We start from the raw sequence: 218845 nt of genomic DNA on the forward strand, positions 1-218845 counted from the left end.
GGGCTGGACCAGGCTCAGGCGCACAGGCTCGCCGCGGCCGCTGCGCGCGTGCCGGTCCAGGGCCGCGCCGGCGGCCTGCGCGGCGTACAGCGCGGTGGCGATGTCGGCCATCAGCAGGCCGATCCGCCGGGGTTCGCCGGCGGGTGTCTGGTTGGCGTACATCAGGCCGCTGTCGGCCTGCATCACCGAATCCGAGGCCGGCGCGTGCGCGCTGGGGCCGTCTTCGCCATACCCGCTGATGGACACGTACACCAGGCCGGGGCGGCGGTCGGCCAGCGCTTCATATCCCACGCCCAGCCGCTCGGCGACGCCGGGCCGGAAATTCTGGATGACGAGGTCGGCGCGTTGCGCCAGGTCCGCCAGCAAGGCCTTGCCGCGCGGCTGGCGCGCATCCAGGCACACGCCGCGCTTGCCCACGTTGTAGGCGATGGATAGTGCGCTGTGGCCGTCGCGCACCACGCCGACGTGGCGGCCCCAGTCTCCGTCCGGCGGCTCCACTTTCACGACGTCCGCGCCCTGCTGCCACAGCAGCTGCGCGCAGTACGGGCCCGCGATTCCCTGGCTGATGTCCAGCACGCGCAGGCCTGCATAGGGGCCGGTGGTCGGGTCGATCGGGGAAGTGGGCATGGGCGGCTGGGAAGCTTGGGAGATGGGGTCGATGCTAGACTCGGCCGGAGCATTGGACAATCCACCTGTTTGTGCCTTGAATGGTGAACCATGATTGACAATATGCCGGACCTGAACCTGGTCAGACTGTTCGTGGCCATGGTGGAGTCGCGCAATCTCAGCGCCGCCGCGCAGCGCTGCGGCATGACGCGGTCGAACATGTCGCATCGGCTCAAGCGGCTGGAGCTGGACCTGGGCGCGCAGCTCTTCCGGCGCACGACCCGCCACGTCGAACTGACCCAGGCCGGCCAGCTGCTCTACCAGCACGGCATCCGGCTGCTCGACGAAATGCGTTCGGCGCAGGCCGCCATCGACAGCCTGGACGGCGCCGTGCGGGGCGACGTGCGCATCCGGCTGCCCACGGGGCTGGGCCATCTGTATCTGGCGCCCGTGCTGCTCGACTTTGCGCGCGCCTATCCGGACATTGCGCTGCGCGTGCATATCAACGACGGCATCGGCGACCTGATTTCCGCCGAGGTCGACCTGGCGCTGAAGATCACTTCGCAGCCGCCCGAAGACCACGTCGCGCGCCGCCTGTGCGGCATCCAGTGGTGCCTGTGCGCATCGCCCGCCTTCCTGGCGGACAACGGGCAGGTAGAGGGCATCGAGCAGCTGGGACGCTGCGGCCTCATCGCGCCGCAATCGCTGGGCCGCCGCTTCGACCTGCGCCTGAAGCAGGCACAGGGCGATCCGCTGATCCTGCGCGTGGCGCCCAGGCTGCAGTCGGGCGATTACCCGTTCCTGCGCGACGCCGTCCTGGCGGGGCTGGGCGTGGCCTTGCTGCCCAGGTATGCCGTATGGAGCCAGCTGCGCGACCAGGAACTGCTTGAGGTGCTGCCGGCGTTCGAGCCCGAAGGCGTGGGCGACGCGATCTATCTCTTGACCGCGCCCAACCGCTTTCCTTCCATGGCCACGCGCGTGCTGGCGGATTTCATCCGCGAGCACATCGAACGCCACGCGGGGGATTGGGGCAGGATCCCCGCCGGCGCGGCGTGAGACTGATCCCGCGGTGTCACGCCGCGCGCCGGCTTGCGGCGTCGATCGCGGCGCGCAGGTCGTCGGGATGCACCATCAGCGCGCGGACCTGGCGCAGCAGCGGATACTGGTTGAGCACCGCGCCCCACCTGGGCGATGCCACGAGTTCAAGCCAGATAGGCTCAAGCGCCAGCGCCTGCGCATCCTGTCCATCCGCAAGCCGGCTGGCGAATTCCAGGCTGGCCGGGGCCGACAACAGCTGCATCCGGCTGGCCGCGCCGAGCAGGCGGGGCACGGTTTCCGCGGGAGCATCGCAGAAGTAGAGGACCGTGGCGGCCAGGGCGGCTTCGTCGGTCTTCAGCGCGGATAGCGAAGCGCCGTGCAGCAGCATCGTTCCCTGCCGGCTGCCGAACGCATAAGCCGTGTCCTCATCGGCCTTCGCAAGCAGGCGCAAGCCGCGCACGAGGCGCGGCAGGTCCGTGGTGGCGGCATCGACGGAGGCCTTGGCTTCCACGAGAAGGCGTACCTCCCAGGCCGCTCCGGCACGGGCCGCCCCGGCATGGGCCGCCCCGGCATCCCCCGCTTGCCGCAGCAGTGCGACGTCCCACTCGGTCTTGGCGCGTTCCGGGTCGCCCGGCATCGACGATGGCACGCGCAGCGAGGTCGCCACGCGATAAGGCTCGCCTTCGTCCTTGGCCAGCACGCGGGCCAGCGTGTCGAGCGTCGTTGCAGCCATGGCTTCGACGGCGTCGCCGCGGCGGCGCGATGTCGCGCCTTGCTCGGCGGCCTGGGCGCTGCCCGGACGCGGACCCTGTCTGTCCCACAGCGCCTGATACCGCTGCACCAGCGGGTCCGAGGCCAGTTCGTCCAGCCGCTTCAGGCGCGCCAATGCGGGATCGTTTTGTAGTCGCACAAGGCCCTGCCGTATCGGCGTATCGACGACCGCATCAGGCATGGCAAGGAGGCGGGCCGCCTGATCCGCCAATACGGTCCAGGATGCCGACGAAGCCGCTGCATGCAGCTGCGCCAGCGCATCAGGGATGGGGCCGGGCGAAAGGCTGCGCCGCTTGCCGGGATGGGCAAGCGCATCGACGGCGGTGCGGACTGCGCGGCGGTCGCGGCCGGCATGCGCGCAGAGCGACGCGTGCTCGCGCACCCGCGGCGCGCGGTGCCGCAGCACCATGGCCTGGAAGACCGCATCGCCGTTCGGTTCGCGCAGGGCGGTGCGGATCAGGCACGCAAGCGCGCCGATGAAGAGGCGGCGGGGCGCGGCTGCGGGCGCCTCGCCGCGCGCGAGGCTGGCGCGTGCCTGCTCGATGGCGATTGCCAGCGCGGTCGATGGATCGGATTCCTGCATCCCGGGCGTCGGGTCAGGCAGGTCCTGCAAGCGATAGCGGCGCGCGACGATGCGCAGCGTGTGGTCCAGCAGGGATGGCGTCAAGGACTGGGGCATGAAGGATCCGGTGCAGGGCCGCCGCCTGCCGGGTGCGGCTACCAGGGGACGAGCGACAGGGCGACAGAGACGACGACAACCAGGACAACAAGAGTCAGGATGTGCTTGGTGCGCATATTTTCTCCTTTAAGCCAGCTTTCGACACTACCGGCTAATGACGCCATCGTCTGCAACGGAATCTTGAATTCCACATCGGATGGTTTCGCGATGCCTGGCGCGAGCGGCGGCGGCGCGCCTTCGGGGTATAACGAAAGCACGGCGGCCGCGAGGGACACTCGCGCCGCGCCCCGACGGGAGCGTGCCATGCGCGACATCGTGCAATTGCGTCCGGAAGGCCTGTATTGCCCGGCCGGCGATTTCTACATCGATCCCTGGCGTCCGGTGGACACGGCCGTGCTGACCCACGGCCACGGCGACCACGCGCGGGTGGGAATGGGCTGCTACCACACCAGCGCCGAGGGCCTGCCCATCCTGCAGTGGCGACTGGGTGAGCAGGACTACCGCGTCCACGGCTATGGCGAGGCCTTCACGCTGGGCCGCGCCCGCGTGTCGCTGCATCCGGCGGGGCATGTGCTGGGGTCAGCTCAGGTCCGCATCGAGGCCGACGGGCAGGTGTGGGTCGTGTCGGGCGACTACAAGCGCCAGCCCGACCCCACCTGCAGCCCGTTCGAAGTCGTCGCCTGCGACACCTTCATCACGGAGGCCACCTTCGGGCTGCCGATCTACCGGTGGCCAAGCGCGGCCGACGTCGCGCGCGACATCGTGCAATGGCGCGACCATTGCGCCGGACGCGGCGAGGCCGCCATTCTCTACTGCTATGCGTTGGGCAAGGCGCAACGGGTCCTGGCTGAACTGAAGCCCTTCATCGACCGTCCGGTCTGCCTGCATGGCGCCATCGCGGCAGGGGTCGACGTCTACCGGCGCGCGGGCATCGACATGGCCGACACGCGGCTGGTCATCGATGCGGACGGTGCGCCGCCGGCGCCGGGTACGGGATTTGCTGGGGAGCTGATCCTGGCGCCGCCGTCGGCGGCGGGCAGCGCGTGGCTGCGGCGGTTTCGCAAGGCGCAGCACGGCTTCGCGTCGGGCTGGATGCGGCTGCGCGGCAACCGCCGCCGGCGCAACATGGACCGCGGCTTTGTCGTGTCCGACCATGCGGACTGGCCGGACCTGCTGCGCACGATCCGCGAGACCGGCGCGCGGCGCGTGATCGCCACGCACGGCGATACCGACGCGCTGGTGCGCACGCTGAACGAGTCCGGCGTTGCGGCAGAGACGCTCGCCACGCAGTACGGAGAAGACGACTAGGGCCTGTGCGAGGCTCTTCAGGATCAACAGGCCCCGGGACCCCTACATGAAGCGATTCGCGGCGTTGTATCAGGAACTGGACCGCAGCACCGCCACCTTGGACAAGCGTGCCGCGCTGGTGGCCTACTTCCGCGATGCGCCGCCGCGCGACGCCGTGTGGGCGCTGTATCTGCTGGCTGGCGGCAAGGTCACGAGCGCGCGCAGGAAGATCGCGGGGGTGGCGGAACTGCGGGCCTGGGCGGCCGCCGCATCGGACACCGCGCCATGGCTGGTGGACGCCAGCTACGATCAGGTCGGCGACCTGGCCGAGACGCTGGCGCTGCTGATTCCCGACCCGGTCCACGCGGCGCCCGAGCGTGGGCTGGCGGACTGGATCGAAGAGGTCCTGGCGCCGGTGGCCAACCGCGACGAAGCCGAACGCCGCGACGTCGTCGTGTCGGCCTGGCTGGGCCTGCCGTTCGAGGAACGCCTGGTCTTCAACAAGCTGCTGACCGGCGCGCTGCGGGTCGGCGTGTCGCAGCGCATGGTGCAGCAGGCCCTGGCTGAAATGTCGGGCGTGCCGATCGCGCGGATCGCGCAGCGCATGCTGGGCGCATGGGCGCCCAATCCGGCTTTCCTGCGCGACCTGCTGAGCGCCGAGGAACTGCCGGGCGACCGCCAGCAGCCCTATCCCTTCTTCCTGGCGTCGCCGCTGGACGGTGAGCCCGCGCTGCTGGGACCCATCGGCGACTGGCTGCTCGAATGGAAGTGGGACGGCATTCGCGCGCAACTGATACGGCGCCGCGGGGAAGTTGCGCTGTGGTCGCGAGGCGAGGAGCGCCTGGACGGCCGGTTTCCCGAAGTCGAGGCTGCGGCGGCCGCGCTGGACGCCGACTGCGTGCTGGACGGCGAATTGCTCGCCTGGCGGGACGACGACGTCGAGCCCATGCCGTTCGCCGCGCTGCAGACCCGCATCCAGCGCCTGAAGCCCGGGCCCAAGTGGCTGGCCGACGCGCCGGTGCGGATGCTGGCGTACGACCTGCTGGAACTGGACGGAGCGGACTTGCGGGACTTGCCGCAGGCACGGCGCCGCGAACAACTGGAAGCGCTGCTGCGGCGGCATCCCGATCCGCGCCTGCGGCTGTCGCCGGTGATCGCGCCGCACAGCTGGGACGAGGCGCACACGCTGCGCGCCGAATCGCGCGAGCGCGGCGTCGAAGGCTTCATGCTCAAGCGCCGGACCGCCGGCTACCAGAGCGGCCGGCGGCGCGGCGATTGGTGGAAGTGGAAGATCGATCCCCTGACCATCGACGCGGTGCTGCTGTATGCGCAGTCCGGCCACGGCCGCCGCAGCACGCTCTACACCGACTACACCTTCGGCCTGTGGCAGGGCGACGCGCTGGTGCCCATCGCCAAGGCCTATTCGGGCCTGGACGACAAGGAAATCCTGGAACTGGACCGCTGGCTGCGCGCACATACGCGCGAGCGCTTCGGCCCGGTGCGGTCTGTCGAGCCGGTGCAGGTGTTCGAGCTGGGCTTTGAAGGCGTCAACCTGTCCAGGCGGCACAAGTCCGGCGTGGCGGTGCGCTTTCCGCGCATCCTGCGCTGGCGGCGCGACAAGCCCGCCGACCAGGCCGATCAGCTCGACACGCTGAAGGCGCTGGCGCGATGAGCGCGGCGCCTCGCGGCCGCGACGCGCCGCTGGCCGCCTGGTTCGCCGCGCGCGGATGGAAGCCCGCGCCGTTCCAGCGCGAGACCTGGCGGCGCTATCTGGACGGCGAATCCGGCCTGCTGCACACGCCGACCGGCAGCGGCAAGACCCTGGCGGCCTTTGGCGGCCCGCTGCTGGAAGCGCTGGCGGGCAACGCGCCGGCGCGTGCGGCGGCGGGGGAGGGGCCGCGCGTCCTGTGGGTCACGCCGCTGCGCGCGCTGGCCGCCGACACGGCGCGCGCGCTGGCCCAGGTTGCCGGCGAGCTGCAACTGGCGTGGACGGTGGCCTTGCGCACCGGCGACGCCAGCGCGCGCGACAAGCGGCTGGCCCGGCAGGGCAAGGCGGACGTGCTGGTGATCACGCCCGAGTCGCTGGCGCTGCTGCTGTCCTACGCCGATGCCTCCACGCGCTTTCGCGCCCTGCGCTGCATCGTGGTGGACGAATGGCACGAGCTCCTCGGCAACAAGCGCGGCGTCCTGCTGCAGCTATGCCTGGCGCGCCTGCGGCGCCTGTCGCCGGCAACGCGGACCTGGGGCCTGTCCGCCACGCTGGGCAATCTGGAAGAGGCGCGCGCCGTGCTGCTGCCGCATGCGCCCGACAGCCCGCTGGTTGCCGGCGCGCGGCCGCGCAGGATCCAGATATCGACCCTGCTGCCGGAGCGCAGCCGCGCATTGCCGTGGGCCGGCCACCTGGGGCTGTCCCAACTGGAGCGGGTCTTCAGGCGGCTCTTCGATGTGCGCGCCACGCTGTTGTTCACGAACACCCGCGCGCAGGCCGAACTGTGGCATCGCGCGCTGGAATCGATCTGGCCCGAGGATCCCGCCACGCTGGCGCTGCATCACGGCTCGCTGGACCCCAAACTGAGGGCTGCGGTGGAACAGGGCCTGCGCGAAGGGACGGTGCGCTGCGTGGTGGCCACATCCAGCCTGGACCTGGGCGTTGATTTCCCCGCGGTGGACCAGGTGCTGCAGATCGGCAGCCCCAAGGGCGTGGCCCGCCTGCTGCAACGCGCCGGCCGGGCCAGACACCGGCCGGGGGAATCCGGCAACGTCGTCTGCGTGCCGGCGCAGGCCCTGGAACTGATCGAATACGCCGCGGCGCGCCAGGCGATCGCGCGCGGCGAGATCGAATCGCGGGTGCCGCCGGTCGGCAGCCTGGACGTGCTGGCCCAGCATGCGGTGACGCTTGCGCTGGGCGGGGGATTCGAGGCCGCCGCGCTGTACGACGAGATCCGCGGTACGCATGCCTATGCCGGGCTGGACGCCGCCAGCTGGCAGGCGGTGCTGGATTTCATCGTGCAGGGCGGCCGCGCCCTGGCCAAATATCCCGACTTCCAGCGCGTCGTGCGCGACGACGACGGCTGCTACCGCGTGCACGACCGGCGCATCGCGTTCCGTCATCGCCTGTCCATCGGGACCATTACCGCGGATGGCGCCGTGGCCGTCAGGTATTTGCGCGGGGGAAGTCTGGGGTCGGTCGAAGAGGGGTTTCTCGCGCGCCTGCGGCGGGGCGATCGATTCCAGTTCGCGGGCCGCACGCTGGAGCTGGTGCGGCTCGAGGGCATGATCGCCTACGTACGGCGCGCCAAGGGCGGGGACGGCCCGGTCGCGACCTGGCAGGGCGGCCGCATGCCCTTGTCCACGCAGCTCGCCGGCGAAGTGGAAAGCCTTTATGCCCATCCCGGCGCGCATCCGGAAATGCGCGCCGTGGAGCCGCTGTTGCGGATCCAGCGGGAGGCCAGCGCGTTGCCGGACCGCGGGCGGCTGGTGGCCGAACGGATCGGTACGCGGCGCGGCATGCATCTCTTCCTGTTTCCCTTTGCCGGCCGCGCCGTCCACGAAGGCATCGCTGCCATCGTCGCGCTGCGCTGGGGGCGGCGGCGCGCCAACACGTTTTCATACACCGTCAACGATTACGGCCTGATGCTCACGCTGGCCGAACCCGCCGATCTGGACGAGGCGCTGCTGCGCGAACTGATGAGTCCCGAGCGCATGGCCGACGATCTGCGCGACGGCGTCAACCTGGGCGAAATGGCGCGCCGCCAGTTCCGCGAGATCGCGCGGGTCGCCGGCCTGCTGACGCCTTCGCTGCCCGGGCAGGCGGCGCGTTCGCTGCGGCAGGTCCAGGCGTCCAGCGGCCTGCTCTACGACGTGCTGCGCCGCTACGATCCGGATCATCTGCTGCTGGCGCAGGCCGAGCGCGAGGTCTTCGAACTGCAGCTCGAAGCGCCGCGCCTGATGGCCGCGCTGCGGAACTGCCAGGATCGCGCACTGGCCTTGTGCGAGCCCCGCGCGCTGACGCCGTTGTCGTTTCCTCTGTGGACCGAAAGCCTGCGCGGTCAGCTCAGCACCGAAACCTGGCAGGCGCGCGTCCGCCGCGCCGCCGCCCAGCTGGAGAAACGCTATGCCCGGATCGCCTGAGTCCGAGGGGCTTGCGCTGTCGCTGGCCGGCGAGCACGTGGTCCTGCTTGGGGCGCGCGCGCTGCATTGGCCGGCGCGCGCCAGGCTGGTCATCGCGGACCTGCATCTGGGCAAGAGCCACGTCTTCCGGCGGCACGGCATCGCGGTGCCGCGCGGGGCCACGGGCGATGACCTGGCGCGGTTGACGGACCTGGTCGCGGCGACGGGCGCGCGGGAATTGTGGATCGTGGGCGACGTGCTGCACGGGCCAGCCTCGCGGGCCGCATGGCGCGATGCCTGGATCGCGTGGCGCCAGGAACATGCCGGCGTGGACGTGGCCGTGCTGGCCGGCAATCACGATCGGGCCCTGGATGGCGCGGCATTGGGCGTACGCCAATTGGGCGAGGCGTGCGACGACGGCCCGTTCGTGTTCCGACATCTGCCGCATCCGGACACAAGGGGGCGCCATGTGATCGCCGGCCACGTGCATCCCAAGACCCGCGCGCCGGGCGTGCCGCGAAGCTGGCCGGCTTTCTGGCTGCGGCCGGACATGACGGTGCTGCCGGCGTTCTCCGATTTCACGGGCGGTTACGCCGTGGACGCGGGCCAGGGCGACGCGCTGGTGGCGTGCGTCGACGGGTCCGCATTGCCGCTGGGCTGGACGCCGCCGCCCCATCCGCACTGAGGGAACAGGCACGGCGTTTGCTGGAAGCGGTGCATTCCCGCCGCGCGGATTCCCGCCATGACCGATACTCCCGGCTCTATACCCCTTGATGCATGTTCCTCGCTGCGGATTCGCGCGGTGCTGGCCGACGCGCATCCGCCGCTGGACCCCGCCGCATGGCTGCGCGCCCTGGTCGCCAAGGAATGCGACCGGCTTCCGTTGCCGGGTTCGGGCGCCACGCTGGACCGGTGGCGGGCGCTGGCTTGCGTGGGCGAGGCGGACCTGAGCCTTGCCAAGCTTTATGAAGGCCATACCGATGCGCTGGCGATCCTGGCCGAACTGGGGGTGCCCGAACCTGTCGATGGCGGCCTGTGGGGCGTCTGGTGCGCCGAGCCGCCCGATCATCGCGTGGAGCTCGTCGCGCTGCCGGACGGCGCCACGGCGCTGCGCGGCGCAAAGGCCTGGTGCTCGGGCGCCGCATCGCTGACGCATGCGTTGGTGAGCGGGTGGAATGCGGCCGGCGAACCTTGCCTGGCGGTTGTGGCGCTGCGTCAGGCGGGCGTGCGGGTAACGAACCAGGGATGGCGCGCGGTGGGCATGCAAGCGTCGGCCAGCGTCGACGTGGTTTTTGAGGATGTCCCTTGCACGCCCGTTGGAAACCCCGGCGCCTATGTGCATCGCCCCGGCTTCCTGCACGGCGGCGCGGGCGTGGCGGCCTGCTGGTATGGGGCCATGGTCAGCATCGCGCGCCACCTGCGCGACGCCTTGCCGGCCGATGCGGCCGATCCGCACCGGCTGGCGCACCTGGGCGCTGTCGATGTCGCGGTGGCGCAGGCGGGCGCGGTGCTGCGGGAAGCTGCCGCGCGGATCGATGCGCAGCCGCGCGATGACTGCGCGCTGGCGTGCGCCCGCGCCCGCCTGGCAGTCGAATCGGCCGCGTCGCAGGTGATGGAACGCGCGGGGCGCGCGCTGGGAGCGGGGCCGTTGTGCCGCGACGCGGGATTTGCCCGGATGATGGCGGACCTGCCGGTCTTCATCCGGCAGAGCCACGCGGAGCGCGACCAGGCCGCGCACGGCAGCGTCGTGCGCAACCAGGAGGGCGCGCCATGGGATCTATAGCCGCGGACCACTTCGAACGGCTGTATCGCGCCCATCCCGATCCGTGGCGCGTGGCCAGCGACTGGTACGAGCGCCGCAAGCGCGGCCTGTTGCTGGCCAGTCTCGGGCGCGAGCGTTACCGCCATGCCTTCGAGCCGGGTTGCGGCGAGGGGCAATTGACGCGTTGCCTGGCGCGGCGCTGCGACCGCGTGTGTGCGGTGGACGTTTCCAAGGTGGCGGTCGAGCGTTGCCGCGACCGCCTGGCCGCCGAAGGCATGAGCCACGTGGACCTCTTTGCCCTGGACCTGTCCGCCGAATGGCTCCCCATGCCGCCTGCCGGCTTCGACCTGATCGTGGTTTCCGAACTGGCGTACTACCTGGACGCCGCCGCGCTGGCGCGATTCCTGCGCGAGGCGGACGCCTCGCTCGTCCCGGGCGGGGAAATCGTGGCTTGCCACTGGCTTCCCGACTTCGATGACCGCATGCAGTCCACCGACGCCGTGCACGACGCAATCGGATCGATGGGCGAGCTGGTCCCGATCGTCCGCCACCACGAAACGCAGTTCCGCCTGGACGTGTGGCGCCGGCGCTCACCGGGAAGCAAGCCATGATCGGCGTATGCATCCCCGCGCACAATGAAGAACGTCACATCGAGGCCTGCCTGAGCGCCGCGACGCGCGCCGCGCGGCATCCGCGGCTGGCGCGGGAAGACGTGCGCATCGTCGTGGTGCTGGACCATTGCCGCGACCGCACCGCTGAGATTTCGGCCGCCTGGCCCGTGCATTGCCTGGCCATCCAGGCCCGCAACGTGGGCATTGCGCGCGCGCTGGGCGCCCGTCATCTGCTGGACGCCGGCGCGCGGTGGCTCGCGTTCACCGATGCCGACAGCCGCGTGTCCGCGAGCTGGCTGGCCGATCAGCTTTCGCTGGACGCGGAAGTCGTCTGCGGCACCGTGTCGGTGTCGGATTGGAGTGAGCATGGCGTCCACGCGCGGCGCGCGCGCAGCGCATTCGCCCGGCACTACCAGGACCGCGACGGCCACCGCCATGTGCACGGCGCCAACCTGGGCGTGGCGGCCAGCGTCTACCAGCGGATCGGCGGCTTCGCCGCGCTCTCGTGCAGCGAGGACCAGGCGCTGGTCGACAGGCTGGAGCAGGGCGGCGCCCGCATCGCCTGGACGTGCCTGCCGCGCGTCACCACCAGCGCCCGGCCATACTCGCGCGTTGAAGGCGGGTTCGCAAGCGCCCTGCGAGCGGGGGCAGGCGCGGCCGGCTAGGCGCGGCCGGCTAGGTGCGGCCGGCCAGATTGCATTCATTGCAGACGCAGGAAGAAACGTGCCGGTTCTTCAGCAAGCCGCGTTCCATCCCGGCGCGGCCTATCTTTCCGGCGGTTTGTGCGCCACCGCAACCGCCACCGCGCCGCAGGGCAGCCGGTATTTCCCGCCGCCCAGCCACGTCACGAGTTCGCCCGTGGGCAGGGTGCATACGTATTTCGGAACAGAGCCTGCGTCCTGGTTGCGTTTTGCGATCAAACGCCTTTCTACGCGGCATGTTGAACGATCGGGGAGTTTCACGATTACATCGGACAGCCTGGATCCCGAAGCCATGTTGATCTCCTGAATGTCGTGTGTCGTTGTGCCGGATGCGGCCCTTCCGGGTTCGTGGCCCGTTTGTGACCGCATGGCCTCCATTCTTAGCATTCGGACCGCTTTTGGCCTATCCGCCTTTCAGCGAGTTGACGCTTGCCCGGATGCATTGGATTGGCGTGCGGCACAGCACTTGCTGCCGCATCGGCGTGGGTCGGAAGGACGACACAGATCGGTCTGCTCCGTACCCGCGCAACATGTGAAACCTGCAACGGGAGAGACGACATGAATAGAGATCCGAGGAATCCATCGCGATACAGCGGCGACCGGGAACCCTGGCGCGACCCGGCGCCATCCTTCGGTTACCAGGGCGAAGGAACCCGCCAGGGCGCAGGCGGTGCGCGCAACAGCCGAGAACCGGTGCGCAGCCGCAGCGCCGATCCCGGCCAGAGCAGCTATGGCGGCTTTTCGAACGAAGACCCCTCGTTCCAGCGCCAGCAGGTCTATGGCTCCCGGGAACGCGCATACGATGGCCCGACCTCGTTCGGCGACGACGAAGGCGGCTATTACGGCGACCGCCCGTCCGGACGCGAAGAACCGATGTCGTTCGAAACCGCGGAGCGCGGCGGCTACGGCCGCGGCATGACGGCGTGGCGCGACCGCGGTTCGCGCCGGACCGATCCCAAAGGCTACATCCGCTCGGACGAGCGGGTTCGCGAGAACGTGTGCGAGTCGCTGGCGCACAGCGGCCTGGATGTCAGCGATGTATCCGTGGCCGTCGTGGACGGCAAGGTCGTGCTCGAAGGCACGGTGCCGGACCGCCGCACCAAGCATGACGTCGAGGACTGCACGGTGGAGTGCGCCGGCGTGAAGGACGTCGAGAACCGGATCCGCGTCGGCGCCGCCGCGCCGGCCGGCCAATCGAATACGGGGACGCCGCAAAGCCCGACGGAATGACGGGTGTGCAGCGAAGCCATAAAAGACAAGGAGCAGGACCATGACCAAGACGAAGGAAGACGCTGGCAAGGAAACGCCGAACCGCAGTGCCGACGACACACCGCGCACGTCGCAGGCGAGCCACGGCGATACCCAGAATCGCAGCAAAAAAGAGGGCCACGTATCGCAGATCGGCACGGGCCAGGATCAGCAGAGCCAGCGCAATCGCGGCCAGGGGGCGCGCAGCAAACCCTGAGCCGTCCCCCCATCCCCCGAACCAGTATGCATGCATGGATATGCAGGCACTGTGGGACCTTCTGCAATGGCCCGCCATGGCGGCGTCGCTGGCCGCCGCCTGGCTGGTGGCGTCCCGGGTGGCGGCCCGGCGCAGCGCCGGATTCTGGGTGTTCCTGCTGAGCAATGCCCTGTGGGTGGCATGGGGTTGGCATGATGGCGCCTACGCGCTTATTGCGCTGCAACTGGGCCTGGCCGTGCTGAACGTGCGCGGCGTCCTGAAAAATGAGTCGTAGGTCTTCCTGCGCCTTGACCCGAAGCCTATACTTTTTGTTCATGCACGCGCCGGCGCACGACAAGGGCGTATGCCGCTACTCCCCGCGCGGTGTTTGCCGGACACAACAGGTGCTCAGGGTCATGGCCCCTATCCCGGGAGGCTGCTTCCATGTCGCGCCAAAACCCAAAGGCGGCTTGCTTTAGACGCTGTTTGTGTATGCATCACCTCCAAGGAGATGTGTGATGAACAAACTGTCCAGCAGCTCCCTCGACGACCTCAAGGCCTCGGCAAGAGGCCAGGTCCTGGCGCCCGGCGATGCCGGCTACGACGACGCCCGGAAAATCTGGAATGCCATGGTCGACCGCCGGCCCGCCGTCATCGTGCGGTGCGCGGGCGCGGCCGACGTGCGCCGCGCGGTGGATTTCGCGCGGGAGAACAAACTGATGCTGTCGGTGCGCGGGGGCGGCCACAATATCGCCGGCACCGCCGTCTGCGACGGCGGGTTGATGATCGACCTGTCGCCGATGAAGTCGGTGCGGATCGATCCCGCGCGCGCCAGGGCCTATGTCGAGCCCGGCGCCACCCTGGCCGACTTCGACCACGAAGCCCAGGCGTTCGGCCTGGCGGTGCCCCTGGGCATCAACTCCACCACCGGCGTGGCCGGCCTGACCCTGGGCGGCGGCTTCGGCTGGCTGACCCGCCGTTTCGGCATGACCATCGACAACCTGCTGTCGGCCGACATCGTCACCGCCGACGGCAAGATGGTGCATGCCAGCGAAGACGACAACCCGGACCTGTTCTGGGCGATCCGCGGCGGCGGCGGGAATTTCGGCGTGGTCACGATGTTCGAGTTCAAGCTGCATCCCGTGGGGCCGCAGGTGTATGGCGGGCTGGTCGTGCTGCCGCTGGAACAGGGCAGGGACGCGCTGGCGAAGTATCGCGAGGCCCTCAAGACCATGCCCCAGGAATTGACGGTGTGGGCGGTGCTGAGGCTGGCGCCGCCGCTGCCGTTCCTGCCGGAGTCGGTGCACGGCAAACCCATCATCGCGTTTGCCGCCTGCTACACGGGCGACCTGGCCAAGGGGCCGCAAGCCGTTGAGGTGGTGCGGGGGCTGGGCAAGCCGTATGGCGAACACCTGGGACCGATGCCGTACGCGGCCTGGCAGCAGGCCTTCGATCCCCTGCTGACGCCGGGCGCGCGCAACTACTGGAAATCGCACAACATCGGCGAGCTCGAAGACGGCCTCATCGATGCCGTCGTCGCGTCGGTGCAGGGCGTGCCGTCGCCGCAGTGCGAGATCTTCTTCGGCCATATCGGCGGCGTGGCGATGGGCGTCCCGCCGACGGCGACGGCGTATCCGCACCGGTCGGCGCAGTTCGCCATGAACGTGCATGGACGCTGGGACGACCCCAAGGACGACGACCGCTGCATCGCCTGGGCGCGGGATATCTTCCGCGCCACCGAGCCGTTTTCGCAGGGCGGCGTGTACGTCAATTTCCTGACGCAGGACGAGACGGCGCGCGTGGGCGCGGCCTATGGGGACAACTTCGACCGGCTGGTCCAGGCCAAGACCCGCTACGATCCGCAGAACCTGTTCCGGCACAACCAGAACATCAAGCCCGCGGCCCCTTGACGGCAGGCCCGGCGCATCAGCCGGGCCGTCGCGCTTTCGAGAGCGAACGGCCCTGCTGCTTGCGCCGCCAGATCAGGACGCCCGTCACCGATAGCATGACGACGACCAGTCCCAGCGCGCTGGCGAAGATCCGGTAGGGCAGGCCGAACACATGGGCCATGTGCAGCGCGCCCAGCCAGTTGCTGAAGGTGTCGCCCCACGCGCCCCGCGTCGGTAGATAGACGCCGCGCCGTTCGCCGGTATTGGCGTCGATCAGGATGGCGGTGTTGCCCACGTGCCGGCGCAGGTCGGCGTCGCTGTGCGCCAGGTAGGCGTACAGGCCGCGGCGCCGGTCCAGCATCAGCGATTCCTCGCCGTCCACCGTGAAGCCCCGTTCTCTTGCCAGGTCATCCATGGCGCGGCGCGCGGCCGCCAGCGCCGCCTGCCCTTCCAGCGCGGGCGCGGACACCGGCGCGGGCAGCACGGGCGCGCCGCGCCAGGAGGTGTCGAAGGGCATGATGGTCGACATCACGGGCATGTACACCTGGTTGCGCAGGTTGAACATGACGCTGGACCAGGCATACACCAGCAGCAGGGCCCATAGCCACAGACTGAAGGCGCGATGCAGGTCGAGCGTGCGGCGGGACGCGGATGCCTGCGGCTTGATCAGCCAGGCGGGCCGCCACGTGCGCCAGAAACCCTTGCGCCGCGCGCCCGGCGCGGGCAAGGTCAGGTAGAAGCCCACGACGCAGTCCAGCGTCCAGATCAATGCAATGACGCCATACAGCAGCCGGCCCCATACGCCGGGCAGCGTCAGGTCCAGATGCAGGCGGTAGATGAAGGGCAGCAGATTCTCGCGGGCCAGCGACTGCGCGTTTTCATCGCGCCAGCCCAGCACCTTGCCGCTGTAGGGATCGGCGAAGGCGTGCGTCGCAGGCAGCGGCAGCGGACGGCCGGTGGCCGGGTCCGGCCTGGGCGCCAGCCGGAACACGACGGCGCGGCCGGCTTCGCGCCGCAGCGGCACCTGGTCGACGCTTGCCCAGGGAAGCTGCCGGCGCACGGCGTCGCGCAGCGCGAAGGGGTCCAGCATCTCGCGCCCCTGGGCGGGCGCAAGAAAGAGCCGCGGATTCAGCCACGTGTCCAGCTCTTCCTTGAACGCCAGGATGCTGCCGGTCAGGCCGGCCACGCACAGGAAGAGGGCGGTGGCCAGGCCCGCCCACCGGTGCACGCGGACCCAGAACGGGCGCGCCGCGAGGCTCATCGCCGGCTCAGTACTTCGCGCGCAGGGTCAGCAGGAAGGCCTGCGGCTCGCCGAAGATGTTCTGCGAACGCGGCGAGCTGATGGTCGCGTAGTACTTGCGGTCGAACAGGTTGGTGATGTTGAGCGCGACGTCCAGGTTGCGGTTGATCTCGTAGCCGAACTTCAGGTCCACCGTCGCGTAGCCGCCCTGTTCGAGCCGCGCGCCGTTGTACTGGGGGAACGCCACGTAGGTGCCGCTTTGCACGTTGACGCCGCCGCCGATGGTGTAGCGGTTCCAGTCGCCGGGCAGGCGGTAGTCGGTCCAGAGGCGCAGCAGGTGGCGGGGCGCCACGGCGGTCACGTTCGAATCGTACGAGGCGCTCTGGTCCACGCGCGCCTGCAGCCAGGTGTAGCCGGCATAGACGTTCCAGCCCGGCCGGATCTCGCCGTTGACCTGCAGCTCGAACCCGCGGTTGCGCGTCTTGCCGTTGGCCGTGTAGACGGTGGTGGAGTCCGGCGCCAGCGTGGCGCGGTTCTGGTCGCGGATCTCGAAGACCGCGAACGACGCATTGAGCGCGCCGTCCAGGTATTCGCCCTTGATGCCGGCCTCGACCTGCTTGCCTTCCAGCGGCTTGAGCATGTTGCCGTCGGCCGTGGTGTAGCCGTTCTGCGGCGTGAAGATCTCGGAGTAGCTGGTGTAGACCGAGTAGGTCTCGTTCAGGTCGTAGATCAGGCCGACGTTGGGCGTGAATTTGCCGTTGAACCGGGCGTCCTGCGATTTTTCGCCGGCCAGCGTGCGCTGGGTGGAGGTCAGGTCCCACCAGCTGAAGCGGCCGCCGGCCACCAGCGTCAGCGGTTCGGCCAGTTGCAGGCGCAGGTTGGAATAGATGCCCCATTGCTTGGTGCGCGCATGGTTGCCATTGTTGAAGGCGTAGTCCAGGCGGTCAAAGTCCGAGCGCGGCCGCGTGATGTCGATCAGCGGCGCCCAGTTGGGCGTGGGGTAGTTCCACTCGTTGTCGAAGCGCGAGTCGGTGTAGTTGGTGCCCAGCGTCAGGTTGTGCTTGCGGTCGAACAGCTGGAACGGGCCATCGGCGTAGGCGTCGTAGGAGGATTGCGTCTGGCGGGTGGGGCCCTTGGCCGACAGCAGCTGGATCAGGTCGTTCGACGTGTTGGCCGGCCCCCAGCCGTAGGCCTGCTCGCGGTCGAGCTTGTTTTCGGCATAGCGGCCGGACAGCTTGGCCGTCCACCCGTTGCCCATCCGGTGCTCCACGTCGGCGAATGCCTCGTTGGACGTGAACTGGTCGCGGTTCCAGTCCGCGCCCAGGAAGGTCGAACGCTTGATGTCGGCCAGCGAGAAGCTGGGCTGGCCGCCGGGGCCGACGGTCATGTAGGCCGGGATCGACCACATCGACGCGTGGATGTCGCGTTTCTGGCTGCTGCCGCCCACGGTCAGCGTGGTGCTGGGCGTGAAGTCATAGGCCAGCGCGCCGTACAGCACGGAATGCTGTTCGTTGGTCTTGTCGTAGAAGAAGCGGCGGTCCTGGTACACCCCGACCAGCCGCCCGCGCAGCGAACCGTCTTCGTTCAGGCCGCCCGTCAGGTCCACCTGCGAGCGGTAGTTGTCCCACGAGCCCGCGGACACGCTGCCCTCGAATCCGAATTCCTTTTCCGGCCGCTTGTGCACCAGATTGATGGCGCCGCCCAGGCCGCCCGCGCCGTTGTAGAGGCCCGCCGGGCCCTTGAGCACCTCGACCCGGTCATAGACGGCCAGGTCGCTGGACGACAGCATGCGCCAGTCGTATTGCGTGGGGATGCCGTCGATCTGGTACGACGTCATGTCGAAGCCGCGCGAATGGAAGATCGAGCGGCTGTTGTCGCGCCGTTCGACCGTGACGCCGGCCGTGTTGCGCATGGCGTCGTCCAGCGTCTGCATCGCCTGCTGGCGCATACGCTCCTGCGTCACGATGCTGATCGACTGCGGGATCTGCCGCTGCGTCAGCGGCGTCTTCGAGCCGACGGTGGTCGGCGGGTTGTAGCGCTCGGCCGCCGATTCCCCGGTCACGGTGACGGGAGACAGCGTGCTGACGGGCGCCGCGGCGGGGCGGATGACGAAGTGGCGCTCGCCGGTCTGTTCGGCGACCAGGCCGCTGCCGGCCAGCAGGGCGGCGAATCCGTCCGCGACCGAATAGCCGCCGCGCAGCGCCGGCGCCTGCCTGCCGGCCGTCAGGGCCGGGTCGAATGACAGCGTCACCCGGGCGGCCCCGGCGTATTGGTTGAGCGCGGATTCCAGCGGCGCGGCGGCCTGTTCGACCGTCACGCGGGTGGGCTGGGCGTAGGCGGCGGGCGCGAGCGCCAGGGCCGCGCACAGCGGCAGGAGACGGAACAGGCGAGGCGTCGGAAGACGGGTGGGGCTGGGCATGGCGGATGCGGTCCTGGTTCAAACTGGGGTTGTCATTCCCTATGTCGAACGAGGCCGCCAAAACCCGTAAGGCCGGCGACAAAAATTTTGTAACTGCATTCAGGCGGGCAGCACGCGCGTCCAGAGTCCCGTGTAGCGCTGGATCCGCATCGGCAGCGCGCGGCTCAGCGTGTCTAGCGCGCCCGGCACGTCGTCCAGCAGGAACACGCCCGACACGCGCAGGTCCGCCACCGCCGGATCGCAGCTGATCCAGCCGCGCTGATAGCGGGACAGCTCGGCCAGGAAGTCCGCCAGCCGCATGCCGCGCACGGTCAGCACGCCGTTGGCCCAGCCGTCGGCGTCGAAGGCCGCGGCCGGTTCGCGGCGCGCATCGTGATCGCTGACCCGGTAGCGCGCGCCGGGGTCGGCGAGGATCTCGCGGCCATGCAGCGGCGCAATGCGCAGGTCGCCGCGCAGCAGTTCCAGCAGCGTCGCGTCGCCCAGCTGGCGCAGCACGAAGCGCGCCCGGGTGCCGGTGAAGCAGGCCTGGCGCGTGCGCACTTCCCAGGCCGCGTCCGGACCGGTGTCCATGCGCAGTTCGCCGGCAAGCAGGGTCAGGCGACGGCCGCCGGGATCGGCGCGGACGGCGGAGTCGGTGTTCAGCCACAGTTCGGCGCCGGCGGCCAGCGCATAGCGGCGCTGCTCGCCCACGCCGCTGCGGTAGTCGGCGGTCATGCGTTCCCAGGTCCCGTCGCGCCAGGCCAGCGTGGCGCCGGCCCCCGCCACGCCCAGGGCCAGCATCGCCAGCGCCTGGCGGCGGCCCCGGTTGGGGGCGGTGCGCAAGGCCGACGCCGCCGCGGCGGACGCCGCCGTGGATCCCGACACGGCGCGCATGTCGGACTCGATGGCCTGCAGTTGTCGCCAGACGCGTTCGTGTTCGGCGTCGGCCTCGCGCCAGCGCCGGCAGGCGTCGTGTTCGGACGCGTCGGCGTGGCCGGAATTCAGGCGCACCGCAAAGGAAATGGCGCGCTCCAGCACGGCCGCGCGGTCAGCCATAGCGCAGCTCGTAGCAGTGGCGGATGGCGGCGGCCATGTATTTTTCGACCGAGCTCAGGGACACGCGCAGCGCGGCGGCAATGTCGGGATAGGTCATGCCGTCCAGCCGCGACATCAGGAACGCCGCCTTCGCCTTGGCGTTCAGGCCGTCCAGCATGTGGTCGATGCGCACGAGGGCCTCCAGCAGCAAGGCGCGCGTCTCGGGCGACGGGGCATGCTGCTCGGGCAGCAGGGCAAGCTCGTCGAGGTAGGCGCGCTCGAGCTTGCGCCGGCGGATATGGTCCACGGCCAGGCCGTGCGCCAGCGTGGTCAGGTAGGCCCGCGGCTCCTGCAGGCCGCCGGCGCGCTCGGGCGCGGCCAGCAGGCGGTGGAAGGTGTCCTGCGCGATATCGGCCGCATCGAAGCCGCATCCCAGCTTTTTCCGCAGCCAGTTCACCAGCCAGCGGTGATGATCCACGTAGAGTGCGCGCACATGGTGGTGATCCGGCGCCAGGCTGCGAGTCATGGAAGTGCGATGGAAGAGGGCCGACGGAAATCCCGAGCGTGTCGAGATTGAGAATGGTTCTTATTGTATCAGCGGAATCGCGCCCGCAGTAGGCCGGCGCGCGGGACCGCGGCGGCGCCGCGCAAAATCCCACCATCGCCCATAACTATTGCGACGTCGCCGCAGAATCGGGCGGGCCTGGCCGCTCCTACACTTTCCCGCAGGCTGGCGTTCGACCAGCAATCGACCGGAAATCCGCAAGGAAGGGGAAGTTGCCATGATCCACCGTTACGTGCGCCGCGCCTGCGCGGCATTGTTCTGCGCCGCCGCCGCGATGTCCGGCGCCCACGCCGCAGCCGAACTCAAGGGGCCGATCCGGATCGTCGTCGGCTACCCGCCGGGCGGCGCCGCCGACGCCGTGGCCCGCGTCTATGCGGACAAGCTGCGCGAGGCCCTGCAGCTCTCCGTGGTCGTGGAAAACCGCCCGGGCGCGGGCGGGCAGATCGCGGCGCAGACGTTCCTGTCGGCCCCGAAAGACGGAACCATGCTGCTCGTCGCCAACAGCCACATGATGTCCACGCTGCCGCTGACGATCCCCTCCGTGAAGTACGACCCGGTCAAGGATTTCGCGCCGATCGGCAAGATGGCCGGGTTCGAGCACGTGCTGGCCGTGGGGCAGGGCGTCGCCGCCAGCACGCTGGATGAATACATCGGCATGACCCTGAAGAACGCGAACGCCGGCATGTTCGGCATTCCCGCGCCGGGCAGCGCGCCGCAGTTCATCGGCTACACCCTGGCGCAGAAGAACAAGGCGCCGCTGGTGCCCGTGCCTTACAAGGGCGGCGGCCCGCTGGTCGCCGACCTGCTGGGCGGGCACGTGACCGCGGGCATCGACGCGCTGGGCGGCATGGTGGAACACCATCGCGCGGGCCGGCTGAAAATCCTTGCCATCACGGGCCCGCGCCGCATGGACGCGTTGCCCGACGTGCCCACCTTCACCGAACTGGGCTACCCGTCGCTGGACACGTCGGGCTGGGTCGGCCTGTTCGCGCCGCGCGGCACCGACAGCGCCATCATCGACCGGGTGAACCAGGCGCTGACGGCCATTTCGTCCCGGCCCGAGATCCAGGCCGCGCTGCTGCCCATCGGTTTCGTGCCGGCCAGCAGCACGCCGGCCGGCCTGCAGGATGCGGTCGAGCAGGACCTGGCCATCTGGGGGCCCGTCATCAAGGCTTCGGGCTACCAGGCGCAATAGGAAACGGCCGCCATGTTCGACACCCTGGAAACCCAGCACTATTTCGCGCCGGACTACGATGCGGCGCGCCAGAAATTCCTGGCCGCGTGCCGCCTGTGCGATCTGCCGGTCGAGTCCTGGCGGCATCCGCTGGACGGCCCCGGCGGCGCGCCGCTGCACACGGACGTGGCCCGCATCGGCCCGCGGTCCGCGAAACACGTGCTGGTGCTGACGTCCGGCGTGCATGGTCCCGAACTGATGGCCGGTTCCGGCTGCCAGGTAGGCTGGCTGCTGCGCACCGGCGGCATGGGGCTGCCGGCGGACACGGCGGTGGTGCTGGTCCACGCGATCAATCCCTGGGGCGCGGCGCATTTGCGGCGCTACACCGACGGCAATGTGGACCTGTGCCGCAACTACGTGGATTTCAGCCTTGAGCAGGGTTGCGCGCAGGGCTACGAGGCCCTGCATGCCGCCGTCGTCGCCGATCCGCGGGATGCCGGCGCGGTGGAGGCCGCGGATGCCGTGCTGGCGCGATTCCAGCGGGAACACGGCACGCCCGCGCTGTACGCCGCGCTGATGGCCGGGCAGTATCTCTACCCCGACGGCATGGGCTTTGGCGGGTCCGGTCCGGACTGGTCGCGCACGACAATGGAGCGCATCCTGCGCGAGCACGCGGGCGCGGCGCAGCGCGTCAACCTGGTGGACTACCACACCGGCCTGGGTGCGTATTCGTACGGCTGCGTGGTGGCGCTGCAGAGCGGCGCGGCGCTGGACCGCGTGCGCCGCGTGTTCGGCGAGTGGGTGCTGGCGCCCCTGTCCACCACAAGGGTCGAGGACAGGGTGCCGGTCACCGGCCACACCACGCCGGGCTACGAACAGATCCTGTCCCAGGCGCGCGTGATGGCGCTGGTGCTGGAATACGGCACGTACGCGCAGGAGCAGATGCTGGAACTGCTGCTGGCCGATCATCGGCAGACCTTCGGCGGCGCGCGGGCCGGCCACGCGGGCAGCGACGCGCGCCAGGGGCTGCTGCGGTTCTTCTATCCCGATGACCCGCGGTGGAAGCGGGCCGTGTTCGAGCGTTCGCAGCAGGTCATCGCGCAGGCGATGTCGGACCTGATGCAGGACTGAGGCGGGCCGGCCGGGGCGGGCCCGCCGTTGGCGGCGGGCCGTTCAGGCAAGCGCCTTTTCGCCTCGGGCGAGCAACGTGCCGAACGTGGCGCTGTCGATATTGGCGCCGCAGATGATGATGCCGACCCGCTTGCCCTGCAACCGTTCACGCAGTGGCCCCAGCACCGCCGCCAGGGCCGTGGCGGCCGCCGGCTCCACGGCGAGCTTGCCGTCCCGGAACTGCACGGCCAGGGCGCGGCAGATGTCGTCGTCGCTCACGGTGACCAGGTCGTCCAGGTATTGGCGGCACAGGCCATAGGCCACGGGCAGGGTCATCGGCGGCGCCAGGCTGTCGGCGATGGTGACGGGCGGCGGGTTCATGCGCACGGGCTCGCCCTTGGCGAAGCTCAGGCTCATGACGTTCGCGCCTTCGGGCTCCACGCCATAGACCTGGCAGCGCGGCATCACGGTCTTGATGGCGGCGGAAACGCCGCTGGCCAGGCCGCCGCCGCCGATCGCCACGACGACGGCGTCCAGGTCGGGCGCCTGCGCGGCCAGTTCCAGGCCGAGCGTGGCGGTGCCCAATGACGTGTGCTCGCCTTCGAACGGGTGGATCATGGCGCGGCCTTCGTCGGCCATGATGCGCTCCATTTCGGCGAACGCGGCGGCGCCGTCGGCGGCCAGGACGATTTCCGCCCCGTAGCTGCGCGCGACCGCCAGGCGGCGGGGATTGGCGCTGGCCTGCACCACCACCTTGGCGCTGACGCCGACCGCCTTGGCGGCGAAGGCCGCAGCGATGGCATGGTTGCCCGCGCTGACGGCCGTGATGCCCCGGGCGCGCTGTTCCGGCGTTAATTGCATCGCCACGTTGAGCGCGCCGCGCGCCTTGAACGTGCCGGTCTTCTGAAAGAGTTCCAGCTTCATCAGCACCTGGGTCGACGGGTCCAGCAGGCGATGCAGGTCGGGTCCGCCCAGCGGCGCGACGGGCGTCTGGTGGATGTGGGGGGCCAGGGCGGCGGCGACGCCGCGCATGGCATCCAGGGTCAGGGTGTGGGTCATGGCGTTATCTCGGGGCAATGGAAGGTAAAGGTTGCGCAACGGCGCGGGCGGCGGCTCAGGCGCGCAGGGCGACGGCTTCGATCTCCACCAGCGCGCCCGGCACCATCAGGTCGGCGCGCACCGTGGAGCGGCTGGGCGGCGTGCGTCCGGCCAGCGCGTCGGCGTACGCGGCATTGAATGCCGGGAAATCATCGCTGCGCGCCAGCCATACAGTGGTCTTGACCACGTGGTCCAGCGACAGGCCCACCGGCGCCAGCGCGGCCTCGATGTTGCGCAGGCACTGGCGGGTCTGTTCGGCGACGCCGCCGGCCACCAGCGTGTAGCCGCTGGCGAAGGCCATCTGCCCGGACACGTAGACCAGGTCGCCGGCGACGCGCGCCGGTGAGAAATGCGGCGCCTGGGCGGGGAAGGCTTGCGGGTCGGAGGCAGGTAGCGTCGGCGTCATGGGCGGCTGGCGGCGCCCGCCAGCCTGGCGCGCACCGCTTGAAGTCAGAGGGAACTTCGATGATGCGCAGGCAGGCGGCGCGGCGCTTTTGCGCGGGCATTGCATTGCTTATGCGCGATGCGACGGGAATGCCGCCTCAGCGACCCGGGCGCATCGCGCTGGGCAGCACGCCGAAATGGCGCTTGAAGGCCGTCGTGAAGTTGCCGGGGTGCTGGTATCCCATTTCGAAGGCCACCTGGGTGACCGGCAGTCCCTCGTTGACCAGCAGGTCGCGCGCGCGTTCCATGCGCGCGTTCTCCATGTAGCCGCTGATCGTCGTGCCGTGCGCCGCCTTGAAGATGCGCATCAGCTTGGCCTGGTGCGTGCCGACCTCGCGGGCAAGCCGGCCCAGGCTGGGCGGTTCGCCGAGCATCGCGTCGAGCATGTCGCGCGCCTGCATGGCCATGCGCCGGTCGCGGGGGCGCAGGTCCGAAGGGGCGCCGGCCGGCGCATCGGCGCGGATCTGGTGGAAAAACCGCCCCAGGATCTCCAGCGCGCGCGCCTCGATCAGCATGATCTGCGACGAGCCGCGGAAAAAGTCGTCAAGGATCGCGCTGCCCGCCTGGCGCATTTCCCATTGCAGGGGCAGGTCGAAGCTGTAGAAGCAGTCCTCCTGGCCATTCAGGAAGCGGGCGATCGGGGCGGGCAGCGACCTGTCCAGGCCGAATTCTTCGTTCAGGAAGTCCGCCGTGCAGGCCACGGTGACGGACTGTTCCGCGATGCCGGCGTCGAAGCGTTCGATCTTGGGTTCGCCGCGCGGGTGGATCAGCGCGGAGCAGGTGGCGATGCCCACGGACTGGCCGCACTGCGTGCCGATGCCCACGCGGCTGGCGCCCGCCAGCCGCGTATGGATCTTGATGACGCCGCCGCCCGTGATCGTTTCGGTGGATGGGTCCGCATGCCGCATGTTCGACGCGCTGACGGACATGCCCGAGCCCACATGCAGGTAGGCGCGTTCGCCGCTCACGCCGGCCAGCGGCGAGTGCGCGCGCATGACGCGGCGCTTGCCGAAAACGCGGTCCTGGACGATGTCGTAGCCGGTGGGCGGGGCGCCGGCGACGCCTGGCTGCGTGTCGGCGCGGGCAATGGCATGCATGCGTATGTCTCCTGGTTGAGGGACGTTAGCACAAGGCGTGCGCGCCCGGAACGGCCGGCAGGCCGCCGCGGTCAGTCGCTTGCGGCCTGGCTTTGCAGCTGGTGTTCGATCTTCGCCTTCAATGCCAGCAGGTCCGAGGCATGCCGCCGTTCCACCGCGGATACGGCCTCATCCGTAATCAGGCTGAGGTTCAGCGCCAACGCCTGGCAGCCCTGGCCCTGCAACGGCGCGGACATCGCGACCACGCCGGGCTGCCAGGACGCCAGGCAATATCCCTGCGCCGACACCTTGGCGACCGCCTGGTCGATGTCGGCGCGGATGGGCTTCCAGGAGCCGCTGCGGTAGCCGCGCCTGATCCGGTCCAGGAGCGCCTCGCGCGCGCTGGCGTCCAGGGTCGCCAGATAGGCGCGGCCCAGCGACGTCAGTTCGATCGGGACGCGCTGGCCGGCCACGATGGTCCGCAGCGAGGCCTTGCGGTTGTAGCGGATCGATTCCAGGTAGACCATTTCGGCGCGGTCGGCGCTGGCCAGGCCCACGTTCATCCGCAGCTTGTTGGACGTGTCGCGCATGAGCGGGGTGGCCGCCCGAAGCACCGGGGACGCAGCGCGCATGGCGTGCCCCAGGCTGAGCACCGGCGCGGCCAGCCGGTAGGCGCGCGCGGCCCGGTCGTGGTCGAGGAAGCCGCTGGTGACCAGCGTCTGGGTCAGGCGGCTGACGGTGGCGGCGGACAGGCCGGTGCGCTCAGCCAGTTCGCCGTTGCCCAGCAGGTCGGTGCCGGGCCTGAACGCGCGAAGAATCTCCAGGCCGCGCTCCAGCGAGCGGTTCTGGCTGACGCCGGAAAAGCGCCGGCTCGCGCCGGACGCGGCATCGGACTGCGGTGTAGCGTGCATGCAATTCCACTCTATGGAAATGGGGCGATGTCTTCGCCCACTTTAACGCCTACCGTGTAGCCATTGCCAGCTACCCGGAATCCTCGGCGGGAACGGCTGGCTCCACCAGGACATGGAGCGCGGATATGGCCGAATACGAATACATCAAACTGCAGTCCCACGAGGGCGTGGCGACCCTGACCCTGAACCGTCCCGACAAGCGCAACGCGATCAGCGACGCCATGCGCAGCGAACTGATCCACGCGCTCGAAAGCGTGGCGCAGGACCGGGCAATCAAGGCGCTGGTGCTGACCGGCGAGGGCAAGGGCTTCTGCGCGGGCGGGGACATCGCCGGCATGCAGCGCCGGATGGACGCGCCGGCGGGCGAAGTAGGGTTCAACGGCTGGTCCCGGCAGCAGCGAGTGCACCACGCGGTCAGCCTGCTGCACCGGATGCCCAAGCCCACGATTGCCGCGGTGAACGGCGCGGCAACCGGCCTGGGCGCGGATACGGCGCTCAGTTGCGACTTCATCGTGGCCTCCGAGAGCGCAACGTTCACGTGGAGCTACATCTCGCGGGGCCTGATTCCGGACGGCGGCGGCATGTACTTCCTGCCTCGCCGGGTTGGCCTGGCGCGCGCAAAGGAGCTGATCTATTCCGGGCGCAAGGTGCCGGCCCAGGAAGCGCTGCAGCTTGGCATCGCCGACCGGCTTGCGCCCGCCGGCGCCGAGGTGGCGGCGGCCCAGGCCTGGGCGGCGGAGCTGGGCAAAGGGTCCGCCACCGCGCTTGCGCTGGGCAAGTCCATCCTGGACCAGACCTTCGAACTGACCGCGGACCAGGTCTTTGCCATGGGCAGCCAGGCGCAGGGCATCTGCTACACCAGCGCCGAGCATCGCGATTCCGTCGCGGCGTTCCTGGCCAAGATGGCCGAGGCCCGGGGAGACGGAAAATGAACGGCCTGGAGAAACTGCTGCGGCCGCGCAGCGTGGCGGTGGTGGGCGCGTCGGCCGACCCCGCCAAGACGTCGGGCCGGCCCGTGGCCTACCTGCGCAAGCACGGGTTCCAGGGCCGCATCTACCCCGTCAATCCCAAGGCGTCCGACATCGACGGGCTGCGCTGCTACCCCGACGTGCGCTCGCTGCCCGAGGCGCCGGACGTCGCCATCGTGGTGCTGGGGGCCGAGCGGACGCAGCAGGCGATCCGCGACCTTGCGGACATCGGCGCGGGCGCGGCCATCGTGCTGGCCAGCGGCTATTCGGAGACCGGCGAGGATGGCGCGCGGCGTCAGCAGGCGCTGCGCGAGGCGGCCGGCGGCATGCGCATCCTGGGACCGAACACGATCGGGCTGGTCAACCTGACCGACCGCATCCCGCTGTCCGCGAGCGGCGCCCTGGAAATCGACGAGTTGCACAGCGGCGCGGTCGGGCTGGTTTCCCAGAGCGGCGGAATCCTGGGCGCGCTGCTGTCGCGGGCCGCTGCCCGCGGCATCGGTTTGTCCAAGCTGATTTCGACCAGCAACGAGGCCGACCTGGAACTGGCCGACTTCGTGGACGCGCTGGCGGAAGACCCCGCCACCCGGGTCATCGCGTTGTACGTCGAAAGCATCCGGGACCCGCGCAAGTTCCGCGCCGCCGCGCGCAAGGCATGTGACGCCGGCAAGCCCGTGGTGGCGTTCAAGATCGGGCGGTCGGAGTCCGGCGCCCAGGCCGCGGCGTCGCACACCGGCGCGCTGGCGGGCGCCGACGGCATGTACGACGCGCTGTTCGAGGATGCGGGCGTCATCCGCGCGCAAGCGTTTTCCGATCTGCTGGACATCCCCGCCGCACTGGCGGGCCAGCGCACGCTGCGCGGCCGCCGCATTGCGATACTGACGTCGACGGGCGGCGCGGGCACGCTGGTGGCCGATTGCCTGGGCGTGGCGGGCTTCGACATGCCGCCGCCGGACGCCGCGACGGGCGCCGCCCTGCGTGCCCTGCAGCCGGGCGTCCACGCCGCCCTGGATCGCAATCCCATCGATGTGACGCTCGCGGGCCTGCAGCCCGAATTGCTGCGGGGGGCGATACGCATCGTGCTCGAGAGCGGCAACTACGACGCGCTGGTGGTGATCGTGGGGTCCTCCGGCGTCGCGCAGCCCGAGCTGATGGCGGGGGCGCTCAAGGACACGCTCGCGGCGAGCGACCTGCCGGTGATGGCCTACATCAGCCCGCACGCGCCTCAGGCCGCGGAAGTGCTGGGCCGCTACGGCATTCCGGCGTTCCACACGCCCGAGGGCGTCAGCGCCGCAATGGCCGCGATGTGGGACGTGCACGCGCGCAGCGGGCCGCAGCGGCCCGCGCGCCGGCCGGCGCCTGTCGCGCCGGTGGCGTGTCCGGAAAGCGGCTCGCTGGACGAGGCGCAGGCCAAGGCGCTGTTTGCGCGATTCGGCATTCCCGGCGTCAGGGAGACCGTCGTGCAGTCCGACGCACAGGCCGTGCAGGCCGCCGCGTCGCTGGGGCCGCGCGTGGTGCTCAAGCTCTTGTCCGGCGAGATCACCCACAAGAGCGACGTGGGCGGCGTGGCGGTGAACGTCGCGGCCGCGGACGTGCCTGAACGCCTGCAAAGGATGGCCGAAGACGTCCGGCGCCATACCGGACGCCGGCCCGGCGCGTTCCTGGTCCAGGAAATGGTGTCCGGCGCGGCGGAAGTGATCGTCGGGCTGCACCGCGATCCGCTGGGCGACGCGATCCTGCTTGGCATGGGCGGCGTCGTCGCCGAGCTGGTTCGGGACACGGTGCTGCTGATGCTGCCCGACGACGGGTCGGGCCTGACGCCGGATCAGGTGGCGTCGGCCTTGCGGCGGCTGAAGACGTGGCCCCTGCTGGACGGATACCGGGGCCGCGAGCGGGCCGATGTGCCGGCACTGGTGGAGGCGGTCGTCGCGTTTTCCCGGATGGCCGCTGCGCTGCGGGACCGGCTCGTCGAAGCCGAAATCAATCCGCTGTTCGTCAGGCCATTGGGGCAGGGCGTTTGCGCGGCCGACGGCGTGGCGGTGCTGCGGGATCTTTCGAAGTAGTTCAGGCAGGTGGATAAACAGGAGACAGACATGAGACAAAAAAACTTGCTCGCGCGCAGCGCGACGGCGGTTGCCGCGGCGGCGCTGGCATTAGGCGTGCTGGCCGCGCCGCAGGCCCGGGCCGCCTTTCCGGACAGGCCGCTGCGCATCGTCGTGCCCTTCACGCCGGGCGGCGGCACCGACCTGATTGCGCGCCAGCTCGCCAAGGGCCTGACGCAAGAGCTGGGGCAGACGGTCGTCGTGGAGAACCGGCCGGGCGGCAGCACCATCATCGGAACGGAGAACGTGGCCAAGAGCCCGCCGGATGGCTACACCCTGTTGATGTCGACGTTCGCGCACGCGGTGAATCCGGCCATCCACAAGAAGCTGCCTTACGACACCGACCAGGCGTTCGCGCCGGTGGCGATGATAGGCAAGTCTCCCAACGTGCTGGTCGTGTCGTCCAATTCGCGATTCAAGAGCGTGCAGGACATACTGGCCTATGCGCGCGCCAACCCGGGAAAACTGACGTTCGGGTCCTACGGCAACGGCACCTCCGCCCATCTGGCGGGAGAGCTGTTCAAGAGCCTGGGCAAGGTCGATATCCTGCATGTGCCCTACAAGGGTTCCGGCCCGGGCATCAATGACCTGATCGGCGGCCAGATCGACATGATCTTCTCGACGTCGGCCAGCGTCAGCGGTCACGTCAAGAGCGGCCAGTTGCGCGCCCTGGCCGTGACCACGAAGGAACGCTCGCCCGCCTACCCGGGCGTTCCGACGGTGGCGGAGTCGGGCGAGGCGGGGTACTTCGTCGACAGCTGGTACGGACTGTTCGTGCCGCAGGGCACGCCCGCGGCAGTCATCGACCAGTTGAATGCCGCGATCAAGAAGGCGTCCGTCGATCCGGATTTCCGTTCGGCGCTCGAACTGGAGGGGCTGGCCGCCAATGTGGGCACGCCCGCCGCGCTGGGCGACTACGTGAAGCAGGAAGAAGCGCGCTGGCGCAAGATCGTCCAGGAGGCCGGCATTACGGACAATCCATGAGCCTCACTCCAGCTTGATGTCCGCCTTGCGCGCCACGTCGCGCCACCGCTGCAGGTCCTCCTTCAGCTCCGCGCTGAATTGCGCGGGCGTATCCAGCACGGGCTCGACGCCGCGCGTGACCAGCGCCTGGCGCGCGTCGGGCGCGTCCATGCCGCGCTTCAGCGCTTCATACAAACGATTGGCCAGCGCCGCGTCCAGCTTGGGCGGGGCCAGCACGCCGAACCAGGTGGTGGTCTGGAAGCCCGGCACGCCGGCCTCCTGCACCGTGGGAATGTCGCGGGCGGTGTCCGAGCGCGTCGGGCCCGTGACCGCCAGCGCATGGAGCTGGCCGCTCTGGATCAGGGGCAGGGACGAAGGCAGCGTGTCGAAGTAGGCGTCGACGCGCCCGCCGATCAGGTCCGTGATGACCTGGCTGCTGCCCTTGTACGGGATGTGCTGGAAATTGGACACGCCTGACGACTGCACGAACAGTTCGGCCGCCATGTGCGTGATGTTGCCGGTGCCGGCGGACCCATAGGGCACGGGCGTGCGGCTGGCCTTGGCGTACTTCAGGAAGTCGCCCAGCGTCCGGGCCGGCAGCTTGGGATTCACCACCAGCACCAGCGGCGTGTAGCCCACCTGCGTGATCGGCGTGAAGTCGCGCAGCGGGTCGTAGGGCAGCCTGGGCGACAGGGCGGGGCTGATGGACTGCGACGCGGTGACGCCCAGCAGCAGGGTGTAGCCGTCGGCGGCGGCGCGGGCGACCTCGGCCGCGGCGATGGTGCCGTTGGCGCCGGCCTTGTTGTCCACGACCACGCTGGCCTTCAGCGCCTCGCCCAGGCGCTGCGCGACCTGGCGGGCCACGAAGTCGGCGCCGCCGCCCGGCGGGAAGCCGACGACCAGGCGGATCGGCCGGTCGGGATAGTCCGCGGCGAACGCGCCGGTCGTGGCGGCGGCGAACAGCAAGCCGGCGATGGCGGCCTTGAACAGGCCCGGCACAATGTTGAGCTTCAGCATTTGCAGTCTCCTCGTTTCTTGTGGGGCGGTCTGTCGCGCCCGTTATCGTTCCGGCATGCGCGCGTTATACGCGGTTTATGCCTGCTTGCGCACCGGCGCCCAGGCGAAATCGCCCGGCCGGTCGGCGGATACGGCGCCGCTGCGGATCAGCGCGTCGCATTCGGCGGGCGTGAGCCCGGCGGCCTGCAGCACGTCCCGCGTGTGTTCGCCCAGGTCCGGCGGCGGCAGTGTCGCCACGCCGTCGTCGGCCGCGTTCAGCCGCGGAAATTCGGGCACGTCGAACGCCAGGTCCCGGTAGCGGACGCTGCGCAGCTTGCCGGGCTGGTGCGCCTGCTCCGCCTCCAGCACCCGTTCCAGCGGCAGCACTTCCGTGCTGCCGACGCCGGCCATCCTGAGCCGCGCGGTGGCGTCGTCGAACGTGCGGGCGCCGACGGCCGCCTTGACGATGTCCTCGACGCGCTCGCGCGCCTTCTTCCGGTCTTTCAGCGCCGCCAGTGACGCATCGCAGGCCTCGGGCAGTTCCATCGCCTGGCAGAACTTCAGCCAGTGGGCGTCGGTCAGCATCAGCAGATACATCCAGCGTTCGTCGGAGGTCAGGTAGGCGCCATAACCCGGCATGCTGAACTCGCCGTGCGGCTCGCGCTCGGGCCGTCCCAGCAGCTGCGTCTTGAGCTGCACGCCCACCAGGTCGCGCGACGCCACGTGCAGGCCGGTTTCGTACAGGCCGATTTCCACATGCCCGCCATCCTTGGCGGCGTCGGGCTGCAGCATCCGCGCAAGGATGCCGATCACGGCATAGGCGCCCGCGAACTGGTCGTGATAGGACGGCCCCAGCCGGCTGGGACGGCCGTTGATGCGGTTGGCTTCCATGACGCCCGTGGACGCTTCGGCCACGGGGTTGGAGGCCAGGTCGTCCGCCTGCGGCCCGTCGGCATAGCCCCGGATATGGCAGTAGATCAGCCGGGGGTTGATCGCCTGGCACTCGGCCTTGGTCAGCCGCAACTTGCGCGCGGCCTTGGGCGCAAGGTTGTGGACGAACGCGTCGGCCGTTTCCAGCATCTTCAGGAATGCGGCGTGGCCCTCGGGGTGGGCGAGGTCGATGCAGGCGCTCTTCTTGCCATGGCTGTAGGCGATGAACGTGCCGCTGGGGCCGCCCCGGACGAGGCTGCGCGTGGGGTCCCCGCGTGGGGGCTCCACCTTGATCACCTCGGCGCCCAGCTGCGCAAGGATATGGGAGGCGAAGGGCGCCGCCAGCATGGTGCCCAGTTCGATGACGCGGCGGCCCGCGAGGGGTGCGGAAGGCATGGTGTCTCCTGGCGTTGGTCTTGAAAGAATGCATTCTATATGTTCATGGTTTGACCAATTGGACGTTTTTTCCTAGGGAAAGCCCGTATTTTTTGCGGACGGCAAATATATAGAATGCATTCTTAGTCGCTCAGCAGACGGCGGCAATCGAAGAACAACCAGGAGACATAACGTGCACAGAAGGACATTCCTTTCCGGCTGTGCCGCGGCAGCCTCGATTTCGCTTCCGGGCTGGGCGCGCGCGCAATCCGTTTCTCCCGGCATCGATACGGCCAGCAAGACGGTCACGGTCGGTGCATTCACGCCCATCACGGGCCCGGTGCCGTTCTATGCGATTCTTTCCCGCGCTGCCGACGCCTGCTTCAAATGGGTCAACGAGACCGACGCGCTGAACGGCTGGAAGATCAAGTCGGTCACGTATGACGACGGCTACGAGCCCGCCCGCAGCGTGGCCGTGACGCGCCGCCTGGTGGAAGAGAACAAGATCTTTGCGCTGGCGGCCCCGGTGGGCACGGCGCAGTCGGTGGCCGTCATTCCCTACGCCAAGGAAGTGGGCCTGCCGATGATCGGGCCGATCGGCGGGGCGACCGCGCTGTTCGCCGAACGCCTGGTGTTTCCGCTGCTGCCGGACTACGGCTGGTCGGCGGCGTCCAACCTGGAATACGCCTTCACCGGCCTGAACGCCGGGCGCGTCGCGCTGCTGTGGGAAAACGACGAACTGGGCCGCTCCGCCAAGCGCGGCTTCGACATGCTCATGGCCGCCAACAACAAGCAGCCCGCCGAGTCGATTCCCTTCGAAGTCCGCAGCACCGACTTCACGCCGCACGTGCGCCGGATCGCCAACGCCAAGGCGGACGTCGTGATCCTGTTCGGCTCGAACGCCAACCTGGCCGCCGCGCTCAAGACCGCCGACCGGCTGGGCTACCAGGGCAAGTGGATGGCCCCGTTCTTCACCGCCGATCCCACCACCTACAAGCTGGCCGGACCGCTGCTGGACGGCGCCTACTTTTCCTCGTGGCTGCTGCCGGTGGACGCGGACGACGCCAACGTCAAGGCGTATCGCGAAACCGTGGCCAAGCTGTACCCCAATGACCCGATCGGCGTGTTCGGGCTGAACGGATGGAGCAACGCGGCGCTGTTCGCCAAGGGCTTCCAGATGCTGCTGGCCAGCGGCAAGCCGCTCACCCGCGCGAATCTGGTCGACGTCATGGAGACCATGACGAACCAGACGGTGGGCGGTGCGCGCGAGGTCACGTTCAAGCCGGGCGACCACCGCGGCGCCAGGCAGGAAGGAATCATCCAGGCGGTCGCGGGCGGCAGCTTCAAGCTGGTGCGCGACTTCAAGCCGTATCCGGCCGACGTTTTCGACGCGAAGCTGGCCTAGGGCCGGCTCACACTAAAACCAGAGGAGTGCCCGCGTGAGCAATGCATACGATGAATGGGTCGGCCGTGAAGAGGCGCATACGCAGCGCATCGACGCGGCGGTGGTCCGGGCCATGGCGGCGACGCTGGACCTGGAGCGCGCGCCCGGCGCGGGCGACCCGCTGCCGCCCGGCTGGCAGTGGCTGTTCTTCAATCCGGCCGCGCGCCGCAGCGGGCTGGGCCAGGACGGCCATCCCCGCCGCGGCGGTTTCCTGCCGCCCATCGAGCTGCCGCGGCGCATGTGGGCGGGCAGCCGCATCCGCTACCTGGCCGATGTGCCGGTCCAGTCGGAGGCCACGCGGCGCAGCCGCATCGTGAAAGTGGAAAACAAGGTCGGCAAGCGCGGCTCGCTGTGGTTCGTGACGGTGGAGCACACCACGCAGTGCGACGGCGCAGACTGCATCGTCGAGGAACAGGACATCGTCTACCGCGAGGCCCCGCCTGCCGGCGCACCCGCGGCTGCGCCGGAACCCTACGACGGGCAGGCCCGCTGGAGCCAGGAAGTGCGGCCGGATACGACCCTGCTGTTCCGCTATTCGGCGCTGACGTTCAACGGCCACCGCATCCATTACGACCAGGCCTACGCCCGCGACGAAGAGGGCTATCCCGACCTGGTCGTGCATGGCCCGCTCACCGCCACCCTGCTGCAGCAGCTTGCGCTGGAGCACGGCGAGGGCCGGGGGCTGGCCAGTTTCGAGTTCCGCGGCGTCAGCCCCTTGTTCGTTTCGCGCGCCTTCCGCATCGAAGGCCACGCCAGGGAAGACGGATCGCTGGCGCTGTGGGCGCGCGGCCCGGACGGCGAGCTGGCGATGTCCGCCACGGCGGTGTTGCGCTGACGACGCCGCCCAACCAAAAAACACGATCAGGAGACAAGTAAAGATGGCACAGCATTTGAGCGGCCCCGCAAGTCTTGAAGGCCAGGTTGCATTGATCACGGGCGGCGCCGGCGCCATGGGGCAGGCGATCGCCAAGGCGTTCCGGCAGGCCGGCGCGCGCGTCATCGCCACGGACCGCGTGGAAGCGCAGGACCTCGGGGGCGGCATCGATTACCGCCGCTATGACGTGACCTCCCGCGCCGAGACCGACCGGGTCATCGACGGGGTCCTGGCCGAGTACGGCAAGGTGGACATCCTGGTGCTGTGCGCGGGCATCATCGCCCGCACGCCGCTGGGCGACAGCACGGACGACGAATGGGACGCGGTGATGTCGGTCAACGTGCGTGGCGTGGTGAACCCGGCGCGCAAGCTTTTTCCGCTGATGTGCAAGCAGGGCTTCGGCAAGATCCTGGCCGCGGGATCCATCGCGGCCAAGAACGGCGGCGTGGCGTCGGGTCCGGCCTACGTTGCCTCCAAGGCCGCCGTGCACGGGATGATGCGCTGGATCGCCAAGGCCGGCGCGCCCCACGGCGTGTACGCCAACACCCTGGCCCCCGGCCCCGTTGAAACCGCCATGTGGGCCAGCGTCACCAGCGGCGGCGCGCCCTCGGCCAACGGCACCGTGCCGCTGGGCCGCTACGGCAATGCCGACGATATCGCGCAGGCCGCGCTGTTCCTGTGCTCGCCGGCCTCGAACTGGATCACGGGCACGTCGCTGGACATCAGCGGCGGCATGTGGATGGACTAGGGCCTGTTAACACTAAAGGGAGCCACCGCATGACAGCAGATACCGTACCCGTGATCGGCTTTATCGGCCTGGGCGTGATGGGCGGCCCGATGTGCCGCAACATGGCCGTCAAGCACGCCGGCGAGGTCATCGCCTTCGACATGAACGCGGACGCCCACGCCTTGCTGGAGGGCACCGGCGCGCGCCGCGCCGCGTCCGTGGCCGAGGTGGCGCAGCGCGCCGACGTCGTGTTCCTGTCCCTGCCGGGCGGGCCGCAGGTCGAGCAGGTCTGCCTGGGCCAGGACGGACTGGCTGGCGGCGCGCGCCGGCCCGCCGTCATCGTGGACCTGAGCACGACCACCGTGGCGTCGGCCCGCGCCACGGCGCAGCAGCTTGCCGAGCGCGGCATCGCGTTCGCGGACGCCCCGGTGGCCCGCACCCGCGAAGCCGCGCAGCGCGGAGAACTGAGCATCATGGTGGGCGCGGACCCGGCGCTGTATGCGCGCATCGAACCCCTGCTGCGCTACATCGGATCGGACGTCACCCGTTGCGGCGAGGTCGGCTGCGGCCAGGTGGTCAAGCTCATCAACAATGCGCTGGTCTTCGAGAACACCGTGGCGCTGGCCGAGATGATGGTGCTGGGCGAGCGCGCCGGCGTGCAGCCGGCGGTGCTGCTGGACGCCGTGTCCAAGGGGTCCGGCGACAGCTTCGTGCTGCGCAACCACGGCCGCAAGGCCATGCTGCCGCGCGATTTTCCGGAAAAATCCTTCCCGCCGGAATATGCGCTGAAAGACCTGGGCTATGTGCTGGAACTGGCCTCGCAGACGGGCCTGGACGCGCACGTCGTGGAGCTGGCGCAGCGCTACTACGCCGCCACCGCCAGCGGCGGCTGGTCGGGGCGCTACTTCCCGTCCGTGATCGAAATCATCGACCGCGGCGACGGGCCGGCCGCGGCGCCCGGGCAGAAGGGGCCGGTCCATGGATGACCTCATCGGCCTCATCTGGGCGGGCGTCGTCAGCGGCTGCCTGTACGCCATGGGCGCGATCGGCATCGTGCTGATCTACAAGAGCTCGAATGTCGTCAACTTCGCGCACGGCAACCTGGCGGGCCTGGCGGCATTCCTGGTGTTCGGCTTCACGGCCGGGATCTTCGCCAACATGGCCTGGGGCGCGGCCGTGCTGCTGACGCTGGCGATCATGGTGGCGGTGATGGCGGTCAGCTATTTCCTGATTGCGCCGCTGGTGTTCAAGTCGGACCTGACCAGCACCATCGCGACGCTGGGCGTCGGCCTGATCGCGCAGGGCGCGACGCAGCTCCTGTTCGGTTCCAACGTGGTCTCCCTGGACCTGCCCTTGCCGGCGTGGCGCGACCAGTTCGGCCCCATCCGCATCACGTCCTATGACCTGGCCGTGCTGGGCGCGACCGCGCTGGCGATCGGGCTGCTGTACCTGCTGATCGAGCGCACGCGCATCGGCATCGCGTTCCGCGCCGTGTCGGCCAATCCCTACGCCAGCCGCGTGTGCGGGCTGAACCTGCGGCGCGTGCATCTGTTTTCCTGGATCACGGCGGGCGTCCTCGGCCTGGTCGCGTCGCTGCTGATCGTGCCCACCACCTTCCTGTCGTCCACCAGCGTGGCCGCATTCATGCTGCAGGCGTTCGCCGCGGCCGTCGTGGGCGGCTTCAACAGCCTGCCGGGGGCCGTGGTGGGCGGCATCCTGATCGGCGTCATCATGAACCTGCTGTCGTTCTACGTTTCCGCCGAGTTCAACAACACCTACCTGCTGCTCACCATCCTGCTGGTGCTCAACGTCTTCCCGAAGGGCGTGCTGGCTATCCGTGGAGGCGCCCGTGTCTAGCGTGATCATGTCAACCGGCCGCCTGGCGGCGGATTCGAAGGCGGCAGGCCAGGCCGCGCCGCCGCGGCGCTGGACCGCCGGGGCGGGCGTGGCGGGCGTGCTGGCGCTGGCGCTTTTGCCGCTGGTCGCCGGCGGCTACTGGACCTATACGCTGGGGCTGTGCTTTGCCAACGCCATCGCCATCATGTCGGTCAGCTTCCTGGTGCGCTACGGCGGCGAGGTCTCCATCGGCCACGGCGTGTTCGTCGCCGCGGGCGCCTATACGGTCGCCCTGATGGAAAAGTACCTGGGCGTGTCGCTGCTGGCCAGCCTGCCGGCCGCGGCGCTGGCCGGGGCCTTCCTGGGCCTGGCCTTTGCCTTTCCGTCGCGCTACCTGTCGGGCATTTACCTGGCCGTCGCCACGATGGCGCTGGCCCTGGCCCTGCCCGAAGTGCTGCTGCATTATTCGTCGGTCTCGGGCGGCTACGAAGGCCTGTACGTGAAGCTGGACGCGCTGCCCGGGCTGGCCAAGGAAACCCAGCGCTACTACCTGCCGCTGGCCGGCCTGGTCGCGGTGGCGCTGCTGCTGCGCCACTTCCGCCATTCGCGCCAGGCGATGGCGCTGCTGCTGATCCGCACGTCCCCGCATGCGGCCGAGTCCTTCGGCGTGCGCCGCAGCTGGGCGCGGCTGTCCTGCATGGCCCTGAGCGGCGCCATCGCCGCCATCGCCGGCGCCATGCTGTCGTTCAGTTCGTCCACGGTGTCGCCCAACAGCTTCACGCTGTGGACCTCCATCTTCCTGCTGGTCGGTTCGGTGGTCAGCCTGTATTCGATGTCGATCCTGGGCAGCCTGCTGGGCGGCCTGTTCCTCACGCTGATGCCGCTGCTGCTGGCTGGCGCGGGCGACTGGGTGCCGATCCTGTACGGGTCCGCGCTGCTGGTCGTGGTGCTGGGCTTCAACGCGCTGCCGGCCAAGGTGCGCGCCCGGCTGCACGGAGGCAATCCATGAACGCGCAAGCCATCCTGGAACCGCATCCGCTGGTCGTGCAGGATCTGTCGCTGTCTTTCGGCGGCATCCAGGTCCTGCAGCACATCGCGCTGCACCTGAAGGCCGGCGAGATCACCGGGCTGATCGGTCCGAACGGCGCGGGCAAGACCAGCTTCTTCAACTGCCTGACGGGCCTTTATTCCCCGCAGCAGGGCAGCATCCGGCTGGGCGACCTGCGCCTGGAGGGCGTCCCGCCCACGCGCCGGGCCGCGCTGGGGTTCTCGCGCAGCTTCCAGCATGTGGCCCTGTGCCCTGAGCTGACCGTTGCCGAGAACGTGATGGTCGGCCTGGACCGTCAATCCTCGGCGGGATGGCTGGATGCCTTCCTGCCGCTGCCGCGCGGCCGGGCCGAACGCAGCCGCAATCGCGAACGCGCGCTGGCGGCGCTGGAGCGGCTTGGGGTGCTGGCGGTGGCGGATGAATATCCGGCGCAGCTTCCCCCGGGCGTGCTGCGGCTGGCGGAGATTGCCCGCGCCATCGCCGGCAATCCGCGCGTGCTGCTGCTGGACGAGCCCGCCGCCGGCCTGAATTCGGTCGAAACCGGCGACCTGTCCGCCGCCCTGACGCGGCTGCGCGCACCGGGGCTGGTGCTGGTGGTCGTGGAACACGACATGGATCTGATCATGGAGGTGTGCGACACCATCCACGTGCTGAACGTCGGCCGGCTGCTGGCGTCGGGCGCGCCGGAACAGATCCGCGGCAATCCCGATGTGGTGCGGGTCTACCTGGGAGACGACGATGAGTGAAGCCGCGGCGAGCCTGCTGCAGGTCGAGGGGCTGACGGTGCGCTATGGCGCCGGCCCGGTGGTGCACGGCATCGGCCTGTCGGTGGACGCCGCGTCGGTCGCCGCGCTGCTGGGCGCCAACGGCGCGGGCAAGTCGAGCACGCTGCGCGCCATTGCCGGACTGGAACCCGCCCAGGGCCGCATCCTGCTGGACGGCCAGGACATCTCGGGCCTGTCGGCGGCGGCGCGGTTCCGGCGGGGCATCGTCTACGTGCCGGAGGGCCGCGCCATCGTCACGGACCTGACGGTGGGCGAGAACCTGGTCCTGGGCTCGTACTTCGTCGACGCGCGCACGCGCGCCCGGCGCGAACAGATGGTGATGGAATTCTTTCCGGAGATCGCGGGGCGGCGCAACGCGCCGGCGGGCCTGCTCAGCGGCGGCGAACAGCAGATGCTGGCGATCGGCCGGGGCCTGATGTCCGGTCCGCGCCTGCTGCTGCTGGACGAGCCGTCGCTGGGCCTGGCGCCGCTGCTGGTGGCGCGCGTGTACGAACGGCTGGGGGCGATCCAGCGCGAACAGAAGCTGGCCGCGCTGCTGGTCGAGCAGAGCTTTCACGTCGCGGCGAAGCTGGCGGCGCGGGCCTGGGTGCTGCGGCACGGCCATATCGTCGGCGAACTCGATGCAGAGGCGCTGCGCAGCCGGGAAGGGCGGCAGCGCGCCATCGACGCCTACCTGGGGGCGCGCGGGCAGGCCCAGCGCCACGAATCCGCGGCCTCTCACGCATAGCAAAGGAACAGGGATGGAACATCTGAAGCTGCAAGGCGAGGTCCTGGCCACGGGACTCGAATTCCCCGAAGGCCCCGTCGCGATGCCGGACGGCAGCGTGCTGGTGGTGGAGATCGCCGCGGGGCGCCTTACGCGGGTGCTGCCCGATGGCGAGCTGCGCCAGGTCGCGGACCTGGGCGGCGGCCCGAACGGCGCGGCGCTGGGCCCCGACGGGCACGTCTACGTGTGCAACAACGGCGGCTTCAGCTGGCGCACCGATGACGGCTTCACCCGGCCGACCGGCCCGGCGGCCGGCTATGCGGGCGGCAGCATCCAGCGGGTGGACCTGGCGACCGGCGCCGTGCAGACCCTTTACACCCAGTGCGACGGCGTGCCCCTGCACGGCCCCAACGACATCGTCTTCGATGCGCACGGGGGCTTCTGGTTCACCGACTTCGGCAAGACCTTCGAAGACCGCATCCTGCGCGGCGCCGTGTACTACGCCCGCACCGACGGCAGCTTCATCCGCCGCGCCGCGCACCCAGTGCTGACGCCGAACGGCGTGGGCCTGTCGCCGGACGGCAGCGTGCTGTACGTGACCGAGACCGAGACCAGCCGGCTGTGGTCGTACCCGGTCCTGGACGCGGGCGGCGAACCCGGGCAACTGGGCTCGGAGCCCTGGCCGTCGCCCAACGGCGGGCGGCTGGTGCATGGGCTGCCGGGCTTTCAGCGCTTCGATTCCCTGGCGCTCGAAGAGGGCGGCAACATCTGCGTGGCGACGCTGGTGCGCGGCGGCATCAGCGTGTTCTCGCCGGGCGGCGAGCTGCTGGAATTCCACGAGGCGCCCGAGGGCTACTGCACCAACATCTGCTTCGGCGGCGCGGACCGCCGCAGCGCCTACATCACCCTGTCGGGCCGCGGCCAGCTGTACGCCGCGCGCTGGCCTCGCGCCGGCCTGGCGCTCAACGGCTGACCGTCATGATCCATCACGCAAAGGAATCCCCGATGAAGGCTGTTATCGCTACCGGCCGGCGCGCGGCCCTGGCCGCCATGCTGGGCGCGGCCGCGCTTTGCGTCCTGCCCGGGCCCGCCGCCGCGCAGGGCTGGCCCGACAAGCCCATCCGCATCATCGTGCCGTACGCGGCGGGACAGGGCGCGGACGTGCTGGCGCGGCTGGTGTTCCAGGAACTGGGCAAGCGCCTGAACCAGCCCATCGTCATCGAGAACCGCGCCGGCGCCGGCGGCAACATCGGCTCCGCCGCGGCGGCGCGCGCACCCGCCGACGGCTACACCTTCCTGTTCGGCACCAACGCCACGAATGCGGCCAACGAGTTCCTGTATTCCAACCCGGGCTATGACGCCGCCGCCGACTTCGCGGGCGTGGCCATGATCGGGCTGCTGCCGATGGTGATCTGCACGTCGGACGCGGACCTGCCCGCCAACGGCGTGCCGGCGCTGATCGAGCGCGCCCGCGCCAAGCCCAACGCCCTGAACGTGGGCCTGCCCAGCACCACCGCGCAGGTCGTGTTCGCGGAATTCGTGAAGTCCGCGCAGGCGCCGCTGTTCGCGGTCAAGTACAAGGCGTCCGGGCAATCGCTGACGGACACGATGGGCGGACAGATTCCGCTGGCGATCGACACGGTCACCGCCGCCAGGCCGCACCTGGCCAGCGGCAAGCTGCGCGCGGTGGCCATCACGTCGCTCAAGGCCAGCGACATGCTGCCGGGCGTCAAGTCCGTGTCGGAGCAGGGCGTGCAGGGCTTCGACGTGGTGGCCTGGGACGCGCTGTTCGCCCCGCGCGGCACGCCGCCCAGGATCGTCCAGGAATTCGGCGAGCACATCCGGCAGGTGCTGGAGCAGCCGGAGATGCGCCGCAAGATGCTGGACATCGGCGTCGAACCCCTGGTGATGCCGCCCGCGCAACTGGATGCCTTCGTCAAGGACGAGCGCCAGAAGTGGGGCGACATCATCAAGGCGGCAGGCATCCGCATCGAATAGGCAATCAGGCAGGTGCGCTCCAACGCGCGCTTTTTTTTCGGTTCTTAAAGAATGCATTCTGCATTCATGTTGAAAGTCGAGGAGCATCAAAGTGAGCAACGTCATGAGTCTTCCCCAAGCCGATGTCGGTAACGCGCCCGCCGAGGGCCGCATCACGGACGAGGCCGTCGCGGCCGCCCGCGCAATGATCGGCCTGCATCTGCGGCCCGAGGGACCGTATCTGCAGGACGCCACCGCGGACACCCTGCGCAACTGGTGCAACGGCATCGGCGACCTGAACCCGCTGTACCGCGATCCGGGCTACGCCGCGGGCACGCGTTACGGCACGCTGCTCGGCCATCCCATGTTCCCCATGGCGTTCGGCTGGCTGGGCCGCACCCGCTGGGGCCTGCCGGGCGTCCACGGCTTCTACGCCGGCAACGACTGGGAGCTGTTCCGCCACGTGCGCCCCGGCGACCGCATCACCGCGATCGAGCGCGTGGTGGGCGTCGAAGAAAAGGAAAGCAAGTTTTCGGGCCGGCTGGTGCTGCAGTACGTGGAAGCCAGCTACTACAACCAGCGCGGCGAACTGGTCGCGCGCGCCCTGGGCACTTGCACCCGCCACGAGCGCAAGGCCGCGCGCGACACCGGCAAGTACAAGGAAATCGTCCAGCACGAATACAGCGATCAGGAACGCGACCGCATCGACGAGATGGTGCTGGACGAGCCCAAGAACATCCGCGGCGCCAACGTGCGCTACTGGGAGGAAGTGCAGGAAGGCGAGGAGCTGCCGACGATCGCGCGCGGTCCGCTGTCGCTGATGGACACGATGGGCTTCCTGGTGGGCTGCGGCCGCGGCCACACCCACGGCGTGGTGCTGCAGGCAGCCGTCAAGCATCCGGGCCACTTCTTCCGCAACCCGGAAGCGGGCGGCGGCGTGGAATACACCGGCATCGGCCATCACCGCGAATCGGTGGCCAAGGAAGTCGGCGTGCCCGGCACCTATGACTACGGTCCGCAGCGCTCGTCGTGGATGTGCTCGCTGGTCACCAACTGGATGGGCGACGCCGGCGTGATCAAGCGCGTGCGCACGGAAATGCGCCGCTTCAACATCATGGGCGACACGACGTTCTGCAAGGGCAAGGTGGTGCGCAAGTACGTCAAGGACAACACCGGCCTGGTGGACATCGAACTGGCGGCCGAGAACCAGCGCGGCGAACTCACCACGCCGGGGATCGCCACGGTGGCGCTGCCGTCGCGCGACGTGCGGCTGCCGGCCTTCCTGGACGGTTCGGGCGTCGACCTTGAACTGCCCGTGACCCGCTGATCCGGCCCGCGGCCGCAACCTTTCGAGACAGCCCTATGCAGTCCAACGAAACGCCACAACCCGGCTCGCTGCCGTTGTCCGGATGCCGCGTGCTGGAGCGGTCGAACACGGTGGCGGCCGCCTATGCCGGACGGATGCTTGCCGCCCTGGGCGCGCAGGTCGTGATGCTGGAACCGCCCGGCGGTTCGCGGCTGCGGCAGGCGCCGCCCATGACCGACGACGGCGACAGCGCGCTGTTTGCGTACCTGGCCGTCGGCAAGCGCAGCCTGGCGGCGGACCTGTCGTCGCCGTCCGGCCAGGCACTGCTTGCCCGCGAACTGGCGGCGGCCGACATCCTGATCGACGACACGCCGGTGCGCGAACGCGAGGCGCTGGGCCTGGCGCCGCAGGACATCGGCCGGCGTTTTCCGGACCTGGTCCACGTCAGCGTCCTGCCGTTCGGCGCCGCAGGCCCGAAATCCGACTGGGATGGCGAAGAGGTCAACCTGCTGCATGCCGGCGGGGAAGGCTTCCTGCTTCCCAACGGCCTGTCGCATGAGCTGTTCCCGGACAGGCCGCCCCTGAAGATCTACGGCCACTTCGGTGGCTACCAGGGCGGGGCGATGGCCGCCTTCTGCGCGCTGTCGGCGTGGTGGGCCGTGCCCGCGGGCGGTGGGCAGTACGTCGACGTCTCGGTGCAGGACGCCGTGCTGTCGGTGGGCGCCTTCGCCTTGCAGCGGCTCGGCGACGGGTCGCTGGAGCATCGCACCAGCCGGCGCTTCCGGTACGGCGGCGTGTTCGAGGCCCAGGATGGCTTCATCGAACTGCTCACGCTGGAAGACCGGCAGTGGGCTTCGCTGGTGCAATTGCTGGGCCGCCCCGCCTGGACGGCCGATCCCGGGCTGCGCGACCCGCTGGAGCGCAGCCGCCGCGGCGACGAGATCAATGGCCACATCCGCGAATGGATGGCGCGGCATCCGGTCGAGGACATCGTGCGCCGCGCGCAGGAACTGGGCGTGCCGGCGGCCAAGTACCGGCTGCCGGCCGAAGTGGTGAACGGCGAACAGGAGCGCGCGCGCGGCCTGTTCGCGCCGGCCGAGCTGGCCAGCGGCCAGGAGGCCGGCATCCTGGTCGCGCCGTTTCAATTCCGTTGCACGCCCTTGCCCAGGAAGGGACGCGTCCCGGCCCTGGACGAGATGGCGCAGGAGGCATCCGCATGACGAAGTCAGACAACACCCGCGCGGCCCCATCCCGCGCGCTCCGGGCGCCGCTTGCCGGCGTGCGCATCGCCGACTTCACGATCCACGCGGCCGGCCCGTTCTGCACGCACCTGCTGTCGCAGCTTGGCGCCGAGTGCATCAAGATCGAAAGCCTGACGCGGCCGGACGCCTTCCGCAAGCCGCATGCCGTCTATGGCCGCATGTCCGCGGCCACGTTCGACCAGGTGTCGGCCAACAAGCTGTCGGTGCGCCTGAACCTGAAGCAGCCCGAGGCGGTGGCGCTGGCCAGGCGGATCGTCGCCCTGTCGGACGTCGCGGCCGAAAGCTTCCGCCCCGGCGTCATGAAGCGTTTGGGGCTGAGCTTCGACGACCTGCGCGAGGTCAAGCCGGACCTGGTGCTGCTGTCCCTGTCGTCCTGCGGCCAGAGCGGGCCGGATTCGCACTTTGCCGGCTATGCGCCGCTGTTCGGCGCGTGGGGCGGCCTGGGCGGGATGAGCGGCTACAGCGACGGCCCGCCCGTCGAGATGCGCCATGTCATGGACCACGCCGCGGGCGCGCACGCCGCGCTCGCCACCATGGCCGCGCTGCACCAGCGGCGGCGCACGGGCCAGGCGCAGCACGTGGACCTGGCCGCGCGCGAGGTGGCTTCCGCCATGATCGGCGACGCCCTGGTCCTGGCCAGCCTGGGCATCGTCCCCGAGCGCCCCGGCAACGCCGACCCGGCGATGTCGCCGCACGGCGTCTATCCCACCGCGCAGCCCGACCGCTGGCTGACCCTGGCGGTCCGGACCGACGCGCAGTGGCAGGCGCTGGCGCGCGTGCTGGGCCAGGACGTCGCCGACGACCGGTACGCGGGGGCCGCGGCGCGGCTCGCGCATCGGGCGGACGTGGACCGCCTGGTCACGCAATGGCTGGCGTCCTGCGACGCCGAATCCACCGCGGAACGACTGCAGCAGGCCGGCGTGTGCGCGCATGTGTCGTGGACCATGCAGGACATTGCGTCGGATCCGCATTTGCGGGCGCGCGGCGCCCTGACCACCGTCGAGGCGCCGGGCATTCCGGCCCGCCTGGCGGTGGGCGCGCCGGCCCGGTTCAGCGGGTCGGACCAGATCGGAATCCGGCGCTTGACGCCCGCGCTGGGCCAGGATGAGGATTATGTCTTCGGCGAGCTGCTGGGCCTGGACTCGGCCCAGCGCGCGGACCTGGAAGCGCGCGAGGTGATCCTGTAGATGCGCAGGCAGCGCGCCGGCCGGCAAGCCCCCATTCCCGACATCGCCCAGATGTCTCTCCAACCCCAAAAAAATCAAGGAATGTTCCGATGAAAGACGCCATCTACCTGGTCCTGGACATGGAAAACGACCTGGTCCACGCTGACGGACCCAACGGCCGCGCCGCCTACGGTGAGCAGGTGCGCAGCCGCGGCATCCTGGCAAACACGCGGCGCGCCGTGGACAAGGCGCGCGCCGCCGGCCTGCACATCGGCTTCGTGCGGGTGGGCTTTTCGCCCGACTACCGCGAATGCCCGCCCAATTCGCCCATTTTCTCGGGCGCGCGCAAGAACGGCATCTTCAAGCTGGGCGAATGGGGCACCGAAGTGCACCCCGACCTGGGGCAGCAGCCCGGCGATTTCGACATCGTCAAGCACCGCGTCAGCCCTTTCTACAGCACCAGCCTGGAGGCCATTCTGCGCGCCCATGGCATCAAGCGGATCTACTGCTCCGGCATTTCCACCAACGCCGTGGTGCAGGCCACCGTGCGCGAAGGCCACGACCGCGACTACGAGATGGTGGTGCTGGAAGACTGCTGCTGCGGGCTGACCACGGAAGAACACGATAACGCGATCAAGGGCCTGCAGCGCTTCTGCCGGATTACCAACGCATCCGACGTCGTCTTCGAGTGAGCCGCCCGTGAACCGACCTGCCCGCAGCCTGCTGTTCGTTCCGGGAGACCGCCCCGAACGCTACGACCGCGCCCTTGCCAGCGGCGCGCACGAGGTCATCGTCGACCTGGAGGACGCCGTCGCGCCCGACGCCAAGGAACAGGCCCGCGCCCACGCGCTGGACTGGCTGGTCGCGGGCCGCCGCGCCTACGTGCGCATCAACCCCGCCGACACCCCCTGGCACGAGGAAGACCTGGCGGCGCTGCGCAAAGCCCCCGCGGCGGGCGTCATGCTTCCCAAGTCGGACACCGCCTCGCTCGCCCGGATCTTGCGCGCCTTGCCGGGGCGGCGGGTGATCGCGCTGCTGGAAACCGTGAACGGCTACATGGACCTGCAGGCGCTTGCCCGGCAGCCGGGCCTGGAGCGCATTGCCTTCGGCAGCGTGGACTTCGCCATGGACAGCGGCATCGCGGACGAGGGCGACGCGATGACTTCCGTACGAACGGGCATCGTGCTGGCGTCCCGCCACGCGGGCCTGGCTGCGCCCGTCGACGGCGTCAGCCTGGAGTTCACCGACCCTGTCCGGATGCGCGCCGACGCCGTCCGCTCCCGGCAGCTCGGGTTCGGCGGCAAGCTGTGCATCCATCCGCGGCAGGTCGAGCCCGTCAACGCCGCCTGGCTGCCGACCGACGCCGAGCGCGACTGGGCGCGGCGGGTGCTGGCCGCCTTCGAGGCCAGCGGAGGCGGAGCCACCGCCGTGGACGGGAAAATGATCGACAAGCCGGTTGTCGAACAGGCGCGGCGCATCGCCGCGGAATCCCCGGATGCGGCCATGGCTTAGCGGTTAGAATCAGGCCCACAGGGGCTTCGCGGCCTGCAAGCAGGTTTTTCCGGTTCGTCCGGGCCACTCAGGCTTACTAGATGGAATACCGAACAAAAGAGGAACAGGTTGCCGACTATCTGCGCGAGCGCATCATCTCGGGCGTCTTTCCCCGTGGCTCGCGCCTGAAGCAGGCCGAAATCGCCGAACAGCTGCGCCTGAGCATCACCCCCGTGCGCGAGGCCCTGAAGCTGCTCGAAGCCGAAGGCTACATCAGCGGGGATTCGTACCGGGGCGCGCGGGTCGTGCCGTTCGACGCGGGCGCGTCGGCCGAAATCCTGCAGCTGCGCCTGCTGCTCGAGTCGCAGCTCGTTCGCGCCGCGATCGAACGCATCACCACGCAAGACATCACTGAACTGCGCGTCCTGGCCGACGACTTCGCCAAATCCTTTGAAAGCGGCGACCGCGCCACCGCGCGCGGCATCAACTACCGCTTCCATCGCCAGCTCTACGACATCGCTCAACTGCCCCAGACCCTGCATTTCGTGCAGATCCTGTGGGCGCGCTATCCGTTCGACCTGATCAACTCGGCCTCGGGCCGCGGCGAAGACGCCGTGCGCGAACACGAAGAGATCCTGCAGGCCTTCGCCTCCGGCGACGCCTCCGCGGCCATGCTGGCCATGCGCAAGCACATCGAGTCCGGCTGGACGGTGCTGAAGTCGCTGAGCGAGTCGCAGGCGGAGTAGGGACGCCTGCCAGCGGACGCTTGCGGTAGGCGGTCAGCGGGCGCTATTCGCCGATGACGGACGACTTGCCGCGCACATTCACCGGCGATCCAGGCTCCGCCGAGAATTCCACTTCGATCCGGCAGGGCTGTCCCATGTCCACGCCCTGCATGATGACGATTTCACCGTGCGTCAGGCGGCCCACATCGCGGAGCATCCCGGCGAACGCCGCCGCGGCCGCGCCGGTCGCGGGATCTTCCAGGACGCCGCCGATGGCGAAGGCGTTGCGTGCGTGGAACAGGGTTTCGCTCTCGCAGAACACGAATGCGACCGTTCCGATGCGATGGGCCTGCATGAAACGCCGCCCCTGGTCCAGGTCGTAGTTCATGCGCGCCAGTGCCGCGCGTGTCCGGAGCGGGATGATCAGGTGGTTGAGTCCCGCGTTGGCCACGCACGGCGCAAGAGTAGGATCAAGGTCGTCTGTCGGGTAGCCGAAGAGTTCAAGGGCTTCAGCCAACAGCTCGGGGCTGGCGACTGCGCTGCACGTCGGCGGCGAACGAAGCACGCTTACCCACCCGCCATCCTGGTTCTCGGCCGAGACGTCGATCTGGTCGTTCGCCAGGGACAGCGGATACCGGGCCGGGCCGAACGTCTGCCCCAGCACCGCGCCCAGCGCGATGGTGGCGTGGCCGCAAAAGGCGACTTCCGCTTCAGGCGAGTAATACCGGGTGCGCCATGATCCATCGCCGTTGGGACAAGAGAAGACGGTCTCCGAATAGCCGACCTGGGCCGCCACCCGTTGCATTTCTTCGGGCGAGGGGAGCTGATCCGCAAGAACGACGCCGGCCGGGTTTCCGCCCTGACCCGCGTTGGTGAATGCCGCGATCCGGTGAATGTGCATGAGGAGTTCTCTCTTGTCCTGATGTAGAGGGTGAGTGTAGGGAGGTAGGATAAGGCACTGCGTTGATTCGCCGCACGGCCTGCATTTACCACCCGGTCAAAACCGCTCCAGCAACGGATGCGCAAACGGCGACGCCCGCAGCGTCGACTTTGCGCTCTGCAGCAGCTCTTGCACCAGCTCGTCCTTGCCCCGCGCCGACGACAGCACCATCCCGACCTCGCGGTAAATCGTGTCGTCGCCCAACCCGATGGCGCGCAATTTATTCTGGTGCTGGGACAGATCCTTGACCGGAATCAGCGAGGCCCCGATGCCGCAGGCGACCATTTCAAGAATGGCATCCACGTCCTGGGACTCGACCTGGCATCGGGGGCTGATCCTGTGATTCTGCAGAAAGCGGTCGACCATGCGGCCGCCAAATGACGCGCTGTCATAGCGGATGAAGGGCAAGGACGTCAGCACTTCGCGCCAGTCATCGCTTGTCGCTTCCGCCGGGCACAGCACCGTGAAGGGCTCCCGGAGCAGGGGCACGAATGTCAGCTCTGCGGGCAGCGCAAAAAAGGGCTTCACGACCATGGCCGCGTCGAGCTGGCCCTGGTCGACGGCGGTCAGCAGCGGCAGCGAGCCGCCCAGTTCCAGGTGGGTGCTCAGGTCGGGATGCCGCTGGATCAGTCCCTTGATCATCGCGGGCAAGTAGCGGCGCTGCATGCTCTGTATGGCGCCCAGGCGCAGGTGGCCGCGCAGCTTGGGCCGCTGCGTCACCTCGCGCAGTTCGTCGCACAGATGCAGGATGTGCTCCGCGCGCGACACGATGTCCACGCCCGCCGCATTCAGGCGCACGTGGCGACCGGCCCGGTCAAGCAGCTCCACCTTCAATGACTCTTCCAGGCGCTGGATCTGCGCGCTGGCAGCCGCCTGCGTCAGGCCGATATGTCGGGCGGCGGCGGTGATGGTGCCGTGCTGCGCAACGGCAATGAGGGTGCGGAGTTCCTTGATCATCGCTTACAAATAAAATTTGTGGATATCATAAAAAAATACAGTTTTTCAATCCATAAATCTATAAATATTATGACCCTCAAGTGCTTGATCGTGCTTCACGGCCAGGCGCTTCCACAGTCACCAGCCTCGATACAGGGGCGGGACCGTGGGCATGCCATCTGCATGTAGCGATTCATAAAACAAGGGGTTGAAAATGTTTCGTAAGCAGCGATACGAGGGGCGCGCTCGCGCCTATCGAACGCCGGCGAGGCTATTGCCGGCGCTATTTACCGCCACCCTGGCGTTTGCGGCCCATGGCCAGGCGGTTGAAGAACCTTATCCCACCCGTCCCATCACCATTGTGGTGCCGTTCCCCGCCGCCGGCGGCACCGATCTGACCGCGCGCTTGTTTGCCCAGGCGCTGGAGCGGCAGGGTGGCCAGCCCGTCACGGTGTTGAACCGCCCGGGGGCGGGCGGCGAGGTGGGCATGGCGCAGTTGGCGCGCGCCCAGGCCGATGGCTACACACTGGGCCTGTTGAACACGCCGAATCTGCTCAGCATCCCGATCGAGCGCAAGGCGCAATTCGCGCTGTCTTCGTTTGAACCCGTGGCGAGCCTGGTCGACGACCCGGCCACGCTCAGCGTCCATGCGACTTCGACGATCCGCTCGATTGCAGACCTGGTGCGCGAGGCGCGGGCCAAGCCCGAGTCGGTGAAGTACGGCACCGCCGGCGTAGGCTCGGCCGGCCACCTTTCGGTGCTATTGCTGGAAAAGAGCGCCGGCATCCGCCTGCTGCATGTGCCCTACAAGGGCACTTCCGACGTGCGCACGGCGCTGCTGGGCGGGCAGGTCGATGTGGCGGCCGTCAATCTGGGCGAGGCCCTTGCGTTTGCCGAGGGCAGCCCGTGGCGCACGCTGGGCGTGATGAGCCAGGCGCGATCCAGCTTCGCGCCGGATCTGCCGACCTTCGCCGAAAGCGGCTATTCGCTGACGTCGGGCTCCTTGCGCGGTATCGGGGCGCCTGCCGGCCTACCGCCCGCGCGCGGCGAACAGATGCGCAAACTGGTGCTGGCCGCGGCCGGGGACCCGAAGTTCAAGATGGCCGCGAAACAGGCCAATCAGGAACTCAAGGTGCTCGCGGACGCGAGCTATGCCGAGACGCTGCTGGCCCAGCAGGACCAGCTCAAGCAACTCTGGGCCGCCTCGCCCTGGAACCAGTAAGGAGCCTCCCATGAGAACCGCCATCGCATGCCTGCTGGCTTCTGCCTGCACCAGCGCTTTCGCCGCCTGGCCTGAGCAACCCATCAACCTGGTGGTGCCGTTCCCGGCTGGCGCCGGCACCGACCTCACTGCGCGCACCATCGCGGCGTGCATGCAGACCAAGATCGAAGGCGCACGCTTCGTCGTGCTGAACAAGCCCGGCGCCTCGGGCGACATCGCCCTGAATTTCCTGGCGCATGCCGAGCCCAACGGCTACACCATCGGCATAGTCAACACGCCCGGCATCGTCAGCCTGCCGATCGAGCGCAAGCGCAACTACACGCTGGAGAGCTTTGATTTCATCGCGAACCTGGTGGAAGACCCCGGCACGATCAGCGTGCATGCGGACAGCCCGATCCACAGCGTCGACGACCTGGTCGCCGCCGCCAAAAAGAGTCCCGGCAGCATTACGGTGGGCACCCAGGGCGTGGGCTCGGCAGGTCATATCTCGGCGTTGCTGATCGAGCAGGCGGCGGGCATCAAGATGACGCCGGTGCCGTTCCAGGGCGCCTCGCCCGCCAGCGTGGCGCTGCTGGGCAAGGTGATCGACAGCAGCATGGCCAACATGGGCGAGGCCGTGACCTTCGCGCGGGGAAATCCGTGGCGCATCGTGGGCGTGATGAGCGACAGCCGCTCGCCCGATGCGCCGGACGTCCCCACCTTCAAGGAGGCGGGCTACGAGGTGTACTCGGGCTCGATGCGCGGGCTGGCCGCGCCGCGCGGATTGCCGGCGCCGGTGATGAAGGTGCTTGCCGACGCGGTCGAACAATGCAACCAGGACGCTTCCTATATCGAGCGCGCCAAGAGCAGCTTTCAACCGTTGCGGTATCTCAAGCATGACGAATACGTCGGCCGGCTGAAGGCGCTGGACACGCAGCTGCGCAAGCTGTGGCAGACGAATCCGTGGCTGCTGTGAGCCGCGATCCATTGAACCAAGGAGTCAGACCCGATGAGAACAGACCAGCACACCTATGACGACATCCGCGCCTACTTGCGCGAGCGCGATGCCGTCCTGATCCCGGTGGGCGCGGTGGAGCAATACGGCGCCCACCTGGCAACCGGCACCGAGCTGCGCATTTGCGAGGGCATCGCCACCGAGGCCGGCGAACGTGCCGGCCTGGCGGTCACGCCTATCGTGCCGGTGAACTACTCGGCGATGTTCCTGGACTATCCCGGCACGCTGTCGGTAGGCATGGGGACGCTGGAAGCCTATCTGCGCGAAATGTGCGACGCGCTGGCCGGCCAGGGGTTTCGCCATTTCTTCTTTATCAACATCCACGCCGGCTCGCTCGGCCCGATAGAAAGCGTTTGCCGCCACCTGCGCCGCAACTACGGCGCGGTGGGCGGGCTGATCGACGTGTTCTCCATCATGCGGGACGTATCGGCAGGAAAGCTGTTGACCAAGAGCGCGCCCAGCGGCCATGCCTCGGAAATGGTGACGTCGGTGGCGCTGGCCAAGTATCCGGAGCTGGTATTCATGGACCGCGCAAAGGCCGCGGGCCCGCTGCGGGCGTTCACCGAAGGCGTGAACACGGTGTCCAGCGGCAAGGTCACCTTCGGCAAATCCAGCTTTGCGGTATTCAGCGACATCAGCGACTACGCGCCGATCGGCACGCAGGGCGACCCCAGCCAGGCCAGCGCCGAGGCGGGACACGCGATCTGGAACGACGCCGTGGCCTATCTCAGCGAGGCCGCATTGAAGTTCAGCGCCATGGCGTTCAAACCCGAGGGAGTACAGGCATGAGAGTGAATCCGATCAAAACCCTATGGCAGCAGAAGAAGCCGGTGTTCGGCACCTGGGCCACGATGGTCCGTCACCCCCGTTTCATGAAGCTGCTGGCCGTGTCGGGGCTGGATTTCGTGTTGATCGAGATGGAGCACAGCGATTTTTCCATCAGCGAAGTCGCCACGATGTGCCTGGTGGCGCGCGAGGCGGGCCTGGTGCCCATCGTGCGGCCGGCCGGCTCCGATTCGCACGACTACACGCGGCCGCTGGACGCGGGCGCCATGGGCCTGCTGCTGCCCAATATCGAAACGCCGGAGCAGCTCGAGCAGATCCTGGGGTACACGAAGTATGGTCCGCGTGGCCAGCGCATCCTGAACATGCGCGGCCCGCACACCGATTACGTCAAGCTTTCCTCGCCGTTGGAACAGACGGCTGTGATGAACGACAACACGCTGACCGTGGCCATGACCGAAACCCAGGTCGGCCTGAACAACCTGGAGCGCATCTGCGCCGTGGCCGGGCTGGACGCCGTGATGATCGGCCCCGACGACCTGACCCAGGACCTTGGCATTCCCGGCGAGATGCAGCATCCGCGCTACCTTGAAGCGGTCGAGCACGTCATCGCCACGTGCACCCGGCAGGGGATCCCATGGGGATTCAGCTGCCAGGACCTGGCCGCCGGCGAGAAATGGATCGGGCGCGGCATTGGCTGGATGCCGTTCAGCAATGACGTCAACAGTCTGTTCAACACATTCAGCCAGGCCGCCTCGGGGCTCAAGCGCCTGGCCAACCGGCAGGAGGCCGCATGATGAAAGTCGACACCCTCATGAAGACGACGGCGCGTTATCGCCCCTATGGCTGGCGCGCCAAGATCGGCCTGATCGTGCCGTCGACCAACACGATCAACGAGCCCGAGTTTTATCGCATGGCGCCGCAAGGGGTCACGATCCACTCCGGCCGGGCCATCAACGCCGGCCCGGCCACCCAGGAAAACTACGACAAGATGGCGCGCGGCGTGATGGAAGCGGCCGACCTGATCAAGACCGCGGAGGTCGATGTGGTGGCCTATGGCTGCACGTCGGGTTCCATCGTGTGCTCGCTGGATGAATTGTGCGACGGCATGAGCGAGCGTGTCGGCGCGCCTGCGGTCGCCACGGCCGGCGCGGTGGTGGCCGCCCTGCGCGCGCTCGGCGCAAAGAAGGTGGCGGTGGGCACGCCCTATATCGATTTCGTGAATGTGCGCGAGCGCGAGTTCCTGGAGCAATATGGCTTCGACGTGGTGTCCATCGAGGGACTGGACCTCGGCCACACCCAGGAAGAGCGGCGCGACATCGGCCGCGTGCCGCCGCAGGCCGCGTATCAGCTGGCGCGCGACGTCGATCGCCCGGACGCCGATGCCATCTTCCTGTCCTGCACCAATCTGGCCACCATCGACATGATCCAGCGGCTTGAGGATGAACTGGGCAAGCCGGTGGTCACCAGCAACCAGGCCACCTTCTGGGCGTGCCTGCGCCTGCTCAAGCTCAACGACAGCGTGCCCGGCTATGGCCGGCTCCTGAGCGAGCAATTGGCCCCCATCACGCGCGCCGACTACGCGCTGAGGTAATAACACCATGCCGATAAGCCCGGACCCCGACCTGGACCTTGCCCGACGCCTGCTGGATACCCTGCGCGATGGAACGGCCGATGGCCGTGGCGTGACGCGCGACGCCTACGGGGCGGGCGAGCAGTACGCCCACGACCTCGTGCGCGCCGAGGCGCTGCGGCTTGGCCTGGAGGCGCGCGTCGACGGCAGCGGAAATCTGTACGTGACGCTGCCGGGCAAGGACCGCACCCTTCCTGTACGCATGACGGGCTCCCATCTGGACTCGGTGCCGGTGGGCGGCAACTTCGATGGCGCCGCGGGTGTCATCGCGGGGCTGGCGGTGCTGGCCGGGTGGAAGGCGCAGGGCTACACCCCGGCGGCGGACGTGACGGTCATGGGCATCCGGGCGGAAGAAAGCACCTGGTTCCCCTATTCGTATCTGGGCAGCAAGGCCGCCTTCGGCCTCGTCGAGCCCGATGTCCTGGATCTGTGCCGGGCCGATACCGGCCGCCGCCTGCGCGACCACGTTCGCGATATTGGCCTGGATCCCGATGGCTACGGCGTGGCCGCGCTCGATCCGGCGCGGATCGGCCGATTCGTCGAACTGCACATCGAACAGGGACCGACGCTGGTCGAGGCGGACTTGCCCGTGGGCATCGTGACCGGCATCCGCGGCAGCTTTCGCTATCGGAACATGCGGTGGATCGGCCGGTATGCCCATTCTGGCGCCGTCGGCCGCAAGAGCCGCAGCGACGCGGTGCGGGCGGCTGCCAGATGGATGACGGCGATCGATGACGCCTGGGAGACGCTTGAAGCCCAGGGTGCCGATCTGGTCGTGACCGTGGGCCAGGTGGCCACCAACGTGCGTGAACATGCATTCAGCAAGGTGGCGGGCGAGCTGGATTGCTGCATCGATGTGCGCAGCCAGAGCGTCGACGTGCTGCGCGACTATGACCGTATCATTCGCGACTGCGCCGCCGCGGCGGCGCTGCTGACCGCCACGCAGGTGCAGTTCGGTCCGCAAACGGGGTCCAGGCCCGCGATGATGGACGCTGAGCTGGTGGCGCAGTTGTGCGGCTTCTCGGACGAACGCGGAGTACCGGCCATGAAGATGGCCAGCGGCGCGGGCCACGACGCCGCGATTTTCGCGCAGCAGGGGGTGCGTTCGGCGATGATTTTCGTGCGTAACGAACATGGGTCGCACAACCCGGATGAAGCCATGAGGCTTGACGACTTTGGGCTGGGAGCGCGTCTCCTGGCAGATATCCTGGCGGCGCAATAGCCAGATCATCATTCCATGAGGAGTGCAGTATGAAGTGTTTGATTGTTCAGCCGATCCACCAGCAGGGGATCGAACTGCTGCAGCGGGCCGGCATCGCGTGCGTGACGCCGGCGTCCGCCTCGATGGCGGATGTGGCGAAGGCCATCGGCGATTGCGATGCTGTCATTACGCGCAACGCGGGACTGGACGGGGCGGCCATTGCGGCAGGCGCCCGCCTGCGCATCATCGGCAGCCACGGCGCCGGCACGAATATGGTGGACGTGGCGGCGGCGACCGCCGCCGGGATTCCTGTCGTCAATACCCCCGGCGCCAACGCGCGCTCGGTGGCCGAACTGGTGATCTCGATGGCCCTGGCGCTGCTCAAGCGCACGATCGCGCTGGACGCGGCGGTCAGGGCGGGCAACTGGAACGCCCGCTACGAACCCGGCCTGCGCGAACTGGCTGGCGCGACATTGGGTGTGGTTGGGTTCGGGCAGATCGGTCGTTCTGTCGCCGAGATCGCGCACAAGGGCTTCGGCATGCAGGTGCGCGTCTATTCCCCGTCGGTGCCGGCGGCAGAGATCGAGCAGGCCGGATTCAAGGCCGACCAGGATCTGGCCGACCTCCTGCGCAATGCCGACATCGTGTCGCTGCATCGCCCGGGCAATCCCGGGGCCGGTCCCTTGATCGACGCGGCCGCGCTGGACCGGATGAAGCCGGGCTCCTTGCTGATCAATACCGCTCGCGGCGGGCTGGTCGATGAGCGCGCCCTGGCAGAAGCGCTGAAAGCGGGCCGCCTGGGCGGAGCGGGCATCGACGTGTTCTCGACGGAGCCGCCGCCCGCGGACCATCCCCTTATCGGCTTGCCCAATGTGGTCCTGGCTCCGCACGCCGGCGGCAGCACGGAAGAGGCGTTGATCCGCACCGCGGTGGCGGTCGCGGAACAGGTGATCGATGCGTTGCGGGGAGAGCGGCCAGCGCATGTGGTGAACCCGGCCGTCTACGCCCATGCCATGACTTGATGAGCCTTCGGGACCCCGCGAAGGCAGGCAGGCGTGGGAGGGCAGCAAGGCGGCCTTTATAGACGAGTCGGCGTCTTGGTTGCTGCGTGGAAATGAGAATTGTTGTTATTATTCGCGTCTTCCCGATACCTGCCCGTCCCGAATGTCTGCATCGCTCAAGCGCAAGCAAGGCTGGCTCGCCCATTACCGCGAGTTGCTTGGCGCATGGCGCAACAAGAATTCGCCGGATGGCGAAGACGCCATTCAGGACGTGGCGGTGAAGCTGCTTGAACGTGGCATCGTGGATATCGAGGAACCGCGCTCCTATCTGGCGCGCGGCATATCCAACGGTGTCATCGACCAGCACCGGCGTCGGGCGATCATCCCGTTGCGTGCGCTCGATGAGCTTGCCGAGCGTGAGCACCCCACGGTGGCGGACGGACAGTCCGCTTACTACGCCAGTGAACTGTTGACGGCCCTGATGGCGGCGTTGCAGGAGTTGCCGCCCGCCTGTCAGCGCGTCTATCTGCAGCACCGGCTGGAAGGCTGGACCCATGCCGAGATCGCGGCGGATATGGGCATTTCGCGCAGTATGGTCGAAAAGCACATGATCCGGGCGCTGCAGCATATTGGCGAAAGGCTGAAGCATCATGCGCCGTCCGATTAAGATGGGTTCCCGATGAGCCTTCAAGACGATACCTCCGCCGAAGAACTGCGCGCCCGCGCGGCGCAGTGGTTTGCGCGTGTCCGGTCCGGGGAGGCCACGCATGCCGAGATCGACGCCTGTGCCGCGTGGCGCCGCTCGGATCCCCTGCACGATGAGGCGTACCGCAAGATCGAGCATCTGTGGCGGGCGACGCAACAGCTGCCGCAGCAAGAGCTGCGCGCGATGCTGGCCGCAAGCCGGGCCGCCACGGGGGGCGCGCCGACGCCGCGCCGACGGGCATTCGCGTGGGGGGCAGTCGCGTGCGCGCTGGTGGCCGGCGCGGCAGTGTCGGTGCCATTGCTGAGCGGCGAGGCGCCATCCTATCGCGCCGCCTTCGACACCCAGGCAGGTGAGCGGCGCGAGGTGACGCTGCCGGATGGATCGGTGATCAGCCTGAACGTGAATACGCGCCTGGAGGTGGCCTTTTTCGAAGGGCGACGCGATATCACGCTGACGACGGGTCAGGCCTTTTTCGCGGTTCAGCACGATGCCGAACGCAAGTTCGTCGTGCATGCGCCGGCGGTGACCGTAACCGTGACCGGCACGCGTTTCGATGTGCGCTCCGACGATTCCCGGGTGGCGGTGGAGTCCGGTTCGGTGCAGGTCCGCGCAGGCGCCTGGTGGAACCGGACCGAGCGGCAGCTCATCGCCGGGCAGGCGGTCGAGCGCGACGGGGCAGGGGACCTGACTGCCGCGACACCGGCTCAGATCGAAAACCTGTTGGCGTGGCGGCAAGGGAAAATCGTGTTCCGCAACGCGCCGCTGTCGCAGGTGGTGGCCGAGATGAACCGCTACCTCAAGCATCCGGCCAAGCTCGATGCCCCCAAGCTGCGCGACTATCGCGTCGCCGGCGTTTTCAATATCGATGACCCCCAGGCCATTCTGGCCACGCTGCCCGCCGTGGCGCCCGTGCAGGTGCGCGAACAAGCCGATGGCAGCGCCGTGATCCTGCCGCGCTGACAGGGGCATTCTCCCGTTGGGCCGACCGGTCGCGCCCGTCAGGCCGTGGCCATCGCTCCCTGTCGCTTCGCGCCGCTGTTACAAAATAGTTTTCATTTGCATTGAGGTGTTCGCCTCGCCCGCTCGTTTGTTCCTACGAGGGGGCATGCGTTGCCATGCGGCGCCTGCTCCGGGAGAGACCTTGGCCAAGGGTTGTGGCGCATAGACGCCGGCTTGATTGATTTGGAACGGAACACAGTGAATACCGAAGTTGCACGCCAGACGAGCGCGTTACGCACCCCCTTTGTGCTTGGCCTCCTTTCTCTGTCATTGACCCTGGCGCTGGGCGGCGCGCCAGCGGGGGCGCAAGCCCAGACGCCCGCCGCGCACATCAGCATTGCGGCCCAGCCGCTGGAACAATCGCTGCTGCAACTGGGGCGGCAGACCTCGATCCAGATCTTCTACGCCCAGGATCTGGTCGCCGGCATACAGGCGCCGGCCGTGTCTGGCGCGCTGGCGCCCGAAGAGGCGCTGCGCCGTCTGCTGGCCGGCAGTGGCCTGGCGTACGACCAGCGAGGCAACACGTTCACCCTGTCGCGCCCATTGGCCAGCCAGGCCACGCAGCTGGAGCCCGTGACGGTGGAAGGGCGCAACATGCTCACCACCGAAGGAACGGGTTCGTACACGGTGCGCGCGACAACGGCGGCCACCGGCCTGGCCCTGTCGCCGCGCGAAACGCCGCAGTCGGTGAGCGTGGTGACGCGCCAGCAGATCGAAGACATGAACCTGACCTCGCTCGGGGAAACCTTGAAGACCGTCACGGGCCTGGTGACGACCTCGTCAGACATCGATCGCACCGATATCCATTCGCGTGGCTTCTATGTCGACACCTATTCCTACGATGGCGTGCCGATCGCGACCCAGAACGATTTCTTCGGCACGTCGAACTTCGATCCCATTCTTTACGATCGCGTCGAAGTCGTGCGCGGCGCGACCGGCCTGATGACCGGCACCGGCAATCCGGGGGCGTCGGTCAACGTCGTGCGCAAGCGCGCCACCAGCAAGGAGTTCACGGGCGCGGCCAGCCTGGGCATCGGCTCCTGGGACAACCGGCGTGCGACCATGGACCTGTCCACGCCGGTCAATGCGGATGGCACGGTGCGGGCCCGCGTGGCGGGCATGATGGAAGAGCGCGACTCGTACCTGGATCGCTACCACACGCGCAACCAGGCCTTCCTGGCCACGGTCGAGGCCGATGTGACGGCCAGCACCACCGTGCGCGTCGGCATCGAGCATCAGGCCAAGCGGCCGACGGACGTAACCTGGGGCGGCCTGCCGATGCTGTACAGCGATGGCTCGTCGGCAAGCTGGCGGCGGGGTTTCAGTATCGGCGCCGACTGGACGCGCTGGAGCACCACCAACAACACGATCTACGCCTCGCTGGAGCACCGGTTCGACAATGGCTGGAACGTCACCGCCAATGTCAGCCGGCTCGACAGCGAATACGATTCGAAACTGCTGTATCTGATGGGGCAGCCGGATCGGGACACCGGCTTGGGCCTGAACGTGTGGCTGAACCGCTCGCACCAGGAGTTCGACCAGAACAGCGCATCGATCCAGGCGGGCGGGCCCTTCGAGCTGTTTGGACGCCAGCATGAGGCCGTATTCGGCCTTGTCGGCAGCAGGTCCAGGCTGCGCTACGGCAACTATCCGGCGCTCAACACCAGTCCCGTTGGCAACATCTACCAGTGGGACGGCTCCTACCCGGATCCGGGCTGGGGCGAATTCAATACGCTGGGCAATAACAAGACGCATCAGACCGCGGTCTATGGCGCGCTGCGCTTCGCGGTCACGGACGCGCTCAAGCTGATCATTGGCGGCCGGCAGAACCGATGGGTGCGGGACAGCGTGGACGATACGATGCGCAGCACGGAGTTCACGCCCTATGCCGGCGTGGTCTACGACTTCAACGACACCTACAGCGGCTACGTCAGCTATACCGACATTTTCCAGCCGCAGGCCTATCGCGACGCCAGCGGGCGGTATCTGGACCCCGTCCAGGGGAAAAGCTACGAGACGGGGCTGAAGGCCGACTATCTGGAAGGCAAGCTCACGACTTCGCTCTCGGTGTTCCGCATCGAAGAGGACAACGTGGCCGAGCGCGACGGCTCGCGCTTCGTGGATGGCACGTCGGAGTTTGCCTATCGCGGCGCCAAGGGGCTGACCAGCGAAGGCTTCGAGCTGCAGGCGTCGGGCGAACTGAATCCAGGCTGGCAGATATCGGCGGGCTTCTCCCGCGCGCTGGTGCGCGATGCGGACGGCAAACGCTTCAATACCTACCGCCCTCAGAATCTTGCGCACCTTTTCACGACCTACCTGGTGCCGGGAACCTCGGGCAAGCTGACGGTGGGGGGTGGCGTGCAATGGCGCAGCGGCGTCTATGTCGATCAGACCACGTCGTCCGGGGTGAAGGCCCGCCGTGAACAGGGCTCGGTGATGCTGACCAGCGTGATGGCGAACTACCGGTTCACGCCCAATCTGTCGGCGCAGTTGAACATCAGCAATTTTTTTGACAAGAAGTACTTCGATCTCACCGGAGACGGGCAGGGGTTCTATGGGTCGCCACAGAAGGCCATGTTGACTGTGAAGTACGCGTTCTGAACGGAGTGATGGAAACTGTGCCGGCCCTGACTATCGGGCCGGCAGCGCTTTGTGCTTCAGCGCCGGAAGGGTAACCCTGCGCCCGTTCGCCTGTTGAGAAAGATGAGTTGTTGGATGGGATGGGAAGCCGCCGATTGGGTAGGGAATCGGCGGTCAGGCCAAAACGACGGCGTTTCAGTCGGACAGCGTTTCAGTCGGCGCCCCACGTAATCTTTTCCTGTTGCCCGAATCGTGTTTCAGCGCCAACACCCCATGGCCGAACTTTTCCCGGTATGCGGCCGGACTGGTGAGCACGATACGCCGGAAGTGCCTGCGCATGGACTCCTCCGATCCAAACCCCGCCAGCTCGGCGATGCGGCCGATCGGCAGCGGCGTCTTGGCTTCGAGCATTTCACGGGCCGCCGCCACGCGTTCGCGGACAAGCCATTCATACGGCGCCATGCCGGTGGCGTCGTGAAACTGCCGTTGCAGCGTGCGCGGACTCATGGCAGCGCGTTCTGCAAGCGAGCGTAATGTATGCGGCGAAGCGGAATGGCGGCGCATCCAGTCCATCAACTTGGCCAGGCGCCCGCTTTCATCGTGCGGCATGGGGCGCGGCACGAACTGCGCCTGCCCGCCCTCGCGATGCGGCGCCACCACGAGCCTTTGCGCAACCCGATTTGCCACCGGCCCACCGTAATCGCGTCGCACCAGGTGGAGCAACATGTCCAGACCGGCCGCGGAGCCCGCCGACGTGATGATCTGTCCTTCATCGACATACAGCGCATCTGGCTTAACGCGTACTTGGGGGTAGCGCTGCTGCAGCTTCGCGGCGTATCGCCAGTGGGTTGTCACGGTTTTTCCGTCGAGGACTCCCGCCGCCGCCAGCACGAACACCCCGGAACAAATTGAGCAAAGCCGCGCGCCCCGCTGGTACGCCATGCGGAGCTTCTTCAGCAATGGCGCTGGCGGCAATTCGTCCGCATCGCGCCAACCGGGCACCACGATCGTATCCGCCCGATCGAGCAGCTTGAGCGTGTAGGGCGCAGCGACCGTGATGCCGCCTGCGGCGCGTAGCGGGCCGGGCTCGCTTGCGCAAACTGCGAAACGATACCAATCGACTTCGAGCTCCGGACGCTCGAGCGCGAAAAGCTCGGTCACGCAGCCGAATTCGAAAGTGCAGAGCCGGTCATAAGCCAGCGCGACGACGAGATGATTGCCCATGGCGTGATGTTACCGGTAAATGTCATTTACGCCACTTATCCGGATCACGGCTCGACGTCAGAATGAGGCTTCTGGATCGCTCTTCCTGGCGAATCTCTTCCTTAGGTCATTTACCCGGAGTTCCATCATGTCGACTGCCAACGCCGTCACCGCCATCCCCGCCGCCGATAGCGCAGTTGCGCTTTCCCACTTTCGCGCGGCGCTGCAATTCGAGACCGATTGTTCGGATGTCGCCGGCGCGCTCGCCCGTGGCAATCCCGGTTTTGTGCTGCTGGACGTACGCAGTCCCGCGCTGTTCGCGCAGGGCCATGTGCCTGGCGCCATAAATCTGCCGCACGGAAAGATCGTCGAATCGAAACTGGCGAACTATCCGATGGATGCGCTTTTCGTCACGTACTGCGCAGGTCCGCACTGCAACGGTGCTACACGCGGCGCCTTACGGCTGGCTCAATTAGGGCGGCCGGTGAAGGTAATGAGCGGCGGGATCACGGGGTGGCTCGACGAAAGTTTGCCCCTTGCGACAAGCGATAGCGGGCATGCCAATGAAGGATTCGAATTCAAAATCCCTTGAATACCTGCCCTCGTGGCGAAGAACGTCTGCATTGATCCGGAACTCTGCGTGGGCAGCAAAGGGCGTTGGACGGTTTTGGGAGCGAAAGCAGCCTCAGGGCGATCCCTCGCAGCAGCGCAGACCGCAGTAGCGCTGGCTAATCCCTGATCAGGGTGACCAGGCCGAGCGGCGCGCCTGGACGCTGCACGGATGCCAACGCGGGATAATCGCATGGATGCGGGACTGGCGGACACACGTCATCGCCAATCGCCAGCGCTTCCGAGGGCCACCGCGCGGTGTTGCGCAGAGCATGCGTGAGCCAGACGCCTGTTAGCCCGGCTTCGGGGCATTGAGCCGGTAGGCTTCGGCTCTTGCCAAGGTCCATAGTTCATCACGATCGGCTGGCCATAAATGAACCCCGGCCGGGCGCTTGCGGCGGGCACCGCAAATCCGCTCCTGCTTGCGCCGTCATCATCAGGGCCATTCCTGCGCATAGATCCGCTTCCACTCCTTCTCCATGTCCACCACCGTCCATCCCTTGGCGCGCGCCTCGTCCAGGGCCTTGTCCAGACGGCCTACGCTTGAATCCCTGTCGTATGCCCATTCGCGTCTGGCGTCGGTGTGGTGAACGATGCCGCCGAAGCGCTTGCCGGGGCCGGCCGTGGTCCACTGCAGCATTTGCAGGTCGCCATCGGAATTCCCGAATGCCATGATCGGGCGCTTGCCGATGTGACGCTGGATGGCTACCGGTTTGCCGGGGCCATCATCGTTGAAGTCCAGCTTGGGAAGGCGCATGAGCTGATATGTGCCGCCGTTGACTTCGAACTGGCTGCCGAACGCGGTGCCAATGACCTGCTCCGGCGGAATGCCATAGGCCTTTTGCGTCCACGCGCGCATGAACTCCGTTTCGCCGCCCGACACGATGTAGGTCCTGAAGCCGTTGGCGCGCAGGTAATCCAGCAATTCCCGCATCGGCAGATACGTCATGCGGTTGTAGGGCAGCTTGGTGCGCGGATGGCGTGCGGTTTCCAGCCAGCGGTCAACGCGCTGCGTGTACTGGTCCACCGGCATGCCGGTGTTGGTCGCGAACACGATCTCCATGAGGCCGCGTTCGCCGGACTTTGCGACGGCGGCTTGATCACCCTGCAGCACCGCCATGAAGGGCTGGCGGGTGTACCAGTCGGGATGCGACGGCGCCAGCGCGTGCACTTGGTCCATGGAAAACATCACCTGGAAGTAGATCGGCTTCTCGCTCCACAGCGTGCCGTCGTTGTCGAAAACGGCAATGCGATCCTCGGCCGGCACAAAGTCCGGGCTGGCGGGGTCAGTAACGGTTTTCACGAACGCGACGATGGCGGTGCGGGAAGGTCCGTCGGCCCAGGACGCAAGCTCAGGATGCTTCTGGTGGTCGGGCCCGGCACATCCAGCCAGCAGGAACACGACGCACAGCCAGGCCCACGCGAACCAGCGCCGCACTGCTTGGCTTTCAACTGAAGGCTGCATGACGCTCTCCTTGTGCGCCCAGGCGCGCGGGTTCCACTGGACAGCCGGCCTATCCAGCGCCATGACGCAGCGGGCCTTCAGCGGCTGGCAACGATGCCCTGCATAGCGTTCGCCGCCTTCCATTGCTGCGGCGTCATGACCGTCCGAAAACCGATATGCGACATGGGGTTGAGCGGATCCGTGCCGCGCCGCGCGCTGGCGCGGTAGCTGATGCAGTAGGTATCGCTGCACAGAAAGGACCCGCCCCGCGTCACGCGCTTGGGCGCCGACACGGGCGTGCCGCCGTCGTCGGGGTCAAAGCTGTTGGCCGGGCCCGCGGGATCCCGCGGCGTCTGGCGATACTGCGCCTGAATCTTGAAGGCGTCCGCGCGGTACCAGTCGGCCGTCCACTGCCAGACGTTTCCGGCCATGTCGTACAAACCATATCCGTTTGGGGTAAAACTGCCCACCGGCGTGGTGCCGACCTGCACCTTTTCGTCCTTGACAACCGGAAACGGCTGCGGCTGCCGGGTGTCCCAGATGTTCGCCATGGGTTTGCCCTGCGGCAGCAATTCGTTGCCCCAGCTATAGGTGGCCTGCTCCAGCCCGCCGCGTGCGGCGAACTCCCACTCAGCCTCGGTCGGCAGCCGTTTGCCGGCCCATTTGGCGTACGCCTGGGCGTCTTCGTACGACACCTGGACGACGGGATGATCGTCCTTGCCGTCGATATTGCTTCCCGACCCCGCCGGATGCCGCCAGTCGGCGCCGGGCACGAAGCGCCACCAGCGCGAATAGTCGCGCAGCGAGACCTCGGTTTGCGTGCCGACGAACACCATGGCTCCCGCCTGCAGCGCGCTGTCGTCGGGACGCGGCGTGCCGGGCGGAAGCTGTGCGCGCAAGTCTTCCCAGCGCGGTTTCCGCTCGGCCGTCGTGACGTAGCCGGTCGCCTCGACAAAGCGTCGGAATTGCGCGTTCGTAACGTCGTGCACGTCCATCCAGAATCCGCTGACGCGCACCTTGTGCGCCGGCCGCTCGTTGGGCTGCGACATCTGGTGGTCGTTGCCCATGAGAAATTCGTTGCCGGGTATCCAGGCCATTCCCAGTGGCCCTTCCTTGCCGTCCCCGAGCTTGATGGTGGGCGCGCGTTCGGGCGCCGTCGATATCGCGACGTAGGCGCCGACGGCACCCGACACAGCCAGCATCGCCGCCACCGCCAGTCCCATCTTGGTCTGCATTTTCACGGATATCTCCGTCGCGGCATTGGAACTGCAAGGGAGCACCTCGCAAAGTGCCGCACCGCGAGGGGTCGGAAAATATAAACACGGATGCGGCAGCCGGGCAAAGCGCAATTGCGCTAGTGCAACTGCACGGGGTGTGCGTGCCCGTGCTCCCCGCAACCATCAACGAGGTTGGCCATTCTGCACATCTTGATCGGCCGCGCAGTGCGGATGCTCTGGTCTTCGCGAACCAGCCGCGCGAAGAAGTTCTTAAGCGTTGGAAATTTCCATTGACATGATCGGAGGGACGATGAACATTACTTCCGATCAAGTCCTCGGGCGCGACGTCCTTTCGGGCTTGATTTTCCCCCAGTACGCAGGCCAATGTGAACCGCACGGTTTGCAGGTTCGTGCGGTTGATTTAACTCTCACACAGCGGAGTTGAAGATGGCGACCAAACGAACTCTCACATGCGGTGCCGCGGTTCTTTTCCTGGCTGGCGCGGCAATCTGCGCACCGGCTGCGGCGCAGGACCAGCGCAAACCCAACATCATCCTGCTCGTGTCCGACGACACCGGCCTGGGTGACCTCGGCCCATATGGCGGAGGCATCGGGCGCGGCATGCCCACGCCCAACATCGACCGCCTGTCGAGCGAAGGCATGACCTTCTTTTCGTTCTACGCGCAGCCGAGCTGCACCCCTGGCCGCGCCGCAATGCAGACCGGCCGCATTCCCAACCGCAGCGGCATGACCACCGTGGCTTTCCAAGGCCAGGGCGGCGGCTTGCCCGCTGCGGAATGGACGCTCGGCTCGGTGCTGAAGACGGCCGGCTACAAGACGTTCTTCACGGGAAAATGGCACCTGGGCGAAGCGGACTATGCCCTGCCCAATGCCCAAGGCTACGACGAAATGAAGTACGCCGGTCTGTATCACTTGAATGCCTACACCTACGCAGATCCGACGTGGTTCCCGGACATGCCCGCCGACGTGCGGGAAATGTTCCAGCGGGTCACGAAGGGCGCGTTGTCAGGCAATGCGGGGGAAAAGCCGCGCGAGGAGTTCAAGATCAACGGCCAATATGTCGATACGCCGGTCGTGAACGGCCGTGAAGGCGTCGTCGGCATTCCGTTCTTCGATCGTTACGTCGAAAAGGCCTCGCTCGACTACCTGGACCGCAACGCGAAGTCCGAGCAGCCGTTCTTCATGAGCATCAATTTCATGAAGGTGCACCAGCCCAACATGCCGGATCCGGACTACATCCACAAGTCCATGTCCAAGAGCAAGTATGCGGATTCGGTCGTGGAACTGGACGCACGCATCGGACGCATCATGGACAAGATTCGTGAGCTCGGCCTGGACAAGAACACGCTGGTGTTCTACACAACGGACAATGGCGCCTGGCAGGACGTCTACCCCGACGCGGGCTACACGCCTCTGCGCGGCACCAAGGGCACCGTGCGCGAAGGCGGCAACAGGGTGCCGGCCATCGCGTGGATGCCGGGCAAGATCGCGGCCGGCTCCAAAGACCACAGTCTGGTTGGCGGCCTGGACCTGATGGCGACATTTGCGGCGCTGGCGGGGGTGAAGCTGCCCGTGAATGATCGCGAGAACAAGCCCATCATCTTCGACAGCTACGACATGTCGCCGGTTCTCTTCGGCACCGGGAAGTGCGATCGCAAATCCTGGTTCTATTTCACCGAGAACGAATTGTCGCCCGGAGCCGTGCGCGTCGCGAACTACAAGGCTGTGTTCAATCTGCGCGGTGACGATGGCGCGGTGACCGGCGGGCTGGCGGTCGACACGAACCTGGGCTGGAAGGGACCGGAGTCCTATGTCGCGACCGTGCCGCAGGTATTCGACCTGTGGGCCGATCCGCAGGAGCGCTACGACATCTTCATGAGCAATGTCACGGAGCGGACCTGGACGATGGTCATGATCAACGATGCCGTCGCCCCGCTGATGAAGACCTACATCGATTACCCGCCCCGCAAGATGCAGAGCGAAGGCTATGACGGACCGCTGACGTTGTCTCAATACGAGCGCTTCCAGTACATCCGGGAAAGCCTGGCCAAGGACGGCTTCAAGCTTTCATTGCCGTCCGGCAACTGATATCGGCATTCCTGGGCACTGCGCGGGCAGAGAGGCCTGGCCTCTCTGCCGGATTACAACCTGACGGAGAATCGACATGAAGCTACCCAATTTGACTTTGATGCTGTGCGCGATGCTGGTGGTCTCGGGTTGCGTAACAAAGAACACCTACGACAAAGAAGCGCAGCTGGCGGCCGAGTACGAGGCCCTGAACCAGAAGCTCTCGACGGAGTTGAGTGCCGATCAGGTGCAGATTTCGCGTATGCAGAATGAGCTGAAAGTCACGATGGTGAACGAGATTCTGTTCCCGGAAGGCGGGTGGCGCCTCAGTTCAAAGGGCGAGCAGACGCTGGCCAAGATAGCGCCCACGCTTTCGAACCTGTCCGGCCAACAGGTGGTCGTCCAAGGGTTCACCGATAACGAACCCATCGGTCCGGAACTGAGGTCGCGATTTCCCTCAAACCTCGAGCTATCGTCGGCCCGTGCCGACAACGTGGCTCGCTTTTTGATTTCCAAGGGCGTTCCGTCCAACTCGATCTCGGCGCAGGGTTTTGGCGAAGCGCGGCCCGTGTCCAGCAATGCGACACCTGAAGGAAGGGCCAAGAATCGACGCGTGGAAATCGTCATCGTTGCGGCTGGCCGGCCGTGACGCAGGGGGAAAACTCTTCGAAAAAGCCGGAACGTCTAACCGCATGGTTTCAGCCAGGTTCAAGCGGTTAAACGTTCCTCTTGGGATTGCCAACGAATCGCGCAACATGTTGTATCCCGCAGACGGCACGGCTCGCGACATGTTGTTGCGGGGAAAAGGCTGCCGTGCGAGTTAAGCACGCCTACGACGCATTTCGCCTTTGCTCGACCTGCAGGCCCTCCATTTGAAAGAGAGAAGAGGGTGTGATGCGTGCACAAAGTCCGGTGGTGCCCGTGAATGCCAAAAGGCGAACGTCAACGAAAAAGGCGAACCTTATTCCTGCTGCTCAAGGATTTCCCTAATCAAATTCCTCTTGCGGAAAATCAATGCTCTATAGGACACTTTGTGTCATAGCGCCGCGACGGCGCACACAAGGGGAATGGCATGAAGGTCTTGGGCATGGTGGCCGCGCTGGCGATGGCGGCGGGAATGGCGGGCGGCGCGCAGGCGGCGTTTCCGGAGCGGCCGATCCGGCTGGTGGTGCCGTTTGGCGCCGGCGGCATCACGGATATCGTGGCGCGGCAGGTGGGCAAGGGCATGGGAGACGTACTGGGTCAGGGCATCGTGATCGAGAACCGGCCGGGCGCGGGCGGGGTGATCGCGGCGCAGGTGGCGGCCACCGCGCCCGCCGACGGCTATACGATCTTCATGGGGACGGTGGGCACACAGGTGGTGAACCCGCTGATCTACGGCAAGCTCAGCTATGACGCGGACAAGTTCGCGCCGGTGGGCATGGTGTCCGGATCGCCGTATCTGCTGGCCGTGCGGGCCGGTGTGCCCGCCGCGTCATTCGGCGAGTTCGTGAAGTACGCCAAGGCCAACCCCGCGAAACTGAATTTCGGGTCGGCGGGCAACGCCAGTTCGCCGCACCTGGGGCTGGAGCTGCTGAAGCTGACGGCGGGCGTGGACATCGTGCACGTGCCGTTCAAGAGCGGCAGCGAGGCGGTCAATGCGGCCATCGGCGAACAGGTCGACGTGGTGATGGACGCCAGTCCGGTCATCATGCCGCACGTGGCGTCCGGCAAGTTGCGGGCGCTGGCTGTGGCGTCGGACAAGCGGCTGCCGTCCGCGCCCGCGGTGCCGGCCAGTGCCGAGGCGGGCGACGCCGCCTTGCAGATCAGCTCCTGGAACGCGTTCTTCGCGCCGGCGGGCACGCCGCCCGACGTGGTCGCGGCGTTGAATTCGGCCCTGCAGAAGACGCTGGCCTCGCCCGACCTGAAGGAGCGGCTCGCGGCGCAGGGTACGCAGCTATATGCGGGCACGCCCGACGAATACCAGCGTTTCATCGGCGGCGAAAAGGCCAAGTGGGCCGAGATCGTGAAGCGCGCCAATATCCGGATGGACTAGAGTTTGCATACTGAAGAGGAGCCTTGCATGAACAATCAGGCGCCACACCCGCTTGCGGGCAAGCCGCTGGAACTGGCCGACACCTTGCGGTCGGGCAACGCGTGGAAGATCCGGCTGGCCTGCGGGCTGATGGGCCTGCCGGTCAGGCGGCGCACGTTCGACATCGTCCAGGGCGACCTGGAAACCGATGCGTTCGCGCGCATCAATCCGTGGCGGCAGGTGCCGGCGCTGCTGACGCCGGAAGGGCAGTGGCTGGCGGAATCGCAGGCCATCCTCTGGTACCTGGGCATGGGCACGCCCTGGCTGCCCGAAGACCGGCTGGCGCAGGCCCAGGTATCGAGCTGGCTGAGCTTTGAGCAGACGCAGCACATGCATGCGTACGCACAGCCGCGCCTCCTGATCCATCTGCGCCAGACCGCGGGCATGAACGATCCGGAGATGGTCGCGTGGCGTGCCGTCGGCATGAAGGCGGCGGCGCTGATGAATGCGCATCTGGCCGGACGCAATTACCTGGTGGGAGCCGCGCCGACCATTGCGGACATCGCGCTGTTCCCTTACACGAGCATGGCGGAGCAGGGCGGCTACGATCTGTCCGGCTTTGCCCATATCACTGCCTGGCTGGCGCGCATCCGCGCCTTGCCGGGATTTACGCCCTTGATGGAAACGGCATGACGGAGACATGATGGCCGATACGATGCACTTGGGAAAAGACGAACTGATCGCGCGGGCGCAGGCCGAGATGCAGCGCCAGTTCGACACCCCGGAATGGAGCCTGCGCGAACGCCTGGCGCTGACCTGCCGGATCCTGTTCGACGGCGGGCACGATTCCGGGCTGGCGGGCCAGATCACCGCGCGTGCGCCGGAACCGGACCGCTATTTCACGCAGCGCCTGGGCCTGGGCTTCGATGAGATCACGGCCGGCAACCTGTTGCTGGTGGACGAAGACCTGCGCGTGCAGGAGGGCGGCGGCATGCCCAATCCGGCGAACCGCTTCCACTCGTGGATCTACCGCGCCCGTCCGGACGTGAACTGCATCATCCACACGCACCCGCTGCATGTGGCGTCGTTGTCGATGCTGGAGGTCCCGCTGGAGGTCTCGCACATGGACAATTGCCCGCTTTATGACGACGTGGCCTTCCTGAAGGACTGGCCGGGCGTGCCGGTGGGCAACGAGGAAGGCGAGATCATCTCCAAGGCGCTGGGCGACAAGCGCGCCATCCTGTTGTCGCACCACGGCATGCTGATCGCGGCGGGGTCGGTGGAAGAGGCCTGCGTGCTGGCGCTGCAGTTCGAGCGCGCCGCACGCATGCAACTGCTGGCGATGTCGGCGGGTAAGATTCAGCCGATTCCACCCGCGCTGGGCCGCGAGGCGCACGACTGGATCCTGACGCCCAAACGATCGCAGGTGGGCTTTTCGTACTACGCGCGCCGCGCGTTGCGCATGCATCCCGACGTGCTCGGCTAGGGCGACGCGGCGTTTCGTACTGCCACGCGGCCGTTCGCGCTGCGGCTTGGCGCTTAGATCTGCGATTCTTGCAGACTGGCGCCCGCCGCAGCTGCGACCTTGTCGCCGTGGACGCTGCGTTTTCCGATGCCGAAGCGCTGGGCCGCGATGCCCATGGCCACGATCACCGCCGCAAGCGCCGATGTGTAGGCCACTTCAGTACGGTAAGTGCCTTCGACGATCATGGTGGCCAGGGCCGCGATGATGCACACGATCACGGCATAGGTCAGCCACGGGAAAAGCCACATCTTGAACTTGATTTCCACGCCCTCGGCCTGCAGGCGGTAGCGCATGCGCAATTGCGAGCAGGCGATGGCCAGGTAGACGAAGAGGGCGATGGTGCCGGTGGCTTGCATGAGCACGTCATAGAGATCCATGGTCGAGGTGGCGGTCATCCAGATCGCTGCAAATGCGAACACGCTGGAAACCAGCACGCCTACGTAGGGAGCGCCGGTGCGCCGGCCGGTCGTCTGCATGATGCGATGCGCATCGCCGCGCCGCGATAGCGAGTACAGCATTCTGGACGCGGTATAGAGGGCGGAATTGAAGCAGCTGCAGACCGACGTCAGCACCACGAAGTTGACGATGACCTGGGCGTAAGGAATGCCCAGCACGCTCAGGGCGGCGTTGTAGCTGCCGTGCGTGGGCTGTGTCAGCATCGGGTCGTTATAGGGAACCAGGCAGACCACGATGAAGATCGAACCGATGTAGAACAGGCAGATGCGCCAGACGACCGACTTGATGGTCTTGATGATCTCGTGGGCGGGATTGGCGGATTCGGCCGCCGCGACCGTCACGATTTCCGCGCCGATGAACGCGAACATCACGCCCAGCAGGGCGACGACCACGGACTTGACGCCATTGGGCATGAAGCCCTGGGCGGTCAGTTGCGACATGCCCTTGACGTGGCCCCACGGCCAGAGATGCATGATCGCCAGGCTGCCGACGACCAGGAAAACGACGATGGCGCAGACCTTGACCAGGGCGAACCAGAACTCGAATTCGCCGTAGTTGCGCACGTTCATGAGATTGACGGCGATCAGCGACAGCGTGACGATCAGGGCATAGCCCCAATCAGGCGCGAACGGGAACCAACTGTGCAGGATCTGCCCGGCCACGTAGGCTTCCCAGCCCATGAGCAGCGTCCAGAAGTACCAGTACAGCCAGCCGATGGTAAAGCCTGCCCAGCGGCCGATGGCGCGATCGGCATAGGTCGAGAACGAGCCCGTGTCGGGCTGGGCGACGGCCATCTCGCCCAGCATGCGCATCACCAGGATGACGAGCAGGCCGCCGCCGATGTAGGCCAGGATCACGGCCGGCCCGGCCAGCGAAATCTGTTTTCCCGACCCGACGAAGAGCGCGGCGCCGATGACCCCGGCGATGGACATCATGGTCAGATGGCGGGATTTCAAGCCGCCCTTCAGGTTGGTGTGCGGGGTGTTCGCCAACTGTCTTCTCCGTTCTGCCGGGTCGTGCGGCTGTGGGACTTCATCGCGATTGCGGCGCTTTGCGCCGCGTCCGGGATCGATGCTTCCCAACGCGTCGCCGTGGGCACCGATTCAGCGGTTTCGGGGTCGATCCCGGACCTGCTAATGGTCGTCGAAAAACGCACTGTGAGACTGGTGAATGGGTCTGATTTGAAGTCGCGCCGGCGCGGGTTGGCATCGCGCTGGCCCGATGCAGACGCGCCACCGCCATTCATCATCGATAGCGTCCATTCCTTACTCGACCGGCACCCGCAAGGTGCCGGGCAGCGTCGCGCCGGGGAGGGGCGCTCGACGGCGGCGGCGGATTCGGGCATTCTTACCGGTTGTATTTGCGCCTTTCCCGCCCATGATCGACCTGCCGCATCGCCTACGCACCCTGCGCCGCCAGCAAACCTTGTCCCTGGAACAGCTGGCGCAGCGCACCGGATTGACCAAGAGCTACCTCTCCAAGCTGGAGCGGGGCCTGAGCGAGCCCTCGATTTCCACGGTGCTGCGCCTGGCCGAAGCCTACGGCGTGGGCGTGTCGCAGTTGGTGGGCGCGGACGACGCCGCGCAGGACGAAGTGGTCAGCGTGGTCCGCGTGGCCGACCGCGAAGCTCTGCAGCGCCGCGGCCTGGGCAGCGAATATCACTACGAATCGCTGGCCGGACGGCGCAAGGTCAAGGCCATGGAGCCCTTCGTGGTGCACCCGCCGCGCGAATTTCCCGACGCCACGGCGGTGTTTCCGCACCCGGGCGAGGAATTCCTGCTGGTGCTCAAAGGCGCCATCGAGGTCCACGTGGGCGAGCGCCAGTTCCGCCTGGAAACCGGCGATTCCGTCTATTTCGATTCCGAACTTCCGCACCGCATGCGCACCGTCAGCCGGGCCATGGCCGAGGTGCTGGTGGTGGCGGCGCACTGACCGCAAGCCGCCGCATCCCTATTTCTACAGGATCAACAATGAAAAACGACCAGTCGCGGCTAGTCCGCATCGATGCCGGCCCGATGAAGAACCCGGTGCCCGGCAAACCCCGCCGTCCGCTCTCGGGCGACGCGGCGTTCCGTACCGTGACTGCCTTCGAAGGCAATGCGGGCAAGGCCGAGGCCGGCGTGTGGGAAAGCACCGCCGGCTCCTTCCAGTCCAACACCACCGGCTATATCGAATTCGGCTACATCGTCGAAGGCGCCGCGCGCCTGGTGGATCCGGACGGCACGGTGCATGAACTGACGGTGGGCGAGGCGTTCGTCATGCCGGAAGGCTATACGGGCCGCTGGGAAGTGGACCAGTTCGTCAAGAAGATCTATTTCATTACCCGGATGGCTTGATCCGCCGGGCGACGCCCGGGGCCGGCACGAGCCGCCGCCGGCGCGGACTAGAATAATGTGCGGATCCGGCGGACCGCCGGACCGCCGGATTGCTGCGGCGCGCAGACGCCACGCCGCCGCAAGCCGCGTCCGCGCCAAGCGCAAACCCAGGAGCTACCCGTATGACCGCCATTCCCGCTGCCCCCGTCCCGGGCGCAGCGCTGCCCGCCCGCACCGCGCAGGTGGACATCGTCTCCATCCAGTCCCAGGTCGTCTACGGCTATGTCGGCAACAACGCCGCCATGCCGGTGTTCCGCAAGGCGGGCTTGCGGGCGATCGCGGTGCCCACGGTCATCCTCAGCAATACGCCGCACTATCCCACCCTGCATGGCGGGGCCGTGCCGCTGGACTGGTTCGAGGGGCTGCTGCAGGGCCTGAACGAGCGGGGCGTGAGCCGGGTGGCCCGCGCCGTCGTGTGCGGCTATCTAGGCCAGCCCGGGCAGGCGGGCCTCCTGGCCCGCTGGCTGTCGGCGCTGCGGGCGTCCCGTCCCGACGTGCGCGTGCACATCGACCCGGTCATGGGCGACCGCAACGACGGGCTGTACGTGAATGAAGGGCTGGTCGAGCAGTACCGGGACCTGCTGGTGCCGCTGGCCGACGGCATGACCCCCAACCATTTCGAACTGGAGTTGCTGGCCGGGCGGCCGCTGTCGTCGCTGGACGAGGTGGTGGCCGCTGCGCGCGAACTCATCGCGCGCGGACCGCAATGGATCGTCGTGACCAGCGCCGCGCCGATGGCGGCGGAACCGGGCACGCTGCAGCTGGCGGTCGTGACGCGCGACGAGGCCACGGTGGTGACCCATCCCGAGATCGCGATCCCGCCGTCCGTGCATGGCACGGGCGATGTCTTCATGGCCGGCGTGGCTTCCCGGCTGCTGGCGGGCCAGGCGCTGGTCGAGGCCGTGCGCGAAGCCGCGGCGCAGGTCACGGTGGCGCTGGAGCGCACCCGGGAACTGGCCTGGGAAGAGCTGGCCGTCGACGGCTAGGGCAAAAAGGAGGCGGGCGGTCGCCCGCCCCGCGCCTCAGTACGTCTTGTACGGCAGGAACTTGCCGCTCATCACGATCTGCACCCGGTCGCCCTTGGGATCGGCCTCGCGCGACAGGTCCATCTTGAAGTCGATGGCGCTCATGATGCCGTCGCCGAACTCTTCATTGATCAGTGCCTTGAAAGTCGTGCCGTAGACGTTGATCAGCTCATAGAAGCGGTAGATCAGCGGGTCCGTCGGGACGGTCGTGGGCAGCGAGCCCTTGTAGGGCACGACCTGCAGCTGCACGACGGCGTCGGCCGGCAGGTCCAGCACGCGGGCGGCGGCCAGGGCCTGTTCCTCGGTCATGGTCATCTGGCCCAGCAGCGCGGCGGTGGTCCATTCCTTGCTCTGGCCCACGGCCTCGGCGATGGCGCCCCAGGACAGCTTTTTCTCAAGCTTGCGGGTGACGACGAGTTCGGTGACTTCTGCGCGGGACATCATGATGGTTCACTCCTTGTGGGATGCCTTGTCGACCAGGAAGTCGACGAGATGGTTGCGGATTTCGTAATAGCGGGGTTCGTGGTGCAGGCTGGCGCGGGTCCGGTCGCGCGGCAGGTCCACGGCGACGGACTCGGCGATGCGGGCGTAGGGGCCCGCGCTCATGAGCAGGATGCGGTCCGACAGCAGGATGGCCTCGTCCACGTCGTGCGTGATCATGAATACGGTCTGGCGGGTTTCCTGGACGATGGCGCGCAGCTCGTCCTGGATGGCGCCGCGGGTTAGCGCGTCCAGCGCGCCGAAGGGTTCGTCCAGCAGCAGCATCTTGGGCTGGATCGCAAAGGCGCGGGCGATGCCCACGCGCTGCTTCATGCCGCCCGACAGTTCGCACGGTTTCTTGCCGGCGGCCTTGCCCAGCCCAACCATGTCCAGGTAGCGCTGGCTGTGCGCGCGCACCTCGTCGCGGCTGTAGGCGGGCCAGCGCGAGCGCACGCCGAACTCCACGTTCTGCAGCGCGGTCAGCCAGGGCAGCAGCGCGTGCGCCTGGAACACGACGCCGCGCTCCAGCGACGGACCGGCGATCTGGCGGCCGTCCATGATAACGATGCCTTCATTGCTTTCGTCGATGCCGGCCAGCACGTTCAGGATGGTGGTCTTGCCGCAGCCGGAGTGGCCGATGACGCACACGAACTGGCCTTTGTCGATCTCGAAGTCGATGTTCTCGAATACGGGAGGCTGGGGCTTGCCGTCGCGTCCCGGGTAGCGCTTGCCCAGCCCTTGCACCTGCAGGAAAGATTGGCTCATGGCGTTACTCCCGATAGCTCACCAGCCGGGCGGCGCGCGCCAGCAGGTTGTCCAGCAGCATGCCGATCAGGCCGATGAAGAAAATGGCGCAGATGATGTTGGCGATGGACAGGTTGTTCCATTCGTTCCAGACGAAGTAGCCGATGCCGGTGCCGCCGATCAGCATTTCGGCGGCCACGATGACCAGCCAGGCGATGCCCACCGAGATGCGCATGCCGGTCATGATGGTGGGCGCGGCGGCCGGCAGGATCACCTGCAGCGCGGTGCGCAGGCGCGGCACTTCCAGCGTGCGGGCCACGTTCAGCCAGTCCTGCCGCACGGCGCCCACGCCGAAGGCGGTGTTCACCAGCATGGGCCACAGCGAGCAGATGAAGATCACGAAGATGGCGGAGGTGTCCGCGTCCTTGATGGTGTAGAGCGCCAGCGGCATCCACGCCAGCGGCGAGATGGGCTTGAGGATCTGGATGAAGGGATCGAACGCCCGGTACACCGTCTTGGACATGCCGATCAGGAAGCCCAGCGGAATGGCCACCAGCGCGGCCAGGCCGAAGCCCGTCAGCACCCGCGCCACGGAGTAGGCGAGCTGGATGCCGATGCCCTTGTCGTTGGGGCCGCGGTCGTAGAAGGGATCCTTGATGTGCTGCCACAGCTGCGCGCCAACCTCGGCGGGGCCGGGGAAGGGTGTCTTCGAGCCGCTGGCGGCGGCGTTGCCGACCAGCGCCGCGTAGGCCGGATCCACCGCGGTCCCGCCCGTGTCGGGGCGGGTGGCGGCGTGCCACAGCAGCAGGAAAACCAGGAACAGCGCGACGGACAGGAAGGTGGCCCGCCAGTGTTGCACGGACCGCATCAAGTTCTCCGGATCTTGAAGCCGGCGAGGTAGGCCTCGGGCTGGCTGGGATCGAAGGGCTTGCCCATGATGCTGAACGTCTTGCCGGTTTCGGCGGGCGGGGTCAGGCCGGCCTCGCGCATCAGGCGCACGGCGTCGGTCGCCAGGAACACTTCGCTGGCGATCTTCTGGTAGTCGACGTCGCCCTTGACCTGGCCCCAGCGCTTCATCTGCGTCAGGATCCACACGGCGAACGACTGCCAGGGCATGGGATCGAAGTCGATGCGGTTCGGATCGGTCAGCACCTTGCCCAGGCCGTCGGCATAGGTGCCGGTCAGCACCTGTTCCACGACGGTGACGGGCTGGTTCAGGTAGTTGGGCGCGGCGATGGCGGTGGCGATTTCCTTGCGGTTCGCGGGGTTGCGGGCGTAGGCCGTGGCTTCGATGATGGCCTTGAGCAGCGCCTGGTAGGTGTTGGGCATGCTGGTGACGAATTCCTTGCTGGCGGAGAAGGCGCAGCAGGGGTGGCCGTCCCAGATGGCCTTGGACAGGGTGTGGATGAAGCCCACGCCGTCATAGACCGCGCGCTGGTTCACGGGGTCGGGCGCCAGGAAGCCGTCGATGTTGTCGGCGCGCAGGTTGGCCACCATTTCGGGCGGCGGGACGGAGCGGATCTGCACGTCGGTGTCGGGATCCAGGCCGTGCTCGGCCAGGTAGTAGCGCAACAGGTAGTTGTGCATGGAGTAGTCGAAGGGCACGGCGAACTTGAAGCCCTTCCAGTCCTTGGGATCGCGCCGGTCCTTGTGCTTCATGGACAGCGTGATGGCCTGGCCGTTGATGTTTTCGACGGCGGGCATGGTCCAGGGCACGGCGCGGCTGGCGCCCACGCCCATCGAGATGGCCAGCGGCATCGGCGACAGCATGTGCGCGGCGTCGTATTCGCCCGACATGGCCTTGTCGCGGATGAGCGCCCAGCCGGCGGTCTTGACCACTTCGACGTCCAGCCCCTGCTTGCCGTAGAAGCCCATGGGGTGCGCCATGATGATGGGGGTGGCGCAGGTGATGGGGATGAAGCCGACCTTGAGCTTCTGCTTTTCCAGCGGGCCGGTGGACTGCGCGAAGGCTTCCTTGGCGGCGGCCAGCGGGAAGATCGACGCGATGGCGGCCATGGCCGTTCCGCTGCCGACGGCGCGCAGGAAGCGGCGGCGCAGCGCGTCCTGGGGGAACAGGGCGCGCATGACGGCCTGTTCGACGGCGCCGTCGTCGGCGCGGCCGTGCGCCAGGGCTTGCGCGGCGCGCTCATGTTCGGCTTGGGAGGCGTGGCGGCCGCAGCCGCAGGCAAGGCGGGTGTTGGCGTCGAACGGATTGCTGAAGAGGGACATGCTGGCTCCTTCGGGCGGGAATGGAGCCATCATGGGGCCGCGGGCAGGCGGCCGGTATCGCCGGTTCAACGATACGCGTGTAGTGGGCCTACTACGTGGTGCGCGCCTTGCGCCGCGATAGTGCGCGCAAGCTCAGATGGCACCCAACTGGTGCGTGTTGGCGTAGGCGACCAGTTCCACCAGGGTGCGGACGTTGAGCTTTTCGAAGATGCGGCTGCGGTAGGTGGAGATGGTGTTGACCGACAGCGCGAGCTGTTCGCCGATGGCGGAGACGGAGCGGCCGGCGACCAGCAGCTGCAGCACCTGGAATTCGCGGTTGGACAGCAGTTCGTGGGGCGGACGGGAGCTGTCCTGGCGGACGGTGTGGGCGAGCAGTTCGGCCACGGTGGGGGTGACGTACATCTTGCCGGCGGCGGCGTTGCCCAGGGCGGCCAGCAGTTCTTCGGGCTCGCAGCCTTTGTTGAGGTAGGCATGGGCGCCGGCGCGCAGCGCGCGCACGGCGAACTGGGATTCGGGGTAGACGGACAGCATGACGACGCCCAGCGCGGGGTAGTCGGCGCGCACGCTTTTGAGGACGTCCAGGCCGTCGCGTTCGCCCAGGGCGACGTCCAGGACGATGGCGTCGTAGTGCGCCTGGCGCAGGGCGCGCAGGGCGGAGGGGCCGTCGGCGGCTTCGTGCACCAGGGCAACCCTGGGGTCTTCTTCCAGGATGCGGGCCAGGCCGCGGCGGATGATGAGATGGTCGTCGACGATGAGCAGGTTCAAGGCCATGGCGGCGTTTCCTTATGCGGCCAGCGGGTTCAGGCGCAGGCGGGCGCGCATGCCGGCGCCGGGGGCGCTGTCCAGCGCAAGGTCGCCGCCGATGGCGCGCGCCCGCTCGCGCATGCCGAGGATGCCGAAGGTGTGGCGGTCTTCGGGCAGCTGCATGCCGACGCCGTCGTCTTCGACGGTGAGCACCAGGCCGTCGGCGCCCCAGGCGGCGCTGACGCTGACGCTGCGGGCGCGGGCGTGGCGCTGCACGTTGGTGAGCAGTTCCTGGACGATCCGGTAGATGGCGATTTCGGCGTTGCGGTCGAGCCGCAGGCTTTCGGTGTCGGGCGGGCAGAGGTAGCGGCACTGCAGGCCGCTGCGGGTTTGCAGGTCCTGCAGCAGGGCTTCGAGCGCGGCCCACAGGCCCAGGTGGTCCAGGACGACGGGCCGCAGGTCGTTGAGGATGCGCCGGGTGGCGCCCATGGCGGTCTGGGTGACGTCGAGCATGCGGTCGAGGTGGGCCTGGAGGGCGGGCGTGGCGCCGAGCTGGCGGCGCAGCCAGTTCAGGTCGAGCTGCAGGGCGGTGAATGAGGCGCCGAGGTCGTCGTGAATGTTGCGGGCGATGTGGGCGCGCTCTTCTTCGCGCAGGGTGCTCAGGTGCGAGGACAGCCGGCGCAGGGATTCGTGGGCGGCGCTGAGTTCGGCGGTGCGTTCGCCGACGCGGCGTTCCAGCAGGGCCTGGGTGCTCTGGAGTTCTCGTTCGATGCGCTTGCGGGCGGTGATGTCCGAGAAGGTGACGACGGCGCCGACGACTTCCTGTTCGTTGCGGATGGGGTAGGAGGCGTATTGGGCGTCGAAGCAGGAGCCGTCGCGCCGCCAGAGCACTTCGTCGTCGGCGCGTTCGCCGCGGCCGTCGCGGAAGGCTTTGAAGATGCGGCAGTCATGCACGGGCATGAGGCTGCGGTCGGCGTGGGAGTGGTGGATGAGGTAGTGCATGTTGCGGCCGACGAGCTCGTCGGGCGTGTAGCCGAGCATTTCGGCGCCTGCGCTGTTGATGAAGATGCAGCGGCCGCGCAGGTCGATGCCGTAGATGCCTTCGCCAGCGGATTCCAGCAGCATTTCCAGCTGGCGGCGCCAGGCGGCGTGGTGCGATAGGTGCTTCAGGTCGGCAAACATGACGGGCCCGGTGTGTGCTTTTGCCGGGCGTTGCGGGCCCGGATCCCCTTGCGCGGGTTTTGGTTGCGCTTTTGGGCGGGAGTGTACGGGATGGGGGAGGGGTTGCGGTCGGGATTGAGGGAAATCCCTTTGCGGTTGCCTTGTTGCTGCGGTGTTGGTTCTTGCGACCCGTGTCTTTGGTTCTTAAGACGCCCGGCGCGGCGGCGCATGAGGTCGGCCGGCCTCTGGGGAGAGCGGCTTGCTTGGCGTCCTTTTGCGGGTCGGTTGAAGACCGGAAGGTCTTGCGGGGCTGCCAGATGTCGGCCGCGCGGGCGGCCTTATCCGGCGTTCGAGTGTCTTCAAGCCAAGGTGGCTGACAACGTCGCCTTGGCAAGGTTTCAGCAAATCGCCGGCGGTGTAGGCCGGCGATTTCCATTCGAACTTTGCGTGCCGCGTTGGCCGCTTACGGGATCAGCGACAGGCCCACGCGGAACTGGCTTTCGTTGCGCTGGTTGTAGCCCAGCAGCGTTTCGCCGTAGCCGTTGAAGTACTGCAGGTGCAGGTAGCCGTTCCAGTTCAGGAACGTGCGGCGCAGGGGCCAGGCGAAGTCGAGCTGGGTCGTGCGGCGCTTCTGGTCGCCCTGGCGGTACATGGCGGTGACCACGGCACCGTTGTCCTGGGCCCAGCGCAGTTGCCAGTCGACGTGGCCGGCGTAGGCGGAATAGTCGCTGTTTTCCTTGGCCACGGCGAAGTAGGCCTTGACCTTGGGCGCGAAGGTCAGGGTGCTGCCGCTGTCGAAACGGTAGTGGAAGCGCGGTTCGATGTAGCCGTCGTTGAGCGAACGGGAATCTTCGCCGTCCTTGCCGTTGGAGGCGTGTTCGACGCCGGTGTTCATGCCGAAGCGCCAGTTCTGGTTTTCGGATTTCCAGATGTCGTCGGACAGCCAGAAGACGCTGGGGTTGAAGGTGGTGTCGATGAAGGGCTTGGAGTCGCTTTCCAGGTCCCACAGCGAGGTCTGGGTGTAGCCCAGGTAGAAGTCGTCGTGCCAGCTGTCCTCGCTGCCGCGGGGGCTGATCAGGCGGTATTTGGCGCTGATCTGGAAGCGCGCGGTGGTCAGGCCGCGGGTGCCGACGCTGAAGTAGACGGGCTTGTAGGCCGAGAAGGCGCTGCGGAACTGGTCGAAGGCGGCCTGTTCCACGGTTTGCTCGACGGACGCGGCGGGAGCGGGGCCGGCTTCGGGCGATGCGCCGGCGGCGGCGACGGCGGCGGGCGGGACGGGCTGGCCGGTGCGCGCGTCGACGACGGGCGTCTGGGCGGGCGTGGTGGCCAGGGTGCCGCTGTCGCGGCCAGTGGCGTCCAGGGCCATCATCGAGGGCTGGCCTTCGATGGTGACGGCTTGCAGGCCGCGCGCGGTGCTGGGCACTTCGGCGGTCCAGGACATGCGCGCGAAGTTGTTGGCGGGCACGCTGTAGTTGTCGCGCCCGCTCTTGAGCTTGGCGAGGCTGCGCACGATCTGCCCGTCCTGGCTGCGCCATTGCAGCACCAGTTCAGGCGGCGGCTGCCAGGTGACGCGTCCGCTGTCTTCGTTGAAATACACGGCCTCCAGGGTGACGGTCTCGCCGGGAGCCGCCGAGGGGCGGTCCAGCCGGTAGGACACGCCCGCCGCTGCGGAGCCGGCCGCGCCGGCGGCCAGCGTGGCGGCGAGGAGACGGAAGGTGAGGGTGTGGGGCAAGCGGCGACTGGATGTCATTGGGGACGTGTATGGTTTTTGTGATCAGGAAATGTAGCATCGTCCCCCGCAACAGGTTGTAAGCCAGGCTTATCGTATGTAGTGGGTGTAAATCGCGCGGGCCGCGGGGGCAGGCGGCCGCAGCAGGCCGCGGCGACGGGGGCGCAATGAAGAAGGCCCCGCGCATCGCCGGGATGCGGGGGGCCTTGGTCGCCAGGGGCGAGGCGGATTTACTCGCCGAACTTGATGCCCTGGGCCAGCGGCAGGTTGCGCGAGTAGTTGATGGTGTTGGTGGCGCGGCGCATGTAGTTGCGCCAGGCGTCGGAGCCCGACTCGCGGCCGCCGCCGGTTTCTTTCTCGCCGCCGAAGGCGCCGCCGATCTCCGCGCCGGAGGTGCCGATGTTGACGTTGGCGATGCCGCAGTCAGAGCCGGCGGCCGACAGGAAGGTCTCGGCTTCGCGCAGGTCGTTGGTGAAGATGGCGGACGACAGGCCTTGCGGCACCCCGTTCTGCATGGCCAGCGCGTCGCCGAATTCCTTGTAGCGCATCACGTACAGGATGGGCGCGAAGGTTTCGTGGCAGACGACGTCGGTCTGGCCGGGCATTTCGGCGATGGCCGGGCGCACGTACCAGGCGTCGGGGTACTGGTCGGCGAGCACGCGCTCGCCGCCAGTGACCTTGCCGCCCTGTTCGCGGGCGGCCTTGAGCGCGGCCTGCATGGCGTCGAAGGATGCGCGGTCGATCAGCGGACCGACGAGGTTGCCGCTGTCCAGCGGGTTGCCGATGGGGGCGCTGGCGTAGGCCTTGTGCAGGCGCTGGACCAGTTCGTCGGCGACGCTTTCATGGACGATGAGGCGGCGCGTGGTGGTGCAGCGCTGGCCGGCGGTGCCGATGGCGCCGAAGACGATGCCGCGGGCGGCCATGTCCAGGTCGGCGGTGGGTCCGACGATGATGGCGTTGTTGCCGCCCAGTTCAAGCAGGACGCGGCCGAAGCGCTGCGCGACGCGCGGGCCCACCTGGCGGCCCATGCGGGTGGAACCGGTGGCCGACACCAGCGCGACGGTGTGGGAGTCGACCAGGGCTTCGCCGACTTCGCGGCCGCCGATCAGGACTTCGGACAGGCCGGCGGGAGCGTCGCCGAAACGCTGCACGGCCTGGGCGAACAGGGCCTGGCAGGCCAGGGCGGTGAGCGGCGTCTTTTCGGACGGCTTCCAGACGACGGCGTTGCCGCAGACGAGCGCCAGGGCGGCATTCCAGGACCAGACGGCGACGGGGAAGTTGAAGGCGCTGATGACGCCGACGACGCCCAGCGGATGCCAGGTTTCCATCATGCGGTGGCCGGGGCGCTCGGAGGCGATGGTCAGGCCGTAGAGCTGGCGCGACAGGCCGACGGCGAAGTCGCAGATGTCGATCATTTCCTGGACCTCGCCTTCGCCCTCGGCCACGATCTTGCCGGCTTCCAGGCTGACCAGGCGGCCCAGTTCGCGCTTGTGCTGGCGCAGGGTTTCGCCGAACAGGCGGATCAGTTCGCCGCGGCGCGGGGCCGGCACGTCGCGCCATGCCAGGCTGGCCTGGCGCGCGCGGGTGATGGCGGAATGGGCCTGTGCGACCGTGTGTTCATGCACCTGGGCCAGTTCGGCGCCATCGATCGGGCTGCGGGCGATCAGCGTGCCGCCGGTGAGCGCGCTGGAATTCAGTCCGAGATTGCGCAGGATGTCTTGGGGAGTGTCCATGCCGGTTCCTTGGATGGCCTGCGAAGGAGGCCTTCGCTTTAAGGGTTATGCCTAAGTGGCGATTCTGGAAAAAAATTTACTATACGAAACTATGACGTGAAATGCGAAATATTTTTGAGGTGTCAGGCATCTGATGCCCTTGAAACGCCAGTGCAAGCTGATGTCCGTCTCCCGCGGGTCGCGGACGCCAGCCCACTCCACCAGAAGGTGAATCCGTGGCGGAACCGTTGCTCGTTGTCCAGGCAGTCAAGAAGACCTATCAGCGCGACGGGCATCCCCCGCATCTGGCGCTGGACGGCATCGATTGCCAGCTCGAGCGCGGCGAAGTCATGGTCGTGGTGGGGCCGTCCGGCTCGGGCAAGAGCACGCTGCTGCGCACCCTGAACGGCCTGGAAAGCATCGACGGCGGCACGATCCGCGTGAACGGCGTGTCGCTCACGGACCCGGCCACCGACGTCAATCACTGGCGCACCGAGGTCGGCATGGTGTTCCAGCACTTCAACCTGTTCCAACACCGTACTGCGCTCGACAACGTCGCGCTACCCCAGCGCGTGGTGCGCGGCCGCAGCCGCGCCGACGCCGAACGCTATGCCCGCGAACTGCTGGGCCGGGTGGGCATGGCCGAATACGGCGACCGCTATCCCAGCCAGTTGTCGGGCGGCCAGCAGCAGCGGGTGGCGATCGCCCGGGCGCTGGCCATGGACCCCAAGCTCATGCTGTTCGACGAGGCCACGTCGGCGCTCGATCCCGAAACCGTGGGCGGCATTCTTGAATTGATGCGCGCGCTGGCGCGCGACGGCATGACGATGGCGGTCGTGACCCACGAAATGGGATTCGCCCGCGACGTCGGCGACCGCGCGCTCTTCATGGACGCCGGCCGCATCGTGGAAACGGGCACGCCTGACGAGGTGTTCGGCAACCCCAAGGAAGCGCGCACCCGCGCCTTCCTGGACAAGATTCTGTAGTCCCGCCGGTCCGGCTTATCCGGGCGCTGCCGGCGCGATGTGCCTTGCCCGGAACGATATGGGTCCAATCACCAAAGGGGTTAGAAATGCTGAAAATCAAACAATGGCTGGGCGTGGCCAGCGTCGCCCTGGCGGCCGCCACCGTGGCCCTGCCGGCGCAGGCGGACGAACTTTCCGACATCATCAAGCGCGGCGAGCTCCGCGTGGCGGTGCAGACGTCCGGGCCGCTGATGAGCTTCATGGACAAGTCGGGCAAGCGCACCGGGCTGGCCGTGGAAGTGGCCAAGCGCATGGCCGACGACCTGGGCGTGAAGCTGGTGCTGCAGGATTATGAATGGAAGGGGCTGCTGCCGGCGCTGCTGTCCGGCAAGGCCGACATGGTGGCCGCCGACATGACGCCCACGCCGCAGCGCGCGGCGCAGGTGTTGTTCTCGCTGCCCATGTTCTACGCCGACACCGTCGCCGTGGTGCCCAAGGATTCGCCCTACAAGACCTACCAGGAACTCGACAAGGCCGGCGTCACCGTCGGCGCGCTGGGCGCCAGCACGTACGCGGAAGTCGGCAAGAAGATGCTGCCCAAGGCCACGCTGAAGGAATTCTCGGGCGGCAGCGCCCCGGTCGGCCAGGCCCTGTCCAGCGGTCGCCTGGACGCCGGCATCATGTCGCTGTCCACGGCCAACCAGTTTCTGGTCGACTTCGGCAACCTGCGGGTGCTGGAAGGCGTGATGGTGCGCGAGCCGCTGGCGTTCGCCGTCGGCCCCAACGCGTTCCGCCTGAAGTTCTGGCTGGACAACTGGCAGACCCTGAAGACGGCCGACAACACGCTGCCCGAGCAGGTGAAGTACTGGTACTCGACCGATTGGAAGAAAGACCACTGATCGGAGACGGGACCGCCCATGGACTGGCTGATCGATTTCTATAACTGGCGCATCGTCAGCCAGTACACGGGCCAATTCGCCGAGGGCCTGGCCAACACCCTGATTGCGGCGGGCGCGAGCCTGGTGCTGTCGGTGCTGGCCGGGGTTCCGCTGGCGCTTGCCCATATGTCGTCGCGCGGCGTGGTGTGGCGCCCGGTGGCGGGGTATGTGCAATTCGTCCGCTCCACGCCGCTGCTCGTGCAGATCTACCTGGTCTATTACGCGGTGCCGTACCTGATTCCGGGGGCCAAGGGCTGGAGCGAGATGCTGCTGGGCATCATCGCCATGACGGTCCACCACGCGGCCTACATGAGCGAAATCATCCGCGTCGGCATCGAATCCGTGCCGCGCGGCCAGGTCGAAGGCGCCAAGGCCTGCGGCATGAACTACCACCAGCGCCTGCGCTACGTGGTGCTGCCCCAGGCCTTCGCCAATACGCTGCCGCCCCTGCTTGGCCAGACGGCCGTGCTGATCAAGGACACCTCGCTGCTGTCGCTGATCACGGTCTTTGAACTGGTCGCGGCGGGCGTGCAGATGAACAGCGAGCGCATCGTGCCCAACGAAGCCTTCCTGACCATCGCGGCGGGCTATCTGCTGATCTACTGCGTCATGCTGCTGCTGTCCAAGGGCGTAAGCCTGTGGCTGGCGGGTCCGGCCTGGAACGCGAGGTAACCATGCTGGACTCCTATCTCTCCACCGCCGGCGTCGTGCTGCCCTTCCTGCTCAAGGGCTTCTGGGAGACGCTGAAGATCTCCTTCGTGGCCATCATCGCCGGGTCGCTGCTGGGCTTTGTCATCGGCGTGATCCGCAGCTACCGCATCCGCGGCGTGCACCAGCTGCTGGGCCTGTACATCCATATCCTGCGCGGCACGCCGTTCCTGGTGCAGCTCTACATCTTCTATTTCGTGCTGCCCAGTTCCGGCATCGAGCTGCTGCACTGGGATTCCGGCACGGCGGCGTTCGTGTCGCTGTCGGTCTACACGTCCTGCTATGTGGCGGAAATCGTCATGGGCGCCATCCAGGCCGTGCCGCGCGGCCAGACGGAAGGGGCGATGACCCTGGGCCTGCGTCCCCTGCAGATCCTGTGGCTGGTCATCCTGCCGCAGGCCATGCGCCTGATCGTGCAGCCCATGAGCGGGGTCTACGTCATGCTGATCAAGAGCACCGCCATCCTGTCGGTGGTCGGTATCACGGAACTGACGCGCCAGGGCGAGGTGTTCATCATCACCTTCCCCGCGAAGTCGCTGTTCATCTACGGCATGATCGCCGCCATCTATTTCATCTACTGCTACCCGCTCCTGCGCCTGGCCAACTGGCTGGAAAAGCGCCTGACCGGGGGCCTGCAGGGCGCAAGCCTGCACTGAGCCGACGCCATGGTCTCCGAGTACATCGACACCTACTACAAACGCACGCTCGCCGACGGCGAGACCTACTACCCGCCCCTGGCGGGCGCGGCCAGCGCCGACGTCTGCGTGGTGGGGGGCGGCCTGGCCGGCCTGTCCACCGCGCTGGAGCTGGCGCGGCGCGGCCGCAACGTCACCCTGCTGGAAGGGCGGCGCATCGCCTGGGGAGCGTCGGGCCGCAACGGCGGCTCGGTGTCGCCGGCGTTTTCCGCGGGCGCCGACGCCATCCGCAAGCATGTCGACGAAGACCACTACCGCCAGCTCTACCGGCTGTCGATGGAGGGCGTCGAGATCATCCGCGACAACATCCGCGACCTGCGCATCGCCGACGCCCGCAAGGTGGACGGGCGCCTGCGGGTCGTGCGCTACGAAGCCACCGACGCGCTGCGCCAGTGGTGCGACAGCCAGCAGCGCGACTTCGGGCGCGATGTCCGCCTGCTGACCCGCAGCCAGGTCCGGGAAAGGCTGGTGTCGGACGTCTATTTCCAGGGCGTCGAGGATCCCGCGTCCTTTCACTTTCACCCGCTCAACTATGCGCGGGCGCTGGCCCGCGAGTGCGTCCGGCTGGGCGTGCGCATCCATGAAGACTCCCCGGTCGCGCAGGCCACGCTGGACGGCGCGGTCAAGCACCTGAAGACCGAGCAGGGGCAGATCGACGCCGGCACGGTCGTGCTGGCCACGGGCGGCTACACCGGCGACGTCGTGCCCGCCCTGCGCCGCGCGATGCTCCCCATCGCCACCTACATCATGCTGACCGAGCCCCTGGGCGACCGCGTGCGGGAAGCCATCCGCAGCACGGCCGCCATCGGCGACGACCGGCGCGCCGGCAACTATTACCGCGTCCTCGATGGCGGGCGGATCGGCTGGGGCAGTAGAATCACCACCCGTGTCGACGACCCGCCCGACCTGGCCGAGTCCCTGCGCCGCGAACTGCTCAGCGTCTATCCCCAATTGCAGGGGGTGCGCGTGGAGGCCGCGTGGTCGGGACGCATGGCCTACGCGCGGCATCTGATGCCGCAGATCGGCCTCTTGGGGCCCGGCGTCTGGTACTGCACGGCGTTCGGCGGCCACGGCATGAACACCACCTCCATCGGCGGGCGCGTCGTGGCCGAAGGGATCACGGGCGACACCCAGCGCTACAAGCTGTTCGCGCCTTTCGGGCTGGCCTGGAACGGCGGCAGCCTGGGCACGGCGGCGGTTCAACTGACTTATTGGTCTTACCAGGCGCGCGACTGGTGGCGGGAGCGCCGATCGCGGGCATGACAGGGTATACAGATGCAAGGCAACAAACAGAGCGTGTTGGCACAACGGCTGCGGGCCTTGCGCCAGGGGCGCGAATGGACTCTGAAGCAGGCGGCCGCGGCCACCGGCGTGTCCGCCTCCACGCTCTCGAAAATCGAAAACAGCCTGCTGTCGCCCACCTATGACAACCTGATCAAGATCGCCGCAGGGCTGGATCTGGACGTAGCCGAACTCTTCACCGCGTCCGACGCCCACATGGGCACCGGCCGCCGCAGCCTGAGCCGCCAGGGGGAAGGGCGCCAGTACGAAACGCCGTACTACGACCACCGGCTGCTGTGCACCGCGCTGTCGCACAAGCGCATGATGCCGTTCCATACCCGGGTCAAGGCGCGCTCCTTCGACGAATTCCAGGACTGGAGCCGCCACGGCGGCGAGGAATTCGTCTATGTGCTGGAAGGCGAGGTCCAGCTGTACACCGAGTTCTACGAACCCGCCCGCCTGAAAGCCGGCGAAAGCTTCTACATCGACAGCCGGATGGGCCACCGCGTGATCAGCCTGAGCCCGGAAGACGCCATCGTTTTGTGGGTGTCCACCCACACCGATATCGGCGAAGAATAGGGGCGCGCGCCGGTTTCTCCGCAACAAGGTAAAATGCGGCGCCCGGACAGCTTCCGGGCATCACCACACCGCGCGGCAGTAGCTCAGCTGGATAGAGCACGGGCCTTCTAAGCCCGGGGTCGGGGGTTCGAGCCCCTCCTGCCGCGCCATGATTCCCGGCTACACGCCGGCGCAGGTGCCGGACCGGGGACTCCCTCTTTCTAGGATGCAGCTTGCTTCCATTGCAGGGGAGGCCCCAGGAATTCCACGTGCCACTGTTGTCCGAATGCGTTCAGTGCATCGCGGTCGAGCTTGCCTTCCTTCATCACGGCCCCTAGACGGAGAAAAAAGGCCTTTGCATCCAGGCCGGGCAGTATCTGAATGAACTGGCGAGCTGGACGGTCCGTGATATTGATAAAGGCGTGCGTGGCGCCGCCAGGCACAGTGACGACGTCGCCTTCATCAGCGGTGAATTGCGTACCGTTCACTTCAAACAGATAGCGGCCTTCAAGCACGTAAAAGATTTCGACTTCGCGGTGTCGGTGTAACGGTGGGCCGAAGCCTGGCGCGTTCTCGGTCTCGATGCTCGTTATGACGCCGCCCGTGGACTCGGGCGGGACTCGCACACGCAACGTCAAACCGATCTGGGGGATAAGGATTGGCGTTTCTGCTTTGGTCGAATGAATGAATTTGAAATCCATCGTCATGCTCCGCGCGGCGCGCGCTTCTCTGCCGTCCTCAGCGCCGGCGTGGCAGACGGTGTGTCGGGCAGCAGGCCGCCGGTATCCGGGGGGTAGTGCGCCGCTGCGAACTGTCGCGCCTTTGCCTGAAAGTACGCTTGCACCCACTGATAGCGTTCGCCGTCCTTCGCGAGGCCTACGGTTTGCGCAATGGAGGCGAGGCTGATGGTATGGCCCCCCGCGCCCCAGTTTCCTTCGATCACTTCTTCGATGATCACGAGCGCGCCGGAGCCTTCAGCGTTGGTCGCGCCCAAGCTTTCCATCATGGCGGCGTGGACCAAAGCGTGTACTTCAGATTTATGCGCTTGGCTCATGTAGCCCTCGGGGATGCTGACACGCGCAATCAGTCGCCCTGGCGCACTGAGATGCGTCCCGTCAGTTGTGCCCCCCACCCACCAGTCTTCCGCGGGCACTTCGGTAAAAAGCACAGACGCGAACGCCACCCCCCCAGGTGTGCGCGCACCGCCCTCCATCGTCAACAGCACTTCCGTTAGGCGCTTGCCCATCAAGTTCTTGCTGGTGGGGTTGAGCACCCCCTTTGCGTGATAAAGCTGAATCACCGGCATGACAATCTCCTTTGCTTGCCCGTTTGGGGCCGCGAGCGGCGCGGGTGCAACCAGGCGCCGCCTGCAAACACGTTGATCCGGGCGCGTACGCTACTGGATGGTCTCAATGATGAGGAGGTCCGCTCCTTCACTGTCGGTCTGGACCGTGATGGGTTCATCTCCCCAGACACCGCGGCTGTCCCGGCGTGCCAGGGAGATGTCATTGGCGCTGGCTTCCCCGTCGAGCACGAACACATACACCCCGTGCCGGTTCGATTTGGGCGCGTACTGCAAGCTCATGGCCTTGTCCGCCACCAGCCGGGAAACTGAGACATCCTGGCTGATATGCAATGCGCCGTCGGCATTGCCAACCAGCGGCGCAAGCCGGTTTCGATGTGTGACCGCATCGAAATGACTGCGCGTGTAGGAGGGGGGCAGCAGCAGGCGGTCTGGAAGAATCCAGAGGTAAAGCACCTGCAGGTCGCTGCTTGCCAGGTTCAATTCGCAGTGTTTCCCGCCAGAGCCCGTGTTGAACGCGTAATAATCCCCGGGGCCGAGCTGGTCGATGTTGCCAACCGTATTCACGTGTGTGAGCGTGCCGGCCAAGACGAAGGCACAAATGATGAAGTCGTGGTGCCGATGCATGTTGTAGCCGCTGCCGGCGCCGCTGAATACTTCATCGCCGAACACGCGGATTCTGCCAAAGCCGGGAATTCCGCTCTGGTAGGTCCCGAAATTGAAGCTGGAATGCCGGGTAAGGATGCCTTCAGGATGGCCGGCGATGTAGCTCGATGCCTCGCCCGTCGACAGAAATTTCTCGTAGCCGCGCTCGTGTGCGCGCAGGACAAAGTCTTTATTCATGGTGATTTCTCTAGACGTACTAGACGAGCGCGCGCGCCGCGACTTCCGCGTCGGCGTAGGGGAGTTCGACCATCTCGAACCTGGACTTGGGCGTGCCGCAATCCGGGCATACCCAGTTCTCTGGAATTTCTGCCCACCGGGTGCCGGGGGCGATGCCGTGTTCTGGCAAGCCCAGCGCTTCGTCGTAGAGAAAGCCACACCCAAGGCAAATGTGGCGCTTCAAAGGTTCATCCATGGGATGTCTCCAAAGGGCCGACTCGCCTCGGCCCTGGGCGAGCGCATGATATAGCGCGTGACGCATTTATATAGCGCGTCACGCGCTACTGCAAGAAATTTGATATAGTGACGGTTCAATTCGTTGAGAGGATTTCTATGGAAGGCGTCACCAATTTAAGAGAAATGGTGCTTGCCCAGCTTCGATCCCGCATCGTGTCGGGACAGGCAATTCCGGGCACCATCTATTCCGTCCCCGCGCTCGCGACGGAGATGGGAATGTCAACGACTCCGGTGCGGGAAGCGCTGTTGGAACTGAGCCGCACAGGGTTGGTCGCGCCGTTGCGCAATCGCGGCTTTCGAGTGGAAGCCGCCACGCCCCAGGATCTGGAAAATCACTTTGACGTTCGAATCATGCTCGAAGCGGGCGCCCTCGTGACCATCGCGCGCAAGGGGCTGACTGATACCGAGCCGTTGATTCAACTTGCCGATGCCGTCGCAGCCGCCGTAAAGGCTGGCAATGTCGCCGATTACATTGAAACGGATCGGCAATTTCACGAGGCCTTGGTCTCGCGCGCGAACAATCCACTTCTTACTCGAATGATCATGGGCTTGCGGGCAGACATGCGACTCTACGGCATCAATTCCGCGGCGGGTCTGGAGCGCCAGCGCGCCTCGGTGTCTGAGCACTATGAAATGATCGAGCTCGCAGCGACGCACCAGTGCGAGGCGATCTCTGCGTTGATCACTCGTCATATCGACTCATGGAAGCCGCTGCTGACCGCGGCGCTGCAAGAATTGCCGTTCGATCAAGGTAGGCGCCCGATCGCCGTCTAAACCACTGACGCTGTTCGGTACCTGCGCGGAGTTCGACAAGATCGACGCCGAAACCGTTGCCGATCATCGGCAAGTCGGTGGATCCGGCAAGCGGATAAGTGACGCTGTGGCCAGCGATAGCCAGCATCCGGCCTTGCCGATCACGGTTCGCCTGAGCGATAAAGAACGTCGCGCATCTCCAGCGACGCGCCCAGCCGCTGCGACAACTCATCGGCCCGCTCAAGAATCATCGCCTCGAACAGCGCCGCGTCCACGGTCTTGAGCCGCGCCGACGGACCCGCAATTGTCAGCGCGCCGACGAAACGGTCTTCCTGGCCGATGACGGGCACTGACCACGACGAGGTATAGGGATCGCGCGCGCCGCAGGAAAAGATCGGCAGGCGAGTCTCGCCGCGCCGGGCGCCTTGCGCCCAAATCGCGAAGACCTGGCCGGTCGACGACTTGTCGGGCGGCATCACGCTGCCCGCGATGACCTGGCTGTGCAGGCCTTCGTGCGGCTGATGGCGAAAGAGGCACAGGCGCTGCCCGGGCTCGCCGCCTTCGACGTAGTAGGCGGCGCTTTCGCCGGTGTCGGCCGAGAGACGTTCGAGCACCGGCATGACCACGGCCTCCAGATCAAAACCGCGTTCGTAGACGCGCGCCAGGAACAGCACCCGGGGACCCAGGCCGTAGCGGCCGTCGGGCTCGCGCACGACATATCCGCAGCGGGCCAATGAGTTGAGCATGCGGAAGATCGTGGTCTTGTGCAGCGGCAGCCGGTGTGCGAAGTCCGCCAGGGACAGGTGCTCGGCGCCGGGGCGAAAACAATCCAGCACGCTCAGCGCGCGTTCCACGGCGACCACCCCGTCATTGCTCATGCATGGCTCCTATCCATTGAATTTGCTCGTTGATTGTATAGGGTACAACGGCGTTGCGCAATTTTAAAATGGCGCCAGTCAGTTGATCTGGAGTCAGGGATGTCGAGTTCGATGCTGGTGGTGACCGCCCACGTGGGCGATTTTGTCTGGCGCTGCGGCGGGGCGATGGCGCTGCATGCGCAGCGCGGGGTGGATGTGCATCTGGTCTGCCTGAGCTACGGCGAAAACGGCGAGTCCAATTCCGCCTGGAAGGGCGATACGCAGCGCGACACGGTCAAGGCGCAGCGGCGCGCCGAGGCCGAAGCCGCGGCGGACATCCTGGGTGTGAGCTCGCTGGATTTCCACGACCTGGGCGACTATCCGCTGCCCGACTCGCCGGACTCGGTGCGACGCATCTCGGAAACCATGCGCCGCACGAAACCGTCGGTGGTGCTGACCCATCCCGAGCACGATCCGTCCAATCTGGATCACTGCCGCACGTTCGAAATGGCGCTGCGCGCCCGCATGCAGGCGATGGCGCCCGGCCATGGCGCCGACTTCGTGGTGCCGCCGCAGGTGCTGTGCTTCGAGCCGCACCAGACGGAGCTGTGCGGCTTCAAGCCCAATGTGCTGCTCGACATCACCGACGTGTGGGAGCGCAAGTGGCAGGCCATGCAGGCCATGCCCACGCAAAGCAATCTGTGGGCCTACTACGAACGTGTGGCGCTGCAGCGCGGCGCGCAGGCGGGCCGCCGCGGCAAAACGGCGGGCACGCGTTACGGCGAGGCCTATCAAAGCATTTTCCCGGCCGTCGTTGCGGCCCTGGTGGAGTGATCTCATGAGCGACATTTACCTGCCCGGCCTGACCACGACCTTGCTGGCCGATGCCGGCGCCCGATTCATGCGCGCGGCGATCAAACCCCTGCGCCCCGGCTGGTCGGTGCGCGGCAGGGCGCTCACCGTGTCGGTGCCGGCCGGCGACAACCTGGCGATCCACGCAGCCCTTGCCCTCGCCAAGCCCGGCGACGTGCTGGTGGTGGACGCCCAGGGCTATGCCGAGCGGGCCGTCATGGGCGGGATCATGTGTGCGCAAGCGGCAGCCACCGGGATCGCCGGCGTGGTGATCGACGGCGCCATGCGCGACGCGGCGGAGCTGCGGCAGGGCGATCTGCCCGTCTTCGCCGCCGCGTTGTCGCCCGCGGGCCCCTTCAAGGCGGGCGGCGGCAGCGTCAACCGCCAAGTCCAGTGCGGCGGCGTGCGCGTCGAACCCGGCGACTGGATCCTCGGCGATGACGATGGCCTGGTCGTGGTCGGTCCCGCGGAACTCGAATCCATGGCGACCGCCGCGCTGGCCAAGGCCGAGGCGGAAGCCCGGCGCATGGCCGCCATCGCGCGCGGCGAACTGCGGCCCGTCTGGCTGGATGCGGCGCTGGCGAAGGCCACGCTGGATATCGGCCCGGCGCGCTAGCCGACGCATCCGTCAGGCCACAACAAGTAATCAAAACCCCTCAGGAGGAAGACAATGAATTTCAAGCAAACACTGGGCGCGTTCGCCCTGATCGCGGGCCTGGCGCCCCTGGCCCCGGTCCACGCCGACTATCCGGAAAGGCCGATCCGCATGATCGTGCCGTTCGCGGCCGGCGGCCCGGCCGACATGGTCGGGCGCGAATTCGCCAAGCTGTTCGGCGACAAGCTCGGCCAGCCGGTGGTGGTGGTGAACGCGGGCGGCGGCCACGGCGTGCCCGCGCTGAACCAGGTGTTGGGCGCGGAAGCCGACGGCTACACGCTGCTGATGCCGGCCTCGGGCAACATGACGGTGCCGTCCAAGGCCATGCAGGGCAAGAATGTGCTGGAGATCCTGGCGCCCATCAGCCTGCTGACCGAAAGCCCGCACGTGCTGGTCGTGAACGCGAAATTGCCGGTGGATTCGGTGCAGGGTCTGGTGGACTACGCCCGCGCCCATCCGGGGCGGGTCAACTTCGGTTCGGCGGGCGTGGGCGGGGTGGCGCACCTGGGCATGGAACTGTTCAAGAGCAAGGCCAAGGTCGATGTGGTGCATGTGCCTTACCGGGGCACTTCCCAGGTGCTGACCGACCTGGCATCGGGCCAGGTGCAGGCGCTGTTCAGCAGCATGCCGTCCCTGAAACCCATGATCGACAAGGGTTCGGTCAAGGCGCTGGCCATGAGCGCGCCCAGCAAGGGGGCCGACACCGCCAAGCTGCCGCTGATCTCGCAGACCCTGCCGGGCGTTTCGTACACCACGTGGTATGGGCTGTTCGCCAAGGCGGGCACGCCGCCCGAGGTGCTGGCCAAGCTGAACGAGGCCGTGGCCGACACGCTGAAGAATCCGGAACTGAACCAGAAGTTCGAGTCGCAGGGCGTGGAGTTCGTCTCGAGCACGCCGCAACAGCTTGCCGACACCGTCCGCCGCGACACCGCGCAATGGACGGCGCTTATCAATGAGGCCGGCATCGAGATCGAGTAGGCGCTGAATCCGGGCGTTCCCGTCCGGCGCCGGGGTCGGTGCATGGTTGCGCCGGCCCCGTTCCTGCTACGACTTAAAACGTATTGACCCGGCCGGTTTTGCTATAAAAAGGCCTATAGCTTTTCTGTGGGGCCGGGAAACATGTCCATTCTTACCATCAGCCGTTGCGGCGCTGCGCTGATTCTGGTTGCGCTCGCCGCGGGCTGTTCGTCCAGCAAGCCTTCGCCGTCGGCCAAGTCCAGCATGTCCAACGCCACCCCCGCCCGGGCCAGCAGCGAATGCAAGTCCAACCGCAGCAAATGCCTGCACGAAGGGTCGTACGACGTGGGCGAAAGGGCGTATGCGGAAGACGAGGCCAAGCGCCTGAATCTTGCCGAGTCCGAGCGCCTGCGCCGCCTGTTCGGCAAGTGACCGCGGCGCGCCGGCCGCGCGACATCAATCCGGCTCATATCTGATAGTCGTCCGGGCGGGTTGATGCCTGGCGCCTTCGGTGTCAGGATGCGCGCAGTCCAGACCCTCGCGCAGAATCGCCCCACATGAACCGCAAGCCGCTCGCCATCATCCAGATGGGCCGCCCGCCCGAAGACCTTCGGCAGGCCATGGGAGAACAGTCCGACTGGATGCTGGCCGCCCTGGATGATCCGGGCCTGCCGGTGCGTGTCTTCCGGCCGCACGACGACGAGCCGCTCCCCGACCCGCGCGAGATAGCGGGCGCGGTTCTGACGGGCTCCTGGTCCATGGTGACGGACCGCGAACCCTGGAGCGAACGCACCGCGCAATGGCTGCGCGCCGCGTTGCAGGCAGAACTTGCGCCGCTGGGGATTTGCTACGGACACCAGCTGATGGCGCACGCCTTCGGGGGTGTCGTCGACTTCCATCCGCAGGGCCGCGAGATCGGCCAGCATGCCATCGAGCTACATCCCGATGCCGGCGCGGACACGCTGCTGGGGACGCTGCCGTCCAGTTTCCACGCCAACCTCACGCATGAACAAAGCGTGCTCGTCCCCCCGGACGGCGCGACCGTGCTGGGCCGGTCCCGGCACGATCCACATCAGGTCCTGCGCTACGGACCCAATGCGTGGTCCGTGCAGTTCCATCCCGAATTCTCGCCCGCGCTGATGTCGGCATGCCTGGCCCGGCGCGCGGACGTATTCGCGGCGGAAGGCTTCGACGTGCAGGGGATGATGGGCGCGCTGGGGCCTACCGGCGACGCGCGCCAATTGCTGCGGACCTTTGTCAGCCGGCTCGGCTGATCGCGCACGGGTCTGCATAGCACACCCCCATGACAGGCCTGCCGGCGTACCGTGTTTACCCCAGGGTGTCGGCCACGCGCCACAAACCGACCCTAATTTTCCCTGGCTGACATGATTGAGCTTGTGTCTCAAAAACTGACACATTGCATCCCTAGAATCCGTTCCTGCCATGCGCCGAGTGCATCGGTGCGCCGCTAGCGTTGCGGGCCACGCCAGATGCGCATGTCTGTTCAATCAATGGGAATCTGTAATGAAAAAGACTTTGTTCGTCACCGCCATCTTCGCCGCGCTGTCCGGCACGGCGCAGGCGGAAACCTCGGTGACGCTGTACGGCCTGATCGACACCGGCATCGGCTACCAGCGCGTCAAGGGCGACAACTACCATGAGTCGAAGGTCGGCATGACCAACGGCGTCTCCAGCGGCTCGCGCTGGGGCCTGCGTGGCGCTGAAGACCTGGGCGATGGCCTGAGCGCGGTCTTCACGCTGGAAAGCGGCTTCAACTCGGCCAACGGCACGTCGGGCCAGAGCAGCCGCCTGTTCGGCCGCCAAGCCACCGTCGGCCTGAAGAGCAGCTCGTGGGGCCTGCTGGAATTCGGCCGCCAGACCAACATCGCGTCCAAGTACATCGGCGCGATCGATCCGTTCGCCGCCAGCTACGGCCAGGCGAACGTCGGCGTGGCCTTCAGCGCCGCCAACACCGTCCGCTACGACAACATGGTCCAGTACTCGACCCCGTCGTTCGGCGGCTTCCAGGCTGGCATCGGTTATTCGTTCAACGTCGCCGACACGACCACGGCCCAGACGGGCTTCCGCACCGCCGAGAACACCCGCGGCATTACCGCCGGCGTGCGCTACGTGAACGGCCCGCTGAACGTGGCCCTGACGTATGACCAGCTGAACCCGGCCAGCCAGCTGGGCACCGACGCCACGCCGAAGTCGTGGAGCATCGGCGGCGCGTACGACTTTGAAGTCCTGAAGCTGGCGCTGGCCTTCGGCCAGACTCGCGACGGCTGGTTCACCGGCCAGGGCGTCAACGCCTTCGGCAGCGGCAGCCCCACCGCCAAGGGCTTCGGCACGAACGTGGCCGTGGACGACTTCAAGGCCAACTCGTACATGGTCGGCCTGACCGTGCCGCTGGGCGCCAGCAGCATCCTGGCTTCGTGGCAACGTGCTGATCCGGACAGCGACGCGCTGACCGGCGGCGACTCGGCCATGAACGTGTACAGCCTGGGCTACACGTACAACCTGTCCAAGCGCACCAACCTGTACGCGCTGGCTTCGTACGCCACCGACTACGCCTTCATCGACGGCGTGAAGAGCACCGTGGGCCTGGTGGGCATCCGTCATCGCTTCTAAGCGCCTGGCGTGAACGGGCGGCGCGCCGCGTGCGCGCCGCCCGCACCCTGCACCGCGGTTGCACTGAGCGGATTGGGCGTCTTACCCGGCCACAGACGAGAAAAAAGCGGCCACCTCCCTAGCTCCACTCCCAGTCCGCTCACCCGAACTCCGATCATGGCAAACTGAAAGGCCCGCGCAGGCGCTGCGCGGGCCTTGCCTTTTGAACTGTCGCCGCCCGATGGCGCGGTGGTGGCGTTGTAGTATTGAAAGCTCCGCCTTTTCACTGAACAAATATGCACACGCACAACGGACGGCTCGCGGGAATGTCATTGGCGTTGGCACTGGCCATCGGCGCTGCCTGTGCGCCGGCGCTTGCCCAGGATGCCCCGGCGGCGGTGCAGGACCCCAACGGGGCGCCGCAGGACACCGCGGCCGCGCCCCTGCCGCCGCAAACGCTGGCGGTGCTGGACGGCAAGCTGCAGGTCGTCATTCCGGCGGGGTTCTTTGAAACCGAATTTCCCTCGGACCCCGCCGCGCCCGAGGTCACGGGCAAGATCTTCCTGAACCGCGCCGCCATGCAGGCGATCATCGTGATCGACGTTCCCCTGGAAGTCGCGGTGGGCGACGACGACGCATTCACGCTGGGGGCCATGGCCGCGGGCTTCCAGTCGCAGCAGCAGGAAGCCGTGCCCACGTTCAAGAAGACGGGGGATGGCGCCTTCAAGGTCGGCAATATCGGCGTTTTTCAGCTGGACGCGGCCAGCAGGCTGTCCGGCCGGCCGGCCGAGCTGACGGCCCTGTTCGCGGCGTCGGGCAAGAAGGTGGTGACTCTGTCCGCCTATACCCTGAACCAGGAAAAGGCCAGGCATCCGGGGCTGGTCAAGGAACTGAAGCAGGCCATGTCGGCGCCCTGACGCCTGCCCGATGCCAAGCCAACGTTTGCCTTGGTGATCACCTGGAAACCAGCGCCGGCCACGGCCCGCACGAAGCAATGCCAGAACTTCAGTTCGGCTTCCAGAACACGTAGTCGGCCTGGTATTTGACCTGCTCTTTACGGCCCACGCCGGCGGCGTCGCAGGTGGTCTGGGGCACGCCGCCGCCCGCCCGCACGATGCGCTGGATGTAGGTCACGCCGGTCAGCACGCCCACACCCGAAGACGGATTGGCCAGCACGAGCTGGTCGTACAGGCGGTCCGGGCCCGAATAGGCGCGCACGGTTTCCATCCCCGTCAATGTCGACCCATCGGCAGCCCGCCAGGTTTCGGGCGGGCTCTTGTACGTGCCGGTCGTGCCAGAATTGCCGGCGCCCAGCGTGGCGCTTGCGCCCGCGATCACCCAGGCGGGCCGGGTGCCGTCCGTCCGTGTCATGCGGCATTCGTATGTGACGACGCCTTCGGATGGGGCCTGCCACGCAACGCCGTTGTCGGCGGGCACCTGCATGATCTGCGGGATCTTGTCCTGCGCGGCTGCGCCGGCCGTGGCCGCGGTCAAGCCGGCGGCCAGCAGCAGGCCTTGCAGCGCGGAACGCTTGCGTATCGTGAGACGGTTCATTCGAGCTCCTTCCTGCGGGCCGGGCATGCCGGCGATGGGCAATGGAACATCGCGTTGGCGCAAGCGCCTGAAGGCCGGCGCCTGCCGCCGGGCTCGGGCCATTCTGCCACGAATCCCGCGCAGGGCCGCTTCAATTCACCTGCAGCGTGTAGGCGGCCCGGCCGCGCAGCAGGGTCAGCACCAGGGGCTGCGCACCCGCGCCGGCCAGCAGGTCGCGCAGGTCGGCCAGCTTGCTGACGGGCCGCTGGTTCACCCCGATGACGATGTCGCCGCGCTGCAGGCGCGCAGCCACCGGACCGCGTTCGGGAAAGGTGCCGCTGACGGTCGCGCCGTCATTGCCCTGCAGGCGCTGCGCGCGGCCCACCTCGGAGAACTCGACGCCATTCAGGCGCGCATCCAGCGAGCCGCCGTGCAGGCGTTCGTTGCGTTCCGGTTCGATGCGCAGCAGGACTTCCGACCTGGCGCCAGCGCGCGACAGGCCCAGCCGCACCTGCCGGCCCACGGGCAGCAGGCCTTCTGCGTTGCGCAACTGCGCGCTGGAGCCGATCGCCTTGCCGTCGATGGACAGGATCTGGTCGCGGGCCTGGATGCCCGCCTGCTGCGCGGGGGACCCGTCCGCCACGCGCGCCACCGCGACGCCCGTGGACCCAGGCGCCACGCCAAGCTGGCGTGCATTGCGCGGCGTGATGTCCACCGTGTCCAGGCCCAGCCCGCCGCGCTGCACCTGACCATGCTGCAGGAGCTGCCGCATGACCTCGCCCGCAAGATTGGACGGGATGGCAAAGCCGATGCCCACGTTGCCGCCCGACGGCGTGTAGATCATGGTGTTGATGCCGACCAGCTCGCCGTTCAGGTTCACGAGCGCGCCGCCCGAGTTGCCGGGGTTGATGGAGGCGTCGGTCTGGATGAAGTTCTGGTAGCCGGCGGCGCGCAGGCTGGAACGGTCCAGCGCGGACACGATGCCGGACGAGGCGGACTGGCCCAGGCCGTAGGGGTCGCCGATCGCGACGACGAAATCGCCCACGCGCAGGTCGCTGGAGTCCGACGGCGACAGCGCCTGCAGGTTCTGCGCGGGAATGCGCAGCACGGCCAGATCCGTGTCGGGGTCGCTGCCCACGACGGTCGCGTTGAAGGCGCGCCCGTCCTGCAGGGACACGCGGATGGAAGAGGCGCCGCGCACGACATGATGGTTGGTCAGGATGTTGCCCTGGGCCGCATCCACGATGACGCCGGACCCGACGTTCTGCCGGAGCTTGTCCGGCGGCTGCGCCAAGCCGGCCGCCGGTCCCTGTCGCGGGTCCGCCTGCGACGAGATATTGACGACGGCGGGCGTCACGCGCTCGAGCATGGGCGCCAATGAGGGCAGGGGCTGGCCGTCGACGGCCAGGGGCAGGGCGGCCAGGCCGGGCAGGGGCGCCGCAGCCAGCGGCAAGGCGCAGGCGACGGCGGCAAGGGAGGTGCGTAAAAGCCGCAGGATCCGCGCGGCGGCGCGATCGGTGTTGCGGCGTATTCCGGGAGGCGGCGAGGCCAGATGGGGCATTTCGGTCCTTCTTGCGGCGACGCGGCAGTATCGGCGGGCGTCGCTGCAGGCGTGTGACGGCGCGCTGGGCGGCTTGCAGCCGGCGCGCGTGGCGCGCCGGGCGGTCACGGATTTTCGCCGAACTTCCGCGGGAAGTCCGGCATGCCCCGTTTCGCGTCAGAAGCCGACGGCCTGGCCGTCGCGACGCGAGTCGGATGCCGCCACGTACCCGCCCTGCGGCAGGCGGCAGATCAGTTGCGCGGAGCCGAACTCCAGGCTGTCCACGGGCGCCACCGCCACGTTGTGGCCGCGTGCGCGCAGCGTGTCGACCACGTCGGCCGGCAGGTGCGATTCCACGTTGACCACCGGGCCGTTCTCCACGCGGAAGCGCGGCGCGTCGCTCATGGCCTGCGGGTTCTGGCCGAACGCGGCCAGGCGCGTCACCATCTGCAGATGGCCTTGCGCCTGCATGGAGCCGCCCATGACGCCGAACGACATGACGGGCTGGCCGCCGCGCGTGACGAACGCGGGAATGATGGTGTGCATCGGTTTCTTGCGCGGCGCGACCTGGTTGGCGTGCCCGGGCTTGAGCACGAAGTTCAGGCCGCGGTTGTGCAGGCTGATGCCGGTGCCCGGCACGACGACGCCGGAGCCGAAGCCGTGGTAGTTGGACTGGATGAAGGACACCATGGTGCCGCCGGCGTCGGCCGCGGTCAGGTAGACGGTGCCGCCGGTCGCGGGCGTGCCTGCCGTGGGAACGCTGGCGCGGTCCATGGAAATGAGGCGGGCGCGTTCGGCCAGGTAGGCGCGGTCGAGCAGGGCGCGCGCGTCGGTGCGCATGTGGCGCGGGTCCGCCACGTGATGATGCAGGTCCGCGAAGGCCAGCTTCATCGCTTCGATGCTGACGTGGTAGTAGTCGGCGCTGTCGCGGCCCATGCCTTCCAGGTCGAACTGTTCGAGCATGCCCAGCGCCATCAGCGCCGAGATGCCCTGGCCGTTCGGCGGGATCTCGTGCAGCTCGTAGTCGCGGAAGGATTGGGAAATGGGCTTGACCCATTCCGCCTGGTGTTCGGCCAGGTCGACGGCGCTGAGCGCGCCGCCCGTCTGGCTGGCGAAGTCGGTGATCTTGCGGGCCAGTTCGCCGCGGTAGAAGCTTTCGCCGCCGGTTTCGGCGATCTCGCGCAGGGTCCTGGCCTGGTCCGGGAAACGCCACCATTCGCCGGCCTGCGGCGCGCGGCCCTGGGGCAGGAACGCGTCGGCAAAGCCGGGCTCGGCCGCCAGCTTGGGCGCCTGGTTGGCCCATTGGCGTGCGATGGTGGGCGACACCGCGAAGCCGTCTTCGGCATACGCGATGGCGGGCTCGAACAGCTTGGCGAAGGGCAGCTTGCCGAAGCGGTCCGACAAGGCTTTCCAGCCGGCGACCTGGCCGGGCACGGTGACAGTGCCCCAGCCGGTGCCGGGCATGGCGTCGCGGCCGTTGAAGTATTCGGGCGTCCAGGCGGCCGGCGCGCAGCCGCTGGAATTCAGGCCATGAAGTTGGCCGTCGTGCCAGATCAGGGCGAACATGTCGCCGCCGATCCCGTTCATCACGGGCTCGACGACGGTCAGGGCAATCGCGGTGGCAATGGCGCTGTCAACGGCATTGCCACCGGCCAGCAGCATGCGCAGTCCCGCCTGCGCAGCCAGCGGCTGGCTGGTCGCGACCGCATTGGCGGCCAGGACCGGCATTTTTCGGGAAGCGTACGGAAAAGACCAATCGAAGGGGGAGGACATGGATGCTGGAACTCGTAAGGGAAATTACTGCGGGGTGATGCCGGCCTGGTCGATCAGCTGCTTGGTGCGCGGAATCTCGGCCTTGATGAAGGCGGCGAATTCCTCGCGGCTGCCGCCACGCGGCTCGGCGCCGGCTTCGGCGAGCTTACCGCGCAATGCGGGGTCGGCCAGCACTTTGTTGACGGCTTTGTTGAGCTTGTCCAGGATCGGGGCGGGCGTGCCTTCGGGGGCGACCAGGCCATACCACGGCGCGATGTCGTAGCCGGCATAGCCCTGTTCCGCGATCGTGGGAATGTCCGGCGCCAGCGCCGAACGCTGCGAATTCGACATGCCCAGCGCCAGCAGCGCGCCGCTCTTGGCCTGGGGCAGGCCGGTCATGATGGTGTCGAAGTACATCGACACCTGGCCGCTCAGCAGCGCGGGAATGGCTTCGCCGGCGCCCTTGTAGGGCACGTGCAGGATGTCGATCTTGGCGATGGACTTGAGCATTTCGCCCGCCATGTGGGACGTCGTGCCCGTGCCGAACGAGGCATAGGTCAGCTTGCCCGGGTTGGCGCGCGCATAGGCCACCATTTCAGGCAGGGTCTTGAAGGGCTGCGACGGATTGGCCAGCAGGATGTTGGGCGTGTAGGCCACCATCGACACCAGTTCGAAGGCGTCCGGATCGTAGGCCAGGCGCTTTTGCAGGAAGCGGTTGGTGACGACCGCGGCCGGGCCACCCATCAGCAGCGTGTAGCCGTCGGGCGCCGACCGGGCGACCGATGCGCTGCCGATCGCGGCGGCGGCACCGGGGCGGGCCTCGATGACGAAGGGCTGGCCCAGTTCGGCCGACAGCGCCGCGCCGAGCTGGCGCGAGATCAGGTCCGTGGCGGAACCCGCCTGGAAGGGCACGACGATGCGCACCGGATGTTGCGGCCAGTCCGTGGCTTGCGCGCCGGCCTGGGCTGCAAAGGCCATCGCGGCGGCGCCTGCCAGCGCCCGGATGAGACGAAATTTCATGGAATCCCCTTGATCGCGTAATGGAAAAGCGTGTGCGCCGGGCGGGTCTGTTGCCCGTTCCGGCCGGAGCGGCGTGGCAGCCGCGTCCCGGACTGGATTAGACGCAAGCTGGCTTTCCGGCGATATTAGGATTTGCATCCATGGATCATTGGATCCAGTTTGTGTTATTTTTGCGGTTATCTATCATGGCGGCTTTCCAAGCCTGGGGACGTAAGTGCTGCAATTTCAAAAGACAGCCATCAGCGCCGAAGACGAGGCGTACCTGCACCTGCAGCGCGAGATCCGGCTGGGCCGCTACGCGCCCGGCCAGCGCCTGGTGCCCGACGTGGTCGCCGCCGAAATCGGCACCAGCCGCATGCCGGTGCGCGGCGCGCTGCGCCGGCTGGCGTCCGAAGGCCTGGTCGAAATTCGCGCCAACCGCGGCGCCGTGGTGCGCGGCCTGAACCAGCAGGAAATGCTGGAAGTCTTTGAAATGCGTTCGGTGCTCGAAGGCCTGGCCACACGCAACGCGGTGCTCAACATGGGGCCCGAACACATCCGCCGGCTATCCAACATGCTCGAGCAGCTGGACCAGGGCGCCAGCGAAGACCTGGACTGGACCACGGCGCACCGTGAATTCCACGAATACCTGTGCAGCTTCTGCCGGCAGCCCCGCCTGCTGAGCCAGATCTCGGAACTGCATTCCGTCGTCGAACCCTACATGCGCCTGTGGGCGGCCCAGCCGGGCCGCGTGCTGCGGGTGCGCGAGTCGCACCAGGAACTGATCGACGCGCTCAAGACCGGCGACGCGGCGCGCTGCGAGGCGGCGATGCGCCAGCATGTGCTGAACACGGTGCCTGCCCTGCAGGCGTTCCTGGAGCAGGCTGCCTGAGCGAGGCGGCCTGAGCGAGGCGGCTTCCACCCGGTGTCTGACACCGGACAGCGCTGACCTCGCCCCTGCGGCAGCGTACCGAGGGTGTCAGACACCGCTCAACTGCGGCTTCTTCCTGCGCTTGAACTTCGCCTCGCTGGCAATCACCCCGGCCACGATCAACCCGGCCCCGACCAGCGCCAGCGCCGGCAGCCGATCCCCCGCCAGGCGCCCGACGATCCCGCCCCAGACTGGCTCGCCCGCATAGATAACCGTGGCGCGCGTGGGCGATACCGACTTCTGCGCCCAGTTCATCGTCAGCTGGATGATGGCGCTGGCCAGCCCCAATCCGATCGCGGCCCCTGCCCACAGCCATGAGAAGGCCGGAACCGCCTCGCCCAGCACCGGCATCAGCGCAAACGACAGCAGCCCCGCCGTCAGCAACTGCACGAACGTCACGCGGCGGCTGTCCACCTTGCGCGCAAACAGCCCGATCAGGATGATCTCGGCGGCAATCGCCACCGCGCCCGCCAGGGTGGCGACCTCGCCCGGGCTGAAGCTGGGCATGCCGGCCTCCGGCCCGGCGAGCAGGATCAGGCCCGTAAACGCCAGCCCGACGCCGACCCAGCTCATCAACCCCGGCGGGCGTTTCAGCAGCGCCCATTGCAGCAGCGGCACGACAGGCACGTACAGGGCAGTGATGAAGGCAGACTGGCTGCTGGTGATGGTGCGCAGGCCATGGGTCTGCAGGTAGTAGCCCAGGAACAGCGCGCTGCCGATGGCGATGCCCGCTCCCATTTCGTATCGGGTCAGTCCCGCCATGTGCTTGCGAAACAGCAGCAGCGCCATCAGGCCGGCGATGGTGAACCGCACGCCCACGAAGAACAGCGGGCCGCTATGCTGCATGGCGATATGGATGATGAGGAACGTGCTTCCCCATAGCATGGTGACCAGCACCAGGGCGATTTCCTGGCGGGACAGGGCGAACATCGATGTCTTGGAATCCACGGCTTGCTTGCTTGTTGAATGCTGATCGGGGAATGCGGCGAATTATGAGCGATATGGCCATGGCGTGGCGCGGCGGGCGGCCTGGCGCCGGCGAAGCGTACTTCACCGACCCCGATCCCGAGGGGCGCGAAGTCGGGGCAGGGGGCTGGACCGACCTGGGTGCGTGGCCGTTCACCGGACAGGATTTGAAGGGCTTGCCCCAAACCAGCATATAGCCGGGAGTAATATGACGCGTCCGGCGGCTGAATCGCCGGCGCATGCAAGCCGATCCACGCCTGGCCCTTCCCACCCCTGTCGATAGCGGAGCGCAGCTCCGTGCTTCCCCCGCGGTGTCTTCGAGTCCTGGCGCGCAAGCGGCCATAAGAAGATACAGAGGAGAAGAGATTGGACAAGCAAGAGTCGGGCGGCTGGTACTTCGGCTGGAACATCGTCGGCGCCGCCACGGTACTCACCCTGCTGACGGTCGGACTGCGCATGGGCATCGGGCCGTTCTTCCTGCCCATGGCGGACGGCCTGGGGTTTTCGCGCAGCCTGCTGTCGGGCATCGTGGCGATCGGCATGCTGTGCTATGGCCTGGGCATGCCGCTGGCGGGCTATCTGGTCAGCACGCGCGGCACGCGCTTCGTGCTCCTGACGGGCACCGCGATCGTCGTGGCCTCCTCCATCTGGACCGTCTTCGCGCGCGGCCCGCTGGAATTCCTGCTTTCCTTCGGCGTGGCGCTGTCCATCGGGCTGGCCTTCACCAGTCCTGTCGCGCTGACCCCCGTCATCAGCCGCTGGTTCACGCGCCAGCGCGGCATGGCGCTGTTCTTCCTGTCCACCGGCTCGATGGCCGGCATCGCGCTGATGACGCCCACGCTCACCTTCGCGATCTCGGCGGTGGGCTGGCAGGAAACACTGCTGGGCTTTGCCGCGCTGTTCGCGGTGCTGACCGTGCCCGTCGCCCTCTTCGTGATGCGCGACGAAGCGCCCGAGCACACCGACCTGCTGCCCCACCAGATCGTCGAAAAATCCGCCGCCGCCAAGCCGGCCGCCAAGACGCCCGCGCCCGGGCTGGGCGAGGCCCTGCGCACCTTGCCCTTCTGGCAGGTCGCGCTGGGCCTGTTCGCCTGTGGCTTCAGCATGAACCTGCTGGGCACGCACGGCATGCCCATGCTGATGGACCACGGCTTTGACGCCACCACCAGTTCGCTGGGCATCGGCCTCATCGGCCTGGTCGCCATCTTCAGCACGCTGGTGCTGGGCCGCATGTCCGACCAGGTCGAACGCCGCAACATCCTTGCCGCCATCTACCTGGTGCGCGGCCTGGGCTTCTTCGCGCTGGTCATGGTGGGCGCGCACTGGGAACTGTATCTGGCCGCCACCATCGGCGGCATCGTCTGGGCCGGCAGCATCGCGCTGTCGTCGGCGATCCTGGCCGACGTGTACGGCATCCGCCTGGTCGGCGTGCTGTACGGGCTGACCTACCTGGGCCACCAGATCGGGGGCATGATCAGTTCCTGGCTGGGAGGCTGGGCCTTCGAGACCTTCGGCACGCACTGGGTGGCGTTCGGATCGGCCGGCGCGCTGCTGCTGATGGCCGCGCTGATTTCGCTGCGGCTACCGCCGCGCGGCGTCTTGCGCGCGCCGCGCGTGGTCACGGCCGGGGGGCGATAACCCCCCTTGCGGCGCAGGCCTGACGCCCTGAGAAAGCGGGCGCCAGGCCTGGCTGGTGGTGCAAAGGCGCCGCCTAGCGGTCCTTCAGCAGCGACACCAGCTCGGGCACGTAGCGGTCGCCGCCGCCCTGCGTGACGGCCTGGTCGAACGTGTGCTGCACCGCCGCCCCGATCTCGCGCACCGCGCCGGTTTCGGCGGCCATGGTGTTGTAGTAGGACAGATCCTTCTGCGCGTTCGACATGAAGAAGCGCAGCGACGAAGGATCCTGTTCCAGCAGGTACGGCTTGATGCGCTCCAGCGCCACGCCGCCGCCGCCGCCCTTGGACAGCACCTCGGCAAACACGGCCGGATCGATATCGGAACGCAGCGCGCAGGCCGCGGCCTCCGACAGCAGCGCCACCACGCCGAGCGACACGTAGTTGTGCAGCAGCTTCATGCGGTGCCCGGCGCCGATCGGACCGGCGTGCGTGATGTTCTCGGCAAAGCAGGCCAGCAGCGGCTTGCATTCCTCGAACAGGGCCGCGTCGCCGCCCACCAGCAGGTTCAGCCGGCCTTCGGCGGCTTCCTTGGGCGTGCGCGTCATCGGCGCGTCCAGGAAGCGGCCGCCGCTGTCGGTCACCGCCTGCGCGACCTTGACGGTGGAAGAGGGGATGGCGGTCGAGCAGTCGATGACGACCGTGCCGGGACGCAGGCCTTCCAGCACGCCGCCGGCCGACAGCAGCACGGCCTCGACCTGCGGGCTGCCCGTCACGCAAAGAATGATCACATCGGACTGGGCGGCCAGCGCCGCGCCGCTGTCCACGCTGGTCGCGCCGGCGGCCTTCAGCGCATCCAGGGGCTGGTTGCCCGGGTGCTCAAGCACGGTCAGCGCGTGTCCATGCTTGACCAGGTTGCTTGCAATGCCGAGGCCCATGAGGCCGATACCAACCATGCCGACTTTCGCCATCTTCAACTGCTCCTGCCATGTGGGTGTTTGTTGTGGCGTAAATCTTAACCCCGGAATCCGGCCCGGTGGCCTGGCGCCGACCGCAGAGGCCGGGATTTGTCCGCGCGCCGATCACCGCGCTATGCCGGCGCGCACGGGTCTGGAATACTTAGCCGGATCTTCCACGGAACTCTTGCAGCGGCAGCCATGACAGACTCCATCCCCGCCGGTTTTACGCCCTGGTATCCCAGCAGCCAGTTCATGCGCCATCTGACCGACCTGGGCGCGTTCTACCGCCGGGAGGCCGACAATGTGCTGGCGCTACGCGTCAACCCGGCCCATGGCAATATGCACGGCATGGCGCACGGTGGCTTCCTGGCCACCTTTGCCGACAGCGCGTTGGGCTTCGTAATCTCCGAGCAGGCGCGCGTTTCCGTCGTCACGGCGCAGATGTCCGTGGAATACCTCAACGCCGTCAACCCTGGCGACTGGCTCGAGGCCCACGTGCAAATCGACAAACAGGGCAAGCGGCTGATCTATGCCACCTGCCGTCTGCAGGTGGACGGGCGCGCCATGCTCAAGGCCAGCGCGGTATTCGCCGTGCGCCAGGCCGCGGTGCCCGCATCGGACGGTTAGTCCGCAATAGGTGGCGGCTACAGATACGGCGTAGCCAGCCAGATCACCTTGTTGCGCAGGCGCTTGGGGAATGGCGCGCGCAGCAGGTCTTCGAGCGTTTCGCGGCGGGCGCCGGCGATCAGACCGTCGATGCGCGCGCCGATCCAGCGCGCAACCGTCGGGTCATAGATCTCGGTGTCCAGCTCGAAGTTCAGCCGCAGGCTGCGCGGATCCAGGTTGGACGACCCGGCATACGTCCAGGCGTCGTCCACCGTCATCAGCTTGGAATGGTCGAACGCGCCCCGGGAGCGCCACACCCGGCAGCCCGTGCGCACCACCTGGTCCAGCTGCGCCGTCATGGCGTAATCCACCAACCGCAGGTTGTTCTTGCCCGGGATCACGATGTCCACGATGATGCCCCGGCGCGCGGCGGTCGCCAGCGCTCCGATCAGCGTCTGGTCGGGCAGGAAGTAGGGCGACTGGATGCGCACGTGATGCCGCGCCACCGCCAGCGCGCCCAGCAGCATGTTGTGCGTGCTGCCCAGCGCCCGATCGGGGCCGGACGGCACGCAGCGCATCGGCACCCGTCCCGTCGGGGGCAGGGCGTCCGGATCGAACCAGGGCTTGGCCGGCAGCGATTCGTGCGTGGTGAAGTTCCAGTCGTGCGCAAACACCGACATCAGCTGCGTCACGATCGGGCCTTCCACCCGGAAATGCGTGTCGTGGTTGGTGTCGTTGCCCGACAGCGCGCTGACAAACGCCGCCCGCACGTTCATCCCGCCCGTGAAGCCCACGCGCCCGTCCACCACCAGCACCTTGCGGTGGCTGCGCAGGTTCGCATAGGGCATGCGCAGCACGCCCATCGGATTCGTCATGAAGCGCGCCACCGGCACGCCCGCGCGCGCCAGCATGCGAACAATCGGAGGCCGGGAATACTTGGAGCCCACCGCGTCGATCAGCACCCGCACTTCCACGCCGCGCGCCCGCGCCTCGATCAGGGCCTGCGCCATCTCGCGGCCGATCGGATCGTTGTCGAAGATGTAGCTTTGCATCGCCACCGTGTGGCGCGCCTCGCGAATGGCCTGCAGCATCGCCGGATAGGTCTCGTCGCCACCCGCCAGCGGCCGCACTTCGTTGCCGCCCAAGAGCTGGAAGCGGCTGACGCGGTCGCCCAGCACCTTGAGCGACGCAAACTGCTCGCCGGATATCGGCGCCACGTCCACCGGCGCGGTCGCAACCTGTTCCGCGTCCACCAGCATGGCCTCGTCGCGCTGCTGCGACACCCGCGTCTTGCGGATTCGGTTGATCCCGGCCACGAAATAGAACAGCGCGCCAAGGATCGGCGAGAACATCGCCACCCCCACCCAGCCTATGGCCGCCCGCACATCCTGCTTGGTCATCGCGGCATGCACCGCCGCGCCGGTGCCCGCCACGATGCTGATGGCAAAGGCGATATGGGGCCAATAATCAATCAAGAATGCGTGTATGCGATCCATGTCGGTGGCTTGAGACGCGGCCTCCATTGATGAGCCAAGCGCAAGGATAGCAAGGCTGCCGCCCCTGGCAAGACCGGGCGCAACGGGGGTGCTTTCGCATCTTTTAAAAAACGTGCTAGAATTCGGCCTCTTCGTTGTTGAGCTTCTTTTGAAACCCGTTTCAAAGACGCCAGCAGCGAAAAAACCGAAAGGTTGAATTTCGATTCAAACTCGTAGGTTTCAAAGCAGTACCAGAGGTGGCTGTAGCTCAGTTGGTAGAGTCCCGGATTGTGATTCCGGTTGTCGTGGGTTCGAGCCCCATCAGCCACCCCAAAGAATTTGTATGAAAACAGGCACTTGCGCGAAAGCGAAGTGCCTTTTTTCATTGCGCGATACATAAATTAGAACGAAATCGCAAACGTTGGAGCGGGGCTGCTCCGTGGCTGATTGCCACTTCGGGCATGGACGACATCGAACTATTTGGAGAAAGCATGAAGGCAGTTCTCGTGGTGGTTCTTGGCGTGCTAGGTTCCTTCGGTTCCGTGCACGCAGCCGAATCACAGCCTCTCGATAAGATGGCGGGCGGCGTCACCACTCCGTATTCGCCTGACTTTTCACCGCAGGCCTATCAGAATTACAGGTCGCGGATTGCCGAGGTCAATCGGCTTCGAATCGATGCGGCGGTCTTGGCCTTGGAAAGCGGGAAGTGCGATATTGCCGAATCTGCCGAGATAAAAAATCGCGCGGATGGATCCGTGAACGACGTCGACGTCTTCGTGAGTTGTTTGAATGGTGCGCGTCTCTCCTTCAGCGAGCGCGAGATTCGCAGTCGTATCGTCGTCTTGAGCGCCCAGGATTCGCCGTGGGATGAAAGCAGGGCGACCGCAGATTGCCTGGAAAGGCTCCAGAGCACGGCGCATAAGCTTCCCTTCCCGAAAGGGAAGCTCGACATATCAAAGCACTCGACTATCGTGATGCGCGAGGACGGCGAGATGTCTTTGTCAGTGAATATTCCCGTCGATGTGAAAAGCGCAAATGGCGCTACGACCATGTTTTGGGCACGATGCGGCTATACATGGGGATCAAGTCCGGCCAACATTCAAGTTGTGACCCGACGATAGGAAGAGCAATCGATCACCGGACCGAAGCCCGCCAGCGCAAGCAGGCGGGCTTTTGCGTTTCTGCGGGCACGTGCCACTCCCCTAAATTTCTCGCCCGGCCAGCCGTTAATAGCGATACCGCTTCCGTACGCCACCGAAAGGCATCGCAATGTTCAACATCATCTCCATCGTCCTGACGATCGTCGCCCTGATCGCTTGGGCAGTCCATCTCCAGAAGAAACGGCACAAAGCCCTGCTGGCGAAGTTTCGTGAGCACAATCAACGGCTGGGCACGTCCTTTCCGGTGGACAGTGTCGATAGCGAGCTGATTCTCAGCGACAAGGACCAGAAGGTTTACATTGCGTTCGATCCCCAAGCGCAGAAAATCTGCATGGTCTTGGGCGCAAAGGATCCTGGCGAAGTGCTGGACTTTGCATACATCCGACGCTGGCAGTTGAAATGGACGGAGGTTTCGAGCAATGGCGGGCTTTCATTCAAGAACGTCCACTTCGACTTTTCCACGAACGACCTTAAAAGGCCGTTGGTCCGCGTCCCCGTGGCCGGAAAAGGCTATGGCGATACCTGGGACAGCCGGCTTGGCATTCTGCTCGGCGCCTGAAGGGAATCTGCTTGCTTGACGCTGCCGCTCGCCCCGAGCCGAGTCCTGGCACATCGGACATGGGGCTTTCCCCAAAGGCCGCAGCAGCGCGGCGACAAGCAACGCAAAAGCCACCCGAAGGTGGCTTTTTTAATGTCCAGCGTGTAGCCGCAGCGGCGCTCGCCGTTTGGGGCCTGTCGAAACCCAATGCCGTCAGGCTGCGGTATTCGTACGCCTACGATTTCACCCACTGCCCGACTTCATCGTCGCGCAGGCGGGCGCCCGCCCAGACCACCCGGCCCAGTACCCGCACCGGCACGCCGTTCTCAAGGGGGATGTCAGCGTGCACGGGGTTGAACGAACGGGCCACCCAGTGCCCGGTCAACCTGTCCTTGGCCATCGTCTTCACGATCATCTTGCCGCCGTAGTTGATGGCATACACCCCGCCGGCCGCGATATCGCGCAGGGTCAGGCTTTCGTTGGGCACGACGAGCAGCGCGGCGCCGTCGCGGATGACGGGTTCCATGCTGTCGCCCTTTGCATACACGACGCGGCCTTTTCCGTTGCTGGCTCCCACGGACTTCAGGAACGACTTGCGGAACTGGATCATGCCGGTCTGCTCTTCGGTGTGGTTCTCGATGGGCTCGCCTGCCGCCAGGCGCACGTCCGCCAGTTCGGGGACCTTCTCGAACTTGTCGTTGGCCGCGGGCGGTTCTCCCGCGCCGACGTTGGCCACCACGCCTGTCCGGGTGCTGATTCGAGCGCCGTGTTCGCGCTCGGCCTGGTGCGTGGTCTTGCCGCCATCCCAAGGGGCCGCCGGCAGGCCTTCGATGCGCATCGGGAACTCGTCCCTGGACAGATAGGTGTCCACGAGCGAATCGCTGCGCAAGACGGTCGGACCCGGGAGCGGGGCAGGCGCAGGAGAGACATCAATCCCCAGCTTCAATTGCGCGATCGCCAATGCAAGCGCGCCCTGAAGCTTGTTCAACTGGTCCGCAGACAAGGCGCGCACTTGCGCTTCCGGGATGCTCGGGAAGGGCCACGGCGCTGGGGGTATCGCAAGCGGAACGGCCGTACCGGATCCATTGCTGCCCGGCAGCTTGGGTCCGGCGCCGTCATACAGCCATTGCGCATTGACACGCAAGAGCGGGGCGACCTTGATGCAGGTCGCCATATCCATTCCGTTCGACCCATTGAACCAATGCGTCGCCGCGCCGGAAGAGGCGCCTGCAGCCTTCCATAGGTCTGTCTTGGTCAGGCGTGGCTCGGCCGCGTCCACCCGGCGGGACGCCTCCTCGTTGAACGCCTGTGTGATTCGCTTCTGAAAGGTCATCTTAGGATGCTAAACAAAAATCTTCTTAGATGGCTTGCATAAGAAATCTTAGCATTCTAAGATTTAAGCATGGAAGCACACAGCCAGTCCATCGGCCACCCCCAACACGCGATCGCGTTCTGCACACATATTCCGGAGCCACTTCAAAACCCGGCAGGCGCATTGCACGCCGCCGCGATGCTGGAGCACGCATGAATTACTACAGCCACAACATCGGCGATTACGCCCAGGCCACGATGCATCTGAGCCTGGTGGAGGACGCCATCTACAGCCGTCTGCTGCGCCGGTACTACGCGGAAGAGCAGCCCATCGTCGACAACATGCAGCAGGTGTTCCGGTGGGTGGGGGCGCGAACCGAGGAAGAGAAAGAGGCGACGGCGCAGATCCTGAGCGAGTTCTTTGTCTTGCGGGAGGGGCACTGGCGCAACAAGCGCGCCGACGTGGAGATCGCCGCCTATCACCTCAAGGCCGAGACCGCCAAGGCCAACGGCAGACGGGGAGGACGGCCCAGAAGAGATGACCCCAATCATGAAAAACCCGGCGGGTTCTCCGTGGGTTCCCACGAAGAACCCAGCCACGCCCCAGGCGAAACCGGATCACAAGCCAACCAAGAACCAGTAACCAATAACCAGGAACCAGGAAACGACCCCCCGAGCCCCCGCAAACGGGTGGGAGGATTCGATGCCTCGACGATCGAGCTTCCGGATTGGCTCGACCGCGAGGACTGGGCCAGCTGGGTTGCCGACCGCAAGGTCCGCAGAAAGCCGGTGACGCAGGAGGGCGCCCGGCGTCAGCTGCAGCAGCTGGCCGCCTATCTGGCCGAAGGCCATCAGCCGGGCGCGGTGATTGCGAACAGTATCGCGGGCGGGTATCAGGGCCTCTTCCCGCCGCGGGCGCCGGCCCGGGCCAGCCAGGCGCCAAGCAGGGCAAAGCGCCTGGCCGACTGGACCGATGAACTGCGAGAGGTGCTGGCCGACGATGGCCGCCCGCGCGAGAAATTCATGGGAACGATCGATGCCACCCACTGACATCCAGCCCACCACCCTGGGCGCGCTGGTGGTGAATGAGATGTGGCTGATGTACGGCGCCAAGTTCGCGCAGCAATGGCAGGGCCTGACTGCGCGGGAGCTCAAGGATTCCTGGAATCAGAAGCTGGAAGGCCTGGACGAGGCGCAGGTACGGCGCGGCCTGGTCGCCTGCCTGACGCAGGAATGGCCGCCGACGTTGCCGCAATTCATCAAGCTGTGCTGCCCTTGGACGGTTCCCGAAGTGGCGTACCACGAGGCGGTGCGCGGCATGTCCGCCCGCAGGCGCGGCGAGACCGGCATCTGGTCGCATCCCGCCGTGTATTGGGCCGCGGTGGGCGTCAGCACCGTCGATCTGCTGGGCTGCACGTACGGGGCGATCAAGGCGCGGTGGGAGAAGACGCTGAACGAGGAGCTGGCGAAGGGGGCATGGCCAGAGGTGCCGCAGCCCAGACCGGCTCTCCCGGCGCCCGGCCGCACACTGGCCACGCGCGCCGAGGCCGAGGCGGCGCTCAAGAAAATGGGCGCGGAAAGGGTGTTGAGGGACCGCGGGGTTCCGCATCGAAGCTGGATAGACAAATGGGAAGCGCGCATCGCGCGCGGCGATCATCCGAGCCGGGGCATTGCCGACATGCTTTGCCGCGCCAAGGGTGAAAGCGAGGCGGCGGCCTGCGACCTTCACGGCAGGCCCAATGAAAAGCAAGGCAAACAGGACGAGGTGGCTGATGAATAAGCTGACGGGCGACGATCTGATGTGGAACTGGGCGCGGTGGACCTGGTCCGGCGAAACGGTGGGGAACATGGCGGTCTACCTGTCCGAAGAGGACGACTACCGGCCCATCAACCATCACCACGCCATGGTGGTGGAAGCAATGCACGCCGCGCTGCCCTGGCACGAGCGGATGATCATCATCGCCGAATACCCGCAGAAGAACGTGATGTTCGGCCAGCTGAACACCAGGGAGCGCATCGCGAAGGCGCTGGACTGGATCGCCGATACCACCGGCGTGGCCCTGACCGAAACCGAATACAAACTGTACCTGGGCCTGTTTCGCAGCCTGGTGGAAAGGAGGCTGGCGTGAAGTACGCGCACGAGGTGATGGATCTGATGGCCTGCTATCCCGGCCGGTCGTTTCGCTTGATGGAGCTGGTGCGTCATGTGTCGCACGGCCGGACTCTGGCCGTAGCGGAAAAGACGCGCCTGCAGAGGGGCATTCAGCGAGCCATGGACGCGCTGCAGGACACGGGCAGCGTGGTCATTCAAGAGCCGGCGCAGGGCGGGCATGGACGGACCTATGCATGGCGTGTGACGGTTCCGTCACAAGACCGCACCCTTTAGGTCACGCGATCGGTCACAATGGGTCCGGTGCATTGCGCCTCGAAGAAATGAAGCCTCGGCCACGCCGGGGCTTTTTGCTTTGCGGTGCAGGATCTCCGTTTCGACCCTTCGACAAGGAACCATACCAGTCCATATGCGTGTGACGGTTCCGTCACAATCCCCCGTCCGACCGGTCACGCGATCGGTCACAATGGGCCCGGGGCATTGCGCCCCGAAGAAATGAAGCCTCGGCCATGCCGGGGCTTTTTGTTTTTCGGCGCGCTGCTTCGGTTCTTTCTTCTTCAGCAGGAATCCCGCTCCATGGGCGTTCAGATAAGCATTACCGAGAATCAGCTGGTCGAGGACCTGGCCACGTTCTTCAAGGCACTGGTCGACTGCGAAGTCATCCGCGGTCAGTCCGATTTGGTTCCCACCCCGGTGCAAGAGTGCATCGTCATCACCCCGCTTGCGGCGCTGGGACTCTCATTGCCCACCATGACTTACGCCGACCCGTCGTCCGCGACGGGGACGCTGACCATCACCCAGGCCACGCAATGGACTGCTCAAGTGGACAGCTACGGAGAGCGGGCCCAGGACCTGGCGCTGACCCTGTCCATTGCCCTGCGCAGCCAGTACGGATGCGAGTTCCTGGGGCAACTGGAACGGGCCCGGCCGCTATCCGCGGGCGAGCTTGAACACCAGCCCTACGACAGCGGCGAGAACCCGAACTTCGAACGGTGGTCATTCGACGCCGTCCTGCAATTCAACCCATCCATCACGGTGCCGCAGCAGTTTGCGGACCAACTCCACGTCGGCCTCATCGAAGTCGACACCACTTATCCTCCGGGAGCTTAAAGCTATGTCCATTCCCGCCAGTGAAATCGTCCAGGTTGTTCCGGGCGTGATCGCAGCAGGCGGATCGGCGCTCGATCTGAACGGCCTGATCCTGACCAACGATACGGCCGTCCCCATCGGCGCCGTCCAGAGTTTCACGACCCCGCGCGATGTGCAGCGCTTCTTCGGTCCGACCTCGACCGAGGCCGCCCTGGCCGACGTCTACTTCAACGGGTTCGACAATTCGACCCGCAAGCCGGGCAACCTGCTGTTCGCCCAGTATCCGGCCGCCGGGGTTTCTGCCTACTTGCGCGGCGGCTCCCTGGCCGCGGTGACGCTGACCGAACTGCAGGCGCTGTCCGGCGTCCTGACGGTGACTGTCGACGGCGTGGCCAAGACCTCCGGCAACATCGACCTGTCGACGGCGACGAGCTTTTCGAATGCCGCGTCGATCATCGAGGCTGCATTCACGTCCCTGGGTGCAGCCTGCGCCTATGACCCGCAGCGCGCCGCCTTCGTGATCACCTCGGCCACCGATGGCGCCGCCAGCACCATTTCCCAGGGCAGCGGCACTATCGCGTCGGGCCTGAAGCTGACGCAGGCCGCCGGCGCGGTGCTCTCGCCCGGCGCGGCGGCGGGCGTTCCGGCCGTGAACATGGGCCAGATTACCGACCTGACCCAGAACTGGGCGGCCTTCATGACGACCTTCGAACCCGATACGGCCGGCAAAGTGGCGTTCTCGGCGTGGACGAACGCCCAGGGCGACCGCTACGCCTACATCGGCTGGGATACCGACGTCACCGCCACGCAGCAGGGCAATACGTCCAACTGGGCCGCCATCGTCGGCGCCAACGAGTATTCCGGCTCGGTGCCGGTCTACCAGGATGTCCAGCACGCGGCTTTCGTCCTGGGCGCCATCGCGTCGCTCGACTTCGAACGCACCAACGGCCGCGCCACGCTGGCGTTCAAGGGCCAATCCGGCCTGGCGTACTCAGTCACCGACGCCACGACCGCCCAGACGCTGATCGACAACGGCTACAACTTCTACGGCGACTACGCCACCAGCAACGACCGCTTCCGGTTCCTCTACCCGGGCCAGGTCATCGGCAACTGGAAGTGGGTGGACACCTACGTCAATCAGATCTGGCTGAACGCGGCATTCCAGCAGGCGCTGATGTCGCTGCTGACCCAGGTCAACTCCGTTCCCTACAACCTGGACGGCTACACGCTGATCGACGCCGCGTGCCTGGACCCGATCAACGCGGCAGTCAATTTCGGCGCCATCCGCGCGGGGGTGACACTGTCGAGCCAGCAGAAGGCCCAGGTCAACAGCATGGCGGGCGTGGACATCTCCGACACGCTCCAGACCCGCGGCTGGTATCTGCAGATCAAGGACGCAACCCCGCAGGTGCGTGAAGCCCGCGGCACCCCGCCCATGACGTTCTGGTACATGGACGGCGGCTCCGTCCAGAAAATCACCCTGGCCTCGCTGGCCGTTCTTTAAGGATTCAACATGGCGACTTTGACCAGTGCCAATTCCGTTCTGATGCTTGCCGTGGGCGGGATTTTTCCGGTGCCGCAGAAGATCGAGGGCTTTGCTTCCGACAACTCCTTCACTTTCTCGGCCAATACGCCCGCGACGGTGAGCATGGGCGTGGATGGCCGGCTGTCGGCTAGCTACGTGCCCACCGCCTGCGTCCAGACGCTCGTGATTCAGCCCGACTCCCCGTCGATGCGTGTCTTCGAGATCTGGATGGCGGCCACGGAAACGGCCCGAGAGATCTTCTACGCAAGCGGCACCCTCAGCATCCCGTCGATCGACCGGAAGTACACGCTGACGCGGGGCGTGCTGACGCAGATGCCCCCGGCGCCCGACGCCAAGGCGATTCTTCAACCCTTGACGTTCAAGATCACCTGGCAGAACGTCTCGCCGGCGCTGGTGTGACATGGCCAGGAAGCAGATCGCCGTGACCATCGGCGCCGAAGGGCGCGACAAGGGGAAGGTATTCGTCCTGACGGAGTTATCCGCCTACGAGGCCGAAGAGTGGGGCGGCCGCGCCCTGTTCGCGCTCATGAATGCCGGCGTGGAAATCCCGGACAACATCGCCGACGCGGGCCTGGCTGGAGTGGCGGCGATGGGCATCAAGGCCATCGCCAGGCTGCCGTTCGACAGCGCCAAGCCGCTGCTGGACAAGATGATGGATTGCGTCCAGATCCAGCCGAGTCCGGATGTGACGCGCCAGCTCATTTCCGGCGACATCGAGGAAGTGGCGACCCTGCTGACCCTGCGCAAGAAGATCCTGGGCCTGCACCTGGATTTTTTCATGGCCGCCACCCCATCGACTTCGGGCTCCAGGTCCCCAGTGGCGGCCCGCGCCTGATCCGCTACGCCAATATTCCCCGGAGTATTGGCGTGGTGATCTCCCGGCACCCGGCCTTGCTGCATGAACTGCAGACGGTCCACGGCGCCGAAGACCTGTACAACCTGCTTGAGGTGATTGCGGTGGATGCACACAACAGGCGTGTCTTATCTGAGCCGAGGTAATTGCATGGCCATCATCATCGATGCTTTGGCCGTCTCGCTGGGACGGCACTCCAAGAGCCTTGCTCAACAGGCGGAGGCAGTCTGGAAGTCGTTCGCGCGGACGGCCTACGAATCGAATCGCGCCGCCCGGTCCATGGAAGCCTCGGTAAAGGAGGCGGCCGCGTTGCTTGTCAAGATTCGCGGCGATGCGCTGGCGCTGCTGGATGTCGTCGCTGCGGACGGTGATTTGCCGGGCTTCGCGCGGAATGCGCTCTCAGGCATCGAGCAAATGGGGCAGATCCGGGCCTTGCCGCTGTCCATCCGGAGAATGACGGCCGATCTGCCTCCCGCGGCCTCGAGGAGCACCGCGACCGAGGGCGGCGATACAGACAGCGACGTCCTTGTCCCGGCCTGGTCGCGATCGCTCGTCGACTCTCCTGAGAAGGCCGGCGTCCAGGTTGCGGGGGCCGCGAAGGATGTGGGCCTCGGCAATGCCCTGTCCGGCCTTCACGCCGCGGATCAGGCCGCACGCGTCGAAGGCGGATGGCGAAGCGCACTGCTGGCGCTCGGGTCACTCAAGATTCTGTCTTCGACGGAATCGTTTTCCGATGTGGCGTCCGTTTTGGTGGAAACAGCAGCATCCATCGACGATCTCGGTGGCGATGGCGATGGCCACGCGGCTGTGGCGGCGGCGCCAACCGTGACCGGCGTCGTGGCAGCAGGCATTGCGTTGCTGGCTCTTCGCAAGGAGGGGGATCTTGCGGAGTCCGCAGGCCGTGCGGGCGGAGAAGCTTACGGACGGATTGCCCATATGCCGTCGCAGGCCATCCTCGATCCCGATTCGCCCGGCGGCGAAGGCAACGCCGACGGCCCCGGAGCATGGAACCCGTCTCGCCTGGCCGAATTCGAGCGTGCGTTTGGCATCGACCCACGCCAGTCGACGCCGGAGCAGCAGTTGGCGTTCGTCGACTGGGAGTCGAGTGGCAGAAGGCCTGTTGTCGACGACAGGCAGGCTGGCGCCCGGACGCCAATGCTGATCGAGCTGGCGATGAACCGCTATCTGGGGATCGCGCAGTCCGCGGATGTCGATGGCATGGCGGGCCAGCGCGCGGTGTCGGCCGGAGCCCTTTATGTGGAAGTCCCCCGCGACGATCTCGCGCGGGGCGCTACGGCCACGGCTTCCATCGCCGTGGCGGCGCAAGGCAGCGCGGCTACCGCGCTAACAGGCGCGGCGCCGGCAAGCGGTACTTCTGAAACCCATATCCACGGCGCCATCACGCTGGTGACCCAGGCGCTCGATGGCCCGGGTGTCGCTCGCGAGCTCGCGGGCATGGGGCGTAGCCAGAGTCTCATCCAACAAGGCAATACGGGGATCTTCTGATGCCATTTATTCCATTTCCAGATGCGCCGGCGGTTCCAGGGGTGCCCGCGATTTTCCGCGAAACAACGATTCCTTCAGTCTCCGCACCGGGCAGATTTGAACTTGGGGCTATTCCCGAGTTGATATTCGGTCCTCCTCGGTGGGGACTGTATGGTGAAGATGGGCGACAGGCCCTCGTCTTTGAGACATTTCTGGGGATTAGCTTCAAGCAGGGAGGCCAGGTATCGACCGTTACCGGTGAGAAGGACAGGATATTGACTAGTGACAAGGTCGACCTTCCCTACGAAGCGACCATCAAGCTAGCGCACTCCGGCGACAAGACATCGCGCGCAGCCATGCTGTCCGAGCTCGAGCGAATTGTGCGCGGCACTGATCTGTACGACGTGGCAACGCCCGAGTTCACCTATCCCTCGGTCAACCCTGTGAAGTACTCGTACGAGCGGGGCGAGAAAAATGGAGCCAGCTTGTTGGTGGTGGAGTTAACCCTGCTCCAGGTCAGACGCAAGCCCGCCACGGAATCGTCCGACACCAAAGAACCCAGCGGCGCAACCAAGCAAAGCAACGGTCAGGCGCAGGCGTCCACCATGAAGCCCGATTCAGGACGTGCCCAGAATGGGGCAGGAACGGAGAGGGCCATCCAATGAAGCGGATTCCCCTACAGCCAGTCCCGTCGCAGACGCTCAGCGTTGTGCTTTCGGGCCAAAACTGCCAGATCTCCGTCTACCAGAAGACGACCGGCATCTATCTTGATCTTGAAGTCGACAATTCGCCCATCGTGACGACCGTCCTGTGCCATGACCGGGTTCGCCTCGTGCGGTCCGCCTACCTGGGCTTCTTTGGCGATCTGACCTTCGTGGATACCCAGGGGCATGCGGATCCGCAGTACGAAAACCTCGGATCCCGCTTCGTCCTGGCTTACCTGGAGGCGCTCGAGCTATGACCTTCACCAAACGCCGGATAGACGTGACCATCAGCCTGGGAAAAGGAAAGTTCGGCGATCAGCAGGGGCCGGATGTGACGCTCAGCGGCTACCGCGTGTCCGCGGAGATTCCCGTCCACACTTCGGACGACAGGATTCAACTGCTCCTCGCTCAGGCGCGCTTGCCCACCTCGACTTGCTCGCGGGTCCAGGCGCGCGCCTGGTCGGTCAGCGTCAGCCCCAGGCCCGGCCGGTTGGGCACCAGCATGCGACCGTCGCGGGTCTCCAGGCGTTCGTGGAACAGGGGTTCCAGCCAGTCGAAATGCTCGACCCATGGCTCGGTCGGGTAGATCGCCGCAAGGTGGACGTGCAGTTCCATCGCGAAGTGCGGCGCCAGCATCAGGCCCGCGCTGTCGGCTTGCGACAGGATCTTGAGAAAGGGCGTGATGCCGCCGACGCGAGGCGCATCGGGCTGGATGTAGTCGGCGCCGCGATGGCGGATGAGATCGCCGTGCTCCGCCGCGCTCGTCAGCATTTCCCCGGTGGCGATCGGCGTGTCGAAGGCGGCGGCAAGGGCCGCGTGGCCTTCATGGTCATAGGCGTCCAGGGGTTCTTCGATCCAGACCAGGTCGAACTGTTCGAAGATGCGGCACATGCGCTGCGCGGTGGGGCGGTCCCATTGCTGGTTGGCGTCGACCATCAGCGGCACGTTGTCGCCCAGATGCTTGCGCACCGCCTCCACGCGGCTGATGTCCAGTTTGCGGTCCGGCTGGCCCACCTTGAGCTTGATGCCGCCGATCCCCTTTTCGCGGGACGCCGAGGCATTCACCAGCAACTGCTCGGTGGGCGTATGCAGGAACCCGCCCGAGGTGTTGTAGCAGGCCACCGAGTCGCGGTAGGCGCCCAGCAGTTTCGCCAGCGGGAGATTGGCGCGGCGCGCCTTCAGGTCGTAGAGCGCGACGTCGAAGGCGGCGATGGCCTGGGTCGAGAGCCCGCTGCGGCCGACGGACGCGCCCGCCCACGCCAGTTTGACCCACAGGCGGCCGATATCGTTGGGGTCTTCGCCCAGCAGGACCGGCGCGATCTCCTTGGCGTGCGCGAACTGCCCCGGGCCGCCCGCCCGCTTCGAATAGCTGATGCCCAGGCCTTCATGGCCGTCCTTGGTCTGGAGCTCCACGAAAAGCAGCGCCACCTCGGTCATGGGCTTCTGGCGGCCCGTCAGCACTTTGGCGTCGCTGATCGGGGTAGCCAGCGGCAGGTAGCACGAGGAAATACGCATCCAGCTGATGCTGTCGGCGGCGAGGGATGGGTTCATGGATGTCTCCTGAGGTCGGAACAGGCAACGCTGCCGCCCGAATGGACAACGTTGTCATTTTTCTGGGAAAAATGCGCACTGGACTCGGTTGCGATAAAAAGGGCCATATTTGGCAGCCCGTTCCGCTAAAGTGCAGTGCGTCGTTGCGAAAAATGATAACGTTGTCCAAACGCGCCAGCCAACCGTTTTCATGCTGGTATTTACCCTTAGCCCTGATTTGAATGCCTCCCACCAAGCAGAAGTCGATCACCCTGCATGACGTCGCCCGCGAGGCCGGCGTCTCGCTCATCACGGCGTCTCGCGCGCTGGGCAACCCGGACCGTGTTTCCGAAAAAACGGTGGCCCGTGTCCAGGCTGCCGCCGATGCGATCGGGTACATCCCCAATCTGCTGGCGGGCGGACTCAAGTCGCGGCGCAGCCGGACGGTGGCCGCGCTTGTGCCCATCATCTCGGTGCAACAGTTTCTGCCGACGATCGAGGCATTGACCGAACAGCTGGACCGGGCGGGGTACCAGCTGTTGCTGGGTCAGACGGGCTACGACCGGTCACGCGAAGCGGATCTGCTCAATTCGATGGTCGGACGCCAGGTCGATGGCATCGTGATGGCGGGCCTGTTGAGCGATACGCCCGCCAGGGCGCGGATACGCGCGGCGGGCATCCCGCTGGTGGAAACCTGGGACATCACCGATGCGCCGTTCGATATGTTGGTCGGCTTTTCACACCTGGACGTGGGCCGCGCGGTCGCGGACTATTTTCTGGCGAAGGGATGGACGCGGGTCGGGGTGGCCACGGGCGACGACCAGCGGGCTCTGATACGCCGGCAGGGCTTCGTGGATCGCATCGGGCGCGATGTGCCCACGGCGGTCGTGCCGGCGCCCAGCAGCGTCGGATCGGGCCGGCAGGCGGGCGCCGACCTTCTCACGAAAGACCCGTCGATACGGGCGATCTTCTGTAGTTCCGACACGCTTGCGGAAGGTGTGCTGACGGAAGCGCGCGTGCGCGGTCTGCGGGTTCCCGAAGACCTGGCGGTGTGCGGATTCGGCGGCACCGGCTTTTCCGGCCACCTTGCGCCCACGCTGACGACGGTGCATGTCGATGGCTCGCGGATAGGCGCGGAAGCCGGCCGCATCCTTCTTGCGCGATGCCGGGGTGAAACGCCCGATGAGCAGTTCATCGATGTCGGGTTCCGCATCATCGAAAGGGAATCGACCGCAGGTCGATGACGGCGGGCCAGGCGGCGCGCAGCGCGCGGCCATGCTCCACGCCTGTCAGTCTTGCCTGCGTGAACGCGCCCGCTGACGGTGCTGCTTGCGGGCGCGCGCCGTGCAGGCCGCGGCCAGGGCCAGCAGCTTGTCTTCGTCCAGCCGCTCGACATCGACCAACGTTTCATCGGCGCCCTTGACCGCGATCAGCAGCTCGTCCAGCTTCAGGTGCAGCGCCTCGCTGTCCTTGTTCTGGCTTTGCTGGATCAGGAACACCATCAGGAACGTCACGATGGTCGTGCCGGTATTGATGACCAGCTGCCAGGTTTCGGAATAGCCGAAGGCCGGGCCCGACAGGCCCCAAACGATCACGGCGATCAGCGCGACGCCAAAGGCGACGGGAGACCCCGCCCATTTCGTCACCTGCGCGGCGAAGTGGTCAAAGAACCGCGAGACGGCGTTTCCGTCGGCAGTGTTGGGGGACGGGGGCGGCGGTGTGGACTTGGGCCGCCGCCTTGCTGGGCTTTTGTTCGGCATGGCGCTCCATTCCTGCGGATGCGGGCAAGCTATCCAGCAACCTGCGTGCCCAAAACAGGCCGTCACGGTGTTGCGGCGCGCGTGCTAGCCTCACGGGGTTCCGGTCCGCCATCCGAGATGAAATCCATGCTGCAGTCCGAGAAACCCCTGCTGCTGGCCTGCCTCCTTGCCGTGGCCGGGTACGTCGCCGACCCGCACCTGGCAGGACGTGGCCAATGGGTCAGCCTGCTGGAGACGGCCGTGCTGATCGGCGCCATCCTGGCGGCCTCCCTGAGCGTGGCGCGCCATGCGGAACGCATCGCGCAGAAGCTGGGCGATCCCTATGGCAGCATGATCCTGACGCTGTCCGCGGTGCTGGTGGAAGTGATCGTGCTGGTGATCGTGTCGGCCAGGGCGGGTTCGCCCACCCTGGTGCGCGACAGCATCTATTCGGCCGTCATGCTGGACATCAACGGCATCCTCGGCGTGGCCGCCCTGATCGGCGGCTTCAAGCATGGCGAACAGGCCTACAACGACGACTCCGCGCGCACCTACAGCGTGATGATCCTGACCGCGGTCACGGTGTCGATGATCATCCCGGAATTCGTTCCGCAGCCAGGCTGGCGCGCGTACAGCGCCTTTACCGTCGTGACGATGCTGCTGATGTATGGCGTGTTCCTGCGCATGCAGACGGGGCCGCACAGCTACTTCTTCAGCTACAGCTATCCCGAAAAGAAAACGCGGCGGCCCGCGACGGCCGGGGATTCCCCGGCGTGGCATCAGTCGGCGGCCGTGATGGCGGTCGGCATTGTCGCGGTGGGGGCGCTGGCCGAATTGATGTCGCATGCGCTGAACCGCAGCCTGGAACACGTGGACGTGCCGGTCGGCCTGATTGCGCTGATCGTGGCCGGCATCTCGGCCGCGCCGGAAATGCTGACCGCGTTTCGCGCGGCGCTGGCCAATCGCATGCAATCGGTGGTCAACATCGCGTTGGGCGCGTCGCTGTCCACCGTGATACTGACCGTGCCCGCGATGGAGGCAATGGCGCTCTTCACGGGGCAGCGCATCGACATGGCGATGACGCCCCTGCAGACGCTGATGATGCTGGTGACGTTGCTGGTGGCGGCCATCAACCTGAACGATGGGCAGACCAACGCCATTGAAGGCATGACGCATTTCGTTCTGTTCGGCGCGTTCCTGATGCTGCTGGGGCTGGGGTTGTAGCGCTGCGGGCAGCGTACCGGTGGAACACAACGGGGAATGTGGGCGATCCCCCGAAGCGATGGCTTCAGGGGAGGGGGGGAGGCTACTTCTTGTTCATCCCCACCAGGGCGTCCCGAAGCATGATCTTCGGGTTCTCGGAGCAGTGCTTGACCAGCATGGGGGTACGGGTGCTGACGCCCTCCACGTCAAGAACGGCATCTTCGGGCTTGCCCTTGTTGTTAAGCGCTTCTGCGTAGCTGACGACGATGGGACGATAGCTTTCTTGCACAGCCAGGAAATCCTGGCACTGCCACAGGGCAAGGGGCTTCTTCGTGTCAGCTGCATGGCCGGTGACCGACAGGGTCAACGAGCCAATAAGACCAATCATCATTAGGTGCTTCTTCATATTGAGCTCCTGGTTGGCTTGCAGACGAAACGGCTTGCATACAGGAATATCGTGAGCCTTGGCTCACGTTCCGGACGTTACTTAAACGCATTGGATGCGTCAACGCGATCTGCAGTGAAAGGAAAACATGGCGCGCCGGCACCGGTCCGCCTGCATCCCCCCAACCCATGAACTCATCCCTGGCGCAGGCCAGGCCGAGTCAGCCTGATGGATAGCTAGTCGCACAGCCGCGAGGCCACGGTCGCGACGATCGTTCCATCGGGAAGCCTGTATTGGCCATCGCCGCACCACGCGACGCGCTGCCCGTCCTGCAGGCAGCAGAACGAACTGGGGTGTTCGTTGCCGTTCGACTGCGATTGGCTGTACTTGTCGATGCGGTACGTGGTGCCGTCGGGGGCCGCGGCAACGACTTCCATGACGCGCTTGTATGACGGGTTTGCCATTGTTGTCTCCTGGTGCTTTGCGTATTCGGTTATTGGGGCACACCGCCATTGCAGGATCAATACGCATTGCAGCATCGCTCCCGACATTGCCGGAGCCGCACCAGGGCGTGTCGGCCCTGTCGAGCTGCCAGCGCCAGTCCGGCATCGCGGCCAGCAGCAGGGCGGTTCAAACGCCGAGCACACCGGACAGGTGCGCCGTGGAGGTGTCTACGCTTATCACGTGAATCAGCTGGCTGACGAGTGCGGCGCTGTCGCGGAAATCGCGCAGCTCGTCGAGGGGCAGGGACAGGTTCGCGCCGGGGACGCAGCGCCGCCATTGTTCGATGTGGTCCTGATCCTGTGCGCGCAGGTCCTTCTGGATGCTTTGCTGAAACGCGGCTGCCGCTTGGGCGAGCGTCCTTTGAGCGGGGGGGGGGCATGAATTGTTTTGTCGCCGACTGTTTTCAATGGACACATCGTCGGGCCGCTGCCCAGGATGGCATCGCGCCGCGGGCGCTGCGTGCCGATGCGTCACAACCCGGCGCGATGCATCGCTCCTGCGTCAAAATACCGACGCATGTGGCCGGATTGCAACGTGTTCAGCAGGTGCAATCGCGGAACAGGATCCGCCGTCGGCGCTGGCGTCCTGACGAGAAAAACTTGCACTTACCGCGAACGCTACTTAAGCTGTGCGTACGCATACGCCCCGCTTGGCGTTGCGGGCATCGCCTGATCGGCGGGCTCGTCGGCCAGGCCCCGCGCCCGATCAGGGACTTATTTTCTGCCGGTTTTCCTTATCAACGATGAAAGGGATGCTTGTGCGAAAGTTGATGGTCTTGATTGCTACAAGCCTACCCTCGGACATACCGGGCAGGACTCAGGCTTGCCGCCGCAGGCAGGCGCGCTGCGTCTCCGCGCATTGCCGATCGGCATATCCAGGCGTCGCCATGGCGGCGCTTCCCAGGCCGCGCACCGATTTCATGAATTCTGTTCCCACCGCCAGGGCGCGCCGCTGGCGGCGCAGCTCCGTGCCGCGGCTGCGCCGCGCCTGTGCGGACAGGGCGGCGGATGACGGGGCGCAGGTCCTGCATCCTTGACCCGTCCAGGTCGGGCCTTTCCCATCGGCATGCGGAGGAAGGGAGCGCGAGAATCTTGTGTTCGAACGCCTAGGAGTTTTTGGATGACGCAAGTAAGCATCAATGTCCGCCGTGTCCTGATGTGTGTCACGGGGGCCTGGGCATTCGCGTTGGCGGGCTGCGGAGATCGGAACGACGCGGCGGCGGTCACGGTGCCGCCGATGAAGGTCATCGTGGTCACCGTGGGGCGCGAGCCGGTGGATTTCAATGTGGATCTGCCCGGGCGGATCGAACCCATACGCACCGCCGAAGTCCGGGCGCGCGTCGACGGCATTGTCGAGAAGCTGCTGTACAACGAAGGCAGCGATGTGCAGGCGGGCGATCCGCTCTTCCAGATCGATCCCAGCGACTACAAGGCGCAATTGGCTCAGGCCAACGCGATGCTGCAGCGCGCGCAGGCGGTGCAAAAGAATGCGCGCTCGGTCACGGACCGGTTCCGGCCGCTGGTGCAGCGCCAGGCGGTCAGCGCGCAGGAATACGAGGCCGCGCTGGCGGCGCTGGGCCAGGCGCAGGCCAACGTGGCGGACGCGCAGGCGGCGGTCACGCTGGCGCAATTGCGGCTGGACCGCTGCACGGTGCGCGCGCCCATCGCCGGCCGCGTGGGGCGCGCCCTGGTGACCGAAGGCGCGCTGGTCAGTGCCTCGGCGGCCACGCTGCTGGCGCAGGTCAACCAGCTTTCTCCCATCAGCGCCACCTTCACCAAATCCAACACCGCCATCATGGACCTGACGGACTACGCCCGTTCGGGCGCGTTGGCCACCGCGGCGGGCAACACCTTCCAGGTCCGCCTGACGCTGGCCAACGGCCGGGAATTCGGCGAGACGGGCGTGGTGGATTTTGCCGACCTGAGCGTAGACCGGACCACGGGGGCGCAGACCATCCGCGCCCGTTTCGACAACGCGGGCAGGGAGCTGCTGCCGGGCCAGTTCGTGACCGGCCAGATCCATGTGGGCGTGCGCCAGGACGGCATCCTGCTTCCGGCGCGCGCGGCGCGGCTCAATGGCGATACGGCCACGGTGTTCGTCGTCGGCCCGGACAATACGGTGGTTGCCAAGCAGATCGAAGTGGGCGACCAGATCGGGGGGAACTGGGTGGTCCGTTCGGGGCTGGAGGCGGGCGAGCGGGTGGTGGTGGATGGCTGGCACAAGATCAGGCCCGGCCAGCAGGTCGAGCCCGTCGAGCAACCGAGCGCTAAACCGTAGCGGAGTCGGCCATGGGCTCATTCTTTGTATTGCGGCCGGTGTTTGCGTGGGTGGTGGCGCTGTTCATCTTGTTGTTCGGGCTGATTTCGCTGGTGCTGCTGCCCGTGGAGCAGTATCCGAATATCGCGCCGCCTTCCATCACGATCCAGGCGACTTTCCGGGGCGCCGACACCACGACCATAGACCGCACCGTCACCTCCATCATCGAAGAGGAAATGAATGGCGTGGACAATTTCCTCTACATGGCGTCGGTCAGCCGCGCTAACGGCACCTCCCAGATCACGGTGACCCTGAAACCGGGCACCGACCTGGACGTGGCGCGCAGCCAGGTGCAGGACCGGCTGAGCCGGGTCGAACCCCGCCTGCCGCAAGAGGTCCGCCAGCTTGGCGTCGCCGTCACCAAGGCCTCGTCGGGGTTCCTGATGCTGCTCGCGCTGCAATCCGAGAGCGGAAATGTCAGCGCCGTGCAGATGGGCAATTTCGCGTCGAACAATATCCTCAATGAGCTGCGGCGCATCCCGGGGGTTGGCGACGTGCAGCTGTTCGGCTCTTCCTACGCCATGCGGATCTGGCTGGACGAGCGCAAGCTGGCCAGCTTCCAGATGTCGGCCGGCGATGCGATGCGTGCCGTGCAGGAACAGAATGCGCAGACCATCGGGGGCTCGCTGGGCGACCTGCCGCTCGCGCCGGGCGCGGACTTCAACGCGCAGATCGTCGCCCAGAGCCGGTTTTCCACGCCCGAGCAGTTCCGGCAGGTCATCCTTCGCGTCAACAACGACGGGTCGCTGGTGCGGCTGGGAGACGTGGCCCGGGTGGAACTGGGCAACGAAAGCTACAACTTCCGGCTCAGCGTCAACGGCAAGGAGGCTGCGGGCATCGCCATTCAGCTTGCCAATGACGCCAATGCGCTGGACGTCGCGCGGCAGGTGCGGCAGCGGATGACGGAACTGGAGACCGTGTTTCCGGCGGGCGTCGGCTGGACGGTGCCGTTCGACACCACGCCGTTCATCACGACCTCGATCAGTTCCGTGCTGGTCACCATGGTCGAGGCGCTGCTGCTGGTGACGGCCATGGTGTTCCTGTTCCTGCAGAGCTGGCGCAGCACGCTGATTCCGACGCTGATCGTGCCGATCGCGCTGGTGGGTACGTGCGCAGGCTTGTTCCTGTTCGGCGCCTCCATCAATCTGCTTTCGCTGTTCGGGATGGTGGTGGCGATCGGGGTGCTGAACGACGACGCCATCGTCGTGTCGGAGAACGTCGCCCGCATCATGAAGGACGAGCAATTGTCGGCGCCCGAGGCGACCCGCAAGGCGATCGGACAGGTCTGGGGACCGATCATCGCCAGCACGCTGGTCCTGGTGGCCGTGTTCGTGCCGATGGCGATGTTCCCGGGTTCCAGCGGCGCCATCTACCGCCAGTTCTCCATCACGCTGTCCGTGGCCATCGTGGTGTCCACGGTGCTGGCGTTATCGCTCGGCTCCGCCCTTTGCGCCACCCTGCTCAAGCTTCCGGACGGCAAGCCGCCCAGGGGACCGGTGTCCAAGGCCAAGGTGTGGGTGTTCGACAAGTTCAATTCGGGTTTTGACGCGATGACGCGTCAGTACGTGCGCGCGGTCGAGTACATGCTGCTGCGGCCCCTGCGCTGGATGCTGATCTTTCTTGGCGTCTGCGGGCTGACGATCTTCCTGTTCTCGCGCCTGCCCGGCGGCTACCTGCCGCTGGAAGACCAGGGCTACTTCTTCGTCTCATATACCGGCGCGCCCGGCACCACGGCCGACCAGACGCAGCTGGCCGTGGAGCAGGCCGAAAGCATGCTGCGCCAGCAGTCCGCCGTGCGCAACGTCGCGTCGGTGGTCGGATTCAACTTCTTCGGCCAGGGGCAGACGGCGGCGCTGTCGTTCGTGGACCTCTATCCGTGGAGCGAGCGCACGGCGCGCAGCGATGCAGTCGACGCGCTGGTGGGACGCAGCAACCTGAGCTTCAGGGCCATTCCGCAGGCGTTGATATTCTCCTTGAATCCGCCGCCCATTCCTTCGATGGGCAATGCCTCGGGCTTTTCCATGAAGGTGCAGGACCGCACCGCGCAGGGCGGCGCGGGACTGGCCGCCACGGGCGCGGCGATGATCGCGGCCGCCGCGGCAAGCCCCTTGCTGGCCGGCGTGCGCCTAGACGGCATGCCGCCGGGCCCCAGGCTGTATGTGGAGATCGACCGCGTCCACGCGCGCGCGCTGGGTCTTCAGGTGTCGCAGGTCAACCAGGCGCTGACCTTTGCGTTCGGCTCCAACTACGTCAATGACTTCCTGCACGAAGGCTCGGTGCAGCGGGTGTTCATCCAGGCCGAGGCGGGCCAGCGCATGCTGCCGCAGGACATCGCCGCGCTGCAGCTGCCCAACAACCGGGGCGAGATGGTGCCTTTTTCCGCGTTTTCGCGCATGCGCTGGATCGACGGACCGCAGCAACTCGAGCGCTACAACGGCTTTCCGTCCATCACCATATCGGGCGAAGCCGCCGCGGGACGTTCCAGCGGGGTGGCGCTTGCCGAGATGGAGGCGATCGCCGCACGCGTGTTGCCGCAGGGAATCACGTTCGAATGGACAGGCACGGCATTCGAGGAGCAGCAGGCGGGCAACCAGGTGGCGCTGCTGCTGGGGTTGTCTCTGGTCGTGGTGTTCCTGCTGCTGTCGGCGCTGTACGAAAGCTGGTCCGTGCCCGTGTCAGTGCTGCTCATCCTGCCGTTCGGGATACTGGGGGCGGCCGCGTTCACGCTGGGCCGGGGAATGTCGGCGGATATCTACTTCAATATCGGGCTGGTCACCATCATCGGGCTGGCCGCCAAGAACGGCATCCTGATCGTCGAGTTCGCGCTCAAGGAAGAGCTGGAAGGCCGCGACAGAAAGGAGGCGGTGGTCGATGCCGCCCGCCAGCGGCTGCGTCCGATCATCATGACCAGCGTCACCTTCGTGCTTGGCATGCTGCCGTTGGTGCTGGCCACCGGCGCCGGCGCGGCCAGCCGGCAGGCCGTGGGAACCAGCGTGATGGGCAGCATGCTGACCGCGACGCTGTTTGGCGTCTTCTTCACGCCGCTGTTCTACATGGTCGCCCGGAAGTGGTCGGGGCAGCGTCCGGACGCGCCCAAGGCGCAGCCCAAGCCGGAAGGGCAAGGAGAGAACCCATGAATCCGGTGCGCGTCGTCGTGGCGGCCGTGCTGGGCTGGGGCCTGGCCGGCTGCAACCTGGCTCCGGAATACCACACGCCGGACGTTGCGGTGCCGGCAAGCTTTGCGGACGACACCCGGCTGGATGCCCAGCTCGCCCAGGATCTGACGTGGCAGCAGTTCTTCGGCGATGCCAAGCTCAAGTACCTGATCGGCAAATCCCTGGAACTGAACCAGGACCTGGCGGCCGCCACGGCCCGGATCAACCAGGCGCAGGCCTTCTATCGCATCGAACGCGCCAACCAGCTGCCGCAACTGGACGCGGGGGCGGCGGCCTCGCGCAACCAGGCGCCGCTGTCCGTCGTGGACCCGGCGCTGGCGGGCAGCCGGCAGACGGTGCAGTTCAACCAGTTCAGCGCGCAGCTGATGGTCACCTCGTTTGAACTGGATTTCTGGGGCCGCGTGCGCAACATGACCGCGTCGGCGCTGCAGCAGTATCTGGCGACCGTGGAGGGGCAGCGGGCATTCCGGCTGTCGCTGATCGCCAACGTGGCCTCGACCTACTACGACGCGCGCGCGGGCGAAGAGGGCATCGCGCTGGCCCAGCGCACCGTGGAGACGCGCAGCTATGCCATGAGCGTAGCCAAGGACCGCCTGGACGCCGGCGTCACTTCGCTGGTCGACTATGAGCAGTCCGCGATCCTGCTGACGCAGGCGCAGACCCAGCTTGCCGAATGGCAGCGCTCTACCGCGGCGCACTGGAACCGGCTTTGGGTGCTGGTCGGAGAAAACCTCCAGACCGATATGGCGGGCGCCCAGCCCATCGAGGCCGCGGGCCAGTTCGATGCGCTGAGCCCGGGCCTGCCGTCGACGCTGCTGGTGGCCAGGCCGGACATACGCCAGGCCGAGAACCGGCTGCGCAGCGCCAACGCGAATATCGGCGCTGCGCGTGCCGCGCTGTTTCCCCGAATCGCGCTGACGGGTTCATTCGGCTACGCCTCCCCCGAGCTGTCCGATCTGTTCTCCTCGCCGAGCCAGATCTGGAATATCGGGGGCGGGATCGGACTGCCCATCTTTGACTACGGGCAGCGGCGTGCCGCGGTGGATCTTGCGATAGCGCAACGCGAAGAGCTGGTCGCCAACTACAGGAAAACCGTGCAGACCGCCTTCAGCGAGGTCGCGACCGCGCTGGAAGGGCGCAAGCGCTTCCAGGAGCAGGTGGCCGCCCAGGAGACGGCGATCGTGGCGCAGCGGCGCCTTGCCGAGACCGCCGACCTGCGCTACCAGAACGGGATATCCATCTACCTGGAAGTGGTGGACGCGCGGCGCGGGCTGTTCAACGCCGAACAGCAGATGCTGACACTGCGCGCCGCCCAGCTGCAGAACGGCGTGTCGCTTTACGTGGCGTTGGGTGGCGGCGATGAGCCGCAGGAAGTGGCCGCAGCCGGCGCGCAGCCGACGCCCGGCGCCTCGCCGGCGCCCGGCCCGGGAGCCGCGCAATGAACGCGGAAAAGCCCCCCGGCGCCGCGCCCGGCAAGCTGAGGCGCCGGCTGAAAAAGGGCGCCCTCATCGTCGTCGTCGGGGCGCTGCTGATCGTCGGCACGCTGATCGGCGCGCGGCTCTACAACATCCAGCAAGGTCCGCCGCTGGCAGCCTGGCACACCTACGTGCCGCAGGAACTTACCGCGGAGCAGCTGGACCGCAGTTCCTGGCAGGATTACATCGCCCACGAGGACAAGCTTTTCGCGCAGGTGCGGCAGAACGTGGGCGAAAAGCTGGCCCCCGACGACAAGGTGGACAGCAACCGGTATTTCTCGGGCGCCAAGGTGTATCCCGAACATTTCGCGCATGACTGGAACCGTTCCTTCATATTGCAGCCGGCCGGGGAACCGGTCGGCGTGGCGGTGTTTCTGCATGGGCTGACCGATTCGCCCTACAGCCTGCGGCATGTCGCCGCGCATTACCAGTCCATCGGCTACGTAGCCATCGCCATCCGGATGCCCGGCCACGGCACCGTGCCCGGCGGCCTGACGGATGCGCACTGGGAAGACTGGGCGGCGGCCACGCGCCTTGCCGTGCGCGAAGCCCGGCGGCGGGTTCCGGCCCCGCGTCCGCTGCATCTGGTGGGGTTTTCCAATGGCGGGGCGCTGGCCCTGATGCACACGCTGGATGCCCTGGACGATGCCAAACTGGCCAAACCCGACCGGCTGGTCCTGATCTCGCCGATGGTCGGCATCACGACGTTTGCGCGCTTTGCCGGTGTGGCCGGCCTGCCGGCCATGCTGCCCGCGTTCGCAAAGGCCGCCTGGCTGAGCATCGTTCCCGAATTCAATCCGTTCAAGTACAACTCCTTCCCCGTGCATGCGGCCCGCCAGTCGTTCGAACTGACTCAGACGCTGCAGGACAGGCTGGTCGCGCAGCAGCGGTCCGGCGGCCTGGAGCGGATGCCTCCCATCATCACCTTCCATTCGGTGCTGGACTTCACGGTCAGCACGCGCGCGCTCATCAACGCCCTGTACGCGCGCCTGCCCGCCAACGGCAGCGATCTGGTGCTGTTCGACCTGAACCGCGCCACCAAGCTGGGACCGCTCTTTCGCCGCGGCGTGGCGTGGTCGCTGGCCGGCACGCTGCCCGGCGAACAGCGCAATTACCGCCTGACCATCGTCACCAACGCCAGCCCGACGTCCAGCGCGATGATCGAGCGCGTGATCGAAGCGGGCTCCACGCAGGTCGTGGAGCGCGCCATCGGCATGGACTATCCGCGCGAGGTCTACTCGCTGTCGCATGTGGCGCTGCCCTTTCCGACGGACGACGCGCTGTACGGCACGCACCCCGACAACATCGAAGAGTTCGGGATCAGCCTGGGGGCGATGTCCATGCGGGGAGAGGTCGGCGCCTTCGTGATCGGCATGGACACGCTGACCCGGCTGACCTCCAATCCGTTCTATTCCTATCTGGTCAAGCGCGTTGATGGGGTGATACCAAGATGACGTCCTTCGCATTGTCCGGAATCTGCGCCATATTGATACTGGGCCTGCTGTACCTGGCCAGTCCGGTTTTCGTTCCCCTGACGTTCGCGTTGTTCGTGATCTGCCTGGTGGCGCCGCTGCGCCAGTACCTGGGCCGCAAGATGCCGGCGCCGCTGGCGGCCATCCTGGTGCTGCTGGTGTCGCTGGCCGTGTCGGTCGTGTTTCTGTCGCTGGCGGGATGGGGATTCAGCCTGGTTGCGCAATGGGTCATGGCCAATGCCGCCCGGTTCCAGCGCCTGTTTACGCTGGAAACCGAGACGCTGCATCCGCACGGGGCCATGGCGATCCAGATGTTCCAGGACAGCTTCAATGTGTCGTGGCTGGTGCGCGCCATCCAGGAAGTCGCCCTGCGCCTCAACAGCATGCTGGGCATGATCTTCCTGTCCTTCGTCTTCATCGCCCTTGGATTGTTCGAACTGGACGAGGCGCCGGGCAGACTGACCCGGCTGCTGGGCGAGGCCAGGGCCAAGCGATGGATGGAGATTTCCCGCCAGGTCGCAAGCAAGCTGCGCTGGTACATGGTGATCCGGACGGTGGCGAGCGTGCTGACGGGCGTGACGGTCTGGCTCTTTGCCATCTACGCGGGGCTTGAACTGGCCACCGCCTGGGGCGGCCTGGCTTTCCTGCTGAACTACATCCCGTTCCTGGGGCCGCTGGTCGCGACGGTCTTTCCGGCTTTCTTTGCGTTCGTCCAGTACGGGTCGCTGCAGGCCAGCATCGCCGTTCTCGTGGTCCTGAACTGCATCCAGATCATCTACGGCTGCTACCTGGAGCCCCGGCTTGCCGGCAGCGCGTTCTCGCTGTCGCCGCTGATGGTGATGGTGGCGGTGTTTTTCTGGGGGCTGGTATGGGGAATTCCGGGCACTTTCATCGGCGTGCCGCTGCTCATCGTGATGACCACGGTGTACAGCGCCACCACCCAATTCAACCGAGGAGCTTCGAGCATCTGATGGCGCGGTAACTGTGGCAGGGCCAGCCGACCCCGATCGGTAGTGGAGAAGGCGGCGGTCCTGCTCATATCTTTGCTAAAAATTGGAGGTGCATGATGGAAAGCAGTACTCCCAAGAAGCTAGGATTGCTTGCCTTGACGGGCATGGTGGTGGGGTCGATGATCGGCGCCGGGATTTTCTCCCTGCCCAGGACCTTCGGCGGCGCAACTGGCGTGGTGGGCGCCGTCATCGCCTGGATCATCGCCGGCGCGGGCATGTACACGCTGGCGCGGGTTTTCCAGTCGCTGGCCGAACGCAAGCCTGACCTGGACGCGGGCGTGTTCGCGTACGCCAAGGCGGGGTTCGGCAACTACCTCGGCTTTCTGTCCGCGTTCGGCTACTGGATCGGAAGCTGCATCGGCAACGTGTCGTACTGGGTGTTGATCAAGTCCACGCTGGGCGCCTTCTTTCCGGTGTTCGGCGACGGCAACACGGTGATCGCGATCGCGGTGGCGTCCGTCGGGATATGGCTGTTCCACTTCATGATCCTGCGCGGGGTGCAGCAGGCGGCGTTCATCAACGCGGTGGTGACGGTGGCCAAGATCATTCCGATCGTGGTGTTCATCATCGTCCTGTTCGTCGCGTTCAAGGTCGACCTGTTCCGCATCAACTTCTGGGGCGAACTCAGCGGCTACAGCCTGTTCGAACAGGTCCGGCGAACGATGCTGGTGACCGTCTTCGTGTTCCTTGGGATCGAGGGCGCCAGCGTGTATTCGCGGTTCGCCTCGAAGCGGTCGGATGTGGGGGTAGCCACGCTGATCGGGTTCGTCACCGCGCTGCTGCTGATGGTGCTGGTGACGCTGCTGCCCTATGCGGCGATGCAGCAGAGCGATATCGCGGCGCTGCGCCAGCCGTCCATGGCCGGCGTGCTGGAGTCGGTGGTCGGCCCGTGGGGTGCGGTGTTCGTCAGCGTGGGACTGCTCATCTCGGTGCTGGGCGCGTACCTGGCCTGGTCGCTGATTTGCGCCGAAGTGATGCACGCGGCCGCGAAGAACGAAGACATGCCGCGCGCGTTCGCCCGCGAGAACAAGAACGGCGTGCCTGTCGTGGCGCTGTGGGTGACCAACATCATCGTGCAGCTGTTCGTCATCAGCACGTACTGGTCGCGCGATGCGTTCGCGCTGATGCTGAGCCTGACGAGCGCGATGTCGCTGATTCCCTACCTGCTGGTCGCGGGGTTCGGCTACCTGCTTGCCAAGCGCGGAGAGACCTACATCGACGGCAAGGACCGCAAGCGGGACCTGATACTGGCCGGCATCGCGGCCATCTATACCATTTTCATGATCTTCGCCGGCGGCCTGAAGTTCCTGCTGCTGTCGGCATTGTTGTACGCGCCTGGGACGATCCTGTATTTCTGGGCCCGGCGTGAGCAGGGCAGGTCAGTCTTCACCGGGTGGGAGTTGACCGTTTTCATCGTGGCGCTCGTCGGAGCCCTGGCCGCTATCGTCGGCCTGATCTACGGCTGGATCGCCATTTAACCTTTGGGAGCTAGTCATGGCTGATACCGAAGAATTTGGAGTCCATTCAGAAGTGGGGCAGTTGCGCACGGTGATGGTATGCGCGCCTGGACGGGCCCATGAGAGATTGACCCCATCCAATTGCGATGCGCTGCTGTTCGATGACGTGATGTGGGTCGATAACGCGAAGCGCGACCATTTCGACTTCATGACGAAGATGCGCGACCGCGGCGTCGACGTGCTTGAAATGCATAATCTGCTGGCCGAAACGGTCGAGATCCCCGAGGCCAAGAAATGGATCCTGGACAACCAGGTCGTGGCCAACCAGGTGGGCCTGGGGCTGCTTGACGAGATCCGCAGCTACCTGGACGGCCTGCCGGCGCGCAAGCTGGCCGAAACGCTGATCGGCGGCCTGTCGACCGAGGAATTTCCGGAATCCATCGGCGGCGAACAGCTGGCGCTGATCAAGGAGGCGGCCGGCGTCACGGAATACCTGCTGCCGCCACTGCCCAACACGCTGTACACGCGCGACACGACCTGCTGGATCTACGGCGGCGTCACGCTCAATCCCCTTTACTGGCCCGCGCGGCATGAAGAGACGATCCTGACGTCGTCGATCTACAAGTTCCATCCGCGCTTTGCCGGCAAGGTGAACGTGTGGTGGGGCGACCCCACGGCCGACCACGGGCTGGCCACGCTGGAAGGGGGCGACGTCATGCCCATCGGCAACCGCACTGTCATGATCGGCATGAGCGAACGAACCTCGCGCCAGGCCATCAGCCAGCTCGCGGCCAGCCTGTTCGCCAAGGACGCCGCGGACCGGGTGATCGTGGCGGCCATGCCCAAGCTGCGCGCCGCGATGCACCTGGACACGGTGCTGACCTTCGCGGACCGCGATTGCGTGCTGATGTATCCGGACATCGTCAACAACATCCAGGCCTTTTCCTACCGTCCGGGCAGCGCGCCGGGCAGTCTCGAACTGCACAAGGACAAGGGCTCGCTGGTGGACGTGATCGGCGGCGCCCTCGGCATCAAGAAGATGCGCGTCGTGGAGACCGGCGGCAACGCCTATATGCGGGAACGCACCCAGTGGGACAGCGGCGCCAACCTGGTGTGCATTTCGCCGGGGGTCGTACTGGCCTATGACCGCAACGTGTACACCAACACGCTGCTGCGCAAGGCGGGCATCGAAGTCATCACCTTTGTCGGCGCCGAACTGGGCCGCGGACGGGGAGGCGGGCATTGCATGACGTGCCCGATCTCCCGCGATCCCGCGTAATCGGGGGGGCGATGCGCGGCGGCCGGCGCCCTGAACGGGGCAGCGGCCGCGGCGCGCCCGAAGGCCAGGCCGCTTTCAGGAGACGGACGTGACCGGGGAAACTGCCAAACTTTCTCGCATGGCGCTGGCCGCCATGGTGGTGGGTTCGATGGTGGGCGCGGGAATCTTCTCGCTGCCCAGCATCTTTGCGCGCAACACCGGACCGGTGGGCGGCATGGTCGCCTGGGCCATCGCCGGCACCGGCATGCTGACGCTGGCCATGGTCTTCCAGTTCCTGGCGCGCCGGCGGCCAGACCTGGACACCGGCATCTTCGCCTATGCCAAGGCGGGCTTCGGGCTCTACCTGGGTTTTCTGGCGGCGCTGGGTTACTGGACGGCGGCCTGCCTGGGCAATGTCAGCTATTTCGTCATCTTCAAGGGCACGCTGGGCGCCGTGCTGCCGTTCTTCGGCGATGGCGACACCGTGGCGGCCGTGGGGGTGTCCTCCATCCTGCTGTGGTCCACGCATTTCCTGATCCTGCGCGGCATCCGGCAGGCGGCGGGGATGAACACCGTGGTGACGATCGCCAAGATCGTGCCCATCGCGATCTTCATCGTCTTCGTGGCCATGGCCGTCGACCTGGACGTCCTGCGCGCGAACATTGCCGAGGGGATGAGCGGGGAAGGCAAGGGCAGCCTGTTCGAGCAGGTGCGCAATACGATGCTGGTCACGGTGTTCGTATTCCTGGGCGTGGAGGGCGCAAGCGTCTATTCCCGCTACGCCAAGCGCCGCGACGACGTCGCGATCGCGACCATCGTCGGGTTCCTGCTGGTGCTGGCGCTGCTGATCCTGGTGACCATGCTGTCGTATGGCGTGCTGCCGCGCGCGGAAATCGCGTCGCTGCGCAACCCGTCGATGGCGGGCGTGCTGCGGGCGGTCGTCGGCCCCTGGGGCAGCATGCTGGTCAGCGTGGGCCTGATGGTGTCGGTCTCAGGCGCGTATCTCGCCTGGATCCTGCTGGCCGCCGAAGTCCTGCGCGCCGCGGCCAAGGCGGGGATCATGCCGTACTTCCTGGGCCGGGAGAACCGGCACGGCGTGCCGGCGGCCGCGCTGTGGCTCAGCAACGGCATCGTGCAGCTGTTCCTGATCGTCACCCTGTTCACCGAGGACACCTTCGTCCTCCTGAAGAACATGGCCAGCTCGATGAGCCTGATCCCGTACTTCTTCGTCGCGGCGTTCGGGCTGATGCTGACGCTGCGCGGCGAGACCTACGACGGCTGGACCCGTCGCCGCAAGATCGAGCTGGGTCTGGCCGCCGTGGCCACGGTCTACGCGGCGGGGCTGGTGTACGCGGGCGGCTTCCGGTACTTCGTCCTCTCGTGCGTGATCTACGCGCCGGGCACCATCCTGTTCCTGATTTCGCGGCGGGAGCAGCGCGGGAACATCTTCGCCCCGTACGAATGGCCCATCCTGCTCCTGGTGCTGGTCTCTTGCGGGATCGGCGTGTGGGCCATCAGCACGGGCAACACGGCCTTCTAGGGCCGCGTATAACCGAGGGAAAGCGCAACGATGAGCGGCGAACTGGCGATTGTCCTCTGCATCCTGGCCGCTGCCGTCGTGCTCTTCGTCATCGGGCGTCCCCGGTCGGACGCCGTGGCGCTGCTTGTCATGCTGCTGCTGCCGCTGAGCGGAACCGTGACGTACCGAGAGGCGCTGGACGGGTTCTCGAATCCCGCCATCATCCTGATCGCCTGCCTGTTCGTGGTCGGCGAGGGGCTGGTCCGCACCGGCGTCGCGCAGGCGGTGGGAGACCTGTTGCTGCGGCACGGCGGCAAGAGCGAAGGCTGGCTCGTCCTGCTGGTAATGGGGGCGGTCGGCATGATGGGCGCCGTAATGAGTTCTACGGCGGTGGTCGCCATTTTCATTCCCATCGTGCTGCGGATCGCCCGCAAGTCCGGCATGGCCAGCCGCCGGATACTGATGCCCATGGGAACGGCCGCGGCCATCAGCGGCATGCTGACGCTGGTGGCGACCACGCCCAACCTGGTGCTGAATAGCGCGCTGGGCTATGCCGGCTACGAGGGCTTCCGGTTCTTCGACTTCACGCCGATCGGCGTGGTCGTGCTGGCCGGGGGCATTGCCTACATGCTGTTCGCGCGGCGCCTGATCGACGCCGGCCAGAGCCAGGGCGGAACCAGCCGGCCCAGCCTGGGCGACTGGGCCACCAAGTATTCCCTGCAGAACAGGGCCTACCGCCTGCTCGTCGAGGAAAACTCGGATCTCGTCGGACGCCAGCTGGGCATCTGCGGCGCCGAACTGGGCAAGGCGGCCTGCGTCATCGCGATCGAACGCAATTCGCGCTTTGCCCGGGCGGTGATGCGAGCGACGGCGGACGACGTGCTGGAAGCCGGCGACATCCTGCTGCTGGACCTGGACGCGGAAGGCTTTGATATCGACGGCTTCTGCGGCCGCCATTTGCTCAAGCGGCTGTCCATGTCCGGCGTGTACTTCGCCGACCAGGCGCGCGACGTCGGCATGGTGGAAGTGATCGTGCCGGCCGAATCCCGGCTGGTCGGGGCCAGCGCCCGCGAGTCCGTGGTGCTCGAGCGCCACGGACTGTTCATCGTCGGGCTCTGGCGCGGCAAGAAGGCCATGCGCAACCTGCCGGATGTGCAAATGCGCGTGGGGGACACGCTGCTGGTGGTGGGGCCATGGGCGGGCATCTTTTCGCTGCAGGCCGAGGAGCACGATCTGGTCAGCCTGGCGATGCCGGTGGAGGCCGACTCGCTGATTCCGGTCCCGAACCGGGCCATCCATGCATTGGTGGTGCTGGCCACGGTGGTCTTCCTGATGCTGACGGACTGGGTGCCCAATGTGATGGCGGGCCTGATCGGGGCGCTGCTGATGGGCGCGTTCGGCTGCGTGACGCTGGACGTCGCCTACCGTTCGATCAACTGGCGCGCCCTGATACTCATCGTGGGGATGCTGCCCTTCGCGCTGGCGCTCAAGCGCAGCGGCGGCGTGGACCTTGCCGCGCAGTTCCTGCTGCAGTTTTCCGGTGACTGGGGCCTGTACGGCCAACTGACGCTGGTGTTCCTGGCCACCGTCAGCCTGGGCGTGGTGGTGTCGGGAACGGCCACCGCCGTGTTGATGGGGCCGGTCGCGATCAGCATCGCCGAAAGCCTGCATGCCTCGCCCTATGCATTCGCCATGACCGTCGCCATTGCGTCTTCGGCGGCGTTCCTGTCGCCGGTGTCCACGCCGTCCAACGCGCTGGTCAGCGTGGCCGGCGGGTTCGGCTTTGCCGACTATCTGAAGATCGGCACGCCCCTGGTTCTGTTTTCACTCCTGGTCAGCGTGATGCTGATTCCGATCCTGTTTCCGTCCTGATTCCGGGGACGATGGCACAACAAAGAGGCATGCTTATGTTCGTCAGGTCTGGTATCGCAATGGGTGCGGCATTGCTGTTTTTCGGCGCCACGGCCGCGTTTTCGCATGGCATGCCGGGGGCGGAGCAGGCGTCCGCCGATGGCGGCGGGAAGGCCGCCGCCGACTCGCGGATTCTGTTCGAGAACGTGCGCATCTTCGACGGCGTGGCGTCTGAACTGAGCCCGGCGAGCAGCGTCCTGGTCCATGGCAACGTCATCGAAAAGGTCTCCCGGGACCGCATCCCGGCGGAAGGCGCGCGGGTCATCGACGGCGGGGGACGCACGCTGATGCCCGGCCTGATCGACGCGCACTGGCACAGCATGTTCGTGGGCGTGCCGCTGGCGGTGGCCATGACCCAGGACCCGACCTACATCAACATCGTCGCCGGCGTGGAAGCGCGCAAGACGCTGATGCGGGGGTTCACCACCGTGCGGGACATGGGCGGCTCGGCGTTCAGCCTGAAGCTGGCCGTCGACCAGGGCGTGATTCCCGGTCCGCGCATCTATCCTTCCGGGGCGATGATCAGCGTCACCAGCGGTCATGGCGATTTCCGTTCCATGTCCGATCTGCCGCGCACGCTGGGCGCGCCGGGATCGCGGCATGACCTGGCGGGCGACAGCACCATCGCCGACAGCCCCGACGAAGTGCGCCTGCGCACGCGAGAGCAGCTGATGCAGGGCGCCACGCAGATCAAGCTGACCGGCGGGGGCGGCGTGTCGTCGCCGCACAGCCCGCTGGATGTCGTGACGTTCACCGAGGCCGAACTGAAGGCGGCGGTGGACGCGGCCACGGATTGGGGCACCTACGTGGCGGTGCACGCCTATACGCCCACCGCCATCCAGCGGGCGATCCGAGCCGGCGTCCAGAGCATCGAACACGGCAGCCTGATGGACGACGAAACGGCGGCGCTGATGGCCCGGTCCGGCGTCTGGCTCAGCACGCAGCCGTTTCCCGATGCGCTGGCGGACGCCTTTCCGAGGGGTTCGGACCAGTGGAAAAAAGCCCAGGAAGTCTTCGCCGGCACGGACAAGACATATCAGCTGGCGATCAAGCACAAGCTGAAGACCGCGTTCGGCACGGACATCCTGTTCTCCAGCCAGCTTGCCGCGCAGCAAGGCAACATCCTGGCGAGCCTGACCCGCTGGTACACGCCGGCGCAGACGCTCATCATGGCCACGGGCACAAACGCCGAACTGCTCAAGCTGTCGGGGCTGCGCAATCCGTATCGCGGGGACCTGGGCGTCGTGCGGGAAGGCGCGTTGGCCGATCTGATCCTGGTCGACGGAGACCCCATCCAGAACATCAAGCTGATCGGCGATCCGGAGAAGAACTTCCTGCTGATCATGAAGGACGGCGTCATCTACAAGGACGCGGCCGCGGCGCGTTGACGGCGGCAGGGGCCGCCCATCATGCCCCAGTCGCAAACCCGGTTCTTGGCCCTGGCCGGGCGGCGCGCCATGCCGCAACATGGCGTCCTTGAAACCAGCAAGCAAGGAATTTCCATGAGCCAACGCATCGACTACGCCAAGGCCTCGCCCGAAGGCTACAAGGCCTTCGGCGGCGTGCACGCCTATCTGCAGAAGTGCAGCCTGCCCCAGGAACTGGTCCATCTGGTCTACCTGCGCGTGTCCCAGATCAATGGCTGCGCCTATTGCATCGACATGCATTCCCGCGACCTGCTCAAGCAGGGAATGACGGTCGACAAGCTGGTGCTCGTGCCCGTGTGGCGCGAAGCGCAGGCGCTGTTCGACAATCGTGAGCGCGCCGCGCTCGCCTGGGCCGAAACGGTGACGCGCGTGGCCGAGACCGGCGTGCCCGACGCCGACTATGCGGCGGCGGCGGCCGAATTCAATGAGCGGGAACTTGCCGACCTGACCTACGCGATCGGATTGATGAATGCCTTCAACCGGCTGGGCGTCACGTTTCGCAAGGAGCCCGCGGCGGCGCGTCAGTCCTGACGGGCGTCAGGCGGGCGGCGTGCGAGGCTCCTGCGCGATGCCCGGCACGCCGCGCCGGATGTTGCGGGAGTACTGCGCGCGGTCATAGGTGGCCAGCGCCCGGTCCGTATAGCGGCCCAGCCGGCGGTATTGTTCCGCGCTGCCGGCGCCGCGCAGCGCATCCAGCTGGTACAGGTATTCGGGCAGGTAGCCCGACAGGAGCTGGCGGTAGTCCAGCGGCAGGCCAGGCACGATGTGCCGCGCCATCTGGAAAACGATCGTGGTGCAGTTGGCGGTCAGCGTGTGATAGAAGCGCGGCGTGTCCACCAGCCGGTTGGCCTTGTCGACATAGGCCAGGAAGAGCTTGCGCGCGGCGCCTTCGGGCATGTGGATGCGGTACAGATAGCCATCTTCGCCCCGCACGTTCGTGCGCACCCGCAGGCTGTCCTCTTCGGTCGACGCGATCACGCTCAGTTCGTACTGCTTGAAGAAGCCGCCGATCTCCGAGAACTTGTCGCCCTGCTTGCGGCGGATTTCGACGGAGAACACGACCTGACCGCCGGTGCCGAAGCCAAACGACACCAGCGCGTGGGCGATTGCCGGGCGGCCCCAGTAAGAAAGGGCGACGTCCACGGATTGCAGCGTGTCCAGCGCGTAGCGGCGCGTCTCCCAGTGGGGCGTGAAATCGGTGCGCGAACGCCAGTCGAAATTGCGCACATTGTGCAGCGTGACCAGGTTGCCGCTGACTTCGCCGTGGGTCTGGCGCGAGACCTCGGCGATCCAGGGGCGGTCGTTGGACGGCCGGATGCGCAGCCACCACCACAGCAGGCCCGCCAGCGCCGCGCCAAAAAGATACAGGGCCGGCCGCCAGGCGTGCCACGCCAGGCCGGCGATGGCGGCCAACGCGCAGATCGCCCAGGCGAGCACCACGGCGAGCTTCCACCCCTGCGAAAGCGGCGCGCGTATCCACAATGCCAGCCCGCCCCAGGCCGTCGCCAGCGCGATCGCGATGCCTGACAGGATGGAAACCAGGATGGAAACCGTCATGGGGCTCCTTGGCGGTCGACGGCAAGGCCGCGCAGTGCAGTCAGAATGTGCCTACTGTCACCAGCTGGTCCGACTCGAACATGGCGGCCGGCGAGATGATGGGCTCTTCCCAGGGGATGTTGCTGCCGTAGCGTTCTCGCATCTTGGCCTGCACGGCGGGGGATGCCAGGTCAAAGCGCTTGAGCGGAGCCAGGGCGCCGACCTTCACGCCCAGGGTGCGTTGATAGATCTTCCACACCAGTTCCGAGCAGTAGATCTGTTCGTCGGACCACGCGAACACCAGATCGTAGGGCTTGCCCACGTAGGCGGCGCCCGCTTTCGCAAGCCGCTCGCGCGCCTGGGGCGTCAGGAGGGATGCGTCGCGCAGCCGCTTGACCACATAGTGGCCGCGCTCGCCTTGCGCGGCCCACTGGGCCAAGGGCGTGTAGGCAACGCGCGCCGCGGCCTCAAGCACGTAGGGCTGGCCCTGGCGCGTCACGATCATGCCCATGTGGCTGTAGGGCGAATGCGTGGCCTGCTGGATGGCCAGGCTTTGCGCCGAACGGGATTGCTGGAAAACCAGGTCGCCCGTCTGGACGCCGGGCGCTGCAGCGGCGGCCGCGGACAGCGCGGATAGCATCGCCGCAGCGGCCGCGCAGGCCTTTGCGGCCAGCCTCACGGGCGAGCCCGTCCTGTTGCTGGCGTTTGCTTCTTGGCGCGCGGTTTGGGCGCGGGCTTCCTGTCTTCGGGCGGGGCGTCGAACTCTTGTTTGTTGCGCTCGCCACGTGGGGTGTTTTCCGGGTGGGGTTTGGGAAAAGCCCAGGGCTTGGTCTTCTGATCCATTGCATGTACTCCTTGCACAGGCGGAACAGTAGCATTAGCCGTGGCCCTGGGTAAGTGAGGGTTGACGTCAATATTCATCACATCGTGATATGAAGGCGGAAAAATCCCGGCTCCGGGTCATTTTGACGCAGGCACATCCCCGACCCAGATGCGGTCGAACTGCTCTCGGACCTTGCGGGCCCAGTCGTCGATGGCGCTGCGCACGTCGTCCGCCGTGGGCTTTCTGTCCGGCGGCAGGTTGCCGCCCGTGACGGCGCCCATCGAGGCGATCAGCAACTGGTTCGTGTAGGCGTCGCGCGCGGAGGCTTCGATCAGCAGACGGACGGACTGGTCGCGCAGGCCCGCCGCCTTTGCCCCTTTGCTCAGCACGTAGCCGATCGGCACGTATTCCCGCGCGCGCGGATCGCGGTCGTTCCTGAATGTGCCGGTGATCGCGGCGCGCAGCCGCACCGAGCGCGGCGCGGGCGTGGTGATCAATTGATAGCCGCCTTGCCTGAATTCCCGGCGCAGGGCTTCGTTCATGTAGGCCAGGACGCGCTCGCGCATCTCGGCGTTGTCGTGCATGTCCAGGTCGTCCGGGCGGTCGCCCTGGATGTAGGTCACGTCTTCCAGGATCAGCTTTCTGTCGAACTGGCTGCCGATCGGCGGCCCCGGACGCACCCAGAGGCGGCCGCCGCTCCACGCGGGATCCTGCTGCAGCTGGCTTTGGCTTTCGCCCAGCGACGTGGAGTAGTCCTGCGCCTTGGGGAGGTTGGTGCAGCCGGCCAGCGCGATCAGGGCGCAACTGGCGGCAAGGGCGAGGGTGGGCTTCATGTGCTTTCCTGGTCAGAAAACAGCGCCCGCGCGGGAGGCCGGCGACGCGCCTTGCGGGCTGGGCGCGCCCCTGCACGGCCGGCGTTGCCGGAAATTCGGGCTGCCGCGTCGGGTTGCATGCGCCCCAGGCGCCCGGCGCAGTTTCCGGCATCGATGCATCGGACAATTATCGGCTGGAATGATTGAACGCGGCGCTGGATTTTGGCGGCTGCGACCGGGTCCGAATTCATCCTTCCGGCCAGTCGAAATGCCGCCCCGGCGGGCGCGGACAGGACTACGATGAGGGGCGTGTGCACATAGGGAGAGAGCTATGGACACCGCCAACGAATGGTATGCCGCTGTCAAGGAATGGCAGCGCGCGCGCGACGAACTCACCGCGGCGATCGCCGCGATCCAGTGGCCGAATCCCACGCCCGGCTGCCTGGAGACCTACGATCGCGCCTATGCGCACGAAACACAGGCCCGCGAACGGATGAACCTGGCCTCCGAACGTTCCCGACGATAGAGCGCCGCCAGCTTGGCGCATGGGTGGGTCCCTGTTTGTGGCCTCGTGGTTGTGGCTCCATGAAAGCAAAATTCTGTGGCTCTTTTCGTGGGGCCACGGGAGCGGTATGTTGTGCCTTTCCCTCCCGCCTCCGCGACACATCATGTACCTGCCGTCCGCCTTCCGCGAAGATTCCCTGGAAACCCAGCACGACTTCATCCGCGCCCATCCCCTGGGCGTCGTCTTCACCAGCGCAGAGGGCGGGCTGATGGCCAACCACATTCCCTGTCTGCTCTATCCGGAAGGCGAGCGCGGCGTGCTGCGCCTGCACGTCGCACGCGCCAATCCGCAGCTTGCGGAGCTGGCGTCGGGCCGCGAATGCCTGGTCGCTTTTCATGGCGCGCAGGCCTACATCACGCCGTCCTGGTACGCCACCAAGGCCGAGACGCACAAGGTGGTGCCGACCTGGAATTTCGTGGCGGTGCATGTGTGGGGCACGCCCGTCATCCAGGACGATCCCGCCTGGCTGCGCGCCCAGCTCGATGCGTTGACCCACAGCCAGGAAAAGGCGCGCGCGCAGCCCTGGAGCGTCGACGAAGCCCCCGCGGATTTCATTGCCGCGCAGATGCGAGCCATCGTCGGCGTGGAGATTCCCATCGCCCGCATCGAGGGCAAGTGGAAGGTCAGCCAGAACCGCACGCCCGCGGACCGGAAGGCCGTGGCGGAAGGCTTGGCCGGCGAGGGCGGCGACGCCGTCATGGCCGGTCTGGTCGCGCGCCGGGGCGGCCTGGACTGACGCGGGCTCAGCGTGCCGGCGCCGGGCCGGTCGCACGCGCGGCGCCGGCTCCGCGCCCAGCCGCGAAACAGACGATGGCGGCCGCTTGCAAGGCCGCGGCGACCGCCAGGAAGCCAGGCAAGGTCAGCCCGGATGCCTGAAGCAACGTTCGCAGCAGGCCGAACAGCGCCGGCGCGAATGCGTAGGCCCCTTGCGACAGCGCGACGATCAACGGCACCACCCGCGCGGCGTCCTCGCGCGCGAATTCCGATTGCGCGATCAAGGGCGGCAGGGATGTGGCGTTGCCGATGCCCGAACCAAAGAGCGCCACGCCTGCCCACACCGCCCAGGCGTGGTCGGGCGCCAGCATGAGCACCAGCGATCCGCCGATCTGCACGGCATAGGCCACGCCCGCGACCTTGCGCCGGTCCGCGTCCGGCGGCATCAGCAGTCCGACCAGCGTGCGGCCCGCGATGGCGCAGGCCGTGGCCAGGCCCATCGCCAGTCCCGCTGTCTGCGCGCCCAGCAGCGGGGCCAGGAGCGACAGCAGGTGCGCGATCAGGCCGATCTGGGCGAAGAGCCCCAGCGCCATGCCCGCGGCCAAGGTGAGAAAGGCGCGGTCGCGCCACAGATTGCCGACCCGGGCGGGGGGCGTCGCGCCAACGCCGGCGGGCGCCGCCGCCGCATCGCCGTCGGGCTGCTGTCCCAGTTGCTGCGGAGTGACCGAAAACACCATGTGCGACAGCGCCGCGATCACCGCCACCATCGCCAGCCCCACCCACAGCGCCGCCTGCGCGAAGCCGGCGTGCGCGATCAGGAACACCCACAGCGGCGAGAACACGATGCCGCCGACACTGGCGCCGTTGTAGGCCATGCCCAGGGCGGCCGGGCGCCGTCGGATGAACCAGGGCGCGATCAGCGCATTAACGGCCGCGGCGCCCAGGGTCACCCAGCCCATGCCGCTGAGCAGCGCCGCAGCATACAACTGCCACGGCGACTGCGCCACGGCCCATCCCGCCACGCCCAGCGCCAGCAGCGCCGCGCCGCCCAGCGTCGTGCGCGGGACGCCGGCGCGGCGGTACAGGCGAGGCAGGTTTGCCACGACCACGGTGCCCGCCAGGAAGTGCAGCGTAACGGCCCCGGACACCAGCGCGACGCTCCAGCCCGTGCGCTGGACCACCGCGTGCAGGAACACGGGCGGCCCGTAAAAGCCCACGCCCCAGCCGAAAATGGCCAGGACGAAGGTGGCGTAAAGGACTTTCCAGCCGAAGAAAGAGGGGGAGGAGGGCATGGCGGCGGGTGTCATGTTGCGATGACTCGCAGTATGCTTACAGCCTGCACACAACACTTTGGTCTTCAGCGAATCATGGAATCCGAGTTCGCCGACATCAACCTGTCCGCCGTGGCCGGCGCCATCGCCGACCCGGCGCGCGCGCGCATGCTCTGCGTGCTGCTGGATGGGCGGGCCCGCACCGCCACCGAACTGGCCGCGGCCGCCGACATCGGCGCATCCACGGCCAGCAGCCATTTCCAGCGCCTGCGCGAGCAGGGCCTGGTCGACATGGCCGTGCAGGGCAAGCACCGCTATTACCGGCTGGCCAATGGCGAGGTCGGCCACGCGCTGGAGGCCCTGCTGGTGGTCGCAGGCGCCGAACGCACGCCGTTCAAGCCCAGCACGCCGTCGGCGCTGCGCGACGCCCGGACCTGCTATGACCACATGGCCGGCACGCTGGCCGTGCGCATCCACGACGCCATGCTGGCCCGCCAGTGGCTGGCGCCCGATGCGCGCGACTACGTGCTCACGCCCCTGGGCGAGGCGTCGCTGGCGCAGGTAGGCGTGGACGTGGCGCGGGCGCGCCAGCGCCGCCGCCGCTTTGCGTGCGCGTGCCTGGACTGGAGCGAGCGCCGCTCGCACCTGGGCGGCGCCCTAGGGGCGGCGCTGCTCGATGCGCTGCTGGAGCGCGGCTGGATCAGCAAGGACCTGGATTCGCGCGCGCTGCGGGTCACGCGCAAGGGCGAGAGGCAGTTTCCGGCCTTCTTCGGTCCGGCGGGCGAGCAGCCCGCTGAGCAACGGAACGCGCATGCCGCGGCATAGCCCTTTGTCCACCGCAAAATCCTTGTCCCGCCGCGTCGTCAGGCGGCGAACCCGCACACAACCATTCGAGCCGCGAATGCGGCTTTTTTTTCGTCTTCCCGTCCTACGCGGACGCTTTTCAACCCTGTACAGGAGGTGGCCTTGCCTACGCTGGCCCTGCACGCGTTCCGTCATGTCATGCAGATCGTGACGGAATTGCGCATCGACGTTAACCATTGTCCGCAAGAGGTGGACAAGGAACTCGATGCCATCCACAACCGTATGAATCGTCCCCTGGACCGCTTGCATGGATTGCCGGAGGTCAAGACCGACATCCCTGGCATCGTGCTTCGCTATCGCGAAGCGGACGGCGAGTATTACGTGTATGTGATGGATGCGCGCCGCGGCAGATTGGCGGGCTACACCGTGTTCAACCGGCTGATCGAAGTGGGCCGCCGTGCGGACCCCTACGTGCGTGCGCCGCACTCCAAGTACGCGCAGTCCTACCAGGGCATGGGCCTGGCGACGGCGGTGTATCGCTGGGGGCTGGACGCGGGCCTGTGCATCATCAGCGGCGCGCGCCAGTCGGTAGGTGCGCACAGGCTCTGGATGGGACTGGCGCGCGACTACGAACTGGGCTTTGTGGACCTGCGGCGCAAGCAGCTGAGCTACCTGGGCAAGACAGTCTGTGCGCGCGTGCAGGAGGACCTGCATACCCGCATGATCCTGCTGGGCAGGGGCTGGACCCTGGATGGCTACATGCGGGCGACGGGCATGAATCCGTCCGAGGATGCGCTTTCGCAACAGGCCCTAGGGTAATCCCGGGAAAACCGCGTCGGGTCGGCTGGAAAGCCTTCCCGGCGGTTGGCGCAAGCCGCGCCAGCGCTGACTATCCGCCGAATGGGCGATTGCCTTCCCAATATTTGAGAAATGGGGACGCCATTCTTCTGGTGCAACAGTGTTTCTATTTTCTGCTTGAGTTACAAAACTTATCCGGATTGTCATGGAATCACGGAGTATGCTCGACGACAGATAGAGGACTTCCGAAGTGCATCAGAACAATTTGATCTACAAGGGATACCGGCTGACGGCCAAGGTTTCCCGGGGCGGCGGCGCTATCGAAGTTGAAGCGCAACCCAGCGGCCCCGTCTTCACCGCATCGGTCACGGTGGTTCAGGCTGGCGCCGTTCAAGAGGGCGGCGACGAATACCCGGTTCCCCAGTTTGCCGAGGGCGGATTTGTCTACAGCCCGCGCGAAGCCGTGCATGCGGCAATCCTGCACGGGCGCGAGATCGTCGACGGCCTGACCAACACGCCGTCGTGACGTGCCTCAGGCGGAGAAGACTTCCCGCCAGTCGCGGGTCTTGGCCAGCGTCTGCACCGTCGCCGACTGCTCCAGGATGGTCACGGCCTTCTTGAATTCGTCGGCCGACGCGCCGTCTTCCAGGATCACCATGCGCGAGTTGCGCGCGTCCGCCATCTTCACGTCGGACATCTTGCCGTGGGTCTGGTAGACCTGCGTCCAATCCATCTTCTTGCCCGCTTTCAGGGCGATCGGTTCGATATAGGTCAGCGCGGTGCTGCCCGCCGCGCGCACCGCGAACGCGAAGTCCGCCGTGTGGCCGCTGCTGCTCTTGGCGCGCGCGCCCTTGACCATGCGGTTCACGCCCACGCCTTCGGCCAGTGCGCGCCCCACCTGAGCGCGGAACCGCAACTGGCTGAACCTGGGCATCCACTTCGCGCACTGGAACGACAGCGCCATCGCCAGCTTCACGGCGTCCCAGAGCGCTTCCTGCAACTGTTCATTCGGACCCGACGCCACGATGGCGCCGGTGCGGTCGAAGTGCGCCAGGCTGACGCCCGGCGTTTCGTTCAGGAGGTCGATGCGCTTGGCCGCCAGGTCGATGCCGAAGCTGGACGCGTGCATCGCGGTCTCACAGGCGTCGGTCAGGTAGAACGTCGTGTCGTCGGGATGCGCGATGAAGAAGGCGGCGTGCTGGCCGTCCAGGCCCAGCGTCATCGGCGACACGGCGCGGATGGCATGCTCGCCGGCCGGAATGACGGTCCAGCCGGAGGCTTCCAGAAAATTGCTCATAGGATCAGTTCGATTTGGCGGCCTTTGAGGGGATGCGCAAAACCGCCTGCAAGCGTCAGGTTCGCTCGCGGCAGGAAATACTGCATCAGCGCGCCGATGGTTTCCAGGGCGGGCACGATGGGCTCGGCATAGCCTTCGCCTTCGTCCACCCAGATGTGTTCGTGGCTGCGGTCCGCCAGCGGCTTGCGGAAATGCGGCCGGTCCGCGCCCACCAGGCTGGTGTGGAACGCATCGTCGCTGTCCACGCCGAATACGCGGTGCGGTCCGACGAACAGGCTGGCGCAGAAGGCTTCCGTGAGGAAGATGGTGGCCTGGCCGTGCACCGCCGTGCGCGCTCCCCGGTAGATGGTGCGGAAGATCACGTCCTCGCGGACTTCACCCTTGATCCGGCACGGGCTGGTGAATTCCATCCACTGGCTGGGCGCGCCGGCGGGCTTGGGCGTCCAGAGGATCGGCTTCACGGTTTCCTTGGGTTCGGCAAGAATCTCTTGCACCTCATCAACGGTGATTAACGGTTCGAACTTGTTGGCCATGGAAACTATCTAGGGTCTTGGGTGTGCGCGCGGGGAATTCTTGCGCTTCGCAGGCGCGGCGGCCTGCCTCGGGGGCGCGGCAGGCGCGCGCAGCACTGCGAGGGGGCGTAATCTTACAAGATGAAGACGATGCGGGTCTTTTGGCTGTATGGATATACAGTTGGCGAAGGCGTTGGACGAAACTGTCAGAGCGAGGCGGCCCCGAACGTATCGCACTGCTTCAGGCTGCCGCTTTCCAGGCCGCGCTTGAACCACTTCACGCGTTGCGCCGACGTCCCGTGGGTGAACGCGTCCGGCACCACATAGCCCTGGGTCTGCTTTTGCAGGCGGTCATCGCCGATGGCCGTGGCGGCCGCCAGCGCTTCCTCGATATCGCCGCCTTCCAGGATGTTGCGCGCCGCATTGGCCCGCTGGGCCCACACGCCCGCGAAGCAGTCGGCCTGCAGTTCCAGGCGCACCGACAGCGCGTTGGCCTGGGACGGATTGCGGCGGCGCAGGTTGTCGACCTGTTCGGAAATGCCCAGCAGATGCTGCACGTGGTGGCCGACCTCGTGGGCGATCACGTAGGCCTGCGCGAAATCGCCAGGCGCCTTGAAGCGGTTCTGCAATTCATCGAAGAATGCCAGGTCGATATACACCTTGCTGTCGCCGGGGCAATAGAACGGCCCCATCGCGGCCTGGCCCGTGCCGCAGGCCGTGGGCGTGGCGCCGCGGAACAGCACCAGCTTGGGCGCCACGTACTGGCGGTTGAGCTCTTTCTGGAAAGCGGCCGACCAGACGTCTTCGGTTTCGCCCAGCACCTTGGACACGAAGACGGCCTGGGGATCGTTGGCGGGCGGGCGGGTGGCAGGCGCTTCCTGCTGTTCGGTCGCGGGTCCTTCGGCCATCTGCAGGACCACGTTGGGGTCCACGCCAAAATACATGGCCACCAGGGCAAGTACTATCGTACCGATGCCAATGGTGCCGCGTCCGCCGATGCGTGGGCCACTGGACCGTCGGTCTTCCACATTGTCGCTTTGGCGCGAGTTATCGAGGCGCATACTGTTTCTCCGGGCGGTTCGGCATACCGCCATTTTGCATCGCCGCGCTATTGAGCGGCCTTCAAGAGTGTTAGGATAAACCCATGGCCCTGCATCTCTCCATTCATCCCGCGAATCCCCAACCCCGGCTCCTGAAGCAGGCAGCCCAATGGCTCAACGACGGGGGCCTTGTCGCAGTGCCCACCGACTCCAGCTACGCCGTCGTCGCGCGCCTGGACGACAAAGCCGCCGCCGACGGATTGCGCCGGTTGCGCGGGCTGGATGAACGCCACCACCTCACGCTGCTTTGCCGCGACCTGGCCGAAATCGGCCACTTCGCGCGCGTCGACAACAAGCAGTACCGCCTGCTCAAGGCCGCGACGCCCGGCCCCTGGACCTTCATTCTCGAGGCCACCAAGGAAGTGCCGCGGCGCGTGTCCCATCCCTCGCGCAAGACCATCGGCATCCGCGTGCCGGACAACGCCGTCATCCTCGGGCTGCTGGAGCAGGCCGGAGCGCCGCTGCTGTCCACGACGCTCATCCCCAAGGACGAGACCGACGCGCTGAACGACGCCGAGGACATCCGCGAACGGTACGACCACGACCTGGCGGCCATCATCGACGCGGGCGCCTGCCCGCAATCGCCGACCACCGTGATCGACCTCACCGGCGACGATCCGGTCGTGGTGCGCGTGGGCCGCGGCGACCCCGCCACGCTCGGGCTTGTCTGACCCAGCCCATTGCTCCGTCTTGCGTGCCGGCTCGCGCCGGCACGCGGCTACTCTACAATCCGGTTCGCCATGAATGACATCATCCAAACCATTGCGGTCTACGCGATACCGGTAATCTTCGCCATCACCCTCCACGAAGCCGCGCACGGCTACGTGGCGCGCATGCTGGGCGACCCGACCGCCTACCAGGCAGGGCGGGTCAGCCTGAATCCGGCGCGGCACATCGATCCCATCGGCACGCTGCTCGTGCCGGTCGCCATCCTTTTGGCTTCCAAGCTGATGGGCAGCCCCGGCATGCTGTTCGGCTGGGCCAAGCCGGTGCCGGTGGATTTCGGCCGGCTGCGCCGCCCCAAGAAGGACATGCTGTGGGTGGCGCTGGCGGGTCCGGCGGCCAACCTGTTCATGGCGATCCTGTGGGCGCTGTCGCTGCGGCTCTTCATGGAAAGCGGCCTGCAGGAAAGCTTCTGGTTCGAAATGGCCGTGGCCGGCGTCAACGTCAATCTGGTGCTGATGGCGCTGAACCTGCTGCCCATCCTGCCGCTGGACGGGGGACGCATCCTGTTCAGCCTGCTGCCCAACCGCCTGGCCTGGCAATATTCCAAAATAGAGCCGTATGGGCTGGTGATCGTCATCGTCTTGCTGGTCACCGATGTGCTGTGGCTTTTGATGCGGCCGGTGCTGGGGCTGGGAACGACGATCGTCCAGTGGTTTCTGTAGGATTTCAGCCAATATCCGTTAAACTCAGCAGTTTCACTGATTCTGGTCCTGAGGCATCCCGCCGCAGGGCTCTGGAGCCCTACATTTATGGCATCCCCTGCAACCGCCGCAGGCGTTAATTTCCAGGGCAGCATGGTGGCCCTGGTCACCCCAATGCAGCCCGACGGCAGCCTTGACTACGCTGCCTACCGGTCGTTGATCGACTGGCATGTGCAGGAAGGCACCGACGCACTTGTGGTGGTGGGCACCACCGGGGAGTCACCCACGGTCTCCATGGAAGAGCACGCGGAACTCATCCGCGTCGCCGTTGAACACGCCGCCGGCCGCATTCCGGTCATCGCCGGCGTGGGCGCCAATTCCACCGACGAAGCCATCCACCTGACCCGCCACGCCAAGGCGGTTGGCGCGCAGGCCGGCCTGTCGGTCGTCCCGTACTACAACAAGCCCTCGCAAGAAGGCCTGTACCGCCACTTCCGCACCATCGCCGAAGCCGTCGACCTGCCCACGATCCTGTACAACGTGCCGGGCCGCACCGTTGCCGACATGAGCAACGAAACGGTCCTGCGCCTGGCGCAGGTGCCGGGCATCATCGGCATCAAGGACGCAACCGGCGACATCGCCCGCGGCGGCCTGCTGCTGCGCGAAGCGCCTGCCAGCTTCCAGGTCTTCAGCGGCGACGATCCCACCGCGGCCGCCCTGATCCTGCTGGGCGCGCGCGGCAATATTTCGGTCACCGCCAACGTCGCGCCCAAGCTCATGCGCGACCTCTGTGCCGCCGCCCTGGCGGGCAACGTGCCGAAGGTCCGTGAACTTAACGCGTTCCTGGCGCGTCTGAACAAGGCTTTGTTCGTTGAAGCCAATCCTATCCCCGTCAAGTGGGCGCTGGCCGAAATGGGCCGCAGCGCACTGGGCTACCGGCTTCCGCTGGTCGAACTGGGGGCGCAGCATCACGCAACGGTGCGCGGCGCGCTCCAGGAAACGGGACTGCTCTAAACATCGTGAGGATACGTATGAACAAACGTCATGCCGGTTTGTCGGCATTGATGTCTCTGGTGTTGTTGGCCGGCTGCTCCGAGGTCAACCAATTCCTGGGCAATGAAGAATCGGTCGACTACAAAAGCGCCGTCACCCAGCGCGGGGAGCCCCTGAGCATCCCGCCCGACCTGACCCAGGCCAACGCCGACCCGCGCTACCGCGCGCCCGCGTCCGGCTCGACCACCTACTCGCAATTCCAGCAGCAGGGCCAGGCCCAGGCCACCGCCCCGAAGACCAGCAATGTGCTTCCCGGCCGCCAGGACATGCGCGTCGAGCGCGACGGCGATCTGCGTTGGCTGGTCGTCGATCGTCCGCCCGAAGACATCTTCCCGCGTCTGGTCGACTTCTGGACCGAAAACGGCTTCACCGTGGCCAGCAACAATCCCGCCGCGGGCCTGATCGAAACCGACTGGGCTGAAAACCGCGCCAAGATCCCGGAAAGCTGGCTGCGCCAGGCGCTGGGCGCCGTGCTGGAATCGGCCTGGGATAGCGGCGAACGCGAGAAATTCCGCACCCGCGTCGAACGCGTCAACGGCCACACCGAAATCTACGTCAGCCACCGCCAGATGCTCGAAAAGCGCGTCGGCGCGGACGGCGGCCAGGTCCAGTGGCAGAACGGCAAGGAAGATCCCGGCCTGAACGCCGCCATGCTGGCCCGCATGATGGTCTACCTGGGCTCCGACGTCGACAACGCCCGCAAGCTGGTTCAGCAGGCTGAAGCGTCGCCGCAAAAGCCCGCGGTGCAGCAGGATGTCCGCGCGCAGGGCGCGGCGCTGGTTGTCAGCGAACCCTTCGACCGCGCATGGCGTCGTGTCGGCGTGGCGCTGGACGGCGGTGGTTTCGCCGTCGAAGACCGCGACCGCTCCGCCGGCGACTACTTCGTGCGCTATGTCGACACCGACACCGGCGAAAAGATGGAACAGCCGGGCTTCTTCAGCCGCATGTTCTCGGGCGACAAGAAGGCCCAGGCGCCGCAGTACCGCATCCACCTCGTCAGCAGCGGCGAGCAGACGACGGTCTCGGTGCTGGACGCCAACGGCAAGCCCGACACCAGCGCTACGGCGCAGCGCCTGCTGAGCGTCCTGAAGGACAAGATGTAGCAAGCAGAGCCCGCGCTTCGGCGCGGGCTTTCCCGGCCTTGGCCGGGGCGCATCGAAAAAGGCCCGCAAGGGCCTTTTTTTCGTGCGCGCTCCGAATCAGGATGCGCATTTCCACCGCGCAATAAAAAACCCTGGCGTATGCCAGGGTTTTTCACGTCTTCAAGGCGGGGGTTCGTGCCTGATTGATTACGACGCGGGGGTGGTCGATCCACCCGGGGTGGTCGAGCCGCCACCTGGAGTGGTGCCCGGCGTGGGAGCCGGTGCGGGCGACGTGGCCGGGGGCGTGGTGGACGGTGCAGGCGTGGTGGCGCCCGGGGCAGGGGTGGTCGCGGGCGCCGGGGCATCTTCCTTCTTGTTGCAAGCGCTGAGCGCGACGGCCAGCACCGAAGCAATAATCAAGGTTTTGCTCATCATTATTTGAACTCCTATAGATGACGACTCTTGAAACCCCGTTAGGGGAAACCAGAATTCAGGCTACAGGAAGGTTCAACGCCATCACGTATGAAAGTTAAAGAGGTGGCATCCCAAAGGCAACAAACCTTTCAGCTTCGTGTTATGTCTTTCCTGATGTGACCCGGCTTACAGACCTGATTTCTTTCTGTGCGACACGGATACGCCGAGGTTTCCAGATACTACGCAGGCTGATAATGGATCCATCCGGCGTCCAGCCAGTCGGCCAGGCATGAGCGGGCTTCGTCTGAAAGCCGGGCGCAGGCGGAATCGCCGCACTCCAGGCTGCGCGCGTCCGCCAGCTTGCGCAGCGCGGCATCGGCGGGCGCCATGGCCGTCTCGCCATTGATGAAGAGCTGCTTGCCGCGGTATAGCATGCGGCTGCGGCGATCGAGCACCAGGCGGCCCGAGGCGGGCCAATCTTCTTCCAGGTCCACGTCCATGCCCTCGGGCGCGTCGAACACGCTGAGGTTGCTGGGTTCCGTCAGCCAGCAGCCCAGGAAGCGAGAGGCCAGGGCATCGTCAAAGCGCAGCTTTTCCACCGTTTCCAGGGTGGCGGCGATCAGCCCGTCGGGCAGCTCGGCCGGCGTATCGACGGCCGGCTGGGCCGGATCGCGATAGACGCTGGTCAGCTTGGCGCCGGGCAGGGCGGGCTCGCCGTAGGGGCCGCCCAGCAGGCCGACGCGCGCCATGACCTGGTCGGCGGCCGCTTCCAGCAGGCCGCGCGCCAGCGTCGCCTGCGTGGGCGCCCGAAAACCGATCGAGATGGTCATGCAGCCGTCGCCGACCGCGATGCCGTCGTGGGCCGCCTGCGGCGGCAGATAGAGCATGTCGCCGGGAACCAGCACCGCCTTTTCCTCGGGCTGGAAGTTGCTCAGGATCTTCAGCGGCAGGTCCGGCGTGAGCGACAGGTCTTTCTGGCGGCCATAGCGCCATTCGCGTTCGCCGGCGGCCTGCAGCAGGAAGACGTCGTAGCTGTCGAAGTGCGGCCCCACGCCGCCGCCGTGGCTGGCGACGCTGATCATCACGTCGTCCAGGCGGGCGTCGGGAATGAACCGGAAAAGCCCCATCAGCTCGGACGCGGCATCGCTATGCAGGTCCACGCTTTGCACCAGCAGAGTCCAGTCGCCTTCGTTGTCCTTGGGCAGGCGCGCGAAGGGGCCGTTTTCCATCTGCCATTCGCCGTTCTCGCGCCAGATCAGGCGCGACTCGACGTCGTCGCGGCGCGCCAGCTTCTTGATGGCCGCGATGGTGACCGGCGGCTTGAACGCGGGAATGGCCTGGCGGATCAGCAGCGGCTTCTTCTGCCAGTAACGGCGCATGAAGTCGTTCGGGCTTTGGTTACCCAACAGCTGCAAGGGTTGGTCGAGGTTCATTGGAGGTGTTTCTTCAGGCGGTAAAGGGCATCCAGCGCTTCGCGCGGGGTGAGGCTGTCGGGGTCGATGGCGGCGAGTTCCTCGCGCAGCGTGTCCAGCGCTTCGATGGCGTCCGAGCGCTCGGCTTGGGCGTAGGCCTGGGCATCGGCCTCGGCCGCGGCCGAGAACAGGCCGAGCTGCGGCGTGGGCGCTCCCTGCGCTTCCAGGCGTTCCAGTTCGCGGGTCGCCTGGCGGATGACGGCGGCGGGCACGCCCGCGCGCTGCGCCACCTGGATCCCGTAGCTGCGGCTGGCGGGGCCTTCGCGCACTTCGTGCAGGAAGACGATGCCGCCCGCGGATTCGGCGGCGGCCAGATGGACGTTGGCCGATGCGGGCTGCTCGGCCGGCAGGCGCGTCAGTTCGAAGTAGTGGGTGGCGAACAGCGTCAGCGCGCGGTTGTGCGCCAGCAGGCGGCAGGCGATGGCCCAGGCCAGCGCCAGGCCGTCATAGGTGGACGTGCCGCGGCCGATCTCGTCCATCAGCACCAGGCTGTTGGGCGTGCTGGCCGACAGGATGGCGGCGGCCTCGGTCATCTCCATCATGAAGGTCGAGCGTCCGCCCGCCAGGTCGTCGGCGGCGCCGATGCGGGTGAAGATGCGGTCGATACGGCCGATGCGCGCGCGCGACGCGGGCACGAAGCTGCCGATGCGGGCCAGCAGCACGATCAGCGCCACCTGCCGCATGTAGGTCGATTTACCGCCCATGTTCGGGCCGGTGATCAGCAGCATGCGCCGCGCCGGATCCAGGCGGCAGCCGTTGGGCGTGAAGCGCTCGATGGCGTGCTCCACCACCGGATGGCGGCCGGCGTCGATATCGATGTCGGCCTGTTCGGAGAGTTCGGGCGCGATCCAGTCGTGGCGCTGCGCGTGATCGGCCAGCGCGGCCAGCGTGTCCAGTTCGGCCAGCGCCGCGGCGCAGTCGGACAGCGGGCGCACGTGCTCGGCCAGCACGTCCAGCAATTGCTCGAACAGCCATTTCTCGCGGGCCAGCGAGCGGTCCTGGGCGGACAGCACCTTGTCTTCCCAGGTCTTGAGTTCGGGCGTGATGTAGCGTTCGGCGTTCTTCAGCGTCTGGCGGCGGCGGTAGTCTTCGGGCACCTTGGCGGTCTGGCCCTTGGTGACTTCGATATAGAAGCCGTGTACGCGGTTGAACTCCACGCGCAGGTTGCTGATGCCGGTGCGCTCGCGCTCGCGCGCTTCCAGTTGCACCAGGAAATCGCCGCCGTCGGCCGCCAGGCCGCGCAGTTCGTCCAGTTCGGCGTCAAAGCCGGCCGCCAGCACGCCGCCGTCACGGATGGCCACGGCAGGCTCGGGCGCGATGGCGCGCACCAGCAGCGCGGCCAGGGCCGGGTCCACCGACAGGTGCGAGACCAGTTCGCCGATGCGGGGCGAGGCCGACATGGGCTCGACCAGGTCGGCCAGGGCAGGCAGGGATTGCAGCGCATCGCGCAGGCTGGCCAGTTCGCGCGGGCGCACGGAGCGCAGCGCCAGGCGGGCCGCGATGCGCTCGATGTCGGGGAACGCATTGAGCGCGGCGCGCAGGGCTTCCAGCAGGCCGGCCGACCCGAAGGTCTGCTCCACGTCCATGCGGCCGGCAATCAGCGCCGAGATGGCCTGCTGGCGCGCCAGCGCCTGTTCGTTTTCGCGCAGGGGGTGGTGCAGCCAGCGGCGCAGCAGGCGGCTGCCCATGGGCGTGCGGCAGCCGTCCAGCAGCGAGAACAGCGTGGGCGAATCTTCGCCCGCCAGCGTCTGGGTAAGCTCCAGGTTGCGGCGCGTCACGGGGTCCAGCAGCACGTACTGGCCGGGGCGTTCGGCCGACAGGCTCTGCACGTGCGCCAGGGCCTGCGACTGGGTGCGCGCGGCATAGCGCAGCAGGGCGCCCGCCGCGCAGATGCCGGCCGGCATGTCTTCGATGTCGAAGCCGGCCAGGGTGTCCGTCTTGAAATGCGCCAGCAGGTGCGCGCGCGCGCCGTCGCTTTCGAAGTGCCAGTCCGGCACGCGCGAGCGGGCGCCTTCAAACGCAAAGTCGAACTCGGCGCTGTCGGCGCAGACGATCTCGGCCGGCGCGATGCGGTGCAGTTCGGATTCCAGTTGGGCGGGGGCGCATTCGGTCACGCGGAACTCGCCGCTGGCCAGGTTCAGCCAGGCCAGTCCCGCGCGTGGGGCGCGGGCGTTGCCGCTGACGAACACCGCGGCCAGGGCGCGGTCCGCCTTGGCGGGCAGCAGCGCGTCGTCGGTCAGCGTGCCGGGCGTGACGATGCGCACGATGCGGCGCTCGACCGGCCCCTTGGACGCGGCCGGATCGCCGATCTGCTCGCAGATGGCGATGGATTCGCCCATGGCCACCAGGCGCGCCAGGTACTGTTCCATGGCGTGCACCGGCAAGCCGGCCATCGGGATCGGCGTGCCGTTGGACGAGCCGCGCTTGGTCAGCGTCAGATTGAGCAGGCGCGCGCCGCGCTCGGCGTCTTCATAGAACATTTCATAGAAGTCGCCCATGCGATAGAACAGCAGCAGGGGTCCGGCCTCGGCTTTGAGGCGGAGGTACTGCTGCATCATGGGGGTGTGGCCTACCAGCTGATCGTCATTGTCAGCCCGGGATTTCGGCGTTTTGCCTTGTGCTTCTTGCATTTCCAGGGGGAGCGTGGGGTAAGTGGTGTTTGCTCAATGGCCCAACAGCGCCCATTAAAACCCGCCAACACTTGGTGGTTTGGCGTAGCTTTTCGGAGTGCCGAATTGTGAAGTTACGCCGCTTCGTTTAGGATTCTCGAAAACCTACGCCAGAGGATCCTACCCTTCATGCAATTCGACGCGCGCGCCGCAAAGCTGCTTGAGCCAGGCCGACACCTTACCATTGATGGCTATCCCGGGCTGCGCCTGGAGGCGACGGCAACGACCCGGACTTGGATCTATCGATACAAGAGCCCCGTGGACGACAGAATGCGCCAGAAGAAGATGGGCCGGTGGCCGGCGATGTCATTCGCCGCAGCCGTAGTCGAGTGGGAAAACCTACGCCAGATGCGCGACGCCGGTGTAGATGTGGCGGTGGAGGCCAAGCAGGAACGCCAGGCCGCGAAAGCAGCGGCGGCGGCAGCCCGAGAGAAGGCCAAGGGATTGTTGACGGTCGCGGACGCCTGCGACCTCTATCACGCAGGTCACATCAAACACCATCGTGCCGAGAAAGGCCGGGTCGAGATTGAGCGCATGTTCAACACCATGCTGGGCGACATCGCCGATAAGCCCGCGGAGGCGATAACCCGTGCGGATGCGTTTGCGCTCATAGAGTCGTTCGCTCATATCCCTGTCCAGGCTCAGATCCTGCGTCGGGAATTGGGGGCGGCTTGGGACTATTGCCATGACGCGGGCAAGCTGGCAGAGAACGTGCCGAATTGGTGGCGCGCGGTTCTACGCGGAAAGCTGAAGTCGAAAGGGAAAGCGATCAACGGCAGGAAGTCTGGTGTCAAGAAACGCGTCCTGTCGCCGAAGGAGGCCGGTGAGCTCATTCCTTGGCTCCCCAACTTCTCTCGGGATGTGGATGATTTCTTGACACTGTATCTCTGGACTTGCGCCAGAGGTGCCGAGATCGGTGCTATCGAGGCTAAGGAAGTCTCGGAAGAGGCGGACGGGCTGTGGTGGACCGTGCCGAAGGAAAAGACCAAAAACGCGAAGCGCACGGAAGCGACGGATTTTCGTGTGCCACTCGTGGGTCGAGCGGAGCAAATAGTGCGGCGCCGGCTCGCTGTTCATCCCGAGGGCTACCTTTTCCCCTCCTATGGGAAGTCGGGACACTGGGAGCAAAAGTCAGTTCAGACGCGCGTTTATTATCATCAGCCCTACAGTGAAACTTCGCCGCATCGGGCTCGGGCGCGCCTGAAGGTGACACACTGGGCGCCGCATGACCTGCGCCGAACGTCTCGCACATTTCTGGCATCGCTGGGATGCCCGCGTGAGGTCGGTGAGGTGATCCTCGGCCATATGCTGCCGGGAGTGGAGGGCGTGTACAACCGCCACTCCTATGACAAGGAGCGCCGAGCATGGCTGCAGCGCTTGTCCGAATACCTTGAGGGGTTGGCGGCGGATCACGGTTGAGCGCCGCTGTGGACGGCCTTACCGGACCTTGGCTTCCTGGCGCCAGTGTTGGGCGGGGGCAGCATGGTGGACTGTGGCCGGGTTTGAGCCCACTCCAAGATCTCCGCGTAGAGGTAGCCGACTCGGCGGCCGGATAGCTCCCGGGGGGCGGGAAACTCGTTGCGCGTCACCATCGCCTGGATGGTCGATTCGGCGAGTGTTGTCATAAAGGCTGCCGTGGCCAGATCCACGTAGACCGGCTCAATGCGATTATTGTGGTTCAACTTCATTTCTCCAAAGCAGTTTGCTGACCACCCGCGGCCATGGCTACACGGCATAGAGGATGGTGATCGGCCTGGCCGCAAAGCGGGCCGCCGCACGGGGGAATACCAAGCGCAGCCCTGTCGCGGTCTGCTGGTGGATGAGCCGCGCACGGATGACGCAGCGAGCCGTCGTCGCTGGGGCAGGAGCATTGCGCCTCGCTGGCCGGGGGCGCGTGCGGTTGCAATGATGAGGCTGCACCAGCGGACTTCAGCACGCAGATGAGAGCGTGGGTATGGACAGCGACGGCCTTCGCGTCTTCGCTATCCAGCATGTCCGCGGTGATGGGGGCGTTCAAAGCCACCTTTGCCGCTTCCTCCAGCGCCGCATCGCGCACCGCCTCGCTGGCCTGGGGCGCGGCATGCCGAAATAGCGGCTCCGGCTCTTCGTCGAGAGCGCAATAGGCGCGTGCTTCGACTACGTCGAAAAACAGCATGCTGGGCGAGCCTTCCTCGTCCAGGGTCAAGTAGGCCGTGGGCTGCGCCTCCCCGGCTACAGGGGCGCTTGCCGCACACTGGCCCCAGCCTGCCGCGAAGCCCTGCTCGTATCGCCTGTGGCCGTGCTCCTGCGCCTCAAGCGAAAGCTCGTCCGCATCGGCTACAGGGGCGCGCAGCTTGGACAGCGCCAGCACGATGTGCCGGGATACCCAGCTTTCCCAGTGCTGACCGTATGGCGCGGGCCCGATGCCGCACAGCGTCTCGTACACGGCCTGGACCTCTGGCAAGTGGAAATCTGGCAAATCCAGCATTTCCGGGGCCGGGGTGTTGGTGGTCATGCTGCATACTCCTGTTCGGCCAGCTCGCAAAAGAAGCTGCACGCGGGCAACGCTTCGTTTCGCACGATGGGGCCATTGGGTAGATTCTTGAGGGGGAAGCGCTGATCCTTCATTGGGCCGGACCGATATCGAAGGAACCAACTGCCAGGCCCCAGCTCATCCTGTACCTGGCTGATCGCCTCGAATTCGTCCGGGAAATCGGCACGGATCGCGCGCCAGTAGCCTTCGCCACCCTTCACGCAACCGCGACAGTTGGCGTTCTCGTAGCCCATGACATACATGGCGGGTAGAGCAATGCCGGTGCGCAATACCATCGCCTTGCAATCCTCTTTTCCCAGGCCAGCAGTGACCAATGGGGCCAGAGCTGGCCTTGTCGGGTTGCGCTCCTGCCAATCCTCCCAACGGTCCGCCTCTTCCGCCGTGAAGCCGAAAACAATCACGTCTCCCGGTCGGCTCCAGTCATCCAGAAGCTTGCGCTTCAGGCGCAACGTGCAGGGCGCTCCGCGCGGACCTTTCATGAACTGCACGCGGCGGAATACTTGGATGATGTCCGCGTCATAGGTCTGGTCACGTAACTGCACGATGGGGCGGTCAAACCAGCGCTCGCAATCAGCCAGGAACCGGCGGTTGTCCTCGTGTTCCTGCTTGATGAAGGCGTTGATGATCTGCACGTCGTGGGTTCCACCATACTGGGCCAGCGCCAGCTTCGTGGCCACGGCAGACGCGGCACCGCACGAGAATTGGCAAACGATGCGTCCCATCACCCCTCCTGCTGCTGAGAGGCTGCAGCGTCGGCTTCCGGCTTCGGCGTATACGTCGGATCGACAGGGAAAAGGCGCAGGATCGCGTCACGCACCTTGACGGATCTATCGGCGTCCCATCCGCGAGTCGTCACGACCACATAGCCGCCTGTGATGGCCGCGCCCTTGATAGTCGGTAGCGGATCGCCAGCAGCGGGAGCGGCGGCACGGCGTGCGGCCGAATCCTTCCTGATCTTTTCTTCCCAGCAGGAGGGGCAGAGCGTGTCCCAGGACATGCCGGAGAATGCGCCACGGCAATTCGCGCACTTCTGGCCGTCGGGGGCGGGGCGCGACGTTTCCGGCGCGCCCAGGGCGGCGCCCAAGAGATTGCTGAGGGGAGCGTTCATGCGGTGGCTTCCTGCTGGCTAAGGTCCATCGGCGTTTGCGTTTCGGGGGCGGCTTGCTGCGCCTCCTTGGCGGCCTTTTCGGCGCGCTTGGCGCGAACGGTTTCGACGGCGCCATGTGCCTGAAACAGGTCAAGCAGGACGGCGGCCGGGATGGTGATGGTTTCGCTGGCTACGCGGCCTTCCTGGATGTCCACGAGGGTGGCGCGCTGGAAGGGGGCAAGGCCCTTCATGAACGTGTCCACGCCGCTGATGAGCGGGGACACGACTTTGCGGGGCAGGGCGCGACCGTTGATGGTGCTGGCGGTTACTTTCGTTTTGCCGGCTGCCTTCACCTGGTCCACCTTGCCGCTCAGAAACTCTCCGGCTCGGGCGCCATGCCGCCGTATAGCGTCGATTGCTACTTCGACGGAGACAGCGCCGTTGCGGACGAGCGCTTGCAAATCGGGTTCGGCGTCCGCGAGGACAAGATAGTTGTCAATGTGCGGCCGGCTACGGTGGACCAAGGCCGCGATTTCCTCGGTGTCCAGGCCCATTCCTCGGAATCGCTTAAAGCCGCGTGCCGCTTCAAGAGGGCGCAGCTTGACGCCTTCGTTGCTGGTATAGATGCGCGCGCGGCGCTCAATCTCGTTACCCTGGAACCCAACCACGGCCACCCATTCGATGGGGGCGCCGCGTTGAATTGCACGTCCAATGGCGTCATAGCGCCGATGACCGTCCACAACCTCGACGCCGGAGCCGTCCGGCAGGGCGACCACTTCGAGCGCGGGGAACGTACCGCCGTCCAGGATGTAGGAGGCCAGGGCCTCAATGCCGGCGTCGTATTCGTCATCCAGGTCACGAAGGTTGAAACCCTCTTTCACGCGGATATCGGAATAGCGGACTTTCATTGCGTCGGCACGTTTGATCGTGCCGTCCTTGATCATCGTCTTGAATGATGCGGGGGGATGGGTCATGTGACACCTGTAATGGGTTGGGATACGATTTGCGCCACCAAAACAGATCGGGGCGCTCAATGAAGAGCTGTTGTTTGTGGTTGCCAGAGGCAGTTGCCATCGCCGGCGTGGCAATCGGTGTGGGTTTGGCGTTGAATGATCTTCCTACCTGGTCGGAAGTGCAGGGGCAGACCTGGGCCGCATGGGTGCAGGCCATCGGCTCAATTGCCGCTATCGTTGCGGCGATTTGGATTGCATCCGAGCAACATCGCACCACAGAGAAGAGGGAGAAAGCGCAGCGCGATGAAGCTTCACGGAACTATCTTTGTTCGACTCGGGACGAGCTCTCAGTGCTTTGGGGGATGTACAGCTCGCGGGTCGGAGCGATGCTGGAAGCGCATGACCCGTCCACCTGGCTAGATATCATTTGGCCTATCGATCACGATCCTTTCGTGGTGTACAACTCGAATGCTCAAATGCTCGCTCAAGTTAATGATGATCAGCTGAGGGCGATGATCATTCAAACCTATGCTCAGGGAAAGGGCCTAATTAGCACCTGGCGAATGCACAATGGCTTCGTTTCAGAGGTTCTAAGGCTGAAGCGCTACGCCTTCGAGTTTCCTTCGGACGCAACGTGGGCAGCGGCGGATGGGGCCGAGATGATGGCGCAGGAATATGTTGCGGTGCTGAAGGAAACTCACATTGAAATGGCCAGTTCCGTTTCGCGGTGCATCGAGCGGCTGGATCAGACCATCAAGCGACTTGACGGCTCTTTCTGATCATCCCGCCTGCTTGCGAGTCGCTCTTGCGGCGCGGGGTGAGGGCGGCGGAACAGCGACCAGCCCAAATGTTGCTGATGGCCTGCGGCGACACGCCATAGCATTCGCCAACACCATAGGTGTTGATTCGGCCGGGTGCGGAGTGGATAAATTCGATTTCTTCAGGCTTGCTTGCCTCGACCTTCGGGTCGCTCCAGCGCAGGCGACGGCGCGGTAGAGGGATGGGCGGGAGCCACCCGAAGGTCGCGCACCATGAAACCGATGCCGGTCATACGACCAGCCGCAGCAGCCAACCCAGGATCTGCGGGCCGAAGAGGAAGAACGCGGCCAGGGCGAAGCTGGCGGGCCAGGCCCACAGCGGGATGTCTGCGTCTTTGCTCCAATTGCCTGTTCCTGCGTGGTCGTGGGGAGCGATCAGGGCGCCCAATTTGCGGGCCATCTGTTTGATGGAGAGGGGCTGACGGTGGCGCACCGGGGGCGTGCTTGCACTCATAGTGTTCATGTCGGGCTCCAGGGATCGGCCGCGGCATGGCGGCGGGCAAAATAATCACCGAGAGGGGCCAGCACCAAACACGCGAGAGCGCAAAGGGCCAGCCCACAACTGAGAGCGAAGAGGGATGTAGGCATGCTGACTGGATGGTAGGGTTAAGCTACGATGCGCCCCATAATCTTGAAAGGGAGCTTGCATGAGGGGAATGCTTTTAGGCGCTTTGCTTGCTCTGGGCGGCTTGCTAATCGGCTTCGCGTTTGCCACCAAGGTGGATGCGCTTGCTGAAGCCAGGTGGTGGGACTTGATGACGGCGTTTGGCACGGTAGGCTCGGTCGTTGTCGCCTTGGCCTTCGGCCTGATCGCGTTAACCGCTCAAAACCGAAGTAATCGGCACAGGGCTAACGTCGTAGGCTGGTTCGTTGTGCCTTCCCTTGGGGAGATTAGGGCGGGTTGCGAACTGCTTTCGGAATGCTCGGCAGCGTTACGGCAGATGCCGAGTGGCCAGATCCCAAGCGATCAGGTGAGATTTTCGTGGCGATTAACGGTACCGATGTTGGATGCGAGACATCTGTTTGAACACGTTGGCGAGTTGCATCTGTTGTCACATCGGGCTGACCCCATCGCGGAGATCGTCTCGGAGTCGGGTCGGCTGCATGCTTTGATGGTGAAAATCGGTGATCTGTCGTCACCCCTCGGGAAGGAGCGTGCCGTCTTCGCATCACTCGGTGATAGAGCGGATACGTTGAAAAGGCTTATTGAGGACACCCTTGCCAGAGATTGGTCCTCTGGCAAAAGTGCTTGAGCACGCGCTTTGGTACGTACGGTCCTTCCCGTACGACTGCCCCCCGTCTAGCTTGGTGAACGATGGAAAAGCCCGAAATCTCTAATAGCGCCGCAGTTGCAATCCTTGTGGCCGTGGTTTTTGCAATACTCTTTCTTGTCAACCTTCCGTCAGGACAGCTTTCATGGGAAGGTTGGGCAGGCTGGGCTCAAGCTGTGTTTTCAGTTGCCGCGGTGATAGCTGCAATTGAAATATCTCGCGCACAAAACCGAGATGCTCGGCGCCGAGACTCGGATCAGGAAGTGCGCGAGCAAATCGTTTTACTCGAGAGTATTGCGGTCGAATTGGATACTTCTTGGGAATTTTTCCGTGTCCAAATTTCGAGCCGCATGAGTGACGTGGCTCCGCTCTCGTCCGGATGGAGATTTACTTCATCTGAGAGCAGCTTCCCCGTGTATCGTGCGCTAGTCCCCCGAATAGCGATTGTTCCGGATCCGGACCTCAGGGTGTCTATCGTAAGAATTTATTCATTTGCCAACGCCTTCTTGCTTAAGCTCACTCTGCACAACACCTTAGTGGACGAGCGGGATGAACTTCTGTTTAGGCTGGCTAGCGCCTCTACGCGCAAAACGGAAGCCTCACCGCTTGATCTTGGCGACATACTGGCGGCGGAGGACGTGTTGGCGATTGGGCTTTCCCCATATGAGGCGCTGAACCAGCGGCTAGAAAGGGTGGAGGAGCAAACTAGCGATATCGCCAAGCAAATTGAAGAGGCGATTTCCTTTCTGGAAACAGAGGTCCCCCGAATCTCGCATCGGATCGCTCGTGTGGTGGGCTCTTTGGCTAAGGCGCGCCACGGGTGATTGCGTACCATTGGCCGAATCTACGGTGCGACCCCGCCATCTCTTAGAAGCCGCAGATTCGACGGGACGGGCCTCTCGCTACTTGCTAATGGTGGTGCCGAAGTTCAGGACGTCGATCAGTTCTTCGATGAAGCGTACGAGTGCTTCGAGCATGACATTGCTCCGTGGATTGGGGGGGATGGTGGCCGGAGCTGATCCCGGCTTGCGGTTTACTCGGTTGTGGTGGGGCATCGCCCTACACCGCCACATGCACTGGAACCATTTCCGGCCACGCTGAACGGCTGCTGCGCATCAGCTCTGCGCTTCCACCATCATCGGGTCGGGCTGGAATCAACCAGCGCGACATGGCCGCCTTCAGACGTCGCAGGGGAGCAATCCTATCGCATTGCCAACCTCCCAAGCGCCGGGTGCTCTACCAGTGAGCTACCGTGCCGCTGACGGCTGCCCTACATTTCCGGGTGGGGCTAGCACGGTGATGAACGGTGGTGGAAGCAAGTGAATCTAGTTTTAATCAGGCAAAGTCGACTCGAGAGGGCCTAGTCGCTCAGATTGCCTTGAAAGCTGGCCCCGGATTTTTTCGCGGCAGACTAATGCTGCTCTGGCCATGAAGCAGAATCCAGCTGCGTCTATTTAATTAGGTTCCTGACGCTGTCACTCAAGGATGAGGTTGTCGGAAACAGATGCAGGCTGTAATACCACCATGTCCTCTCCGCGGCGAATTTGACACTGCCAGCGCCATCTTGCGCGGAAAACTCTAGTGGCAAAGTAGCTTGTTTGGCAAACAAAGTTTGCACTACGTTCAGCTTTCCCCGCGTCTCCTCGCTATCCAACAATACAAATACAAAATTGTCTGTAGATACGAGCCACGTTTTTTGCTTGGGGGTTTGAAAAATAAGTAGCTCCGCCGTAATTTTTTCGCCTTTGTCCAGAAGGCCCGACTCGGTGACGAAACTATGGATGCTACTAACTTTTAGAAAACCATCTGCACCTAGTTCAACGACTGGGGCTGCGTTTCGAGACAGGGATGCGGCCGAATCCTCGGTAGGTTGTTGAAAATGAAGTTCATTGCTGCCTACTTTGAAGGAGGCCAAACGCTTCAGCAATTCGGTGACGGGAGTTCGGAAGGCGTAGACGGCATATAAAGCGAACGCAGGCCAAGCCAGATCTCCGACCAACTGAATCAGCGCCACCCAGGTTGTCACACCCTCCACATGCGCGCTCATATCGCCTCCAAATGCGAAAAACAGGTTCGCAAGAGAACTATTGACGGAGTGGGTTAGAGCATAGCGCCGTTTTGATCGTGCCCGCGACGTGTTTGGATTACGTTGGGCTGAAGGCGCTGTCGCTTTCATTCAGTGGGGATTTGTCAGACGTGGATGGATGCGAAGGTTGGCAGGGGCGTGAGGCGGCGATTAGCAGGGCCTCGGCACTAGCTGCAACCGCTCTCAAAGATTCCAATGCGGCCGGGGTTATCGTCGCCACGCCCGGCTGGGCGTTGCCTGGCTGTGGAAGCCCAAGCACACCGGGTCCGGGGGCGCGCTGGCGCCTGGTTGTCCTGTTTCGCCCGTCCTCCCTCGCGGGGGCGGGCGGCCTCGGTTGTTAAAGAGCGGTCGCTGACGCGATAGACGTAAGTTAGCAAAACTTTGCTAATTCGCGCAAGCAAAAGTTTGCTAAGAACAGAACTTCATTCTCAGCTACGATCCGATCATCATTTGTTACGCGGAACGGTGATGGCGCTCAGGACGATGGTGTTGCGGATTACGGGGTTCAGCCACGGCGGGCGCGCACAGGCCCTGCGGCAATTCGCCCGTGTGGGTGGGAAGGCGCGTATTGAACGAGATAGGGAGAATGCAGCTGATCCTAATGCGATAGCGATTCGGATTGCTGTTGACTCCTCAGAAAACGGTGAGCTGGAGTGGGTTTTGATCGGCTATTTGGAAGCGGATAGGTCGGCCATCTTGGCCCCGCTTTTCGATAAAAATCACTTCCAGAAGCTGCGCTTTGTCTTGCGGGTTCAATTGCCAGAGGATGGCGAGCGACTTCCGGCCGCGGTGCTGGAACTGACTTACGAAGTGGGCGACGGAGATCCAGACGCCGACATGCGGGCCGCTCGCGCCTCTCGCCTCGTCGCCGAATTGGACGAACTTCGCTGGGACAATATTGAGGCTACCCGGGATGGCGAGGGCATTTCGCTATGGCGACGGCCCGATACGACGTTCATTCATGCGTACCGGCGAGGAGCGGTTGGAGGCAAAGGCGCGTTCCTTGGATCAACGAGCGATCCGCGCCTTGCTCAGTATGATTTTCGTGGGCTGCGCTATACGGCGGAGATTCACCGAGCGGGCGCGCGGGCCTGGATAACGGTTCTCTTCGGCTGATAGCCAAACGTCAGCATTTTTCCCACTGGGTCGCATCACCGCTGCGCAATAGGCCTCCGGCCCATGCAACGCGCCCCAGAATCTTAACGGTGGCATCACCGCCCAGGGATATATCGGCATATTTGCTATTAGCCGAGCGGGCAATCCACTCGTTCGTTAGCTTATCGCGCGTGACGATCTTCACCAACATCCGACCATCGTAGTTGATCGCGTAAATCGTGTTGGGGACCAGATCGTGAACGCTCAGATTCGCCGGAACGACGATTAGCGCCCATCCATCCTGGATCTTTGGCGCCATTGAGTCGCCCTTCGCGTACACGAGTCTCCCGCGTCCGCCGTCAGCACCGATGGAGCGGAGGAACGACTGGCGGAACTGAACGTGGCCTGTTATCAGCTCCTGATCGTTCTCAATCCCTTCGCCGGCGGCAAGTCTCACTTCTCCCAGTTCAGGAATTTTCTCAAACTTGTCGTTGGCCGGTGGTGGTGCGCCTGCGGAAACATTGGCCACAACATCACCGCGTTGTGCCTCCTGGCGGGGCAGGCCATTGGCCGGCGTTGGCGTCCAATCTTGATCCCAGGGTGCGGGTGTTCTCGGAAGCGTGGGGAATGGTTCCTCCACCGAGTCAATTTCCGCAAGACCGAACTTTGCCACTACTGACGGGATCTTGTCGGTCACAGAAACTGGCTTTAGAAGCTCCCAGGGTTCAACACCAACTGCGAGCGCAAGGCTTTCCACCTCGGACAGCTTCGCAGAGGGGAGTTTTCCGCTTTTGCTTGGCTGACGCCGTTCTGGGCTCAGGTACAGGCTGATCGTGGTTTGGCCGACGCCGGATTGCTTCGCCAAGGCGGCCTGCTTCCAACCCTTTTGCTCCATGAGGCGGGCGAGGTTTGCGGCTAGGACTTCGTTCAGGGAAGGGCGGCTCATGGCGCGAGTGTGCAATTTATTGCTAGCAAAGTGTTGCTTGAGTTAATAGCAAAGTTTTGCTATTTTCACGCCATGGAAAAGCCACTCGACCTGAAAGTCCGTGACCTCTTGCTTGCGCATCGCGGCAGGTGGGCAGAAATCGCAATCGCCACCGGAGTTTCCCATTCGTGGATCTCCAAGTTCGTCAACGGGCATATCCCAAATCCGGGCTACAGCCGTCTGCAACGCATGACCGAGCACCTGGACGTTCGGGTACCCGCGAAGAGCGGGAAACCCAGAAACGTCAGTTCTTCCGATGAACTGCTGCCCATGGAGGGCCCCGACCATGCATAGCTCGAAGTTCGGACTGGTCGGCATGGGGCCTGACACCGCCGACAAGATCGCAGCAGGCGATCAGGGGGCGCTGATGATGGCGCTTCTGTGCCTTGCTGCGCACTGGATGGAGCAGGGTGGGATGCCGCGCTTTGGTCGCAGTCTTGCTGCGATGACGGACGCACTCCCCAAAGAGTCCAGCCGCGTTGCGCAGCGCACCGCTGAGCAGAGGGCGCTATTGGCGGCCGGATGCGACCTTCATGACCTGCTAGTTCAGTCCCCGCAGGGTAGGCAAGCCTTGGAGGATCTCCTGGCGAAGCCAATCGCGCATTACCCCAAAGGTAAAGGATGAGGTTGGTTTGATGACAGTCTCCTTTGCCTTTCGCCACAACGTGTCGCTCTTGACCGAGTCCGCAAATTCGCAGCCGTCCCATGTAAGACGGACGACCTGTGCGGAAAAGGGCGTGTTGTCCATAAATTCGGTGATGTGCGCCTTGATCAGGCCCGCTTCGACCATCCAAATCACGTGCATTGCAAAGGTGACGTCGTCGATGTCTTCCAGGCGCGATAAGAAGTCCCCGTATTTGAGCTTTGCCGTCTCTAACGCGATTCGACGGACCACATCCATGTCTCGTTCCACGGTTAGCTCCCTCCCGTCTTGGGCGATTGGATTGTGTGAGAACAGCCATTCTAAGGGGCCGACCGCCCATCTTCAGGAGTTCTGTAATGCGTAACGCAGCCCCGATGACTTTCGGCGCGCGCCTCGCGGCCCGTCGCTTTACGAAAGAAGAGATCGCTTGGTTCTTCAACGTTCCGCCCGCCATTCCGAACGACGCGGCTCCGCTGCCAATTGAGCCTGGCGAAGCAGACGACCGGGTCCAGATCGGACCACTGGATGTGTAGGACGCAAATCGTTTTTCCATGCAGCGCATCGTAAGGCCGCTGCTCAGCAATAGATACGTTCAGGAAATTCACATATGAACATCACCACTGCGGCCGATCTGACGGTACATGACTACAAGGGCGGCAGCGAGGCTTTGGGGGCGGTTATCGGCATGTCGCCGGCCGTCCTGCGCAACAAGGTCAATCCCAATAACACCACGCATCACCTGACGCTGGCTGAGGCGGATCGCATCGTGCGGATGACGGGGGATGTGCGCATCCTGGCCGCGTTCGCGCACGGCAACGGCTACCTGCTCGTCAAGGCGCCGGAATCCTGCGGCGAGAGCGACATGTCGGTGCTGGAGCAGGTCGCGGCGCTGATGATCGCGCATGGCAGGTTCGGCCATGAGGTGTATGACGCCCTGGCTGATGGCGGTGTTGACCAGCAGGAAATGCAGCGCGTGGATGCTGCGGGCCGTGCCTTGATGGAGGCGGTCGCAGGCGTCGCGCGCCGGCTTAGCGGGATGGCCGAGCAATGATTCAGCGCGGAACATCCGGTGTACCCGTGCGGCCGCGTATGCCGTCCACGGAGCGCAAGGGGGCGGCGCTGTCGCGCGCGGCTGCAATGATGTGCAACGGCGCGAAGTTCCAGCGGTGGGTCGTTTCCCGCATCGGCGCCGCCCCTGATGGCGTGAGCGCCAGCCAGCACGCGGCGCAGTACGTCCGCGACATCTGTGGGATCACCAGCCGCGCCCAGCTGGACCACCACGCCCTGGCCGCCGGCATGTTCCATGAGGCTATCCGCAAGCCGTTCCTGGAGTGGAGCGGCGTCTATGGCTGACTGCCTGCACATGTTCCGTGGCTACCGCGTACCGCCTGAGACGGTGGAGCAGGTCAAACAGGCCATCATCGACACGCGCGGCCGCGTGGACCTGGAAGGGTTGCGCGGGATCGTGCGGCCTGCCATGCACGCCGTTGATCCGTGGGCCAGCACGTCTCGGGCCCAAGCTGCGGCGTGCGCGGTCGATTCGTTCCTGTTCGACGCGGCGCGGGCAGGCCTGGTCGAGCGCCATGTAAACGGCTGGAAGTTTCCGTCGTGGTGGCGCGTCAAGAAGCAGCCGGGGGCGGAATGTCGCTGACACGCAAGACGCCCCTCAAGCAGAAGACGCCGCTGAAGCGTGGTGCGCCGATGATGCGCGCAACGCCGATGCCGCCACCACGTGCGGCCATGAAGGCGCGCAAGAAGGGCAAGAAGCCGCCCAAGACCGTCTACCGCAATCAGGCGCTGCTTGACCTTGCCCGGGGCGAGGAATGCTTGCTGCGCGTGCCCAGGTACTGCCAGGGCGGCACCGATACCACCGTAGCTTGCCATTCCAACCTGCTGCGCGACGGCAAGGGGAAGGGCATCAAGGCGCATGACTGGGCCATTGCTTTCGGCTGCGGCCCCTGCCACTGGTTCATAGACCAATCGCCAGCACCGCTGGCACAGAAGCTCACCTATTTCATCCCCGGCTTGCGCCTCACGCGCTTGCGAATCATCGCTATGGGCAAGTGGCCCGAAGAGGCGGAACGCGGGTATCAACTTTCGTATGGAGAACAGTCATGAGCGTTCAGGGCATGACATGGGCGCTTGCGCAGAGGATCGTGAAAGATCCCACGGCGCGCCACGTATTGCTGTGCCTGGCGAACTACGCCGGGCCGAAGGGTGAGGGCGCATTTCCCTCTGTGGCGACGCTGGCCGACGACACCGGGCTGTCGAGCCGCACGGTACAGAACAAGCTGCGAGAACTGGAGGCCTTGCAGGTCATTCAGCGCGGTAATCAGGATCTGGTGGCGGCCTACATCCGGCGCGCGGATCAGCGGCCAGTTTGCTACGACATTGATCTATCACGGGGTGCATCTGCTGCGCCCCGCGTGGAACATTCCGCAGGCCAACAACGGGGCGAACCTGCTGCACCCCGTAGCGAACGGGGTGAATCTGACGACGCAACGGGGTGCAGCTCACGACGTGACGGGGTGAATCTGACGACGTCACGGGGTGAACGCGCTGCACCCGATCCGTCATTGAACCATCAAGGAACCATCAATAAACCCAAAGGCGCGCGCAAGCGCTCGCCAGGGTTCGACCCGATGGGCGTGGAACTTCCCGCTTGGCTGGATGCGGAACTGTGGGAGCGCTGGGTGCGCCACCGTGTGCAGCTACGCAAGCCGCTGACCGAAGAAGCCGCACGACAACAGGTCAAGGACCTGGCGACATTCCGCCAGCAGGGCCACACGCCGGCCGCTGTCATCGAACACGCCATCGGCAAAAGCTGGCAGGGCCTGTTTGCTCCCAACGCTGCCGCATCCGGGGGCGCGCCGCGTCCCGGCAAGTTCAACCCTACCGACTACGTAAACCGCAATCGCACCCATGGAGGCCCCGACTATGACGACGGTCGCACAATCGACGAATGAGCGTTCCGGCTGGGCCGTGCCGCTGGTGAAGCTGGAAGGAATTTCCCTGATCGACCACCTCTGGAACCGGCTCTCGGGCACGTACGGGGGGCGCTGGCTGAAGGACTTCCCGGACATGCGGAGCATCGAGAACTGGAAGAGTGCATGGGCGGAGGCGTTCGATGAAGAATGCCTGACCCCGCACGAAGTGGCCGAAGGGTTGCGAACCTGCCGGCGCATGTCGCCCGACTGGCCGCCCCAGTTGGGTGAATTCATCCGCGCCTGCCGTCCCGCGCTGCAACCGGAGGTGGCGTTTTACACGGCGGTCGCAGGCATGGCCGCACGTCACAACGGGGAGCAGGGCACATGGCCGCACCCGGCGATTTTCTGGGCGGCGGTCGAGACGGGGGCGCACGACCTTCAGCACTGCTCCTACGCTACGTTGAAGGCGCGTTGGGAAAAGGCGCTGAACGACGTGCTGGCGCGTGGCGAGTGGAAGCCCGTTCCCGCCGTCGTCAAGGCCTTGCCTGCCCCGCCTGTCACGGCAGCGAGCCGCAGCCAGGCCGAAGAGCAAATGCGCAAAATTGGCGCGTCGGGGATCATAAACCAGTCCGGGCGCGACCCGCTGCGGGGCTGGAAGCGCGTGATTGCGGAGACCGAAGATCCGAAGGGAAAGCGGTACTCGCCGGGGATAGTCGCCATGGCGCGCAATGCGCTGCGCCTGGGCTCGGACCACGGGGCGCAGGCATGAGGCGATGGCCAAATACTCCCGCTAGGCGTACGTCTCGCGCGGCCAGGGGCGAAGCGATTCTTGCCGCTCCCAGCGAGGACACCATACAGGCCCAGGTTATCCGGTGGGCAACCCTTCAAGCCAGCGTCTATCCCGAACTGGCACGCCTGTTTCATGTGCCCAACGGTGGCCAGCGCCACGCTGTGGTGGCGGCCAAGCTGAAGGGGCAGGGCGTCAAGTCTGGCGTGCCGGATCTTTGCTTGCCCGTGCCGCGCTTCGGATGCCCGGGGTTGTGGATCGAAATGAAGACCGCTGACGGTAGGGTCAGCACAAACCAGAAAGATTGGATCGAGTACCTCAAGGGGGCGGGATACCGCGTCGAGGTGTGCCGAAGCTTTGACGAGGCGCGCGCCGCGCTTCTCGATTACCTGATTCCGAAAGTGACTTATTCCCCGGGGATTATCTGATGACTACCTTGACACTCTCCCGCGTGCCTTCCACGCCTATCGCTGAAGAGCAGTCGAGCCGGCTGTTCAAAACTGCGCATGCCGCGCTGACCTTCGCCTACAACCATACGGATCAGGTGTACGACAAACCCATGATGGCGCGTATGGCCGAGACGCTGGCCGGGTCGTCTGGTAAAGGGTTGGGTGGCACGGACGGTGCCGGACAGGCGGCATACATCTTCAGTGCTCTGGAGAAGCTGCCTCGCCTCTATCGTGCAATTCTCGTTGCGCGCTTCGCGCCGCAGTCGGACCGCTGCAAGTGCTGCCAGGGCACCGTAGACCGGCATGACTGGCTCGCAGCGGTGCGCGAGATTTCCGATGCGGCGGCCTGCGATGCGTTGTCGGCTCACCCTACGCCGCGAGTCCTGCGGGACGCTATCGTGGCGCGCTACTTCGGCAAGGACGTGAAGCTGTCCGAGGCGGCAGAACGCGCAAACGTGAGCGCGGCCACCGCCACGAATCACAATGGCAAGATCAAGCTCTGGCTGTATGGCACGCGGACCACGAAACAGAAAGGTGGAGAACGCGGTGCGGGCCAGAAGGGCGTCGAAGCGTTGGCGATGGAGTACGCGGCGGACCTGCTATTTGCAAAAGGTCTTTGCGATTGACATCTTGCAAGGTTGAATTTTGTCTGCTAAAGTTCGTCCTGTTTAGTCACTTTGAATAAGTGCGTATCGAAAACCCGCAAGCGCAAGCTGCGGGTTTTTTATTGTGATCGAATTCAAATTTTCCAATCTTTATGGCCTAATTACTGATTGTTCTTCTGGGACAGTCTGATGACCACGCGGGAAAATCTCAAACTCGAACTAGATCGGTTGTTGGAGACATATAAAACTCTGCATACCAAGGAACTATTGGCCGATCGCTACAATTTTTCGATCACGTTCCAAACGGCATACACTCAGGCGCTGCGCGTTGTGGAGTCCTTGGCGAAAGATCGTTACGCAGAATTTCGGACGCTCTACGAGATTGATCCGAAACGGAAGTTAGTTAATTCCGCAACTTATTCGGTGCAAGACTTCACGCAGGGGCGCGTGCCGGGCAGGTTCTCCGATGGGACTTTTGCCTTTAACCACTTGCCGATTGTTCAAAATCGAATCGTTTCTCAATATGCGATATTGAAATCGCTTTACTCTCGCATTGACGATATCCTGAGCAACATGAGCATCCACGTAGCTATGGAGCTTCAGGATGCGGAGCTCAAGGCCGCGGAGCAATTACTTCGAATTAGCCCAAGGGCGTCAGGCGCCCTTGCAGGAGTGGTTCTTGAGCGGCACCTACAGAGTGTTGCCGCACTACGGCAGGTCACTGTGGCAAAAAAGAACCCCACAATCTCGGACCTAAATGACCCCCTGAAGGAGGCGGGCGCTTACGACCTTCCACAGTGGCGCCGCATTCAACATTTGGCCGACCTCCGGAATCTATGTTGCCATCAAAAGGATCGCGAGCCAACGAAGGATGAGGCGCGCGATTTGATCTCCGGCACTCAGTCCGTGATTGCTAATGTAATGTAAGACGAGTTTTAATTTCCAGACGACGCCCCGATTTTTGAATCGGGGCTTTTTTTTGCGTCCACCATGCCGCGTCGAACTTGTTTCCCATGCCGTCATCGCGGCTGTCCTGCGTTGGTACGGATTTCTGGCTTCTGCGACAGGCACGCCGGAGATGCAATTGGATGGAAGCGGAATCATCTGCGGGGCAGTAGGCGCGAGCGTGGCTATGGGCCGGAATGGGACAGGTTGCGTCTCCTGATCCTTAAGCGGGACCGCTACCTGTGCCAGTGCTGCGAGTGCATGAGCACGGGCCGCGTGCTACCCGCAACGGAAGTCGATCACCGCATACCGAAGTCGGAGGGCGGCACAGATTCACCCGACAACCTGTGCGCGATTAACAAGGATTGCCACAAGCGGAAGACCGCGCAAGAAAGCGCCAGAGCGCGAGCGCGGGCGAGGAAGTAGGGCCAGCCGCTCGCTCTCGCTGGTCGTGCCGTGGTGGCCTCATGCGCGGGCCTGGAGGCATCTGGCGGGCGGTGCCGGCGGGAGGGGGTGGGTCAATCCTTGGCCCAAATGCACATAGGACGGCCCGTTCCGTCATTTTTTTACGCCCGCGAAAAATGAAATTCAACGGCCCGCGCGTTTTGCGCACTTTTTGACCAATGGAGCAGGCTATGGCAGGAGTAGCAGGGCGCTCCGGGCGCAAGCCAAAGCCAGTGGAAAAGAAGCTGGCGGCGGGCAACCCGGGCAAACGAGCGCTCAACAAAGACACCCCCTCGTACGGCGAAATCACGAACATTTTTGCCCCGGCCTGGTTGCAGGGCCACGGCCGCGACTTGTGGGAGCACCTGGCGCCGCTGTTGTGCCGGGAAAAGATCCTTCAGGCCACCGACATTCAGAACCTGGAAGCCTACTGCGCGGCCTATGGCAGGTTTCGGGCCGCCGAAGAGGAGATCCAAAAGCATGGAATCGTCGTTGAAGGGGCGCAGGGCGGCCCAGTAAAGAATCCCGCGGCGACCGTTGCCAATGAGGCGCTCAAGCAAATGGCCACCTACGGCTCATTTCTCGGACTCGATCCGTCCAGCCGTCAGCGCCTGCAGGGGCCAAAGAAGCCCGGGAAGGGCAATCCATTTGCAGCGTTGTTGGGCGGAGGCTGATGCATGGCTGCGCCCCAGTACCCTCGGGTGGCGCAGGCGCTGAAATTCGCAAAGGATGTGGTGAAAGGCAAGGTGCCAGCCTGCCGCTACGTCGTGCTGGCATGCCAGCGCCACCTTGATGATCTTGCCGCCAGCAAGTCTGCAAAGTATCCCTACCGATTCAACGCCGCCGAGGCAGAAAAAAAGCTGACGCTCATCGAGCTGATGCCCCACACCAAGGGGGAATGGGCGTTCAAACGCCAACTGGTGACGCTGGAGCCATGGCAAAAGTTCGGCTTGGCTGTCACGTTTGGCTGGGTGAAGAAGAAAGGAGGTTTGCGCCGCTTTCGAGAGTCATATTGGGAGGTTCCGCGCAAAAACGGTAAGAGCGTTATCGCTGCGGGCGTGGGTATCTCCATGTTCGTGGCGGATGACGAGTTCGGTGCAGAGGTCTATTCCGGTGCGACGACAGAAAAGCAGGCTTGGGAGGTTTTCCGGCCTGCGCGCCTCATGGTTCAGCGCTCGCCCATGCTGGTCGAGCACATGGGCATCGAGGTGAACGCTCAGGCTCTCGCGCGGCCGGAAGACGGAAGCCGATTCGAACCCATCATCGGCAATCCGGGCGACGGAGCATCGCCGTCCTGCTCGATTGTTGACGAGTATCACGAGCACGATTCAGCCGCTCTCTACGAAACCATGCTTACCGGCATGGGAGCACGACGCCATCCCTTGATGTTCATCATCACGACGGCCGGCGCGAACATCGAAGGGCCTTGCTACGACAAGCGGCGCGAGGTCATTGAGATGCTGGAGGGCTTGGTCCCGGACGACGAGCTATTCGGCTGGATCTGGACCATTGATGACGGTGATGACTGGACTGACCCGGCGGTGTTGGCGAAGGCCAATCCGAACATGGGCGTCTCCGTCTATGCGGATTACCTCATCAGTCAGCAGCAACGAGCGATAAAGCAGGCGCGCTTCACCAATACATTCAAGACCAAGCACCTAAACCTGTGGGTGACGGCCAAGGCCGGCTATTTCAACATCCAGAAGTGGGAAGCGTGCAAGGACGAGACGCTCACTCTTGAGCAATTTGAAGGGCAAGGCGTCTTTCTGGGGTTCGACCTGGCGCGCAAGCTGGACATGAACAGCATGGCGCGTCTGTTCTACCGCGACATCAGCGGAAAGCGGCATTACTACTGCGTCGCGCCTCGGTTCTGGGTGCCGGAAGATACCGCAAACGACACCGATAACCGTCGGATGGCCGAGCGCTTTCAGAAATGGATCAATACCGGCCACCTTTACACCACTGATGGCTCTGAAATCGACTATCGGGACATTCACGCGGAAGCAATCGATGCGAATCGCCTCAATCCGGTCGAAGAGAGCCCGATTGACCCGAGCGGTGCTACCAATCTGTCGCACCAGCTGGATGACGAGGGCTTGACGCCAATCACGATTGTCCAGAACTACACCAACATGAGCGACCCCATGAAGGAGCTGGAGGCCGCAATTAACTCGGGGCGATTCCACCACGATGGCAACCCCATCATGACCTGGTGTATCGGCAATGTGATCGGCAAGAACCTGCCCGGTAACGATGACGTAGTGCGGCCGATCAAGCAGGGCAACGACAACAAGATTGACGGCGCCGTGGCGCTGATTATGGCCGTAGGCCGCGCCATGCTGGCCGAGCGAAGCGGTTCAGTCTTGGACAGCCTGACCGATGATGACATTCTGGTGATGTGATATGAAAAATCTGCTTATTGATGCGGCTGGCCTGGCTGGGTTTTGCTGCGTGGCGGCCGGGGTGTACGTCCAATTTGGCGCCGGCCCGGCATTGCTGGCTGCTGGAGCCCTGTTGCTTGCCTTTGCGCTGCGCGCAGCGGCCAAGGGGAAGCGATGATCCTTTCTTCGCTCTTTGAGGGCCGCAGTCTCGAAAGCCCCTCCGTTCCTCTCACGGGACAGAACCTGCAGGAGTATTTGCACGGTGAGGGCAAGCGCATTGCCGTGACTCCGGAGGCCGCTCTTTGCCTCTCGGCGGTGTACGCCTGCCATTACGTGCTGTCCAGCAACGTGGCGCAGCTGCCCGCAGTGGTGCTGCGCCGCCAGGGCAACCGAATTGAGCCGGCGACGGATCATCCTGCCTTTGATTTGATCCACTCCAGGCCGAACGACTGGCAAACCAGCTACAAGTGGCGCGAAACCAAACAGCATCACGTCCTTGGCTGGGGAAACGGCTACACGCGAATCGAGCGGCGCCGCTCCGGCGAGCTGCGTTCGCTGGAGTTCTGCTTGCCATGGGCCACCAGCCTGATAAAGCCGGCGGGGCGTTGGATATACAGCACGACGGACGAAGACGGCAAGGCAATGGCCGTCGCTCCGGAAGACATGGTGCATGTCCGCGCCCTCGGGTCGTCTGGCCGCATGGGCAAGAGCATCATTCAGCAGCATGCGGAAATGCTCGGGCTCGGCCTCGCCGCGCAGCGCTATGGGCGCGAATTCTTCGAAGGAGGCGGACGCCCGACGGGCATTCTGACGGTCAAGGGCGACCTCAACAAAGATACCTGGGGGCGGCTGCGAGAGTTCTGGACCAAGGCGGTAGCGCGGCTCATTCAATCGGAGAACAAGACGCTTTTGCTGCCGGCGGATCTGGACTACCGCGCACTGACGATCCCACCTGAAGCCGCGCAATTCCTGGAAACGCGAAAGATGAACCGCACGGAGATTGCGGCCATCTACAACGTGCCGGCGGACATGATCAACGACCTGGAGCGCGCCACCAATTCGAACATCACAGAGCAGAGTATCCGCTTTGTGCGCTATTCGATGATGCCGTGGGGTGTGAACTGGGAGCAGGAGTTGAATTGCAAGCTGTTCACGCCGGCGGAGCGGCGCGCGGGCTATTACGTGAAGCTGAACCTGGCCGGGCTGCTGCGCGGCACCCCCAAGGAGCGCGCAGAGTTTTATCACGCTGCCATCACTGACGGCTGGATGGATCGCAACGAAGTCCGCGCGCTGGAAGACCTCAGCCCCCGTGAAGGGCTGTCCGAGCTGCTCATTAGCGTCAACGCCAAGCCGGCCGCCGAGGTCGGAAAGCCGCCGGCAACCCCGCCGGCCGAAAGCCAATAGGGAATCCCATGAAAGACCTTGAAATGCGCACGCTGGGAAGCCAGCCGTGCGAGCTTCGCACGTCTGGCGAAGGAGAGGCGCAGCGCCCGCAGATCGCGGGCTATGCCGCCGTGTTCAACACGCGCAGCGCGCTGCTCTTCGGCACGTTCGTGGAGGAAATCGCTCCTGGTGCGTTCGATGACGTCATGGGCGATGACGTGCGGGCACTCTTTAACCACGATCCCAACTTCGTGCTTGGGCGTACCCGCAGCAATACGCTGCGCCTGGAGATCGACTCTCGGGGCCTGGCTTACACCATCGACCCGCCGGAAACGCAGACAGTCCGGGATCTCGTGCTTACGCCGCTTCAGCGCGGCGATGTGACCGGATCGAGCTTCGGATTTCGCGTAGCAGCGGACGGCGACGAGTGGCGCCGCGAGGGAGAAATCATCGTCCGGACGATCCACAGGCTGGCCGAACTGCGCGACGTGTCGCCAGTCACGTACCCGGCCTATGGCGACAGCCATGCAGCCCAGCGCTCGCTGGACAGCTGGAAGAAGTTGGCCCAAGGCGCCCAGGAACTGGCCGCCAAGGCTGTAAACGAGCGTCGCGCACGCGAGCGCTTCCTTGATCTGACCTCTCTTACCTCTATTTAATCGGAGTCAATATGACCCTTGCAGAACTGAAGCAAAAACGTGCGCAGATCGCTGCTGAAATGCGCACGTTCCACGAGGCCCAAGGTGAAAACGCCTGGGGTGACGAGCAGCGCTCCAAGTGGGACGGCATGAAGGCCGACCTGAAGAAGCTGGACGAGCAAATCCAGCGCGAAGAGGAGCTTCGCGATACCGAGCAGCGTTACGTCGATGACAACGCCGGCCAGCTGGCAGCTCAAGCCGCGGCGGCCGCCGGCCAGGGCACTCCCGAAGAGCAGCGCTCCCAGGCTTTCATCAAGTTCGTGCGCCAGGGCGCGGCCGAGCTGACCTCGGAAGAACGCAGGATGTTGCTGGAGGCCCGCGCCCAGGGCGTGACCGGCCCGGAAAAGGGCGGCTACACGGTTCCGACGACGTTCCTGGCCAAGGTGCAGGAATCCATGAAGCAGTATGGTGGCATCGCCAGTGTCGCGCAGGTGATGGTCACCGACGGGGGCAACTCCATCGAGTGGCCGACGAGTGATGGCACGAACGACGAAGGCGAGCTGATCGGCGAAAACACCGATGCCGGCGAAAAGGACGTGGAATTCGGCATGGACGCCTTGGGCGCCCACAAGCTGACCTCGAAGGTGATCCGCGTTTCCAATGAACTGCTCGCGGACTCGGGCATTGACATGGAAACCTTCTTGGCGGGTCGCATCGCCTCGCGTATCGGCCGTGCTGAATCCCGCTTGATCGTCATGGGCACTGGGACCGGAACGCCGGCCCAGCCCAAAGGCCTGGCTGCATCCACCTCCGTCGGCAAGCAGACCGCCGCCGCGGGTGCATTCACCTGGAAGGAGGTGAACGGCCTGATTCACTCCATCGACCCGGCGTACCGCAACGCGCCCAAGTTCCGCCTGGCGTTCAACGACACCACGCTGCAAGCCCTGGAAGAAATGGAGGACGGCAACGGCCGCCCGCTGTGGATTCCCGGCCTGGACGCCAGCGCGCCTGCCCGGCTGCTCAAGTACCAGTACGTCATCGACCAGGCCATTCCGTCGGTCGCGGCCGGCGCCAAGTTCATGTTCGCGGGGGACTTCGATCAGTTCATCCTGCGTCGCGTGCGCTACATGGTTCTCAAGCGCCTGGTGGAACGCTACGCCGAGTACGACCAGACCGGCTTCCTCGCCTTCCACCGCTTCGGCTGCGTGTTGCAGGACACCGCCGCCATCAAGGCGTTGCAGGGCAAGGCGGCCTAATCAACCTGGGGCGGGCTGGGAAACCGGCCCGTCATAACGCATGCTGGAACTGGATGAGATCCGGGAGCATCTCCGGCTTGATCCGGAGGACACAAGCGATAGCCTGCTCAATCGCTATCAGGGCGCTGCGGTCCGGCGCTTCGAGTCGAGGACAGGCCGCCAGCTGTTCCGAAATAAGGACGAGCTGCCGGACCCGGCTCCGGCCAACGCTGTTGTGCTGGATGACGATATTGCGCTCGCGCTGCTCCTGCTCATCGGCCATTGGGAAGTGAACCGAGAGGCGACGACTGATTTAAACCTGGCGGAAATCCCACTGGGATTTTGCGCTCTCGCGGATCCGTATCGCTGGTGGCCGGAATAAGGGGGGCGCGCAATGTTGAAAGCGGGAAAGCGCAATCGCCGCGTGGAGATATTCCGGCGTGGCGAAGAGCGCGATTTGGCGAATGACCCCCTGGAAGTTTGGGTAAAGGTCGGTGCCGCTTGGGCTTCGATTCGCTACGTGTCCGGCATTTCGGCGATCAAGGCCGGGGCGGAGCAGGAAGTGAAGAAAGCCAGTATTCGGATTCCCTATCGGCCAACCGTGGCGATGGGGATGCGTGTCGCGCACGGCACCGACGTCTATGAGGTCGAGGCAGTATTGCCTGACGAAGAACGCAGAAAGCACGTTGATCTGGTTTGCCGAAAGTTGGCCGAGCGCGAGGTCTCCTCATGAGGTCCACCCGGCAGCATCGAGCGAACTCGATGGCGTTTTCGTTTGAGGGCGATATCGAGAATCAGGTGTCCGCGTTCTTTGACCGGATAAAGCAGGAGGCCATTCGGCCCGCCGCGCATGCGATGGCCATCGTGCTGTATGACGAAATGCGGGCGCGGGTGCCTTTCCGTCTCGGAAAGCTGCAGGCCGCAATCTATCGCTGGTTCGATGAGAAGGTCTCGGGACCAGATAGCAAAACCTACATCGTTGGGGTCAACAAGGCGAAGGCGCCTCACTGGTGGCTCGTGGAGCATGGGCACTGGCGCCGCTACGCCGTGCGGCAGGCTGAAGATGGTGAGTGGATCACCCTGAAAGATCGGCCACTGAAAGTGCCCGTATTCGTTCCTGCGCAGCCCTATTTGCGGGTGTCGGTGGATGCGAAGCTGAAAGATGCGGTTGCGGCAGGGCGCCGGCGCCTAGCCGAGAAGATAAAGGAGATTCAGCATGGTTGAAGCTCTGATCGTGCAGACCCTGGGCCCGATTTTTGGAGGCCGGGTTTATCCAGACGCGGCCGAAGGTGATACGCCGATGCCATTTGCGATCTTCCAGCAAGTTGGGGGCGCTTCGTTGGTGTTTGTGGATGGAGCGTTGCCGGACAAGCAGAACGCCCGGATGCAGATAACGGTCTGGGCAAAAGGTCGAGCGCAGGCCTCCGCGCTGATTGGCGCGGTGCAGGCGGCATTGTGTGCTGCACCCGTGTACGCCATGCCGCTCGGCGCGCCAGTAGCACGTCGTGACGAAGAAACCGGGTTCAAGGGCGCAGAGCAGGACTTCAGCGTTTGGTACGCACCATGACAACTCCCAATGTACTAGCCGGCGCAACGGTGGCGCTGTGCCCGGATGTGCCGGCAGCGCTGGATGCTGCGGCATTCGGTGCGCTGCCATTCAAACAGGCCCGAGGGGTTCGAGTGTTTGGCGCTCTGGCTTCGCAGTACCAAACCGTTGCCTATCAACCCATCGGTTCCAAGGTGTCGTTTCTTCGCCGGGTGGCCAGGGCGCCGCAATCGCTGCAACTGGACCTCTATCGGATTACTGACGCCGGGCAAGACCTTTTGCGTAGCGCTATCGCGGAGGACCGGCCATACAGCTTTCGCATCGACGTGCCTCGGCTCGGCTCGCATTACTTCGTGGCGAAGGCCTCCAGCCGTTCGCTCTCTGGCGGTACGGGGTCAGACCTGGCCGGCCTCAGCGTGACGCTGGAGCTTGAAAGCCCCGTTATCGAGCCGGCGTAGCCCAGCCGCACAAATCAAACCTATGCCCTCTCTTGGGCACATCCCACAACCCGCCTCGGCGGGTTTTTTTTCGTCCCTTGATAGGAAAAAAGCCTATGGCTGTCTCTCTCCCCAACGGCGTGATTCTTTCGCTCGCCACCGCCTACGGCGTGTCGAAGTCGATCACGGCGATTACCAACGCCAATCCCGGTGTCGCGTCCAGCGCTGCGCATGGTCTGACCAATGGCGCGCTGATCGAACTGAAATCCGGCTGGCAAAAACTGAATGAGCGAATCCTGCGCGTCGCCGACTCGGCCGCGGGCACGTTCGCCCTGGAAGGCGCAAACACGCTTTCCCCGATCCAGTTTCCGGCGGGCACCGGAAACGGCTCCTTCCGGGAAATCACGTCGTTTACCCAGATCACCCAGGTTCTGGAAACGTCGACGTCCGGCGGCGAAATGCAGTTCGCCACGTACAGCTTCCTGGAAAACGACTTTGAAGCGCAGATCCCGACCCAGGCGAGCGCGCAATCGCTGGCGATCACCATCGCTGATGATCCGACGCTGCCCGGCTACAAGGCGCTGCAAGCGGCCGCCGAGCTGCGCGAGGTGCGCGCCCTGCGCATCGCGTTCCCGAATGGCTCGGTGCTGCTCTACAACGGCTACGTCTCGTTCAACGAAACGCCCTCCATGACCAAGGGCGAAGTCATGGGCGTGCAGGCCACGTTCTCCCTGCTGTCCCGTCCCGTCCGTTACGCGGCCTGATCGCAGGCCCATACCAGTCCGTCGAGCCGCCCCGTGTGGGCGGCTCCTCCAATTCACCTTTTCAAACGATCTACCTGGAAACTCATATGGCCACCAAGACCAAATTCACTCTCAACCCGAAACCCACTTTCAAGAAGAAGGTGCCCCTGCCGGTCCCCGGCGACGGCTTCGAGAATGTGGAATTCACGTTCAAGCACCGTTCCCGTGACGACTTCAAGGAGTTTCTGGACGGGCTCAAGGATCGGCCCGACGATGTTGAGCTGCTGATGGACATCGCCAGCGGCTGGGAGCTGGAAGATTCGTTCGACGCCGAAAACATCGGGCGCCTGGTGCAGGGATACGTCGGCTCGGCCCGTGCCGTGCTGGGGACTTACATCGAAGAGCTGTCCAAGGCCCGCGAGGGAAACTGAGGGCGCTCGGGGCCGCGCTCTATGCGAAGGGGCCTGATCCTAAGGAACTGGCCGCCTTCGGCTTGACGCCGGAGGATGTGGCGAGTGATCCCGTCGAAATCTGGCCCGAGCATTTGGCAGCGTTCGAACTCTTTGTAGCGCTGCGCTCGCAGTGGCGCATCGGCATGGCGGGTGCTACCGGCCTGGATTATGCCGTGATGTTTCACAAGATGGATCGTATGGGGCTCACGCCGGAGCGGTACGAAGAGTTGGAAGAGCAGATGCGCGTCCTAGAGCATGCCGCGCTTGACGAAATGAGCAAGGAGTAGCCCGCCCGTGCGGGCCTTTTTATTGGAATTGCCATGACTAATGTGATTGCTGAGGGCGTAGTTGCCGTAACCGGAGACGCCTCCGGCCTGACGGCGACAATGGCCGAGGTGACGGAGGCGACCGGCAAGGCCAAGAAGTCCATTTCTACGCTCGGCCGAGAAGCGTCCAGCGAGATGGGGAAGGCTGCGGAAGCCGGGGCGCAGGCGGGTCGCAAGCAGGAGCGGGCAACGCAGGCGCTCATCAACCAGATTGAGCGCCAGATTGCCATTACCAGCGCCGGTGCCCGTGGCACGGCCTCCTACTATGCCGAGTTGGCAAAGCAGCGCGGAATCGATGCCGATCAGCTCAAGCCCTACCTGGCCCAGTTGGATGCGCTGACCAACAAGCAGGCCCAGGCCAAGGCCGCTTTGCTTTCGACTACCCCGGCCGTAGATCAGCTGGGTATGTCTGCGAAGGCCACTGCGGCGGCGATGCGTGGCGTGCCCGCGCAGTTCACAGACATTATCGTGTCCTTGCAAGGCGGCCAGCGCCCCTTGACCGTGCTGATGCAGCAGGGCGGCCAGCTCAAGGATATGTTTGGCGGGATCGGCCCGGCTGCGCGTGCCATGGGAACCTATATCGCCGGACTTGCGAGCCCGTTCACATTGGCCGCAGGCGCCGTGGCGCTCCTGGGGGCGGCGTATTTCAAGGGCTCTGGCGAATCCCAGGCGTTCAATCGGGCGGTCATCGAGACCGGCGCCATCGCGGGCGTGACGGGCGGCCAGTTGCAGGCTATGTCCCGCCGGGTTGGCGATGTAGTCGGCACGCAAGGCAAGGCCGCGGATGCGCTCCAGCTGTTCAGCCGTGAGGCGAAGGTGGGCGCCGCCAATATGGAGCTGTTCGCCGCCGCGTCCGTGCGCTGGGAGACGGCAACCGGTGCGGCCATCAAGGACACGGTTGAGAACTTCGTGGAGTTGGGCAAGGCGCCGCTGGAGGCCGCGCTCAAGCTCAACGACGGCATGAACTTCCTGACGGCTTCCACTTATGAGCAGATCCGGGCGTTGGAGCGGCAGGGGAAGACTGCTGACGCGGCGGCGGTTGCGCAGAAGGCATACGCGGACGCGCTGAATGACCGCGCCCCGAAGTTGTCCGAGAACCTCGGCTATCTCGAACGCGCCTGGAAGGGCGTGCGCGACATGGCGGGCAAGGCCTGGGACGCCATGGCGGACGTCGGGCGCCCGGCCACTGTCGAGGACGTGATTGGCAAGAAGGAGCGGGAGGTTCGTGCGCGTCAGGACAATATTCGGCTTGCCAGGGAAAGCGGGGCCAAGATCTCCGCTCGCGAGCAGAGCGCTTTGGAAGCCGAGCAGATGGAGTTGGCCGCCTTGCAAGCGAGCGCCGCAGCCGCGGTGGCTGAGGCGCAAGCGCAGGCCGAGCGTAAACGGGACGTTGAGCTCGCGAAATATCGGGCCGACTACCTTTCGGATGCGGGCAGGACCAACAAGCCGCAACAACGCCAGTTGGCGATCGATCAGGAGGTGGCGGCATTTCGCAAGGCCACCGAACGATTGAAGGAGAACACAAAAGAATACCGCGAGGTATACACGGCTCACCAGGTTGCCTTGGCCAAGATCGACAAGCAATTCGAGGACAAGGACGGCGATAAAGGCCCGTCTGGTGCGGAGTCGGAAGCCGCTCGTTTGCGCGCCCGCATTGCTGAAGAGCAGGCATTGGCGACCGAGTTGGGTCAGCGCGGCCTGCAGACCAGCAAGCTCAATGAGTATGAGCGGCGCTCTGCAGAGATTGGCGAGCTTCTGAAAGGGAATCTCAAGTCACAGGTGCGTGCCAGCTTGGAGCGAACCAAGGCGCTTGCCGACGAGGCCGGGGCGTTGGTCCGTGCCAATGCGGCAACGAAGGGCTTTCAGGAAGAGCGCGAAAAGTACTACACCGCTCTGGAAGAGGGCGTTTCTAAGATCGGCCAGGAAGCCCAGGCGGTGGAGGACCAGGTGTCCACCTACGGCCTGAGCAAGGCCGCGCTGGAGGCGTTGACCATCGCACGCCTGGAAGAACGCAAAGCCGCTTTGCAGGGCTTTGACGGGGCCGAGCGTGAGATTGCCCTGATTGAGCAGGAGATCGAGGCTCGGAAGCGTTTGGGCCAAGCGATCCGAGCCAAAGACGTGAAGGACGCCCAGAAGAAGGCGAATGACGAAATGGCGCGCGACTGGGAGCGCAGCGTTGACAAGTACGGCGACGTGTTCCGTCAGGGCTTCGCCGATATGATGAACAACGGCAAGGATGGCTGGAAGTCGTTTACCAAGTCGCTGACGACCACGTTTAAAACGACGGTTGCCGACCAGATCTATCGAATGTTCGCCCAGCCTTTCGTGGCGACCATCTTCGCCAATGTTGCGGGCGTGATGGGGGCGAACGCCGGGGCCAGTGGCCTTTCGGCGCTGGCAGGCGTGGGCGGACAGGGCGGGCTCGGTGGTGGCTTGGGGTGGACGGACGCCTTTAGCGTGGCGCGCGCGGCATATGGTGCCCTGACCGGGGGATTTACCTCCACGCTCGCATCCGGCATTTCCTCCATCGGCAGCGCCATTGGTTCCACCGCGGCTCAGCAATTCGCGCTGGGCATGACCGGCCAGGGGGCCACCTTGGCCGCCGGTCTGGCGGGCCCGACCACGGCCGGCAGCACGGCAGCAACCGCCGGCTCGATGATGTCCAGCGCGATTCCTGTCGCTGGCTGGATTGCCGCTGGCATGTTGGTCAATCGCAGTCTGTACCGCGCGGGCTGGGATGCCGATAACGGCACGATGGCGCCGATTGCCAAGTACAACCCCATAACCGGGCCGTCTCTGTGGACGGATAAGGTGCTGCGTTCTGTGGGGATCAGCGGTGAGTGGGCGTCGATGCTTTCCGGGTCGTCCATCATTGCCCGTGCGTTTGGGCGCGGCCCGAAGGAGTACGACGATACAACGATGGTCGGCGACTTCAGCACGCTCGGCTTCACTGGCTACACCTCAACGCCTTGGAAGCAAAAGGGCGGGTGGTTCCGGAGCGGTCGAAGCGGGATGGATGCCAGCGGCCTTGATAGCCAATTCATGGATGACGTTGGCGCGGCGTTCGACCTCATGAAGTCGAACGCCGCCAGCTTGGCGCAGGCTGTAGGCGTTTCGGCGGATTCGTTGGGAACCTATACCGATCAGTTCCGCATCACGTTGACGAAGGACGCAGAGGAAAACCAGAAGCTGCTGGAAGAGGCGCTGGCGACCATCGGCGAGAACATGGTTCGGTCATTGGTGCCGAATATCGCCGAGTTCTCCAAGGAGAACGAGACCGCCTCGCAAACGTTGCAACGCCTGGGCGCGAATCTCGGCGCCACCAACCGTGGGCTGAAGCTGCTGGATCTCAGCCTGTACGACGTATCCGTGTCTGGCGCTGCTACTGCATCGAAGCTTGTGGACGCCTTTGGCGGCATTGACGCCATGAGCCAGGCGACCGCGCAGTATTACCAGCTCTATTACTCGGAGGCGGAGCGCGCCAAATTGAGCCTGGCGGACATGGCTGATTCGTTGCAAGGCCTGAACATTGCCATGCCCAACACCATGGAGGAATTGCGCTCCATGGTCACGGCGCTGGACCTGACGACCGATGCCGGCCGCAATGCGTATGTGGCGCTGCTGGCTATCGCACCCGAATTTGCGGCTGTGATCGAGGCAACGACGCGGAGAGGCCAGGAAGCGGCCGACCGGATGCTGGAGGCCTTCACGGGCCGCGGCGGACTGACGCCAGCGCTGGATGGTGCAGCCCTGAAGGCGCTATTGCTGCGGGATTCCATGGCCCAGGTTGGGGAATCCACGGGGCAGATTTCGTTGCTTTTCCTGGATCTCGGTTCGGGACTGCTGGACTTCACCAGCACCAGCGGGCAGCTGGGCGACTCGATGACGGGCGCTCAAGAGGCTGGCATGTCGCTGGTCGAGCAGATGGAGGCTCTGCGCGCTGGTGTGGGCGGGACCGTTACCGACTTCACCGGCCTGGCTGAAGCGCTCAAGGGGGTGGATACGGATGTTTTCGTGGCCACCATGACGGCAGCGTTTGAGCAGCTCGGCGACCGGATGCGGTCGATCCTGGACAGCATTGCGAACGAGCGCATTGCTGTGCGGGACGCAGCTCGGCAGATTCTCGATCCCACGCCAATGTCCCCCGAGGCGATTAGCCAGGGCATTCAGGCCATCAAAGCCGACTTGCCAAGCAATGCGGGCTTGCTGGCGGCTGGCGCGAAACTGAATGCGGCTGACGCCCTCAGCGCGCAACGGATGAGTGATCGGAACGCAGCCGAAAAGGCGTATGACGGCGTGAAGTCCTCGCGCGAGTCGGCCGACAGCAATCTGGCCTCGGCCCAACAGCGAGCGGCCGACGCACAGGCGTGGCTTGAAAAACTGAACTGGGATATCTACGCGCCCAAGACGGTTGGCTACAAGAAGGACAACTGGAAGGAGCTGGACCAGGCGCGGACCATTGCGCAGGCGCAACTTCCGGCGGCTCAAGCGGCCTGGGAGGAGGCTGTTGCGGCATTGCGTGCTGCTGAAGCTGCAGGCGCTGCGGCGCCGTCGTACGAGGAAGTTGCACGCTTGCAGGCCGAGTATGCGGCGTCCGTGACGGCTGCGGCCAGCGCACAGGCGGCGGCGACTGAGGCGGCGGTTAACGCGAAGTCTCAGCAGACGGCGTACGCGGACGCGCTGCAACAGTTTGCGCTGGATGCAGGAAAGTCGGTCAGCAAGCTGGGCGAGCTTCGGGCGGAGACGCTGCGGTACTACGAAGCCCAGAAGGCCCTGGCCGATCTCCTGGCAAATGGCGCGGCAGGCCTGCGAAAGACGGTGAAGGATTACCGGATCAGCCAGCTTTCGCCGGAAGAGCAGTTCACCCAGATGCAGGGCGATTACGCCAAGGCATACGCGAAGGCAATGGGGGCGGACGGCGAGGAGTTGGCCGGCTTTGCCGATGAACTGAACGGCATGATGCTGCCCATGCTGGAGGCTGCCAAAAGCGCCTTCTCTTCGGATGAGCAGTATCAAGCCTTCGTTGCCACCGCGCTGGCGCGTGCGGAGGCGGTAGCGAGCCGCATGGATTCGGTCACGCCGAAGGACTACCAGCAAGACAGTCTTGATCTCCTTGCGGAAATCGACGCCAAGTTGTTGGAGTTGGAGAAGTCCGCGCTGTCCGGCGATCAGGTGTTGACGAATGCCATTAACGCGGCTCGGGATGCCACGGTCAACGGCCTGCGGCAAGTCGTCAACGCTTTGACGGGCCGGCCGGTCGCGGCATTCGCCAAGGGCGGCGATCACGCCGGCGGTTTGCGGCTGGTGGGCGAGAACGGCCCGGAGCTGGAAGTGACCGGCCCGTCTCGGATTTTCAGTGCCGAGCGGACCCGCGCAATCTTGGCGGGGGGCGGCGATGAGCAATCGTTGGCCCTGATGCGTGCGTTGTTGGAGGAGCAGAAAGCCTTGCGGGAAGAAGTGAAAAACCTGCGAATTGAGGCACGAGCGACGGCCAGCAATACCGGAAAGACTGTACGGCAACTAGACCGGCTTGAGTCGGACGGCGTGATTGTCCGGCCCGATGCGGCTGAGCCTTTGCGAGTGGAGGTATCGAGCGCATGAAAGTAATAAAGCCGGTTTCCATTGGACGAGATCAACTGATCTCGTCCAGCGTTGCCGAAGATGACTACCCGGCCTACGTTCCGACTACCGATTACGCGGTTGGTGCGCGGGTGGTGTACCAGGCGCAAGTCTTTGAATGCGTGCAGACCCCGAACGTAGGGAATACGCCGGGGGCGGCGCCCTTGTACTGGACGCTGGCAGGACCAACCAATCGCTGGGCCATGTTTGACAGCGAAGTCAGCACACAAACGGTCGGCGATAGCCCGCTGCAGGTGGTTGTCCGCCCGGGGCTGGTCAACAGCCTGGCCCTACTCGAACTCGTTGGCACGAGGGTGACGGTTGTTGGCCGGGATGGTCCGGGCGGCCCGGTTCTGTACGAGACGGAGCGCGCTTTAGAGGGCTCGATAGTCACCAACTGGTACGAGTACTTCTTCGAGCCGTTTTCTCCGCTGTCTGAACTTGTGCTGACGGATCTGCCGGCATACGGAAGCCTGCACCTGGATGTGTCGATCTTCGCGCCAGGCGCCGAAGCGGCTTGTGGCGCCATGATCTGCGGCACCGCCTACTTCATCGGCGACGCCGAGTACGGCGGCAGCGTGGGGATTGTCGACTACAGCCGTAAAGACACGTCTGAAACAGGAGTCACGACGTTCCGCCGTCGACGCTTTTCGCGGCGAATGTCCACCCGTCTGTGGCTGGAGACAGCACGGTTCGCCGCTGTCTATCGGTTGCTTTCTGGGCTTCGTGCCACGCCCTGCGTCTGGATCGGTACGGATGCCGAGGGCTACGGCCCGCTCACGATTTATGGGTTCTACAAGGACTTCTCCATCGACGTCGCATACGAAATGGTGAATTTCTGCAATCTTGAAATTGAAGGACTTACCTGATGGCAATCACAAGTTTGCCGACTCCGCCTAGCCGGAGCGATCCCGAGAACTTTGCGGAGCGGGCGGATGCGTTCATGGCCGCGCTGCCGCGTTTCGCCGATGAGGCCAACGCCTTACAGCAGGATGTGACGCAGTCGGCTGAAGATGCGGACAATGACGCGAGGGCCGCGGCATTGAGCGCGAATGCCGCCGAGGTGGGGCGGGCCGCCGCTGCATCGTCGGCAGATGCAGCATCATCGTCGCAGCAAGGCGCCAGTCAGAAAGCGGCAGAGTCCCGGGACAGCGCAACTCTCGCGCGGCAATGGGCTACGAAGCTGAATGAGCCGGTAGACGCCGGCGAGTTTTCCGCCAAGCACTACGCGCAGCTCGCTGCTCAAGGGATGGGGCTCCCGATCTTCCCGCCCAGCGCGATTCCGACGACCAATGTAGGCGACATCCACGTTAGCGGCATGGGCGCGATGTGCTGGGACGGAAGCCGTTATGTCGCGGTCCGGTATGGCCACGGGCAATGTCGGTTCTTGTACGTTAGCCCTGCTCAATGCATCTTGCGACCCTACAACGGCGACAAGGTGATCGTGAACGGGGTCACGCGCTCCATTCCCGCCGCAGGCGTATCGATCGCCAACACCGCTTTGGAAGGCCCCACGGGGACCACTAACTACATTTACTTGTACGACAACGCAGGCACACTCACCTTGGAGGCTTCGGCAACCGGGCACTCCACCCATACCAACGGCGTGGAGATTAAGACGGGGGACGCGACACGGACCCTGGTGGGTGTGGCGTTCAAAGACAGCGTCAACTTCATCAACACGGCGGCCGTGCGCGGCGTGGCGTCGTGGTTCAACCGGTACTACACGAAGGCCCAGGCCACCAACTTCAACACTGGCACCGCTTCCACGACACCTGTGCAGGCGATTGGCAACGTCTACGTGTGGACGTGGGCTGGTGAGGGTACGACATCGACAATCAACGGCCGGACCTTCGTGAGCACAGCGGGGGCCTCTGCGTATACCTACCTGTACGACGACAACAACAACTCGTGGTCTGCTGCTGCTACCAGCGTTTCCGCCAACGCCGCTGTCCCGGTCACCTTGATTGTGCCCATTGAGAACCGAACCGAGGGCTTCCACAGCCTGTCGACGTACCTGTCAGTGTCAGGCGGGGGCACCTCCAATTGTGCCCTCACGCAGTTTATTCAGGCGCATTCATAATCGAGGACCCACCATGATAATCGGCCCCTCTTTCCCATCTGAACTGGCTGCCGCAGGGCTCTTCGGCCTTCCATTCTCATGGTCTGAAAATGGCATCAACTTTGGCGATATCACGAACCTGGACGGCTCCGTGACGATTAACACGGCCTTGTCGCCAGAGGACAGGATCGCAATCGAAGCGGTCCTTGCTGCGCACGACCCGACTGCGCCCGCGCCTGTTCCCGTTCCGGAAGCGGTGACGAAGTATCAGTGCTGCGTGGTGCTGGCGCGCCATAGCCTGCTGAGCGTGACAAATGAGTTTTTCGCGGCCATGGCTGCGGACGACCCGCGCCGTCTGGCATGGGAAATGGCCTCCACGGTCCATCGGAACAGCGAAAGCACGCTGGACGCCATCGCACATCTCGGGCTATCCGAAGCCTTGGCTGATGCCATGTTTATCGAAGCTGCGAAGGTCGAATAGATCGACTTCGCTCGCAAACCGCCCGCCATTGTTGGCGGGCTTTTTTTCGTCCATACGGGAGGCAATCATGCGCACCGTTTACAGGAGCAGTGCAACTATGGAACCGGGTTCTACGGGGCTGGGAGGCCTCGCGGCCTTGAAGGTCGCAATGGCGTATGGGGTGCCGGCCGCAATCGCCGCGATCCTCGGGCTGCTGATCATGCCGCCACGGACGGCGCGGGAGTTCACCGTCCGCACCGTTTCGACCGTCGCATGCTCGTTTATGTTCGGCCCGGCACTCGCCGGGGCGGTGATCGCGTGGAAGCCGGGGCTGATGGATGCCATGACCTGGCTTGCACATCACGGGGCCGGCAGTGACGACGCGTTGCTTGCGAAGTTCTACGTGTTGGGGCCGAGCATGTTGCTGGCTGGTCTTCCTGCATGGTGGGTGTTAGGCGCGTACATGCGGTGGATGTCGCGTATGCGTGATCAGGGCGTGCTGCCGTGGCTGGATGAGGTTCTGGCGCGTTTGCCGTGGCGCCGGCCTGGCGGGAAGGGTTGATCGTGGACCTGAAGACCGTCATTCATAAGGCGATCAGCCCGGCGCTGGCACTGCTGCCCGCCAGTATGGACACGCCCGAAGCGCGCATCATGCTGCTGGCGATCGGGCTGCAAGAATCGCGCTTCGAGCATCGGCGCCAACTCGTGGGCAACCCGCCGCGCCCGGCCGGGCCGGCAAAAAGCTTCTGGCAGGCGGAGCAGGGCGGCGGCATGGTCCATGGCGTCCGGCTGCACGTCGCCACCAGCGCCGCGGCCGCGCACCTTTACCAGGCCCGGGGCGTGCCGGCGCGGGACGTCGCCATCTGGGATGCCATCGAGAACGACCACGTGCTGGCGGCTGGCTTGGCGCGCCTGCTGCTGTGGAGCGACCCGGGCCGGCTGCCTGCGGTCGGCGATGAGCAGGGCGCCTGGAACCTCTACCTGCGCACCTGGCGGCCGGGCAAGCCGCATGCGCAGACGTGGCCGACCCTGTACGCGCGCGCGGCGGCCGAGGTGAGCCGATGAACCCGCTGCTGCGCGCCGCGGTTCCGTACCTGATAGGGTCGGCCCTAGTGGTGGCCGTGGTGCTCGGCATCCGCTGGTATGGCGCCAGCCAGTACGAGGCCGGGGCGGATGCCAAGCAGGCAGAAATCGAGAAGCGCCAGGCGGCCATCGAGCGCGCCTGGCAGGAGGAAAGAGATCGTGCTGATGCCAAACACCGCGGCGCCGTCCTGGCGCGTGAAGCTGCTGAAAAGACTGTTGCCGCTCAGCGTGGCCGCATTGACGGGCTGCTGCGCCAGCTTGCCCAGCGGCGCGCCGAGGCTGCCAGCGCCAGCGGCGGACCTGATGCATCCGGCCCCGACTGGATCGGAATTATTGGATCGTGTGTCGGGCGATATGAGCAGTTGGGAAAAGATGCTGCTCGATGGGCTGACCAGGTGAACGGATTACAGGATTACATACGAGGCTTATCGGCCGATCCGTGGGGTCAACTTCCTTAGCCCCATATGCCTGTCACAATGAATGCGATGCCTACGATGACTGCGGCTATAGCCAATAATAGAAAGGCAGCCCCCGTATGCCGGCTAGGTTTTTTCGCTTTTCCCTCGGCTTCCGCTGGCCGCTGCGTGAGCTGGTCCCAGCGGTGTGCGAATTTCGCATTCCAGGCGAGCTCGGTATTCGCCTTAGCGTCTGCCAAGAAAGTTGAGGCGCCTGCAATAAACGTACCTATCGACAAAGCCATGGCCAGGGCAAAGCAGGCAAGTGCAGCGATAGTCCAGCCGTTTTTGGAATCGCTCGCTATTAGAGTGGCGCTGCCCGCCAGACCTGTAACGCTAGCAATGGCAATGTGTTTCACGGCCTCAAGTGCCCAAGCAGAATGCTTCTCGCGCTCTATCTCGGCGAGTTTTTCAAACAGTTCTGCAGAGTTCCGGGCCTGAAGGAAAAAAACCTTCAAGGACTGCAATAGGGCTGGTCGGCCCCATAGGCTCATACCTTCCGAAAACCAGCCTTCCACCACCTTGGCTGCTTGCGCGGCTGGGACTGAATTGTCGACGGCCCACTCGATCGCAACTTGCCGCGCTTCGGCAAGACTGAGGGGGCGCTGAGGCTCTGTCTGTTCTTGCTTCATTTTTCGGTGTGTTCCATATCCTTCGACGGGAGTATATGGCAGCCTGAGTTCGCGCAGGCGAACAAGCAATCAAGCCCACGTCAGCGGTGGCATGAATCCCTAGACCCGCTCCGCCCGCTGGGCCAGCCAGAACCAGTGACTGTGCTTGGCCCGTCTTGCCTTCTGCTGGTGCAAGGCACGGAGCTTGATCCAGTTGCTCGATCGGATTATTTCGCCCTCCGGGCTGGAATCGAGCGAGTGACCTCGCAGTTGAATGCTTGCCAAGCCCGCCAACGCGAATAGGGCGCTGCGGTATAGTCTCCCGGCAAAACTAAGGAGGGAAGGGGAATGCTACGTTCCGCAGCGGTTGTTCTGTTTTTATCGTTGATGGCGGGCTGCGCGTCGGTTCCGGTGGATATTGAGAAGGCGCCCAGGGCGCAGTCTGCGTCCATAATTGACCCATCAGTGTTGGCAAATGCGCCAGACAGAGGCCTGGTGCGTGTAGTGCGTGACGGGGGGGCCTACCACTCAGCTATGGCTGTGCTCGTCTACGTAGATGGTAGGCACGTTGCCAATATCGAGTCCAATCGCGTTCTTGAACTAAGAGTTCCTGCTGGCACGAGGAAGGTGGGATTTCAGATCAACGATGTGAGTCAGCCGATTCAGTACGAGGACATTTCAGTGATGGCCGGTCATACCTACGATTTCCGAGTCAGTGTTTCGGCTGGCGGGATTTGGGGTGATTGGAAATTTGAGCGGCTGAACTAGCTTTCGAGCCAGCGCATCCACCAGCCCTGGTAGTAGCGTCGCCCGTCAATTTCTTCGAAGCCGCAGACCATCATTCCCCTGTCCGAACTGAAGGTCAGCAACTCGGGTTCCAACAGGTCGGGAATGGGGCTTTTCGCCGTCGCGCCGAACTTTGCCAGCCCGTCCATGGTCATGACCGCGATCTGCCGCCGCATGTCGTCTCGTGTGATCGAGTACATGTGAACCGTCCCGACGACCGCAGGCGCTGGGTCATTGTCTCGGCGCTTCTGGCCAAGGTGGTGGGTACGGACGACTGAGCAACGCATGATTTGCTGCAAGTTAACTGTATGAATATACAGTATATTGCAGCAGAACCAGGGTCAAGTCATAGCTGTCGCAACGAGTTTTTCGGAGGGGAAGGGCACCAACATCGCGCGGCTCTGGTCGGCGGATGCGGTCAACCAGTCGCGGTAGGCACCCTCGGGCAGGATGACCACCATCCGCTTTTCCTTGTTTGGCTGGTGGTAGTCGCGGAACAACGGATCCTGATCGGCGTTGATGGTGAGCATGGTGTAGCTCTCGAGCCAGTGGCCAGCGGCGTCCCGGTATCGGTCCCACAGGCCGGCGATGCCCAGCGGCGCGCCGTCGGCCCGGGTGAAGCGGGTGGCTATGGCTTTGCCGGATCGCCAGTCGGGTTCGAAAATGGCATCCGCAGGGATGATGCAGTGCTGCGCCCGGCGCCAGGCGTTGCGGAAAGTGAAGGCGTTAGCCACCCGGTCGTCGCGGGCGTTGAACGTGGACAGTTTTTCGGCGCCCGCCAGTGCATCAGGGCGGGTGGATGCAGATATCAGGCCCCAGCGCCCCGCCACTGCTTCCAGTTCGGGCACGGCTTCGTCGCCCGCGTCATGCTCCGGCGGCCGGCGGACGAACACGCCCCGGTAGCGCGGCCACATGTCGTATTTTCCGATGGGCGCCGGCTTGGTCGCGCCGAACCGCTTCAACAGCAATTCTGCGTCTTTCAAGGTCTGATAGTGGCTGCACATTGGACCCTCCAAGGAGGGTTCCAGTATAGGATCAGTGCATGTGGTCCGTTGAGTCTTCGTCGTAGGCGCGCTGTGCGAGAACGAAGGCAAGAAAGGCGGCGGTGATGGATTCGAGCAGTGCCTTTTCCCTGTCGGTCAGGGCGGCGAAGTCGTGGCAAGGTGAGGGAGAAGGGCCAGGTTTCCATGAGCAGCACTCTACCCAACGCAGGTTCATCGGGCGCGCATCAACATGCGATCTCGGACCGAATCATCCTCTGTAGTCGGCGTCTTTCAGCGTCTGGTAGTGGCTGCACATGAGAACCTTCCCATGGAAGGGGCCAGTACAGGATCAACTCGGGGCGGAAGGTCGCATGACGCCCAAACCTACATTGGTTGAGTGCAACCTTCCAGCCCAATCAACTCGCGAGGCCTTGTTCCACGTAACGCAAGCATTCCCTGACGTGTTTAGGCTCGATCGTGCTGGTGTTTTCGTAATCAGCCTCATCGCGCAAATCTCTGGCTAAGCCAAGCATCGTTCCGATTTTTCTGGAGCGACCCTTCATCGCGTCATCGGCCACTGTTGGATTCGTCAGTTGCTGGATCAATTTGCGGTGTACGCCGCCGCCCACAGCAAGCGAATGGCCGGAGCTAGGCAAGCTATTGTGAAAGTCAATCGCATGATGGTACAGCGCGTAGTACGCGCGGCTAATCTTGGCTCTACGAGACTCCTCGCAAGGCGTGTTGAGCGACTGGGCGTAAGTCCACAATTGGGTGCTGTTGCTAGGCATGGGATTCCGACCTGCCGCTGAACTTAAGAACCATCGAAACGGGAATAGTTGCCGACGACTGTGCGAGACGATCCGCATATTCGCAGGTCATGTCAAACGCGGTGTCATCATCGACTTGTACGCCGATATCAACACGAAAATAAGGCGGACCTCCATCCCGTGGATGCGGCACTGCACGGACCTTGTGGTGAAGTCCATAGAACAACAGAGATCGGTCACGCAATACTTCGCCAGCTACATCCATTGCGCGGGCGATCAACTGCTCGCTTTCCCCATTTTCTTCGAGGATTGCGGCGGCGGCCCTAACTTCGTCTTCCATTGCGGGAAAGAACGATGACAATGACATGTTTTTCCGATAGGCCTCTAAGGCTTCAATATATGTGCTATAGGCACCGTTCGCGACGCCAAGATGGAAATACTCGTCTTGGACAAGTTCGCGGACGGAAAGCAATTGCCTATAGACCTCAAGCGACTCTGAGAAGTACCCGAAGTTTATGAGTACGGTGGCCAGTGTAGAGTCGTGAAGTGGCGAATGATTGAGCTTGATGTTGCGCACGTAATAGAGTGCTTCATCGTAGTCCCCTACTGTTACGCAGAGTGCTGCCTTGAGAGCCATAGCCAGAGGCGCATCGGCCCTCGCTAGTTTTTCGCATTCTGCCCACAGTCGCTGCACCTCGCCATCCTTCTTATGGCGCCGCTGGCCCGTCTGAAGGAGGAAGTATCCGACTTCAGCGTCTAGACTGTCGCCGATCGTCGCGGCTGAAGCTCCGAGTATGCTCATGTGCTAATAATTCTTTTCCGGTTTAGTGACCGTCTCGAGCGTCCGTTTGCACTCGATGCATGTTAGAGAGGGATTTAAACACGAAAAATTCGGTTACGGTTTGGTTCCGAAGCTCGAGCGTAACTTTTGGCGTAGGTTCATGGTGGGAAGTGTTGCTTCCTCTATGGGGTTTACCTATGCATCATGGGGGTGTGGCCCGCGTGGGCGTCGGCGGCGGTGTTTTGCATTGCTGAATTCATGCCCGTGATTGTATCGGGGCGGGCGAGGGTCCGCGCCGAGCGGCGGGCCGATTTCGCGCTGGTTTGCTTTTTCCCGTACAGGCAGTCCGCCGGGCCGGACTTGCGGGCCGCGGCGGCGCGCGGGCACAATCGCACGTCGCGGCGCGTGTCGACGCCGCCGGAGTCATGGATCTATGCCGGATATTGCCGTTCCCGCGGTGCTGGATGCCAGCGAACGCGTTTCCATCGCCAGCGGCCCGCACCAGGCCGAGTTTGCGCCGGGCGGGGGCGGGCGGCTGACGCGCCTGTCCACGGGGGAACACGACTGGATCGTGCCGCTGACGGCCACGGAGTGGCCGGCGGGCAAGTGGCCGCGCGCGGGGTCGTATCCGCTGGCGCCGTATTCCAACCGGATCCGCGACGGCGTGTTCACCTTCAATGGGGCCCGGCATGCGCTGCAGTCCGTGCAGGGAAGGCCGCAGGCGATCCACGGCGCGGGGCTGTTCCAGGCATGGCGGGTCCGCAACCGGACCGAGGACAGCGTCGACCTGGTCCTGGACCAGCCTGCCGGCGTGCTGGGCTGGCCCTGGCCGTTCGAATGCGTGCAGCGCTGGCGCCTGGACGGGCGGGGGCTGAGCCTGACGCTGGCCATCGTCAACCAGGGCGACACGCCCATGCCGTTCGGGCTGGGCATCCATCCGTATTTCACGGCCCAGCGGGTGACGCTGCATGCGCGGCGCATCTGGCCGGCTAATGCGGACGGCCTGCCGACCGGCAGCCAGGTGACGCACGTGCGCGAACTGCGCCAGTCCGCCGAGGGCTGCGATACCTATCTGTCGCAATGGCAGGGGCGCGCGACGCTGCATTGGGCGGATGGGCATGAGCTGGCGCTGCACGCCGATCCCGCGTTCGCGCACCTGGTGGTGTACACCGCTCCGGGCGCGGATTTCCTGTGCGTGGAGCCGGTGACCAACGTGGCGGACGCCTTCAATCTGGCTGCGGCCGGCGATACGCGCACCGGGATGCGCGTGCTGGAGCCCGGCGAACGCTTCAGCGCCACGGCCTTGCTGGGCCTGTTGCCGCCGCGCGGCGCATGAGGTCCGAACGGACTTGAAGGGGCGTGCGCGGGCAGGGCTTGGTAAGCGCGGCGCGCTCCGGTGATAATCCGGTCAAACCAGAAAACCAGGAGTCGTACGTGAAAAAGCTCAGCACCGAACAATTGCAGGCAGCGGCCGAGACGCTCCGCCGGACGCAGGCCAAGCTGGCGCGCGCGGGCAATCTGCCGCTGGAACCCACCCTCTACGCCTGCGCCAAGGGCTTTCGCCGTAACGTGCCCGAGTACGTGTGGTCCTGGCTGTCAGGGCTGCTGGCTCCGCACAAGAGCCTGTCGTCCTGGATGGACACGCACCAGCCGGGCTGGCGCGAAGGCAAGACGCCGGCGGCCGTGGTGTACGCCCGCACGGAAAACGGCTGGTTCGAATGGCTGATCGCCGAACTGGAAGCCGAAATCAACGATCCGCACGCGCGCGCCAAGCGCGATGGTCGCGCCTGACGGTCGATTACCGGCCTGCCCGAAGGGTGAGCGCCCTTTAGTGTTAGCAGGCCCTAGAACCCTTCCAGCACGATCTTTCCGCGCGCCTTGCCGCTTTCGATGAAGGCGTGGGCGCGGCGCAGATTTTCCGCGTTGATCTTCCCGTAGTGCTCTCCCAGCGTGGTGCGCAGCGTGCCGTCGTCGATCAGGCGGGCGGCCTGGTTCAGCAGTTCGTGCTGGGCGATCAGGTCGGGCGTGCCGTGCAGCGGCCGCGCGAACATGAACTCCCAATGCAGCGAGGCCGACTTGCCCTTGAGCAGCCGCACGTCGATGGCCGCGGGGTCGTCGATCAGCGCGATCTTGCCTTGCGGCGCGATCGCCTCGGCCATCTGCGGGAAGTGTTTGTCGGTCTGGTTCAGGCCGGCGATGTAGCTCACGTTCTCGAAGCCGATGCGCTTGAGCTCTTCGGTCAGCGGCTTGCCGTGGTCGATGACGTGGTGCGCGCCCAGTTCACGCACCCAGGCCTGGGTCTCGGGCCGCGAGGCGGTGCCGATCACGGTCAGCCCCGTGAGCTGGCGGGCCAGCTGCACCAGGATCGAGCCTACGCCGCCGGCCGCGCCGATGACCAGCAGGCTGCGCTGGCTGGGGGCCGCGTTGTCCAGCACCCGCAGGCGGTCGAACAGCAGTTCCCAGGCGGTGATGGTGGTGAGCGGCAGGGCGGCGGCCTGCGCGAAGTCCAGGCTTGTTGGCATGCGGCCGACGATGCGCTCGTCCACCACATGGCGCTCGCTGTTGGCGCCGGGGCGGTTGATGGCGCCGGCGTACCAGACGCGGTCGCCCGGCTTGAAGAGGCTGGTCTTGGCGCCGACGGCGCGCACGACGCCGGCGGCGTCCCAGCCGATGATCTCGGGCTGTCCATCCTTGGGCTTGCGGTTGGCGCGGATCTTGACGTCGACCGGGTTGACCGAGATGGCGTGCACGTCCACCAGCAGGTCGTGGTCGCCCGGCACGGGTTCCGCGGCGGTGATGTCCTGCAAGGCGTCGGCGTTGCTGGCGGGAAGGTTCTTGTAGTAGGCGATGGCTTTCATGGGAAGGGCTCGGGAGAAAAGGGCTTGGATCAGATGATGGAGCGGACGACGCCGCCGTCCACGCGCAGCGCGGCGCCGTTGGTGGCCGACGCCTGCGTCGAGCAGGTGTAGACGACCATGTTGGCCACTTCTTCCACGGTGGCCAGGCGGCGCAGCAGCGACGTGGGGCGGTGCTGGGCGACGAAGTCGCGTTCCATCTGCTCCTGCGTGACGCCCTGTTCCCGGGCCATTTCCGCGAAGAAGTCGGCGACGCCTTCGGAGCGGGTGGGGCCGGGCAGCACGGCGTTGACGGTGACGCTGGTGCCGGCGGTCAATTCGGCCAGGCCGCGCGAGACGCCCAGCAGGGCGGTCTTGCTGACGCCGTAGTGGATCATTTCGGCCGGGATCTGGACGCCGGATTCACTCGAGATGAAGACGATCCTGCCCCAGTTGGCGGCCAGCATCCGCGGCAGGTAGTAGCGCGACAGGCGGATGCCGCTCATGACGTTGGTGTCCATCATGTCCTGCCAGTCGTCGTCGGTGATTTCCGTGAACGACTTGGGCGTGAACGTGCCGGCGTTGTTGACCAGGATGTCCACGTCGGGATGCGCGGCGCAGACCGAGGCGGCGCCGTCCGCCGTGGCCAGGTCCGCCTGCACCGTGCTGACCTGCGCGCCCGGCGCCTTGCCGGACAGGGTTTGCGCCGCCCGCGCCAGCTTGTCGGCGCTGCGGCCGTGCAGCACGACCTGGGCGCCGGCTTCAGCCAGCCCGATGGCGATGGCCAGTCCGATGCCGCCGGACGATCCGGTGACCAGTGCCTTCTTGCCCTTCAGTTCGATTTTCATGCGGTGACTCCGTGCGTGTCGGGGGAATGAGTGCATGATTACCCAGCCCGCAACGATGAAAAACGGGCTAGCATCGCAGTCAGTTTCAATAAATTTTTGAAAATGAGGCGGGAATGGTCCGATTCGAGGACTTGCGGATCTTTGTCGCGGCGACGGATCTGGGCAGTTTTTCGGCGGCCGCGCGCGAACTGGACCTGACGCCCGCAGTGGCCAGCGCCGCCCTCAAGCGCCTGGAGCAGGAGCTCGAAACGCGGCTGTTCGTCCGGTCCACGCGCAGCCTGCGCCTGACCAGCGACGGCGAGCGCTATCTCGAATACGCGCGCTCGGCCATCGCCGCGCTGGAGGCGGGCAAGAACGCCATGGCGCGCGACAAGACGGGCATCGCCGGCACCCTGTCGGTGTCGGTGCCTTCCGACCTGGGCCGCAACGTCCTCTTGCCCTGGCTGGACGACTTCCAGCAGCAGCATCCACGCGTGACCTTCCAGTTGCGCATCAGCGACCGGCTGGCCGACCTGTACCGCCAGCCCGTCGACATCGCCGTGCGCTATGGCACGCCCAACGACTCGGGCCTGGTGGCCCTGCCGGTGGCCGAGCACAACCGCCGCGTGGTCTGCGCGGCGCCTGCCTACCTGGCGCGCCATGGCGTGCCCCAGACGCCGGCGGATCTGCGCCGCCACAACTGCCTGTCCTTCGTGCTGGGCGAGACGCTGCATGACCGCTGGACTTTTGAGCGCGACGGATCGAGCCTGACGGTGCCGGTCAAGGGCGACCGTGTCGGCGACGATGGCGACCTGGTGCGGCGTTGGGCGCTGGCGGGTCATGGCGTGGCCTACAAGTCACGCTATGACGTGCTGACGGACCTGCGCGCCGGCAGGCTGGTCGAGTTGCTGGGCAACTACGTCAGCGAGCCGTCGCCGCTTTACCTGCTGTGCGTCCATCGCATGTTGCTGTCGCCGGCCATCCGGCGCCTGCGCGAGTTTCTGCAAGAGCGCTTCAGGGCCTTCGAAGCAGGATAGGGCCCGCACCGCCGCTGCCCGCATGCCGGCTCAATGCGCGGCGTGATGCTGTCCGTTGGCGGCCCGCTTGTTTGCCGCGCGCGTGCGCGCAGCCTTCTTGGCGGCGGCGGAGCGGCCTGCGGCGCCCTTGGTGGCGGCAGCCTTGCGCGCCGCGGCCGAGCGGTCTGCAGCAGTGCGCTTGCCGGCTGTTTTGCTGGCGTTGCGGGACAGGGCCGATTTCGATACCGGCGCGGCGCTTTCCTTCTTCAGCGCCTTGGTGGTGGCCTTGGCCCGGGTGGCGGATTTGGCGTGGCCGTCGTGCGCTGCCTTGCTGTCCTGCTCGGCCTTGCGTTTGGTCGCGGCGCTGGCCTTCTTCGGCGCGTCCAGCTTGACGCCCGCGCGGCGCGCCTTCGACAGCCCGATCGCAATGGCCTGCTTGGTGGACCGCACGCCGTGCTTGCCTTCGCGCACATGGTCGATTTCCTCGCGCACGAATTCTCCGGCCTGGGTGGACGCGGACTTGCCCTGTCGCTTGTCGCGCGCGGCGCGTTCAAGAGTTTTTCGTTCAGGCATGGCAACCTCCTTTGCTTCGCGTTGCAAAAGCGGATTCCGTCGCCGGCCGAGACCGCGCGACGGAACTCGTAACACCACTCTAGCGCCGCGGGGGTATCCTGTGTGTTCGAATGGATTGCCGGTCGTAAGCGCCGGAACAAGGCCAGCGCACCGACGATTCACGACTCACCCCCTTTGCGGAGACGAGCTATGTCGAATCATGTCTACAAGCAGATCGAACTCGTGGGCTCTTCCACCAAGTCCACCGACGATGCAATTTCCCAGGCCATCTCGCGCGCGTCAGAGACCTTGCGCAACCTGGACTGGTTCGAGGTCACCGAGGTGCGCGGCCACATCAAGGACGGAAAGGTCGCGTACTGGCAGGTCGGCATGAAGATCGGCATGCGGCTCGAAGGGAACTCCTGACGCCGAGACGTTGGGCATTTCTTGAGCGCCCCTTCCAAGTGATTGACGGATAAGGGGTTTCTCGACTTGTTGTGCCACTGTTCATAGGCTTGTCCACATTCCATGGGGACAAGCCTGCTTCCTTTTTTCCGGCCGCGACTCGACCTTGCTTGCCTACGGGTTCAAGCGCCGGTGTGATCGTTTCTTGCCCGCGGCCCCCAAGTCCTTGGTCCTCAAGGGTTTTTCAAGACTGCCCGCAGGCTGTCCTCAGGCTTATCCACATTTGGCGGGGACAACCGGAAGACCCTGGAACGCCGTTTGGGCCTTTCTTGAGCAGCGCTTGCATGGCATTGATATGTAAGGGGATTCAAGAGCTGCCCTCATACTGTCCTCATGCTTTTCCACAGAAGGCGGGGACAAATCCACACAAGCCCCGAGATCTTGCCCGCCGGGCCCGCGTTCAAGCCGCTTGCATGGGGATAACCGGACCAAAAATCATCCAAAAGGATGATTGCGCATTTTTTGACCGTGCCTTGCAAGTGCTTGGCGGGGCAGGGGTTTTTCGACCTGCCCCAAGGCTGTCCTCAACCTTCTCCACAGTTGGAGGGGATAAGTGGACGCGGCGCGCGTCCGCGGTTCAGATCGACTGGCCGCCGGATACCTCGATGCGCTGGCCAGTGACCCAGCGATTGTCGGATCCCAGCAGGCTGGCCACCATCGGACCGATGTCGTCCGGCACGCCGACGCGGCCCAGCGCCGTCATGTCCGCGAAGGCCTTGTTGTAGTCGGGGATGTCGCGCACCGCGCCGCCGAGGAAGTCGGTGGCGATCGCGCCCGGGGCAACCGTGTTGGCGGTGATGCCGCGGCTGCCCAGTTCCTTCGCCAGGTAGACGGTGAGGGTCTCCACCGCGCCCTTGGCGGCCGCGTAGGCGGAAAAGCCCGCGAACGACACGCGAGTCAGCCCCGAAGAAAAATTGACGATGCGTCCGCCATCGGCCAGCAGCGGCAGCAGGGCCTGCGTCAGGAAGAACACGCCCTTCACGTGCACATTGAAGAGGGCGTCGAACTGCGCGGGCGTGGTGGCGGCGAAGTCCGCCATCTCGCCATGGCCTGCGTTGTTGACGAGATGGTCGAACGTATCGCGCCGCCAGACGCGGGCCAGGGCTGCCCGTACCGCGGCCGCAAAGTCGGTGAAGGAGGATGCATCGCCCGTGTCGAGTTGAAGCGCGACGGCCTTGCGGCCCAGTGCGGCGACCTCCGCCGCCACGGCTTCGGCGGCGTCTTTGCCGCTGCGGTAGGTAATGATCACGTCGCCGCCGTGGCGGGCGATGCTCAACGCGGTGTTGCGGCCGAGGCCCCGGCTGGCGCCGGTGATCAGGGAAATGGTGGTCATGGAAACGCTCCTGAATGGGATGGGGCCATCTTAGGAATCCCGGTTCCATCCAGGTTGCGCGATCCTGCGTCATTCTTGCCTGATCGTGCGCGACACGCCTTGTACGGCGTGTCGCGATGTACGATCGGATGGCCATGACAACCGGCTGGAGCCGCCCACAGCCATGCAGCATCTTGCTCGATCATCCGTTCAAACAGCGCCTGCCAATCCGGCTTCGGATGACATCGGCGTGGCCGACGCGCTGCTGCGGCACGCGCGTCGCCATGCCGATCTGCATGCCAGCCCGGGCGGCGTGGCGCTCACCCCCGTCAAGGGGGTTGCGATCCTGCGCGAGACATCGCCCACCACGCTCCAGTACGCGATCACCAGGCCGTTGGTGGCGCTGGTGCTGCAAGGCGCCAAGCGCGTGACGATGGGCAGCCGCATGTTCGACTTCGGCGCGGGCGAGTCCCTGCTGATCACGATGGATGTGCCAACCGTGAGCCAGGTCACGGCGGCCAGCATGGCGGCGCCGTATTACTCGCTGGTGATGGAGCTGGATGCGGCGGTCATCGCCGACCTCGTGGGCGAGATCGGATCCCTGCCGTCTGCGCTGGATGCGCCCGTGCGGGTCGATCAGACCGAGCGTGAGGTGGCCGAGGCCGCATTGCGCCTGGTGCGGCTGCTGGATCGGCCGGACTCGCTTGCGGTGCTGGGCCGCCAGTTGGTGCGCGAATGGCATTTCTGGCTGTTGTCCGGGCGGCACGGCAGCGTCATCCGCGCGCTTGGCGTGGCCGACAGCCATGCGCAGCGCATCGCCCGGGCGATTGCGATCATCCGTGAACAGTATGCGCAGCCCGTGCGGATCGAAGCGCTGGCCGCCGCGGCGGGAATGAGCCTGTCGGCGTTTCATGCCCACTTTCGCAGCGTCACGACGCTGACGCCGCTGCAGTTCCAGAAGCAGCTTCGCCTGGTGGAAGCGCGGCGGCGCATGCTGTCGGAGGGCGTCGCGATCAGCGTTGCCGCCCATGGCGTCGGCTATGAAAGCGTGCCGCAGTTCACACGCGAGTATGCCCGCCTGTTCGGCCTGCCGCCGGCACGGAGCATCCGCGAGGCGCTTGCGCACAACCGCTGCGCGTAGGCGGATGCCTTGAATGCGCCGTGCGCGTCGGCTGCGCCATCCGGACGGGAACAAAAAAAAGCCCCCCGACGCATCGGGGGGCTTGATCGCCCGGAGGTAGAGCGGGCGATCGGCGCCGGCCCGGGGCGACCCGGCCGGGGTCGGCGGCAATCAGGCATTCAGTTTCTTGACCCAGTCCACGTAGCGGTCGATCCAGCCTTGCAGGAACTTGCGCGTGCCTTCGTTGGTGATGTTGAACTGGTCGTCCACGAGGCCTTCGGTGTACTGCAGGAAGACTTCGGGCGTGGTCAGTGTGTTGGCGCCCTCGGCGGCCAGGATGTTGCGCAGGTGCTGCTGCATCATGGCCGTGCCCGCGGCGCTGGGCGATGCGCCCACGACGCCGACGGTCTTGCCGGTCCAGGAGTTCTGGCCCCAGGGGCGCGAACCCCAGTCGATGGCGTTCTTGATGGCGGCGGGCACCGAGCGGTTGTGCTCGGGCGACACGAACAGGATGCCCTGCGCATCGGCGATCTGCTGCTTGAGCTTGGCGGCGGGCGCGGGCAGGTTGTTCTCGTTGTCCTGGTTGTAGAGCGGGACGTCGCCCAGGCTCACATACTCGAATTTGAAGTCGGCCGGAACCAGCTTTTCAAGCGCACGGGCCAGGCGCAGATTGATCGAGGCGGCGCGCAGGCTTCCGACGAAAACCGCAATCTTGTATGTGCTCATGTGCGTGTGCTCCAACGGTGGAAAGGGAACAGCCAGTGTAGACCTGCTCATCGGCGTGCTCAATGCCGATTGCGCATATTGTTATGGCCCGCGCGGCCGCCAGTGTGGCGCGGGCCGATGACAGGCTCATGTCATCAGGCTGACGTGGGCGGACACGACGCGCCAGCCTTGCGGCGTGCGCATCCAGGTCTGGCTCTGGCGGCCGATGCGGTCGCTGCCGTCGCGCTGGAATTCGATATTGGTGGTGGCGAAGTCCGTGCCATAGGTGGTGATGGCGGTGCGCAGCACGCGGCGCGCCAGGCCCTGGGGCGAGCGTGCCGCGCGGAATTCGCGTATGGCGTCGTAGCCGTACAGGTTCTCGCCGGCGCCGTAGCGCAGCGTGTGCGGGCTGTTCCAGAACAGGGTGTCCAGCACGTCCACGTCGTTCGACACCAGGGCGGTCTCGTAGCGCTCGAACGCCGCCGTGACTTCGGCCACGACATCGGGCAGGTTAATTTCCATCGATCTTCTCCAGCATGCACCAATGCGGTGCGTTAGATAGGGGTAATCACCAATATGGTGTGTGTTGCGGTGCGAGAAAACACGTACCGATCGGCACGCGTCCCGGTCGCACGGGGCGAATGCTGCGCTGCAAGGCTGGCACGCGCCTTGCTAGGGTAAACACTGCATAACAAGCTGCACGCTGCCCCAGGAGTTCCGCCATGTCCAGTTCCGCTGTTTCCGCCCCGGTCACCATGCTGGTGACGCGGCACATCGCGCCCGAGCGCTATAGCGATTTCCTGTCCTGGATGCGCCAGGGCGAAATCCTGGCGGCGGGCTTCCCCGGGTTTCTCGGGTCGGGCGTGTTGCAGCCGCCCGAGGGCGGCGACGAATACCAGATCGTGCTGCGCTTCACCGACGAGGCCAGCCTCAACCGCTGGGAAAAATCCCTGCCGCGCCGCATGTGGCTGGAACGCGGAGCAAGCCTGGTGCGCGCCAGCCGCGAGCACCGCGTGAGCGGCACGCAGGCGTGGTTCGCCACGCCCAAGGCCAGCGCCCCGCCGCGCTGGAAGCAGGCCGTCAGCATCTGGCTGGCCTACTTTCCGGTGCTGCTGGTGTTTTCGATCCTGGTCAGCGAGCACCTGAGCATCCTGCCGGTCTTCTGGCGCGTGCTGATCACCAGCGTGATCCTGACGCCCATCATGGTGTTTGTCTGCATACCGGTCATCACACGCGTGCTGCACCGCTGGTTGCGGGCGGGCTGAAGCGCCGCCGCAACCAGCGCGCCGCGGCTTTCAGGCGGCCTTGGCCCGGCGCGTGGAATACAGCCGGTGCAGCGTGATCTTGCGCACGGCGTCCTGGCTGTCCTGGATATGGGCCTGCAGCAGCCGGGCCGCGCCAGCGCCGTCGCGCGCAAGGATGGCGGACAGGATGGCGCCGTGTTCGTCGTAGGTGCTGCCGATGCGGTCCGGCTGCGTGAAATCGAGGCGGCGCACGATACGGATCCGCTCCGTGGCCGCGCGATGCACGCGCGCGATTTCGGGATTGCCCGCGGCCGCCACCAGTTCGATGTGAAAGCGCTCGTCCAGGTCGGCCAACCATTCGCAATCGGTGGAGCGCTCGCCGGGATCCACCAGCCAGATGTCCGCCAGCGGACGCAGCGCGCGCATCGGGTCGGGGCTCTGTCCGGGGGCGCACAGCGCGTGCACCGCCGCGGCCTCCAGCACGCTGCGCAATTCATAGAAGTGGTCCAGCGTGTTGAAGTCCAGCGGCCTGACCAGCCAGCCATTGCGTTGCCGCACTTCCAGATAGCCTTCGCGTTCCAGGCGGAACAAGGCCTCGCGCACGGGCGTGCGGCTGACCTGCAGGCGCTCGGCGATTTCAGTCTCGGTGAAGCGGTCGCCCGGCGCCAGCCGGAAGTCCAGGATGTCGCGCTTGAGCGAGCTGTACGCGGTGTCGGCCAGCGTGCGCGGCATGTCGATGGCGGCGAAAGCGGATTCCATGGCGAGACCTTTTGACGTTGCGAAGCGGAAGATGCGGTGCGGTTCAGAGCGGTCGTGATCGCGCGGCGCCGGCCAGCTCCAGCGCATGCGCGACGCGCAGGCAGTCGGCTTCGCGCCACGGCGCACCGATCAGCTGCACGCCCAGCGGGAGATGGCCGTCGGGTTCCAGTTCGGGCCAGGTGGGCGCCGTGACGACAGGCAGCCCGATGGCCGAGATCGGCTGGGTCAGCAGGCCCATGCTGGCGCGCGCCGGCAGTTCCTTGCCGGCCAGCGTCAGCCAGTCGGCGCCGATCGGGGTGGCGGAAACGGGCGTGGCGGGGGCGATCAGCACGTCGTACTGCTTGAACAGGGCCAGCGCCTCGAGGTAGGCGCGATGGCGGATGCGCTGCGCCTGCTGCACCCACGCGGCGGGCACCAGGCTGCCGGCCACCAGGCGGTCGCGCGAATGCGGCTCGTAGTAGTCGTAGTGCGTGACGAGCCGGCGCCGATGCAACGCGCCGCCTTCGGCCGCGGTGATGATGAAGGCCGCCGCGCGCGCCTGGGCGGCGCCCGGCAGTTCGGCGACGGCGGTGGCGTTCAGGGCGCGCGCGGCGATCTGCACGGCGCGGCGCGCCTGGGGACTGGCCCATTCCGAGAAGTAGCCGCCCAGCACCGCGATGCGCAGATTGCCCGCGCCTTCGGCCAATACGGGCAGCGTGGGCGCCGCCTCGCGCTGCGCGCAGGCGACATCGGCGGCATCGGGGCCTTGCAGTGCGTCGTAGGCGGCGGCCAGGTCGGCGGCGCTGGCCGCGAAGGGCCCCAGGTGGTCCAGGCTGCCGACAAAGGGGAACGACCCCGTGCGCGGCAGGCGGCCGAAGGTGGGCTTCAGGCCGAACACGCCGCACAGCGAGGCGGGCACGCGGATCGATCCGTTGGTGTCCGATCCCAGCGTCAGCGGCACCAGCCCGCCGGCGACGGCGGCGGCGCTGCCGCCCGAGGAGCCGCCCGCGATGCGGGTCGTGTCGTGCGGATTGCGGCAGGCGCCGTAGTGCGTGTTTTCGGTGGTGAAGCCGTAGGCGTGCTCGTCCATGTTCAGCGCGCCGACCAGCACCGCGCCGGCGTCGCGCATGCGCTCGACCAGCACGGAATCGCGCCGCGCGGGCGGGTTGGAGGCGTTGACCCGGCCTCCCGCCAGCGTGACCTCGTCGGCGATGTCGAACAGGTTCTTCACGGCGTAGGGCACGCCAGCCAGGGGCGGCAGCGTTTCGCCGCGGGCGCGCCGCGCGTCGATGGCGGCGGCCTCCTGCCGGGCCCGGCTTTCCGTGATGGCGGTAAAGCAGTTGTAGCGGGGATCGCGCTCGCGCATGCGGGCCAGCGTGGCGTCCAGCACCGCGGCGGCGCTGCGTTCGCCGCTGCGGACCTGGCGGGCGATGTCGTGGGCGGGGCCGCTCACGGACGGAACACCGAAGCGGATTCCAGTTCAACAGGCAGCGGCTCGTCCGCGAAGCCCGCCGCGATGTCATGGATGCGGGAGAACTGCTGCACCACCTGCTCCGTGGTGGACTCGCGCAGGGCATACCCCGACAGCGCCAGCGCGCTGCGCACGTATTGATCGATGGTTTCCTGGGTCATGGCGGATTCTCCCGGTGAAAGCGATGGGTTACTTGCGCACTTCGCGCTGGAAGATCTCCAGGCTCAGTTTCTTCATCTGGATGAAGCTGGGTTCGGACAGCGTCTCGACCGTGCGGGGACGCGCGTCGCCGTAGTCGAGGATCTCCGCGACGCGGGTGGGGCGCTTGGTCAGCAGCAGCACCTGGTCGGCCAGGTACACGGCCTCTTCCAGGTCATGCGACACCAGCAGCATGGTGGTGCCGGTCTGCATGAACACTTCCTGCAGCTTTTCGCGGATGAACAGCGTCATCTCGAAGTCCAGCGCGGAAAACGGCTCGTCCAGAAACAGCACCTCGGGTCCCGGCGCCAGCGCGCGCATGATGGACGCCGTCTGCTGCTGCCCGCCGGACAGCTCGTAGGGGTAGCGGTTGAGATCGAACTTGACGTCGAAGGAGGCGACCAGCTCTTGGACGCGCGCGTCGACCTCGGCCTTGCTGCGGCCTTCCAGGCGCAGCGGATAAGCGATGTTGTCGATGGTGCGCAGCCACGGAAACATGGCTTCACGGTAGTTCTGGAACACGTAGCCGATCTTGGTCTGGGCCAGCGACTTGCCGTCGAAGAGGATTTCGCCGGAATCGATGGGGATCAGGCCCGCGATCATGTTGATCAGCGTCGACTTGCCGCAGCCGTTGGGCCCGAAGACCGAGACGATCTTGCCTTTGGGAATGTCGAGGTTGAAGTCTTCGTACAGCGGCCAGCCGGCGAAGTACTTGGTCAGGCCGCGGATCGTGATGTGCGTGCCCAGCGGGCCGGGCTGGAAGGGGGCGGCGGCCGGGCCGGGTGCGATGACGGGATTGATGACGGTGGACATTTATCGGCCGCTCCAGTGGACCACGCGCTTTTCCAGCACGAGAAAAAGTATGTTCAGCACGTAGCCGAGCGCGCCGGCAGCCAGGATGGACGCGTACATCTCGCGCACGTTCAGCACCTGCTGCGCATTGATGATGCGATTACCCAGGCCGCTGTCCGAGCCGATGAACATCTCGGCGACGATCACGATGACCAGCGCCATCGACACGCCGCTGCGCAGGCCGACGAAGGTGGGCTGCATGCTTTCCCAGATCAGCACGTCCTTGAAGATCTGCCAGCGCGAGGCGCCCATGACGCGCGCCGCCATCACGCGCTGCTTGCGCGCGTTGATCACCCCATAGGCGCTGTTGAACAGGATCACCAGCACCGCCGCGAAGGCCGCGATGGCGATCTTGTTCATGTCGGTGACGCCGAAGATCATCAGGAACAGCGGGATCAGCGCGGACGACGGCGTGGACCGGAAGAAGTCCACCAGGAATTCCACGCTGCGGTAGGCCTTTTCGTTGCTGCCCAGCAGCACGCCCAGCGGGACGCCGATCACGCCCGCGATCAGGAAGGCCTGCAGCGTGCGGTTCAGCGAGGACAGGAAGTCGCCCAGCAGCGGCCCGCCCGCCATGCCCTTGACCAGCGCCACGATGGTGGCGCTGGGCGTGGGCAGCAGCACGGGGCTGACCAGGTTCAGGCGCACCACAAGGTCCCACACCACGAACAGGGCCAGCGGCCCGATCAGGGGCAGCAGGCGCGAGGCGTCGAACTTGCGCGGCGGCTTGGAAGCGGTGGCGGGCGCGGCGCCGGTTGCGGTGGTCGCGGACATGGCTCAGCCCTTGTAAAGCATGGTCGACACATCGACCTTCTGCGCGAAGATGCCCTTATCGGTGAAGAGGTCGAAGAACTTCTGGAAGTACTGGACGTCGCTGGGCGTGAACTCGTTGTGCAGCGTGTAGGCGGCCAGCGGCACTTCGTTGGTCATCGGCCCTTCGATGGCGGTGTAGCCCTTCATGAAGGGGCGCGCCTCTTCGGGCTTGGTGCGGATCAGTTCGATGCCGCGCGCGTAGGCCGCGATGAATTTCTTGCTTTCCTCGGGATGCTTTTTCAGGAAGGCGGTGGTCAGCGAGGCCGATCCGCCGAACCACGGCGCCATGGGATCGCCCAGGACGTACTTGGCGATCACGCCGGTTTCCAGGACGCGGGTCGTGCCATTCAGGCGGCCCACCGTGCCCGTGGGCTCCAGCGTGTAGCAGGCATCCAACTGGCCGGCGGCAACCGCGGCGACGTGCTGGCTGATCGCCAACTCGACCACGGTTGCCCCGGTTGCGCCGGCGCGCTCCAGTACTGCTTTGGCCAGCGTGGAATTCTGGATGCCGGGTCCAGATCCGACCTTTTTCCCCTTGAGGTCTGCTATGGATTTGATGGGACTGTCTTTCGCGACGATGAACTCGTCCAGCACGTTCTTGGCGTTGCTGGGGTTGGACGCAAAAATCTTGAACAGGCCGGGCGAGGCGATTTCGCCGATGGCCAGGTTGGCCGAGCCCGTGCCGTTGGCGCTGCCGTCGGCGCGCCCGGCCAGCATGGCTTCCATGACCTGCTGGGCGCCGGCGAACTTCAGCGGTTCGACGTTCAAGCCGGCTTCCTTGAAATAGCCCTTTTCGATCGCGGCGTAGAACGGCAGGCCGGCCGCGACGGGCCAGAAGCCGATGCGGATGACCGGACCCGACTGCGCGCGCACCAGCGCCGGCGCGGCCAGCGTCGCGGCGCCCATGGCGGCTCCCTGGATCAGCCGGCGGCGGGTGGCGTTGAAGGCATAGGGCGCATTGCGGTTGATCATGAGAGGCTCCTGGTCTGCGGGAAGTGGGGCGCTTGTAGACAAGCTTGCATACCAGTCATCAAGCAAGACCCGTGCCAGCTTTCGCGCGGCAAGGGTTTCCCTGCGGGGCCAGCTCGCAGAGCTTCAGCCTGGTGCCGGCGATGAACTAAATTGGTGCATGGCGCACCACATAAGGGGACGCAGCCCGGGAATGCCGCGCCGGGCGGGTTGGCGGTAGCATCTGGCCAATGAACACGCGCTTTGTCGAAGCATTCCTGTGGTCCGCCCGCCTGGGCAGTTTCCGGGCGGCCAGCGATCGCCTGCACATCACGCAGGCGGCCGTGGCCAACCGCATCGCGTCGCTCGAAGAGGACATCGGCGCCCGCCTGTTCGAACGCGACGCCAAGGAACTGAAGCTCACCGCGGTCGGCACGCGCCTGCTGGACTACGGCGAACGGCTGCTGGAAATCCGCCAGCAGATCCTGTCGCTGGGCAAGCGGGGCGACGAGGTGTCCGGGCTGGTGCGCATCGGCGCCATCGAAACCGTGGTGCACACCTGGCTGATCGGCTTCCTGACGAACCTGCGCTCCACGTACCCGGGCATCGAGGTGCAGCTCACGTCCGAAACCACGCGGGCCTTGCACCGCGGATTGCGCGAAGGCACGCTGGACATTGCCCTGCAGACCGACCTGCTGAACGACACCGGGATCATCAGCATGGCCTGCCTGCCCATGGAAATGGGCTGGGTGGGACCGGCGGGCGGCGAGGAAACGCTGACGGCGCACCAGCTGCTGAGCGAGCCGGTGCTGACGATGAGCCCCGGATCGCAACCGCACGAAGCGCTCAAGGCCCTGTACCGCGAAGTCGGCATGCCGCAAGGCAAGGTGCATTTCGTCAGTTCGATCTCGGCGCTGGCCCGGCTGGTGCGCAGCGGGTTCGGGCGCGCGCTGGTGCCGCTGCCTCCCATCTACGAATATGTCGCGCGCGGCGAGCTGCAGGTGATCCAGACCGACATGCCCGTGCCGCCGCAGTTGCTGGTGGTCAGCTACCTGGAGAGCGGCGGGTCGGACGCCATCCGGCTGGTCGCCGAACTGGCGAGCCGCGCCTCGGATCAGTTCACGGCATCCGTCGTGGCGCCCCGGACCGGGTCGGCGCATTAGCAAGGGTGTTATCCCTGGGGCGGCTTTCAGTAATTCTGTTGCTGCGCCGAAGAATTACTTGTTTGTCCCCGGCTGCCCGCTGGCTGAAGATATGGCCTTCCGACATTCAAAGCCTTTCTTGCGCTGATGAGCCTGCACACCGAATCTCCGCTTGCGCCCCATGGGCTGCTGTTCGTCGCGACTGACGTGGACGCCGCCGACGAGGCCGATTTCAACCGCTGGTACGACCGTGAACATGTCGAGGAGCGCGTGCGCATCCCCGGCTTCCTGTCGGGCGCGCGCTACCTGTCGCGCGATGGCGGCCGCAAGTACCTGGGCCTGTACCGCACGCAGTCGCTCGATGCGTTCACCACGGCCGCCTATCGCGCCGCGTTCGAGCGGCAGACGTCCTGGTCGGTGGCCAACCTGGGGCGCATGCGCGATCCGATGCGCCGCGTGTGCGCGGTGGAAGCCGTGACCGGCTTCGGAAGCGGCAGCCAGCTGGTGGTGCTGCCCCTGCCGGTGGGCTGCGCCGGCGCGCCGCTGGCGCGGGCGCGCAACGCGGGGGCCGAGCTTTCCGCTGCGGACGGTTTCGTCCAGTCTTATCTGCTGGTTCCCGACGCGGCGCTCAGCACGCCGCTGCCGCGAGAGGCCACGGCAGGCAGGGAGCTGGCTCCGATGTTCGTCGTCGAGGCCAGCACGCCGGCCGCCGCGCTGGCGCTGCGGGCAGGCGCCGCCGCGGCGTTCGACGCCGACCCGTCCG

235 protein-coding genes and 2 tRNA genes (1 of these 237 cut by a window edge) are annotated in these 218845 nt (G+C 65.8%); 154 read left to right on the forward strand and 83 right to left on the reverse strand.

Translation table 11 applies throughout. The annotated features are described in order from the left end of the window. A partial coding sequence (locus ABE485_RS05300; RefSeq protein ID WP_346513990.1) for a CoA transferase occupies positions 1-627 on the reverse strand: 627 nt, incomplete at its 3' end. 90 nt (positions 628-717) lie between these two features. Here ABE485_RS05300 and ABE485_RS05305 point away from each other — a divergent pair. Next, positions 718-1662 carry a LysR family transcriptional regulator gene (locus ABE485_RS05305; RefSeq protein WP_346513991.1) on the forward strand — a complete coding sequence of 315 codons (945 nt, stop codon included), beginning with the start codon at positions 718-720 and terminating at the stop codon, positions 1660-1662. 16 nt (positions 1663-1678) lie between these two features. Here the strand turns inward: ABE485_RS05305 and ABE485_RS05310 are convergent, their stop codons facing one another. Both ABE485_RS05310 and ABE485_RS05315 read right to left on the reverse strand, forming a co-directional pair. Continuing rightward, positions 1679-3094 (reverse strand): 3-deoxy-D-arabino-heptulosonate 7-phosphate synthase, encoded by a 1416-nt coding sequence (locus ABE485_RS05310; RefSeq protein ID WP_346513992.1) that lies wholly within the window; start codon positions 3092-3094, stop codon positions 1679-1681. 38 nt (positions 3095-3132) lie between these two features. Continuing rightward, entirely contained in the window at positions 3133-3399 is a 267-nt protein-coding gene (locus ABE485_RS05315; protein ID WP_346513993.1) for a hypothetical protein, read from the reverse strand. Here ABE485_RS05315 and ABE485_RS05320 point away from each other — a divergent pair. From ABE485_RS05320 to ABE485_RS05375, 12 genes are all read left to right on the forward strand, one after another. After that, positions 3398-4402 carry a ligase-associated DNA damage response exonuclease gene (locus tag ABE485_RS05320; RefSeq protein WP_346513995.1) on the forward strand — a complete coding sequence of 335 codons (1005 nt, stop codon included), beginning with the start codon at positions 3398-3400 and terminating at the stop codon, positions 4400-4402. The genes ABE485_RS05315 and ABE485_RS05320 overlap by 2 nt on opposite strands. 46 nt (positions 4403-4448) lie before the next feature. Continuing rightward, positions 4449-6053: an ATP-dependent DNA ligase gene (locus tag ABE485_RS05325; RefSeq protein ID WP_346513996.1), complete on the forward strand. Its 1605-nt coding sequence runs from the start codon at positions 4449-4451 to the stop codon at positions 6051-6053. Further along, positions 6050-8512, forward strand: coding sequence for a ligase-associated DNA damage response DEXH box helicase (locus ABE485_RS05330; RefSeq protein ID WP_346513997.1), 2463 nt, complete (start codon positions 6050-6052; stop codon positions 8510-8512). The genes ABE485_RS05325 and ABE485_RS05330 overlap by 4 nt, the downstream gene beginning before the upstream one ends. Next, positions 8496-9176, forward strand: coding sequence for a ligase-associated DNA damage response endonuclease PdeM (gene pdeM, locus ABE485_RS05335; RefSeq protein ID WP_346513999.1), 681 nt, complete (start codon positions 8496-8498; stop codon positions 9174-9176). Before ABE485_RS05330 ends, pdeM begins: the two co-directional genes overlap by 17 nt. Before the next feature lie 57 nt (positions 9177-9233). Then, entirely contained in the window at positions 9234-10274 is a 1041-nt protein-coding gene (locus tag ABE485_RS05340; RefSeq protein ID WP_346514000.1) for an acyl-CoA dehydrogenase, read from the forward strand. After that, positions 10262-10864 (forward strand): class I SAM-dependent methyltransferase, encoded by a 603-nt coding sequence (locus ABE485_RS05345; RefSeq protein ID WP_346514001.1) that lies wholly within the window; start codon positions 10262-10264, stop codon positions 10862-10864. Before ABE485_RS05340 ends, ABE485_RS05345 begins: the two co-directional genes overlap by 13 nt. Further along, complete coding sequence (locus ABE485_RS05350; protein WP_346514003.1) at positions 10861-11529, forward strand: glycosyltransferase; 669 nt, start codon at positions 10861-10863, stop codon at positions 11527-11529. The genes ABE485_RS05345 and ABE485_RS05350 overlap by 4 nt, the downstream gene beginning before the upstream one ends. A gap of 58 nt (positions 11530-11587) precedes the next feature. After that, complete coding sequence (locus ABE485_RS05355) at positions 11588-11872, forward strand: hypothetical protein (RefSeq protein WP_346514005.1); 285 nt, start codon at positions 11588-11590, stop codon at positions 11870-11872. A 251-nt stretch (positions 11873-12123) separates the two neighbouring features. Further along, on the forward strand, positions 12124-12795 hold the full coding sequence (locus ABE485_RS05360; RefSeq protein ID WP_346514006.1) for a BON domain-containing protein: 672 nt from the start codon (positions 12124-12126) through the stop codon (positions 12793-12795). Between the two features lie 40 nt (positions 12796-12835). After that, positions 12836-13030 (forward strand): hypothetical protein, encoded by a 195-nt coding sequence (locus ABE485_RS05365; protein WP_346514007.1) that lies wholly within the window; start codon positions 12836-12838, stop codon positions 13028-13030. A 34-nt stretch (positions 13031-13064) separates the two neighbouring features. Continuing rightward, positions 13065-13304, forward strand: coding sequence for a hypothetical protein (locus ABE485_RS05370; protein ID WP_430795394.1), 240 nt, complete (start codon positions 13065-13067; stop codon positions 13302-13304). Between the two features lie 223 nt (positions 13305-13527). Then, the gene (locus ABE485_RS05375) at positions 13528-14919 is read left to right on the forward strand and encodes an FAD-binding oxidoreductase (protein WP_346514008.1); all 1392 of its coding nucleotides are present in this window, start codon (positions 13528-13530) and stop codon (positions 14917-14919) included. Positions 14920-14935: 16 nt separating this feature from the next. Here ABE485_RS05375 and ABE485_RS05380 read toward each other — a convergent pair whose 3' ends face one another. The 4 genes from ABE485_RS05380 to ABE485_RS05395 all read right to left on the reverse strand — a co-directional run bounded on the left by ABE485_RS05380 (position 14936) and on the right by ABE485_RS05395 (position 20097). Next, positions 14936-16159, reverse strand: coding sequence for a PepSY-associated TM helix domain-containing protein (locus tag ABE485_RS05380; protein WP_346514009.1), 1224 nt, complete (start codon positions 16157-16159; stop codon positions 14936-14938). Between the two features lie 7 nt (positions 16160-16166). Next, positions 16167-18557, reverse strand: coding sequence for a TonB-dependent siderophore receptor (locus ABE485_RS05385; RefSeq protein ID WP_346514010.1), 2391 nt, complete (start codon positions 18555-18557; stop codon positions 16167-16169). 99 nt (positions 18558-18656) lie between these two features. Then, on the reverse strand, positions 18657-19592 hold the full coding sequence (locus tag ABE485_RS05390) for a FecR domain-containing protein (RefSeq protein WP_346514011.1): 936 nt from the start codon (positions 19590-19592) through the stop codon (positions 18657-18659). Beyond that, entirely contained in the window at positions 19585-20097 is a 513-nt protein-coding gene (locus ABE485_RS05395; protein ID WP_346514012.1) for a sigma-70 family RNA polymerase sigma factor, read from the reverse strand. The genes ABE485_RS05390 and ABE485_RS05395 overlap by 8 nt, the downstream gene beginning before the upstream one ends. Before the next feature lie 256 nt (positions 20098-20353). Between ABE485_RS05395 and ABE485_RS05400 the strand changes: the two genes are divergently transcribed. Beyond that, positions 20354-21331, forward strand: coding sequence for a tripartite tricarboxylate transporter substrate-binding protein (locus ABE485_RS05400; protein ID WP_346514013.1), 978 nt, complete (start codon positions 20354-20356; stop codon positions 21329-21331). Between the two features lie 12 nt (positions 21332-21343). After that, entirely contained in the window at positions 21344-22441 is a 1098-nt protein-coding gene (locus ABE485_RS05405) for a DUF2817 domain-containing protein (protein ID WP_346514015.1), read from the forward strand. A 42-nt stretch (positions 22442-22483) separates the two neighbouring features. On the opposite strand, the gene ABE485_RS05410 is transcribed toward ABE485_RS05405, so the two are convergent. The 4 genes from ABE485_RS05410 to ABE485_RS05425 form a co-directional block, all read right to left on the reverse strand. Further along, positions 22484-23479: a threonine/serine dehydratase gene (locus ABE485_RS05410; protein WP_346514016.1), complete on the reverse strand. Its 996-nt coding sequence runs from the start codon at positions 23477-23479 to the stop codon at positions 22484-22486. 55 nt (positions 23480-23534) lie between these two features. Then, positions 23535-23924: a RidA family protein gene (locus ABE485_RS05415; RefSeq protein ID WP_346514017.1), complete on the reverse strand. Its 390-nt coding sequence runs from the start codon at positions 23922-23924 to the stop codon at positions 23535-23537. A 136-nt stretch (positions 23925-24060) separates the two neighbouring features. Next, positions 24061-25059 carry a helix-turn-helix transcriptional regulator gene (locus ABE485_RS05420; protein ID WP_346514018.1) on the reverse strand — a complete coding sequence of 333 codons (999 nt, stop codon included), beginning with the start codon at positions 25057-25059 and terminating at the stop codon, positions 24061-24063. A gap of 71 nt (positions 25060-25130) precedes the next feature. Further along, complete coding sequence (locus ABE485_RS05425) at positions 25131-25949, reverse strand: IclR family transcriptional regulator (RefSeq protein ID WP_346514019.1); 819 nt, start codon at positions 25947-25949, stop codon at positions 25131-25133. Between the two features lie 125 nt (positions 25950-26074). Between ABE485_RS05425 and ABE485_RS05430 the strand changes: the two genes are divergently transcribed. The 3 genes from ABE485_RS05430 to ABE485_RS05440 are packed head-to-tail and all read left to right on the forward strand — an operon-like array spanning position 26075 to position 30003. After that, positions 26075-26881 carry an enoyl-CoA hydratase/isomerase family protein gene (locus ABE485_RS05430; RefSeq protein WP_346514021.1) on the forward strand — a complete coding sequence of 269 codons (807 nt, stop codon included), beginning with the start codon at positions 26075-26077 and terminating at the stop codon, positions 26879-26881. After that, positions 26878-28980: an acetate--CoA ligase family protein gene (locus ABE485_RS05435; protein ID WP_346514022.1), complete on the forward strand. Its 2103-nt coding sequence runs from the start codon at positions 26878-26880 to the stop codon at positions 28978-28980. Before ABE485_RS05430 ends, ABE485_RS05435 begins: the two co-directional genes overlap by 4 nt. Positions 28981-29010: 30 nt before the next feature. Beyond that, complete coding sequence (locus ABE485_RS05440; RefSeq protein ID WP_346514024.1) at positions 29011-30003, forward strand: tripartite tricarboxylate transporter substrate binding protein; 993 nt, start codon at positions 29011-29013, stop codon at positions 30001-30003. A gap of 3 nt (positions 30004-30006) precedes the next feature. Here ABE485_RS05440 and ABE485_RS05445 read toward each other — a convergent pair whose 3' ends face one another. Then, positions 30007-30999: a Bug family tripartite tricarboxylate transporter substrate binding protein gene (locus ABE485_RS05445; RefSeq protein ID WP_346514025.1), complete on the reverse strand. Its 993-nt coding sequence runs from the start codon at positions 30997-30999 to the stop codon at positions 30007-30009. Between the two features lie 75 nt (positions 31000-31074). Further along, entirely contained in the window at positions 31075-32304 is a 1230-nt protein-coding gene (locus ABE485_RS05450) for a CaiB/BaiF CoA transferase family protein (protein ID WP_346514026.1), read from the reverse strand. Positions 32305-32476: 172 nt separating this feature from the next. On the opposite strand from ABE485_RS05450, the gene ABE485_RS05455 reads away from it, so the two are divergent. The 16 genes from ABE485_RS05455 (at position 32477) to ABE485_RS05530 (ending at position 47651) form a co-directional block, all read left to right on the forward strand. After that, positions 32477-33688 (forward strand): ABC transporter substrate-binding protein, encoded by a 1212-nt coding sequence (locus ABE485_RS05455; protein WP_346514027.1) that lies wholly within the window; start codon positions 32477-32479, stop codon positions 33686-33688. Between the two features lie 34 nt (positions 33689-33722). Next, positions 33723-34562, forward strand: a complete 840-nt coding sequence (locus ABE485_RS05460; protein ID WP_346514029.1) for an acyl-CoA dehydrogenase — start codon at positions 33723-33725, stop codon at positions 34560-34562. Between the two features lie 43 nt (positions 34563-34605). After that, on the forward strand, positions 34606-35349 hold the full coding sequence (locus tag ABE485_RS05465; protein ID WP_346514030.1) for an SDR family NAD(P)-dependent oxidoreductase: 744 nt from the start codon (positions 34606-34608) through the stop codon (positions 35347-35349). A 29-nt stretch (positions 35350-35378) separates the two neighbouring features. Next, positions 35379-36314, forward strand: coding sequence for an NAD(P)-dependent oxidoreductase (locus ABE485_RS05470; RefSeq protein ID WP_346514032.1), 936 nt, complete (start codon positions 35379-35381; stop codon positions 36312-36314). Beyond that, positions 36307-37185, forward strand: coding sequence for a branched-chain amino acid ABC transporter permease (locus ABE485_RS05475; RefSeq protein ID WP_346514033.1), 879 nt, complete (start codon positions 36307-36309; stop codon positions 37183-37185). The genes ABE485_RS05470 and ABE485_RS05475 overlap by 8 nt, the downstream gene beginning before the upstream one ends. Beyond that, positions 37178-38173, forward strand: a complete 996-nt coding sequence (locus ABE485_RS05480) for a branched-chain amino acid ABC transporter permease (RefSeq protein WP_346514034.1) — start codon at positions 37178-37180, stop codon at positions 38171-38173. Before ABE485_RS05475 ends, ABE485_RS05480 begins: the two co-directional genes overlap by 8 nt. After that, a complete protein-coding gene (locus ABE485_RS05485) occupies positions 38170-38958 on the forward strand; it encodes an ABC transporter ATP-binding protein (RefSeq protein ID WP_346514036.1) in 789 nt (262 codons plus the stop codon). Before ABE485_RS05480 ends, ABE485_RS05485 begins: the two co-directional genes overlap by 4 nt. After that, a complete protein-coding gene (locus ABE485_RS05490; RefSeq protein ID WP_346514037.1) occupies positions 38951-39724 on the forward strand; it encodes an ABC transporter ATP-binding protein in 774 nt (257 codons plus the stop codon). The genes ABE485_RS05485 and ABE485_RS05490 overlap by 8 nt, the downstream gene beginning before the upstream one ends. A gap of 13 nt (positions 39725-39737) precedes the next feature. Next, a complete protein-coding gene (locus ABE485_RS05495; RefSeq protein ID WP_346514039.1) occupies positions 39738-40676 on the forward strand; it encodes an SMP-30/gluconolactonase/LRE family protein in 939 nt (312 codons plus the stop codon). A gap of 32 nt (positions 40677-40708) precedes the next feature. Further along, positions 40709-41701, forward strand: a complete 993-nt coding sequence (locus tag ABE485_RS05500) for a Bug family tripartite tricarboxylate transporter substrate binding protein (protein WP_346514041.1) — start codon at positions 40709-40711, stop codon at positions 41699-41701. A 103-nt stretch (positions 41702-41804) separates the two neighbouring features. Next, the gene (locus ABE485_RS05505; RefSeq protein WP_346514043.1) at positions 41805-43007 is read left to right on the forward strand and encodes an FAS1-like dehydratase domain-containing protein; all 1203 of its coding nucleotides are present in this window, start codon (positions 41805-41807) and stop codon (positions 43005-43007) included. A gap of 35 nt (positions 43008-43042) precedes the next feature. Continuing rightward, positions 43043-44206, forward strand: a complete 1164-nt coding sequence (locus ABE485_RS05510; RefSeq protein ID WP_346514044.1) for a CoA transferase — start codon at positions 43043-43045, stop codon at positions 44204-44206. Then, entirely contained in the window at positions 44203-45435 is a 1233-nt protein-coding gene (locus tag ABE485_RS05515) for a CaiB/BaiF CoA transferase family protein (protein ID WP_346514046.1), read from the forward strand. The genes ABE485_RS05510 and ABE485_RS05515 overlap by 4 nt, the downstream gene beginning before the upstream one ends. A gap of 89 nt (positions 45436-45524) precedes the next feature. Continuing rightward, positions 45525-46106, forward strand: a complete 582-nt coding sequence (locus ABE485_RS05520; protein ID WP_346514048.1) for a cysteine hydrolase — start codon at positions 45525-45527, stop codon at positions 46104-46106. 7 nt (positions 46107-46113) lie between these two features. Further along, on the forward strand, positions 46114-46926 hold the full coding sequence (locus tag ABE485_RS05525; protein WP_346514050.1) for an HpcH/HpaI aldolase/citrate lyase family protein: 813 nt from the start codon (positions 46114-46116) through the stop codon (positions 46924-46926). An 80-nt stretch (positions 46927-47006) separates the two neighbouring features. Then, on the forward strand, positions 47007-47651 hold the full coding sequence (locus ABE485_RS05530) for a GntR family transcriptional regulator (protein ID WP_346514051.1): 645 nt from the start codon (positions 47007-47009) through the stop codon (positions 47649-47651). Between the two features lie 43 nt (positions 47652-47694). Here the strand turns inward: ABE485_RS05530 and ABE485_RS05535 are convergent, their stop codons facing one another. Both ABE485_RS05535 and ABE485_RS05540 read right to left on the reverse strand, forming a co-directional pair. Continuing rightward, the gene (locus ABE485_RS05535) at positions 47695-48531 is read right to left on the reverse strand and encodes a PhzF family phenazine biosynthesis protein (RefSeq protein ID WP_346514052.1); all 837 of its coding nucleotides are present in this window, start codon (positions 48529-48531) and stop codon (positions 47695-47697) included. A gap of 96 nt (positions 48532-48627) precedes the next feature. Next, a complete protein-coding gene (locus ABE485_RS05540; protein WP_346514053.1) occupies positions 48628-49527 on the reverse strand; it encodes a LysR family transcriptional regulator in 900 nt (299 codons plus the stop codon). A 253-nt stretch (positions 49528-49780) separates the two neighbouring features. Between ABE485_RS05540 and ABE485_RS05545 the strand changes: the two genes are divergently transcribed. From ABE485_RS05545 to ABE485_RS05590, 10 genes are all read left to right on the forward strand, one after another. Next, positions 49781-50728 carry a tripartite tricarboxylate transporter substrate binding protein gene (locus tag ABE485_RS05545; protein ID WP_346514054.1) on the forward strand — a complete coding sequence of 316 codons (948 nt, stop codon included), beginning with the start codon at positions 49781-49783 and terminating at the stop codon, positions 50726-50728. Between the two features lie 10 nt (positions 50729-50738). Further along, positions 50739-51683: a tripartite tricarboxylate transporter substrate binding protein gene (locus ABE485_RS05550; RefSeq protein WP_346514056.1), complete on the forward strand. Its 945-nt coding sequence runs from the start codon at positions 50739-50741 to the stop codon at positions 51681-51683. 33 nt (positions 51684-51716) lie between these two features. Further along, positions 51717-52511, forward strand: a complete 795-nt coding sequence (locus ABE485_RS05555; RefSeq protein WP_346514057.1) for a creatininase family protein — start codon at positions 51717-51719, stop codon at positions 52509-52511. Then, complete coding sequence (locus ABE485_RS05560) at positions 52508-53302, forward strand: HpcH/HpaI aldolase family protein (RefSeq protein WP_346514059.1); 795 nt, start codon at positions 52508-52510, stop codon at positions 53300-53302. The genes ABE485_RS05555 and ABE485_RS05560 overlap by 4 nt, the downstream gene beginning before the upstream one ends. Continuing rightward, positions 53302-54099 carry a maleate cis-trans isomerase family protein gene (locus ABE485_RS05565; RefSeq protein WP_430795399.1) on the forward strand — a complete coding sequence of 266 codons (798 nt, stop codon included), beginning with the start codon at positions 53302-53304 and terminating at the stop codon, positions 54097-54099. The genes ABE485_RS05560 and ABE485_RS05565 overlap by 1 nt, the downstream gene beginning before the upstream one ends. A 7-nt stretch (positions 54100-54106) precedes the next feature. After that, positions 54107-55360 carry a Zn-dependent hydrolase gene (locus ABE485_RS05570; protein ID WP_346514061.1) on the forward strand — a complete coding sequence of 418 codons (1254 nt, stop codon included), beginning with the start codon at positions 54107-54109 and terminating at the stop codon, positions 55358-55360. 29 nt (positions 55361-55389) lie between these two features. Then, positions 55390-56361, forward strand: coding sequence for a hydroxyacid dehydrogenase (locus tag ABE485_RS05575; protein ID WP_346514063.1), 972 nt, complete (start codon positions 55390-55392; stop codon positions 56359-56361). A 142-nt stretch (positions 56362-56503) separates the two neighbouring features. After that, positions 56504-57007 carry a sigma-70 family RNA polymerase sigma factor gene (locus tag ABE485_RS05580; protein WP_346514064.1) on the forward strand — a complete coding sequence of 168 codons (504 nt, stop codon included), beginning with the start codon at positions 56504-56506 and terminating at the stop codon, positions 57005-57007. Between the two features lie 12 nt (positions 57008-57019). Then, on the forward strand, positions 57020-58006 hold the full coding sequence (locus ABE485_RS05585; protein WP_346514065.1) for a FecR family protein: 987 nt from the start codon (positions 57020-57022) through the stop codon (positions 58004-58006). A gap of 285 nt (positions 58007-58291) precedes the next feature. After that, complete coding sequence (locus ABE485_RS05590) at positions 58292-60646, forward strand: TonB-dependent receptor (protein ID WP_346514066.1); 2355 nt, start codon at positions 58292-58294, stop codon at positions 60644-60646. Positions 60647-60820: 174 nt separating this feature from the next. On the opposite strand, the gene ftrA is transcribed toward ABE485_RS05590, so the two are convergent. Continuing rightward, positions 60821-61849: a transcriptional regulator FtrA gene (gene ftrA / locus ABE485_RS05595; RefSeq protein WP_346514068.1), complete on the reverse strand. Its 1029-nt coding sequence runs from the start codon at positions 61847-61849 to the stop codon at positions 60821-60823. A 127-nt stretch (positions 61850-61976) separates the two neighbouring features. Here ftrA and ABE485_RS05600 point away from each other — a divergent pair, with 127 nt between their 5' ends. Continuing rightward, entirely contained in the window at positions 61977-62420 is a 444-nt protein-coding gene (locus ABE485_RS05600) for a rhodanese-like domain-containing protein (protein ID WP_346514069.1), read from the forward strand. A gap of 453 nt (positions 62421-62873) precedes the next feature. Here ABE485_RS05600 and ABE485_RS05605 read toward each other — a convergent pair whose 3' ends face one another. Both ABE485_RS05605 and ABE485_RS05610 read right to left on the reverse strand, forming a co-directional pair. After that, positions 62874-63902 (reverse strand): HAD family hydrolase, encoded by a 1029-nt coding sequence (locus ABE485_RS05605; protein WP_346514352.1) that lies wholly within the window; start codon positions 63900-63902, stop codon positions 62874-62876. Positions 63903-63979: 77 nt separating this feature from the next. Continuing rightward, positions 63980-65122, reverse strand: a complete 1143-nt coding sequence (locus ABE485_RS05610; RefSeq protein ID WP_346514070.1) for a formylglycine-generating enzyme family protein — start codon at positions 65120-65122, stop codon at positions 63980-63982. 423 nt (positions 65123-65545) lie between these two features. Between ABE485_RS05610 and ABE485_RS05615 the strand changes: the two genes are divergently transcribed. From ABE485_RS05615 to ABE485_RS05635, 5 genes are all read left to right on the forward strand, one after another. Then, positions 65546-67207, forward strand: a complete 1662-nt coding sequence (locus tag ABE485_RS05615) for an arylsulfatase (protein WP_346514072.1) — start codon at positions 65546-65548, stop codon at positions 67205-67207. A gap of 76 nt (positions 67208-67283) precedes the next feature. After that, complete coding sequence (locus ABE485_RS05620; protein WP_346514074.1) at positions 67284-67835, forward strand: OmpA/MotB family protein; 552 nt, start codon at positions 67284-67286, stop codon at positions 67833-67835. A 423-nt stretch (positions 67836-68258) separates the two neighbouring features. Continuing rightward, a complete protein-coding gene (locus ABE485_RS05625; RefSeq protein WP_346514075.1) occupies positions 68259-69221 on the forward strand; it encodes a Bug family tripartite tricarboxylate transporter substrate binding protein in 963 nt (320 codons plus the stop codon). Between the two features lie 27 nt (positions 69222-69248). Beyond that, the gene (locus ABE485_RS05630; RefSeq protein ID WP_346514076.1) at positions 69249-69893 is read left to right on the forward strand and encodes a glutathione S-transferase family protein; all 645 of its coding nucleotides are present in this window, start codon (positions 69249-69251) and stop codon (positions 69891-69893) included. Positions 69894-69903: 10 nt separating this feature from the next. Further along, on the forward strand, positions 69904-70686 hold the full coding sequence (locus ABE485_RS05635; RefSeq protein ID WP_346514354.1) for an aldolase: 783 nt from the start codon (positions 69904-69906) through the stop codon (positions 70684-70686). Between the two features lie 53 nt (positions 70687-70739). On the opposite strand, the gene ABE485_RS05640 is transcribed toward ABE485_RS05635, so the two are convergent. Beyond that, entirely contained in the window at positions 70740-72116 is a 1377-nt protein-coding gene (locus tag ABE485_RS05640) for an amino acid permease (protein ID WP_346514356.1), read from the reverse strand. Positions 72117-72558: 442 nt separating this feature from the next. Here ABE485_RS05640 and ABE485_RS05645 point away from each other — a divergent pair, with 442 nt between their 5' ends. The 3 genes from ABE485_RS05645 (at position 72559) to pdxK (ending at position 74542) form a co-directional block, all read left to right on the forward strand. Beyond that, entirely contained in the window at positions 72559-73113 is a 555-nt protein-coding gene (locus tag ABE485_RS05645) for a helix-turn-helix domain-containing protein (RefSeq protein ID WP_043518243.1), read from the forward strand. A gap of 38 nt (positions 73114-73151) precedes the next feature. Beyond that, positions 73152-73517: a cupin domain-containing protein gene (locus ABE485_RS05650; RefSeq protein WP_056563887.1), complete on the forward strand. Its 366-nt coding sequence runs from the start codon at positions 73152-73154 to the stop codon at positions 73515-73517. A gap of 161 nt (positions 73518-73678) precedes the next feature. Then, a complete protein-coding gene (pdxK, locus tag ABE485_RS05655; protein WP_346514079.1) occupies positions 73679-74542 on the forward strand; it encodes a pyridoxine/pyridoxal/pyridoxamine kinase in 864 nt (287 codons plus the stop codon). A 36-nt stretch (positions 74543-74578) separates the two neighbouring features. Here pdxK and cynS read toward each other — a convergent pair whose 3' ends face one another. From cynS to amaB, 8 genes are all read right to left on the reverse strand, one after another. Further along, entirely contained in the window at positions 74579-75022 is a 444-nt protein-coding gene (cynS, locus tag ABE485_RS05660) for a cyanase (RefSeq protein ID WP_105241620.1), read from the reverse strand. Between the two features lie 9 nt (positions 75023-75031). Then, entirely contained in the window at positions 75032-75826 is a 795-nt protein-coding gene (locus ABE485_RS05665; RefSeq protein ID WP_346514081.1) for an ABC transporter ATP-binding protein, read from the reverse strand. Positions 75827-75830: 4 nt separating this feature from the next. Further along, positions 75831-76673 carry a nitrate ABC transporter permease gene (gene ntrB / locus ABE485_RS05670; RefSeq protein ID WP_346514083.1) on the reverse strand — a complete coding sequence of 281 codons (843 nt, stop codon included), beginning with the start codon at positions 76671-76673 and terminating at the stop codon, positions 75831-75833. After that, on the reverse strand, positions 76673-78034 hold the full coding sequence (locus ABE485_RS05675) for a CmpA/NrtA family ABC transporter substrate-binding protein (protein ID WP_346514085.1): 1362 nt from the start codon (positions 78032-78034) through the stop codon (positions 76673-76675). Before ABE485_RS05675 ends, ntrB begins: the two co-directional genes overlap by 1 nt. 132 nt (positions 78035-78166) lie before the next feature. Then, positions 78167-78805: a response regulator transcription factor gene (locus tag ABE485_RS05680; RefSeq protein WP_346514087.1), complete on the reverse strand. Its 639-nt coding sequence runs from the start codon at positions 78803-78805 to the stop codon at positions 78167-78169. 12 nt (positions 78806-78817) lie between these two features. Then, positions 78818-79960 carry a sensor histidine kinase gene (locus ABE485_RS05685; RefSeq protein WP_346514088.1) on the reverse strand — a complete coding sequence of 381 codons (1143 nt, stop codon included), beginning with the start codon at positions 79958-79960 and terminating at the stop codon, positions 78818-78820. Positions 79961-80402: 442 nt separating this feature from the next. After that, entirely contained in the window at positions 80403-81689 is a 1287-nt protein-coding gene (locus tag ABE485_RS05690) for a phospholipase A (protein ID WP_346514089.1), read from the reverse strand. Positions 81690-81898: 209 nt separating this feature from the next. Then, entirely contained in the window at positions 81899-83401 is a 1503-nt protein-coding gene (amaB, locus tag ABE485_RS05695) for an L-piperidine-6-carboxylate dehydrogenase (protein ID WP_346514090.1), read from the reverse strand. 215 nt (positions 83402-83616) lie between these two features. Here amaB and ABE485_RS05700 point away from each other — a divergent pair, with 215 nt between their 5' ends. The 7 genes from ABE485_RS05700 (at position 83617) to ABE485_RS05730 (ending at position 88695) form a co-directional block, all read left to right on the forward strand. After that, entirely contained in the window at positions 83617-84366 is a 750-nt protein-coding gene (locus tag ABE485_RS05700) for an amino acid ABC transporter ATP-binding protein (protein ID WP_346514091.1), read from the forward strand. Positions 84367-84452: 86 nt separating this feature from the next. Next, on the forward strand, positions 84453-85244 hold the full coding sequence (locus ABE485_RS05705) for an ABC transporter substrate-binding protein (RefSeq protein ID WP_346514093.1): 792 nt from the start codon (positions 84453-84455) through the stop codon (positions 85242-85244). An 18-nt stretch (positions 85245-85262) separates the two neighbouring features. After that, positions 85263-85955, forward strand: a complete 693-nt coding sequence (locus tag ABE485_RS05710) for an amino acid ABC transporter permease (RefSeq protein ID WP_346514094.1) — start codon at positions 85263-85265, stop codon at positions 85953-85955. A gap of 2 nt (positions 85956-85957) precedes the next feature. Then, on the forward strand, positions 85958-86647 hold the full coding sequence (locus ABE485_RS05715) for an amino acid ABC transporter permease (protein ID WP_346514095.1): 690 nt from the start codon (positions 85958-85960) through the stop codon (positions 86645-86647). Positions 86648-86656: 9 nt separating this feature from the next. After that, complete coding sequence (locus tag ABE485_RS05720) at positions 86657-87949, forward strand: NAD(P)/FAD-dependent oxidoreductase (RefSeq protein ID WP_346514097.1); 1293 nt, start codon at positions 86657-86659, stop codon at positions 87947-87949. Between the two features lie 12 nt (positions 87950-87961). Then, the gene (locus ABE485_RS05725) at positions 87962-88546 is read left to right on the forward strand and encodes a helix-turn-helix domain-containing protein (protein WP_346514099.1); all 585 of its coding nucleotides are present in this window, start codon (positions 87962-87964) and stop codon (positions 88544-88546) included. 72 nt (positions 88547-88618) lie between these two features. After that, positions 88619-88695: transfer RNA gene (locus ABE485_RS05730), tRNA-Arg, on the forward strand. 51 nt (positions 88696-88746) lie between these two features. Here ABE485_RS05730 and ABE485_RS05735 read toward each other — a convergent pair. The 4 genes from ABE485_RS05735 to ABE485_RS05750 all read right to left on the reverse strand — a co-directional run bounded on the left by ABE485_RS05735 (position 88747) and on the right by ABE485_RS05750 (position 90882). Next, the gene (locus tag ABE485_RS05735) at positions 88747-89226 is read right to left on the reverse strand and encodes a cupin domain-containing protein (protein ID WP_346514100.1); all 480 of its coding nucleotides are present in this window, start codon (positions 89224-89226) and stop codon (positions 88747-88749) included. A 2-nt stretch (positions 89227-89228) separates the two neighbouring features. Further along, positions 89229-89831 (reverse strand): tautomerase family protein, encoded by a 603-nt coding sequence (locus tag ABE485_RS05740; protein WP_346514101.1) that lies wholly within the window; start codon positions 89829-89831, stop codon positions 89229-89231. A 90-nt stretch (positions 89832-89921) separates the two neighbouring features. Continuing rightward, entirely contained in the window at positions 89922-90671 is a 750-nt protein-coding gene (locus ABE485_RS05745; RefSeq protein WP_346514102.1) for a pirin family protein, read from the reverse strand. A 19-nt stretch (positions 90672-90690) separates the two neighbouring features. Continuing rightward, positions 90691-90882 carry a rubredoxin gene (locus ABE485_RS05750; RefSeq protein WP_346514358.1) on the reverse strand — a complete coding sequence of 64 codons (192 nt, stop codon included), beginning with the start codon at positions 90880-90882 and terminating at the stop codon, positions 90691-90693. Positions 90883-91043: 161 nt separating this feature from the next. Between ABE485_RS05750 and ABE485_RS05755 the strand changes: the two genes are divergently transcribed. Continuing rightward, positions 91044-91721: a GntR family transcriptional regulator gene (locus ABE485_RS05755; protein ID WP_346514103.1), complete on the forward strand. Its 678-nt coding sequence runs from the start codon at positions 91044-91046 to the stop codon at positions 91719-91721. Between the two features lie 140 nt (positions 91722-91861). Here ABE485_RS05755 and ABE485_RS05760 read toward each other — a convergent pair whose 3' ends face one another. Further along, on the reverse strand, positions 91862-92578 hold the full coding sequence (locus ABE485_RS05760) for an IclR family transcriptional regulator (protein WP_346514104.1): 717 nt from the start codon (positions 92576-92578) through the stop codon (positions 91862-91864). Positions 92579-92677: 99 nt separating this feature from the next. Here ABE485_RS05760 and ABE485_RS05765 point away from each other — a divergent pair, with 99 nt between their 5' ends. The 7 genes from ABE485_RS05765 (at position 92678) to ABE485_RS05795 (ending at position 98548) form a co-directional block, all read left to right on the forward strand. Beyond that, positions 92678-93391 (forward strand): PIG-L deacetylase family protein, encoded by a 714-nt coding sequence (locus tag ABE485_RS05765; RefSeq protein WP_346514105.1) that lies wholly within the window; start codon positions 92678-92680, stop codon positions 93389-93391. Positions 93392-93395: 4 nt separating this feature from the next. Next, complete coding sequence (locus ABE485_RS05770; RefSeq protein ID WP_346514106.1) at positions 93396-94025, forward strand: RraA family protein; 630 nt, start codon at positions 93396-93398, stop codon at positions 94023-94025. Positions 94026-94079: 54 nt separating this feature from the next. Further along, entirely contained in the window at positions 94080-95042 is a 963-nt protein-coding gene (locus ABE485_RS05775) for a Bug family tripartite tricarboxylate transporter substrate binding protein (RefSeq protein WP_346514107.1), read from the forward strand. 141 nt (positions 95043-95183) lie between these two features. After that, entirely contained in the window at positions 95184-95453 is a 270-nt protein-coding gene (locus tag ABE485_RS05780) for a hypothetical protein (protein WP_346514108.1), read from the forward strand. A gap of 125 nt (positions 95454-95578) precedes the next feature. Next, entirely contained in the window at positions 95579-96295 is a 717-nt protein-coding gene (locus ABE485_RS05785; RefSeq protein ID WP_346514109.1) for a glutamine amidotransferase, read from the forward strand. A gap of 250 nt (positions 96296-96545) precedes the next feature. Beyond that, the gene (locus ABE485_RS05790) at positions 96546-97652 is read left to right on the forward strand and encodes a porin (RefSeq protein ID WP_346514110.1); all 1107 of its coding nucleotides are present in this window, start codon (positions 96546-96548) and stop codon (positions 97650-97652) included. A gap of 305 nt (positions 97653-97957) precedes the next feature. Beyond that, positions 97958-98548 (forward strand): hypothetical protein, encoded by a 591-nt coding sequence (locus tag ABE485_RS05795; protein WP_346514111.1) that lies wholly within the window; start codon positions 97958-97960, stop codon positions 98546-98548. An 88-nt stretch (positions 98549-98636) separates the two neighbouring features. Here the strand turns inward: ABE485_RS05795 and ABE485_RS05800 are convergent, their stop codons facing one another. The 4 genes from ABE485_RS05800 to ABE485_RS05815 form a co-directional block, all read right to left on the reverse strand. Further along, positions 98637-99185, reverse strand: coding sequence for a DUF3455 domain-containing protein (locus tag ABE485_RS05800; protein WP_346514112.1), 549 nt, complete (start codon positions 99183-99185; stop codon positions 98637-98639). Positions 99186-99315: 130 nt separating this feature from the next. Next, positions 99316-100725, reverse strand: a complete 1410-nt coding sequence (locus ABE485_RS05805; protein ID WP_346514113.1) for a trypsin-like peptidase domain-containing protein — start codon at positions 100723-100725, stop codon at positions 99316-99318. Between the two features lie 156 nt (positions 100726-100881). Next, a complete protein-coding gene (ggt, locus tag ABE485_RS05810; RefSeq protein WP_346514115.1) occupies positions 100882-102477 on the reverse strand; it encodes a gamma-glutamyltransferase in 1596 nt (531 codons plus the stop codon). A 24-nt stretch (positions 102478-102501) separates the two neighbouring features. Continuing rightward, complete coding sequence (locus ABE485_RS05815) at positions 102502-103476, reverse strand: Bug family tripartite tricarboxylate transporter substrate binding protein (protein ID WP_346514116.1); 975 nt, start codon at positions 103474-103476, stop codon at positions 102502-102504. Positions 103477-103690: 214 nt separating this feature from the next. Between ABE485_RS05815 and ABE485_RS05820 the strand changes: the two genes are divergently transcribed. Then, complete coding sequence (locus ABE485_RS05820) at positions 103691-104347, forward strand: GntR family transcriptional regulator (protein ID WP_346514117.1); 657 nt, start codon at positions 103691-103693, stop codon at positions 104345-104347. Between the two features lie 87 nt (positions 104348-104434). Here the strand turns inward: ABE485_RS05820 and ABE485_RS05825 are convergent, their stop codons facing one another. Then, positions 104435-105316 carry a DMT family transporter gene (locus ABE485_RS05825; RefSeq protein WP_346514360.1) on the reverse strand — a complete coding sequence of 294 codons (882 nt, stop codon included), beginning with the start codon at positions 105314-105316 and terminating at the stop codon, positions 104435-104437. Between the two features lie 402 nt (positions 105317-105718). Between ABE485_RS05825 and ABE485_RS05830 the strand changes: the two genes are divergently transcribed. Next, entirely contained in the window at positions 105719-106990 is a 1272-nt protein-coding gene (locus ABE485_RS05830) for an MFS transporter (protein WP_346514118.1), read from the forward strand. A gap of 73 nt (positions 106991-107063) precedes the next feature. On the opposite strand, the gene ABE485_RS05835 is transcribed toward ABE485_RS05830, so the two are convergent. Next, positions 107064-107936, reverse strand: coding sequence for an NAD(P)-dependent oxidoreductase (locus ABE485_RS05835; protein ID WP_346514119.1), 873 nt, complete (start codon positions 107934-107936; stop codon positions 107064-107066). A gap of 186 nt (positions 107937-108122) precedes the next feature. Between ABE485_RS05835 and ABE485_RS05840 the strand changes: the two genes are divergently transcribed. Then, positions 108123-108551, forward strand: coding sequence for a PaaI family thioesterase (locus tag ABE485_RS05840; RefSeq protein ID WP_346514120.1), 429 nt, complete (start codon positions 108123-108125; stop codon positions 108549-108551). Positions 108552-108568: 17 nt separating this feature from the next. On the opposite strand, the gene ABE485_RS05845 is transcribed toward ABE485_RS05840, so the two are convergent. Continuing rightward, positions 108569-110026, reverse strand: coding sequence for a phospholipase D-like domain-containing protein (locus tag ABE485_RS05845; RefSeq protein ID WP_346514121.1), 1458 nt, complete (start codon positions 110024-110026; stop codon positions 108569-108571). Positions 110027-110262: 236 nt separating this feature from the next. Between ABE485_RS05845 and ABE485_RS05850 the strand changes: the two genes are divergently transcribed. From ABE485_RS05850 to ABE485_RS05860, 3 genes are all read left to right on the forward strand, one after another. Then, positions 110263-110338, forward strand: a tRNA-His gene (locus tag ABE485_RS05850). Between the two features lie 128 nt (positions 110339-110466). Beyond that, complete coding sequence (locus ABE485_RS05855) at positions 110467-111126, forward strand: hypothetical protein (RefSeq protein ID WP_346514123.1); 660 nt, start codon at positions 110467-110469, stop codon at positions 111124-111126. Between the two features lie 148 nt (positions 111127-111274). Further along, positions 111275-111724 (forward strand): hypothetical protein, encoded by a 450-nt coding sequence (locus tag ABE485_RS05860; protein WP_346514124.1) that lies wholly within the window; start codon positions 111275-111277, stop codon positions 111722-111724. Between the two features lie 214 nt (positions 111725-111938). Here the strand turns inward: ABE485_RS05860 and ABE485_RS05865 are convergent, their stop codons facing one another. Continuing rightward, a complete protein-coding gene (locus ABE485_RS05865) occupies positions 111939-113036 on the reverse strand; it encodes a S24 family peptidase (RefSeq protein WP_346514125.1) in 1098 nt (365 codons plus the stop codon). A gap of 191 nt (positions 113037-113227) precedes the next feature. Between ABE485_RS05865 and ABE485_RS05870 the strand changes: the two genes are divergently transcribed. The 11 genes from ABE485_RS05870 to ABE485_RS05920 all read left to right on the forward strand — a co-directional run bounded on the left by ABE485_RS05870 (position 113228) and on the right by ABE485_RS05920 (position 121058). Next, positions 113228-114064 (forward strand): YdaU family protein, encoded by an 837-nt coding sequence (locus ABE485_RS05870; protein ID WP_346514126.1) that lies wholly within the window; start codon positions 113228-113230, stop codon positions 114062-114064. Further along, on the forward strand, positions 114051-114794 hold the full coding sequence (locus tag ABE485_RS05875) for a hypothetical protein (protein WP_346514127.1): 744 nt from the start codon (positions 114051-114053) through the stop codon (positions 114792-114794). The genes ABE485_RS05870 and ABE485_RS05875 overlap by 14 nt, the downstream gene beginning before the upstream one ends. Continuing rightward, positions 114787-115143, forward strand: coding sequence for a hypothetical protein (locus ABE485_RS05880; RefSeq protein ID WP_346514128.1), 357 nt, complete (start codon positions 114787-114789; stop codon positions 115141-115143). Before ABE485_RS05875 ends, ABE485_RS05880 begins: the two co-directional genes overlap by 8 nt. After that, positions 115140-115400, forward strand: coding sequence for a hypothetical protein (locus ABE485_RS05885; protein ID WP_346514129.1), 261 nt, complete (start codon positions 115140-115142; stop codon positions 115398-115400). Before ABE485_RS05880 ends, ABE485_RS05885 begins: the two co-directional genes overlap by 4 nt. 300 nt (positions 115401-115700) lie before the next feature. Continuing rightward, on the forward strand, positions 115701-116234 hold the full coding sequence (locus ABE485_RS05890) for a phage neck terminator protein (protein WP_346514131.1): 534 nt from the start codon (positions 115701-115703) through the stop codon (positions 116232-116234). 4 nt (positions 116235-116238) lie between these two features. Continuing rightward, on the forward strand, positions 116239-117717 hold the full coding sequence (locus tag ABE485_RS05895; RefSeq protein WP_346514133.1) for a DUF3383 domain-containing protein: 1479 nt from the start codon (positions 116239-116241) through the stop codon (positions 117715-117717). A gap of 9 nt (positions 117718-117726) precedes the next feature. Then, positions 117727-118158 (forward strand): phage tail fiber protein, encoded by a 432-nt coding sequence (locus tag ABE485_RS05900; protein WP_346514134.1) that lies wholly within the window; start codon positions 117727-117729, stop codon positions 118156-118158. A gap of 1 nt (position 118159) precedes the next feature. Then, complete coding sequence (locus ABE485_RS05905; protein WP_346514136.1) at positions 118160-118594, forward strand: hypothetical protein; 435 nt, start codon at positions 118160-118162, stop codon at positions 118592-118594. A gap of 168 nt (positions 118595-118762) precedes the next feature. Beyond that, the gene (locus tag ABE485_RS05910; RefSeq protein ID WP_346514137.1) at positions 118763-120118 is read left to right on the forward strand and encodes a hypothetical protein; all 1356 of its coding nucleotides are present in this window, start codon (positions 118763-118765) and stop codon (positions 120116-120118) included. Beyond that, positions 120118-120762 (forward strand): hypothetical protein, encoded by a 645-nt coding sequence (locus ABE485_RS05915; RefSeq protein ID WP_346514139.1) that lies wholly within the window; start codon positions 120118-120120, stop codon positions 120760-120762. The genes ABE485_RS05910 and ABE485_RS05915 overlap by 1 nt, the downstream gene beginning before the upstream one ends. Further along, entirely contained in the window at positions 120759-121058 is a 300-nt protein-coding gene (locus ABE485_RS05920) for a phage baseplate plug family protein (protein ID WP_430795395.1), read from the forward strand. Before ABE485_RS05915 ends, ABE485_RS05920 begins: the two co-directional genes overlap by 4 nt. Before the next feature lie 151 nt (positions 121059-121209). On the opposite strand, the gene ABE485_RS05925 is transcribed toward ABE485_RS05920, so the two are convergent. Then, positions 121210-122352: an L-talarate/galactarate dehydratase gene (locus tag ABE485_RS05925; protein WP_346514143.1), complete on the reverse strand. Its 1143-nt coding sequence runs from the start codon at positions 122350-122352 to the stop codon at positions 121210-121212. 221 nt (positions 122353-122573) lie between these two features. Between ABE485_RS05925 and ABE485_RS05930 the strand changes: the two genes are divergently transcribed. Then, positions 122574-123575 carry a LacI family DNA-binding transcriptional regulator gene (locus ABE485_RS05930; RefSeq protein ID WP_346514145.1) on the forward strand — a complete coding sequence of 334 codons (1002 nt, stop codon included), beginning with the start codon at positions 122574-122576 and terminating at the stop codon, positions 123573-123575. Positions 123576-123620: 45 nt separating this feature from the next. Here ABE485_RS05930 and ABE485_RS05935 read toward each other — a convergent pair whose 3' ends face one another. Then, a complete protein-coding gene (locus tag ABE485_RS05935; protein ID WP_346514147.1) occupies positions 123621-124091 on the reverse strand; it encodes a low affinity iron permease family protein in 471 nt (156 codons plus the stop codon). 117 nt (positions 124092-124208) lie between these two features. Here ABE485_RS05935 and ABE485_RS05940 point away from each other — a divergent pair, with 117 nt between their 5' ends. After that, on the forward strand, positions 124209-125294 hold the full coding sequence (locus ABE485_RS05940; RefSeq protein WP_430795397.1) for a calcium:proton antiporter: 1086 nt from the start codon (positions 124209-124211) through the stop codon (positions 125292-125294). Positions 125295-125376: 82 nt separating this feature from the next. On the opposite strand, the gene hdeA is transcribed toward ABE485_RS05940, so the two are convergent. The 3 genes from hdeA to ABE485_RS05955 form a co-directional block, all read right to left on the reverse strand. Then, positions 125377-125679 carry an acid-activated periplasmic chaperone HdeA gene (gene hdeA / locus ABE485_RS05945; RefSeq protein WP_346514151.1) on the reverse strand — a complete coding sequence of 101 codons (303 nt, stop codon included), beginning with the start codon at positions 125677-125679 and terminating at the stop codon, positions 125377-125379. Positions 125680-125894: 215 nt separating this feature from the next. Then, complete coding sequence (locus ABE485_RS05950) at positions 125895-126122, reverse strand: hypothetical protein (protein ID WP_346514153.1); 228 nt, start codon at positions 126120-126122, stop codon at positions 125895-125897. A gap of 166 nt (positions 126123-126288) precedes the next feature. Beyond that, the gene (locus tag ABE485_RS05955; RefSeq protein WP_346514155.1) at positions 126289-126576 is read right to left on the reverse strand and encodes a hypothetical protein; all 288 of its coding nucleotides are present in this window, start codon (positions 126574-126576) and stop codon (positions 126289-126291) included. Between the two features lie 705 nt (positions 126577-127281). On the opposite strand from ABE485_RS05955, the gene ABE485_RS05960 reads away from it, so the two are divergent. From ABE485_RS05960 to ABE485_RS06010, 11 genes are all read left to right on the forward strand, one after another. Continuing rightward, positions 127282-128439 carry an efflux RND transporter periplasmic adaptor subunit gene (locus tag ABE485_RS05960; protein WP_346514157.1) on the forward strand — a complete coding sequence of 386 codons (1158 nt, stop codon included), beginning with the start codon at positions 127282-127284 and terminating at the stop codon, positions 128437-128439. An 11-nt stretch (positions 128440-128450) separates the two neighbouring features. Next, complete coding sequence (locus ABE485_RS05965) at positions 128451-131615, forward strand: multidrug efflux RND transporter permease subunit (RefSeq protein WP_346514159.1); 3165 nt, start codon at positions 128451-128453, stop codon at positions 131613-131615. After that, positions 131612-133096 carry an efflux transporter outer membrane subunit gene (locus tag ABE485_RS05970; RefSeq protein ID WP_346514161.1) on the forward strand — a complete coding sequence of 495 codons (1485 nt, stop codon included), beginning with the start codon at positions 131612-131614 and terminating at the stop codon, positions 133094-133096. Before ABE485_RS05965 ends, ABE485_RS05970 begins: the two co-directional genes overlap by 4 nt. Beyond that, positions 133093-134583 carry an alpha/beta hydrolase gene (locus ABE485_RS05975; protein WP_346514163.1) on the forward strand — a complete coding sequence of 497 codons (1491 nt, stop codon included), beginning with the start codon at positions 133093-133095 and terminating at the stop codon, positions 134581-134583. The genes ABE485_RS05970 and ABE485_RS05975 overlap by 4 nt, the downstream gene beginning before the upstream one ends. Beyond that, positions 134580-135572 (forward strand): AI-2E family transporter, encoded by a 993-nt coding sequence (locus ABE485_RS05980; protein WP_346514165.1) that lies wholly within the window; start codon positions 134580-134582, stop codon positions 135570-135572. Before ABE485_RS05975 ends, ABE485_RS05980 begins: the two co-directional genes overlap by 4 nt. A 95-nt stretch (positions 135573-135667) precedes the next feature. Next, positions 135668-137089 (forward strand): basic amino acid/polyamine antiporter, encoded by a 1422-nt coding sequence (locus ABE485_RS05985; RefSeq protein ID WP_346514362.1) that lies wholly within the window; start codon positions 135668-135670, stop codon positions 137087-137089. A 16-nt stretch (positions 137090-137105) separates the two neighbouring features. Next, complete coding sequence (arcA, locus tag ABE485_RS05990; RefSeq protein ID WP_346514166.1) at positions 137106-138347, forward strand: arginine deiminase; 1242 nt, start codon at positions 137106-137108, stop codon at positions 138345-138347. Between the two features lie 88 nt (positions 138348-138435). After that, positions 138436-139866: a basic amino acid/polyamine antiporter gene (locus tag ABE485_RS05995; RefSeq protein WP_346514168.1), complete on the forward strand. Its 1431-nt coding sequence runs from the start codon at positions 138436-138438 to the stop codon at positions 139864-139866. Positions 139867-139896: 30 nt separating this feature from the next. Then, positions 139897-141717, forward strand: coding sequence for an SLC13 family permease (locus ABE485_RS06000; protein ID WP_346514170.1), 1821 nt, complete (start codon positions 139897-139899; stop codon positions 141715-141717). Between the two features lie 59 nt (positions 141718-141776). Continuing rightward, positions 141777-143144: a metal-dependent hydrolase family protein gene (locus tag ABE485_RS06005; protein WP_346514172.1), complete on the forward strand. Its 1368-nt coding sequence runs from the start codon at positions 141777-141779 to the stop codon at positions 143142-143144. A gap of 114 nt (positions 143145-143258) precedes the next feature. Then, positions 143259-143714, forward strand: coding sequence for a carboxymuconolactone decarboxylase family protein (locus ABE485_RS06010; protein WP_346514174.1), 456 nt, complete (start codon positions 143259-143261; stop codon positions 143712-143714). A 6-nt stretch (positions 143715-143720) separates the two neighbouring features. On the opposite strand, the gene ABE485_RS06015 is transcribed toward ABE485_RS06010, so the two are convergent. The 4 genes from ABE485_RS06015 to ABE485_RS06030 form a co-directional block, all read right to left on the reverse strand. Next, positions 143721-144740, reverse strand: coding sequence for a DUF4105 domain-containing protein (locus ABE485_RS06015; protein ID WP_346514176.1), 1020 nt, complete (start codon positions 144738-144740; stop codon positions 143721-143723). Positions 144741-144780: 40 nt separating this feature from the next. Continuing rightward, positions 144781-145398, reverse strand: coding sequence for a YiiX family permuted papain-like enzyme (locus ABE485_RS06020; RefSeq protein ID WP_346514178.1), 618 nt, complete (start codon positions 145396-145398; stop codon positions 144781-144783). Next, a complete protein-coding gene (locus tag ABE485_RS06025) occupies positions 145395-145562 on the reverse strand; it encodes a hypothetical protein (protein WP_346514180.1) in 168 nt (55 codons plus the stop codon). Before ABE485_RS06025 ends, ABE485_RS06020 begins: the two co-directional genes overlap by 4 nt. Positions 145563-145679: 117 nt before the next feature. Next, positions 145680-146375 (reverse strand): DUF3313 domain-containing protein, encoded by a 696-nt coding sequence (locus tag ABE485_RS06030; RefSeq protein ID WP_346514182.1) that lies wholly within the window; start codon positions 146373-146375, stop codon positions 145680-145682. Between the two features lie 310 nt (positions 146376-146685). On the opposite strand from ABE485_RS06030, the gene ABE485_RS06035 reads away from it, so the two are divergent. Both ABE485_RS06035 and ABE485_RS06040 read left to right on the forward strand, forming a co-directional pair. Beyond that, a complete protein-coding gene (locus ABE485_RS06035) occupies positions 146686-146880 on the forward strand; it encodes a hypothetical protein (protein ID WP_346514183.1) in 195 nt (64 codons plus the stop codon). 142 nt (positions 146881-147022) lie between these two features. Further along, the gene (locus ABE485_RS06040) at positions 147023-147655 is read left to right on the forward strand and encodes an FMN-binding negative transcriptional regulator (protein ID WP_346514185.1); all 633 of its coding nucleotides are present in this window, start codon (positions 147023-147025) and stop codon (positions 147653-147655) included. A 7-nt stretch (positions 147656-147662) separates the two neighbouring features. Here the strand turns inward: ABE485_RS06040 and ABE485_RS06045 are convergent, their stop codons facing one another. Next, the gene (locus ABE485_RS06045; protein WP_346514187.1) at positions 147663-148925 is read right to left on the reverse strand and encodes an MFS transporter; all 1263 of its coding nucleotides are present in this window, start codon (positions 148923-148925) and stop codon (positions 147663-147665) included. Between the two features lie 75 nt (positions 148926-149000). On the opposite strand from ABE485_RS06045, the gene ABE485_RS06050 reads away from it, so the two are divergent. The 3 genes from ABE485_RS06050 to ABE485_RS06060 all read left to right on the forward strand — a co-directional run bounded on the left by ABE485_RS06050 (position 149001) and on the right by ABE485_RS06060 (position 151032). Then, entirely contained in the window at positions 149001-149729 is a 729-nt protein-coding gene (locus ABE485_RS06050; RefSeq protein WP_346514189.1) for an ArsR/SmtB family transcription factor, read from the forward strand. 141 nt (positions 149730-149870) lie between these two features. Continuing rightward, positions 149871-150527, forward strand: a complete 657-nt coding sequence (locus tag ABE485_RS06055) for an N-acetyltransferase (protein ID WP_346514191.1) — start codon at positions 149871-149873, stop codon at positions 150525-150527. 229 nt (positions 150528-150756) lie between these two features. Next, positions 150757-151032, forward strand: coding sequence for a hypothetical protein (locus ABE485_RS06060; RefSeq protein ID WP_346514193.1), 276 nt, complete (start codon positions 150757-150759; stop codon positions 151030-151032). 6 nt (positions 151033-151038) lie between these two features. Here ABE485_RS06060 and ABE485_RS06065 read toward each other — a convergent pair whose 3' ends face one another. The 3 genes from ABE485_RS06065 to ypfJ all read right to left on the reverse strand — a co-directional run bounded on the left by ABE485_RS06065 (position 151039) and on the right by ypfJ (position 153376). Next, positions 151039-151803: a DUF1828 domain-containing protein gene (locus ABE485_RS06065; protein WP_346514195.1), complete on the reverse strand. Its 765-nt coding sequence runs from the start codon at positions 151801-151803 to the stop codon at positions 151039-151041. Further along, on the reverse strand, positions 151800-152336 hold the full coding sequence (locus ABE485_RS06070; RefSeq protein ID WP_346514197.1) for a hypothetical protein: 537 nt from the start codon (positions 152334-152336) through the stop codon (positions 151800-151802). Before ABE485_RS06070 ends, ABE485_RS06065 begins: the two co-directional genes overlap by 4 nt. 185 nt (positions 152337-152521) lie before the next feature. After that, complete coding sequence (ypfJ, locus tag ABE485_RS06075; RefSeq protein WP_346514199.1) at positions 152522-153376, reverse strand: KPN_02809 family neutral zinc metallopeptidase; 855 nt, start codon at positions 153374-153376, stop codon at positions 152522-152524. 83 nt (positions 153377-153459) lie between these two features. Here ypfJ and ABE485_RS06080 point away from each other — a divergent pair, with 83 nt between their 5' ends. The 4 genes from ABE485_RS06080 (at position 153460) to bamC (ending at position 156938) form a co-directional block, all read left to right on the forward strand. Further along, a complete protein-coding gene (locus ABE485_RS06080) occupies positions 153460-154086 on the forward strand; it encodes an L-threonylcarbamoyladenylate synthase (RefSeq protein ID WP_346514200.1) in 627 nt (208 codons plus the stop codon). A 69-nt stretch (positions 154087-154155) separates the two neighbouring features. Continuing rightward, the gene (locus ABE485_RS06085) at positions 154156-154803 is read left to right on the forward strand and encodes a site-2 protease family protein (protein WP_346514202.1); all 648 of its coding nucleotides are present in this window, start codon (positions 154156-154158) and stop codon (positions 154801-154803) included. Between the two features lie 87 nt (positions 154804-154890). Beyond that, positions 154891-155796 (forward strand): 4-hydroxy-tetrahydrodipicolinate synthase, encoded by a 906-nt coding sequence (gene dapA, locus ABE485_RS06090; protein WP_008165942.1) that lies wholly within the window; start codon positions 154891-154893, stop codon positions 155794-155796. Between the two features lie 17 nt (positions 155797-155813). Continuing rightward, positions 155814-156938, forward strand: a complete 1125-nt coding sequence (gene bamC / locus ABE485_RS06095) for an outer membrane protein assembly factor BamC (RefSeq protein ID WP_346514203.1) — start codon at positions 155814-155816, stop codon at positions 156936-156938. Between the two features lie 186 nt (positions 156939-157124). Here bamC and ABE485_RS06100 read toward each other — a convergent pair whose 3' ends face one another. The 3 genes from ABE485_RS06100 to mutS form a co-directional block, all read right to left on the reverse strand. Beyond that, positions 157125-157352 (reverse strand): endopeptidase, encoded by a 228-nt coding sequence (locus ABE485_RS06100; RefSeq protein WP_430795398.1) that lies wholly within the window; start codon positions 157350-157352, stop codon positions 157125-157127. A 218-nt stretch (positions 157353-157570) separates the two neighbouring features. Next, positions 157571-158764 (reverse strand): cupin domain-containing protein, encoded by a 1194-nt coding sequence (locus tag ABE485_RS06105; protein WP_346514205.1) that lies wholly within the window; start codon positions 158762-158764, stop codon positions 157571-157573. Next, positions 158761-161361 carry a DNA mismatch repair protein MutS gene (mutS, locus tag ABE485_RS06110; protein ID WP_346514207.1) on the reverse strand — a complete coding sequence of 867 codons (2601 nt, stop codon included), beginning with the start codon at positions 161359-161361 and terminating at the stop codon, positions 158761-158763. The genes ABE485_RS06105 and mutS overlap by 4 nt, the downstream gene beginning before the upstream one ends. A gap of 240 nt (positions 161362-161601) precedes the next feature. Between mutS and ABE485_RS06115 the strand changes: the two genes are divergently transcribed. Then, positions 161602-162891, forward strand: a complete 1290-nt coding sequence (locus tag ABE485_RS06115; protein ID WP_346514209.1) for a tyrosine-type recombinase/integrase — start codon at positions 161602-161604, stop codon at positions 162889-162891. Here ABE485_RS06115 and ABE485_RS06120 read toward each other — a convergent pair. From ABE485_RS06120 to ABE485_RS06140, 5 genes are read right to left on the reverse strand one after another with little or no spacing between them, the layout of a single operon-like run. Next, a complete protein-coding gene (locus ABE485_RS06120; RefSeq protein ID WP_346514211.1) occupies positions 162882-163208 on the reverse strand; it encodes a helix-turn-helix transcriptional regulator in 327 nt (108 codons plus the stop codon). The two genes, ABE485_RS06115 and ABE485_RS06120, sit on opposite strands and share 10 nt — an antisense overlap. Then, positions 163157-163966 (reverse strand): hypothetical protein, encoded by an 810-nt coding sequence (locus tag ABE485_RS06125; protein ID WP_346514213.1) that lies wholly within the window; start codon positions 163964-163966, stop codon positions 163157-163159. The genes ABE485_RS06120 and ABE485_RS06125 overlap by 52 nt, the downstream gene beginning before the upstream one ends. Beyond that, the gene (locus ABE485_RS06130) at positions 163963-164727 is read right to left on the reverse strand and encodes a hypothetical protein (protein ID WP_346514215.1); all 765 of its coding nucleotides are present in this window, start codon (positions 164725-164727) and stop codon (positions 163963-163965) included. The genes ABE485_RS06125 and ABE485_RS06130 overlap by 4 nt, the downstream gene beginning before the upstream one ends. Next, positions 164727-165113, reverse strand: a complete 387-nt coding sequence (locus ABE485_RS06135; RefSeq protein WP_346514217.1) for a hypothetical protein — start codon at positions 165111-165113, stop codon at positions 164727-164729. Before ABE485_RS06135 ends, ABE485_RS06130 begins: the two co-directional genes overlap by 1 nt. Then, on the reverse strand, positions 165110-166066 hold the full coding sequence (locus ABE485_RS06140; RefSeq protein WP_346514218.1) for a ParB/RepB/Spo0J family partition protein: 957 nt from the start codon (positions 166064-166066) through the stop codon (positions 165110-165112). Before ABE485_RS06140 ends, ABE485_RS06135 begins: the two co-directional genes overlap by 4 nt. A gap of 59 nt (positions 166067-166125) precedes the next feature. Between ABE485_RS06140 and ABE485_RS06145 the strand changes: the two genes are divergently transcribed. Next, entirely contained in the window at positions 166126-166824 is a 699-nt protein-coding gene (locus ABE485_RS06145; protein WP_346514219.1) for a hypothetical protein, read from the forward strand. Positions 166825-167092: 268 nt separating this feature from the next. Here ABE485_RS06145 and ABE485_RS06150 read toward each other — a convergent pair whose 3' ends face one another. Beyond that, complete coding sequence (locus ABE485_RS06150) at positions 167093-167326, reverse strand: hypothetical protein (RefSeq protein ID WP_346514220.1); 234 nt, start codon at positions 167324-167326, stop codon at positions 167093-167095. Positions 167327-167510: 184 nt separating this feature from the next. On the opposite strand from ABE485_RS06150, the gene ABE485_RS06155 reads away from it, so the two are divergent. Further along, positions 167511-168116 carry a hypothetical protein gene (locus ABE485_RS06155; protein WP_346514222.1) on the forward strand — a complete coding sequence of 202 codons (606 nt, stop codon included), beginning with the start codon at positions 167511-167513 and terminating at the stop codon, positions 168114-168116. A 62-nt stretch (positions 168117-168178) separates the two neighbouring features. Then, the gene (locus ABE485_RS06160; protein WP_346514223.1) at positions 168179-168958 is read left to right on the forward strand and encodes a hypothetical protein; all 780 of its coding nucleotides are present in this window, start codon (positions 168179-168181) and stop codon (positions 168956-168958) included. A 626-nt stretch (positions 168959-169584) separates the two neighbouring features. Here the strand turns inward: ABE485_RS06160 and ABE485_RS06165 are convergent. Further along, complete coding sequence (locus ABE485_RS06165) at positions 169585-170181, reverse strand: hypothetical protein (protein WP_346514224.1); 597 nt, start codon at positions 170179-170181, stop codon at positions 169585-169587. Between the two features lie 507 nt (positions 170182-170688). Between ABE485_RS06165 and ABE485_RS06170 the strand changes: the two genes are divergently transcribed. Then, the gene (locus ABE485_RS06170) at positions 170689-171336 is read left to right on the forward strand and encodes an HIRAN domain-containing protein (protein WP_346514226.1); all 648 of its coding nucleotides are present in this window, start codon (positions 170689-170691) and stop codon (positions 171334-171336) included. Between the two features lie 10 nt (positions 171337-171346). Here ABE485_RS06170 and ABE485_RS06175 read toward each other — a convergent pair whose 3' ends face one another. Then, the gene (locus tag ABE485_RS06175) at positions 171347-172261 is read right to left on the reverse strand and encodes an XRE family transcriptional regulator (protein WP_346514228.1); all 915 of its coding nucleotides are present in this window, start codon (positions 172259-172261) and stop codon (positions 171347-171349) included. Positions 172262-172270: 9 nt separating this feature from the next. On the opposite strand from ABE485_RS06175, the gene ABE485_RS06180 reads away from it, so the two are divergent. Then, positions 172271-172594, forward strand: coding sequence for a helix-turn-helix domain-containing protein (locus ABE485_RS06180; protein ID WP_346514230.1), 324 nt, complete (start codon positions 172271-172273; stop codon positions 172592-172594). A 247-nt stretch (positions 172595-172841) separates the two neighbouring features. Here the strand turns inward: ABE485_RS06180 and ABE485_RS06185 are convergent, their stop codons facing one another. After that, positions 172842-173201: a DUF2513 domain-containing protein gene (locus ABE485_RS06185; protein WP_346514231.1), complete on the reverse strand. Its 360-nt coding sequence runs from the start codon at positions 173199-173201 to the stop codon at positions 172842-172844. Between the two features lie 98 nt (positions 173202-173299). Here ABE485_RS06185 and ABE485_RS06190 point away from each other — a divergent pair, with 98 nt between their 5' ends. From ABE485_RS06190 to ABE485_RS06345, 32 genes are all read left to right on the forward strand, one after another. Then, positions 173300-173476, forward strand: coding sequence for a hypothetical protein (locus ABE485_RS06190; protein ID WP_346514232.1), 177 nt, complete (start codon positions 173300-173302; stop codon positions 173474-173476). Positions 173477-173550: 74 nt separating this feature from the next. Then, the gene (locus ABE485_RS06195; protein ID WP_063955520.1) at positions 173551-173994 is read left to right on the forward strand and encodes a phage regulatory CII family protein; all 444 of its coding nucleotides are present in this window, start codon (positions 173551-173553) and stop codon (positions 173992-173994) included. 38 nt (positions 173995-174032) lie between these two features. Continuing rightward, entirely contained in the window at positions 174033-174296 is a 264-nt protein-coding gene (locus ABE485_RS06200; protein WP_346514233.1) for a hypothetical protein, read from the forward strand. Next, positions 174289-174594, forward strand: a complete 306-nt coding sequence (locus ABE485_RS06205; protein ID WP_346514234.1) for a hypothetical protein — start codon at positions 174289-174291, stop codon at positions 174592-174594. The genes ABE485_RS06200 and ABE485_RS06205 overlap by 8 nt, the downstream gene beginning before the upstream one ends. Beyond that, entirely contained in the window at positions 174585-175061 is a 477-nt protein-coding gene (locus tag ABE485_RS06210) for a nuclease domain-containing protein (RefSeq protein ID WP_346514235.1), read from the forward strand. Before ABE485_RS06205 ends, ABE485_RS06210 begins: the two co-directional genes overlap by 10 nt. Next, positions 175058-175909 carry a helix-turn-helix domain-containing protein gene (locus ABE485_RS06215; RefSeq protein WP_346514236.1) on the forward strand — a complete coding sequence of 284 codons (852 nt, stop codon included), beginning with the start codon at positions 175058-175060 and terminating at the stop codon, positions 175907-175909. The genes ABE485_RS06210 and ABE485_RS06215 overlap by 4 nt, the downstream gene beginning before the upstream one ends. Next, a complete protein-coding gene (locus ABE485_RS06220) occupies positions 175881-176639 on the forward strand; it encodes a replication protein P (RefSeq protein ID WP_346514237.1) in 759 nt (252 codons plus the stop codon). The genes ABE485_RS06215 and ABE485_RS06220 overlap by 29 nt, the downstream gene beginning before the upstream one ends. Beyond that, the gene (locus ABE485_RS06225) at positions 176636-177085 is read left to right on the forward strand and encodes a VRR-NUC domain-containing protein (RefSeq protein ID WP_346514238.1); all 450 of its coding nucleotides are present in this window, start codon (positions 176636-176638) and stop codon (positions 177083-177085) included. Before ABE485_RS06220 ends, ABE485_RS06225 begins: the two co-directional genes overlap by 4 nt. Further along, positions 177085-177732: a hypothetical protein gene (locus ABE485_RS06230; RefSeq protein ID WP_346514239.1), complete on the forward strand. Its 648-nt coding sequence runs from the start codon at positions 177085-177087 to the stop codon at positions 177730-177732. Before ABE485_RS06225 ends, ABE485_RS06230 begins: the two co-directional genes overlap by 1 nt. Before the next feature lie 168 nt (positions 177733-177900). Further along, positions 177901-178638: a hypothetical protein gene (locus ABE485_RS06235; protein WP_346514241.1), complete on the forward strand. Its 738-nt coding sequence runs from the start codon at positions 177901-177903 to the stop codon at positions 178636-178638. A 279-nt stretch (positions 178639-178917) separates the two neighbouring features. Then, positions 178918-179082, forward strand: coding sequence for an HNH endonuclease (locus ABE485_RS06240; RefSeq protein WP_346514242.1), 165 nt, complete (start codon positions 178918-178920; stop codon positions 179080-179082). A gap of 209 nt (positions 179083-179291) precedes the next feature. After that, the gene (locus ABE485_RS06245; RefSeq protein ID WP_346514243.1) at positions 179292-179774 is read left to right on the forward strand and encodes a phage terminase small subunit P27 family; all 483 of its coding nucleotides are present in this window, start codon (positions 179292-179294) and stop codon (positions 179772-179774) included. 3 nt (positions 179775-179777) lie between these two features. After that, positions 179778-181502, forward strand: coding sequence for a terminase large subunit (locus ABE485_RS06250; RefSeq protein WP_346514245.1), 1725 nt, complete (start codon positions 179778-179780; stop codon positions 181500-181502). 1 nt (position 181503) lies between these two features. Further along, the gene (locus ABE485_RS06255; RefSeq protein WP_346514246.1) at positions 181504-181659 is read left to right on the forward strand and encodes a hypothetical protein; all 156 of its coding nucleotides are present in this window, start codon (positions 181504-181506) and stop codon (positions 181657-181659) included. Beyond that, positions 181656-182885, forward strand: coding sequence for a phage portal protein (locus ABE485_RS06260; RefSeq protein WP_346514247.1), 1230 nt, complete (start codon positions 181656-181658; stop codon positions 182883-182885). The genes ABE485_RS06255 and ABE485_RS06260 overlap by 4 nt, the downstream gene beginning before the upstream one ends. An 8-nt stretch (positions 182886-182893) precedes the next feature. Then, a complete protein-coding gene (locus ABE485_RS06265) occupies positions 182894-183520 on the forward strand; it encodes an HK97 family phage prohead protease (protein ID WP_346514249.1) in 627 nt (208 codons plus the stop codon). A gap of 11 nt (positions 183521-183531) precedes the next feature. Next, entirely contained in the window at positions 183532-184755 is a 1224-nt protein-coding gene (locus tag ABE485_RS06270; protein ID WP_346514251.1) for a phage major capsid protein, read from the forward strand. Between the two features lie 40 nt (positions 184756-184795). Then, positions 184796-185116, forward strand: a complete 321-nt coding sequence (locus ABE485_RS06275) for a head-tail connector protein (RefSeq protein ID WP_346514252.1) — start codon at positions 184796-184798, stop codon at positions 185114-185116. A gap of 12 nt (positions 185117-185128) precedes the next feature. Beyond that, positions 185129-185467 carry a phage head closure protein gene (locus tag ABE485_RS06280; RefSeq protein ID WP_346514254.1) on the forward strand — a complete coding sequence of 113 codons (339 nt, stop codon included), beginning with the start codon at positions 185129-185131 and terminating at the stop codon, positions 185465-185467. 29 nt (positions 185468-185496) lie between these two features. Next, positions 185497-185958, forward strand: a complete 462-nt coding sequence (locus tag ABE485_RS06285) for an HK97 gp10 family phage protein (RefSeq protein WP_346514255.1) — start codon at positions 185497-185499, stop codon at positions 185956-185958. Continuing rightward, on the forward strand, positions 185951-186301 hold the full coding sequence (locus ABE485_RS06290; RefSeq protein ID WP_346514256.1) for a DUF3168 domain-containing protein: 351 nt from the start codon (positions 185951-185953) through the stop codon (positions 186299-186301). The genes ABE485_RS06285 and ABE485_RS06290 overlap by 8 nt, the downstream gene beginning before the upstream one ends. After that, positions 186298-186738 (forward strand): hypothetical protein, encoded by a 441-nt coding sequence (locus ABE485_RS06295; protein ID WP_346514257.1) that lies wholly within the window; start codon positions 186298-186300, stop codon positions 186736-186738. The genes ABE485_RS06290 and ABE485_RS06295 overlap by 4 nt, the downstream gene beginning before the upstream one ends. A 95-nt stretch (positions 186739-186833) precedes the next feature. Continuing rightward, positions 186834-187481: a phage tail protein gene (locus ABE485_RS06300; RefSeq protein WP_346514258.1), complete on the forward strand. Its 648-nt coding sequence runs from the start codon at positions 186834-186836 to the stop codon at positions 187479-187481. 86 nt (positions 187482-187567) lie between these two features. Next, complete coding sequence (locus tag ABE485_RS06305; RefSeq protein WP_346514259.1) at positions 187568-187891, forward strand: phage tail assembly chaperone; 324 nt, start codon at positions 187568-187570, stop codon at positions 187889-187891. Positions 187892-187953: 62 nt separating this feature from the next. Beyond that, positions 187954-188199: a DUF1799 domain-containing protein gene (locus ABE485_RS06310; protein WP_346514261.1), complete on the forward strand. Its 246-nt coding sequence runs from the start codon at positions 187954-187956 to the stop codon at positions 188197-188199. 33 nt (positions 188200-188232) lie between these two features. Continuing rightward, positions 188233-193839, forward strand: coding sequence for a phage tail length tape measure family protein (locus tag ABE485_RS06315; RefSeq protein ID WP_346514263.1), 5607 nt, complete (start codon positions 188233-188235; stop codon positions 193837-193839). After that, a complete protein-coding gene (locus tag ABE485_RS06320) occupies positions 193836-194726 on the forward strand; it encodes a hypothetical protein (protein WP_346514265.1) in 891 nt (296 codons plus the stop codon). The genes ABE485_RS06315 and ABE485_RS06320 overlap by 4 nt, the downstream gene beginning before the upstream one ends. Positions 194727-194800: 74 nt before the next feature. Beyond that, entirely contained in the window at positions 194801-195940 is a 1140-nt protein-coding gene (locus tag ABE485_RS06325; protein ID WP_346514266.1) for a hypothetical protein, read from the forward strand. Positions 195941-195953: 13 nt separating this feature from the next. After that, positions 195954-196400, forward strand: coding sequence for a hypothetical protein (locus ABE485_RS06330; protein ID WP_346514267.1), 447 nt, complete (start codon positions 195954-195956; stop codon positions 196398-196400). Positions 196401-196497: 97 nt separating this feature from the next. Then, a complete protein-coding gene (locus ABE485_RS06335) occupies positions 196498-196941 on the forward strand; it encodes a hypothetical protein (RefSeq protein ID WP_346514268.1) in 444 nt (147 codons plus the stop codon). A 2-nt stretch (positions 196942-196943) separates the two neighbouring features. Then, complete coding sequence (locus ABE485_RS06340) at positions 196944-197444, forward strand: hypothetical protein (protein WP_346514269.1); 501 nt, start codon at positions 196944-196946, stop codon at positions 197442-197444. After that, a complete protein-coding gene (locus ABE485_RS06345) occupies positions 197441-197920 on the forward strand; it encodes a hypothetical protein (protein ID WP_346514270.1) in 480 nt (159 codons plus the stop codon). Before ABE485_RS06340 ends, ABE485_RS06345 begins: the two co-directional genes overlap by 4 nt. Here the strand turns inward: ABE485_RS06345 and ABE485_RS06350 are convergent. Further along, complete coding sequence (locus ABE485_RS06350; RefSeq protein ID WP_346514272.1) at positions 197917-198549, reverse strand: hypothetical protein; 633 nt, start codon at positions 198547-198549, stop codon at positions 197917-197919. The genes ABE485_RS06345 and ABE485_RS06350 overlap by 4 nt on opposite strands. Before the next feature lie 327 nt (positions 198550-198876). On the opposite strand from ABE485_RS06350, the gene ABE485_RS06355 reads away from it, so the two are divergent. Beyond that, positions 198877-199296, forward strand: a complete 420-nt coding sequence (locus ABE485_RS06355; RefSeq protein WP_346514273.1) for a hypothetical protein — start codon at positions 198877-198879, stop codon at positions 199294-199296. On the opposite strand, the gene ABE485_RS06360 is transcribed toward ABE485_RS06355, so the two are convergent. The 5 genes from ABE485_RS06360 to ABE485_RS06380 all read right to left on the reverse strand — a co-directional run bounded on the left by ABE485_RS06360 (position 199293) and on the right by ABE485_RS06380 (position 201866). After that, positions 199293-199514 (reverse strand): hypothetical protein, encoded by a 222-nt coding sequence (locus ABE485_RS06360; protein WP_346514275.1) that lies wholly within the window; start codon positions 199512-199514, stop codon positions 199293-199295. The genes ABE485_RS06355 and ABE485_RS06360 overlap by 4 nt on opposite strands. Before the next feature lie 141 nt (positions 199515-199655). Continuing rightward, a complete protein-coding gene (locus tag ABE485_RS06365) occupies positions 199656-200318 on the reverse strand; it encodes an SOS response-associated peptidase (protein ID WP_346514276.1) in 663 nt (220 codons plus the stop codon). Positions 200319-200349: 31 nt separating this feature from the next. Next, entirely contained in the window at positions 200350-200532 is a 183-nt protein-coding gene (locus ABE485_RS06370; RefSeq protein ID WP_346514277.1) for a hypothetical protein, read from the reverse strand. A 181-nt stretch (positions 200533-200713) separates the two neighbouring features. Next, complete coding sequence (locus ABE485_RS06375; protein WP_346514278.1) at positions 200714-201085, reverse strand: hypothetical protein; 372 nt, start codon at positions 201083-201085, stop codon at positions 200714-200716. After that, on the reverse strand, positions 201078-201866 hold the full coding sequence (locus tag ABE485_RS06380) for a hypothetical protein (RefSeq protein WP_346514279.1): 789 nt from the start codon (positions 201864-201866) through the stop codon (positions 201078-201080). The genes ABE485_RS06375 and ABE485_RS06380 overlap by 8 nt, the downstream gene beginning before the upstream one ends. A gap of 412 nt (positions 201867-202278) precedes the next feature. On the opposite strand from ABE485_RS06380, the gene ABE485_RS06385 reads away from it, so the two are divergent. Then, positions 202279-203181 carry an aldose 1-epimerase gene (locus ABE485_RS06385; protein ID WP_346514280.1) on the forward strand — a complete coding sequence of 301 codons (903 nt, stop codon included), beginning with the start codon at positions 202279-202281 and terminating at the stop codon, positions 203179-203181. 98 nt (positions 203182-203279) lie between these two features. Beyond that, complete coding sequence (locus tag ABE485_RS06390) at positions 203280-203636, forward strand: hypothetical protein (protein WP_346514282.1); 357 nt, start codon at positions 203280-203282, stop codon at positions 203634-203636. A gap of 53 nt (positions 203637-203689) precedes the next feature. Here the strand turns inward: ABE485_RS06390 and ABE485_RS06395 are convergent, their stop codons facing one another. Both ABE485_RS06395 and ABE485_RS06400 read right to left on the reverse strand, forming a co-directional pair. After that, positions 203690-204703 (reverse strand): zinc-binding alcohol dehydrogenase family protein, encoded by a 1014-nt coding sequence (locus ABE485_RS06395; protein WP_346514283.1) that lies wholly within the window; start codon positions 204701-204703, stop codon positions 203690-203692. 29 nt (positions 204704-204732) lie between these two features. Further along, the gene (locus ABE485_RS06400) at positions 204733-205527 is read right to left on the reverse strand and encodes an SDR family NAD(P)-dependent oxidoreductase (protein ID WP_346514284.1); all 795 of its coding nucleotides are present in this window, start codon (positions 205525-205527) and stop codon (positions 204733-204735) included. A gap of 113 nt (positions 205528-205640) precedes the next feature. Between ABE485_RS06400 and ABE485_RS06405 the strand changes: the two genes are divergently transcribed. Next, positions 205641-206543: a LysR family transcriptional regulator gene (locus tag ABE485_RS06405; RefSeq protein ID WP_346514285.1), complete on the forward strand. Its 903-nt coding sequence runs from the start codon at positions 205641-205643 to the stop codon at positions 206541-206543. Positions 206544-206573: 30 nt separating this feature from the next. Here the strand turns inward: ABE485_RS06405 and ABE485_RS06410 are convergent, their stop codons facing one another. After that, the gene (locus ABE485_RS06410; protein WP_346514287.1) at positions 206574-207095 is read right to left on the reverse strand and encodes a DUF6496 domain-containing protein; all 522 of its coding nucleotides are present in this window, start codon (positions 207093-207095) and stop codon (positions 206574-206576) included. Between the two features lie 189 nt (positions 207096-207284). Between ABE485_RS06410 and ABE485_RS06415 the strand changes: the two genes are divergently transcribed. Then, the gene (locus ABE485_RS06415; RefSeq protein ID WP_346514288.1) at positions 207285-207500 is read left to right on the forward strand and encodes a dodecin; all 216 of its coding nucleotides are present in this window, start codon (positions 207285-207287) and stop codon (positions 207498-207500) included. Positions 207501-208116: 616 nt separating this feature from the next. Here the strand turns inward: ABE485_RS06415 and ABE485_RS06420 are convergent. Next, the gene (locus ABE485_RS06420) at positions 208117-208872 is read right to left on the reverse strand and encodes an SDR family NAD(P)-dependent oxidoreductase (protein ID WP_346514290.1); all 756 of its coding nucleotides are present in this window, start codon (positions 208870-208872) and stop codon (positions 208117-208119) included. Between the two features lie 229 nt (positions 208873-209101). Between ABE485_RS06420 and ABE485_RS06425 the strand changes: the two genes are divergently transcribed. Continuing rightward, complete coding sequence (locus ABE485_RS06425; protein WP_346514291.1) at positions 209102-209992, forward strand: AraC family transcriptional regulator; 891 nt, start codon at positions 209102-209104, stop codon at positions 209990-209992. Positions 209993-210142: 150 nt separating this feature from the next. Here the strand turns inward: ABE485_RS06425 and ABE485_RS06430 are convergent, their stop codons facing one another. Together ABE485_RS06430 and hpxZ are read right to left on the reverse strand one after the other, a co-directional pair. Next, entirely contained in the window at positions 210143-210697 is a 555-nt protein-coding gene (locus ABE485_RS06430) for an NADPH-dependent FMN reductase (protein ID WP_346514292.1), read from the reverse strand. A 126-nt stretch (positions 210698-210823) separates the two neighbouring features. Next, complete coding sequence (gene hpxZ, locus ABE485_RS06435; RefSeq protein WP_346514294.1) at positions 210824-211198, reverse strand: oxalurate catabolism protein HpxZ; 375 nt, start codon at positions 211196-211198, stop codon at positions 210824-210826. 200 nt (positions 211199-211398) lie between these two features. Between hpxZ and ABE485_RS06440 the strand changes: the two genes are divergently transcribed. Continuing rightward, a complete protein-coding gene (locus ABE485_RS06440) occupies positions 211399-211941 on the forward strand; it encodes an antibiotic biosynthesis monooxygenase (RefSeq protein WP_346514296.1) in 543 nt (180 codons plus the stop codon). Between the two features lie 30 nt (positions 211942-211971). Here the strand turns inward: ABE485_RS06440 and ABE485_RS06445 are convergent, their stop codons facing one another. Genes ABE485_RS06445 through ABE485_RS06470 form a run of 6 tightly spaced genes read right to left on the reverse strand, consistent with a single transcriptional unit; the run spans position 211972 to position 216964 of the window. Next, complete coding sequence (locus ABE485_RS06445; RefSeq protein WP_346514298.1) at positions 211972-212679, reverse strand: GntR family transcriptional regulator; 708 nt, start codon at positions 212677-212679, stop codon at positions 211972-211974. 43 nt (positions 212680-212722) lie between these two features. After that, positions 212723-214111, reverse strand: a complete 1389-nt coding sequence (locus tag ABE485_RS06450) for an AtzE family amidohydrolase (RefSeq protein ID WP_346514299.1) — start codon at positions 214109-214111, stop codon at positions 212723-212725. Beyond that, the gene (locus ABE485_RS06455; RefSeq protein WP_008165977.1) at positions 214108-214290 is read right to left on the reverse strand and encodes a DUF4089 domain-containing protein; all 183 of its coding nucleotides are present in this window, start codon (positions 214288-214290) and stop codon (positions 214108-214110) included. The genes ABE485_RS06450 and ABE485_RS06455 overlap by 4 nt, the downstream gene beginning before the upstream one ends. Before the next feature lie 28 nt (positions 214291-214318). Continuing rightward, positions 214319-215140 carry an ABC transporter ATP-binding protein gene (locus ABE485_RS06460; RefSeq protein WP_346514300.1) on the reverse strand — a complete coding sequence of 274 codons (822 nt, stop codon included), beginning with the start codon at positions 215138-215140 and terminating at the stop codon, positions 214319-214321. Then, positions 215141-215953 carry an ABC transporter permease gene (locus tag ABE485_RS06465; RefSeq protein WP_346514301.1) on the reverse strand — a complete coding sequence of 271 codons (813 nt, stop codon included), beginning with the start codon at positions 215951-215953 and terminating at the stop codon, positions 215141-215143. A gap of 3 nt (positions 215954-215956) precedes the next feature. Next, on the reverse strand, positions 215957-216964 hold the full coding sequence (locus ABE485_RS06470) for an ABC transporter substrate-binding protein (RefSeq protein ID WP_346514303.1): 1008 nt from the start codon (positions 216962-216964) through the stop codon (positions 215957-215959). A 227-nt stretch (positions 216965-217191) separates the two neighbouring features. Between ABE485_RS06470 and ABE485_RS06475 the strand changes: the two genes are divergently transcribed. Continuing rightward, on the forward strand, positions 217192-218103 hold the full coding sequence (locus tag ABE485_RS06475; RefSeq protein ID WP_346514304.1) for a LysR family transcriptional regulator: 912 nt from the start codon (positions 217192-217194) through the stop codon (positions 218101-218103). A 126-nt stretch (positions 218104-218229) separates the two neighbouring features. Next, positions 218230-218845, forward strand: partial view of a hypothetical protein gene (locus tag ABE485_RS06480; RefSeq protein WP_346514305.1) — the 5' portion only. It continues 53 nt past the right edge of the window; 616 of the gene's 669 nt are visible here — the first part of the coding sequence; its start codon is at positions 218230-218232; its stop codon lies beyond the right edge, outside the window.

The organism is Achromobacter spanius (assembly GCF_039673305.1).
Taxonomy (GTDB): Bacteria; Pseudomonadota; Gammaproteobacteria; order Burkholderiales; family Burkholderiaceae_B; genus Achromobacter; species Achromobacter spanius_F.

What these genes read in the sequence shown, in the direction of transcription:
- ABE485_RS05305 (WP_346513991.1), top strand. Translation starts at nt 718, where the DNA reads ATGATTGACAATATGCCGGACCTGAACCTGGTCAGACTGTTCGTGGCC.
- ABE485_RS05310 (WP_346513992.1), bottom strand. Translation starts at nt 3,094, where the DNA reads ATGCCCCAGTCCTTGACGCCATCCCTGCTGGACCACACGCTGCGCATC.
- ABE485_RS05320 (WP_346513995.1), top strand. Translation starts at nt 3,398, where the DNA reads ATGCGCGACATCGTGCAATTGCGTCCGGAAGGCCTGTATTGCCCGGCC.
- ABE485_RS05315 (WP_346513993.1), bottom strand. Translation starts at nt 3,399, where the DNA reads ATGGCACGCTCCCGTCGGGGCGCGGCGCGAGTGTCCCTCGCGGCCGCC.
- ABE485_RS05325 (WP_346513996.1), top strand. Translation starts at nt 4,449, where the DNA reads ATGAAGCGATTCGCGGCGTTGTATCAGGAACTGGACCGCAGCACCGCC.
- ABE485_RS05330 (WP_346513997.1), top strand. Translation starts at nt 6,050, where the DNA reads ATGAGCGCGGCGCCTCGCGGCCGCGACGCGCCGCTGGCCGCCTGGTTC.
- pdeM (WP_346513999.1), top strand. Translation starts at nt 8,496, where the DNA reads ATGCCCGGATCGCCTGAGTCCGAGGGGCTTGCGCTGTCGCTGGCCGGC.
- ABE485_RS05340 (WP_346514000.1), top strand. Translation starts at nt 9,234, where the DNA reads ATGACCGATACTCCCGGCTCTATACCCCTTGATGCATGTTCCTCGCTG.
- ABE485_RS05345 (WP_346514001.1), top strand. Translation starts at nt 10,262, where the DNA reads ATGGGATCTATAGCCGCGGACCACTTCGAACGGCTGTATCGCGCCCAT.
- ABE485_RS05350 (WP_346514003.1), top strand. Translation starts at nt 10,861, where the DNA reads ATGATCGGCGTATGCATCCCCGCGCACAATGAAGAACGTCACATCGAG.
- ABE485_RS05360 (WP_346514006.1), top strand. Translation starts at nt 12,124, where the DNA reads ATGAATAGAGATCCGAGGAATCCATCGCGATACAGCGGCGACCGGGAA.
- ABE485_RS05365 (WP_346514007.1), top strand. Translation starts at nt 12,836, where the DNA reads ATGACCAAGACGAAGGAAGACGCTGGCAAGGAAACGCCGAACCGCAGT.
- ABE485_RS05370 (WP_430795394.1), top strand. Translation starts at nt 13,065, where the DNA reads ATGGATATGCAGGCACTGTGGGACCTTCTGCAATGGCCCGCCATGGCG.
- ABE485_RS05375 (WP_346514008.1), top strand. Translation starts at nt 13,528, where the DNA reads ATGAACAAACTGTCCAGCAGCTCCCTCGACGACCTCAAGGCCTCGGCA.
- ABE485_RS05380 (WP_346514009.1), bottom strand. Translation starts at nt 16,159, where the DNA reads ATGAGCCTCGCGGCGCGCCCGTTCTGGGTCCGCGTGCACCGGTGGGCG.
- ABE485_RS05385 (WP_346514010.1), bottom strand. Translation starts at nt 18,557, where the DNA reads ATGCCCAGCCCCACCCGTCTTCCGACGCCTCGCCTGTTCCGTCTCCTG.
- ABE485_RS05390 (WP_346514011.1), bottom strand. Translation starts at nt 19,592, where the DNA reads ATGGCTGACCGCGCGGCCGTGCTGGAGCGCGCCATTTCCTTTGCGGTG.
- ABE485_RS05395 (WP_346514012.1), bottom strand. Translation starts at nt 20,097, where the DNA reads ATGACTCGCAGCCTGGCGCCGGATCACCACCATGTGCGCGCACTCTAC.
- ABE485_RS05400 (WP_346514013.1), top strand. Translation starts at nt 20,354, where the DNA reads ATGATCCACCGTTACGTGCGCCGCGCCTGCGCGGCATTGTTCTGCGCC.
- ABE485_RS05405 (WP_346514015.1), top strand. Translation starts at nt 21,344, where the DNA reads ATGTTCGACACCCTGGAAACCCAGCACTATTTCGCGCCGGACTACGAT.
- ABE485_RS05410 (WP_346514016.1), bottom strand. Translation starts at nt 23,479, where the DNA reads ATGACCCACACCCTGACCCTGGATGCCATGCGCGGCGTCGCCGCCGCC.
- ABE485_RS05415 (WP_346514017.1), bottom strand. Translation starts at nt 23,924, where the DNA reads ATGACGCCGACGCTACCTGCCTCCGACCCGCAAGCCTTCCCCGCCCAG.
- ABE485_RS05420 (WP_346514018.1), bottom strand. Translation starts at nt 25,059, where the DNA reads ATGCATGCCATTGCCCGCGCCGACACGCAGCCAGGCGTCGCCGGCGCC.
- ABE485_RS05425 (WP_346514019.1), bottom strand. Translation starts at nt 25,949, where the DNA reads ATGCACGCTACACCGCAGTCCGATGCCGCGTCCGGCGCGAGCCGGCGC.
- ABE485_RS05430 (WP_346514021.1), top strand. Translation starts at nt 26,075, where the DNA reads ATGGCCGAATACGAATACATCAAACTGCAGTCCCACGAGGGCGTGGCG.
- ABE485_RS05435 (WP_346514022.1), top strand. Translation starts at nt 26,878, where the DNA reads ATGAACGGCCTGGAGAAACTGCTGCGGCCGCGCAGCGTGGCGGTGGTG.
- ABE485_RS05440 (WP_346514024.1), top strand. Translation starts at nt 29,011, where the DNA reads ATGAGACAAAAAAACTTGCTCGCGCGCAGCGCGACGGCGGTTGCCGCG.
- ABE485_RS05445 (WP_346514025.1), bottom strand. Translation starts at nt 30,999, where the DNA reads ATGCTGAAGCTCAACATTGTGCCGGGCCTGTTCAAGGCCGCCATCGCC.
- ABE485_RS05450 (WP_346514026.1), bottom strand. Translation starts at nt 32,304, where the DNA reads ATGCCTTCCGCACCCCTCGCGGGCCGCCGCGTCATCGAACTGGGCACC.
- ABE485_RS05465 (WP_346514030.1), top strand. Translation starts at nt 34,606, where the DNA reads ATGGCACAGCATTTGAGCGGCCCCGCAAGTCTTGAAGGCCAGGTTGCA.
- ABE485_RS05470 (WP_346514032.1), top strand. Translation starts at nt 35,379, where the DNA reads ATGACAGCAGATACCGTACCCGTGATCGGCTTTATCGGCCTGGGCGTG.
- ABE485_RS05475 (WP_346514033.1), top strand. Translation starts at nt 36,307, where the DNA reads ATGGATGACCTCATCGGCCTCATCTGGGCGGGCGTCGTCAGCGGCTGC.
- ABE485_RS05485 (WP_346514036.1), top strand. Translation starts at nt 38,170, where the DNA reads ATGAACGCGCAAGCCATCCTGGAACCGCATCCGCTGGTCGTGCAGGAT.
- ABE485_RS05490 (WP_346514037.1), top strand. Translation starts at nt 38,951, where the DNA reads ATGAGTGAAGCCGCGGCGAGCCTGCTGCAGGTCGAGGGGCTGACGGTG.
- ABE485_RS05495 (WP_346514039.1), top strand. Translation starts at nt 39,738, where the DNA reads ATGGAACATCTGAAGCTGCAAGGCGAGGTCCTGGCCACGGGACTCGAA.
- ABE485_RS05500 (WP_346514041.1), top strand. Translation starts at nt 40,709, where the DNA reads ATGAAGGCTGTTATCGCTACCGGCCGGCGCGCGGCCCTGGCCGCCATG.
- ABE485_RS05505 (WP_346514043.1), top strand. Translation starts at nt 41,805, where the DNA reads ATGAGTCTTCCCCAAGCCGATGTCGGTAACGCGCCCGCCGAGGGCCGC.
- ABE485_RS05510 (WP_346514044.1), top strand. Translation starts at nt 43,043, where the DNA reads ATGCAGTCCAACGAAACGCCACAACCCGGCTCGCTGCCGTTGTCCGGA.
- ABE485_RS05515 (WP_346514046.1), top strand. Translation starts at nt 44,203, where the DNA reads ATGACGAAGTCAGACAACACCCGCGCGGCCCCATCCCGCGCGCTCCGG.
- ABE485_RS05520 (WP_346514048.1), top strand. Translation starts at nt 45,525, where the DNA reads ATGAAAGACGCCATCTACCTGGTCCTGGACATGGAAAACGACCTGGTC.
- ABE485_RS05530 (WP_346514051.1), top strand. Translation starts at nt 47,007, where the DNA reads ATGGAATACCGAACAAAAGAGGAACAGGTTGCCGACTATCTGCGCGAG.
- ABE485_RS05535 (WP_346514052.1), bottom strand. Translation starts at nt 48,531, where the DNA reads ATGCACATTCACCGGATCGCGGCATTCACCAACGCGGGTCAGGGCGGA.
- ABE485_RS05540 (WP_346514053.1), bottom strand. Translation starts at nt 49,527, where the DNA reads ATGATCAAGGAACTCCGCACCCTCATTGCCGTTGCGCAGCACGGCACC.
- ABE485_RS05550 (WP_346514056.1), top strand. Translation starts at nt 50,739, where the DNA reads ATGAGAACCGCCATCGCATGCCTGCTGGCTTCTGCCTGCACCAGCGCT.
- ABE485_RS05555 (WP_346514057.1), top strand. Translation starts at nt 51,717, where the DNA reads ATGAGAACAGACCAGCACACCTATGACGACATCCGCGCCTACTTGCGC.
- ABE485_RS05560 (WP_346514059.1), top strand. Translation starts at nt 52,508, where the DNA reads ATGAGAGTGAATCCGATCAAAACCCTATGGCAGCAGAAGAAGCCGGTG.
- ABE485_RS05565 (WP_430795399.1), top strand. Translation starts at nt 53,302, where the DNA reads ATGAAAGTCGACACCCTCATGAAGACGACGGCGCGTTATCGCCCCTAT.
- ABE485_RS05570 (WP_346514061.1), top strand. Translation starts at nt 54,107, where the DNA reads ATGCCGATAAGCCCGGACCCCGACCTGGACCTTGCCCGACGCCTGCTG.
- ABE485_RS05575 (WP_346514063.1), top strand. Translation starts at nt 55,390, where the DNA reads ATGAAGTGTTTGATTGTTCAGCCGATCCACCAGCAGGGGATCGAACTG.
- ABE485_RS05580 (WP_346514064.1), top strand. Translation starts at nt 56,504, where the DNA reads ATGTCTGCATCGCTCAAGCGCAAGCAAGGCTGGCTCGCCCATTACCGC.
- ABE485_RS05585 (WP_346514065.1), top strand. Translation starts at nt 57,020, where the DNA reads ATGAGCCTTCAAGACGATACCTCCGCCGAAGAACTGCGCGCCCGCGCG.
- ftrA (WP_346514068.1), bottom strand. Translation starts at nt 61,849, where the DNA reads ATGGGCAATCATCTCGTCGTCGCGCTGGCTTATGACCGGCTCTGCACT.
- ABE485_RS05600 (WP_346514069.1), top strand. Translation starts at nt 61,977, where the DNA reads ATGTCGACTGCCAACGCCGTCACCGCCATCCCCGCCGCCGATAGCGCA.
- ABE485_RS05605 (WP_346514352.1), bottom strand. Translation starts at nt 63,902, where the DNA reads ATGCAGCCTTCAGTTGAAAGCCAAGCAGTGCGGCGCTGGTTCGCGTGG.
- ABE485_RS05615 (WP_346514072.1), top strand. Translation starts at nt 65,546, where the DNA reads ATGGCGACCAAACGAACTCTCACATGCGGTGCCGCGGTTCTTTTCCTG.
- ABE485_RS05620 (WP_346514074.1), top strand. Translation starts at nt 67,284, where the DNA reads ATGAAGCTACCCAATTTGACTTTGATGCTGTGCGCGATGCTGGTGGTC.
- ABE485_RS05625 (WP_346514075.1), top strand. Translation starts at nt 68,259, where the DNA reads ATGAAGGTCTTGGGCATGGTGGCCGCGCTGGCGATGGCGGCGGGAATG.
- ABE485_RS05630 (WP_346514076.1), top strand. Translation starts at nt 69,249, where the DNA reads ATGAACAATCAGGCGCCACACCCGCTTGCGGGCAAGCCGCTGGAACTG.
- ABE485_RS05635 (WP_346514354.1), top strand. Translation starts at nt 69,904, where the DNA reads ATGGCCGATACGATGCACTTGGGAAAAGACGAACTGATCGCGCGGGCG.
- ABE485_RS05640 (WP_346514356.1), bottom strand. Translation starts at nt 72,116, where the DNA reads ATGATGTCCATCGCCGGGGTCATCGGCGCCGCGCTCTTCGTCGGGTCG.
- ABE485_RS05645 (WP_043518243.1), top strand. Translation starts at nt 72,559, where the DNA reads ATGATCGACCTGCCGCATCGCCTACGCACCCTGCGCCGCCAGCAAACC.
- ABE485_RS05650 (WP_056563887.1), top strand. Translation starts at nt 73,152, where the DNA reads ATGAAAAACGACCAGTCGCGGCTAGTCCGCATCGATGCCGGCCCGATG.
- pdxK (WP_346514079.1), top strand. Translation starts at nt 73,679, where the DNA reads ATGACCGCCATTCCCGCTGCCCCCGTCCCGGGCGCAGCGCTGCCCGCC.
- cynS (WP_105241620.1), bottom strand. Translation starts at nt 75,022, where the DNA reads ATGTCCCGCGCAGAAGTCACCGAACTCGTCGTCACCCGCAAGCTTGAG.
- ABE485_RS05665 (WP_346514081.1), bottom strand. Translation starts at nt 75,826, where the DNA reads ATGAGCCAATCTTTCCTGCAGGTGCAAGGGCTGGGCAAGCGCTACCCG.
- ntrB (WP_346514083.1), bottom strand. Translation starts at nt 76,673, where the DNA reads ATGCGGTCCGTGCAACACTGGCGGGCCACCTTCCTGTCCGTCGCGCTG.
- ABE485_RS05675 (WP_346514085.1), bottom strand. Translation starts at nt 78,034, where the DNA reads ATGTCCCTCTTCAGCAATCCGTTCGACGCCAACACCCGCCTTGCCTGC.
- ABE485_RS05680 (WP_346514087.1), bottom strand. Translation starts at nt 78,805, where the DNA reads ATGGCCTTGAACCTGCTCATCGTCGACGACCATCTCATCATCCGCCGC.
- ABE485_RS05685 (WP_346514088.1), bottom strand. Translation starts at nt 79,960, where the DNA reads ATGTTTGCCGACCTGAAGCACCTATCGCACCACGCCGCCTGGCGCCGC.
- ABE485_RS05690 (WP_346514089.1), bottom strand. Translation starts at nt 81,689, where the DNA reads ATGACATCCAGTCGCCGCTTGCCCCACACCCTCACCTTCCGTCTCCTC.
- amaB (WP_346514090.1), bottom strand. Translation starts at nt 83,401, where the DNA reads ATGGACACTCCCCAAGACATCCTGCGCAATCTCGGACTGAATTCCAGC.
- ABE485_RS05705 (WP_346514093.1), top strand. Translation starts at nt 84,453, where the DNA reads ATGCTGAAAATCAAACAATGGCTGGGCGTGGCCAGCGTCGCCCTGGCG.
- ABE485_RS05710 (WP_346514094.1), top strand. Translation starts at nt 85,263, where the DNA reads ATGGACTGGCTGATCGATTTCTATAACTGGCGCATCGTCAGCCAGTAC.
- ABE485_RS05715 (WP_346514095.1), top strand. Translation starts at nt 85,958, where the DNA reads ATGCTGGACTCCTATCTCTCCACCGCCGGCGTCGTGCTGCCCTTCCTG.
- ABE485_RS05720 (WP_346514097.1), top strand. Translation starts at nt 86,657, where the DNA reads ATGGTCTCCGAGTACATCGACACCTACTACAAACGCACGCTCGCCGAC.
- ABE485_RS05725 (WP_346514099.1), top strand. Translation starts at nt 87,962, where the DNA reads ATGCAAGGCAACAAACAGAGCGTGTTGGCACAACGGCTGCGGGCCTTG.
- ABE485_RS05735 (WP_346514100.1), bottom strand. Translation starts at nt 89,226, where the DNA reads ATGGATTTCAAATTCATTCATTCGACCAAAGCAGAAACGCCAATCCTT.
- ABE485_RS05740 (WP_346514101.1), bottom strand. Translation starts at nt 89,831, where the DNA reads ATGCCGGTGATTCAGCTTTATCACGCAAAGGGGGTGCTCAACCCCACC.
- ABE485_RS05745 (WP_346514102.1), bottom strand. Translation starts at nt 90,671, where the DNA reads ATGAATAAAGACTTTGTCCTGCGCGCACACGAGCGCGGCTACGAGAAA.
- ABE485_RS05755 (WP_346514103.1), top strand. Translation starts at nt 91,044, where the DNA reads ATGGAAGGCGTCACCAATTTAAGAGAAATGGTGCTTGCCCAGCTTCGA.
- ABE485_RS05760 (WP_346514104.1), bottom strand. Translation starts at nt 92,578, where the DNA reads ATGAGCAATGACGGGGTGGTCGCCGTGGAACGCGCGCTGAGCGTGCTG.
- ABE485_RS05765 (WP_346514105.1), top strand. Translation starts at nt 92,678, where the DNA reads ATGTCGAGTTCGATGCTGGTGGTGACCGCCCACGTGGGCGATTTTGTC.
- ABE485_RS05770 (WP_346514106.1), top strand. Translation starts at nt 93,396, where the DNA reads ATGAGCGACATTTACCTGCCCGGCCTGACCACGACCTTGCTGGCCGAT.
- ABE485_RS05775 (WP_346514107.1), top strand. Translation starts at nt 94,080, where the DNA reads ATGAATTTCAAGCAAACACTGGGCGCGTTCGCCCTGATCGCGGGCCTG.
- ABE485_RS05780 (WP_346514108.1), top strand. Translation starts at nt 95,184, where the DNA reads ATGTCCATTCTTACCATCAGCCGTTGCGGCGCTGCGCTGATTCTGGTT.
- ABE485_RS05785 (WP_346514109.1), top strand. Translation starts at nt 95,579, where the DNA reads ATGAACCGCAAGCCGCTCGCCATCATCCAGATGGGCCGCCCGCCCGAA.
- ABE485_RS05790 (WP_346514110.1), top strand. Translation starts at nt 96,546, where the DNA reads ATGAAAAAGACTTTGTTCGTCACCGCCATCTTCGCCGCGCTGTCCGGC.
- ABE485_RS05795 (WP_346514111.1), top strand. Translation starts at nt 97,958, where the DNA reads ATGTCATTGGCGTTGGCACTGGCCATCGGCGCTGCCTGTGCGCCGGCG.
- ABE485_RS05800 (WP_346514112.1), bottom strand. Translation starts at nt 99,185, where the DNA reads ATGAACCGTCTCACGATACGCAAGCGTTCCGCGCTGCAAGGCCTGCTG.
- ABE485_RS05805 (WP_346514113.1), bottom strand. Translation starts at nt 100,725, where the DNA reads ATGCCCCATCTGGCCTCGCCGCCTCCCGGAATACGCCGCAACACCGAT.
- ggt (WP_346514115.1), bottom strand. Translation starts at nt 102,477, where the DNA reads ATGTCCTCCCCCTTCGATTGGTCTTTTCCGTACGCTTCCCGAAAAATG.
- ABE485_RS05815 (WP_346514116.1), bottom strand. Translation starts at nt 103,476, where the DNA reads ATGAAATTTCGTCTCATCCGGGCGCTGGCAGGCGCCGCCGCGATGGCC.
- ABE485_RS05825 (WP_346514360.1), bottom strand. Translation starts at nt 105,316, where the DNA reads ATGTTCGCCCTGTCCCGCCAGGAAATCGCCCTGGTGCTGGTCACCATG.
- ABE485_RS05835 (WP_346514119.1), bottom strand. Translation starts at nt 107,936, where the DNA reads ATGGCGAAAGTCGGCATGGTTGGTATCGGCCTCATGGGCCTCGGCATT.
- ABE485_RS05840 (WP_346514120.1), top strand. Translation starts at nt 108,123, where the DNA reads ATGACAGACTCCATCCCCGCCGGTTTTACGCCCTGGTATCCCAGCAGC.
- ABE485_RS05845 (WP_346514121.1), bottom strand. Translation starts at nt 110,026, where the DNA reads ATGGATCGCATACACGCATTCTTGATTGATTATTGGCCCCATATCGCC.
- ABE485_RS05855 (WP_346514123.1), top strand. Translation starts at nt 110,467, where the DNA reads ATGGACGACATCGAACTATTTGGAGAAAGCATGAAGGCAGTTCTCGTG.
- ABE485_RS05860 (WP_346514124.1), top strand. Translation starts at nt 111,275, where the DNA reads ATGTTCAACATCATCTCCATCGTCCTGACGATCGTCGCCCTGATCGCT.
- ABE485_RS05865 (WP_346514125.1), bottom strand. Translation starts at nt 113,036, where the DNA reads ATGACCTTTCAGAAGCGAATCACACAGGCGTTCAACGAGGAGGCGTCC.
- ABE485_RS05870 (WP_346514126.1), top strand. Translation starts at nt 113,228, where the DNA reads ATGAATTACTACAGCCACAACATCGGCGATTACGCCCAGGCCACGATG.
- ABE485_RS05875 (WP_346514127.1), top strand. Translation starts at nt 114,051, where the DNA reads ATGCCACCCACTGACATCCAGCCCACCACCCTGGGCGCGCTGGTGGTG.
- ABE485_RS05880 (WP_346514128.1), top strand. Translation starts at nt 114,787, where the DNA reads ATGAATAAGCTGACGGGCGACGATCTGATGTGGAACTGGGCGCGGTGG.
- ABE485_RS05890 (WP_346514131.1), top strand. Translation starts at nt 115,701, where the DNA reads ATGGGCGTTCAGATAAGCATTACCGAGAATCAGCTGGTCGAGGACCTG.
- ABE485_RS05895 (WP_346514133.1), top strand. Translation starts at nt 116,239, where the DNA reads ATGTCCATTCCCGCCAGTGAAATCGTCCAGGTTGTTCCGGGCGTGATC.
- ABE485_RS05900 (WP_346514134.1), top strand. Translation starts at nt 117,727, where the DNA reads ATGGCGACTTTGACCAGTGCCAATTCCGTTCTGATGCTTGCCGTGGGC.
- ABE485_RS05905 (WP_346514136.1), top strand. Translation starts at nt 118,160, where the DNA reads ATGGCCAGGAAGCAGATCGCCGTGACCATCGGCGCCGAAGGGCGCGAC.
- ABE485_RS05910 (WP_346514137.1), top strand. Translation starts at nt 118,763, where the DNA reads ATGGCCATCATCATCGATGCTTTGGCCGTCTCGCTGGGACGGCACTCC.
- ABE485_RS05915 (WP_346514139.1), top strand. Translation starts at nt 120,118, where the DNA reads ATGCCATTTATTCCATTTCCAGATGCGCCGGCGGTTCCAGGGGTGCCC.
- ABE485_RS05920 (WP_430795395.1), top strand. Translation starts at nt 120,759, where the DNA reads ATGAAGCGGATTCCCCTACAGCCAGTCCCGTCGCAGACGCTCAGCGTT.
- ABE485_RS05925 (WP_346514143.1), bottom strand. Translation starts at nt 122,352, where the DNA reads ATGAACCCATCCCTCGCCGCCGACAGCATCAGCTGGATGCGTATTTCC.
- ABE485_RS05930 (WP_346514145.1), top strand. Translation starts at nt 122,574, where the DNA reads ATGCCTCCCACCAAGCAGAAGTCGATCACCCTGCATGACGTCGCCCGC.
- ABE485_RS05935 (WP_346514147.1), bottom strand. Translation starts at nt 124,091, where the DNA reads ATGCCGAACAAAAGCCCAGCAAGGCGGCGGCCCAAGTCCACACCGCCG.
- ABE485_RS05940 (WP_430795397.1), top strand. Translation starts at nt 124,209, where the DNA reads ATGAAATCCATGCTGCAGTCCGAGAAACCCCTGCTGCTGGCCTGCCTC.
- hdeA (WP_346514151.1), bottom strand. Translation starts at nt 125,679, where the DNA reads ATGAAGAAGCACCTAATGATGATTGGTCTTATTGGCTCGTTGACCCTG.
- ABE485_RS05950 (WP_346514153.1), bottom strand. Translation starts at nt 126,122, where the DNA reads ATGGCAAACCCGTCATACAAGCGCGTCATGGAAGTCGTTGCCGCGGCC.
- ABE485_RS05960 (WP_346514157.1), top strand. Translation starts at nt 127,282, where the DNA reads ATGACGCAAGTAAGCATCAATGTCCGCCGTGTCCTGATGTGTGTCACG.
- ABE485_RS05965 (WP_346514159.1), top strand. Translation starts at nt 128,451, where the DNA reads ATGGGCTCATTCTTTGTATTGCGGCCGGTGTTTGCGTGGGTGGTGGCG.
- ABE485_RS05970 (WP_346514161.1), top strand. Translation starts at nt 131,612, where the DNA reads ATGAATCCGGTGCGCGTCGTCGTGGCGGCCGTGCTGGGCTGGGGCCTG.
- ABE485_RS05975 (WP_346514163.1), top strand. Translation starts at nt 133,093, where the DNA reads ATGAACGCGGAAAAGCCCCCCGGCGCCGCGCCCGGCAAGCTGAGGCGC.
- ABE485_RS05980 (WP_346514165.1), top strand. Translation starts at nt 134,580, where the DNA reads ATGACGTCCTTCGCATTGTCCGGAATCTGCGCCATATTGATACTGGGC.
- ABE485_RS05985 (WP_346514362.1), top strand. Translation starts at nt 135,668, where the DNA reads ATGGAAAGCAGTACTCCCAAGAAGCTAGGATTGCTTGCCTTGACGGGC.
- arcA (WP_346514166.1), top strand. Translation starts at nt 137,106, where the DNA reads ATGGCTGATACCGAAGAATTTGGAGTCCATTCAGAAGTGGGGCAGTTG.
- ABE485_RS06000 (WP_346514170.1), top strand. Translation starts at nt 139,897, where the DNA reads ATGAGCGGCGAACTGGCGATTGTCCTCTGCATCCTGGCCGCTGCCGTC.
- ABE485_RS06005 (WP_346514172.1), top strand. Translation starts at nt 141,777, where the DNA reads ATGGGTGCGGCATTGCTGTTTTTCGGCGCCACGGCCGCGTTTTCGCAT.
- ABE485_RS06010 (WP_346514174.1), top strand. Translation starts at nt 143,259, where the DNA reads ATGAGCCAACGCATCGACTACGCCAAGGCCTCGCCCGAAGGCTACAAG.
- ABE485_RS06015 (WP_346514176.1), bottom strand. Translation starts at nt 144,740, where the DNA reads ATGACGGTTTCCATCCTGGTTTCCATCCTGTCAGGCATCGCGATCGCG.
- ABE485_RS06025 (WP_346514180.1), bottom strand. Translation starts at nt 145,562, where the DNA reads ATGGATCAGAAGACCAAGCCCTGGGCTTTTCCCAAACCCCACCCGGAA.
- ABE485_RS06030 (WP_346514182.1), bottom strand. Translation starts at nt 146,375, where the DNA reads ATGAAGCCCACCCTCGCCCTTGCCGCCAGTTGCGCCCTGATCGCGCTG.
- ABE485_RS06035 (WP_346514183.1), top strand. Translation starts at nt 146,686, where the DNA reads ATGGACACCGCCAACGAATGGTATGCCGCTGTCAAGGAATGGCAGCGC.
- ABE485_RS06040 (WP_346514185.1), top strand. Translation starts at nt 147,023, where the DNA reads ATGTACCTGCCGTCCGCCTTCCGCGAAGATTCCCTGGAAACCCAGCAC.
- ABE485_RS06045 (WP_346514187.1), bottom strand. Translation starts at nt 148,925, where the DNA reads ATGCCCTCCTCCCCCTCTTTCTTCGGCTGGAAAGTCCTTTACGCCACC.
- ABE485_RS06050 (WP_346514189.1), top strand. Translation starts at nt 149,001, where the DNA reads ATGGAATCCGAGTTCGCCGACATCAACCTGTCCGCCGTGGCCGGCGCC.
- ABE485_RS06065 (WP_346514195.1), bottom strand. Translation starts at nt 151,803, where the DNA reads ATGAGCAATTTTCTGGAAGCCTCCGGCTGGACCGTCATTCCGGCCGGC.
- ABE485_RS06070 (WP_346514197.1), bottom strand. Translation starts at nt 152,336, where the DNA reads ATGGCCAACAAGTTCGAACCGTTAATCACCGTTGATGAGGTGCAAGAG.
- ypfJ (WP_346514199.1), bottom strand. Translation starts at nt 153,376, where the DNA reads ATGCGCCTCGATAACTCGCGCCAAAGCGACAATGTGGAAGACCGACGG.
- ABE485_RS06080 (WP_346514200.1), top strand. Translation starts at nt 153,460, where the DNA reads ATGGCCCTGCATCTCTCCATTCATCCCGCGAATCCCCAACCCCGGCTC.
- ABE485_RS06085 (WP_346514202.1), top strand. Translation starts at nt 154,156, where the DNA reads ATGAATGACATCATCCAAACCATTGCGGTCTACGCGATACCGGTAATC.
- dapA (WP_008165942.1), top strand. Translation starts at nt 154,891, where the DNA reads ATGGCATCCCCTGCAACCGCCGCAGGCGTTAATTTCCAGGGCAGCATG.
- bamC (WP_346514203.1), top strand. Translation starts at nt 155,814, where the DNA reads ATGAACAAACGTCATGCCGGTTTGTCGGCATTGATGTCTCTGGTGTTG.
- ABE485_RS06100 (WP_430795398.1), bottom strand. Translation starts at nt 157,352, where the DNA reads ATGATGAGCAAAACCTTGATTATTGCTTCGGTGCTGGCCGTCGCGCTC.
- ABE485_RS06105 (WP_346514205.1), bottom strand. Translation starts at nt 158,764, where the DNA reads ATGAACCTCGACCAACCCTTGCAGCTGTTGGGTAACCAAAGCCCGAAC.
- mutS (WP_346514207.1), bottom strand. Translation starts at nt 161,361, where the DNA reads ATGATGCAGCAGTACCTCCGCCTCAAAGCCGAGGCCGGACCCCTGCTG.
- ABE485_RS06115 (WP_346514209.1), top strand. Translation starts at nt 161,602, where the DNA reads ATGCAATTCGACGCGCGCGCCGCAAAGCTGCTTGAGCCAGGCCGACAC.
- ABE485_RS06120 (WP_346514211.1), bottom strand. Translation starts at nt 163,208, where the DNA reads ATGCCGTGTAGCCATGGCCGCGGGTGGTCAGCAAACTGCTTTGGAGAA.
- ABE485_RS06125 (WP_346514213.1), bottom strand. Translation starts at nt 163,966, where the DNA reads ATGACCACCAACACCCCGGCCCCGGAAATGCTGGATTTGCCAGATTTC.
- ABE485_RS06130 (WP_346514215.1), bottom strand. Translation starts at nt 164,727, where the DNA reads ATGGGACGCATCGTTTGCCAATTCTCGTGCGGTGCCGCGTCTGCCGTG.
- ABE485_RS06135 (WP_346514217.1), bottom strand. Translation starts at nt 165,113, where the DNA reads ATGAACGCTCCCCTCAGCAATCTCTTGGGCGCCGCCCTGGGCGCGCCG.
- ABE485_RS06140 (WP_346514218.1), bottom strand. Translation starts at nt 166,066, where the DNA reads ATGACCCATCCCCCCGCATCATTCAAGACGATGATCAAGGACGGCACG.
- ABE485_RS06145 (WP_346514219.1), top strand. Translation starts at nt 166,126, where the DNA reads ATGAAGAGCTGTTGTTTGTGGTTGCCAGAGGCAGTTGCCATCGCCGGC.
- ABE485_RS06150 (WP_346514220.1), bottom strand. Translation starts at nt 167,326, where the DNA reads ATGAACACTATGAGTGCAAGCACGCCCCCGGTGCGCCACCGTCAGCCC.
- ABE485_RS06155 (WP_346514222.1), top strand. Translation starts at nt 167,511, where the DNA reads ATGAGGGGAATGCTTTTAGGCGCTTTGCTTGCTCTGGGCGGCTTGCTA.
- ABE485_RS06160 (WP_346514223.1), top strand. Translation starts at nt 168,179, where the DNA reads ATGGAAAAGCCCGAAATCTCTAATAGCGCCGCAGTTGCAATCCTTGTG.
- ABE485_RS06165 (WP_346514224.1), bottom strand. Translation starts at nt 170,181, where the DNA reads ATGAGCGCGCATGTGGAGGGTGTGACAACCTGGGTGGCGCTGATTCAG.
- ABE485_RS06170 (WP_346514226.1), top strand. Translation starts at nt 170,689, where the DNA reads ATGGCGCTCAGGACGATGGTGTTGCGGATTACGGGGTTCAGCCACGGC.
- ABE485_RS06175 (WP_346514228.1), bottom strand. Translation starts at nt 172,261, where the DNA reads ATGAGCCGCCCTTCCCTGAACGAAGTCCTAGCCGCAAACCTCGCCCGC.
- ABE485_RS06185 (WP_346514231.1), bottom strand. Translation starts at nt 173,201, where the DNA reads ATGGATGTGGTCCGTCGAATCGCGTTAGAGACGGCAAAGCTCAAATAC.
- ABE485_RS06190 (WP_346514232.1), top strand. Translation starts at nt 173,300, where the DNA reads ATGCGTAACGCAGCCCCGATGACTTTCGGCGCGCGCCTCGCGGCCCGT.
- ABE485_RS06195 (WP_063955520.1), top strand. Translation starts at nt 173,551, where the DNA reads ATGAACATCACCACTGCGGCCGATCTGACGGTACATGACTACAAGGGC.
- ABE485_RS06200 (WP_346514233.1), top strand. Translation starts at nt 174,033, where the DNA reads ATGCCGTCCACGGAGCGCAAGGGGGCGGCGCTGTCGCGCGCGGCTGCA.
- ABE485_RS06205 (WP_346514234.1), top strand. Translation starts at nt 174,289, where the DNA reads ATGGCTGACTGCCTGCACATGTTCCGTGGCTACCGCGTACCGCCTGAG.
- ABE485_RS06210 (WP_346514235.1), top strand. Translation starts at nt 174,585, where the DNA reads ATGTCGCTGACACGCAAGACGCCCCTCAAGCAGAAGACGCCGCTGAAG.
- ABE485_RS06215 (WP_346514236.1), top strand. Translation starts at nt 175,058, where the DNA reads ATGAGCGTTCAGGGCATGACATGGGCGCTTGCGCAGAGGATCGTGAAA.
- ABE485_RS06220 (WP_346514237.1), top strand. Translation starts at nt 175,881, where the DNA reads ATGACGACGGTCGCACAATCGACGAATGAGCGTTCCGGCTGGGCCGTG.
- ABE485_RS06225 (WP_346514238.1), top strand. Translation starts at nt 176,636, where the DNA reads ATGAGGCGATGGCCAAATACTCCCGCTAGGCGTACGTCTCGCGCGGCC.
- ABE485_RS06230 (WP_346514239.1), top strand. Translation starts at nt 177,085, where the DNA reads ATGACTACCTTGACACTCTCCCGCGTGCCTTCCACGCCTATCGCTGAA.
- ABE485_RS06235 (WP_346514241.1), top strand. Translation starts at nt 177,901, where the DNA reads ATGACCACGCGGGAAAATCTCAAACTCGAACTAGATCGGTTGTTGGAG.
- ABE485_RS06240 (WP_346514242.1), top strand. Translation starts at nt 178,918, where the DNA reads ATGAGCACGGGCCGCGTGCTACCCGCAACGGAAGTCGATCACCGCATA.
- ABE485_RS06245 (WP_346514243.1), top strand. Translation starts at nt 179,292, where the DNA reads ATGGCAGGAGTAGCAGGGCGCTCCGGGCGCAAGCCAAAGCCAGTGGAA.
- ABE485_RS06250 (WP_346514245.1), top strand. Translation starts at nt 179,778, where the DNA reads ATGGCTGCGCCCCAGTACCCTCGGGTGGCGCAGGCGCTGAAATTCGCA.
- ABE485_RS06255 (WP_346514246.1), top strand. Translation starts at nt 181,504, where the DNA reads ATGAAAAATCTGCTTATTGATGCGGCTGGCCTGGCTGGGTTTTGCTGC.
- ABE485_RS06260 (WP_346514247.1), top strand. Translation starts at nt 181,656, where the DNA reads ATGATCCTTTCTTCGCTCTTTGAGGGCCGCAGTCTCGAAAGCCCCTCC.
- ABE485_RS06265 (WP_346514249.1), top strand. Translation starts at nt 182,894, where the DNA reads ATGAAAGACCTTGAAATGCGCACGCTGGGAAGCCAGCCGTGCGAGCTT.
- ABE485_RS06270 (WP_346514251.1), top strand. Translation starts at nt 183,532, where the DNA reads ATGACCCTTGCAGAACTGAAGCAAAAACGTGCGCAGATCGCTGCTGAA.
- ABE485_RS06275 (WP_346514252.1), top strand. Translation starts at nt 184,796, where the DNA reads ATGCTGGAACTGGATGAGATCCGGGAGCATCTCCGGCTTGATCCGGAG.
- ABE485_RS06280 (WP_346514254.1), top strand. Translation starts at nt 185,129, where the DNA reads ATGTTGAAAGCGGGAAAGCGCAATCGCCGCGTGGAGATATTCCGGCGT.
- ABE485_RS06285 (WP_346514255.1), top strand. Translation starts at nt 185,497, where the DNA reads ATGGCGTTTTCGTTTGAGGGCGATATCGAGAATCAGGTGTCCGCGTTC.
- ABE485_RS06290 (WP_346514256.1), top strand. Translation starts at nt 185,951, where the DNA reads ATGGTTGAAGCTCTGATCGTGCAGACCCTGGGCCCGATTTTTGGAGGC.
- ABE485_RS06295 (WP_346514257.1), top strand. Translation starts at nt 186,298, where the DNA reads ATGACAACTCCCAATGTACTAGCCGGCGCAACGGTGGCGCTGTGCCCG.
- ABE485_RS06300 (WP_346514258.1), top strand. Translation starts at nt 186,834, where the DNA reads ATGGCTGTCTCTCTCCCCAACGGCGTGATTCTTTCGCTCGCCACCGCC.
- ABE485_RS06305 (WP_346514259.1), top strand. Translation starts at nt 187,568, where the DNA reads ATGGCCACCAAGACCAAATTCACTCTCAACCCGAAACCCACTTTCAAG.
- ABE485_RS06315 (WP_346514263.1), top strand. Translation starts at nt 188,233, where the DNA reads ATGACTAATGTGATTGCTGAGGGCGTAGTTGCCGTAACCGGAGACGCC.
- ABE485_RS06320 (WP_346514265.1), top strand. Translation starts at nt 193,836, where the DNA reads ATGAAAGTAATAAAGCCGGTTTCCATTGGACGAGATCAACTGATCTCG.
- ABE485_RS06325 (WP_346514266.1), top strand. Translation starts at nt 194,801, where the DNA reads ATGGCCGCGCTGCCGCGTTTCGCCGATGAGGCCAACGCCTTACAGCAG.
- ABE485_RS06330 (WP_346514267.1), top strand. Translation starts at nt 195,954, where the DNA reads ATGATAATCGGCCCCTCTTTCCCATCTGAACTGGCTGCCGCAGGGCTC.
- ABE485_RS06335 (WP_346514268.1), top strand. Translation starts at nt 196,498, where the DNA reads ATGGAACCGGGTTCTACGGGGCTGGGAGGCCTCGCGGCCTTGAAGGTC.
- ABE485_RS06345 (WP_346514270.1), top strand. Translation starts at nt 197,441, where the DNA reads ATGAACCCGCTGCTGCGCGCCGCGGTTCCGTACCTGATAGGGTCGGCC.
- ABE485_RS06350 (WP_346514272.1), bottom strand. Translation starts at nt 198,549, where the DNA reads ATGAAGCAAGAACAGACAGAGCCTCAGCGCCCCCTCAGTCTTGCCGAA.
- ABE485_RS06355 (WP_346514273.1), top strand. Translation starts at nt 198,877, where the DNA reads ATGCTACGTTCCGCAGCGGTTGTTCTGTTTTTATCGTTGATGGCGGGC.
- ABE485_RS06360 (WP_346514275.1), bottom strand. Translation starts at nt 199,514, where the DNA reads ATGTACTCGATCACACGAGACGACATGCGGCGGCAGATCGCGGTCATG.
- ABE485_RS06365 (WP_346514276.1), bottom strand. Translation starts at nt 200,318, where the DNA reads ATGTGCAGCCACTATCAGACCTTGAAAGACGCAGAATTGCTGTTGAAG.
- ABE485_RS06370 (WP_346514277.1), bottom strand. Translation starts at nt 200,532, where the DNA reads ATGAACCTGCGTTGGGTAGAGTGCTGCTCATGGAAACCTGGCCCTTCT.
- ABE485_RS06375 (WP_346514278.1), bottom strand. Translation starts at nt 201,085, where the DNA reads ATGCCTAGCAACAGCACCCAATTGTGGACTTACGCCCAGTCGCTCAAC.
- ABE485_RS06380 (WP_346514279.1), bottom strand. Translation starts at nt 201,866, where the DNA reads ATGAGCATACTCGGAGCTTCAGCCGCGACGATCGGCGACAGTCTAGAC.
- ABE485_RS06385 (WP_346514280.1), top strand. Translation starts at nt 202,279, where the DNA reads ATGCCGGATATTGCCGTTCCCGCGGTGCTGGATGCCAGCGAACGCGTT.
- ABE485_RS06395 (WP_346514283.1), bottom strand. Translation starts at nt 204,703, where the DNA reads ATGAAAGCCATCGCCTACTACAAGAACCTTCCCGCCAGCAACGCCGAC.
- ABE485_RS06400 (WP_346514284.1), bottom strand. Translation starts at nt 205,527, where the DNA reads ATGAAAATCGAACTGAAGGGCAAGAAGGCACTGGTCACCGGATCGTCC.
- ABE485_RS06405 (WP_346514285.1), top strand. Translation starts at nt 205,641, where the DNA reads ATGGTCCGATTCGAGGACTTGCGGATCTTTGTCGCGGCGACGGATCTG.
- ABE485_RS06410 (WP_346514287.1), bottom strand. Translation starts at nt 207,095, where the DNA reads ATGCCTGAACGAAAAACTCTTGAACGCGCCGCGCGCGACAAGCGACAG.
- ABE485_RS06415 (WP_346514288.1), top strand. Translation starts at nt 207,285, where the DNA reads ATGTCGAATCATGTCTACAAGCAGATCGAACTCGTGGGCTCTTCCACC.
- ABE485_RS06420 (WP_346514290.1), bottom strand. Translation starts at nt 208,872, where the DNA reads ATGACCACCATTTCCCTGATCACCGGCGCCAGCCGGGGCCTCGGCCGC.
- ABE485_RS06430 (WP_346514292.1), bottom strand. Translation starts at nt 210,697, where the DNA reads ATGAGCACATACAAGATTGCGGTTTTCGTCGGAAGCCTGCGCGCCGCC.
- hpxZ (WP_346514294.1), bottom strand. Translation starts at nt 211,198, where the DNA reads ATGGAAATTAACCTGCCCGATGTCGTGGCCGAAGTCACGGCGGCGTTC.
- ABE485_RS06440 (WP_346514296.1), top strand. Translation starts at nt 211,399, where the DNA reads ATGTCCAGTTCCGCTGTTTCCGCCCCGGTCACCATGCTGGTGACGCGG.
- ABE485_RS06445 (WP_346514298.1), bottom strand. Translation starts at nt 212,679, where the DNA reads ATGGAATCCGCTTTCGCCGCCATCGACATGCCGCGCACGCTGGCCGAC.
- ABE485_RS06455 (WP_008165977.1), bottom strand. Translation starts at nt 214,290, where the DNA reads ATGACCCAGGAAACCATCGATCAATACGTGCGCAGCGCGCTGGCGCTG.
- ABE485_RS06460 (WP_346514300.1), bottom strand. Translation starts at nt 215,140, where the DNA reads ATGTCCACCGTCATCAATCCCGTCATCGCACCCGGCCCGGCCGCCGCC.
- ABE485_RS06465 (WP_346514301.1), bottom strand. Translation starts at nt 215,953, where the DNA reads ATGTCCGCGACCACCGCAACCGGCGCCGCGCCCGCCACCGCTTCCAAG.
- ABE485_RS06470 (WP_346514303.1), bottom strand. Translation starts at nt 216,964, where the DNA reads ATGATCAACCGCAATGCGCCCTATGCCTTCAACGCCACCCGCCGCCGG.
- ABE485_RS06475 (WP_346514304.1), top strand. Translation starts at nt 217,192, where the DNA reads ATGAACACGCGCTTTGTCGAAGCATTCCTGTGGTCCGCCCGCCTGGGC.